This is a genomic window from Glutamicibacter sp. 0426, from assembly GCF_001906485.1.
Taxonomy (GTDB): Bacteria; Actinomycetota; Actinomycetes; order Actinomycetales; family Micrococcaceae; genus Glutamicibacter; species Glutamicibacter nicotianae.
In genome coordinates, this window is record NZ_MPBI01000002.1 from 114288 (window position 1) to 344973 (window position 230686).

The 230686-nt window shown below is 62.4% G+C and carries 196 protein-coding genes, 2 tRNA genes, 5 pseudogenes and 1 riboswitch (1 of these 204 running past the window's edge); of the genes and pseudogenes, 122 read left to right on the forward strand and 81 right to left on the reverse strand.

The window, feature by feature from the left end:
• Positions 1 to 176 precede the first annotated feature (176 nt).
• From BKX98_RS16985 to BKX98_RS06065, 3 genes are all read left to right on the forward strand, one after another.
• Positions 177 to 914 carry a hypothetical protein gene (locus BKX98_RS16985; RefSeq protein WP_158024665.1) on the forward strand — a complete coding sequence of 246 codons (738 nt, stop codon included), beginning with the start codon at positions 177 to 179 and terminating at the stop codon, positions 912 to 914.
• A gap of 97 nt (positions 915 to 1011) precedes the next feature.
• A complete protein-coding gene (gene purH / locus BKX98_RS06060) occupies positions 1012 to 2679 on the forward strand; it encodes a bifunctional phosphoribosylaminoimidazolecarboxamide formyltransferase/IMP cyclohydrolase (RefSeq protein ID WP_073706539.1) in 1668 nt (555 codons plus the stop codon).
• A 458-nt stretch (positions 2680 to 3137) separates the two neighbouring features.
• Positions 3138 to 3425: an antitoxin VbhA family protein gene (locus tag BKX98_RS06065; RefSeq protein WP_073706540.1), complete on the forward strand. Its 288-nt coding sequence runs from the start codon at positions 3138 to 3140 to the stop codon at positions 3423 to 3425.
• 266 nt (positions 3426 to 3691) lie between these two features.
• On the opposite strand, the gene BKX98_RS06070 is transcribed toward BKX98_RS06065, so the two are convergent.
• The gene (locus BKX98_RS06070) at positions 3692 to 3898 is read right to left on the reverse strand and encodes a hypothetical protein (RefSeq protein ID WP_073706541.1); all 207 of its coding nucleotides are present in this window, start codon (positions 3896 to 3898) and stop codon (positions 3692 to 3694) included.
• Here BKX98_RS06070 and BKX98_RS06075 point away from each other — a divergent pair.
• Both BKX98_RS06075 and BKX98_RS06080 read left to right on the forward strand, forming a co-directional pair.
• Entirely contained in the window at positions 3897 to 5114 is a 1218-nt protein-coding gene (locus BKX98_RS06075) for an NRAMP family divalent metal transporter (protein ID WP_073706542.1), read from the forward strand. The genes BKX98_RS06070 and BKX98_RS06075 overlap by 2 nt on opposite strands.
• Before the next feature lie 13 nt (positions 5115 to 5127).
• The gene (locus BKX98_RS06080) at positions 5128 to 5937 is read left to right on the forward strand and encodes a putative hydro-lyase (protein ID WP_073706543.1); all 810 of its coding nucleotides are present in this window, start codon (positions 5128 to 5130) and stop codon (positions 5935 to 5937) included.
• Positions 5938 to 5990: 53 nt separating this feature from the next.
• On the opposite strand, the gene BKX98_RS06085 is transcribed toward BKX98_RS06080, so the two are convergent.
• From BKX98_RS06085 to BKX98_RS16990, 8 genes are all read right to left on the reverse strand, one after another.
• A complete protein-coding gene (locus BKX98_RS06085; RefSeq protein WP_073706544.1) occupies positions 5991 to 6986 on the reverse strand; it encodes an adenosine deaminase in 996 nt (331 codons plus the stop codon).
• A gap of 395 nt (positions 6987 to 7381) precedes the next feature.
• The gene (locus BKX98_RS06095; RefSeq protein ID WP_073706546.1) at positions 7382 to 8056 is read right to left on the reverse strand and encodes a GntR family transcriptional regulator; all 675 of its coding nucleotides are present in this window, start codon (positions 8054 to 8056) and stop codon (positions 7382 to 7384) included.
• Positions 8057 to 8108: 52 nt separating this feature from the next.
• Entirely contained in the window at positions 8109 to 9848 is a 1740-nt protein-coding gene (locus BKX98_RS06100; protein ID WP_073706547.1) for a biotin carboxylase N-terminal domain-containing protein, read from the reverse strand.
• A gap of 9 nt (positions 9849 to 9857) precedes the next feature.
• Positions 9858 to 11459, reverse strand: coding sequence for a carboxyltransferase domain-containing protein (locus BKX98_RS06105; RefSeq protein ID WP_073706548.1), 1602 nt, complete (start codon positions 11457 to 11459; stop codon positions 9858 to 9860).
• Positions 11456 to 12214: a LamB/YcsF family protein gene (locus BKX98_RS06110; RefSeq protein ID WP_073706549.1), complete on the reverse strand. Its 759-nt coding sequence runs from the start codon at positions 12212 to 12214 to the stop codon at positions 11456 to 11458. The genes BKX98_RS06105 and BKX98_RS06110 overlap by 4 nt, the downstream gene beginning before the upstream one ends.
• 235 nt (positions 12215 to 12449) lie before the next feature.
• A complete protein-coding gene (locus tag BKX98_RS06115) occupies positions 12450 to 12686 on the reverse strand; it encodes a hypothetical protein (RefSeq protein WP_073706550.1) in 237 nt (78 codons plus the stop codon).
• A gap of 165 nt (positions 12687 to 12851) precedes the next feature.
• The gene (locus BKX98_RS06120) at positions 12852 to 14534 is read right to left on the reverse strand and encodes a formate--tetrahydrofolate ligase (protein ID WP_073706551.1); all 1683 of its coding nucleotides are present in this window, start codon (positions 14532 to 14534) and stop codon (positions 12852 to 12854) included.
• Between the two features lie 399 nt (positions 14535 to 14933).
• Entirely contained in the window at positions 14934 to 15371 is a 438-nt protein-coding gene (locus BKX98_RS16990; RefSeq protein WP_158024666.1) for a hypothetical protein, read from the reverse strand.
• 165 nt (positions 15372 to 15536) lie between these two features.
• Here BKX98_RS16990 and BKX98_RS16995 point away from each other — a divergent pair, with 165 nt between their 5' ends.
• From BKX98_RS16995 to BKX98_RS17205, 3 genes and pseudogenes are all read left to right on the forward strand, one after another.
• A complete protein-coding gene (locus tag BKX98_RS16995) occupies positions 15537 to 15698 on the forward strand; it encodes a hypothetical protein (protein ID WP_158024667.1) in 162 nt (53 codons plus the stop codon).
• Between the two features lie 212 nt (positions 15699 to 15910).
• Complete coding sequence (locus BKX98_RS06130) at positions 15911 to 18133, forward strand: NADP-dependent isocitrate dehydrogenase (protein WP_073706553.1); 2223 nt, start codon at positions 15911 to 15913, stop codon at positions 18131 to 18133.
• A gap of 217 nt (positions 18134 to 18350) precedes the next feature.
• Positions 18351 to 18708, forward strand: a pseudogene (locus BKX98_RS17205) (hypothetical protein); the annotation flags it as partial.
• Between the two features lie 209 nt (positions 18709 to 18917).
• On the opposite strand, the gene BKX98_RS06135 reads toward BKX98_RS17205, so the two are convergent.
• From BKX98_RS06135 to BKX98_RS06145, 3 genes are all read right to left on the reverse strand, one after another.
• Complete coding sequence (locus tag BKX98_RS06135; protein ID WP_073706554.1) at positions 18918 to 19586, reverse strand: hypothetical protein; 669 nt, start codon at positions 19584 to 19586, stop codon at positions 18918 to 18920.
• A gap of 437 nt (positions 19587 to 20023) precedes the next feature.
• On the reverse strand, positions 20024 to 21556 hold the full coding sequence (locus BKX98_RS06140) for a deoxyguanosinetriphosphate triphosphohydrolase family protein (RefSeq protein ID WP_073706555.1): 1533 nt from the start codon (positions 21554 to 21556) through the stop codon (positions 20024 to 20026).
• Between the two features lie 40 nt (positions 21557 to 21596).
• On the reverse strand, positions 21597 to 22517 hold the full coding sequence (locus tag BKX98_RS06145; protein WP_158024668.1) for a 2-hydroxyacid dehydrogenase: 921 nt from the start codon (positions 22515 to 22517) through the stop codon (positions 21597 to 21599).
• A 145-nt stretch (positions 22518 to 22662) separates the two neighbouring features.
• On the opposite strand from BKX98_RS06145, the gene BKX98_RS16785 reads away from it, so the two are divergent.
• Positions 22663 to 22857 carry a hypothetical protein gene (locus BKX98_RS16785; protein WP_143181040.1) on the forward strand — a complete coding sequence of 65 codons (195 nt, stop codon included), beginning with the start codon at positions 22663 to 22665 and terminating at the stop codon, positions 22855 to 22857.
• An 82-nt stretch (positions 22858 to 22939) separates the two neighbouring features.
• On the opposite strand, the pseudogene BKX98_RS06150 reads toward BKX98_RS16785, so the two are convergent.
• Both BKX98_RS06150 and BKX98_RS06155 read right to left on the reverse strand, forming a co-directional pair.
• Positions 22940 to 23803, reverse strand: a pseudogene (locus BKX98_RS06150) (SDR family NAD(P)-dependent oxidoreductase).
• 26 nt (positions 23804 to 23829) lie between these two features.
• Positions 23830 to 24411: a YdeI family protein gene (locus BKX98_RS06155; protein ID WP_073706557.1), complete on the reverse strand. Its 582-nt coding sequence runs from the start codon at positions 24409 to 24411 to the stop codon at positions 23830 to 23832.
• A 302-nt stretch (positions 24412 to 24713) separates the two neighbouring features.
• Between BKX98_RS06155 and BKX98_RS06160 the strand changes: the two genes are divergently transcribed.
• From BKX98_RS06160 to BKX98_RS06175, 4 genes are read left to right on the forward strand one after another with little or no spacing between them, the layout of a single operon-like run.
• A complete protein-coding gene (locus BKX98_RS06160) occupies positions 24714 to 26270 on the forward strand; it encodes a type I restriction-modification system subunit M (protein ID WP_369826765.1) in 1557 nt (518 codons plus the stop codon).
• On the forward strand, positions 26267 to 27469 hold the full coding sequence (locus BKX98_RS06165; RefSeq protein WP_073706559.1) for a restriction endonuclease subunit S: 1203 nt from the start codon (positions 26267 to 26269) through the stop codon (positions 27467 to 27469). Before BKX98_RS06160 ends, BKX98_RS06165 begins: the two co-directional genes overlap by 4 nt.
• On the forward strand, positions 27466 to 28308 hold the full coding sequence (locus BKX98_RS06170; RefSeq protein WP_073706560.1) for a GIY-YIG nuclease family protein: 843 nt from the start codon (positions 27466 to 27468) through the stop codon (positions 28306 to 28308). The genes BKX98_RS06165 and BKX98_RS06170 overlap by 4 nt, the downstream gene beginning before the upstream one ends.
• Positions 28305 to 31346: a type I restriction endonuclease subunit R gene (locus BKX98_RS06175; RefSeq protein WP_073706561.1), complete on the forward strand. Its 3042-nt coding sequence runs from the start codon at positions 28305 to 28307 to the stop codon at positions 31344 to 31346. Before BKX98_RS06170 ends, BKX98_RS06175 begins: the two co-directional genes overlap by 4 nt.
• Before the next feature lie 1302 nt (positions 31347 to 32648).
• On the opposite strand, the gene BKX98_RS06185 is transcribed toward BKX98_RS06175, so the two are convergent.
• The 3 genes from BKX98_RS06185 to BKX98_RS06195 all read right to left on the reverse strand — a co-directional run bounded on the left by BKX98_RS06185 (position 32649) and on the right by BKX98_RS06195 (position 35439).
• Positions 32649 to 33251 (reverse strand): hypothetical protein, encoded by a 603-nt coding sequence (locus tag BKX98_RS06185; RefSeq protein WP_143181041.1) that lies wholly within the window; start codon positions 33249 to 33251, stop codon positions 32649 to 32651.
• Between the two features lie 123 nt (positions 33252 to 33374).
• Positions 33375 to 34415, reverse strand: coding sequence for a methionine synthase (locus BKX98_RS06190; RefSeq protein WP_073706564.1), 1041 nt, complete (start codon positions 34413 to 34415; stop codon positions 33375 to 33377).
• Between the two features lie 31 nt (positions 34416 to 34446).
• Entirely contained in the window at positions 34447 to 35439 is a 993-nt protein-coding gene (locus BKX98_RS06195) for a putative oxygenase MesX (RefSeq protein ID WP_073706827.1), read from the reverse strand.
• Positions 35440 to 35560: 121 nt separating this feature from the next.
• Between BKX98_RS06195 and BKX98_RS06200 the strand changes: the two genes are divergently transcribed.
• The 10 genes and pseudogenes from BKX98_RS06200 to BKX98_RS06245 all read left to right on the forward strand — a co-directional run bounded on the left by BKX98_RS06200 (position 35561) and on the right by BKX98_RS06245 (position 45505).
• Positions 35561 to 36502 carry a LysR family transcriptional regulator gene (locus BKX98_RS06200; RefSeq protein WP_073706565.1) on the forward strand — a complete coding sequence of 314 codons (942 nt, stop codon included), beginning with the start codon at positions 35561 to 35563 and terminating at the stop codon, positions 36500 to 36502.
• 219 nt (positions 36503 to 36721) lie between these two features.
• Positions 36722 to 36812: riboswitch (SAM riboswitch) on the forward strand.
• 60 nt (positions 36813 to 36872) lie between these two features.
• Positions 36873 to 38180: an O-acetylhomoserine aminocarboxypropyltransferase/cysteine synthase family protein gene (locus BKX98_RS06205; RefSeq protein WP_073706566.1), complete on the forward strand. Its 1308-nt coding sequence runs from the start codon at positions 36873 to 36875 to the stop codon at positions 38178 to 38180.
• Complete coding sequence (locus tag BKX98_RS06210) at positions 38177 to 39382, forward strand: cystathionine gamma-synthase (protein ID WP_073706567.1); 1206 nt, start codon at positions 38177 to 38179, stop codon at positions 39380 to 39382. Before BKX98_RS06205 ends, BKX98_RS06210 begins: the two co-directional genes overlap by 4 nt.
• A gap of 193 nt (positions 39383 to 39575) precedes the next feature.
• Positions 39576 to 39899, forward strand: a complete 324-nt coding sequence (locus tag BKX98_RS06215) for a hypothetical protein (RefSeq protein WP_143181042.1) — start codon at positions 39576 to 39578, stop codon at positions 39897 to 39899.
• Between the two features lie 340 nt (positions 39900 to 40239).
• The gene (locus BKX98_RS06220) at positions 40240 to 41466 is read left to right on the forward strand and encodes a DUF262 domain-containing protein (RefSeq protein ID WP_083586660.1); all 1227 of its coding nucleotides are present in this window, start codon (positions 40240 to 40242) and stop codon (positions 41464 to 41466) included.
• Positions 41459 to 42085 carry a HEPN domain-containing protein gene (locus BKX98_RS06225; RefSeq protein WP_143181043.1) on the forward strand — a complete coding sequence of 209 codons (627 nt, stop codon included), beginning with the start codon at positions 41459 to 41461 and terminating at the stop codon, positions 42083 to 42085. The genes BKX98_RS06220 and BKX98_RS06225 overlap by 8 nt, the downstream gene beginning before the upstream one ends.
• Positions 42086 to 42417: 332 nt before the next feature.
• Positions 42418 to 43020: a toll/interleukin-1 receptor domain-containing protein gene (locus BKX98_RS06230; RefSeq protein ID WP_073706570.1), complete on the forward strand. Its 603-nt coding sequence runs from the start codon at positions 42418 to 42420 to the stop codon at positions 43018 to 43020.
• A gap of 288 nt (positions 43021 to 43308) precedes the next feature.
• Positions 43309 to 44179 (forward strand): annotated as a pseudogene (locus BKX98_RS06235) (GyrI-like domain-containing protein).
• Between the two features lie 163 nt (positions 44180 to 44342).
• Complete coding sequence (locus tag BKX98_RS06240) at positions 44343 to 45008, forward strand: hypothetical protein (protein ID WP_073706571.1); 666 nt, start codon at positions 44343 to 44345, stop codon at positions 45006 to 45008.
• Between the two features lie 5 nt (positions 45009 to 45013).
• Positions 45014 to 45505 carry a hypothetical protein gene (locus BKX98_RS06245; protein ID WP_143181044.1) on the forward strand — a complete coding sequence of 164 codons (492 nt, stop codon included), beginning with the start codon at positions 45014 to 45016 and terminating at the stop codon, positions 45503 to 45505.
• A 464-nt stretch (positions 45506 to 45969) separates the two neighbouring features.
• Here BKX98_RS06245 and BKX98_RS06250 read toward each other — a convergent pair whose 3' ends face one another.
• Complete coding sequence (locus tag BKX98_RS06250) at positions 45970 to 46209, reverse strand: hypothetical protein (RefSeq protein WP_022874873.1); 240 nt, start codon at positions 46207 to 46209, stop codon at positions 45970 to 45972.
• A gap of 391 nt (positions 46210 to 46600) precedes the next feature.
• Positions 46601 to 47035 (reverse strand): Hsp20/alpha crystallin family protein, encoded by a 435-nt coding sequence (locus tag BKX98_RS06255; RefSeq protein ID WP_073706573.1) that lies wholly within the window; start codon positions 47033 to 47035, stop codon positions 46601 to 46603.
• A gap of 128 nt (positions 47036 to 47163) precedes the next feature.
• Here BKX98_RS06255 and BKX98_RS06260 point away from each other — a divergent pair, with 128 nt between their 5' ends.
• Together BKX98_RS06260 and BKX98_RS06265 are read left to right on the forward strand one after the other, a co-directional pair.
• Positions 47164 to 47475 carry a MerR family transcriptional regulator gene (locus BKX98_RS06260; protein WP_052253536.1) on the forward strand — a complete coding sequence of 104 codons (312 nt, stop codon included), beginning with the start codon at positions 47164 to 47166 and terminating at the stop codon, positions 47473 to 47475.
• Between the two features lie 112 nt (positions 47476 to 47587).
• Positions 47588 to 48325 (forward strand): annotated as a pseudogene (locus BKX98_RS06265) (IS256 family transposase); the annotation flags it as partial.
• Positions 48326 to 48397: 72 nt separating this feature from the next.
• On the opposite strand, the gene BKX98_RS06270 reads toward BKX98_RS06265, so the two are convergent.
• Both BKX98_RS06270 and BKX98_RS06275 read right to left on the reverse strand, forming a co-directional pair.
• Entirely contained in the window at positions 48398 to 48916 is a 519-nt protein-coding gene (locus tag BKX98_RS06270) for a gamma carbonic anhydrase family protein (protein ID WP_073706575.1), read from the reverse strand.
• Positions 48917 to 48969: 53 nt separating this feature from the next.
• Complete coding sequence (locus BKX98_RS06275) at positions 48970 to 49560, reverse strand: DUF1266 domain-containing protein (RefSeq protein ID WP_233125298.1); 591 nt, start codon at positions 49558 to 49560, stop codon at positions 48970 to 48972.
• Between BKX98_RS06275 and BKX98_RS17210 the strand changes: the two genes are divergently transcribed.
• Entirely contained in the window at positions 49549 to 49716 is a 168-nt protein-coding gene (locus tag BKX98_RS17210) for a hypothetical protein (RefSeq protein WP_233125299.1), read from the forward strand. The two genes, BKX98_RS06275 and BKX98_RS17210, sit on opposite strands and share 12 nt — an antisense overlap.
• 18 nt (positions 49717 to 49734) lie before the next feature.
• On the opposite strand, the gene BKX98_RS17000 is transcribed toward BKX98_RS17210, so the two are convergent.
• Together BKX98_RS17000 and purU are read right to left on the reverse strand one after the other, a co-directional pair.
• Positions 49735 to 49881, reverse strand: coding sequence for a hypothetical protein (locus tag BKX98_RS17000; RefSeq protein WP_158024669.1), 147 nt, complete (start codon positions 49879 to 49881; stop codon positions 49735 to 49737).
• Between the two features lie 2 nt (positions 49882 to 49883).
• Positions 49884 to 50726, reverse strand: coding sequence for a formyltetrahydrofolate deformylase (gene purU / locus BKX98_RS06280; protein ID WP_073706577.1), 843 nt, complete (start codon positions 50724 to 50726; stop codon positions 49884 to 49886).
• Between the two features lie 107 nt (positions 50727 to 50833).
• Between purU and BKX98_RS06285 the strand changes: the two genes are divergently transcribed.
• Positions 50834 to 52795, forward strand: a complete 1962-nt coding sequence (locus tag BKX98_RS06285) for a hypothetical protein (protein WP_143181045.1) — start codon at positions 50834 to 50836, stop codon at positions 52793 to 52795.
• Between the two features lie 9 nt (positions 52796 to 52804).
• Here BKX98_RS06285 and BKX98_RS06290 read toward each other — a convergent pair whose 3' ends face one another.
• Positions 52805 to 53839 (reverse strand): NAD(P)/FAD-dependent oxidoreductase, encoded by a 1035-nt coding sequence (locus tag BKX98_RS06290; RefSeq protein ID WP_073706829.1) that lies wholly within the window; start codon positions 53837 to 53839, stop codon positions 52805 to 52807.
• A 167-nt stretch (positions 53840 to 54006) separates the two neighbouring features.
• On the opposite strand from BKX98_RS06290, the gene BKX98_RS06295 reads away from it, so the two are divergent.
• Entirely contained in the window at positions 54007 to 54867 is an 861-nt protein-coding gene (locus tag BKX98_RS06295; protein ID WP_073706579.1) for a bifunctional methylenetetrahydrofolate dehydrogenase/methenyltetrahydrofolate cyclohydrolase, read from the forward strand.
• A gap of 55 nt (positions 54868 to 54922) precedes the next feature.
• On the opposite strand, the gene BKX98_RS06300 is transcribed toward BKX98_RS06295, so the two are convergent.
• The 4 genes from BKX98_RS06300 to BKX98_RS06315 are packed head-to-tail and all read right to left on the reverse strand — an operon-like array spanning position 54923 to position 59191.
• Positions 54923 to 56311 carry an MFS transporter gene (locus BKX98_RS06300; protein ID WP_073706580.1) on the reverse strand — a complete coding sequence of 463 codons (1389 nt, stop codon included), beginning with the start codon at positions 56309 to 56311 and terminating at the stop codon, positions 54923 to 54925.
• A gap of 46 nt (positions 56312 to 56357) precedes the next feature.
• The gene (locus tag BKX98_RS06305; protein ID WP_073706581.1) at positions 56358 to 57575 is read right to left on the reverse strand and encodes an NAD(P)/FAD-dependent oxidoreductase; all 1218 of its coding nucleotides are present in this window, start codon (positions 57573 to 57575) and stop codon (positions 56358 to 56360) included.
• A 1-nt stretch (position 57576) separates the two neighbouring features.
• Positions 57577 to 57900 (reverse strand): 2Fe-2S iron-sulfur cluster-binding protein, encoded by a 324-nt coding sequence (locus BKX98_RS06310; RefSeq protein ID WP_073706582.1) that lies wholly within the window; start codon positions 57898 to 57900, stop codon positions 57577 to 57579.
• A gap of 28 nt (positions 57901 to 57928) precedes the next feature.
• Complete coding sequence (locus BKX98_RS06315; protein WP_083586662.1) at positions 57929 to 59191, reverse strand: cytochrome P450; 1263 nt, start codon at positions 59189 to 59191, stop codon at positions 57929 to 57931.
• 105 nt (positions 59192 to 59296) lie between these two features.
• Between BKX98_RS06315 and BKX98_RS06320 the strand changes: the two genes are divergently transcribed.
• The 4 genes from BKX98_RS06320 (at position 59297) to BKX98_RS06335 (ending at position 62482) form a co-directional block, all read left to right on the forward strand.
• On the forward strand, positions 59297 to 60208 hold the full coding sequence (locus BKX98_RS06320) for a LysR substrate-binding domain-containing protein (protein WP_158024670.1): 912 nt from the start codon (positions 59297 to 59299) through the stop codon (positions 60206 to 60208).
• An 80-nt stretch (positions 60209 to 60288) separates the two neighbouring features.
• A complete protein-coding gene (locus tag BKX98_RS06325; protein WP_073706583.1) occupies positions 60289 to 61407 on the forward strand; it encodes a sensor histidine kinase in 1119 nt (372 codons plus the stop codon).
• Positions 61404 to 62111, forward strand: a complete 708-nt coding sequence (locus BKX98_RS06330; RefSeq protein WP_073706584.1) for a response regulator transcription factor — start codon at positions 61404 to 61406, stop codon at positions 62109 to 62111. The genes BKX98_RS06325 and BKX98_RS06330 overlap by 4 nt, the downstream gene beginning before the upstream one ends.
• 128 nt (positions 62112 to 62239) lie before the next feature.
• Complete coding sequence (locus BKX98_RS06335; protein WP_143181046.1) at positions 62240 to 62482, forward strand: SHOCT domain-containing protein; 243 nt, start codon at positions 62240 to 62242, stop codon at positions 62480 to 62482.
• Positions 62483 to 62572: 90 nt separating this feature from the next.
• On the opposite strand, the gene BKX98_RS06340 is transcribed toward BKX98_RS06335, so the two are convergent.
• Positions 62573 to 63961 (reverse strand): MFS transporter, encoded by a 1389-nt coding sequence (locus BKX98_RS06340; RefSeq protein WP_073706585.1) that lies wholly within the window; start codon positions 63959 to 63961, stop codon positions 62573 to 62575.
• A gap of 129 nt (positions 63962 to 64090) precedes the next feature.
• On the opposite strand from BKX98_RS06340, the gene BKX98_RS06345 reads away from it, so the two are divergent.
• The gene (locus BKX98_RS06345; protein WP_073706586.1) at positions 64091 to 64990 is read left to right on the forward strand and encodes a LysR family transcriptional regulator; all 900 of its coding nucleotides are present in this window, start codon (positions 64091 to 64093) and stop codon (positions 64988 to 64990) included.
• Positions 64991 to 65022: 32 nt separating this feature from the next.
• Positions 65023 to 65379 carry a VOC family protein gene (locus tag BKX98_RS06350; protein WP_022874880.1) on the forward strand — a complete coding sequence of 119 codons (357 nt, stop codon included), beginning with the start codon at positions 65023 to 65025 and terminating at the stop codon, positions 65377 to 65379.
• Here the strand turns inward: BKX98_RS06350 and BKX98_RS06355 are convergent.
• Entirely contained in the window at positions 65327 to 65983 is a 657-nt protein-coding gene (locus BKX98_RS06355; protein ID WP_073706587.1) for a response regulator transcription factor, read from the reverse strand. The genes BKX98_RS06350 and BKX98_RS06355 overlap by 53 nt on opposite strands.
• Positions 65980 to 67134, reverse strand: coding sequence for a sensor histidine kinase (locus BKX98_RS06360; protein ID WP_073706588.1), 1155 nt, complete (start codon positions 67132 to 67134; stop codon positions 65980 to 65982). Before BKX98_RS06360 ends, BKX98_RS06355 begins: the two co-directional genes overlap by 4 nt.
• A 109-nt stretch (positions 67135 to 67243) precedes the next feature.
• Between BKX98_RS06360 and BKX98_RS06365 the strand changes: the two genes are divergently transcribed.
• From BKX98_RS06365 to BKX98_RS06385, 5 genes are all read left to right on the forward strand, one after another.
• On the forward strand, positions 67244 to 68041 hold the full coding sequence (locus BKX98_RS06365) for a GAP family protein (protein ID WP_158024671.1): 798 nt from the start codon (positions 67244 to 67246) through the stop codon (positions 68039 to 68041).
• Positions 68042 to 68110: 69 nt separating this feature from the next.
• On the forward strand, positions 68111 to 68608 hold the full coding sequence (locus BKX98_RS06370) for a hypothetical protein (protein WP_038989932.1): 498 nt from the start codon (positions 68111 to 68113) through the stop codon (positions 68606 to 68608).
• 99 nt (positions 68609 to 68707) lie between these two features.
• Positions 68708 to 69550, forward strand: coding sequence for an exodeoxyribonuclease III (locus BKX98_RS06375; protein ID WP_073706590.1), 843 nt, complete (start codon positions 68708 to 68710; stop codon positions 69548 to 69550).
• A gap of 9 nt (positions 69551 to 69559) precedes the next feature.
• Positions 69560 to 70570, forward strand: coding sequence for a tryptophan--tRNA ligase (gene trpS / locus BKX98_RS06380; protein WP_073706591.1), 1011 nt, complete (start codon positions 69560 to 69562; stop codon positions 70568 to 70570).
• Positions 70571 to 70578: 8 nt separating this feature from the next.
• Positions 70579 to 71091 carry a 2'-5' RNA ligase family protein gene (locus BKX98_RS06385; protein ID WP_073706592.1) on the forward strand — a complete coding sequence of 171 codons (513 nt, stop codon included), beginning with the start codon at positions 70579 to 70581 and terminating at the stop codon, positions 71089 to 71091.
• A gap of 55 nt (positions 71092 to 71146) precedes the next feature.
• On the opposite strand, the gene BKX98_RS06390 is transcribed toward BKX98_RS06385, so the two are convergent.
• From BKX98_RS06390 to sdhC, 5 genes are all read right to left on the reverse strand, one after another.
• Positions 71147 to 72598, reverse strand: coding sequence for a catalase (locus BKX98_RS06390; RefSeq protein WP_073706833.1), 1452 nt, complete (start codon positions 72596 to 72598; stop codon positions 71147 to 71149).
• Positions 72599 to 72727: 129 nt separating this feature from the next.
• The gene (locus BKX98_RS06395; protein ID WP_038989929.1) at positions 72728 to 73510 is read right to left on the reverse strand and encodes a succinate dehydrogenase iron-sulfur subunit; all 783 of its coding nucleotides are present in this window, start codon (positions 73508 to 73510) and stop codon (positions 72728 to 72730) included.
• Entirely contained in the window at positions 73510 to 75297 is a 1788-nt protein-coding gene (gene sdhA / locus BKX98_RS06400; protein ID WP_066139884.1) for a succinate dehydrogenase flavoprotein subunit, read from the reverse strand. Before sdhA ends, BKX98_RS06395 begins: the two co-directional genes overlap by 1 nt.
• Positions 75298 to 75358: 61 nt before the next feature.
• Positions 75359 to 75802 carry a succinate dehydrogenase hydrophobic membrane anchor subunit gene (locus BKX98_RS06405; protein ID WP_038989927.1) on the reverse strand — a complete coding sequence of 148 codons (444 nt, stop codon included), beginning with the start codon at positions 75800 to 75802 and terminating at the stop codon, positions 75359 to 75361.
• Between the two features lie 3 nt (positions 75803 to 75805).
• Complete coding sequence (gene sdhC / locus BKX98_RS06410; protein ID WP_369826774.1) at positions 75806 to 76219, reverse strand: succinate dehydrogenase, cytochrome b556 subunit; 414 nt, start codon at positions 76217 to 76219, stop codon at positions 75806 to 75808.
• A 246-nt stretch (positions 76220 to 76465) separates the two neighbouring features.
• Here sdhC and BKX98_RS06415 point away from each other — a divergent pair, with 246 nt between their 5' ends.
• The 13 genes from BKX98_RS06415 to BKX98_RS06475 all read left to right on the forward strand — a co-directional run bounded on the left by BKX98_RS06415 (position 76466) and on the right by BKX98_RS06475 (position 93934).
• Positions 76466 to 77581, forward strand: a complete 1116-nt coding sequence (locus tag BKX98_RS06415) for a mannose-1-phosphate guanylyltransferase (RefSeq protein WP_073706594.1) — start codon at positions 76466 to 76468, stop codon at positions 77579 to 77581.
• Between the two features lie 149 nt (positions 77582 to 77730).
• The gene (gene betT, locus BKX98_RS06420) at positions 77731 to 79875 is read left to right on the forward strand and encodes a choline BCCT transporter BetT (protein WP_073706595.1); all 2145 of its coding nucleotides are present in this window, start codon (positions 77731 to 77733) and stop codon (positions 79873 to 79875) included.
• Positions 79872 to 81398 carry an aldehyde dehydrogenase family protein gene (locus tag BKX98_RS06425; RefSeq protein WP_052253533.1) on the forward strand — a complete coding sequence of 509 codons (1527 nt, stop codon included), beginning with the start codon at positions 79872 to 79874 and terminating at the stop codon, positions 81396 to 81398. The genes betT and BKX98_RS06425 overlap by 4 nt, the downstream gene beginning before the upstream one ends.
• A gap of 23 nt (positions 81399 to 81421) precedes the next feature.
• Positions 81422 to 82987: a GMC family oxidoreductase gene (locus BKX98_RS06430; RefSeq protein ID WP_073706596.1), complete on the forward strand. Its 1566-nt coding sequence runs from the start codon at positions 81422 to 81424 to the stop codon at positions 82985 to 82987.
• Between the two features lie 145 nt (positions 82988 to 83132).
• Complete coding sequence (locus BKX98_RS06435; RefSeq protein ID WP_073706597.1) at positions 83133 to 84329, forward strand: amidohydrolase; 1197 nt, start codon at positions 83133 to 83135, stop codon at positions 84327 to 84329.
• A 287-nt stretch (positions 84330 to 84616) separates the two neighbouring features.
• Complete coding sequence (locus BKX98_RS06440; RefSeq protein ID WP_066139875.1) at positions 84617 to 85705, forward strand: BMP family protein; 1089 nt, start codon at positions 84617 to 84619, stop codon at positions 85703 to 85705.
• A gap of 141 nt (positions 85706 to 85846) precedes the next feature.
• Positions 85847 to 87445 (forward strand): ABC transporter ATP-binding protein, encoded by a 1599-nt coding sequence (locus tag BKX98_RS06445; protein ID WP_073706598.1) that lies wholly within the window; start codon positions 85847 to 85849, stop codon positions 87443 to 87445.
• On the forward strand, positions 87442 to 88647 hold the full coding sequence (locus tag BKX98_RS06450; RefSeq protein WP_073706599.1) for an ABC transporter permease: 1206 nt from the start codon (positions 87442 to 87444) through the stop codon (positions 88645 to 88647). The genes BKX98_RS06445 and BKX98_RS06450 overlap by 4 nt, the downstream gene beginning before the upstream one ends.
• Complete coding sequence (locus BKX98_RS06455; protein ID WP_073706600.1) at positions 88644 to 89915, forward strand: ABC transporter permease; 1272 nt, start codon at positions 88644 to 88646, stop codon at positions 89913 to 89915. The genes BKX98_RS06450 and BKX98_RS06455 overlap by 4 nt, the downstream gene beginning before the upstream one ends.
• 9 nt (positions 89916 to 89924) lie before the next feature.
• Positions 89925 to 90335, forward strand: a complete 411-nt coding sequence (locus BKX98_RS06460; protein ID WP_038989917.1) for a cytidine deaminase — start codon at positions 89925 to 89927, stop codon at positions 90333 to 90335.
• A gap of 43 nt (positions 90336 to 90378) precedes the next feature.
• Positions 90379 to 91692, forward strand: a complete 1314-nt coding sequence (locus BKX98_RS06465) for a thymidine phosphorylase (protein WP_073706601.1) — start codon at positions 90379 to 90381, stop codon at positions 91690 to 91692.
• Positions 91693 to 91971: 279 nt separating this feature from the next.
• Positions 91972 to 92646, forward strand: a complete 675-nt coding sequence (locus BKX98_RS06470) for a DedA family protein (RefSeq protein WP_038989915.1) — start codon at positions 91972 to 91974, stop codon at positions 92644 to 92646.
• A gap of 103 nt (positions 92647 to 92749) precedes the next feature.
• On the forward strand, positions 92750 to 93934 hold the full coding sequence (locus BKX98_RS06475; protein WP_121866309.1) for an adenosine deaminase: 1185 nt from the start codon (positions 92750 to 92752) through the stop codon (positions 93932 to 93934).
• A gap of 76 nt (positions 93935 to 94010) precedes the next feature.
• Here BKX98_RS06475 and BKX98_RS06480 read toward each other — a convergent pair whose 3' ends face one another.
• The gene (locus BKX98_RS06480) at positions 94011 to 95501 is read right to left on the reverse strand and encodes an aldehyde dehydrogenase family protein (RefSeq protein WP_073706603.1); all 1491 of its coding nucleotides are present in this window, start codon (positions 95499 to 95501) and stop codon (positions 94011 to 94013) included.
• Positions 95502 to 95611: 110 nt separating this feature from the next.
• Here BKX98_RS06480 and BKX98_RS06485 point away from each other — a divergent pair, with 110 nt between their 5' ends.
• The 12 genes from BKX98_RS06485 to ilvA all read left to right on the forward strand — a co-directional run bounded on the left by BKX98_RS06485 (position 95612) and on the right by ilvA (position 109172).
• Positions 95612 to 96310, forward strand: a complete 699-nt coding sequence (locus BKX98_RS06485; protein WP_038989911.1) for a MazG nucleotide pyrophosphohydrolase domain-containing protein — start codon at positions 95612 to 95614, stop codon at positions 96308 to 96310.
• Positions 96311 to 96401: 91 nt separating this feature from the next.
• Positions 96402 to 97682: a phosphopyruvate hydratase gene (gene eno, locus BKX98_RS06490; RefSeq protein ID WP_073706604.1), complete on the forward strand. Its 1281-nt coding sequence runs from the start codon at positions 96402 to 96404 to the stop codon at positions 97680 to 97682.
• Positions 97683 to 97827: 145 nt separating this feature from the next.
• Positions 97828 to 98646: a septum formation initiator family protein gene (locus BKX98_RS16630; RefSeq protein WP_083586665.1), complete on the forward strand. Its 819-nt coding sequence runs from the start codon at positions 97828 to 97830 to the stop codon at positions 98644 to 98646.
• A 29-nt stretch (positions 98647 to 98675) separates the two neighbouring features.
• Positions 98676 to 99386, forward strand: coding sequence for a DUF501 domain-containing protein (locus BKX98_RS06500; protein ID WP_073706605.1), 711 nt, complete (start codon positions 98676 to 98678; stop codon positions 99384 to 99386).
• Positions 99386 to 100312 (forward strand): Ppx/GppA phosphatase family protein, encoded by a 927-nt coding sequence (locus BKX98_RS06505; protein ID WP_198934349.1) that lies wholly within the window; start codon positions 99386 to 99388, stop codon positions 100310 to 100312. The genes BKX98_RS06500 and BKX98_RS06505 overlap by 1 nt, the downstream gene beginning before the upstream one ends.
• Before the next feature lie 34 nt (positions 100313 to 100346).
• Positions 100347 to 101852, forward strand: a complete 1506-nt coding sequence (locus BKX98_RS06510) for a S8 family serine peptidase (protein WP_073706607.1) — start codon at positions 100347 to 100349, stop codon at positions 101850 to 101852.
• A 190-nt stretch (positions 101853 to 102042) separates the two neighbouring features.
• Positions 102043 to 103410, forward strand: a complete 1368-nt coding sequence (locus BKX98_RS06515; protein WP_038989906.1) for an NAD(P)/FAD-dependent oxidoreductase — start codon at positions 102043 to 102045, stop codon at positions 103408 to 103410.
• Between the two features lie 117 nt (positions 103411 to 103527).
• A tRNA-Leu gene (locus tag BKX98_RS06520) sits at positions 103528 to 103609 on the forward strand.
• Positions 103610 to 103996: 387 nt separating this feature from the next.
• Positions 103997 to 104713: a Bax inhibitor-1/YccA family protein gene (locus tag BKX98_RS06525; protein ID WP_233125300.1), complete on the forward strand. Its 717-nt coding sequence runs from the start codon at positions 103997 to 103999 to the stop codon at positions 104711 to 104713.
• Between the two features lie 214 nt (positions 104714 to 104927).
• The gene (locus tag BKX98_RS06530; protein WP_073706608.1) at positions 104928 to 106385 is read left to right on the forward strand and encodes an APC family permease; all 1458 of its coding nucleotides are present in this window, start codon (positions 104928 to 104930) and stop codon (positions 106383 to 106385) included.
• Positions 106386 to 106577: 192 nt separating this feature from the next.
• Positions 106578 to 107897: an AI-2E family transporter gene (locus BKX98_RS06535; RefSeq protein ID WP_073706609.1), complete on the forward strand. Its 1320-nt coding sequence runs from the start codon at positions 106578 to 106580 to the stop codon at positions 107895 to 107897.
• A gap of 3 nt (positions 107898 to 107900) precedes the next feature.
• Positions 107901 to 109172 (forward strand): threonine ammonia-lyase, encoded by a 1272-nt coding sequence (gene ilvA / locus BKX98_RS06540; RefSeq protein WP_073706610.1) that lies wholly within the window; start codon positions 107901 to 107903, stop codon positions 109170 to 109172.
• Positions 109173 to 109244: 72 nt separating this feature from the next.
• On the opposite strand, the gene greA is transcribed toward ilvA, so the two are convergent.
• Both greA and BKX98_RS06550 read right to left on the reverse strand, forming a co-directional pair.
• Complete coding sequence (gene greA / locus BKX98_RS06545) at positions 109245 to 109742, reverse strand: transcription elongation factor GreA (protein ID WP_038989900.1); 498 nt, start codon at positions 109740 to 109742, stop codon at positions 109245 to 109247.
• A gap of 290 nt (positions 109743 to 110032) precedes the next feature.
• Positions 110033 to 110452 (reverse strand): DUF4307 domain-containing protein, encoded by a 420-nt coding sequence (locus BKX98_RS06550; protein ID WP_052253530.1) that lies wholly within the window; start codon positions 110450 to 110452, stop codon positions 110033 to 110035.
• Positions 110453 to 110691: 239 nt separating this feature from the next.
• On the opposite strand from BKX98_RS06550, the gene mca reads away from it, so the two are divergent.
• The 5 genes from mca to BKX98_RS06575 all read left to right on the forward strand — a co-directional run bounded on the left by mca (position 110692) and on the right by BKX98_RS06575 (position 116495).
• A complete protein-coding gene (gene mca, locus BKX98_RS06555; protein ID WP_052253578.1) occupies positions 110692 to 111558 on the forward strand; it encodes a mycothiol conjugate amidase Mca in 867 nt (288 codons plus the stop codon).
• A 44-nt stretch (positions 111559 to 111602) separates the two neighbouring features.
• Entirely contained in the window at positions 111603 to 111884 is a 282-nt protein-coding gene (locus BKX98_RS06560; protein WP_038989899.1) for a hypothetical protein, read from the forward strand.
• Between the two features lie 32 nt (positions 111885 to 111916).
• On the forward strand, positions 111917 to 114031 hold the full coding sequence (locus BKX98_RS06565) for a thioredoxin domain-containing protein (protein ID WP_073706611.1): 2115 nt from the start codon (positions 111917 to 111919) through the stop codon (positions 114029 to 114031).
• A gap of 118 nt (positions 114032 to 114149) precedes the next feature.
• The gene (locus BKX98_RS06570; RefSeq protein WP_073706612.1) at positions 114150 to 114911 is read left to right on the forward strand and encodes an isoprenyl transferase; all 762 of its coding nucleotides are present in this window, start codon (positions 114150 to 114152) and stop codon (positions 114909 to 114911) included.
• Positions 114912 to 115178: 267 nt separating this feature from the next.
• Entirely contained in the window at positions 115179 to 116495 is a 1317-nt protein-coding gene (locus tag BKX98_RS06575; protein ID WP_073706613.1) for a PhoH family protein, read from the forward strand.
• Here the strand turns inward: BKX98_RS06575 and BKX98_RS06580 are convergent.
• Entirely contained in the window at positions 116492 to 117310 is an 819-nt protein-coding gene (locus BKX98_RS06580; RefSeq protein ID WP_073706614.1) for a hypothetical protein, read from the reverse strand. The genes BKX98_RS06575 and BKX98_RS06580 overlap by 4 nt on opposite strands.
• Before the next feature lie 83 nt (positions 117311 to 117393).
• On the opposite strand from BKX98_RS06580, the gene BKX98_RS06585 reads away from it, so the two are divergent.
• The 3 genes from BKX98_RS06585 to BKX98_RS06595 are packed head-to-tail and all read left to right on the forward strand — an operon-like array spanning position 117394 to position 118985.
• Positions 117394 to 117897 carry an A24 family peptidase gene (locus BKX98_RS06585; RefSeq protein ID WP_073706615.1) on the forward strand — a complete coding sequence of 168 codons (504 nt, stop codon included), beginning with the start codon at positions 117394 to 117396 and terminating at the stop codon, positions 117895 to 117897.
• A 4-nt stretch (positions 117898 to 117901) separates the two neighbouring features.
• Positions 117902 to 118369 carry an NUDIX domain-containing protein gene (locus BKX98_RS06590; RefSeq protein ID WP_038989895.1) on the forward strand — a complete coding sequence of 156 codons (468 nt, stop codon included), beginning with the start codon at positions 117902 to 117904 and terminating at the stop codon, positions 118367 to 118369.
• Between the two features lie 46 nt (positions 118370 to 118415).
• The gene (locus BKX98_RS06595; RefSeq protein ID WP_073706616.1) at positions 118416 to 118985 is read left to right on the forward strand and encodes a GNAT family N-acetyltransferase; all 570 of its coding nucleotides are present in this window, start codon (positions 118416 to 118418) and stop codon (positions 118983 to 118985) included.
• Between the two features lie 115 nt (positions 118986 to 119100).
• Here BKX98_RS06595 and BKX98_RS06600 read toward each other — a convergent pair whose 3' ends face one another.
• The 3 genes from BKX98_RS06600 to BKX98_RS06610 form a co-directional block, all read right to left on the reverse strand.
• A complete protein-coding gene (locus tag BKX98_RS06600) occupies positions 119101 to 120513 on the reverse strand; it encodes a class II fumarate hydratase (protein ID WP_073706617.1) in 1413 nt (470 codons plus the stop codon).
• 130 nt (positions 120514 to 120643) lie between these two features.
• Positions 120644 to 121246 carry a carbonic anhydrase gene (locus BKX98_RS06605; protein WP_038989892.1) on the reverse strand — a complete coding sequence of 201 codons (603 nt, stop codon included), beginning with the start codon at positions 121244 to 121246 and terminating at the stop codon, positions 120644 to 120646.
• Between the two features lie 93 nt (positions 121247 to 121339).
• Positions 121340 to 122014, reverse strand: a complete 675-nt coding sequence (locus BKX98_RS06610) for a DUF4245 domain-containing protein (protein WP_073706619.1) — start codon at positions 122012 to 122014, stop codon at positions 121340 to 121342.
• 156 nt (positions 122015 to 122170) lie between these two features.
• Between BKX98_RS06610 and glpX the strand changes: the two genes are divergently transcribed.
• The gene (gene glpX / locus BKX98_RS06615) at positions 122171 to 123205 is read left to right on the forward strand and encodes a class II fructose-bisphosphatase (protein ID WP_066139805.1); all 1035 of its coding nucleotides are present in this window, start codon (positions 122171 to 122173) and stop codon (positions 123203 to 123205) included.
• A gap of 89 nt (positions 123206 to 123294) precedes the next feature.
• On the opposite strand, the gene manA is transcribed toward glpX, so the two are convergent.
• The 4 genes from manA to BKX98_RS06635 form a co-directional block, all read right to left on the reverse strand.
• The gene (gene manA / locus BKX98_RS06620; RefSeq protein WP_073706620.1) at positions 123295 to 124503 is read right to left on the reverse strand and encodes a mannose-6-phosphate isomerase, class I; all 1209 of its coding nucleotides are present in this window, start codon (positions 124501 to 124503) and stop codon (positions 123295 to 123297) included.
• A 66-nt stretch (positions 124504 to 124569) separates the two neighbouring features.
• The gene (locus BKX98_RS06625; protein ID WP_073706621.1) at positions 124570 to 126189 is read right to left on the reverse strand and encodes an LCP family protein; all 1620 of its coding nucleotides are present in this window, start codon (positions 126187 to 126189) and stop codon (positions 124570 to 124572) included.
• 17 nt (positions 126190 to 126206) lie between these two features.
• Positions 126207 to 126737 (reverse strand): 5-(carboxyamino)imidazole ribonucleotide mutase, encoded by a 531-nt coding sequence (gene purE / locus BKX98_RS06630; protein ID WP_073706622.1) that lies wholly within the window; start codon positions 126735 to 126737, stop codon positions 126207 to 126209.
• A 71-nt stretch (positions 126738 to 126808) separates the two neighbouring features.
• Positions 126809 to 127969, reverse strand: coding sequence for a 5-(carboxyamino)imidazole ribonucleotide synthase (locus BKX98_RS06635; RefSeq protein ID WP_073706623.1), 1161 nt, complete (start codon positions 127967 to 127969; stop codon positions 126809 to 126811).
• A gap of 176 nt (positions 127970 to 128145) precedes the next feature.
• Between BKX98_RS06635 and BKX98_RS06640 the strand changes: the two genes are divergently transcribed.
• Positions 128146 to 128715 carry a GtrA family protein gene (locus tag BKX98_RS06640; protein WP_038989884.1) on the forward strand — a complete coding sequence of 190 codons (570 nt, stop codon included), beginning with the start codon at positions 128146 to 128148 and terminating at the stop codon, positions 128713 to 128715.
• Here the strand turns inward: BKX98_RS06640 and BKX98_RS06645 are convergent.
• Entirely contained in the window at positions 128712 to 129440 is a 729-nt protein-coding gene (locus BKX98_RS06645) for a TIGR03089 family protein (protein ID WP_052253527.1), read from the reverse strand. The genes BKX98_RS06640 and BKX98_RS06645 overlap by 4 nt on opposite strands.
• A 288-nt stretch (positions 129441 to 129728) precedes the next feature.
• Here BKX98_RS06645 and BKX98_RS17355 point away from each other — a divergent pair, with 288 nt between their 5' ends.
• The 4 genes from BKX98_RS17355 to BKX98_RS06665 are packed head-to-tail and all read left to right on the forward strand — an operon-like array spanning position 129729 to position 137228.
• Positions 129729 to 130253: a WhiB family transcriptional regulator gene (locus tag BKX98_RS17355; protein WP_073706835.1), complete on the forward strand. Its 525-nt coding sequence runs from the start codon at positions 129729 to 129731 to the stop codon at positions 130251 to 130253.
• An 11-nt stretch (positions 130254 to 130264) separates the two neighbouring features.
• Positions 130265 to 133729 (forward strand): glycosyltransferase family 2 protein, encoded by a 3465-nt coding sequence (locus BKX98_RS17110; protein ID WP_255372325.1) that lies wholly within the window; start codon positions 130265 to 130267, stop codon positions 133727 to 133729.
• Complete coding sequence (locus BKX98_RS17010) at positions 133729 to 136272, forward strand: DUF5719 family protein (protein WP_073706625.1); 2544 nt, start codon at positions 133729 to 133731, stop codon at positions 136270 to 136272. The genes BKX98_RS17110 and BKX98_RS17010 overlap by 1 nt, the downstream gene beginning before the upstream one ends.
• A gap of 26 nt (positions 136273 to 136298) precedes the next feature.
• On the forward strand, positions 136299 to 137228 hold the full coding sequence (locus BKX98_RS06665) for a heme A synthase (protein ID WP_073706626.1): 930 nt from the start codon (positions 136299 to 136301) through the stop codon (positions 137226 to 137228).
• Between the two features lie 12 nt (positions 137229 to 137240).
• On the opposite strand, the gene BKX98_RS06670 is transcribed toward BKX98_RS06665, so the two are convergent.
• On the reverse strand, positions 137241 to 137699 hold the full coding sequence (locus tag BKX98_RS06670) for a metallopeptidase family protein (protein WP_038989879.1): 459 nt from the start codon (positions 137697 to 137699) through the stop codon (positions 137241 to 137243).
• Between the two features lie 91 nt (positions 137700 to 137790).
• On the opposite strand from BKX98_RS06670, the gene BKX98_RS06675 reads away from it, so the two are divergent.
• Both BKX98_RS06675 and BKX98_RS06680 read left to right on the forward strand, forming a co-directional pair.
• Positions 137791 to 138192, forward strand: a complete 402-nt coding sequence (locus BKX98_RS06675; RefSeq protein WP_073706627.1) for a DUF3499 domain-containing protein — start codon at positions 137791 to 137793, stop codon at positions 138190 to 138192.
• A 208-nt stretch (positions 138193 to 138400) separates the two neighbouring features.
• Positions 138401 to 139879 carry a TIGR01906 family membrane protein gene (locus BKX98_RS06680; RefSeq protein ID WP_083586669.1) on the forward strand — a complete coding sequence of 493 codons (1479 nt, stop codon included), beginning with the start codon at positions 138401 to 138403 and terminating at the stop codon, positions 139877 to 139879.
• Between the two features lie 71 nt (positions 139880 to 139950).
• On the opposite strand, the gene BKX98_RS06685 is transcribed toward BKX98_RS06680, so the two are convergent.
• Positions 139951 to 141792, reverse strand: coding sequence for a long-chain fatty acid--CoA ligase (locus BKX98_RS06685; RefSeq protein ID WP_073706628.1), 1842 nt, complete (start codon positions 141790 to 141792; stop codon positions 139951 to 139953).
• A gap of 78 nt (positions 141793 to 141870) precedes the next feature.
• Positions 141871 to 143481, reverse strand: coding sequence for a dolichyl-phosphate-mannose--protein mannosyltransferase (locus BKX98_RS06690; protein WP_073706629.1), 1611 nt, complete (start codon positions 143479 to 143481; stop codon positions 141871 to 141873).
• A 68-nt stretch (positions 143482 to 143549) separates the two neighbouring features.
• Between BKX98_RS06690 and rsmI the strand changes: the two genes are divergently transcribed.
• On the forward strand, positions 143550 to 144410 hold the full coding sequence (gene rsmI, locus BKX98_RS06695; RefSeq protein ID WP_073706630.1) for a 16S rRNA (cytidine(1402)-2'-O)-methyltransferase: 861 nt from the start codon (positions 143550 to 143552) through the stop codon (positions 144408 to 144410).
• Positions 144411 to 144548: 138 nt separating this feature from the next.
• A complete protein-coding gene (locus BKX98_RS06700; protein WP_073706631.1) occupies positions 144549 to 146036 on the forward strand; it encodes an NAD-dependent succinate-semialdehyde dehydrogenase in 1488 nt (495 codons plus the stop codon).
• 68 nt (positions 146037 to 146104) lie between these two features.
• On the opposite strand, the gene BKX98_RS06705 is transcribed toward BKX98_RS06700, so the two are convergent.
• Genes BKX98_RS06705 through BKX98_RS06715 form a run of 3 tightly spaced genes read right to left on the reverse strand, consistent with a single transcriptional unit; the run spans position 146105 to position 150820 of the window.
• On the reverse strand, positions 146105 to 148531 hold the full coding sequence (locus BKX98_RS06705; protein WP_073706632.1) for a transglutaminase domain-containing protein: 2427 nt from the start codon (positions 148529 to 148531) through the stop codon (positions 146105 to 146107).
• The gene (locus BKX98_RS06710; protein WP_073706633.1) at positions 148531 to 149847 is read right to left on the reverse strand and encodes a DUF58 domain-containing protein; all 1317 of its coding nucleotides are present in this window, start codon (positions 149845 to 149847) and stop codon (positions 148531 to 148533) included. Before BKX98_RS06710 ends, BKX98_RS06705 begins: the two co-directional genes overlap by 1 nt.
• Positions 149848 to 149857: 10 nt before the next feature.
• A complete protein-coding gene (locus tag BKX98_RS06715) occupies positions 149858 to 150820 on the reverse strand; it encodes a MoxR family ATPase (RefSeq protein WP_073706634.1) in 963 nt (320 codons plus the stop codon).
• A 209-nt stretch (positions 150821 to 151029) separates the two neighbouring features.
• On the opposite strand from BKX98_RS06715, the gene BKX98_RS06720 reads away from it, so the two are divergent.
• The 6 genes from BKX98_RS06720 (at position 151030) to BKX98_RS06745 (ending at position 157399) form a co-directional block, all read left to right on the forward strand.
• Positions 151030 to 151986: a TatD family hydrolase gene (locus BKX98_RS06720; RefSeq protein WP_073706635.1), complete on the forward strand. Its 957-nt coding sequence runs from the start codon at positions 151030 to 151032 to the stop codon at positions 151984 to 151986.
• Positions 151987 to 152245: 259 nt separating this feature from the next.
• Entirely contained in the window at positions 152246 to 153412 is a 1167-nt protein-coding gene (locus BKX98_RS17360; protein ID WP_038990154.1) for a resuscitation-promoting factor, read from the forward strand.
• A 100-nt stretch (positions 153413 to 153512) separates the two neighbouring features.
• Entirely contained in the window at positions 153513 to 154397 is an 885-nt protein-coding gene (gene rsmA / locus BKX98_RS06730; protein WP_038989867.1) for a 16S rRNA (adenine(1518)-N(6)/adenine(1519)-N(6))-dimethyltransferase RsmA, read from the forward strand.
• 2 nt (positions 154398 to 154399) lie between these two features.
• Positions 154400 to 155332: a 4-(cytidine 5'-diphospho)-2-C-methyl-D-erythritol kinase gene (locus BKX98_RS06735; RefSeq protein ID WP_038989866.1), complete on the forward strand. Its 933-nt coding sequence runs from the start codon at positions 154400 to 154402 to the stop codon at positions 155330 to 155332.
• Between the two features lie 154 nt (positions 155333 to 155486).
• Positions 155487 to 156857, forward strand: coding sequence for an FAD-binding oxidoreductase (locus BKX98_RS06740; protein ID WP_073706636.1), 1371 nt, complete (start codon positions 155487 to 155489; stop codon positions 156855 to 156857).
• Between the two features lie 32 nt (positions 156858 to 156889).
• Entirely contained in the window at positions 156890 to 157399 is a 510-nt protein-coding gene (locus tag BKX98_RS06745; protein ID WP_073706637.1) for a GNAT family N-acetyltransferase, read from the forward strand.
• Here the strand turns inward: BKX98_RS06745 and BKX98_RS06750 are convergent.
• Complete coding sequence (locus tag BKX98_RS06750) at positions 157386 to 157664, reverse strand: putative quinol monooxygenase (RefSeq protein WP_073706638.1); 279 nt, start codon at positions 157662 to 157664, stop codon at positions 157386 to 157388. The genes BKX98_RS06745 and BKX98_RS06750 overlap by 14 nt on opposite strands.
• Positions 157665 to 157775: 111 nt before the next feature.
• Here BKX98_RS06750 and BKX98_RS17015 point away from each other — a divergent pair, with 111 nt between their 5' ends.
• Positions 157776 to 158075, forward strand: a complete 300-nt coding sequence (locus tag BKX98_RS17015; RefSeq protein ID WP_158024672.1) for an NUDIX domain-containing protein — start codon at positions 157776 to 157778, stop codon at positions 158073 to 158075.
• 316 nt (positions 158076 to 158391) lie between these two features.
• Here BKX98_RS17015 and BKX98_RS06760 read toward each other — a convergent pair whose 3' ends face one another.
• From BKX98_RS06760 to BKX98_RS06775, 4 genes are all read right to left on the reverse strand, one after another.
• On the reverse strand, positions 158392 to 159144 hold the full coding sequence (locus BKX98_RS06760) for a phosphotransferase (RefSeq protein WP_073706639.1): 753 nt from the start codon (positions 159142 to 159144) through the stop codon (positions 158392 to 158394).
• Positions 159145 to 159465: 321 nt separating this feature from the next.
• Positions 159466 to 160425: a hypothetical protein gene (locus BKX98_RS06765; RefSeq protein WP_073706836.1), complete on the reverse strand. Its 960-nt coding sequence runs from the start codon at positions 160423 to 160425 to the stop codon at positions 159466 to 159468.
• 273 nt (positions 160426 to 160698) lie between these two features.
• Positions 160699 to 161616: a Shedu anti-phage system protein SduA domain-containing protein gene (locus BKX98_RS06770; protein ID WP_083586672.1), complete on the reverse strand. Its 918-nt coding sequence runs from the start codon at positions 161614 to 161616 to the stop codon at positions 160699 to 160701.
• Positions 161617 to 161895: 279 nt separating this feature from the next.
• Positions 161896 to 163686 carry an ABC-F family ATP-binding cassette domain-containing protein gene (locus BKX98_RS06775; protein WP_073706837.1) on the reverse strand — a complete coding sequence of 597 codons (1791 nt, stop codon included), beginning with the start codon at positions 163684 to 163686 and terminating at the stop codon, positions 161896 to 161898.
• Between the two features lie 172 nt (positions 163687 to 163858).
• Here BKX98_RS06775 and BKX98_RS06780 point away from each other — a divergent pair.
• The 3 genes from BKX98_RS06780 to BKX98_RS06790 all read left to right on the forward strand — a co-directional run bounded on the left by BKX98_RS06780 (position 163859) and on the right by BKX98_RS06790 (position 166570).
• Positions 163859 to 163933: transfer RNA gene (locus BKX98_RS06780), tRNA-Gln, on the forward strand.
• Between the two features lie 132 nt (positions 163934 to 164065).
• A complete protein-coding gene (glmU, locus tag BKX98_RS06785; RefSeq protein ID WP_369826769.1) occupies positions 164066 to 165517 on the forward strand; it encodes a bifunctional UDP-N-acetylglucosamine diphosphorylase/glucosamine-1-phosphate N-acetyltransferase GlmU in 1452 nt (483 codons plus the stop codon).
• 72 nt (positions 165518 to 165589) lie between these two features.
• Positions 165590 to 166570, forward strand: coding sequence for a ribose-phosphate diphosphokinase (locus BKX98_RS06790; RefSeq protein ID WP_038989861.1), 981 nt, complete (start codon positions 165590 to 165592; stop codon positions 166568 to 166570).
• A gap of 62 nt (positions 166571 to 166632) precedes the next feature.
• Here BKX98_RS06790 and BKX98_RS06795 read toward each other — a convergent pair whose 3' ends face one another.
• Positions 166633 to 167067: a DUF1801 domain-containing protein gene (locus BKX98_RS06795; protein WP_073706641.1), complete on the reverse strand. Its 435-nt coding sequence runs from the start codon at positions 167065 to 167067 to the stop codon at positions 166633 to 166635.
• Between the two features lie 280 nt (positions 167068 to 167347).
• Between BKX98_RS06795 and BKX98_RS06800 the strand changes: the two are divergent.
• The 4 genes and pseudogenes from BKX98_RS06800 to sufU all read left to right on the forward strand — a co-directional run.
• Positions 167348 to 167620, forward strand: a pseudogene (locus BKX98_RS06800) (50S ribosomal protein L25); the annotation flags it as partial.
• A gap of 42 nt (positions 167621 to 167662) precedes the next feature.
• Complete coding sequence (gene pth, locus BKX98_RS06805; protein ID WP_073706642.1) at positions 167663 to 168244, forward strand: aminoacyl-tRNA hydrolase; 582 nt, start codon at positions 167663 to 167665, stop codon at positions 168242 to 168244.
• A 254-nt stretch (positions 168245 to 168498) separates the two neighbouring features.
• On the forward strand, positions 168499 to 169791 hold the full coding sequence (locus tag BKX98_RS06810) for a SufS family cysteine desulfurase (RefSeq protein ID WP_073706643.1): 1293 nt from the start codon (positions 168499 to 168501) through the stop codon (positions 169789 to 169791).
• Positions 169792 to 170244, forward strand: a complete 453-nt coding sequence (gene sufU, locus BKX98_RS06815) for a Fe-S cluster assembly sulfur transfer protein SufU (RefSeq protein WP_073706644.1) — start codon at positions 169792 to 169794, stop codon at positions 170242 to 170244.
• A gap of 80 nt (positions 170245 to 170324) precedes the next feature.
• Here the strand turns inward: sufU and nhaA are convergent, their stop codons facing one another.
• Together nhaA and BKX98_RS06825 are read right to left on the reverse strand one after the other, a co-directional pair.
• Positions 170325 to 171674 (reverse strand): Na+/H+ antiporter NhaA, encoded by a 1350-nt coding sequence (gene nhaA, locus BKX98_RS06820; RefSeq protein ID WP_073706645.1) that lies wholly within the window; start codon positions 171672 to 171674, stop codon positions 170325 to 170327.
• A 162-nt stretch (positions 171675 to 171836) separates the two neighbouring features.
• The gene (locus BKX98_RS06825; protein ID WP_073706646.1) at positions 171837 to 172337 is read right to left on the reverse strand and encodes a DUF2505 domain-containing protein; all 501 of its coding nucleotides are present in this window, start codon (positions 172335 to 172337) and stop codon (positions 171837 to 171839) included.
• A 239-nt stretch (positions 172338 to 172576) separates the two neighbouring features.
• Between BKX98_RS06825 and mfd the strand changes: the two genes are divergently transcribed.
• The gene (gene mfd / locus BKX98_RS06830) at positions 172577 to 176185 is read left to right on the forward strand and encodes a transcription-repair coupling factor (RefSeq protein ID WP_073706647.1); all 3609 of its coding nucleotides are present in this window, start codon (positions 172577 to 172579) and stop codon (positions 176183 to 176185) included.
• A 66-nt stretch (positions 176186 to 176251) separates the two neighbouring features.
• On the opposite strand, the gene BKX98_RS06835 is transcribed toward mfd, so the two are convergent.
• From BKX98_RS06835 to BKX98_RS06855, 5 genes are all read right to left on the reverse strand, one after another.
• Positions 176252 to 176746, reverse strand: coding sequence for a tetratricopeptide repeat protein (locus BKX98_RS06835; RefSeq protein ID WP_073706648.1), 495 nt, complete (start codon positions 176744 to 176746; stop codon positions 176252 to 176254).
• Between the two features lie 85 nt (positions 176747 to 176831).
• Complete coding sequence (locus tag BKX98_RS06840) at positions 176832 to 177089, reverse strand: hypothetical protein (protein ID WP_038989847.1); 258 nt, start codon at positions 177087 to 177089, stop codon at positions 176832 to 176834.
• Between the two features lie 33 nt (positions 177090 to 177122).
• The gene (deoC, locus tag BKX98_RS06845) at positions 177123 to 177809 is read right to left on the reverse strand and encodes a deoxyribose-phosphate aldolase (RefSeq protein ID WP_073706649.1); all 687 of its coding nucleotides are present in this window, start codon (positions 177807 to 177809) and stop codon (positions 177123 to 177125) included.
• Positions 177810 to 177868: 59 nt separating this feature from the next.
• Complete coding sequence (locus BKX98_RS06850) at positions 177869 to 179599, reverse strand: phospho-sugar mutase (protein ID WP_073706650.1); 1731 nt, start codon at positions 179597 to 179599, stop codon at positions 177869 to 177871.
• Between the two features lie 53 nt (positions 179600 to 179652).
• Complete coding sequence (locus tag BKX98_RS06855) at positions 179653 to 180453, reverse strand: purine-nucleoside phosphorylase (protein ID WP_038989844.1); 801 nt, start codon at positions 180451 to 180453, stop codon at positions 179653 to 179655.
• 123 nt (positions 180454 to 180576) lie between these two features.
• Between BKX98_RS06855 and BKX98_RS06860 the strand changes: the two genes are divergently transcribed.
• From BKX98_RS06860 to BKX98_RS06875, 4 genes are all read left to right on the forward strand, one after another.
• A complete protein-coding gene (locus BKX98_RS06860) occupies positions 180577 to 181989 on the forward strand; it encodes an NAD(P)H-quinone dehydrogenase (RefSeq protein WP_073706651.1) in 1413 nt (470 codons plus the stop codon).
• 395 nt (positions 181990 to 182384) lie between these two features.
• On the forward strand, positions 182385 to 183773 hold the full coding sequence (locus BKX98_RS06865) for an MFS transporter (RefSeq protein ID WP_038989839.1): 1389 nt from the start codon (positions 182385 to 182387) through the stop codon (positions 183771 to 183773).
• Positions 183774 to 183954: 181 nt separating this feature from the next.
• On the forward strand, positions 183955 to 184695 hold the full coding sequence (locus tag BKX98_RS06870; protein ID WP_066139670.1) for an SDR family oxidoreductase: 741 nt from the start codon (positions 183955 to 183957) through the stop codon (positions 184693 to 184695).
• Between the two features lie 70 nt (positions 184696 to 184765).
• Positions 184766 to 185221, forward strand: coding sequence for a DUF6176 family protein (locus tag BKX98_RS06875; protein WP_233125301.1), 456 nt, complete (start codon positions 184766 to 184768; stop codon positions 185219 to 185221).
• Between the two features lie 75 nt (positions 185222 to 185296).
• On the opposite strand, the gene BKX98_RS06880 is transcribed toward BKX98_RS06875, so the two are convergent.
• Entirely contained in the window at positions 185297 to 187081 is a 1785-nt protein-coding gene (locus tag BKX98_RS06880; protein WP_073706652.1) for a biotin carboxylase N-terminal domain-containing protein, read from the reverse strand.
• Between the two features lie 300 nt (positions 187082 to 187381).
• Here BKX98_RS06880 and BKX98_RS06885 point away from each other — a divergent pair, with 300 nt between their 5' ends.
• Positions 187382 to 187804 (forward strand): hypothetical protein, encoded by a 423-nt coding sequence (locus BKX98_RS06885; protein ID WP_073706653.1) that lies wholly within the window; start codon positions 187382 to 187384, stop codon positions 187802 to 187804.
• 188 nt (positions 187805 to 187992) lie between these two features.
• On the opposite strand, the gene BKX98_RS06890 is transcribed toward BKX98_RS06885, so the two are convergent.
• The gene (locus BKX98_RS06890) at positions 187993 to 188511 is read right to left on the reverse strand and encodes a CGNR zinc finger domain-containing protein (RefSeq protein WP_073706654.1); all 519 of its coding nucleotides are present in this window, start codon (positions 188509 to 188511) and stop codon (positions 187993 to 187995) included.
• Positions 188512 to 188536: 25 nt separating this feature from the next.
• On the opposite strand from BKX98_RS06890, the gene BKX98_RS06895 reads away from it, so the two are divergent.
• Positions 188537 to 188740 carry a hypothetical protein gene (locus BKX98_RS06895; RefSeq protein WP_073706655.1) on the forward strand — a complete coding sequence of 68 codons (204 nt, stop codon included), beginning with the start codon at positions 188537 to 188539 and terminating at the stop codon, positions 188738 to 188740.
• 54 nt (positions 188741 to 188794) lie between these two features.
• Here BKX98_RS06895 and BKX98_RS06900 read toward each other — a convergent pair whose 3' ends face one another.
• The 5 genes from BKX98_RS06900 to BKX98_RS06920 all read right to left on the reverse strand — a co-directional run bounded on the left by BKX98_RS06900 (position 188795) and on the right by BKX98_RS06920 (position 195817).
• Positions 188795 to 189436: a nucleoside triphosphate pyrophosphatase gene (locus tag BKX98_RS06900; RefSeq protein WP_038989833.1), complete on the reverse strand. Its 642-nt coding sequence runs from the start codon at positions 189434 to 189436 to the stop codon at positions 188795 to 188797.
• Positions 189433 to 192936 (reverse strand): MMPL family transporter, encoded by a 3504-nt coding sequence (locus tag BKX98_RS06905; protein WP_073706656.1) that lies wholly within the window; start codon positions 192934 to 192936, stop codon positions 189433 to 189435. Before BKX98_RS06905 ends, BKX98_RS06900 begins: the two co-directional genes overlap by 4 nt.
• Before the next feature lie 4 nt (positions 192937 to 192940).
• Positions 192941 to 193612, reverse strand: a complete 672-nt coding sequence (locus BKX98_RS06910) for a TetR family transcriptional regulator (protein ID WP_038989831.1) — start codon at positions 193610 to 193612, stop codon at positions 192941 to 192943.
• Positions 193613 to 193725: 113 nt separating this feature from the next.
• Positions 193726 to 195102, reverse strand: coding sequence for a dicarboxylate/amino acid:cation symporter (locus tag BKX98_RS06915; protein ID WP_073706657.1), 1377 nt, complete (start codon positions 195100 to 195102; stop codon positions 193726 to 193728).
• Positions 195103 to 195337: 235 nt separating this feature from the next.
• Positions 195338 to 195817, reverse strand: a complete 480-nt coding sequence (locus BKX98_RS06920; RefSeq protein WP_073706658.1) for a DUF2975 domain-containing protein — start codon at positions 195815 to 195817, stop codon at positions 195338 to 195340.
• A gap of 213 nt (positions 195818 to 196030) precedes the next feature.
• On the opposite strand from BKX98_RS06920, the gene BKX98_RS06925 reads away from it, so the two are divergent.
• Complete coding sequence (locus BKX98_RS06925; RefSeq protein ID WP_073706659.1) at positions 196031 to 196420, forward strand: VOC family protein; 390 nt, start codon at positions 196031 to 196033, stop codon at positions 196418 to 196420.
• A gap of 54 nt (positions 196421 to 196474) precedes the next feature.
• Here the strand turns inward: BKX98_RS06925 and BKX98_RS06930 are convergent, their stop codons facing one another.
• Complete coding sequence (locus BKX98_RS06930) at positions 196475 to 198142, reverse strand: DUF885 domain-containing protein (protein ID WP_073706660.1); 1668 nt, start codon at positions 198140 to 198142, stop codon at positions 196475 to 196477.
• Positions 198143 to 198495: 353 nt separating this feature from the next.
• Here BKX98_RS06930 and BKX98_RS06935 point away from each other — a divergent pair, with 353 nt between their 5' ends.
• Genes BKX98_RS06935 through BKX98_RS06975 form a run of 9 tightly spaced genes read left to right on the forward strand, consistent with a single transcriptional unit; the run spans position 198496 to position 215581 of the window.
• Positions 198496 to 204696, forward strand: a complete 6201-nt coding sequence (locus BKX98_RS06935) for an Ig-like domain-containing protein (RefSeq protein WP_073706661.1) — start codon at positions 198496 to 198498, stop codon at positions 204694 to 204696.
• A 49-nt stretch (positions 204697 to 204745) separates the two neighbouring features.
• Positions 204746 to 205756: a MoxR family ATPase gene (locus tag BKX98_RS06940; protein WP_038989825.1), complete on the forward strand. Its 1011-nt coding sequence runs from the start codon at positions 204746 to 204748 to the stop codon at positions 205754 to 205756.
• Entirely contained in the window at positions 205756 to 207075 is a 1320-nt protein-coding gene (locus tag BKX98_RS06945; RefSeq protein WP_038989824.1) for a DUF58 domain-containing protein, read from the forward strand. The genes BKX98_RS06940 and BKX98_RS06945 overlap by 1 nt, the downstream gene beginning before the upstream one ends.
• Positions 207072 to 209426, forward strand: a complete 2355-nt coding sequence (locus BKX98_RS06950; RefSeq protein WP_083586673.1) for a transglutaminase domain-containing protein — start codon at positions 207072 to 207074, stop codon at positions 209424 to 209426. Before BKX98_RS06945 ends, BKX98_RS06950 begins: the two co-directional genes overlap by 4 nt.
• Positions 209417 to 210514, forward strand: a complete 1098-nt coding sequence (locus tag BKX98_RS06955; protein WP_083586674.1) for an RDD family protein — start codon at positions 209417 to 209419, stop codon at positions 210512 to 210514. Before BKX98_RS06950 ends, BKX98_RS06955 begins: the two co-directional genes overlap by 10 nt.
• A complete protein-coding gene (locus tag BKX98_RS06960; RefSeq protein WP_073706662.1) occupies positions 210511 to 211335 on the forward strand; it encodes a PP2C family serine/threonine-protein phosphatase in 825 nt (274 codons plus the stop codon). Before BKX98_RS06955 ends, BKX98_RS06960 begins: the two co-directional genes overlap by 4 nt.
• The gene (locus tag BKX98_RS06965; RefSeq protein WP_073706663.1) at positions 211332 to 213314 is read left to right on the forward strand and encodes an FHA domain-containing protein; all 1983 of its coding nucleotides are present in this window, start codon (positions 211332 to 211334) and stop codon (positions 213312 to 213314) included. The genes BKX98_RS06960 and BKX98_RS06965 overlap by 4 nt, the downstream gene beginning before the upstream one ends.
• Positions 213311 to 214861 (forward strand): serine/threonine-protein kinase, encoded by a 1551-nt coding sequence (locus BKX98_RS06970; protein ID WP_073706664.1) that lies wholly within the window; start codon positions 213311 to 213313, stop codon positions 214859 to 214861. The genes BKX98_RS06965 and BKX98_RS06970 overlap by 4 nt, the downstream gene beginning before the upstream one ends.
• A gap of 18 nt (positions 214862 to 214879) precedes the next feature.
• Positions 214880 to 215581, forward strand: a complete 702-nt coding sequence (locus BKX98_RS06975; protein ID WP_073706665.1) for a hypothetical protein — start codon at positions 214880 to 214882, stop codon at positions 215579 to 215581.
• A 79-nt stretch (positions 215582 to 215660) separates the two neighbouring features.
• On the opposite strand, the gene BKX98_RS17020 is transcribed toward BKX98_RS06975, so the two are convergent.
• Entirely contained in the window at positions 215661 to 215879 is a 219-nt protein-coding gene (locus BKX98_RS17020) for an acyl-CoA carboxylase subunit epsilon (protein ID WP_073706666.1), read from the reverse strand.
• Positions 215880 to 215931: 52 nt separating this feature from the next.
• Positions 215932 to 217542 (reverse strand): acyl-CoA carboxylase subunit beta, encoded by a 1611-nt coding sequence (locus BKX98_RS06985; RefSeq protein ID WP_038989817.1) that lies wholly within the window; start codon positions 217540 to 217542, stop codon positions 215932 to 215934.
• Between the two features lie 195 nt (positions 217543 to 217737).
• On the opposite strand from BKX98_RS06985, the gene BKX98_RS06990 reads away from it, so the two are divergent.
• The 7 genes from BKX98_RS06990 (at position 217738) to BKX98_RS07020 (ending at position 225446) form a co-directional block, all read left to right on the forward strand.
• On the forward strand, positions 217738 to 218595 hold the full coding sequence (locus BKX98_RS06990) for an NAD(P)-dependent oxidoreductase (protein WP_073706667.1): 858 nt from the start codon (positions 217738 to 217740) through the stop codon (positions 218593 to 218595).
• 58 nt (positions 218596 to 218653) lie between these two features.
• Positions 218654 to 219520, forward strand: coding sequence for a biotin--[acetyl-CoA-carboxylase] ligase (locus tag BKX98_RS06995; RefSeq protein ID WP_052253521.1), 867 nt, complete (start codon positions 218654 to 218656; stop codon positions 219518 to 219520).
• 86 nt (positions 219521 to 219606) lie between these two features.
• Positions 219607 to 220155 carry a hypothetical protein gene (locus BKX98_RS07000; RefSeq protein ID WP_073706668.1) on the forward strand — a complete coding sequence of 183 codons (549 nt, stop codon included), beginning with the start codon at positions 219607 to 219609 and terminating at the stop codon, positions 220153 to 220155.
• Complete coding sequence (locus BKX98_RS07005; RefSeq protein WP_073706669.1) at positions 220152 to 221363, forward strand: adenylate/guanylate cyclase domain-containing protein; 1212 nt, start codon at positions 220152 to 220154, stop codon at positions 221361 to 221363. Before BKX98_RS07000 ends, BKX98_RS07005 begins: the two co-directional genes overlap by 4 nt.
• The gene (locus BKX98_RS07010) at positions 221363 to 222319 is read left to right on the forward strand and encodes a PP2C family serine/threonine-protein phosphatase (RefSeq protein ID WP_052253520.1); all 957 of its coding nucleotides are present in this window, start codon (positions 221363 to 221365) and stop codon (positions 222317 to 222319) included. Before BKX98_RS07005 ends, BKX98_RS07010 begins: the two co-directional genes overlap by 1 nt.
• Positions 222320 to 222366: 47 nt before the next feature.
• Positions 222367 to 224643 carry an NAD-dependent DNA ligase LigA gene (gene ligA / locus BKX98_RS07015; protein ID WP_233125302.1) on the forward strand — a complete coding sequence of 759 codons (2277 nt, stop codon included), beginning with the start codon at positions 222367 to 222369 and terminating at the stop codon, positions 224641 to 224643.
• A gap of 2 nt (positions 224644 to 224645) precedes the next feature.
• Complete coding sequence (locus BKX98_RS07020) at positions 224646 to 225446, forward strand: inositol monophosphatase family protein (protein WP_073706671.1); 801 nt, start codon at positions 224646 to 224648, stop codon at positions 225444 to 225446.
• Here BKX98_RS07020 and BKX98_RS07025 read toward each other — a convergent pair.
• The 4 genes from BKX98_RS07025 to BKX98_RS07040 all read right to left on the reverse strand — a co-directional run bounded on the left by BKX98_RS07025 (position 225443) and on the right by BKX98_RS07040 (position 228607).
• Complete coding sequence (locus BKX98_RS07025; protein WP_143181049.1) at positions 225443 to 226054, reverse strand: hypothetical protein; 612 nt, start codon at positions 226052 to 226054, stop codon at positions 225443 to 225445. The two genes, BKX98_RS07020 and BKX98_RS07025, sit on opposite strands and share 4 nt — an antisense overlap.
• 93 nt (positions 226055 to 226147) lie before the next feature.
• The gene (locus tag BKX98_RS07030; protein WP_073706673.1) at positions 226148 to 226597 is read right to left on the reverse strand and encodes an SRPBCC family protein; all 450 of its coding nucleotides are present in this window, start codon (positions 226595 to 226597) and stop codon (positions 226148 to 226150) included.
• 29 nt (positions 226598 to 226626) lie between these two features.
• Positions 226627 to 227433 carry a glucosamine-6-phosphate deaminase gene (nagB, locus tag BKX98_RS07035; protein WP_073706674.1) on the reverse strand — a complete coding sequence of 269 codons (807 nt, stop codon included), beginning with the start codon at positions 227431 to 227433 and terminating at the stop codon, positions 226627 to 226629.
• Between the two features lie 70 nt (positions 227434 to 227503).
• Positions 227504 to 228607, reverse strand: coding sequence for an ROK family transcriptional regulator (locus BKX98_RS07040; RefSeq protein WP_073706675.1), 1104 nt, complete (start codon positions 228605 to 228607; stop codon positions 227504 to 227506).
• 217 nt (positions 228608 to 228824) lie between these two features.
• Between BKX98_RS07040 and BKX98_RS07045 the strand changes: the two genes are divergently transcribed.
• Positions 228825 to 229355, forward strand: coding sequence for a GNAT family N-acetyltransferase (locus BKX98_RS07045; RefSeq protein ID WP_073706676.1), 531 nt, complete (start codon positions 228825 to 228827; stop codon positions 229353 to 229355).
• 93 nt (positions 229356 to 229448) lie between these two features.
• Positions 229449 to 230686 carry the 5' portion of a penicillin-binding transpeptidase domain-containing protein gene (locus tag BKX98_RS07050; RefSeq protein ID WP_073706677.1) on the forward strand. Its footprint extends 676 nt past the window's final position, so the window shows 1238 of its 1914 coding nt (coding positions 1–1238); the start codon lies at positions 229449 to 229451; the stop codon falls past the right edge of the window.

The window sequence follows — 230686 nt, forward strand, 5'->3', positions numbered from 1 at the left end:
TTTCGGTGTGCGAGCGGAATTGGTGTGTACCGCGTGAAGCATAGCCGAAAACCGGGGTGCAGGTGTAGCTCTCTACGCTTCTTATCGCACCGCGTCAAGGCCTGTTGCAAGCGACGGCAAGGGAGTAATCTTCGGACATGGGAGTAGATTGGACCGCTCTCGAAGAGGCTATCCGGGTGACTGCCCTTCGACACGCAGCGGAAGTGATAGCTGGACACCCGGACCAAGACTTCTATGCCATTGCCCTGCATGGCGTCAGCACCGAGGAAAGCGAAACCATCGCCATGCCGTTGCTGGCCCTGAACTCGGTGCAGGCCCTGGAACGCGACCGCCTCACTGAGTCCCGCGAGCAACTGGTGGAACGCGGCGAGGACACCGATGAGCCTGCCGACTACGAAGACCGTCCCGATGCCGAAGGCGATGGAAGCCTTGGACCCGAAACCGTCACATTGGAAGAAGATTCGCTGCTGATCTCGGATTCCGAGGACGAGGACGACGAGCCGGAAGATGGCGAGGACTCCGACGGGGAAGACCTCGATGACGTCTTGGCCTCCCTGGAAGCGGACTTGGAAGAAGACGACGCGGAGAGCTTCTACTCGGATAAGTGGGAGCCCAGCGATTGGCACTGGTCATCCATTGATTTATGCGAAGACCCGGCGGCTACCCTGTGGTCTGATGCGATGACCGGGCTGGCCGCACGCGAAGGCTGGGAACCGACCATCAAGCGCTACTACCACACGCTGGTTGCGGTGGCCCGTTCCTTGCGCGAGGAGTTGAATGAGCGGACCAAGGTTGATCTGGTGGCCTATGTCGCGGATGAGGAGCATGCTGAGAAGCTCCTGCAGCTTTGCCTGACTGACAAGCAGCTTTCCACGTATTTCCCGCAGCTTTCCGCACTATCCGAAGGGGCTTGACACGAACTGAAATTTCGGTGCCTTCGTTGGTTAGAATGTTGGCGGTGGCCTCTGCGCTGCCCGCCCCATTCATTCTCACCGCCGGGAGAAAAATTTCGTGAGTAAGACCGTGCTGGACAAAGTCGCTATCCGTCGCGCGCTGATTTCCGTCTACGACAAGACCGGCTTGGAGGAGCTGGCCGCTGGTTTGCATGCAGCAGGCGTGCAACTGGTATCCACCGGTTCCACGGCCAAGAAGATCGCCGCCGCTGGAATTCCCGTGACCGAGGTCGAGCAGGTGACCGGTTCCCCTGAAATGCTCGACGGACGCGTCAAGACCTTGCACCCGCGCATCCACGGCGGCATCCTCGCCGACCGCCGCGTCGCCGAGCATATGGACACCCTTTCCTCGATGGACATCGAGCAGATCGACCTGGTCGTGGTGAATCTGTACCCGTTCGTGCAGACCGTTGCCTCCGGCGCCTCCCAGGACGAAGTGGTCGAGCAGATCGACATCGGCGGCCCGGCCATGGTCCGCTCGGCAGCGAAGAACCACGCCGCCGTCTCCATCGTGGTTGACCCGGCGTTCTACCCGCAGGTCATCTCCGCCGCCTCCGAGGGCGGCTTCGATCTGAAGACCCGCCAGCGTCTGGCCGCCAAGGCCTACGCGCACACCGCAGCCTACGACACCGCGGTCGCTTCGTGGACCGCCAGCCAGTTCCTCGATGAGGACGGCGACGGCGTCATCGATTGGCCAGCCTATGCAGGCGTGGCCCTGCAGCGCGCCGAGGTGCTGCGCTACGGCGAGAACCCGCACCAGCAGGCAGCGCTCTACGTGGATGAGGCCGCCCCGGCCGGCATCGCCCAGGCCGACCAGCTGCACGGCAAGCCAATGAGCTACAACAACTACGTGGACGCGGATGCCGCACTGCGCGCCGCCTACGACTTCGAGAAGCCTGCTGTTGCGGTCATCAAGCACGCCAACCCTTGCGGTGTGGCAGTGGCTTCGGATGGTGCTGCAGACCCGATTGCCGACGCGCACCGCAAGGCGCACGCCACCGACCCGGTGTCGGCCTTCGGCGGCGTGATTGCCGCTAACCGCACGGTCACCAAGGAAATGGCTGAAACCGTCAAGGGCATCTTCACCGAGGTTGTCATTGCCCCGGATTTCGAAGAGGAAGCAGTGCAGATCCTCTCGGCCAAGAAGAACATCCGCCTGCTGGCCCTGCCAGATGGCTATGGCCGCAACAAGAACGAATTCCGCCAGGTCTCCGGCGGCATGCTGGTCCAGGCCGGCGACAAGATCGACGCCGAGGGCGACAACCCGGCGAACTGGACCCTGGCTGCCGGCGAGGCGGCTGACGCCGCGACCTTGGCAGATCTGGAATTCGCCTGGAGCGCCGTGCGCGCCGCGAAGTCCAATGCGATCCTGCTGGCCAAGGACGGTGCCGCCGTGGGCATCGGCATGGGCCAGGTCAACCGCATCGACTCCTGCAAGCTGGCAGTGGAGCGCGCCAACACCTTGGGCGTGCAGGTCGAGTCCGGCGCAGATGCCGCCGGCGGTGCCGAAAACGCCACCGGTGCTTCCGAGCAGCGCGCGCAGGGCGCAGTGGCCGCTTCGGATGCATTCTTCCCGTTCGCCGATGGACTGCAGATCCTGATCGACGCCGGCGTCAAGGCTGTCGTGCAGCCAGGCGGCTCGGTGCGCGATGAGGAAGTCATCGCGGCCGCGAATGAAGCTGGCATCACCATGTACTTCACCGGTGCACGCCACTTCTTCCACTAGGAACTAGCCACGCCGTTTCGGGCCGTGCAGCCAGCGCTTGCCGCGCTGGCTGCACGGCCCGCGGCGCTTAATGGATATCTGCACGGCTGAGGCACGGACCACCACCGCATCGGGAGCAGCCGGAATCGGTCTGCCTTCGCCTATTCCCAGCACCAGGCTTTGCTGCGGTTCTCTGTCGTTTAGAACAACAGAGCTCCCGTCGTTACGTTTCAGTCTGCAAGGAATCTTGCTTATACAGCTATTTTGACTACTTGTCTAACAACTCTTGTCCCGCATTATGGGACAACAGTTGTATCGAACCGGCTCTCCTTGGTGATGGCATGGAATGCAGGTGGCGCGCCAGGGCGAGACTGCCTGAACCTTATCCCCGATACCGAAACCAACGGTGACTATCGATGGATCGTTCTCGGGCGACTCGGTAAAATTGAGTAGGGCAACTTTCATGGAAGGAGCCGACCTTGGCCGAGAAGTTTGATATCGAGGAACGCTGGCCGGAACTGTTTACGCAGCTCGACGCCAACCAGCGTAATGCCATTCGTCAGGCGCTAGCCTCAGCTTGGCACGAGGGATGGGTTCCCAACCGCGAGGGCGTAGAGAACCTGACCGACGTTGCCCGCGGCGCGATCGACAATGCTGAGTATTTGCGTCGTGTGCGTGAGGCTGCTCACCGATGCCTCATCGGAGTCCACTGCGGGCAAGGGCTAAATAATAGAGTTGGGTTCCGGGGAGTTGGCCTAAGCGAATAGCTGCGGGGGACATTCTTCAGTTGATCGAGATCCGGCTCGGCCGCCATCCTCGCCAAAATATTTTCCCAATCTGCCGATAAAAGTTCGACTTCAGAGAACCAAACGCGTCCTAACGCGGAAGCAACGTCAGTGCCTGAAGTCATGACCTAAAGAGCCCCGCCCTAGGTGGACGATGCCTAATATTCCAAGCGGAAGCACTGCGAAATAAAAAAATTTGTCGTTGGCGTCTAACCGCGGCAAGCTCGGGACGGCTACGAGCTATTGCGCTATTTTGTGCTGGTGAAGCGGGATTTTTCTTCAGACGCCAACCGTTGGTGCTGAATCACTAATCGCCGCAGCTGCTCTGCGTGTTGTGTCCGGCAGGTAAATTGTTCAACAACCTGTTGCCAAAGTTGTTCAACAACCTGTAAAGTCGTCTCCATCATATTGACCTTGTGACGGTTGTCACCACTATCGCATTGGAACGTCAGCATGGCACTTCCTGAGTCAACATCTCAAACCAGCAAGGCACGGCGCACAGCGCTGCTCGGTGCCATGTTCCTGATGGCCACCAGCGCCATCGGCCCGGGCTTCATCACCCAAACCACAGAGTTCACGGTACGAATTGGCGCGGCCTTCGCCTTCGCCATTGTCGTCTCCATCCTCGTGGACATCGCCGTCCAGCTGAATGTTTGGCGCGTCATCGGCGTTTCCGGCATGCGTGCCCAGGAACTGGGCAACAAGGTCCTGCCGGGCATCGGCTGGTTTCTGGCCGTGCTGGTCTTCATTGGCGGCATGGTCTTCAACATCGGCAACATCGCCGGTACCGGCCTGGGCCTGAATGCCATGCTTGGCGTTGACGCAAAGATCGGTGGCGCGATCTCCGCGGTCGTTGCCATCTTGATCTTCCTGTCCAAGAAGGCAGGCATGGCCCTGGACCGCATCGTGGTGATGCTCGGCGCCGTGATGATCCTGCTGATGCTATACGTGGCAATTGTGGCAGCCCCTCCGGTGGGCGATGCGATCCGCAACGTGGTGCTCCCCGAGAAGATCGACTTCCTGATCATCACCACCCTGATCGGCGGCACCGTCGGCGGCTACATCACCTACGCCGGCGCCCACCGCATGATCGATTCGGGCACCTCGGGCGTGGAACACGTCAAGGAGATCTCCAATACCTCCACCCTGGCGATTATCGTCACCGGCGTCATGCGCGTGCTGCTCTTCCTCGCGATCTTGGGCGTTGTGGCCGGTGGCGTCGCATTGACCAGTGACAACAAGGCGGCTGAGGCCTTCGGCCACGCGGCTGGCCCGATCGGCATCCGTGCCTTCGGCGTCATCCTCTGGGCTGCCGCACTGACCAGCGTGATCGGTGCCGCCTACACCTCGGTTTCCTTCATCACAAAGCGCACCACCCCGGAGCGCACCCGCAACCTGATCACCGTGGCCTTCATCGTGGTCTGCGGCATCATCTACATGTTCCTGGGCCAGGCGCCAGCAACCCTGCTGATCTTCGCCGGCGCATTCAACGGCCTGATCCTTCCCGTGGGCTTCGCGGTACTGCTCTGGGTGGCATGGCGCCGCCGCGACCTGCTCCACGGATATAACTACCCCAAGGCCCTGCTGGCAGTCGGTGCCTTGACCTGGCTGCTCAGCGTCTACCTCGGCTGGAACTCGATTTCGGGTCTGGCAGCACTCTGGAACGGCTAGGAGAAGGACAATCATGAAGGACTTATCGAGCCTCGGGCAGACGGAACGTGCGGCCATGGCCCCGAGCGAGGCCCGCGAGCTGTTCCGTGCCGGACAGGTGCTCCCGACCGCGGGAATCAGTGCCGGATACGCGCAGGCAAACCTGATTATCGTTCCCCAGGAGCTGGCTTTCGATGTGCTGCTCTTTGCCCAGCGCAACCCCAAGTCCTGCCCGATCCTCGGTGTCCTGGAAGCCGGGCAGACCAGCAACGAGTTGCTGGAAGGCGGAGATATCCGCACCGACGTGCCGAAGTACATGGTTTACGAAAACGGGGTCAAGGTGGCTGAACCCACCGACCTGTCAGAGTACTGGCGTGATGATCTGGTGACCTTCATTGTCGGCTGCTCGTTCACCTTCGAGAGCGCACTGATGGAAAGCGGCATTTCCATCGCGCATATCGACCAGGGCGTGAACGTGCCAATGTACAAGACCAATATCCGCTCGCAGTCGGCCGGAGCGATGTCAGGTCCGATGGTGGTCTCCATGCGCCCGATTCCCGCCTCGCAGGTGGCCGACGCGGTGCGGATTACCTCCCGCTATCCGGCCGTTCACGGGGCGCCGGTGCATATCGGGAACCCGGAAGAACTGGGCATCAAGGATTTGGGCGCACCGGACTTCGGCGATGCAGTGCAGATCCCGGAAGGGACGATTCCGGTGTTCTGGGCCTGCGGCGTCACGCCGCAGGCGGCAGTGATGGAGTCCCGCCCGGCATTGGCCATCGGCCATGCGCCAGGGCACATGCTCATCACCGATATCAGGGATTCCCAGTACCAGGTTCCCTAGCCCCCATAGACTGGACGCGGCGGCCTTCCCCCAGAGGCCGCCGCGTTCATTTTTTAAGTGGTCTGCTGCTGTACCCAGGTCTGGACTTCAGCAAGCAGCTCCTGCTTGGATGCTTCATCCAGGAAGGTGGATTCAAAGGAATTGCTCGCCAGCGTGGCCAGCTGCTCGGTGCTGAAGTTGAAGCTTTCCATGAGCGAGGCGAAGTTGGCATCCATGTATCCGCCGAAGTAAGCAGGGTCATCGGAATGCACCGAAACCTTCAGGCCTTTTTCGAGCATCTGCGGCAGCGGATGGTCTGCCATGGTGTCCACTGCCCGCAATCGGATGTTGGACAGCGGGCAGACGGTCAACGGCATCTGCTTCTCGACCAGGCGCTGGACCAGCGCCGGGTCATCCAGGCAGCGGATGCCGTGGTCCACGCGCTCAACCTTCAGCAGGTCCAGCGCTTGCCAGATGTAGTCTGCCGGTCCTTCCTCGCCCGCGTGGGCTACGACGTGCAGACCGTGGGCGCGGGCGTAGTCGAAGACTTCCTGGAACAGTTCGGGCGGGAATCCCAGCTCCGAGGAATCCAGGCCGATGCCATCGATGTCGTGATTCTCGGCGACCAGCAGCTTCATCAAGTCCATTGCTTCGGCCGCCGGGGCATGGCGCCAGAAGCAGGCGATGAGCTTGTGGGAGATTCCCCAGCGCTCCAGCCCCACATTCAGGCCGGCACGGATGCCGGCAATGACATCGCCCAGGCCCAGGCCGCGCTGGATGTGGGCCTGCGGGTCGAAGAACAGTTCCACATGGCGCACGCCCGAGTCATGGGCGCGCTGCAGGTAGGCCAGGGTAATTTCACGGAAGTCCTCAGCCGTGCGCAGCACCACCATGTTCTCGTAGAACAGGTCGAGGAATGACTGCAGATTGCTGAATTCGTATTTTGCGCGCAGCTGGTCAACGGAGGCGTACGGCAACTCGACACCGTTCTTTGCCGCCAGCTCCATGATCATCTCTGGCTCCAGCGTTCCTTCAAGATGGATATGCAATTCGGCTACGGGCAATTTCACGGACTCAGCGACCTTCCAAGCTGGGGAGAACGTCCGAGGCCGTAATGAAACGGCGACGGCACGCAATGGTTTCGTTAAACCATACGTCGGCTATCTATGTGCTTGCTTGGGTTGTGGTTGGCTCAGCGGCAGCAGCTGGAGGGCATCCAGCTGCTGCTCGCATAGGGAGGCAAGGACACCGAAAATACACCGTGGAACCGCATGGAACGGTGGCTGCAGTGGAGAATACCCGGGAAGATCCCGGAATTCGCGTCTAGGGCCACAGCGGAAGATGCGCGCTGCAGCGTCGACGGATTGAATTCTGGAAACACGGATCCACCCGCAGGCCAGTGGGAAAATCCAAAGGCGAATGAGAGGGAAATCGCAGGCAGGAAAGGCAATGACCAGCTGGAAAGCTAGTTGGAGCGATCCTCGATGTGCCTGAGCAATTCGGCTTCAGCGGTGTCGAGATAGTCGCGCAAGGTCTGTGCAGCTTCCATGCGTTTTCCAGCGCGCAGCAAGTCCAGCAGCTGCGCATTGCGCTCTACGTAGTGCGAATGGAAATCCGGGGCATCGCTCATGGCATGGAAGACCAGGCGCATGCGGGCCAGCACACGGCCCATCAGCTCCTGGAGCAGATCGCTATCCGAGGAGGCCACCAGCTGTTCGTGGAATGCCTGGTTGGCGCTGGCCATCCGCGGCACATCGCCAGCAGCCAGTCCGGCTCGCGCCTCGGCGATGATCTCTTCCAGCCGGTCCAGATCCAGGCCCTCGCCCCAGGCCAGGCAAGCCGGTTCGACGGTGCGGCGAACCGCATAGATTTCCCGTACGTCATCAGCATCCGGCGAGGCCACGAAAACACCGCGGTTGGGGATGCGGGTGATGATCAGCTCGCTATTGAGCAAGGTGAAGCTTTCGCGCAAGGTATTGCGCGAAAGCCCCAGCGATTCGGCCAAGGCCTGCTCGGAAAGCTTGTCCCCGGGCAGCAGCTCGCCTTCGGCGATGCGGCGGCGCAACACGCTTGCCGCCCAAGGTCCACTGTGCGCGTGGGGAGCCTTGGATTGCTGCGAGATGCTGTTGGTGGCGTTCATGCTTCCAATTTATCCCAACTGGCCTGTGCCGTTGGACGGCGTGGCCACGACGCTAGCCGATGGTGCCCAGGGTGTCGCCGCGGCGCAGAGCCGCCCCGGCGCCCAGATCCGCGGCCTGGAAGGTGCCACCGCGGTGCGCGGTGATGGTGGATTCCATCTTCATCGCCTCGACAATGGCTACGCTCTGCCCTTCGGTGACCTCGCTGCCATCTTCCACGGCGAAGCGGACCAGGTTCCCGTCCATGGTGCTGCGCACCGCGGCGGCATCCACTGCTCCGCCATCCTCATCCTGCGGGGCGGCGGTGCTGCCGCCCCCCGAGGTATTGCGCAGCGCATTGGTCAGCGCCGCGGGAAGACCCAGCTGGACTGCCTTGCCATCGAGCTCAATGGTGATGGTCTCGCGGCTGGTGTCGCGCTGGTCCAGATCCATTTCGTCACTAGCTTCGACTTCGTTGAGGAACTCGTCCTCGATCCATGTGGTGTAGACACCCAGCGAATCGCCGTTGAACGCCTCATGCTCGATCACTGCACGGTGGAAGGGCAAGACCGTGGGGAGCCCGGCAATGCTGATTTCCTCCAGGGCCAGGCGGGCCCGGCGGATGGCCTGGTCGCGGTCGGCACCGCGCACGATCAGCTTGGCGATCATCGAGTCGTAGTACGGGGGAATGACCGAGCCGCTGCGCACGCCCGAGTCCACGCGCACGCCGGCCCCGGTTGGCGCTTCGAAGCGCTCAACGGTGCCAGGGGCGGGAAGGAAGCCGCGGGCCGGGTCCTCGGCATTGATGCGGAATTCGATGGCATGGCCGGTTGGCTGCGGGTCCTCGGTAATGGACAGCGGCAGGCCGTCGGCGATGCGGAACTGCTCGGCCACCAGGTCCACCCCTGAGGTCTCCTCGGTGATCGGGTGCTCCACCTGCAAACGGGTGTTGACCTCCAGGAAGGAAATCAGCCCGTCCTGGGCCACCAGGTATTCCACGGTGCCGGCCCCGACGTAGCCGGCTTCCTTGCAGATCGCCTTGGCGGATTCGTGGATCCGGGCGCGCTGCTCATCGGTCAAGAACGGTGCCGGGGCCTCTTCCACCAGTTTCTGGTGGCGGCGCTGCAGCGAGCAGTCGCGCGTGCCGACCACCACCACGTTGCCGTGGGTATCGGCCAGCACCTGCGCCTCGACGTGGCGCGGCTTGGACAGGAAGCGTTCCACGAAGCACTCGCCGCGGCCGAAGGCCACGGTGGCCTCGCGGGTGGCGGATTCGAAGGCATCGGAGATCTCCTCCAGGGCGTGGACAATCTTGATGCCGCGGCCGCCGCCGCCGAATGCGGCCTTGATGGCCACCGGAACGCCGTGCTCTTCGGCGAAGGCGCGTACCTCGCTGGCATCAGCCACCGGTCCGTCGGTGCCGGGGGCCAGCGGGGCGCCGGCGCGGACCGCGATCTGCCGGGCGGTGACCTTGTTGCCCAGGGCCTCGATGGCTTGCGGCGACGGGCCGATCCAGCTCAACCCTGCATCGATGACTGCCTTGGCGAAGTCCGCGTTCTCCGAGAGGAAACCGTAGCCGGGGTGCACGGCGTCGGCTCCACTGCGCTTCGCGATGCCGATGATCTTCTCGATATCCAGGTAGGTCTCCGCCCCGGTGGAACCGTGCAGCGGGTACGCCTCGTCGGCGCGGCGCACATGCAGCGCGTCGGCATCCGGATCAGAATAGATGGCTACCGAAGCAATGTTCGCGTCGGTGGCGGCCCGGGCAATGCGGACAGCGATTTCGCCTCGGTTGGCGATGAGTACTTTCTTCATGGCAATTCCTTAGGCGTCAGATGCCGCGTGTCCGGCAGCGGGTTGGAGGATGAATTGGATTTTGCTTCCGGGAGGAAGCTGCGCGGCTGCGCTCAGGTCTTCGGCAATGACAGTGGCGATCACCGGGTAGCCGCCGGTCACCGGGTGGTCTGCGAGAAACAGCACCGGCAGGCCGGAGGGCGGCACCTGCAGGGATCCGCGGGCCACGCCTTCGCTGGCCAGCTCGCCTTCGCGCACGCGCTGCAGCGGCTGCTGCCCGGTAGCCAGGCGGACGCCCACGCGGTTGGATTCGCTAGTGACGTCCCAGACCTGCGCGGTGAGCTGCTCAAGGCCTGCCGGGCCGAACCAGTCGGCGCGCGGACCGGGGATGACGCGCAGCGTGTACACGCCGCTAGCGTCCGGTACCGGCAGGGTGCTCGGTTCGCTGTTGCCGACAATGTGGCCGATGCGCGGGCGCTGCACCTCAAGCATGCTCCCGGCCTGCAACGGCTCGGGGCCCAGCCCGGAGAGGGTATCGGTGGACAGCGAGCCGAGGACCGGCTCCTGCGCGATGCGCCCGCGCACCGCGAGGTAGCTGCGCAGCCCGCGCCCAGCGGGTTCAACATCCAGGCGCTCGCCGTGCAGCAGGGCGAATGGCGCGTTCATCGCCACCTGGCGCGGGGTGCGCAGCTCATCGTCCTCGGCCGGGGTGATCAGCAGTTCGGCTTCGGCTCCGGCCAGCGCCAGCACCTGGTCCTGCTCGGCTTCGACGCTCAGGCGGCTGCCGAGGTTCTCGATCACTGCCTGGCCCGGCTGGTTTCCGACCAGGCGGTTGGCCTGATGGAAGGCGGCCGGGTCGGCTGCGCCGGCGGCGCCGACGCCCAGGTTGCCGTAGCCGATGCGCCCGGCATCCTGCAGCAGCGATTGCAGTCCGGGATCAAGGATCCGCAGGCCTCCGACGCCGGGATCCTGCACGGTGGCGGGCTGGGCGGCCGGTGCCTGGAGGGAAATCCTTTCGGTGGCAGGAATGAACTTCACGGTGTCCTGCGGGCGGATCAGCGCAGGATTCTCGCGGTCCAAGTCCCACATCTGCAGATCGGTATGGCCGATCAGCTGCCATCCGCCGGGGGACTGGCGCGGGTAGACGGCCGAGTAGTCCCCAGCCAGTGCGACGGCACCAGCAGGCACCTTGGTGCGCGGGGTATCGCGGCGCGGGACATTCAGCAGCTGATTCTCGCCGAGCAGGTAGGCGAAGCCCGGGGCGAACCCGCCGAACACCGCACGCCAGGACTGGCTGGAATGGGCCTTGATGACCCCGTCGATGCCCAGGCCGGTCAGTTCGGCCACGGCGGCCAGATCCTCGCCGTCATAGTGCACCGGAACCTCGACGATCTTGCCAGCTGCGTGCGCAACGCTGCCGATGTCCAGTCCGGGCAGCTGCTGGCTGGCCTGGGCGGCTTCTTCGGAGGTCCCGAATTTCAGGAACAGGGTTTGGGCTGCAGAAAGCAGGTCGCGCTGCCCGGGCAGCGGGTCAGCTTCCAGCGCGGCAGTGAGCGCCAGCACCGAGTCGAGCGAATCGAGGTCGACCAGCAGGTCGTGCGATCCTGCCCGGTGGATGGCGCGGATGCTCACGCGAAGCTCCGGATCTGCACTCCGGCGTGTTCCAGGCCGGCGCGCACGGCGCTGGCCATGGCCACGGCGCCGGCGGTGTCGCCGTGCAGGCAGATGCTTTCGGCAGGCATCTTGATGGTGCTGCCGTCCACGGCGACAATGGTGCCTTCGGTGGCCAGGCGGACCATGTTCTCGGTGACTACAGCCGGGTCGTGGAGTACGGCGTTGGCTTCGCGGCGGGAGACCAGGGTGCCTTCCGGGGTGTAGTTGCGGTCGGCGAAAGCTTCGGCGACGCCGCGCAGGCCGGCGGCTTCGGCCTTCTGCAGGGCAACGGAGCCGGGAAGCAGCAGCACCGGCAGGTCGGTGCCGAAGGCCTTGATGGCATCGGTGACCGCTTGGGCGTGCACCTCGTGGTGCACGATGGTGTTGTACAGGGCGCCGTGCGGCTTGACGTACTTGATTTCGCTGCCGGCGCTGCGGGCCAGCGCCTGCAGGGCCCCGAGCTGGTAGAGCACGTCATCGGCCAGTTCGGTGGCGGAGCAATCCAGGAAGCGGCGGCCGAAGCCTGCCAGGTCGCGGTAGCCCACGTGGGCGCCGATGGTGACCTGGGCTGCCACGGCATCGCGGCAGGTCTGGGCGATGGTGCTCGGATCTCCGGCGTGGAAGCCGCAGGCGACGTTGGCGGAGGAAACGGAGGTGAAGATGGCGGCATCGTCGCCCATCTTCCAGTTGCCGAAGGACTCTCCGACGTCCGAATTCAAGTCTATATATGGCATTGTGATCCCCGTCTCGTGAAAACCTGTTGGTAAAAGAATGCCTCAATTTCCGTAATTGTTCAACAATCTTGACGTCGAGTTTGGAGGACAGCTCTGCGAAGGACCGGAGGAATTGCCCCGAATTGCGTGCTGAACAGGAGAATTGCGCCAAGAAAGGGAAAACCCGGGGCCGGGGATTCCGTATGGAATCCCCGGCCCCGAGCCGGTCTCGTGCTGGACTGTGCGCCGCTTAGCTTTAGTCCTCTTCTTCGCCGTCGGCACCTTCATGGCCGAACGGGATGGGCGCGCTCTGCGCGTCGTCCGGATCAGGGACAGCAGTATTCTCGCCCTCTTCTTCGCCGTCGGCACCTTCATGGCCGAACGGGATGGGCGCGCTCTGTGCGTCGTCCGGATCAGGGACAGCAGTATTCTCGCCCTCTGGATCCGGGGTCTGGCGTGGTCCTGTGGTTTCGTCGTGGTTTGCGGTTCCCATGGTTGCTTCCCTTCTTCCGTGCCTTGTCTTGATGCCAGCTGGAGGGTGCTGGTTCCACACAGCCTAGCCGGGGTAGCTGCGTGGAGTCTGGCGCGCTCAGCGAACTACCATGTTCGCCCGCAGTGGAACGGTGCCCGCGGGCAGCATCCGCGGCGAGTCGGCCAGCTACGACAATCCGATGGCGTTGCCCTGCTCGTCGACATCCATGTGCACGGCAGCCGGAACCTTCGGCAGGCCCGGCATCGTGGTCAGCGCCCCGGTAATTGCCACGATGAATCCGGCACCGGTCTTGGGAATCAGCTCGCGGACCTGCACGGTGAAGCCGCTGGCGGCGCCGAGCAGCTGCGGGTCATCGGAGAAGGAATATTGCGTCTTGGCGATGCAGACCGGCAGGTGGGACCACCCATTGTCATTGATCTGCTGGAGCATCCGCCGGGCCTTGGGGGAGTACTCGACGCCTTCGCCCCCGTAGATTTCGCGCACCAGGGCCAGGATCTTGTCCTCGACCGGTTGCTCCAGCTCGTACAGCGGGGAGAAGTTGCCCGGTTCCTCGATGGCGCGCAGCACCGTGGCGGCCAGCTCGGTGGCCCCGGCCCCGCCGTGGCCCCAGACATCGGCTACGGCGCAGGCGATGCCCTGCTGCGCTGCCCAGCTGGTGACCGCTTCCAGCTCGGCATCGGTATCCGTGGTGAAGCGGTTGATGCCGATCACCGGCTTGATGCCGAACTTGGCGATGATCGACGCGTGGCGTTCAAGGTTCGGTAGCCCGGCCCGTACGGCCTCGACGTTTTCGGTCCTTAGCTCTTCCTTGGGTACCGAACCATGCATCTTCAGCGCGCGGACGGTGGCGACAATGACCACCGTGTCCGGCGGGCACCCGGCGTAGCGGGCCTTGATGTCCATGAATTTCTCGGCGCCCAGGTCGGTGCCAAAGCCTGCCTCGGTCACCACCACATCGGCCAGTGCGCGGGCGGTGTTGGTGGCGATGGCCGAGTTGCAGCCGTGGGCGATGTTGGCAAAGGGCCCGCCGTGGATCAGCGCAGGAGTGCCGCCGATGCTCTGCACGAGGTTGGGCTTGATGGCTTCCTTGAGCAGCAGCGCCATGGCACCTGCCGCCCCCAGGTCATCGGCGGTGACCGGAGCCTTGGAGTAGGTGTATCCGACGGTGATCCTGCCCAGCCTGGCACGCAGGTCCGCAAGCCCGGTGGCCAGGCAGAACACCGCCATGACTTCGGAAGCGGCGGTAATTTCAAAGCCTGTTTCACGGGGAACCCCGTTGGCGGTACCGCCCAGGCCGATCACCACGTGGCGCAGTGCCCGGTCGTTCATGTCCAGCACCCGCTTGAAGGTGATGGACCGCGGGTCGATGCCCAGCGCGTTGCCTTGCTGCAGGTGGTTGTCGAGCATTGCCATGAGCAGGTTGTTCGCGCTGGTGATGGCGTGGAAATCCCCGGTGAAATGCAGGTTGATCTCGTCCATGGGCAGCACCTGGGACTGTCCGCCGCCAGTGGCTCCGCCCTTCATGCCGAAGCTCGGGCCGACCGAGGGTTCGCGCAGCGCGATCATGGTCTTGGTCCCGGTGGCCGCCAGCGCATCGGCCAAGCCCACCACCATGGTGGACTTGCCTTCCCCTGCCGGTGTCGGGGACATGCCGCTGACCAGGACCACTTTTCCGCGCCGGGTACCGGTGGGCAACAGCGCCGGATCGATCTTGGCTTTGTACTTGCCATAGGGCTCCAGTGCGGCGTCCGGGATTCCGGCGGTCTCGGCGATCCGGGAGATCGGTGCGAGCACTGCCCGCGAGGCAATCGCGAGATCGCTCATGTCGGTGTCCTGCACTGCTGCCATGCTGCGTCCCCTATCTGGCGGCCCGGTGATCCGGGGATGAGGAAAACCAAGGCTTTTGGTATTCCCTGATTGGCCTTCAAGCTATCACCTTGCAGGCGAGGGGAGAACATGGAACGGAGCTTTTCCGGGAATTGGCAAAGACGTCAGCATTGCGCCCCTGAAGACAGCATCTGAGCAGTCACCTATTTCTGACCCCGGTTTCAAGAACCGGCGTGCGAACCTTTCGCCTTTAGATGCGTCTGGAAGACACCGCGTTGCCGTCGAGAGTGTAATAGAACCGCATTGTGCTATTTTCATTAGCACAAGTCAGGCCTTCGAGCTGTGGAGTTATATACGAGCCCAAATTTGGAAGAACCGCAATCGCAAACGGCCCCATCAGTGCCCGTATCGAGGCCAGAATCAGAGCGCTGCCCCGTTGATAAAAGATCGCTGATCTGCTGGCGACATGTCAATGTAGAAGGCAGTCGAGTGTTGCCCTGCACTGAGGGCAGGGTTGGCAACGTCAATAGCTGCCTTGGCATCTCGAACGATGGTTAGGGTCGACCCTTCCGAAAACTCGTAGTCCTTCTCAATCGTGGACGAAGTCTCGCTGACCATGGGAGGTTTTTTCGTCTGCAATACATAGTCCAAGCCTGCTTTAATTTCTTCGCTCCGTTTCCCTGAAACGAAGGACGAGGACTCATCTGACGTCTCGCGTGCAGTCGGGTTGGCAAAAGCCGTTCCTGCAGAGCTGGCCGCCAAGGCCGTCGTGACAAGTAAGGCAGTAGCCGCTTCAGCTAAACGATTCATGGTGCCACCTTCAACAGATTGAATGTTTCTTCTTGCGTCGCCGATCAAGCAATAAGCCGCCTCCGCAGAGCATCAGGAAAGCGACTGCGGTTGTGAGAGCAGCGAGGAGAGCGGGATTCTCTGAAGAAGCTGCTGCTGGCCATTACCCGGCAGGAGGAGGCCTTCTCGGCGGCCACTGCGCAGGAGCTGCAGCGCCGCGGGCTGCTGCCGGCCATGCCCGCCTTGATCATCGGCGAAACCCTGGCTGCGCTGTGGCGGGTGGCCTGGCAGTGCTTCGGCCGAGCGGAGCGGGCCGGGGAGCCTGCGGATCCGGTTGAGCTCTTCGATGCGGCTCTGGCGAATCTGGCAGCCCTGGCCGGGGCCGTGTCCGAATAGCGAAGGCCAATCTTGAGTTATCGCCGATTAACTTAAATGTGACGAACTGCTTGCGGGCAGTCCAGCCCGGGATTTCGGCGAATATCGGGGATTGCCGCGCGCATTTCTGCTGGCCTGAAAGTGTGGTGCTGGGCAAAATCAGGTAGATTTGGAACGTTGAGTTCAGGGCGGTAACACCGCTTCCGCACGACGTTCAGGGAGACGCCACACCTATGGCAAAGATTATTTACACCCACACCGACGAAGCGCCAATGCTGGCGACCCACTCGTTCCTGCCAATCGTGGAGGCCTTCGCGTCGACCGCCGGGGTGGAACTTGAGACCCGCGACATCTCGCTGGCCGGTCGCATCATCGCTACCTTCCCGGACTATGTCACCGAGGAACAGCGCATCGGTGACGCGCTGGCGGAACTTGGCGACCTGGCCAAGACCCCGGAAGCGAACATCATCAAGCTGCCGAACATCTCGGCTTCGATCCCGCAGCTGAAGGCCGCCATCGCCGAGCTGCAGGCTGCCGGCTACGCACTGCCTGACTACCCGGACAACCCATCCTCGGATGAGGAAACCGACATCCGCGCACGCTACGACAAGATCAAGGGTTCGGCAGTGAACCCGGTACTGCGCGAAGGCAACTCGGACCGCCGCGCACCGCTGAGCGTGAAGAACTACGCCCGCAAGTACCCGCACTCCATGGGCGAGTGGGCAGCAGACTCGAAGACCAACGTGGCCACCATGGGTGCCGACGACTTCGCTTCCAACGAGAAGTCCGTGGTCATCGACGCGGACAAGAAGATCTCGATCCGCTTCGTCGGCGAAGACGGCGAAGTCAAGGTCCTGAAGAAGCCATTCGACGTGCTCAAGGACGAAGTCATCGACGGCACCGTCATGCACGCCGCAGCCCTGTCCGAGTTCCTGAAGAACTCCGTGGCCCGCGCCAAGGAAGAGGGCATCCTCTTCTCGGCGCACCTGAAGGCCACCATGATGAAGGTTTCCGACCCGATCATCTTCGGCCACGTGGTCAAGGCCTACTTCTCCGAGCTGTTCGAGACCTACGGCAAAGAACTGGCAGCGGCCGGCCTGAACCCGAACAACGGCCTGGCAGCTATCCTGAACGGCCTGGACGAGCTGTCCGACGAGGTCCGCGCCGGCGTCGAGAAGCTGATCGCCAAGGGCCTGGAAGAAGGCCCGGCAGTTGCCATGGTCGATTCCGACAAGGGCATCACCAACCTGCACGTCCCATCGGATGTCATCGTTGACGCGTCCATGCCAGCCATGATCCGCCTGGGCGGCAAGATGTGGGATGCCAAGGGCAACACCGCAGACACCCTGGCCGTGCTGCCGGATTCCTCCTACGCAGGCATCTACCAGGTGGTCATCGAGGACTGCCGCGCCAACGGCGCCTACGACCCGACCACCATGGGCACCGTGCCGAACGTCGGCCTGATGGCGCAGAAGGCCGAGGAATACGGCTCGCACGACAAGACCTTCGAAATCGCTGGCAACGGCCACGTGCAGATCGTCGACGAGAACGACACCGTGCTCATCGAGCACCAGGTCTTCGCCGGCGACATCTGGCGCGCCTGCCAGACCAAGGACGTTGCCATCCGCGACTGGGTGAAGCTGGCAGTGAACCGCGCCCGCGCCTCCCAGACCCCGGCAGTGTTCTGGCTGGACGAGAACCGCGCCCACGACGCAGTGCTGATCGGCAAGGTCAACGAGTACCTCAAGGAACATGACACCGAGGGCCTGATCATCGAGATCCTGTCCCCGGTCGAGGCCACCAAGTACTCGATCGAGCGCATCCGCAAGGGCGAGGACACCATCTCGGTCACCGGCAACGTGCTGCGCGACTACCTGACCGACCTGTTCCCAATCCTGGAACTGGGCACCAGCGCCAAGATGCTGTCCATCGTTCCGCTGCTGGCTGGCGGCGGCCTGTTCGAGACCGGTGCCGGCGGCTCCGCTCCGAAGCACGTGCAGCAGCTGGTGAACGAGAACCACCTGCGCTGGGATTCGCTGGGCGAGTTCATGGCACTGGGCGCTTCCTTCGAGCACCTGGCAGTGACCACCAACAACGCCCGCGCCCAGGTGCTGGCAGACACCCTGGATGCAGCTACCGGCACCTTCCTGCTGGAAGACAAGTCGCCAAAGCGCAAGGTGGGCGAGCTGGATAACCGCGGCAGCCACTTCTACCTGGCCAAGTTCTGGGCAGAAGAGCTGGCCAAGCAGGAGAAGGATGCGCAGCTGGCTTCCGCGTTCGCCGAGGTTGCCAAGGTGCTGGACGAGAACGAGCAGACCATCGTGACCGAGCTCGCCGAGGTCCAGGGCAAGGCCGTGGACATCGCCGGCTACTACCGTCCGGACGAGGCCAAGACCTCCGCTGTGATGCGCCCAAGCGCAACGCTGAACAAGGCGCTGGAACTGCTGACCAAGTAGTCCCTGGAGCTAAGCAGCTGGCTCCAATCCTCATTGAGGATCGGAGCCAGCGGCCTTAAAGTGCGATTAAGCCGTGGATGTCAAAGATCCAGCTGCCCAGTGTGTGGCAATGCCCCTCGGCCGTGCGCTGCTGGCTGCTTGTTCCAATAGCGTGGCAGTAGTGAGAAGATCATTCTCTGTATTGCATGCGGCTTTCCCGATGATTCCCAAAATCCCGAATCGTGTCACGGCGTTCTTGACCAACAGCCCGCGGTTCAAGTTGGCGTTCCTCGATGCCTGACACCGGGCGCGGGGCTGGTGCGAAATGCGGAACAGAACACTTAAGACTGCGGGTTGGGCAAGCAGCTGTATTGGACTATTGCGCGAACTAGACGTGGGCGAATCTAGCAATGCCCGCATTAAATCTGGTCTCATAACTGCAACTGGCTGCATTGTCTGGTTGCCATGAAGAAGTTTACTGGGATCTGAAGCGGTGGAGATACCTGTTATTTCTATGGTCGGAAAATCGTCTCTTGCGGCACTGCGAGTTGGCTGCCTCAACTGGTAGTTTTCCTGGTGTTTCTTCAGTTGCGTAAGGTCATCCCGGTCGAGTTGACTGGAGTCTCGAAGTGCCCTTCGGTGGTTCAAACGCTTTTTTGGCCTGAGCAGAACCGACGACGCGGCCACCAGGAATCACTTGGGGTGGATTCCGGTAGCCGTCGGAGCCCAGACGAAAAATTCTAGGCTAGCCAATACCAACAATTCGAGTTGGTCAAAACCACTGCAATGTCAATAAAGTCTTGAGCTATGATTTACGCTGAGCTAACCAACTCGTCGCTTGGTCTTTGAATGGCTGGAGGCGCAGGTAGGCGTCGCGAGCGAATGAAATCTGCCATTCCAAATCCGGTTGGCTGAGCTCTGCGTGGATATGGATGTAATTTCGTGCAGTATAGAAGCTTGTTATCTCGTCGCCGAGATCCATCGCAATAATTCCCAGGGCGACAGCTGCCGTCACTTTCTTATCGAATCTGATTTTCGTCACCTGCGTGCGTTTCGTGGTTTTAACTGCGCCCACGATGTCGTCGCTATCGTCTGTCTTCATGTCACGAATTCGATTCATGATATGGACAGGCAAATCGCGCTGGACTAAAGCTTGGTACTCGAAGAGCTGCTGGACTTGAGGCGTCTCTGCTGCCTCGACAAACAGAAGATGATGAATGGATGCTTCGTAGATCGAAGCATACTGCTGAACTTGCAATTGGATTTGAGCTTGTTTCGCCCAATCCTCGTCAATTCTTAGCCCTTCCCAGAATTTGTAGAGGTTTCTGGCTGCGTAGAATTCTTGCCCGATCCGTTCGCGTAACTTTATATCACTAATAAAATCGAAATAGTCGACGTGCCAAGTTACGTCGCCCGGTAGATCCTTGCGCGCATACTCTACAGCCTGAGAACGTGTCGGTTCTGGAAGAGCCATCTATAACCTTTCGCCCGAAATTTGCTAGTCAGGTACATCCTAGCTTCCTAATAAAATTTGGGTCAGCGGGACACTTTATAGCCATTTCAATGGAACGTGGCTGCACGTCCAGGTGATAGGCCGTATTTGAATTCTTTTGCCTGGGAGTTTCACAGAAATACTGTCGGTCGGTGACTTGCTCCTCCTTAGAGACACTGGGTTGAATTACGACCGTAATGTCGACAACTTCCGCTAGGCTAAGTGGATGTTCTGCTGCCTTAGATCATCGCATTCCCGTTCGCGATACGAAGCCATTATGTACGGATCACGGTCCCAATTTTTACAAGTTAGGCGGTCTGGCTTCTGTCCATTGTTCTACGTTGATGGCCTAGCAAATCGAACAGGGGACTTAGGAATCCTTTCCGGAGTGCAGTTCTAAACCTGAAAAATGATAAACTTTACAGCCCGCGCCCTGCCTCCCACAGGTTATCCGCGGTGCCGGTCAGCAAGGCATTGAGCGAGACAGCCTGCGCATCGGTGAACGAGGCAATGTAGTCCACGATGGCCCGGGACTGGCCCAGGCGCTGTACCTCGTCCGGCCCAGCCTGGCGGAAGAGCTCAGGGGAGAGTTCGCGCAGGTGACGATACTCCTCGGTGGCCGCTTCCACCGAATCAAGCAGCCGGCGCGGGGCGCGTCCGGCATCATCCGGATCATTGAGCCAGGTGTGGAACCCTTCGGCCAGCGAGCGGATGATCCTGGTCTGCCCGCGCTGGTACACGGCCAAGTCCGGGCGTTCGAGCACGAAGCGAGCGTGGACGAATTTCAGCACAATCACGTCATGCCAGGCCTCATCGCCCAGCCGGACGTGGCCGCTGCGCACGGTGGGAGTCTGCTCGACGGTTACCGAGGTCTGGAGCCGCTCGATCCACCGTCGGGTGAACGCGGTGACCGCGCGATCTGCTTCCAGTCCGCCGTCATATGGCACAGCCAGCAGCCCGTCGACCAAGTCATGGCCTACCCGTTCTACGGATTCGCGGAACGCCTGCGCATCGGCGATCCATGGATCCTTGGCCAGTGCCCTGCGCCAAGTCTCCTCCAAGGCGTGGCCCGGCCGGCGGGCATCGAGTTCGGCTTGCTTCAGCTGTCCAAGTTCCCGGGACTGCTCCAGCCAGGCGCGCAATTCCGCCGAAACGCTGGTGTACTGCAGCACCCCGGCACGGTAGAAGTCATCGAGATCATGCACGGCATAGGCAATGTCATCGGCAATATCCATCACCGAGCTCTCCAGGGTCTGCTGGTGTCGGCCGATATTGGGGAACACCGAGAGCACATCGGCCATCTCGTGGGCATCGACATCATAGGCCGAATACTTCAACGCGCCGGCCGCCGGGTCGGTCCCCACGCCGCGCGGCAGCATCTCGGGAGCCAGCGGGGCCAGGGCACGCCATTCGTTGCGGGTCCACGGGTACTTCAGCACGGCGGCGCGCACCGCGCGGGTCAGGTTCATGCCGCGGGCGGTGGCATCGCAGCTGTCCAGCGCGGTGAGGATGCGGAAGGTCTGGGCGTTGCCCTCGAAGCCGTCAGGCAGGTTCAGCAATCCCCGGGCGACACGGTCCAGCTCCAGCTCGCCGAGGTGCCCGAAGGGCGGGTGCCCCAGGTCGTGGGCCGCCGCGGCGGCCTGCACGACCACAGGATCGCAACCACCCAAATGGTCGACGAGTCGTCTAGTTGATTCATCGGCGTTGCGCAGCCGGATGGCAATGGAGCGGGCCACCGCGGAGACCTTCAGCGAATGGGTCAACCGGTTGTGCACCAGGGTGCCGGAGCCTGCCTGCGGGATCACCTGGGTGACCGAGGACAGCCGGGAGAAATAGGGGGAGAAGCGGATGCGTTCGATATCGATGCGGAACTCGTCCTCGCCGTTCTGGCTCGGCTCGGCAATGGCGCGCTCCCGCCCGCCGCTTAGGTGTGTCTTGGCCCTGTATTCCATGGTAGAAACCAGCCTAGGCGATCAATGGCTCAACACCTCGTCAATTGATAACCCGGTTGGCGAGTTCTTCACCGCGTACAAAGTCGATGACCTGGTTTACTGCCAGTTCGGAGACCAGCGAGATGAACTGTCCCGTGTCGCCGGCCATGTGCGGGGTGATGATGCAGTTCGGGGCACTCCACAGCGGATGGTCTGCCGGCAACGGCTCGGGATCGGTGACATCCAAGGCGGCATGCAACCTGCCGGATTGCAGCTCCAGGAACATGGCTCCGGTGTCGACGATGGGCCCGCGTCCCACATTGACCAGCAGCGAGCCGTTCTTCATGGCAGAGAGGAACTGGGCGTCAATGAGCTGCTCGGTTTCCTGAGTGTGGGGCAGGGCAATAATCACCACATCAGCAAGGGGCAGAAAAGCCCAGAGCCGGTCGAGAGAATGAATTCTGAAACCCTGCTCATGTACTCGTTCGGTGCGGGCAAAGACAGTGAGTTCGGCAGGCTTGAAGGGCAGCAGCCGCGAGCGGATTTCACTGCCGACTCCGCCAGCTCCAAGAAGCACCACCTTTGAGCCGTGCAGCGAGCTGCTCCACGTTCGGGTCCACTGGCGCTCGCGCTGCTGCTGTCCGACCTGCGGCAGCTGGCGCAGGGATGCCAGAATCAGGGCGAGGCAGTGTTCGGCGGTGGCAACTTCCACGGCGCCCTTGGAATTCGTTAGTGTCACTTCTTCAGGCAGGTGCTCCAGCACCCACTCGTAACCGAGGGACAGCAGGTGGACATGCTTCAGTCCCTTGATGCGGGCGACTCGTGAACGCAGCTGCGGATTGCTCGGACGTTCGGTGACAAGCACGTCGGCTGGCGGGGCGTCCTCGGGGTCATCGTTGATATGCCAGAGGATCGGTTTGATGCCGGGAATCGTCAGCTCGTCGACGAGTCGTTGCCAGGGGACGAGAACGCGCAGGGTCACGGAATTTCCAATCATCGGTGGGTACGTGGCTATTGTGTCTGCTGTGGCCGCAACGAGACAAGCTTGAATGTCAACGTTGAACTAATTTGTCATATTTCCAGCTCATTGGTCTCTGTAGAAATGATCCAGCGGATAGAATCCGCGCATGACTCAAACTTCAAAGCGCACTAGCCATAAGGTATCCGCGGGTTCCACCGCAACAATGGTGATTGGTTGGACGCTGGCAGCAATCGGCCTAATCGTTTTCGTGCTCGGAGAACCAGTTGGCGGTGGGTTGCTGGTGCTGTCAGGAGCAGTGCTCCACGCCGGCGCGATGGTTGCCGAGTATAACCGACGGTAGGCCGTGAACCGATAACCGTTAAAGCAGTTCAGTCCTCGGGGCAATATCCCGGAGCCTTGAGTGCAGGAAAGAGGTCTAGAGGTTAATAGAGCTTATTCGCACCTCCATCTGCCATGAGGGTCTGGCCGGTGACGTACTTGGCGTCATCCGAAAGCAGGAAAGCGACAATGGGTGCGACATCGGATTCCGGATCGCCGAAGCGGCCCAGCGGAACCTTGGTCAGTGACTGCTCGTATAGTTCTGGGAAGGCTTGGCTCCAGGCCTTGACGCCGTCGGTCAGCGCCATAGGGGAGACCACGTTGACGCGGATGTTGTTGGCCGCCCATTCGTTGGCGGTCACGCGGGATAGGCCGCGGATGGCTTCCTTGGCCGAAGCATAGGCGGCCTGGGTCGGCTGGCCGACCATGGCCGAGCCGGAACCGAAGTTAACAATCGAGCCGCCGTTGTCCTTCAGGTGCGGGAAAGCAGCGAGCATGAACTGGCGGGTGGCCAGGAAGCCGGTATTGAACGAGAGATCTCAGGCAGCCTGGTCCAGCTCGGTGAACGGCGCCTGGCGGGTAGCATGGGCGTTGTTGACCAAGCCGTTCAGTCCGCCGAAGTTCTCCACGGCTGCGGCAACTGCCGCATCTGCGGTTTCTTGCTTGCTGACATCGCCTTCGATGAAGATCACCGAGTCGCCGAGTTCTTCCGCCAGCGCGGCCCCAGCCTCGGTATTCAAATCCACTGCCAAGACCTTGGCACCGCGGCGAGCCAGGACTCGCGAGATCGCTCCGCCAATGCCGGATGCGCCACCGGTGACAATGACAACCTTATTCTCAAGGTGCATTACTTTCTCCCTTCGGCGGTACCGGAACCGCCACTCTTCCAGGCGCCGATTTTCCGATGTCATTCCGGAGTCTACCCGAGCGAGAATTGATTGGGAGGCGCAGTCCCGGTGGATGATCATCCGTTATTGACTAGCGGAAACGGTACTCACCTGCTACCGGTTTGTCCAGCTTCCTCGTTCAGCTGGGTGATGAAACGGGCAATGCGGGCAGCTCTGGTTTTCTCTGTCTTGGCGATCATCAGCTGGTGCAGGATGTGATAACGCGGCTGGGACTTCAGTGCCTCAAAAGCCGCCTTGGCTGCCGGCTGAGCATCTAGTGCGCGCTGCAGATCCTCGGGGACCTGGGCGGTGGCTTGCCCCTGGTAGGCGCGGTCCCACCGGCCATCGGCTTTGGCCTTGTCGATCTCAGCCTGTCCGCGCGGGCGCATCCTGCCCTGAGCGATCAGTTCCTGGACGAACTGAGTATTCTTCTCGGACCAAACCGAGGCTTTGCGCCGGGGAGTGTAGCGCTGCAAGAACGTCTTCTCGTCCTTGCTGCGCCGCTGGCCATCGATCCAGCCGCTGCACAATGCTTCCGGCAGTGCGTCGGCAACCATCAGTGAGGTGGGCTCTGTGGTGCCTTTCTTGGCTACGAGCAGCCACACCCCGTCGCTGGTTTCTTCGTTTTCATCCAGCCAGGCGCGCCATGCGTCGACGTCCTTGAGGATCAGCGGATTGTCATAGCCCATGGTAACTATTGTGCCGCGTGGCGATTGAGTTGGAAAATAAGCGGGGAGGGAAGAGAACAGATCGCTAGCGAGGAAACGTAGTTATGAATAATACTGAATCCAAAAATACAAGGCAGGTCACAATTACTACCAGTTTTTGACGTTTCAGTAATCGGCCTTGGGCCTATTGCCCTAGGTGAACGCTGCAAACAGTTGAAGGACAACCCCCGCCCTATTCTGAAGGTTTGCTGGGGTAATGTTGCAAGTAAACAGATGCTAATTGGTGCCTTGGATGGCGCGGGAGAAAGTTGATGGCAAATAGAATGAAGGAACAGCAGCGAGCGGAACTGCACAAAACAATCTGGCAGGTAGCCAATGATCTTCGCGGTTCGGTGGACGGCTGGGACTTCAAGTCCTATGTGCTCGGCATGCTGTTCTATCGTTTCATTTCCGAAAACCTGACGGCTTACATCAACGACGGCGAACGAGACGCCGGGTCGGCTGACTTCGATTTTGCCAAGATGAGCGACGAAGAAGCCGAGTTCGCTCGTGAGGAAATTGTCAACGAAAAGGGTTTCTTCATCCGCCCTTCGGAGCTGTTCGAGAATGTTCGCAAGCGCGCACCGCAGGACGAGAACCTCAATGAAACACTCGAAAGCATCTTCCGCGACATCGAAGGCTCCGCCACCGGCACCGATAGCGAAGACGATCTCAAAGGCCTGTTCGACGATCTGAACGTCAACAGCACCAAGCTCGGTAACACCGTGGCCAAGCGCAACGCCAAAATGGTCAAGCTGCTGGACGCGATCGGCGACCTCCCGCTGGGTGGCAAGTTTTCGGATAATTCCATTGACCTGTTCGGCGACGCATACGAGTACCTGATGCAGATGTACGCCTCCAGCGCCGGTAAATCTGGCGGCGAGTACTACACGCCACAGGAGGTTTCTGAGCTTCTCGCGAAGATCGCGACTGTTGGCAAGACACGCGTGAATAAGGTCTATGACCCGGCCGCTGGCTCGGGCTCCCTGCTGCTCAAGTTTGCGAAGGTGCTTGGCAAGGAGAACGTCGGTGGGTTCTATGGGCAGGAAATCAACCTCACCACCTACAACCTCGCTCGCATCAACATGTTCCTGCACGACATCAATTACGAGAACTTCGACCTCGCGCTCGGTGACACATTGTTGGATCCGCACCACTGGGATGATGAGCCATTTGAAGCGATCGTCTCTAACCCACCCTATTCGATCAAGTGGGAGGGCGACGCCAATCCGATTCTGATTAACGATCCACGCTATGCGCCGGCTGGCGTGCTGGCGCCTAAGTCGAAGGCAGACCTGGCGTTCACGATGCATATGCTGCATTGGTTGGCGACCAACGGTACGGCAGCTATTGTTGAGTTCCCTGGTGTGCTGTATCGCGGTGGTGCCGAACGCAAGATTCGCAAGTACCTGATCGACAATAACTATGTCGATGCGGTGGTTCAGCTGCCTGCCGATTTGTTCTTTGGTACCACGATTGCGACCTGCATCATCGTGCTGAAGAAGTCGAAGAAGAGCAACGACGTGCTGTTCATTGATGGTTCGGCTGAGTTCGTGCGTGGGGGCAACAAGAACAAGCTGAGCGAAGCCAACCAGCAGACATTACTTAATGCGTTTACGAACCGTGAATCATCGGACCACTTCGCAACCCTGGTTGAGAACAGTGATATCGCTGCGAATGACTACAACCTCGCCGTGTCATCGTACGTCGAAGCTGAAGACACCCGCGAAATCATCGACATTACCGAACTGAATGCGCGGATCGAGCAGATCGTTGCCCGCCAGGCCGAACTGCGCACCTCGATTGACGCGATTGTGGCTGATCTGGAGGGCATGAAGTGAGCCAGATTGATGAATTGATAGCAAAGCATTGCCCGAACGGCATACGTCATGTCGATCTTTCTGAAGTTGCCGACTATTCGCGTACTAGGGTCGACGCTGTTGACTTGGACGAGACGAACTTCGTCGGCGTAGATAACCTCGTCGCTGATAAGGGCGGCCGCGTCGATGCTACCTATCTACCAAACACGGCCCGGCTGACCGGGTATGAGCCGGGAGATATTCTTTTGGGGAATATACGGCCATACCTTAAGAAGGTGTGGCTTGCGACCAACTCAGGTGGATGCAGTGGTGATGTGCTCGCCCTCCGGATCAATCCGAAGTATCAACAGACACTTGGTTCAGAGTTTCTTTATTACATTCTGTCCTCTGAGGGATTTTTCGCCTACAACATGCAGAACGCAAAGGGCGCGAAGATGCCACGCGGAAATAAGGATGCGATTTTGAGGTATCGTATTCCTGTTCCTCCGTTGGAAATTCAGCGTGAAATTGTTCGTATTCTTGATACTTTTAGTAAAATGGAAGCGGAGCTGGAAGCGGAGCTGGAAGCTCGGAAGCAGCAGTATGAGCATTACCGAAAAGAGTTGATGACCTCTGCAGCTTCTGCAGGATGGAGTACGCTTGGGGCGATCAGCACCAAAGTTTCTTCTGGCGGAACTCCTTCGTCAGGAACGGCAGCATATTATGGCGGCGATATTCCTTGGCTGCGCACTCAGGAAGTTGATTTTGACGTAATTACACAGACGGGCGTATCGATCACCGAAGAAGGTTTGAACAACTCTTCGGCGAAGTGGGTGCCTGAAAATTGCGTCATTGTTGCAATGTACGGTGCAACTGCTGCGAAAGTTGCGATAAATGCAATTCCTCTGACGACCAACCAGGCATGTTGCAACCTTCAGATCAACGAGAATATCGCAGAATACCGATATGTATTTCACTGGATTTCAAATCAGTACGAGAAGCTCAAATCATTAGGTGAAGGTTCGCAATTTAACCTGAACGCAAAGAAGGTCAAAGATTTTCCGATTCCGGTTCCACCTCTCGATGAGCAGCGGCGAATCGTCGATATCCTTGATAAGTTCGATGATTTGGTGAATGACCTGTCTGCTGGATTACCCGCTGAGTTGGCTGCGCGTCGTCAGCAGTACGAGTACTACCGCGACAAACTCCTTTCCTTCAAGGAGCTGGAGCCTGCATCATGAGCACGACTCCGGTGAATGTGCAGATTCCTTCGGATACTGAAGCGCCGATCATTGCTGACTTCGTTGAGCACGCTCTGCGTGTGGCGTATTTTGATCGCCAGCACTGGGCCTCCCTGCCGTCGAGCGACTGGGATCAGCCTGGCGTCTACGTTCTAATGACAAACGACGGCTCCAATCGCGTATACGTGGGCCAAGCACGCAAGCTACGCGGCCGACTGCAACAGCACAACAACAAGGAAAAACTTCCCTGGCGTCGGGCTCTTGCGGTAAAGCGTGACACCACGGCCGGGTTCAACACGGCCGAAATTGGGTACCTGGAAGGCCGCATCGCTGCCGAGCTGAATGCCCTGCACCAGATCACCGTGGTTGAAGGTCAGACCAGCGGCGATGAAACGCTACCCAAACATATGATGATTTCTCTGGATGCGTTCGTGAAAAGCATCCTGGGCGCGCTGCGCTTGGCTGGCCTGGATATCAGCCGGAGTAACCCGCAAACGCTGCTCGAAGACGAAGAGCCGGCATCGACCTCGAAACCATCTACCAAACCGAGCAAGACTGTCACTGTTGCGGATCTGGTGTCCAGTGGCCTGCTTCAGGCTGGACACGCACTATTCCTGAGCCAGGCAGGCAAGGAAGCCGAAGGTAGTGTCACGGCAGACGGTGAAATCATAGTGCGTGGTGTGTCCTATAAATCTCCAAGCCGAGCAGCCAAAACCGTACTTGAAGGCCAAGCCTCCAACGGTTGGATGACGTGGAAGGTCGGCAGCCACGCTGGCCCGCCACTCGATACGTTGCGACAACAATGGCTGGAACAACAAGCGGAGGAGGCAGACAAATGATCGAAGCACAGGCACGCAAATACGACACCATAGCGGTTAGTAACGAGAGCACCGTCGTAGCTGAGTTTGTTCCGGATTCTGCCAAGGAGTCCTCGTATCAGTCAGAAGCACAGCTGGAACGAGAGTTCATTCGCCTACTCGAAGGCCAAGCCTACGAGTATGTGCAGCTAACGAGCGAGGAGCACCTCGTCGCTAATCTTCGCGCCCAACTCGAAACCCTGAACCGTTTCACCTTCTCGGATGAAGAATGGCAACGCTTCTTCAAAGAACGGATCGCCAGCACCGGTGACGGCATCGTCGAAAAGACGGTACGAATCCAAGAAGACCACGTCCAGCTGTTAACTCGTGACGATGGCACGACGAAGAACATCACCTTGCTGGACAAGCAGAATATCCACAACAACCGTTTGCAGGTGATCAACCAGTATGCGGTGGACCGTGGCGAAGGCGGCGCAAACTTCTCGAACCGGTACGACGTGACGATACTAGTCAATGGTTTGCCGATGGTGCATATCGAGTTGAAGCGCCGTGGCGTGCCGATCCGCGAGGCGTTCAACCAGATCGATCGGTACCAGCGCGATAGTTTCTGGGCTGGCTCCGGCCTGTTCGAATATGTGCAGCTGTTCGTGATCAGCAACGGTACGCAAACGAAGTATTATTCGAACACCACACGCCGCCAGCACGTTGCCGATGCAACGGGTGCCAAGAAGAAGTCGAAGACGTCCAATAGTTTCGAGTTCACGTCGTGGTGGGCTGATGCGCAGAACAAGCCGATTCTAGATCTGACAGCCTTCGGCAAGACATTCTTCGCCAAGCACACGCTACTAAACATCCTAACCCGCTACTGCGTCCTGACCAGTGACCGCCTGCTGTTGGTGATGCGTCCGTATCAGATTGTGGCGACCGAGAAGATCTTGCAGAAGATCGATATCTCGACAAACTATAAGAAGCTGGGCACCGTCGATGCGGGCGGTTATGTCTGGCATACCACCGGCTCCGGTAAAACGCTGACCAGTTTCAAGACGGCACAGCTCGCTTCACGCCTGGAGAGCGTGGACAAGGTACTGTTCGTCGTTGACCGCAAGGACCTGGACTACCAGACGATGAAAGAGTACGACCGGTTCGAAAAGGGCTCGGCGAACTCCAACACGTCAACCGCGGTACTGAAGCGGCAGCTGGAAGATCCGTCGAAGAAAATCATCATCACGACGATTCAAAAACTCTCAACCTTCATCGCGAAGAACAAGGGCCATGAGATCTACTCAGGCCATATCGTGCTGATCTTTGATGAGTGCCACCGCTCCCAGTTCGGTGACATGCACACGGCCATCACGAAGGCGTTCAAGCGCTATAACTTGTTCGGGTTTACTGGCACCCCGATTTTCGCTGAGAACTCCGGCAGCGGCGGCAACCCACAGTTGAAGACCACCGCGCAGGCGTTCGGTGAGAAGCTGCACACCTATACGATCAAGGACGCGATCACAGATCAGAACGTTCTTCCCTTCCGTATCGATTATGTGAATACGATGAAGGTCGGTTCGGTCATCGACAAGCAGGTGTCGGCTATCGACACCGAGAACGCCCTGCTGTCACCTGTGCGCGTGTCTCAAGTGGTTTCGTATATCTTGGAGCACTTCGACCAGAAGACGAAGCGTGCCGTGGGCTACGCGCTCGGTGAGAAGCGTGTGCGTGGGTTCAACTCCCTGTTTGCCACTGCATCTATTACTGCAGCTAGGACGTATTACAACGAGTTCAAACGCCAGCAAGCTGAGCTCACACCGGATCGCCGGCTGAAGATCGCGACGATCTTCTCCTACGCTCCGAACCCGGACTCTGAGGATGGTGTGCTGGAAGAAGAAGGTTTTGAAACCGAGAATCTTTCGGGGGATGCTCGATCATTTCTGGAAGCAGCGATTGCTGACTATAACCAGATGTTCGGCACTAGCTACGACACGAGTTCGGACAGCTTCCAGAACTACTACAAGGATTTGTCGCTGCGGCTGAAGAACCGTGACCTGGACATGGCCATTGTGGTGAACATGTTCCTCACTGGTTTTGACGCGACCACGATGAATACGTTGTGGGTGGATAAGAATCTGCGCTCCCACGGGCTAATTCAGGCGTATTCGCGAACGAACCGTATCTTGAACTCGGTGAAGACTTACGGGAACATCGTGAACTTCCGTGATCTGGAAGAAGCGACGAATGATGCGATTGCCCTGTTCGGCAACAAGGACGCTGCCGGGATTGTGCTGCTCAAACCGTACCGCGAGTACTACGGCGAGTATGCACAGAAAGTCTCTGACCTGTTGGAGAAATTTGTTCCCGGTCAGGTGATCGAGAGTGAATCCGGGCAGAATGAGTTCATCAAACTCTATGGCGAGATCCTTCGACTGAAGAACATCTTAACCTCGTTCGATGAGTTTGCCGGAAACGAGGTGCTCACGGAGCGCCAATCCCAGGATTACCAGTCGGTGTACCTGGATCTGTGGAATGACCGGAAGAAGCACGACGCTGGCGAGAAAGAACAGATCACCGCCGATTTGGTGTTCGAAATTGAGCTGATCAAACAGGTCGAGATCAACGTTGATTACATCCTGCTGCTCGTGCAGAAGTACCGCGAGGAACGCGGCGACGGCGACGACAAGGAGCTGCGTGCTGGGATTTCGCGCGCGATTGACTCGAGCCCTTCCCTTCGCAACAAGAAGGATCTAATCGAGAATTTCGTGGACTCTGTGTCTGTGGATGGCTCAGTCCAGGACGAGTGGCAGGCATATGTGCAGGAACAGCGCGAGAGCGAGCTTGAGGAGATCATCGCTTCAGAGAACTTGAAGCGTGAGCAAACTTTAGGATTCGTTGATTTGGCGTTCACTGACGGAGTGCTGCGCACCACGGGCACAGAGGTAACGAAGATCCTACCGCCGGTGTCTCGATTCTCGAAAGAAAAGAATCATGGCGAGAAGAAGCGACGCGTAATTAATAGGCTGGTCGATTTCTTCGACCGCTTCATCGGACTAGGTCGCCGCGAGCAGGCATAAGAGCCAACATACTTCCAATTTCCTCACACCATTGCACTTTGGCAGCAAAGTTACTGTATTGAAGAGAAGCAAATATTGATAAACAACTTTTCTAGTTTCGGTGCCCTAGATTGGATCGACTTCGTTGTATCTGTCGTGACTGGTGTGGGTGTTTTACTTATTTTCCTGCAGATTATCGGTGAAAGGAGCTCGCGACACCGAGAATTTGAGAATATGTATGTTCAGCGATATTGGGCCATTACTGAACGTTTACCTTCCGATTTTGTAATTGGGAGGACGGAATACGAGCTGAACGAAACCCAAATCCTTGCGATGCGTGATTACGTTTCCCTCTGCGAAGACGAACTGGACTTGCGAAAAAGGGGCTTCATTACAGACCGAACGTGGTCCGTATGGAAAACCGGAATTTGGGCAGCGATTCAGGACCCGAGAATTCTAGAGGTGGTGGCGACGTTTGGAGATAACAGACTCGATCTATTGCGCTCCATGATCGACCGCGATCAATCGAGTTTTGACCCAATCGCGATGTCGCGAATGTCGCGATGGTGGAAAGGACTACGGGGCTAAAAGCTGTTTCTTGTAGTTCCGTATGAATCCACGAGCCTTGCGTCGAATAAATGCAATTCTTCACGCCGTTGGCCAGAAAGAATCTGGCTTTCTACATCGTCTCGCCATTTGGTTTGCTTGTCTGCAACTTTGATGCGATAAATTGCAAGGTAAATAATCTACTTCTAACAAAAATGTTATTTATTGAGGTGGGGAGTTCTTGATTCTGCTTATGCGTCTAGCTGGCCTTCAAGTGTGTTTCGGCATTTGGAAGTAGGCCATTAAAGCGCCTCGCCGGTAGGCCATTTCGGCACGAAAACAGGCCACTTCAGCACTACATCACAAATTCGTTTGACTAGGCATTTCCTGGAATCGTGGGCTCGCCTGGCAACTCACTCAGTCCGGTGCCGGATGGCCAAGAATCGGGCACCGAACCCCGGTGCATGTTCCCGCAGATGAACCTGGCATGGCAAGGTCAATCCGGTTCCCAAGGTGCTTGGTTTACATGACTAGCCTTGTCAGGTTCATGGCCACGTAACGTTGTGGAGGCCGACGCGCAACGTTTATCCAACGATGAGCTTCTGGGATTGGTGGTCCCATCATGGTGCTGAGTCCACGCACCGGGTTGCCGGGCAGCGCGTGATAAATGCGGCTGGCACACGTGCGCTGAAATGGCCTACATTAGGCCACTGAAATGGACCAGACTGACCGCTTTAATGGCCTAACCGAAGTTGCCGAAACACACCTTCAAGTGATTTAGGAGCTCCTATCATAGAACGAAGGACCATCCACACATCCTTCGATGCCGGCTTTGCGCATTCGGCGTAGCTCTCTATTTCTCTCAAAGTTATCTAGAAAAGCTGCCTTTCGTTTAGCAAACCATGTGTAATTGACGGCACCGGCGACCACCCTCTGTTTTATCTCGGAGTGTTGACTTATGCGGCATACGAGACTGTTTGGATCCGAGTAGTCATTGGCGTCTGGCCACTTTTTGGTAAGCCATAGTTCGATCTGTTGCAAGTTTCCCTCTAACGCTACGGCTTCCTGATATATGCGATCCGGTGCAGTGAGGCGAACTATGTTCGCAGCAGCTTCCATTTCCCCATATGAGGTCTTCCAACTATCTGGATTTACCTGGCCGCTATCGTAGGCAAGGGTCATTTGCTCGAAAGTTCGATCTGCAGCTGTGAGAAAGTTGGCGACGCCTTGTCGTGCACGTTGAAGTACTTGCGCCCTATGTTGGTTTGATCCCACAAAGATGGCAACGATAGCCGCAACCAAAACGCCTAGACCTGTCATAATCACTTGCGGCCAATCAGTCCCTTGGTCGACAACGTGAGTACAAATCAACAGGTCCATGTCAGATAGGTTATTTACTTCGCATCTCGTCATATAACGATTCATACCATGTTGTATTGCTCCACGAACTGAATCGCACCGGTACTTGCCTATTTCTTGTTAGAGAAAAAGGGTTGCAGCGCCTTAGACGCGAACGCCGGAAAGCTCCTCACGCAGCACTGCAGCCCCAGCGCTCAGTGCGCTGAGCTTGGCAAGTGCCACATCTCGGGGGAACGGTGCCATGCCGCAGTTGGTGCTTGGGATCAGTTTGTCCGCATCCACGTATTCCAGCGCCTTGCGCAGGGTTTCTGCCACTTCGTCCGCGGTTTCGATCTGCTGGTTGGCCACGTCGATCGCGCCGAGCATGACCCGCTTGCCACGCACCAGTTCCACGACCTCCAGGGGGACATTCGAGCGGTGGGATTCCAGGGAAATGGTGTCAATGGATGAGCGCTGCAGCAACGGGAACGACTTCTCATAGTGACGCCACTGGGTGCCCAGCGTCGCCTTCCAGTCATTGTTCGCCTTGATGCCGTAGCCGAAGCAAATATGCGCCACAGTTTCCGCTTTCAGTCCCTCGCAGGCGCGCTCCAGAGCGGCTACGCCCCATTCAGCTACCTCGTCGAAGAACACGTTGAACGCCGGCTCGTCGAATTGGATGACATCCACTCCGGCGGCTTCCAGTTCTTTGGCTTCCTGGTTCAGGATGGCAGCGAACTCCCAGGCTAGCTTCTCCCGGCTGCCGTAGTAGCTGTCATGCAGGGTATCCACCATGGTCATCGGGCCAGGCAGGGTCCACTTGATCTGCCGGTCAGTCAGTGTGCGCAGGAACTTCGCATCCTCTACGAATACCGGGGCCTTACGCTCTACCGCGCCGACAACGCTGGGCACGCTGGCCTCATAGCGATCGCGGATCAACACAGTCTGTTTATTCTCGAAATCAACGCCTGACAGGTGCTCGATGAAGGTGGTCACGAAGTGCTGCCGGGTCTGCTCTCCATCGGAAATGATGTCGATGCCGCGACGGGTCTGCTCCAGCACCGCGGCCCGCATCGCGTCCTGCTTGCCCTCGGCCAGCGCTGCTCCTTCCAGCTTCCATGGAGACCACAGGGTCTCGGTCTCGGAAAGCCATGAAGGTTTAGGCAGGGAGCCGACGATAGAGGTGGGAAGCAGGGAATTGGTCATAACTGGTCCTTTGGATTCTGAAGGTAGGTGATTAGGCGGCAGGGACTGCACAGTTGGCGGCCCAGGAGTCGAGCAGTTCGCGGTGCGGAGCGATGAAGTGCTCCTTGGTGAACTTGCCCTGGATCTTGCCCAACTGGGTGCGTTCCTCGCGGTCATAATAGATACGCGTTGGCGAGAAGTCCTGCGCGCCGAGGCTTGGCCGGTAGATCGCAGGTGCCGCCGAATTCGCGTTGTAGATCTCCGGACGGTAGATCTTCTGGAAGGTTTCCATGGTGCTGATCAGGCTGATCAGCTGCAGATCGGTGTAGTCGGCCAGCAGATCGCCGCGGAAGTAGAAGGCCAGTGGTGCGACGGACCCCTCGGGCATGAAGTAGCGCACTCGCAGCCCCATCTTCGCGAAGTAGGTGTCGGTCAGCGAGTCCTCGTCCTGGCGGTACTCCCAGCCCAGCACCGGGTGGCGGTTGCCGTTGCGGCGGTAGATCTTGGAAGTGGAGACGCTGATGCAGATGACCGGCAGCTGCTCAAAGCACTCGCGGTAGGCCGCGGAATTCAGGAAATGCTCGAAAAGCCTACCGTGCAGGTCGCCGAAATCCGCTGGAGGCACCGGCTTGCCGTCGGCGTCGATGGATTCGGGCAGCACGACGCTGAAGTCGTAGTCACGCACATAAGAAGAAAAATTATTGCCGATGATGCCGGGGCTGCGCACACCGGTTTTGCGGTCCAGGATGCTGGTGTCCAGCATCTCCAGCAGTGGGAAGTCCTGCGCGCCCTGCTCCGAGTCGAAGTGCACATTGGCGGAGATGATTTCCAGCTCCACCGAGTAGCGCTCGCCGTCGGGATTGTCCCAGTGGGCCAGCGAATTGAAGCGCCGGTTGATCATCGTCAGAGCGTTGCGCAAATTCTGCTGGCAGTGCTCACCGCGGGCCAGATTGGCGAAGTTCGTGGTGAGTCGCGAGTCCGGCGAAGGAGTGTAGTTTTCGTTGAATTCTGTGCTTGAAATGCTGAAGGTCAATGCGTCTGGCATGGCGGCCAATCTGTTGGTCAGCGGCCGGAAGCGGCCGGAAGAACGTCGATGCGTCAATCATGCATGGCATTTTTGATATCAGGTAACTCTGTCTAACTATGGATTCCTATAGACTCAAACTATGGTTCAGGGAACGAGCGGTCTGACACTGCAGCAATTGCGCTACTTCACCACGGTCGCGGCCGAGGGATCCATCTCGGCTGCCGCCGACCTTTTGTACGTCGCCCAGCCGAGCATGTCCGCGGCGATGAAGGAGCTCGAAGCGCGGGTGGGGCGCACGCTGCTCATCCGCTCCGCCCGGGGCATCACGCTCACCAGCGACGGCGCCGAATTCCTCGGCTACGCCCGGCAGGTCCTTGAGCAGGTCGAGCTGCTAGAGCACCGCTATCTCGGCCGTCCCTCGGCTCGCCGGCTGCTGGGTGTCTCCACCCAGCACTACTCCTTCGCGGTGGATGCCTTCGTGCGGATGGTCCAGGCCAGCGGCGCCGACGAGTACGAGTTCTCGCTGCGCGAGACCCGCACCGAGCAGATCATCGAGGATGTGCGCACGCTGCGCAGCGAGATCGGGATCCTCTACCTCAACGACTTCAACCGCAAGGTCATCGAGAAGCTGCTGCGCGAATCCCGGCTGGTATTCCACCCGCTCTTCCGCTCCCAGCCGCACATCTTCGTTGCCCGCAGCAACCCGCTGGCCTCCCGAACCCTGGTGTCTCTCGAAGATCTCGAAGATTTGCCGCGGCTGACCTTCGACCAGGGCGCGAACAACTCCTTCTACTTCGCCGAGGAGATCCTCTCCACCCGCTCCAGCCAGCGTGAAATCCAGGTCTCGGACCGCGCCACGATCTTCAACCTGATGATCGGTCTGGGCGGGTACACCATCTCCACCGGCATCATCAGCGACGAGCTGGATCCCTCCATTGTCTCCATCCCGCTGGCTGTCGAGGAGCGCATCGATGTCGGCTGGATTGACCACGCCGCCATCCCGCTCACCGAGCAGGCCCGGCGCTACCTGGACGAGGTGCGCGCGGTGGTGGCCGGATTCGGAGTCGAAGTCCTGGGCTGAGCGTCATCTCCGGTCATTGAAATTTGGTGCTCTGTCATGCGTGCGGGTGAAAACCCTGGGATTTCAAGGATTCTTGCTTCCTTGGTGCGTCACATAAGGGTTTGCGCCCTTACGTCATCATGACAATTCGGCGACATATGAAGCGCGGCGGCGTTCTGTGAAGCTCAGCGATTCGGGCCGCTTGCCCGGTTCGCGGCCGATGCCCAACCATGGAAGAACAACCCATCAAGAGCGGCCGAGAGATCTGGCTCGACGACGCCGCAGCAACCATCGGGAAACCGAAAGGTGCTACCGCCAGAACCGATGGAGCAGTTCCGGACCCGTGGCTTCGGTGTCCGGTGCACTCCCTCGCAGACAACGAGGAGGAGCAATGAGCCAGGAAACCGACGCGGTGCACGCAGGGTACCGCCCGAGCGGAGAGTTCCGCCCGATGCTGCCGCCGCTGCACAATTCCGCGGCCTACCAATTCGCATCGCACGCCGAAGCGGTGGAGAAGTTCGCGCTGCGACAGGCAGGCTTCACCTACTCGCGCACCGGCAACCCCACCGTGTCCATCCTCGAGCAGCGCGTGGCCGCGCTGGAAGGCGGGGCCCAGGCGGTAGCCACCGCCACCGGCCAGTCCGCGGTGGCGTTGTCCTTGCTGGCGCTGACCCAGGGACCCAGGCACATTGTGGCTTCCTCCTCGCTGTACGGCGGCACCGTGGACCTGTTCACCGACACCTTCGCCGACTTCGGGATCCGCGTCAGCTTTGTCGACCAGGCCGATCCGGCCGCCTGGGCCGCGGCCATCGAGGAGGACACCCGGGCGTTCTTCTTCGAGTCCGTGTCCAACCCGCTGTGCACCGTGGCCGATATCCCGGCCATTGCGGCGATCGCGCACGAGCGCAACATCCCGGTGGTGGTGGACAACACCCTGGCCACCCCGCTGAATGTGCGCCCGCTGGAACTCGGCGCGGACATCGTGGTGCACTCGGCCACCAAGGGGCTGGCCGGGCACGGCTCGGTGCTTGGCGGGGTAGTGGTGGATTCGGGAACCTTCGACTTCTCCGATTCCTCCCGCTGGCCGCAGATCGCCGCGCCGCGGGTGCGGCTGAATGGCACGTCGCTGCTCGAGCGCCACGGGCCGGCGGCCTACGCGATGCTGGTGCGCTCCAAGTTCCTGCACGACCTGGGCCCGGCCCTCGCCCCGGCCAGCGCCCAGGGCATCCTCGCAGGCATCGAGACCCTGCCGGTGCGCGCGGCCCACGTGCAGCGCAGCGTCACCAGGCTGATCGACGCGCTTGCCGAGTATCCGGGCATTGCCGCCATCCACCACCCCGCGCTGCCCGAGCACCCCAGCCACGAGCTGGCCCGGACGCTAGCGCCGAAGGGCACCGGCTGCGTGCTGGCCATCGAGCTGGCCCACCCATCCCTGGTTTCCCCGGTGATCGACGGGCTCAAGCTGATCAGCCTGGCCGCGAATGTGGGCGATACCCGCACCATGGTCGCCCACCCGGCCACCATGACGCACTGCCGGCTCTCCGAAGCGCAGCTGGCAGCCGCCGGGCTGAACACCTCCACCCTGCGCCTGTCGGTGGGCCTGGAAGACCCGGCCGACCTGCTCGCAGATATCACCCAGTCGCTGGATCTCGCGCTGGCCGCGACCACCGCCGACACCAAGGAAGTGAGCTTCGCATGAGCGGCTTCAACACCCAGGCCGTGCACGCCGGCCAGCACAAGGACCCGCACACCGGTGCGGTGATCCCGCCGATCTACCAGACCAGCACCTTCATCCAGGACGGCATCAACGTGCTGCGCGCCGGGCACGAGTACTCGCGCGGCTCCAACCCGACCCGCAACGGCTTCGAATCCCAGCTCGCCGCGCTGGAAGGCGGCGCCGCCGGCTTCTCCTTCGCCTCGGGCATCGCCGCCGAAGATGCGCTATTGCGCGCAGTGCTTGAGCCGGGCGACCACATCGTGCTGGGCGCCGACGGCTACGGCGGCACCAACCGGCTGATCTCGAAGCTGCACGGCAAATGGGGGATCAGCTCCTCGGCGGTGGACATCACCAACCTGGAGGCGGTGCGCGCCGCGCTGCGCCCGAACACCGCGCTGCTTTGGGTGGAAACCCCGTCCAACCCGTTGCTGGGCATCGCCGATCTGGCCGGCTGGGCCGCAATCGCCGCCGAGCACGGCGCCCTGCTGGTGGTGGACAACACTTTCGCCACCCCGTACCTGCAGCGGCCACTGGACTTCGGAGCGCACGCGGTGGTGCACTCGACCACCAAGTACATTGGGGGGCACTCCGACGTCCTCGGCGGCGCGGTCATCGTGGCCGACCACCTGCACCGCGGCCAATCGCTGGCCGAAGCCGTCGGCTACCAGCAGTTCGCCGGGGGAGCGGTCTCCGGTCCGCAGGATTCCTACCTGGCCGCCCGCGGGCTGAAGACCCTGGGCCTGCGCATGGAACGCCACTGCGCCACCGCAACCACCCTGGCCCGCTGGCTCGATGACCGTCCCGAGGTGACCCGCGTCTACTATCCCGGGCTGGAAAGCCATCCGGGCCACGAGCTCGCCAAGCGCCAGCAGCGCGGTTTCGGCGGGATCCTCTCACTGCAGCTCTCCGATGAAGCGGCAGCCCGCGCCTTCGCCGAGTCCATGGAATACTTCCAGCTTTCGGTGTCCCTGGGTGGGGTTGAATCCCTGGTCTGCTATCCGCGCGAAATGACCCACGCTTCGCTGATCGGCACACCGCTGGAGATTCCAGCGAACTTGGTCCGCCTCTCGGTGGGCATCGAGGAGCCCGAGGACCTGATTGCCGATCTGGAACGCGGGCTGGCCGCGGCCGCGAAGGCTTCCGAGGCCGACAGCACCCAGCACCGCAGCCTGGCTACCGCCTGACCTGTCGTTGCTGCACGCGGGCCTTCTGAATGGGAAGGCCCACGTGCACAATTCGACGGCAAACCGTTTGCACATTTCAGGCGATTCGCGCCTGTGGCACACGTCAGGCAAGGAACACTGGGTTCCAAAAGTGATGGTCTCCGGTCACCGTGAACGGGGAACCAGAATGCCAACTGCCTCCCGGGAGCCGAACATGTCGCAAAATCCAATGAAAACACTTAGTATCGCGGGTGCGGTAGCCATGGTCGGTTTGAACGTCACCGTGGTGGCCTTCTTTGTCCTTTGGCTGATTGCCGACGGTGTCGCCATTAGCCGTATGGAATCGGAGTCCAGCATGGATCCAAGCCAGATGCTTCCGAATTCCGAATTGATGTGGTTGGCAGCGCACGGTTCCTTGCTGATGGTCATCGTTCTCGATGTGCTGGCGGTTGCATTGCGGGTCAAGATGACCGGTGTTCCGCAGCGTGCCGCAGCTAAAGTACGGAACCTCTATGAGGCAAGGGATTTCCAGATTTAGCAAAGCGATTGGTTTGACCCGGCAATTGAATCGGCTATAGTCAGACCGGCTGGTGGAAATTCATCGTCTTGAACAAGGCATGGCACGGCTATCTCTGCACAGGCCAAGCCGCGGGCCCCGCTGAACGCGCTGGAAAGTTTGGTGTATTCGATGACGGCGGACCCGTCGACATGTGGGACTGCACAATGGAGAACCTTGCTACGGCGTTCAACTGAGTTCCCTTGTTAATCCAAATCTGGAATCTGAAGGACCCGAATTTTCGCTCTCCGGGCGATATCGCTTGGGCAACAATGCGTTCACACGAAGTGCAAAGAGGCTGTATTCCTGTCATGATTGCGGAGTGACTATCGATCCAGTTCAGCAGGGCATAGAAGAACAACTAATCGGACTCATCCCAAATCAAGGTGAATCTGAAGATGACGCGCTCCCACCGTCCAACGGTTTCTCAGCCTCTGTGAGTGGTGCTGACTGGACCGTAGACACGCTCGTTAACCAGATGCGTAAAGGACGAATTGATTTAGACCCAACCTTTCAGCGTCGTAACGCCTGGCTTGCTAATCGTAAGAGCAAACTAATCGAATCGATAGTCCTAGGTTTCCCAATCCCTCAGATCGTACTCGCTGAGAAACCCGGTCAACGTGGTCAGTACTTTGTTCTCGACGGCAAACAGCGTTTGCTAGCTCTCCGACAGTATTTCGCGGATCCAAATGAAGAGCGGGACTCGAACTTTGATCCTCTCACTTTGACGGGTCTGGAAGTGCTGACAGAACTGAACCGGAAAACTGTCAAAGATCTAGAAATTAGCCGGCCTGATTCTTTCAGCGCACTCGAGAACGCTACTATTCGCACCGTCGTGCTGAGCAATTGGAATTCAGAATCGCTGTTACTGTCACTGTTCTTAAGGCTCAACACCGGTAGCGTCGCTCTGTCGCCGCAAGAATTGCGACAGGCGCTCATTCCCGGCCCCTTTATGCAATGGATTGATGCAACTTCTGGAAACTCTAAGGAATTACAGAACCTTCTCGGGATTGAGCATCCGGATCGCCGCATGATTGATGCAGAGCTACTACTGCGACACATCGCATTTAGTACATCGCCACTGCCATACCGCGGTAACCTGAAAACCTTTCTCGATGACACATCGCGCCATTTGAGCGAGAAATGGACCACAGTAGAAGAAAGTCTGAGCGCGGCGAACAGTAACTTCAACGCGGCGTTACAACTCGGGCAAGAACTATTCGATAAGCATTTCTGCCGTAAATGGAGCGGAACAGGCACCACCACAGGGACTGGACACTGGGAGCGAGCTCTCAATCGTGCTCTATTTGACGTACAGGTCTATTCTCTGAGTTTTCCCCACGTACGCAAGGCAATAGCCACGCGACCAGACCAGGTTATTAGCGCGTTCAAACAACTTTGTGTTACAGACGAGACATTCGTTAGATCTGTCAGCACAACGACCAAAACTGCTAGCGCTTTCATTACCCGCCACCGAGCTTGGCATTCCATTGTGCAGGAATCGACGGGTGTTTCCTATGAGCTTCCAGGTGCACTCCAGCGTGACTAATCATCCGTTGCTGGCTGAAATCGCCGAAATCGATAACACCCTATTGAGCACGGTTACAACGGCACCGCCGGATCCGCTCAGCGCGGACGAGCGAACACGGACTCGGGCTTATCTCCTCCTGTGTCATGCAGTGCTAGAGGAACGAATTGAGAACATTTTCATAGAGCACTTCAATAGAGCTCTGGAATTGATCTCAAGCGACAAGCCCATTCCACGGGAGATCCTCCCTTTCTACGCTGCATCGATGGAGTGGGGAGTCAATTTTCTTCCAACGTACAGTAAGCGAAATTGGCTAGGCTTTATGTCAAATCCTCAGGCGCTTGAGCACGTCACGAGCGTGATCAAAAAGAATCATGGATTAAAAATGGAAAACGTCCGGGATCTTGCCAAGCTAGTCGGGATTGAGTGGGGCGTTATAGATGATGCAGCGGGAGTTGAGATGTCCGCACTAACAACTCTAGGGGTGAAACGCGGTGCAGCTGGGCATACCTCACTATTTAGTGGGAATGACAACTCCCTCTCAGGTGAAGAATATCCGGCCAATGTCCGAGAATGGGTGAACCAGGCGGCGAACACCGTCATCCGGATCGAAGCAGTGGTCGCTGAAATTTCTGCTTAGGGTGCAGTAACGCGTCAGTTGTACATCGTTCGAGATCCCTTCAGATTCGCACTCTGCCGAGAAAACAAACTTTGGTGAACGAGAAGCGGTCGTTTTGAAACTACCGGGGAGCTCTGGGGAGGCACGCGGGGATTAGTTTCAGAATCCCCGTCCAAGCCAGAATTGACCGTATAGTTGCCCCGCATGAGACGGTGACGGGGTTGACGTAGTCGCAGTTGACCAACCGTCGGCCTATCAATGTCCCCCGGCTTCGAAGTCCACGTAGGGGTGTGTTCATCAGGCGATCACCGAATTAGGGCAGGGCCGGACTCAGAGTAGGTAATGTAAGTGGCATGACAAAGGTCTTTCTCTCTCACTCCTCCATTGATAAGCCAATTGTCCGTCAGGTTATGGCTGAACTCCTGATGATGGGTGCTGACCCTTTTTACGACGAAGTAAGCATCACGAATGGAGCAGTCATCCCACACGATATAGACATGGCGTTGGGAATTACAGATACTTTCGTGTTGTTCTGGTCTAAAGACGCTGCGGTTGCGGACTGGGTTACGTCCGAAAGAGTTACTGCTTGGGGGATGTTCCACAACCAGCCTTCTCGTTTTGTTGTCGTCATTCTTGACGATACTGATTTGCCTCCCACGCTGAAGTTCAAGAAGTGGATCGATGCGCGGAATGATCACTCGCACATAGCCTCCGAGATCCTTGGGCTGAACAACGATACTAAACTGATCATGGCAGTACAAAAGACTTTTGAATCCTGGGGGATCGAAGTAGCTTATGTCCCAGGTTACGGTGCATATGTCGGGTGTCCTGACTGTGGAGCGGTCATAAGCGATGTGGAGCAATGGAGCCAGGTGGATCACAACAGGGAGGAACTGTATGTGGGCGTCCGGTGTAACAAGTGCAAGTGGGAAGACGGCGGGGGGGTTCCGTTCTAAACCGCCTTGTCCAAGCCTTCGTTGATAAAATTGAGGCCGATTCATTTGACATCAAATTTTGTCCCGACAGAGCTCGTTGGGCCTCGGCTACCGTATGATGACGGACCGCATATTAACAACCAAGGGTAAATGCTTTGCCTATGTTGTTCCGCTATTCCCGCTTGATTTTGATGTGGCCGAAGCTGATGCTCAAGATTAGAGTCTTCGACCCAGCTGATCGGAAAGAACTGCAAAAGTCGGGCGCGACTATGCTTCCCCTCGGGATAGTGGATGGTGAAGGGTGGACACATGATCGGAATTCTGAATCGGCTCATCGAGCACATCGAGGCGCACCTGCGCGACGAGATCGACCTCGCGGCACTGGTGCGCACCGACGGCACCACCGAATACCACATCCGGCGGATGTTCTCCTCACTGGCAGGCATGCCTATCTCCGAGTACATCCGCAGACGCCGGATGAGCATGGCAGCAGCCGATCTGCTAGCCGGCGACAACCTGCTAAACATAGCAACGCGCTACGGATACGGATCGGCCGAAGCCTTCGGGCGGGCCTTCCGTTCCGTGCACGGCACCAGCACCGCTGATGCCCGGACATCAGGTGGCCCCCTTCGAAGCCAGCCAGTCCTCAGGTTCAGCCTGACAGTCGAAGGGAATCGCCCCATGGATGCACGAATAGTAGATCGAGAAGAATTCCAACTCATCGGATAGGCCGCAAAGGTACCGCTGATCCACAACGGTCCCAACCCGCATAATGTAGGCCCACATTGCCTCCATCCCGGTGGCCGAGCACGCCCGGCTCAAGGAGCTGTCGTCCGCAGAACCTGCCGGCTTGCTGCAGATCAGCGCACAGGTGGACCCCGATTACCGTGAGGGCAGCGAGCTGACCTACCTGCACGGCGTGGCAGTATCCGGTGGCAGTGACGTGCCCCAGGATCTGGACACGATCCAGGTTCCTGCCGGCCAATGGGCGGTCTTCAGCGCTTCGGGACCCTATCCGTCAGCGTTGCAGGAACTCTATGCCTCCACTGCCACCGCGTGGTTCCCGTCCAATCCGTGGCGCTTGCGCGAAGGACCGTCCATTGTCGCCGTGCTGGATCGCGCTGAGGACTATAGTACCGCCACCTGCGAGCTGTGGCTGCCGGTGGAAACCGATAACTAAGTCTGTCCACAGCTCGCACGCGCTTGCCCCGCAGTTCCGATGCTGCGGGGCATCCTGGTTCCCATGAGCACAGACATCGCGCAAGCACTGAAGGACCTGGCCGACGCCAAAGCGTTGGCCGCTTCAGCGACCCGGCGCCTATCTCGCGCTGCTCACCGAAGACATGACCCAAGAACTCACCCGCACCCAGGTCCACGCTGCCGCCGCACTGCGCACTACCGGTGCCCACAAGCTGGACCAGGAATCCTTCCAGGCCATCACGGACCTCGGGCCCGACCCCACCATCGAGGAGATCGATGCGGCGAAGGGGCGTACCACCACGGGGCGCACGCATTTCAAGGATGCCAAAGGGTTGATGATCGGATGGCTGGATATCCCGCGCAGCACCGCGGACGCCCGGCTGGTGCAGGCCGACTGCCTGCTCGGCGGCGTGGACGAAGCAGGAGAACCAACTGCCCCGTGGTTGCCGGAGCTCGCCGCCCAGTTCGAGGACCCGGACATCGATCCGCGGCTGGTCGCCTCGGCGGCGATGAAGCTGCATTCGGTGCGCAAGGACCTGGGTGAAGGGAAAGCGGCCGAAGCGAAGAAGCGGCAGCTGCAGGCCGAGTCCGCGGCGTTCCTGTGGTCGGAGCCGAAATCGGCGCGCAAGCACATCAACGACCTGGTCGCGCAGGTCAAGGCCGGCAAGCGCCCGCTGAAGGCCCTGCTGGACGGGATCGGGATCTTCAAGCGCGGGATGCGCAAGGGGCTGGTTGAGTATCTCGTTCGTGTTCTTCCTCCGCGAATCTGGATAATCCTTCCACCGTTGCCGGTAATCGGCAGGGGTTGAAGGACGTGGATGCCCAGTTCGCCGGTGAGGAAACCAGTGGCTGGGATGATGAGGACAGCAAGTCGGATTGGGCGAAAGACAGACCCGGTGACGAGGACATCGAGGATGACCCGCCGGACGAAGATGATCACCACTCCGAAGAAGAGGACAGCCACCCGGAAAACGAGGATCTCCATTCCGAAGAAGATGGACTACCGACGGAAGATGCTTCAACAGAAGCGGAGCCGGTAAGCGGTGAATGGGAAGATCTGAAACCCGAGCGGCGGCGGCTTGTTGGTTTCATGGCTTTGCTGATGAGCGAACGGAAACCGAACGGTAGCCCGCCGGAACAGCAGGCCGGGCTTACCGGCTCGCAGGTGAGCATCATTCTTGATTGGGAGAAGATTAGGTCGAAGGGCTCAAAGTCCCGTTGTTGCTATGGCAATTATCGGATACGCGCGAGTAAGCCGGCACCAGGGGACCCCAACGCCGCAGGAAGCCAAGATGCGTGCCGCTGACGCGGAAAAGGTGCTTACCGGGCGCGGGGAATCGAGCCACATCGCCAGCCGGTCGCGATGGGAAGCATGACTGAGATACATGAGGGCCGATAGCAGGCTCGTGATCTGGGCACATCGGATAGCCGGCACCGAACGTACCCTTGAAACGCTCCGCGAGCTGGGAAACGCGGATTAATCCACTCAGTCTCGCCCAACCGCTCCCCGACATCGCGGCGCACACGCCTTTGGGCGATGCCGCAGCAGGGGCACTGACCATGCTGATTCATTTGCGCGTGCTCCACGGTCCGCGAGATCATTCGCAGGATCGCGGAGCACGCGCTGCAGCAGGCCGCCGGCTCGATGACCTATATTCGATCAGTCTCCTAAACACGGTACCTAGCCTCGAAACGCCTATTCCAACACTCGAAGGTCGACGATCAACAGGCAGATAGGTGAATAGTGTGCGGTGGCGGAATGTCTGGGTGTTATTGAGGCCCTTCCCGGGGTTGGGAACCATACAGTGAGTCGTTGACTTGATCGATCATTTCTTGAATCGCGTGGACTTTGCTCTGCCAGTACTTGTTGTTCTCGCGAGCTTGCGGTCCTTCTGCTTCTTCGTTCAACTCAAGAAGCTCGCTGAAATGGTCTCGGTAGGCGCACAGCGCAGCATTGAGAACTTCGATTTGCTCGTCATTGAGGTGGACGTTGAGCAATGATTCACGCATGGTGCTGATCCTTTCGTTGCCAGGGTGCGTCCGGTGCGTTCCGGACGCACCCCCGAATCAACCACTCCTTAGAAGTTTCCCCGGGAGTCCTCTCTTGTTCGGTGGCGAGCGTGAATACACCCGGACGGGACCCGCCCGACGCACCGAACGTTGAATTGTTCGTACTTCGTTGGTTCCTTCCGGGCACCGCTGACTGGGCCGCGGAACATCCTCGATCGAGGTGCAAAGGTGCGATCGAGGCGGCTGATGCTGACGGGAAGCTGTGGATAGCTCGAGCTCGTATATGGCCAGAAGCAACTCGTCATCAGCGACCAGCGGATCAAGTTCCGAATCAATGTGGGCAGACATGACACATCATCTCCGCACAGGCCTCCAAGGGGCCTTTCTTGGGTTAACTGGTGATTTCCTTGGGGTTCTTCTTGCCTTGGCCGACCGCGACCTGAATCCGGCGAGGTTTGGCACTCTCGGCGACAGCGATGTCGACACGTAGCACGCCATCCACGTAGGTGGCCTGGATACTTTCAGTGTCCAAATGATCCCCAAGGATAAGTTCCCGGGTGAAATGGCCCCAGAGTCGTTCCGAGCCGGCGATGTGCTGGCGGTCTCCTGGTTTGGCGCGTTCAGCGCGGATGGTCAGGATGTTCTTTTCCACTGCCATGTCGATCTGCTCGGCGTCGACCCCTGGCAGGTCGAACTCAGCGTGAAATCCGGTGTCGTCCTTCCAAGCCTCCATTGGCATTGGGTGGACAGGTTCGGAGCTGAGCTGGGTGTTGAAAGCTCGCTGTACCAAGCGGTCGAAATCGCGAAGTACCTCGGTCTGCATCATCTGAACTCATTCCTTTCTGGTGTGACTCTCTACGATGCTGCAATTCACTTTCCGTTAGATCTATGTCTAACGATGTAGATTTTATAGCATGGGATTCTGAGTTCATGCAAGCCTATTGAAAGTAAAAAATGACAAAAAATTCGCCTCGCTCCGTTCCTGTTGCTGGATCGCATTCGATTGCTACCGCTGCCCAGAGTGTGGGAGTGAGTGTGCAAACAGTGCGGTTGTATGAGTTGCGTGGTTTGATCACCCCGTCACGTACCAGCGGTGGCACGCGCAGGTATCAAGCCAAGGATTTAGCTCGGTTGCAGCAAATCTCAGAGTTGATTGATCGAGGCGTGAATTTGGCGGGCATTGGCATCATCTTGGAGCTGGAATCTGAAAATGAGGCGTTGCGTAAGGCACTTGCAAAGCAGTCTCATCGGCAAGGCGCGGATTGAATCATCAAGACCGTTGAGGGTCTATGCTTCTCGGCAGGGTGCCGACGAATTCTTGCCTAGGCGCCGCGGAGCCTGAAGGTGCACGTTCTGCTCGAGCACTTGGCAGTGGTCCTTGCTGATCGGCGTCACCGTGGAAGGCATCAAGCACGTGCTGGGCATCTGGGTCACCGAGAACGAGGGCGCGAAGTTCTGGGCGCAAGTCTGCGCGCAATTGGCCAACCGCGGGGTCAATGACGTGCTGATTGCCTGCTGCGACGGACTGACCGGGTTCCCCGAGGCGATCGAGGCGACCTGGGCGCGGGCAACCGTGCAGACCTGCGTGGTGCACCTGATCCGGGCGGCGAACCGGTTTGTCTCCTACGGTGACCACAAGGCGGTCAGCAAGCAGTTTAAGACGATTTACACCGCTCCGAGCATCGAATCCGCGGGCAAGGCGTTGGATGATTTCGAGGCATCCGAGCTGGGCAGGAAGTTTCCATCGGCGGTGGCCACCTGGCGCAACGCGTGGGAGCGGTTCACCCCGTTTTTGGAGTTCCCGCCCGAGTTGCGGAAGGTCATTTACACGACGAATGCGATTGAGTCGATGAACTATCAGCTGCGCAAGGTCACCAAGTCCCGAGGCGATTTCCTTATCGATGCGGCGGCGGTGAAGATGCTGTGGATGGCGATCTGCAATATCGAGGACAAGCGGGCAAGAGAGCGGTTCAAGGATGCGAAGAAGAAGGGTCGGACCCCGCGGGCCGGTGCTGGAGCGCATCTGGTGGAAGGGGCTGGGACGAGCGGCTGGAAGCAGGCCTTGCAGCAGTTGGCGATGGCTTACCCGGAGCGGATTGAGCCGTATTTGAATTGATTGTTACGAAGCCCTGAATAACGGATGTGACTAGGGGCTTACACAAACAAACTGACAAGCTCCTTGAAAACTCTAGGCGTTGGCTTCCAGATGCTTGGCAGCCAGAACGAGGTAGTGATCGGCGTTGGTCTTCAAGCCGGCGACTTCCTCTTCGCTCAGCTCGCGGCGGACCTTGGCAGGGACACCGGCAACCAGCGAACGCGGAGGAACCTGCGTGCCTTCCAGCACCAGCGCACCGGCGGCAACCAGCGACTGCTCACCGATTACGGCACCGTTCATGACGGTGGCGCTCATGCCGATCAGGCAGCCATCGCCCACGCTGGCGCCGTGCACCACTGCCGAGTGGCCCACCGAGATGCCCGCGCCCAGGGTGCAAGGAAAACCTTCATCGGCGTGCAGCACGACGTTGTCCTGCAAGTTGGTGCCTTCGCCTACACGAATCGGCGCCGAATCGCCGCGCACGGAAACACCGTAGAAGGCGCTGGCACGGTCAGCCAGCTCGACATCGCCGCTCAAGGTGGCGGTAGGGGCTACGAAAACGTCCTGGCCGACCTTCGGGGTCGCGCCGTCAATGGTAATAATGTGCGTCATTTCACCTACTGTAATGGCCAAGCATTGCTACAGCGAGTTCACTACCGAAGATCTCAAGTCCGCGAGCGGGCCGCGACCACCAGTGCACGCTGCCAGTCCCGATCCTCCTCGTCGGCGCGCAACGACAGTCCCAATTCCCGCGCGGCCTCGAGGAGCAGCAGCTGGCTGGTCGGTACCGGTGCGTTGAAATCCACCTGTGCGAAAGGGCCCTCAAGGCTGGTGAGAACCTGCGTCCGATGCACGTCGTGAGCATCATCCAGCGCGCTATCCTGCTGCGCGCGCCAGAACCAGCGCGCGGTATCAAATGCCTTCGCGAATTCATCCCACGAACCATAGTTTTGCTGCGCATACGACGCTGCCTGCAAGGCGACGTCCTGGGCTACGCGTTGATCCAAGAAGCCGCAGGTGGCCGCGGAGCGGGCGACCATGACGGCGCGTGAAAGATCCCAGACTAGGAAATCAAGTTCCTGCACGCCGCGCTCATTGCGCTGCAACCGGCGCAACGACAGCAATTCTTCGCGTGCTTCCTCGGATGTCCGCGCCCGGCTGACAAGTACCTTGCGCTGCTGGGCCAAGGCGGCTCCGCCGGCGTTGACCAGCTCCCGGGAGCGCTGCCAGTCGGAGCGGTGCCCGTGGGACAGCAAGGACCAGAGCACCTGGACGGCATCTCCGTCATTGAAGATGCCCCACGATTCGGCCAGGATAATTCGTTCTTCTTCCGCATCAGGGAAGAGGAACTCATCGAGGTCCGCACCTCGGCACAGCGCATAACCGCTGCTTATGGCCAGCGGAAAAGATAGCGGATCCCAGGCCAGCGCTTATTGGTAGCGCGGCCGATGGTGCTCTGGCAGCTGCAGAGCCTGTGCCCTCAATGCCTTGCGGTGCTTGCCCAAAGCCTTGAGCAATGGCCAGCACGCCGAGGCTGCAACCAGCAAGGCGATGACTGCCAGCGCTGCATAATCCATGCTCAGGAGAAGACGATGGTGCGCTGGCCGTCAAGCATTACCCGGTGCTCGGCATGCCACTGCACGGCGCGGGTCAGCGTCCGGCCTTCCACGCTGCGCCCCAGCTCAACAAGCTGCTCGGCCGTGCGGGTATGCGAGACGTGGGTGACTTCCTGGTCGATGATCGGGCCCTCGTCCAAGTCAGCGGTGACGTAGTGCGCGGTGGCGCCGATCAGCTTCACACCGCGGGCGTAAGCCTGGTGGTAGGGCTTGGCACCCTTGAAAGACGGCAGGAAGGAGTGGTGAATATTGATGACTCGGCCTTCCATGCGCTCGCACAGCGAATCCGAGAGGATCTGCATGTAGCGGGCGAGCACCACCAGCTCGATGTCGTATTTATCCGCGATGGACAGCAGCTCGGCCTCGGCCTGCGACTTGTTCTCCTTGGTCACCGGCAAGTGCACGAACTCCACACCGTAGAAGTCGGCCATCGGTTTCAGATCCAGGTGGTTGGAAACGATCACCGGCACATCGATGGGCAAGGTGCCGGCACGCTGGGCGAACAGCAGATCGTTGAGCGCATGCCCGGCCTTAGAGCACATGAGCATGGTGCGGGTGCGCTTGGTGCCGTCATCCACGCGCAGCGCCATGTGGAAGTCGTCGCGGATCGGTGCGAGCCCCGCGCGGATCTGCGCCAGCGACTGCTCGGTGGCGACCTCGATGCGCATGAAGAAGGTGCCGGTCTCCGGCGAGAGGAACTGCTGGGACTCGGTGATATTGCAACCGGCACCCAGCAGACCTCCGGAAATGGCGTGGACGATGCCAGGGCGGTCGATGCAAGATAGGGTGACGATGAAATTGTTCATGCATTGAGATTAACCGGCTGACGCGCTGTACGCACATTCGTCACGGTGGAGTTACATAGTCATGCATCGAGAAAACACAATCACCAGCAGCAATCGCACCCAGAGGCATGCTTGATGCGCCGTCAATGGCATCTTACGAACCGATGATAGGTGCTTGGCAAAGCTATGGCATGATGTCTATAAATTTGGCATATTCACGCTTGGGGAAACACATGGGGTTGTTGCATCGTTTTGCTTCGGTAGTGGGGGCAACAGCCTTGGTTTTCGCCGGGCTCGTGCCTCCGGCGCAGGGTCTTATCAGTCCTGCAGACTGCTTTGAACACACGGATGAGACCGCCAGTGTCGTCGTGGGATTATCCTGCAAGAATGTGACGTCGTTGCAGGAACTGCCGATGACGGGCGATATTCAGTGGATCGGCATCGACACCCAGAAGGATCAAGTGCTCGGTGGTCTGGAAGTCCTGGCGGCTAACCCCCAGTTGAAATCGGTTCGGATCAGCAAAGCTCCACAGGAAATCATCCCGGAATTGGCACAGCTGCCAGTGCTGGAATCCCTGTCTCTGACATTCCCCAAGGGGCAGCAGGTGCAACTGGCGGGGCTAGGCCAGCTTTCGGGACTGAAGGAGCTTGAAGTGCTGGCCACGAGTTCAACGGATTACCGGTGGGCCAAGGACCTGTCCAATCTGGAAAAATTGGATCTCGCCAGCTACACCAAGCCGCTCATCGAACTGAAGATCGGTGCCAGTGCGGAAATTGAACCGGTGATAACGGTGGATGGCCGTGTGCTCAGGCCGTGGGAATATACCGGCGAACGAATCCTGGGTCAGATCAGCCCCACCGGATTCACCGCGAATAAAGCCGGATTCGCGGGATTGAGGACAGAACTCACCGACTTTGAGGCGGTGATCCCCGGACAGGACAACCTGAAGTCTGTCAGCTACGCAGCCAGCTGGCACATTGGCGTGCGCGATACCGTCCAGCTTGGCAGGATCTCACTGAATAGGAACCCGTCGCTGGCGGGCCATGATGCGGCGGTAGTCGGCGATTCCTTGCTGGCACCCACGACCAACTACCCATACACTGCCCTGCAGTGGACCCGCAACGGGGAACCAATTCCAGATGCGGTGGGGGAGAGCTACCAGCTGGTGCGCGAGGACACTAATAAAGTCATCGCGCTGAGCTACGAGACGAAAGCGGTTCGTCAAAACGGCGAAGTATGGGTCCCCTCGGCACAAGGGACAATGAAGTACGGCGCACCGATCGCCGCCACGGTGGCCTCGATTGCCAAACCAACGATCAGCGGCAGCAAAATCGTGGGATACAAGCTCACCGCTTCCCTCGATTCCGCATACTTCCCGGACTTTGAACGCCGTTATCAGTGGCTAGTCGACGGTTTCGAGATTCCGCGGGCTACCGCGAAAACCTATACCCCGCCTCAGTCCTACGCCAATCGCAAGATCTCTGTACGGGTTACAATGCATGCTGCGGATGGAGAATCGGTCTGGCTGCCGACCAGCAGCGCGGTGAAAGTCGCCAAGGGAACCATCACGGTTGTCAAGCCAAAGGTCTCCGGAACGGCAAAAGTCGGTTCGAAACTCACCGCCAACGCCGCTATGCCGGCTCCAGCCGCCCAGTCCACGAAGTACCAGTGGCTGCGCGGCGGCAAGAAGATCAAGGGTGCCACGGCAAAAACATATACGCTCAAACCCGCAGATCTGAACCAACGGATCTCAGTCTCGGTGGCCTATGCCAAGACCAACTACACCACCAAGACCGTGACCAGCACTGCGACAGGGAAGATCGCACCAGCCAAGCTCAAGGTGATGAAGAAGCCGGTGATCAACGGCAAGAAATCCACCGGCAAGACTTTGAAAGCCACGGCAGGCAGCTACAACACTAAAAACGTGAAGATCTCCTACCAATGGACGCGCTCCGGAAAGATCATCCCCAAGGCCACCAAGCCGAACTACAAGGTCGTCAAAGCCGATGCCCGGAAGACCTTAGGCGTGTGGGTGACGGCTTCGAAACCCGGCTACACCACCGTGGTCACCAAGGTCAGCAAGAAGTAACTCTGCAGGCTATACCGCAACCGCGGACAGGAATTTGCTGGCCGCCAGCGCCGCCTTCCTCCCAGCCCGGGTAGCGCCCAGCGTCGAGGCCGATGCGCCATAGCCGACGAAGAACAACCCCGGCACCTCTACCGCCGCGACCCCGTCCTCCAGCAGGATGCCGCCGGCCGCGGTGTGCAGCTTCAGCTCGCGCAAATGCCGGTGGGCATGGCGGAAACCGGTGGCCCACAGGATCGCATCGATCTTCTCGCGTGACCCGTCGGTGAAGACCACCGCATCGGATTCCAGATGGTCGATCTTCCCGCGCGAGACCAGTGCACCGGAGGCGATTCCTGCACGCATCGCCGGCGTGAGCAGCAGCCCGGTGGTGCCCACCACCGACTTCGGCGGCAGTCCCGCGCTGGTGCGCTCGTTGACCTGGCGCTCCACTTCCAGTCCCCACTCCGCGCCGGTGGGCTCTTCGCGCCAGTCCGGGGCGCTGCGCGTGGACCACAGGGTGTCCACCCCGGCCGCGCGAAGCTGCACGATGAACTGGGTGGCGCTGGCCCCGGCCCCGACCACCAGCACCCGCTGCCCGGCGAACTGCTGCGGGGAACGGAAGCCGTTGGTGTGCACCTGCGGGCCGTCGAACTGCCCGGGGTAGACCGGCCAGAACGGGTTGGTCCAGGTGCCGGTGGCGTTGATAATTGTCCGGGCCCGGTACTCGGCATCGGCGTGCACCACGAAGTTCTCGCCGTCCCGCGTCACCGAGGTCACCGGTGCGCCATGGCGTACCGGCAACGAGAAACGCCTCTCGTATTCCGCATAGTATTCGGAGACCACTTGGGAGGCCGGCCGCGTGGAATCCTGCACCTCAAGCGGGAAATCCGGCAAGGGGTGGATATGGTGCGCGGTGCCCAGGGTCAGGGCATCCCAGCGATGCTGCCACGCCCCGCCGGGCCCCGGGTTCGCATCGAGCACCAGGAAGTCGATGCCGCGCTTGGCCAGATGGTAGGCGGCGGCAAGCCCGGCTTGCCCTGCGCCGATCACGATTGTCGAGTACACAATCAAGGTAACCCTGCACACTTCAAAGTCATTCCCGAGGCCATTTTCGCTACACTGGAGGGCGTGACTGGCGTTAGGTGGGTAACCACCAGGGAGCTAATCGTGCGAGCCGCGCGCCTGGGTTTGCATGCCATCCGCCTGAACAGGGCACCTACGGAAGGATACGCGTGAGCGCACGCATTCTCGACGGCAAGGCCACCGCGGCCGCTATCAAGCAGGAACTGGCCGAACGCGTTGCCGCGCTCAAGGCTGCCGGGCACACCACCGGACTGGGCACCATCCTGGTCGGCAATGACCCTGGCTCGGCCTGGTACGTCGGCGGCAAGCACAAGGACTGCGCCGAGGTGGGCATCGAATCCATCCGCGTGGACCTGCCCGAGGAAACCACCCAGGACGAGCTGCTGGCCAAGGTCAAGGAGCTGAACGAGAACCCGGCTTGCACCGGCTACATTGTCCAGCTGCCGCTGCCCAAGCACATCGACCAGGACGTCATCCTCGAAGCCATGGACCCGGCCAAGGACGCCGACGGCCTGCACCCGATGAACCTCGGCCGCCTGGTTGCCAACGTCAACCGCCCGATGACCTCCCCGCTGCCGTGCACCCCGCTGGGCTGCGTGGACCTGCTGGCCCGCCACGACATCGACCTGAACGGCAAGCATGTGCTGGTGGTCGGCCGTGGCGTGACCATTGGCCGCCCGGTCGGCTTGCTGCTGACCCGCCGCAGCATCAATGCCACCGTGACCCTGGCGCACACCGGCACCACCAACCTGGACGAGCTGCTGGCGCAGGCCGATGTGGTCATCGCCGCCGCCGGTTCGGCCCACATGATCAAGACCGCCAAGCCCGGAGCGATCCTGCTGGACGTGGGCGTCTCCCGCGTGGACGGCAAGGTCACCGGAGATATCGATCCAGCGCTGTACGAGACCGCCAGCTGGGTTTCGCCCAACCCGGGCGGCGTGGGCCCGATGACCCGCGCAATGCTGCTGAACAACGTGGTCGAAGCCGCCGAGCGCAACGCCGCGAAGTAGACGCAAGAAAACCGGCAGCCCAAGCGGGCTGCCGGTTTTTTGATCCCTACAGGCCTTACAGCGCGTCCTGGGCCACGGGCTGCGCAACTTTGCGCTTGTCGAAGACCAGGGCTCCGACTTCCTGCTCGGCCTGGTTGCCGATGCCGAGGTCGATGCCGCTGCGATCACGCACCAGACTGACCGCCGCCAGCGACACCGCGGTGAGCGCGAACAGGTACCAGCCGACCGCCGTGGTCCCGCCGGTAGCCTGCACCAGCGCGGTGGCGATCATCGGGGCGAACGCGCCGCCAAGGATCGCGCCGAAGGCGTAGGAGATGGAAACCCCGGAGAAGCGCACCGAGGCCGGGAACAGCTCGGAGTACAGTGCCGCCTGCGGTCCGTAGGAGAAGCCCAGCCCAATGGCGAATAGCGCGAACGCCACGTAGAGCAGCGGCAGGCTGGCGGTGCTGACCAGCCAGAACAGCGGGAAGATGCACAGCAGCTGGCTGATGAAGCCGATCTGGTAGGTGCGCTTGCGCCCGATCCTGTCTGCCACGACCCCGGAGAGCAGGGTGAAGGCGAACCACATGACCGCGCCGAAGGAGACCGCCAGCAGCACTTCGGTGCGGGTGAAGCCCACCGGCCCCGCAGGATCGGTCATGTAGGCCTGCAGGAATCCTCCGGTGGTCATGTAGCCGGCGGCATTGTTGCCGGCGAAGATCAGCGCGGCAATCAGCACCAGCAGCCAGTGCTTCTTGAACAGCACCACGATGGGCACGCGGGTCTGCGCCTTCTTCTGCGCGATCTCCTCGAAGACCGGGGATTCATCCACCGAGCGGCGGATGAAGTAGCCCACCACGATCAGCACGAAGCTGAGCAGGAACGGCACGCGCCAGCCCCACGCCACGAACTGCTCGCCGGGCGAGATCACGCCGGTCATCAGCGCCATCATTCCCGAGGCCAGCAGCATGCCCAGCGGAACGCCGAGCTGCGGGTAGGCGCCGGCCCGCGCCCGGCGGCCCTTCGGGGCATGCTCCACGGCCATCAGCACCGCGCCGCCCCATTCGCCGCCGGCGGAGATGCCCTGGATGATGCGCAAGAGCAGCAGCAGGATCGGGGCCAGCACGCCCGCGGTCTCATAGGTGGGCAGCACGCCGATCAGCGTGGTGGAGGCACCCATCAGCGCCAGGGTGAGCACCAGCATGGCACGCCGGCCGATCTTGTCCCCGTAGTGCCCGGCCAGGAACGCTCCCAGCGGGCGGAAGAGGAAGGAAATGCCGACGCTGGCAAAGGAAAGCAGCAGGCCGATCTGCGAGCCAGCCGGCTCGAAGAACAGCTGGGCGAAGATCAGCCCCGCCGCGGTGGCGTAGATGAAGAAGTCGTACCACTCGATGGTGGTGCCGATGACGGTGGCGAAGGCGACGCGCCGCTGGCTGGTGCCGGGGCGTGCTGTGGGTGTGTTCATGAGCTGACCTCATTGGGATGGGAGTAATTAGGTAGGAGTGCGCGTTCTAGGCCGCGACCGGTGTGGCGTTGGCCAGTTCCTTCAGGGATGCTCCGGCGAGCATGGCTTCGGTGATGCGCTCGCCGCGGGCCAGCAGCTTGCGCGCGGCCGCGTGGTCGGCGGGCCGGTTGAGGGATTCCACCGCTACCAGCTGGCCGTCGCGCAGCTGGGCGATGGAGAATTTTCCGCTGCCCGGGTCGCCCAGCAGCATGCTGCTGCCGGTGGGCTGGGCCAGCCCGGCGATCTGCAGCCGGTGGCGGCCCTGGATGCTCCAGAACCAGGGGACTTCCGAGTACAGCGTGGGCTCGCCGCACAGCGTGCGGGCCAGGCTGCGCGCCTGGTCCGCGGCATTCTGCACCGATTCCAGCCGCACCCGCGTGCCGTCGCGCTCGGCATTGGCGCAGTCGCCGAGCGCGTAGACGCGCTCATCGCTGGTGCGCAGCGCGGCATCCACCAGGATGCCGTTCTCGCAGGCCAAACCCGATGCTTCGGCCAGCTCCACGTTGGGCAGCACGCCGATGCCGTAGACCACCAGGTCCGCACGGTAGATTTCCCCGGCGGTGGACTGCACCAGCAAATCCTCGTGCGCGTCGATGGACTGCACGCCTTCGCCCAAGCGCAGGTCGATGCCGTCTGCGCGATGCGCCTGGGTGAACCAGTCCGAGAGCTGGCGGGAGACCGAGCGGTTCAGCACCCGGGGAGCAGAGTGCAGCACCGTGGCATCGATGCCGCGGGTCCGGGCCGCCGCCGCGAACTCCAGGCCGATGAAGCCGGCGCCGGCCACGACGACCCGCTGGGCGCCGGTAAGTTGCCGGCGCAGGTTTTCCGCATCCTGCAGCGTGCGAAGCCCGATGACCCGCGAGTCCTCGGCACCGGGGCAGGACAGCACCCGGTTGCGTGCGCCGGTGGCGAAGACGAGCCGGTCATAGCCGCGTTGCTGCCCGTCGGACAGGGTCACGATGCGTGCGGCGCGGTCAACCGCTGTGGCGCGCACACCGGTCAGCAGTTCGATGCGCTGCTGGGCGTAGAAGTCCTCCGAGCGCAGCGGCAGCGCTTCGGGCTCCTGGGCCGACACGAAGTCCTTGGACAGCGGAGGGCGCTGGTAGGGCTGCTGCCCGCCCTGGTCGACCAGGGTGATGGTCCCGGCATGGCCGTGCTCGCGCAGCGATTCGGCCAGCTGCACGCCGGCGTGGCCGGCGCCGATGATCAGGATGCTCTCGTTCATCTCACACCTGTTCGGAAGGCACGGCCACGCGGATGGACTGCAGCGTGCCGCCCAGGGACACCTGGCAGCCCAGTCGGCTGTTCTCGGTACGCTCTGCGGTGGTGCAGTCGAGCATTTCGTCCTCGTCTTCCGAGAGTTCCGGAAGGCTAGCTGCATCCTCGGGGTTCACATAGACGTGGCAGGTGGCGCACATGGCCTGGCCGCCGCATTCGCCGACGATTCCGGCGATGTTATTGGCGACGGCGGCGCGCATGATGTTGCCGCCCTCGGCGACCTCGACGTCGGTGGCGGTGCCGTTGGGCTGTTCAAAGGTGATGGTAGGCATGGAAGGCTCCTTAGAAGTTGAGTGATGCTTAGTCCCAGAGGACCGGCATTTTGGTCATGCCGCGGAAGACCCAGCCGGCATCGATGCTGGCGGTGGCCGGATCCAGTCGCAGGTTGGGCAGCTTCTCGAAGATCGCCGGCAGGGCCACTTGGGCCACCTGGGCGCGGGCGATCCAGGTGCCGGCGCAGAAGTGCACGCCGCCGCCGAAGGCCAGGTGCGGCTTCTTCTCGCGGAAGATGTTGAACGTTTCGGGGTCCTCGAAGACCAACGGGTCGCGGTTGGCGGCTCCGAGCACCACGCCGAGGCGTGCACCGGCCGGCAGGCTGATGCCTTCAAGCACCAGTTCCTGGGTGGTTTCCCGCGGGTACATGCCGATCGGAGCGACCCAGCGCACCGATTCCTCGAAGGCCTTGGGGAACAGCGCAGGGTCCTGGCGTACCGCTTGCAATTGTTCGGGGTTCTGCAGCAGCGCCCAGACGGTGGTGGCCAGCACGTCGCGCGGCTCGTTCAGCCCGCCGCCGATGGTCATCTTCAGGTTGGCGCGGATGCCTTCCAGCGGGATCGGCATGGAGGCCAGGTTGGAAAGCAGCGAGTGGTCCGGGTTCTTCGCTAGATACGGGAGCATCTCGTCGATGGCGGCGTCGACCTCCGCCGAGGAGGCCTCGGCCTTGGCCCAGACCTCGGGGTCATCGGCGTAGTTGCCGGTGCCGTCGATCATGGTCTGGCTCCAGCGCTGCATGTCCTGCTGGGTGGCGTTGTGGAAGCCGCAGATCAGCCGCAGGTTCTCCGCGGTGTAGGGGGCTGCGTAGTCCCAGACGAAGTCCGCGCCCGGGCCCTTGGCGAGCAGCTCGCCCAGGTACTTCTCGTTGTTCTGCGCGAAGATCCCGTTCCAGTGCTTCTTGATGGTGCCCGGGCGCAGCGTCGCGCCGTAGGAGTCGCGGTCCACCTGGTGCTCCGGGTTGTCCTTGCGCAGCATCGAGTGGCCCATGGACCGCTTCATCAGCGAGTTGCGCTCGTTGGCGGAGAAGCGGGCTTCGTCCTGCTCGATCTCGTGGCAGGCGGCGTAGGAGGTCACCATGTAGCGGTTCACTGCCGGGACCCAGTGCACCGGGGCTTCGGCGCGCATTCGCTGGTAGATCGGGAATGGATCGCGGTACAGGTCATCGATTTTCACCCAGTCGGCCACCGGGGCCTCGCGGACTGCGGACTCGGTGCTGGCGTGCGGCACTGGCGCGGTGCCGGGGGTGGCCTGTGCGCCGGTAAAGGGGCAGGTCGCTGGGGCGGTGCTCATGCTGTCTCCTTAGTGGTTCCTTGTTCATTTCCCAGTGTGAGGCAGGCCATAACCACGGGTAAAATGGTTATATTCGAGGAATATCCACTGAGTAAGCGAGGAATAGTGCCGAAATTTACGCTGCGCCAGCTCGAATGCCTGGCCGCCGTGGGCCAGCTGGGCTCGATCACCGCCGCCGCGCAGTCGCTGAATCTGTCAGCCTCCGCGGTGACCGGCGGACTCAATGAGCTTGAACGGGTGCTGAATACGCAGCTGACCATCCGGCGCAAGGCCCACGGCGTGAGCCTGACCCCCGCCGGGCGCTACGTGCTGGACGAGGCGCAGGGAATCCTGCAGGCCTCCGGGGACCTGGAGCAGATGGCCAGCGGTGCTGGCGAGGTGCTGGCCGGGAAGGTGCGCGTGGGCTGCTACTCCTCGCTGGCGCCAACGGTGCTTCCCGAGCTGCTGGCCGAATACGGGCAGCGCTACGCGCAGGTGGAGGTCGACTTCTTCGCCGGCACGCAGCAGGAGATCTTCCAGATGCTGACTGCCGGGACACTGGATCTCGCCTTCGTCTACGACTTCGGCCTGCCCGAGGGCATCGAGCGCACCGAACTGTTCCGCACCGAACCCTACGTGCTGCTGCCCGCGGGCCATCCGCTGGCCGAGGAGCCGAAGGTGCCGCTGGTGAGGCTGGCCGGCGAGCCGATGATCCTGCTGGATGTCCCGCCGAGCCGCGAGCACACGCAGAACCTGTTCGAATCAGCCGGGGTCGATCCGTGGATCCTCTACCGCACCGCCGACTTCGAGGTCACCCGCTCCATGGTGGCCCGCGGGCTCGGCTACGCGGTGCTGGTCCAGCGCCCGGCCGCCGACGTCTCATACGAGGGCCTGGATCTGGTGGTGCGCCCGATCCACCCGGTGGCTCGCACGGTACGCGTTGCGCTGGCCCGCCCGCGTGCGGTCGCCCCGTCCAAGGCGGCCACCGCCATGCATGAGCTGGCGCTGGAACTGCAGCCGACGGCATCCGATCGCTGATCCGACTACTCCCGGGGGAGCAGACGGCTACTCCCGCCGGCCGATGCCCCAAGGCCAGCGCCCGGAGTAAGCTCGAGCGCATGAGCACCCGTCGACGCCCGCCGCTGGCCATCCTGCCCGTCGCGGTGGCGGTGATCCAGCTCGCCGGCACGCACTTTGCCTCCATGCACCAGGGCCGGACCCTGCCGCTGGCGGCGATCCTGCTGCTGCTGGCCGGCCCGGCCTTGCTGCTGCTGCGCCGCCGGGCTCCGGGCCCCATGGCCGCCGGCGCCGCGGCCATCGCGCTGGCCTACCTGGCCGCAGGGTTCCCGTTCGGGCCCTTCCTGGCCAGCCTGCTGGTGGCCCTGGTCATTGCCGTGGTAACCGGTGCCCGCTGGTGGGCGTGGGGCGCTGCCATTGTCTTCGGTGCCGGAGCCTGGCTGCTGGCAGCACAGCTGGCAGAGCAGCGGATCTACCTGCTGCTGGCCTGGCTGGTGGTGCTGCTGCTCATCGGCGAGCTCGCCAAGGCCGGGCGCAACCGCCGCGAAGACCGGCGCAAGGCCGAAGCCGAACGCCGGCGGCACGAACGCGACGAGGAACGGCTGGTGCTGGCCCGCGACATCCACGACGTGGTGGCCCACTCGCTGTCCATGATCAACGTGCAGGCCTCGGTGGCTTTGCATCTGGCGCAGAAGGACCCCGACCCGGATCAGCTCATCGAGGCTTTGGGCAACATCAAGTCCGGTTCCTCCCATGCGCTCGCCGAGGTGCGCGAGGTGCTCTCGGTGCTGCGCCACGATGCGCCGCGGATCCCCAGCCAGCGCATCGCGCAGCTGCCTGAACTGGTGTCCCGCGTATCCTCCGGCGAGCTGTCGGTGAAATACGAAGCGCCGGATTTGCTGCCGGTCTGGCTGGATGAGCGCGCGGAGAACACCATCTACCGGGCGGTGCAGGAATCGCTGACCAATATCGTCCGCCACGCGCACGCCACCCGGGCAGCCATCACCTTCGCCGCGGACGATACGCAAGCAGAAGTCACCATTGCCGACGACGGCATCGGCATGGCCGCCGCCGAAGAAGGCAACGGCCTGCGCGGACTGCGTGAACGCGTGCAGCAGCTCGGCGGAACAGTGTCCCTCGGCCCGGCGAACCTGGCCGGCGCTGCCCATCCCGGAACCGCAATCACCGTGCGCATCCCCTCACCCCAGGAGGCCTCATGAGCCAGCCGCCACCGACGTCCGAGCCTCAGCAGATCGGCGTGATCATTGTCGATGACCAGTCGCTGATCCGCGCCGGATTCAGCGCCTTGCTGGCCGCCGAAGAGGACATGGCGGTGCTCGGCACCGCCGGCAGCGGCACCGAAGCGGTGCAGCTTGCCCGCGAGTCAAAACCGGACATCGTGCTGATGGATATCCGCATGCCCCACGGGGACGGGATTGCCGCGGCCGCCGCCATCACCGCAGATCCTGCGCTGCAGGACACCCGGGTGATCATGCTGACCACCTTCGAACTCGATGACTACATCATCGATTCGATCCGGGCCGGCGCCAGCGGGTTCCTGGTCAAGGACACCGAACCGGCGCAGCTGATCGAGGCGGTGCGCGTGGTGGCCGGCGGGGATTCGCTGCTTTCGCCCTCGGTGACCCGCAAGCTGCTGGCCCAGGTCGCCTCCGGCACCCCGCAGGCCACGCTGCCCCAAGCCCACCGGCTGCAGGAGCTGACCGCGCGCGAACGTGAGGTGCTGATGCACATCGGACTGGGCAAGACCAACGCGGAAATCGCCGCGGCGCTGTTCATCACCCCGCTCACCGCCAAGACCCACGTCTCGCGGATCATCGGCAAGCTCGCTGTGCGCGACCGCACCTCGCTGGTGGTCCTCGCCTACGAATCCGGGCTGCTCACCCCGGGGGCCCCGAGGGAGTAGGACGGTATGCCGCAGGGCCTGCGCAGGGAGTACGGCAAGTGGCTTCCGCAGGCCGACGCGCGAACCCACGCTGGGCGGGAGAGTGGAGTCATGGGGCAGCAAGGCCCCGAACGACGCAAGGAGCAATCATGACTACCGCACTGATCCTCTCGGCCATGCCAGCGCATTACGGGCACGGCCCGGGCTGGTTCATCCTGATCCCGATCTTCTGGATCCTGCTCATCGGCCTGATCATCTTCACTGCCCGCCGTCGGCATTTGACGCCAGCGGCCGGCGCCGAATCGGTGCTGCGCGAACGCTACGCCCGCGGCGAGATCGACGAAACCGAGTACCGCCAGCGCTTGGAGGTGCTGCGCACCAAGCTGAAATAGGCGCGCTGAAAAAAGCCGGAGCAGAAAAGCCCGGTGGCCCGTTCGAAAACGGGCCACCGGGCTTTGTCGAGGACTAGTCCTCAGTAGTGCTTAGGCGTCCTGGGTCGCCTTCACCGCATCGGCACGGCGCTTGTCGAAGACCAGCGCGCCGACTTCCTGCTCCGCCTGGTTGCGGAAGGACAGATCGATGCCCGAGCGGTCGCGGATCATGCTCACCGCGGTGAAGGAAATCGCGACGACGACCAGCAGGTAGACAGCCACCGCGGTGGTGCCGCCGGTGGCCTGCACCAGCGCCTGGGCGATGGTCGGAGCGAACGCGCCGCCGACGATCGCGCCGATCGCGTAGGAGATCGAGACACCGGAGAAGCGGACCGACGCCGGGAACAGCTCCGAGTACAGCGCCGCCTGCGGGCCGTAGGTCAGGCCCAGGCCGATGGAGAACAGCCCGAAGGCCACGTACAGCAGGGCCAGCGAGCCGGAGTTCACCAGTGCGAAGACCGGGAACAGGGAAGCGGCGAGGATGATGAAGCCCAGCTGGTAGGTGCGCTTGCGCCCGATCTTGTCGGCCAGGAAGCCGGCGACCAGGGTCATGACCAGCCAGACTGCGGCGCCGAAGGCCACGGCGATCAGCACATCGGTGCGCTCCAGGCCCACCGGGCCCTCGGGATCGGTGGTGTAGGCCTGGAAGAAGCCGCCGGTGGTCATGTAGCCGGCGGCGTTGTTGCCGGCGAAGACCAGGGCCGCGATGATGACCAGTGGCCAGTGCTTCTTGAACAGCACCAGGATCGGCACAGCGGTCTGCGCCTTCTGCTCGTTGATCTCCTCGAAGACCGGGGACTCGTCCACCGAGCGGCGCACGAAGTAGCCCACGGCGATCAGCACGATCGAGACCAGGAACGGAATGCGCCAGCCCCATTCGAGGAACTGCTCGCCGGGGGAGATCACGCCGGTCATCAGCGCCATGGTGCCCGAGGCCAGCAGCATGCCCAGCGGCACGCCGACCTGCGGGTAGGAACCGGCACGGCCGCGGCCGTCGACCGGAGCGTGCTCCACTGCCATCAGCACCGCGCCGCCCCATTCGCCGCCGGCGGAGATGCCCTGCAGGATGCGCAGCAGCAACAGCAGCACCGGTGCCCACAGGCCAGCGGTCTCGAAGGTCGGGAGCACGCCGATCAGCGTGGTGGAGGCACCCATCAGGGCCAGGGTGAGCACCAGCATGGCGCGGCGGCCGATCTTGTCGCCGAAGTGCCCGGCCAAAAACGCGCCCAGCGGACGGAAGAGGAAGGACAGGCCCACCGAGGCGAAAGAGATCAGCAGTGCGATGTCCTGGCCTGCCGGTTCGAAGAACAGCTGGCTGAAGACCAGGCCAGCCGCCGTGGCGTAGATGAAGAAGTCGTACCACTCAACGGTGGTTCCGATGACCGTCGCGAAGGCTACGCGGCGCTGCGTGGCCTTTCCGGCGTGTGCTGATGAAGTCATGTGTGCTTCCCTTGCGAGCCGCGATCGAGGCACCGATCACTGGCTGTTGAGTTTTGGGTCACTCCAGTGTGGCACCCCTCATAGGTAAGGTAAACTTCAAATATCTGCAAAACTTTTGAAGGCTGGCTTATGTATTCGATGCGGCATCTGGAAATCATGGCCGAACTGCCCATCCACGACACCCTGGGTTCGGCGGCCAGCGAATTGAAGATTTCGGAATCCGCCTTGTCGCAGGCCATCACCGCGATCGAAAGGCTCGCCGGGGAGACCCTGTGCCTGCGCCGCAAGGCCCACGGCATCCGGCTCACCGCCTCCGGCCAGCACTTCGCCGCGATGGCCCGCAAGATCCTCGCCGAGGTCGGCGAGCTGCGCGCAACATTTCCGCAAACCGAGGGCGCGCTGCGCGGGCCGGTGCGCTTCGGCTGCTTCGCCTCGCTCTCCCCGCACCTGATCCCCGCCACGCTCCAGGGCTTCGACCATCCCGAGGTGCAGCTCGATGTGCGCGTGGGCACCCACGACGAGCTGCTGCCGGCGCTGCGCGAGGGCGAGATCGACGTCGCCTTCGTCTACGACCTGCAGCTGCCCGCCGACATGGACAAGCAGCCGATCTACCAGACGGAGATGCAGGTGGTGCTGCACCCCGAGCATCCGCTGGCCAAGCTCGACCGCCCGCTGGAACTGGCGGACCTGGTTGACGAATCGCTGATCGTCTACGAGTCCGACCCGAGCACCCAGCACCAGATGCAGCTCTTCGCCTCCCAGGGCCTGGTCCCGAAGATCACCGCCTCGGTCCCGCAGATGATCCTGGTGGCCGCGATGGTGGGCCGCGGCCTGGGCTACGGGCTGCTCATGCGCCGCCCGAACAACGCCGAGGTCTCCATCGAGGGCCGCCCGCTGGCCTTCCGCGAGCTGAAGGCGCCCAACTACCCGAATGCGGTCGTGGCGATCACGCCCAAGGGGGTGCAGATCCCGGCCCGCGTGCAGGCGCTGATCGACCACTGCACCTGCGCAATGGCTGAGTCCTGGTAGACGCGGAGCAAAGCTGCGCGGATAATGGCCACATGATTGGCACATGGCAGGCCATGGTCATCGACTGCGAGGACCCCGATGCACTGGCCGGATTCTATGAACAGCTCCTCGGAATGGTGCGCATCGACAACGAGCCCGACTGGGTCTCCATTGGCGATGCCCCGGATCATCCTGCGCTCGCCTTCCAGGCGGTCAGCCCCTATGTGGCGCCGCAATGGCCGGGGCATGTGCACCCGCAGCAGGCGCATATCGACGTGAAGGTCGCCGACCTGGACCTGGCCGAAGAGCAGGTGCTGCACCTGGGCGCCCGCGCCACCGGCGAAGGCACCAAGACCTTCAGGGTGTACCTGGATCCGCAGGACCACCCGTTCTGCCTGGTGAGCTGGTAGCCCCGTAGGCGATCCTCGCCGCCTGCAGCCTGGTTGACACCCCGAGCTTGGCCAGCACCTGGGAGACGTGCGTCTTCACGGTGCTCTGCCCGATGCCCAGGCGCTGCGCCAGCTGCGGGTTGCTCAGCCCCTCGCCGATGCCTTGCAGCACCTCGCGCTCCCGGCCGGTCAGCTCCGGCAACGCCGCGGCCTCGGGAACGGCCAGCGCCCGGGCCAGGATCCGGGCGGTCACCTGCGGATCCAGCACCGATTCGCCGCGGGCGGCGGCCCGCACGCCCAGGATGATCGCCTGCGGCTGCGCGCTCTTTAGCAAGAACCCGTGCGCGCCGGCCTGCAGCGCGCCGAACAGGTATTCGTCATCATCGAAGGTCGTGAGCACCACGACCCGGTACTTCTCGTGCAGCGCCTTCGTGGCCTCGATGCCATCGAGCACCGGCATGCGCAGATCCATCAGGATCACGTCGGGGGACAGGGCCCGGGCCATGGAAATGGCCGAGCGCCCGTCCGCCGCCTCGCCGACGACCTCCAGGTCATCGGCCGCCTGCAGCACCAGCCGGATGCCCATGCGGACGGTGGCATGGTCATCGACGATCAGCACTTTCATTCTTCCTCCGTTGTTTCAGGGAATTCGACGTGCACCGCGAAATCCGCGTCGTTGCGCACCTCGACGTGCCCGCCCAGCGCGGCGACGCGGGTCTTGATGTTCTCCAGCCCGGTTCCGGCGCCCGGGGACGATCCGGCATCATGCCCCATGGCGTTGCGCGCGGTGATGGACAGATTCCGCTCCTGGATGACGCTCAGCTCCAGGTCGGTGCCCGGGGCATGCTTGGCATGGTTGACCAGCAGCTCGGCGACCGTGCGGTGCGCAGCGGTGTGCACCGCCGGCGAGAAGCGCTGCGGCCGTGCCACCCGGTACTCCCAGCGCACCGGGCTGCCGAACCCTGCGACCAGCTCGGGCAGGTCCTCGATCCGCGCCTGCAGCGCCGGCCCGCCAGAATGCAGCATCCGCACCATGCCGGCCATGTCCTCCAGCCCGGACACTGATTCGTCGCGGATGCTCTGCAGCGGGGCGCGCACCGCATCGGGTGCCGAGGGCAGCAGCGCGCCGGACAGCAGGGCGATCGAGGAGAACCTCGCCGACAGCACGTCATGCATCTCCCTGGCCAAGGCGGTGCGCTCCTCGACCCGCGAGAATTCGTGCTCCGCGACCAGCTGGTCCTCGCGGGCCGCCGCCGCGGACTGCACCGCCTGCACCCGCTGGGCCTCCGCGGTGGCCAGGTCCTTGGCGGTGCGCACATTCTGCGCCCAGAGCATCGGGGTGAACAGGATGAAGCCGGCCATGAACAGGCTCAGCACCACCTGTTGCGGATCACCGCTGCCCAGCCAGGCGGCGATGCCCAGCACGATGGCGGCCAGGCACAGCAGCGCGAAGGCCGCCGTCCGGAGCCTCGATGAGCCGAGCAGGAACAGGCCGAAGACGCACTCGAAGAGCAGGAAATACCCGCCGATGCTGCCCACCGCCAGCAGGCCAGCGCCGCACAGCAGCACGATCAGCGTGCTGGCGAGCAGGAACCGGCGGCGCACCAGCACGGCGGCCAGGCCGATCAGCAGCAGCACAATCCACTCGTAGCCGCCGATCGCGACCCACGGCGGGTTGGTCAGCCCGGACAGGTGCAGGATCACGGTCAGCACCAGATAGGTGCCGACGACCTCGGGCTCCTTGTCGCCGCAGCCCATCCGCCGAATGAAGTTCATGCTTCCAGCATCCCCGACGCCCTGCCCGCCGGGTATCCCCCTTAAGGAGGAGAAAGCGCAGACCACTGGCCGATACCGCATTGCGGCAAGGCACGGAAGAGTGGAAAGCATGGACATCATCACGAGCAATCCCGAACTTTCCCTGGTCATCCTGGCGCTGATCGACTCGACCAGCATCGGCACCCTGGTCATCCCGCTGTGGCTGCTGCTGCGCGGGCGCCGCGAGGCCATCGCCAAAGTGCTGGCCTACCTCATGGTCATCGCCGGGTTCTACTGGGTCATCGGGGTGCTGCTGCGCAGCGGGCTGCTGCTCATCGACCCCAGCATCTTCGAGCACCGGTTCTTCCGGCTGGCGGGCATGGCGGTTGGCGCGCTGATGATCGTCTGGGCGCTGTCCTACCGCACCGACGCGCAGAAGGCTGCCAGTGCGCGGAAGAAAGCCGCCGCGCATAGCGGCGGGGTGCATAGCGGCGGGGGATCCGCAGCCCACGCCCCAGAAGCAACGGAGGCCACCGATCAGGTGCCGAAGCGGCTGCGCGGACGCCTGGGCACCGCTCTGGATACGCGCACCGGGCTGGTGGCACTGGCGCTGGTCGCCGGCCTGCTGGAACTGCCCACCATGCTTCCCTACCTGGCGGCCGTCGGGGTGATGCAGGGCGCCGGCTGGGGCACCAGCGTGCAGCTGCTCGCGCTAATCGGCTACTGCCTGGTGATGATCGTGCCCGCCCTGGCGCTGGTGGGCGCGCGTGCGCTGGCCGGGCCGCGCATCGAAGCCTGGATGCAGAAGCTGGGGGCCAAGGCCGCGGTCTACGCCCAGGAAACCCTCGGCTGGGTGGTGGGCATCGCCGGCTACCTGCTGATTCGCGCGAGCCTGTCCGGGCAGGACCTGCACAGCCTGTTCGGCTAGCCACGCTGTGGGCGAAAGGGCAGGGTTGAAATTGGCTAGAAGCGGGGTGATGGTGCGAGAATTGGAGGCATGGAACCTCTAGGCAGCAGCGCGAAGCAGGGCAAGAAAGTCACCCTGAACGCATCAACTCTGGCAATGGCCGTCATGGTCATCGTCCTTCTGGTGGCAGTGGTCTTCGCCGCCAACTCCAATGAGATCGTCGGCTGGTTTGTCGTGGTCATCTCCGCCGGTTGGCTGCTGCTGGCCGCATTCATGATGTTCGGCCTCAAGCGCGGCGCGGATAAGCTTAACAGCTCGCTGCGTGAAGCGACCGCGGCGGCCACCCCGCGCGCCCAGTCAGGCTCGGTGATCGTCGACGAATCCACCAGCCAGCGCGACATGAAGCTGGACCACTCCTTCAAGATCGTCCAGGTCCAAGCCCGGGTGATCGCCGAGCAGCGCGAGGCGAAGGGCGAGGACTACGAGGGCATGATCGACCGGGCGCTGGAGACGATCCAGATGACCGCGGCGAATGCGCGGGACATGATCAAGCCGGCCAAGCCGATGGACGGCGAAATCATCGACTAACCGATCCGGGCAACGCGAAAGCGTTGCCCTTTTTCGTTGCGCGGATTCCGGCGCAGGCCAGATCAGCGCGTAATAGGGCACATAGTTTTGTAAGGTGGAATGGTGATACCTACCAGTGTGGAAATTCTCAACAAGAACGCCGGCGCGCTGCGCGTCGCGTCGGTCAACGTCAACGGCATCCGCGCCGCCTACAAGCGCAATATGGCCGACTGGATTGCCGCCCGCGACGTGGACATCCTGTGCCTGCAGGAAGTGCGCGCACCGGATAAGATCCTGCGCGAGCTGATCGGCGAGGGTTGGCATATTCTGCACGCCGAAGCCAAGGACAAGGGCCGCGCCGGGGTCGCAGTGCTCTCGCGCACCGAGCCGGTCGCCGTGCGCGAGCACATCGGCGAGGACTACTTCGCCGAATCCGGCCGCTGGGTGGAGGCCGACTTCGACGTCAACGGCGAGATCTTCACCGTGGTCTCCGCCTACGTCCACTCCGGCGAGCTGGGCACCCAGAAGCAGGAGGACAAGTACCGCTTCCTGCAGCGCATGAACGTGCGCCTGGTGGAGCTGAAGAACGAGAAGGACCACGTTTTGGTGGTGGGCGATCTGAACGTCGTGCACACGCAGAAGGACATCAAGAACTGGAAGCCGAACCACAACAAGCGCGCCGGCGTGATGGACGAGGAAATCGCCTACTTCGATGGCTTCTTCGGCCCGGAAATCGGCTACAAGGATGTGGCGCGCGAACTGGCCGGCGATGTGCAGGGACCGTACACCTGGTGGTCCTTCCGCGGGCAGGCCTTCGACAACGACGCCGGTTGGCGCATCGACTACCACATGGCCACCCCGGCGCTGGCCGGCAAGGCCATCAAGTCCCACGTGGACCGCGCCTCGGCCTACGATTTGCGCTTCTCCGACCACGCACCGCTGGTCGTCGACTACCAGTTCTAAGGAATTTTCATGACTAAGCCCCGCGTTCTCTCGGGCATGCAGCCTTCGGGCGACTCCCTGCATCTGGGCAACTACCTGGGCGCCCTGGTCAACTGGGTCAAGACCCAGGACGACCACGACGCCTTCTTCTTCATCCCGGACATGCACGCGATCACCGTGACCCAGGATCCGGCGGACCTGCGCGCCCGCACCCGCAAGACCGCTGCCCAGTTCATCGCCGGCGGCATCGACCTGGACAAATCCACCCTGTTCGTCCAGTCGCAGGTGCCCGAGCACGCGCAGCTGGCCTGGGTGCTGAACTGCATCACCGGCTTCGGCGAAGCCAGCCGCATGACCCAGTTCAAGGACAAGTCCGCCAAGGGCGGCGCGGACGCCGCCAGCGTCGGGCTGTTCACCTACCCGATCCTGATGGCTGCGGACATCCTGCTCTACCAGCCGCAGGGCGTTCCGGTGGGCGATGACCAGCGCCAGCATGTGGAGCTGGCCCGCGATCTGGCCAAGCGCTTCAACCACCGTTTCGGCGAGACCTTCACCGTGCCCGAGGCGTTCATCCCGAAGGAGGGCGCACGCATCTACGACCTGCAGAACCCGACCTCGAAGATGTCCAAGTCCGCCGAGTCACCGGCCGGCCTGATCAACGTGCTCGACGAGCCGAAGCTGATCGCCAAGCGCATCAAGTCCGCGGTGACCGATGCCGGCTCCGTGGTGGCCTACGACAAGGCCGAGAAGCCAGGGGTCTCGAACCTGCTGGACATCCTGGCCGCGGTCACCGGCAAGCATGTGCCCCAGCTGGTCGAAGAGTTCGAGGGCAAGATGTACGGCCACCTGAAGGTGGCCGTCGCCGACGCCGTCGTGGAGCGCCTGGCCCCGATCCGCACCCGCACCCTGGAGCTGCTGGATGACCCGGCGGAGCTGGACCGGCTGCTGCTGGCCGGTGCCGCCAAGGCCCGCGAAGTCGCTTCCAAGACCGTCTCCGATGTCTACCAGAAGGTCGGCTTCCTGCCGCCGCTGGGAATTTAGCTGAGCCAATGGTCTTCGAGTACACCCTGGGCGTAGTGATCCCGGTGCCGCAGCCGCACCGGGAGACGCTGCGCGCGTGGCGCCAGGAATACGGGGGAGAGGCCACCGCGCCGATCGCCCCGCATATCACCCTGGTATCCGGGTCCTACCTGAATTCCTGGGAGAAGGCGGCCGCGCAGGTGCGCCGGGTGGCCGCCGCGGTGCAGCCCTTCGGCATCGAACTCGGTGCTGCGCAGACCTTCCGGCCGGCCAGCGACGTCGTGTTCCTGCCGCTGGATACCGGCGCGGACGAGTGCTGGGCGCTGCACCGGGCGCTGCTGGGCGACGCGCTGAGGCACGAATCGGCCTTCGCCTACCATCCGCACCTGACCATCGCGCAGAACGTGCCGGCGGAGCAATTGGACGCCGCGCAGGCAGCGCTGGCCGGGACGCGGCTGTCCTTCACCGCCGATCGCATCCAGCTGTTCGATACCCGTGGCGGGGAGTGGAACTTCAGCGAGGACATCGCGCTCGGGTCCTAGCGCATCCCGTGCATGAAAAAACGCCAGCCATGCGGCTGGCGTTTTTTCATGCGCGCTATTTGGCGCGCACGTTCGCTTCGATCCTCGCTCCGGTGTCCGCATCGATGTTCTTCCAGTACTGGATCGCGTTGGACAGCACCGGTTCGATGACCCCGTCCAGCGCCCCGGTGACGGTTTCGACCAGCTCTGCGCGCTGGGCATCGTCCATCACTTCTCGGACCAGGATGCCGGGCTGGACGAAGTCCCCGTCGTCCTTGCGCAGCGTGTAGGCCTCGCGGACCAGCTCGCCGTCGGATTCGAAGGAGTTCTCCGCCGGCCCGGTTTCATCGCTCCACGAGTCACCGAAGGAGTTCGGCGCGTAGACGCTGCGATCGCCGGTGTGCTCGTAGGTCATATTCCCTTCGAAGTTGTACGAGTGCACCGGGCACTTGGGCTTGTTCACCGGCAGCTGCTGGAAGTTGGTGCCGATGCGGTAGCGCTGGGCGTCCGCGTAGGCGAAGTTGCGGCCCAGCAGCATCTTGTCCGGGCTCATCCCCATGCCCGGGACCATGTTCCCCGGCGAGAAGGCCGCCTGCTCGATCTGCGCGAAGAAGTTCTCCGGGTTCCTATTCAGCGTCAGGGTGCCGACCTTGATGCGCGGATAGTCCTTCTTGGACCAGACCTTGGTCAGGTCGAAGGGGTTGAAGCGGTAGGTCTTCGCCTCCTCGTATGGCATGACCTGCACGTACAGGTCCCATTGCGGGAAGTTGCCGGCCTTGATCGCCTCGAACAAATCACGGCGGTGGAAGTCGGCGTCGGCCCCGGCCAGCTCCTCGGCCTGCGCACCGCGCATGGTCTCGAACTTCTCGGACTGCTTGTTCAGGAAGTGGTACTTGACCCAGAATTTCTCGCCGGCCGCGTTGACCCACATGTAGGTGTGCGAGCCGTAGCCGTTCATCTCCCGCCAGGTCTTGGGCAGGCCGCGCTGGCCCATGATGTAGGTGACCTGGTGGGCGGATTCGGGGTTCTGTGTCCAGAAGTCCCACTGCATGGTGCCGTCGCGCAGCCCGGAATCGGGCAGCCGCTTCTGCGAGCGGATGAAGTGCGGGAACTTCATCGGGTCGCGCACGAAGAACACCGGGGTGTTGTTGCCGACCAGGTCGAAATTGCCTTCGGTGGTGTAGAACTTCAGCGCGAAGCCGCGCACATCGCGCCAGGTGTCGGGGGAGCCGAGCTCGCCGGCGACGGTGGAGAAGCGCAGCAGCGTTTCGGTTTTCACCCCGGGCTGGAACAGGGCGGCCTTGGTGTATGCCGAGACGTCCTCGGTGGTTTCGAATTCGCCGAAGGCACCGGCCCCCTTGGCGTGCGGGCGGCGTTCGGGCACGTTCATCCGGTTGAAATGCTGCAGGGTCTCGATCAGGTGGTGGTCGTGCAGCACGATCGGCCCGTTGGGGCCCACGGTCAGCGAGTTGCGGTCGCTGGCTGCCGGGATGCCTGCCTGGGTTGTCGATGTTGGTTCACTGGCCATGTTTTGCTCCTGCGCGTTGTGGTGCATTGGGAAAAGGGCGAGTACTGCCCATCATGCCACGACTCGCGCAGGAGTTGAAGGGGTGCAAAAAGGCCCGAACCGCTGGGCGGTTCGGGCCTATTCCGGCACTTAGACGGTGCGTGCCAGGATTGCCTGCTTGACCTCGGCGATGGCCTTGGTCACCTGGATGCCGCGTGGGCATGCTTCGGAGCAGTTGAAGGTGGTGCGGCAGCGCCACACGCCTTCCTTGTCGTTCAGGATCTCCAGGCGCATGTCGCCGGCATCATCGCGCGAGTCGAAGATGAAGCGGTGCGCGTTGACGATCGCTGCCGGGCCGAAGTACTGGCCATCGGTCCAGAAGACCGGGCACGAGCTGGTGCACGCAGCGCACAGGATGCACTTGGTGGTGTCGTCGAAGCGCTCGCGGTCCTCGGCGGACTGGTAGCGTTCCTTGGTTGGCTCGTGGCCCTTGGAGATCAGGAATGGCATGATCTCGCGGTAGGACTGGAAGAACGGTTCCATGTCGACGATGAGGTCCTTTTCAAGGGGCAGGCCCTTGATGGCTTCAACGGTGATCGGCTTGGAGGTGTCCAGGTCCTTGAGCAGGGTCTTGCAGGCCAGGCGGTTGCGGCCGTTGATGCGCATGGCATCGGAACCGCACACGCCGTGGGCGCAGGAACGGCGGAAGGACAGGGTGCCGTCGTGGTCCCACTTGACCTTGTGCAGGGCGTCCAGCACGCGGTCGGTGCCGTACATGGTCAGCTTGAAATCTTCCCAGTATGCGTCTGCGGTAGCCTCTGGCAGGTAGCGGCGAACGCGCAGGGTGATGTCGAAGCTTGGAACTTCTCCGCCGCCGCCGACGCCTGGCTTCAGCTCGATCTTTGACGGTGGTTCTGGCAGTTCGGTGCTCATTAGTACTTACGCTCCATTGGCTGGTAACGGGTAAAGACCACTGGCTTGGTCTCCATGCGGATGCCCTTGATGTCCTCGGTGACGGCTTCTGCGTCGCGGTAGGACATCGAGTGCTTCATGAAGTTCTCATCGTCGCGGTCTGGGTAGTCCTCGCGGTAGTGGCCGCCGCGGGATTCCTTGCGGTGCAATGCGGCAACGGTGATGACCTCGGCCAAGTCGAGCAGGAAGCCCAGCTCGACGGCTTCGAGCAGATCCAGGTTGAAGCGCTTGCCCTTGTCCTGGATGCTGATGTTCTTGTAGCGGCGGCGCAGATCCTCGATCACGTCGCGCGCTTCCTTCAGCGAACGCTCGTCGCGGAACACCTGGACGTTGGCGTCCATGGTCTCCTGCAGGATCGAGCGCAGCTCGGCGACACGCTCGGTGCCGGTGCCGTTCAGCACGCCTTCAAGCTGTGCGGACACGAAGGCTTCCGGGTTCTGAGGCAGCTCGACGAAGTCGGCGGTCTTGGAGTACTCGGCAGCTGCCACGCCAGCGCGCTTGCCGAACACGTTGATGTCCAGCAGCGAGTTGGTGCCCAGGCGGTTGGAGCCGTGCACCGAAACGCAGGCGACCTCGCCGGCAGCGTACAGGCCAGGAATGACGGTGTCATTGTCCTGCAGCACTTCGGTGTTGATGTTGGTTGGCACGCCGCCCATGGCGTAGTGCGCGGTCGGGTAGACCGGAACCGGATCGGTGAATGGCTCCACACCCAGGTAGGTGCGGGCGAATTCGGTGATGTCCGGCAGCTTGGATTCGATGTGCTCTGGTTCCAGGTGGGTCAAATCCAGCAGCACGTAGTCCTTGTTCGGACCGCAGCCGCGGCCTTCGCGCACTTCGTTGGCCATGGCGCGGGCGACGATGTCGCGTGGGGCCAAGTCCTTGATGGTCGGTGCGTAGCGCTCCATGAAGCGTTCGCCATCCGAGTTGCGCAGGATCGCGCCTTCGCCGCGGGCGCCCTCGGTGAGCAGGATGCCCAGGCCGGCCAGGCCCGTTGGGTGGAACTGGAAGAACTCCATATCCTCCAGCGGCAGGCCTGCGCGGAAGGCGATGCCCATGCCGTCACCGGTCAGGGTGTGCGCGTTCGAGGTGGTCTTGAAGACCTTGCCGGCGCCGCCCGAGGCGAAGATGACCGACTTGGCCTGGAAGACGTGCAGTTCGCCGGTAGCCAGGTCGTAGGACACGACGCCGGCAACGCGCTTCTGCTTGTAGGCGGTGCCGTCCTCGCGGTAGGCATCCTCCTCGACAAGCAGCAGGTCCAGCACGTAGTACTCGTTGTAGAACTCGACGTTGTGCTTGACGCAGTTTTGGTACAGGGTCTGCAGGATCATGTGGCCGGTGCGGTCAGCTGCGTAGCAAGCGCGGCGCACGGCGGCCTTGCCATGATCGCGGGTGTGTCCGCCGAAGCGGCGCTGGTCGATCTTGCCCTCTGGGGTGCGGTTGAACGGCAGGCCCATCTTCTCCAGGTCCAGCACGGCGTCGATGGCTTCCTTCGCCATGACCTCGGCTGCGTCCTGGTCAACCAGGTAGTCGCCACCCTTGATGGTGTCGAAGGTGTGCCACTCCCAGTTGTCTTCCTCGACGTTGGCAAGTGCTGCGCACATGCCTCCCTGGGCCGCACCGGTGTGCGAGCGGGTTGGGTAAAGCTTGGTTAGCACTGCGGTGCGTGCGCGCTGACCGGATTCGATCGCTGCACGCATTCCTGCACCACCGGCACCGACGATGACTACGTCGTACTTATGTACCTGCATTCTTGATGCTCTCTTTTCTAAAAATCTTTGTGGCTATTGGTTGGAACTAGGGGAGTTCCACTTAGCACTGCGGCAGGGTGCTGCCGGTGACGCATGGATCGAAGGTGAAGATCACCAGGGAGCCAAGCACGATGATGAAGATCGTTGCGACGTAGAGGATGCCCTTGAGCCATGCACGGGTTGCGTGCTTCTCCGCGTAGTCGTTGATGATGGTGCGCACGCCGTTGGTGCCGTGCAGCATGGCCAGCCAGAGCATGGCCAGGTCCCAGAACTGCCACAGCGGCGAGGCCCACTTGCCGGCGACGAAGCCGAAGCCGATGCCGGAGATGCCTTCGCCGACCATCAGGTTGGAGAACAGGTGGCCGAAGATCAGGATGACCAGCACGACGCCGGACAGGCGCATGAACAGCCATGCCAGCATCTCGAAGCTGCCGCGGGACTTCGGTCCGCGCTTGTACTTTGGATCAATGCGCTGGCTGCGCGGAGCAGGAATAGAAACGCTCATGGCTTAGTGGCTCCCAAATGCGATCGACAGGTGACGGATAGCGAAGCCTGCGAAGACGATGACCCAGAGGATCAGAACGCCCCAGAGCATCTGGCGCTGGTACTTGGTGCCCTGCTTCCAGAAGTCGACCAGGATCAAGCGCAGGCCGTTGAATGCGTGGAAGAGGATTGCTGCAACCAGACCGGTTTCACCAAGTGCCATCCACGGAGTCTGGTAGGTGCTAATGATTGCGTCGTATGCGCCGGCATCGACACGGACCATTGCCGTATCGAGCACGTGCACCAGCAGATAGAGAAAAATAACGACACCGGTGACTCGGTGTCCCACCCAGGACCACATGCCTTCATGGCCGCGGTATAGGGTGCCTGACGAAGTCTTCGACACTGAACTAAACCTCCAAGGCTCGCAACGGCGCATGTGTATATTGCACACAATGAGATTTGACGCACTTGTGCGAGCGTTCCTTGTGCGAGTCTAAACCACTTAGCCAGCTCCGATCTATTTCGTGTCTTGTTCCTGTGAGCATGTTCACCGAAAAGGGGTAATTATGCGCTAAAAGGCCGATATTCCGCCCGTAATACCTCATGGGAGGGTTTCGTATTTAATTTGTTGCACAGGTTTCAATGGACGGGATTATCCACCGAATGAATTAGTCTGGAATGCGTGAATGCAGACCTATTAGCCCGATTCCACGGCGTGATCCCCGCCGGCGGCGTCGGCACCCGATTGTGGCCGCTGTCCAGGGCCTCCGCTCCGAAGTTTTTGCACGATCTGACCGGCTCCGGTTCCACGCTGATCCGCGCCACCTATGACCGCCTGGTCCCGCTGGCCGGCGAACGCATCATGGTGGTCACCGGGCGTGCGCACCGCGGAGCTGTCGTCTCCCAGCTGCCCGAGCTCTGCGACGAGGACCTGGTCCTCGAGCCGGAGCCGCGCGACTCGGCCGCCGCCATCGGCCTGGCCGCCGCCATCCTGTACCGCCGCGACCCGAGCATCATCATGGGCTCCTTCGCCGCGGACCAGGTCATCGAGCCGGTCGAGGTGTTCCAAGCAGCGCTGAGCGAAGCGATCCACACCGCCGCCACCGGCAAGATCGTGACCATCGGCATCCACCCGACGCACCCGTCCACCGGCTTCGGCTACATACAGACCGGCGAGCCGCTGCAGGTGCCCAACGCGCCCTCGGCGCGCGGGGTGGTGCAGTTCGTGGAGAAGCCCGATGAGGACACCGCCCGCAAGTACCTGGCCTCCGGCGGGTTCCTGTGGAATGCCGGGATGTTCGTCGCACCGGTGAGCCTGATGCTCGAGCACCTGGAAGCCAACGAGCCGGCGCTGCATGCCGGGCTGATGAAGATCGCCGATGCGTGGGAGACCGGGCAGCGCGAAGAAGTGATGCGCGAGGTCTGGGCCGATCTGCCCAAGACCGCCATCGACTATGCGGTGGCCGAGCCGGCTGCTGAAGCTGGAGATGTCGCGGTGATTCCAGGGGTGTTCAACTGGGATGACGTGGGCGATTTCGCCGCGATCGGCCGGCTGAACAAGGCCAGTGCCGATCAGGGCATCATCAACCTGGGTGGCGAATCGGTGCGCGTGTACGCGGACAGCGCGACCGGCGTCGTCTATTCGGACCGCCCGCGCGTGGTGGCGCTGGTGGGCATCGAGGACGTAGTCGTGGTGGATACCGCCGATGCGTTGCTGGTGACCACCAAGGAGCATGCGCAGAAGGTCAAGCAGACCGTGGAGCAGCTCAAGGCCGACGGCGCCACCGAGGTGCTCTAGCACAGCTTCGCCCCTGCTGGGGGAGCACGGGATGTTACTGCCGGGTATTTGCTGGGACTTCCTTTGACCTGCGCAGATATGGCATTCTAGGTGGGGTTTTGCCCTGCGGTGCTTTGGCGCCCTTGCCGGGCATTGATAGGTTGGTAGCCATGACTACGGCCAAGATCAGTTCCGAACCGTCCGAATCCGCAAAGCCCGCGCCGCCGGGCTCGCTGCCGCCGCCGGGCAAGACCCGGATCAACAAGGCAGTCTTCTACGGCTCTGCGCTGCTGGTGCTGGCCATCGCCCTGTGGGCCATTATCGACCGCGATTCCGCTAACCTGGCCATCAGCGCCGCCGTAACCTGGATTGGCCGGAACTTCGGCTGGTACTACACCCTGGTGGTCGTCGCGGTGCTCGTCTTCGTGATCGGCGTCGCGATCTCGAAGGTGGGCAAAACCCGGCTGGGCCCGGATCATTCGCGCCCGTCCTTCAACATCTTCACCTGGGCGGCAATGCTCTTCGCCGCCGGCATCGGCATTGACCTGATGTTCTTCTCGGTGGCCGAGCCGGTCACCCAATACCTGGCTCCGCCGGCCATGGAGGGATCCACCGTCGAGGCGGCCCGCCAGGCGCTGGTCTGGACGCTGTTCCACTACGGCCTGCTCGGCTGGGGCCTGTATGCGCTGGTGGGACTGGCCCTGGGCTACTTCGCCTACCGCCACAACCTGCCGCTGTCCATCCGCTCGGCGCTCTACCCGATCCTGGGCAAGCGCACCGAAGGCTGGGTGGGGCACAGCGTGGACATCGCCGCGATGCTCGGCACGATCTTCGGCATCGCCACCTCGCTGGGCATCGGCGTCGCGCAACTGAACTACGGGCTGAACTATATGTTCGGCATTCCCGAAAACCGCTCCTGGCAGATCATCCTGATCGTCGCCGCCGTGGTGATGGCGACCATCTCGGTGCTCACCGGTGTGGAAAAGGGCATCCGCCGGCTCTCCGAGCTCAACGTGCTGCTGTGCGTTGCGCTGATGCTCTTCGTGCTGATTGCCGGCTCCACCGCCTACCTGTTCGACGGCATTGTGAACAACATCGGCGACAGCCTGTCGATGTTCCCTTCGATGGCGCTGGACACCTTCGCCTACGACCGCCCCGATGAGTGGCTCAACGGCTGGACACTGTTCTTCTGGGCCTGGTGGATCGCCTGGGCGCCGTTTGTCGGCTTGTTCCTGGCCCGCATTTCCCGTGGTCGCACCATCCGCCAGTTTGTCACCGGCGTGCTGGTGGTGCCTTTCGCTTTCATCCTGCTGTGGATCTCGATCTTCGGCAACAGCGCGTTGGCGATCGTCCGCTCGGGCAATCAAGCCTTTGGCGAGGTCGCGATGAACACCCCGGAACGGGCCTTCTACTCGCTGCTGGACCAGATGCCCGGCGCACCGATCACCGCGGCGATCGCCACTTTCACCGGATTGCTGTTCTACGTGACCAGCGCCGACTCCGGTGCCCTGGTGATGGCCAACTTCACCTCGCACCTGAAGGATCCGCAGTCCGACGGCTCCAAGCCGGTGCGATTGTTCTGGTCGCTGGCCACCGGCTTGCTGACCTTGGGCATGCTCTTCGTCGATGGGATCTCCACCCTGCAGGGCGCCACGGTCGTCATGGGTCTGCCCTTCTCCTTCGTGCTGCTGCTGATCATGCTGGGGCTGTTCAAATCCCTGCGCATGGAATCGGCGCTGGCCGATCGCTACCGCAACAACATGCACAAGGTGCTCACCAGCCGGATGGGATCGGGTGCCGAGAAGCGCAATTGGAAGCAGCGGCTGTCCCGGGCCATGTCCTATCCGGGGCACCGCTCGGCCAAGCGCTACCTGGGGCAGGTCGCATTGCCGGCCCTGCAGGAAGTCAGCGAGGAATTCACCGCCCGCGGCGCCACGGTGGCGCTGGATATCGAGCAAGTGGCCAACCTAGAGCTGAACTCGCTGGACCTGGTGGTGGAAAACGGCGCCGAACGGCCCTTCAAGTACCAGATCTATCCGGTGCAGCTGCCGGTGCCCACCTACGCCCGCGTCTCGGCCGGCACCGATGTGTACTACCGCCTGGAGGTCTTCTCCCAGGAAGGCAGCCACGGCTACGACCTGATGGGGCTCACCAAGGAACAGCTGATCTGCGATGTGCTGGACCAGTATGAAGCCCACCTTGAATTCCTGGAAGCGCAAACCGAATCGGCGGCTCCCAGCCAGATCAATTCCGACGGCGCGTCCAAAACCGACTGGGAATCAGATTTCGAAACAACCCTGAAAGAGGAAGCATGAGTTCTCCGAGCAACCAGAATCCGCTCCTGCACCATGGCGCGACGCTGTTCATCGACGGCGCTTTCACGCCCGCGGCCAGCGGCGAAACCCGCACCATCAACTGCCCGGCCAATGGGGAAGCGGTGGCCACCGTTTCCGAGGCAGGGGAAGCCGATTCGATCAAGGCCATCGAAGCTGCCCGCCGCTCGTTCGATTCGGGCATCTGGTCCAGCGTGCCGGCCGCGCAGCGCGGGGACTTCCTGCTGAAAGCCGCCGAGCAGCTGGTGGCGCGCAAGGCCGAATTCGCGCTGGCCGAAACCCTGGACACCGGCAAACGCCTGGTCGAATCCGAGCTGGACATGGACGACATCATCGCCTGCTTCCGCTACTTCGGAAAGCTGGCTGGACAGGAAGCCGGCCGCGTAGTCGATGCCAACGACCCGAATGTCATCTCGCGGATCGACTACGAGCCGGTGGGCGTGGCCGCCATGATCACCCCGTGGAACTACCCATTGCTGCAGGCGGCATGGAAGATCGCTCCGGCTTTGGCCGCGGGCTGCTCCTTCGTGCTCAAGCCGGCCGAATTGACCCCGTCCACCGCGATCTTGATGATGGAGGTCCTCAAGGACCTTGGGCTGCCAGCTGGCGTGGCCAACCTGGTCACCGGCGCCGGCGCGCAGGCCGGCGCGGTGCTCTCGGAGCACAAGGACGTGGATCTAGTCTCCTTTACCGGTGGCCTGGTCACCGGGCGCAAGGTCGCCGCCGCTGCCGCTGGCACGGTGAAGAAGGTGGCCTTGGAGCTGGGCGGCAAGAACCCGAATGTGGTCTTCGCCGATGCGGACTTCGACGCTGCGCTGGATAATGCCCTCAATGGGGCGTTCGTGCACTCCGGGCAGGTCTGCTCCGCCGGCGCGCGCCTGGTCATCCACGAATCGATCGCGGAGAAGTTCGTCGACGAGCTGGTGCGCCGCGCGCAGCAGATTACCCTGGGCGGGCCTTTCGACCAGAAGGCGGAGACCGGCGCGCTGATCTCGGCAGCCCATCTGGAAAAGGTGGACGCCTATGTGCAGGCCGGCATCGCCGAGGGCGCGCGGGTGCGCTGCGGCGGACGCCGGGCCACCGAACAGGACGGCGCCGGCCTGGGCTCCGGCCATTTCTACCTGCCAACGGTCATCGACCAGGTCACCGGTTCGATGTCGGTGGCCCAGGACGAGGCCTTTGGCCCGACCATCACCGTGGAGACCTTCTCAACCGAGGATCAGGCGGTGGCCATCGCCAATGACACCATCTACGGCCTGGCTGGGGCTGTCTGGTCGCAGGATGCTGGAAAGGCCGCGCGCGTGGCCAAGCGTCTGCGCCACGGCACCATCTGGATCAACGACTACCACCCCTACCTGCCGCAGGCTGAATGGGGCGGCTTCGGCCAGTCCGGGGTGGGCCGCGAACTGGGCCCGACCGGCCTGGGCGAATACCAGGAAGCCAAGCACGTCTACCAGAATCTGAACCCGCAGGTTACCGGTTGGTTCGCACAGAAGCAAAGCTGAACGAGAAAGGGCATAGCGTGAGCATGCATAAGAAGGATTTCGACTACATCGTTATCGGCGGCGGCTCCGCCGGCGCGGCGGTAGCCTCCCGGCTGAGCGAAGACCCCTCGGTGACGGTAGCGCTGGTGGAAGCCGGTCCCGATGACCGCGGCTATGATGAGGTCCTGCAGCTTGACCGCTGGATGGAACTGCTCGAATCCGGCCTTGACTGGGACTACCCGATCGAGGAGCAGGAGAACGGCAACTCGTTCATGCGCCATGCGCGGGCCAAGGTGATGGGCGGGTGCTCCAGCCACAACTCCTGCATCGCTTTCTGGGCGCCGCGCGAGGACATCGACGAATGGGAGTCCAAGTTCGGTGCCACCGGCTGGAACTCGCAGATGGCTTACCGCCTGTACAAGAAGCTGGAAACCAATGAGGATGCCGGCCCGCAGGCGCCGCACCATGGCGATTCGGGTCCGGTGAAGCTGATGAATGTGCCGGCCAATGACCCTTGCGGCGTGGCGATCCTGGATGCCGCCGAACAAGCTGGCATCCCGCGCGCGAAGTTCAACAATGACCAGACCGTGGTCAACGGTGCGAACTTCTTCCAGATCAACCGCCTGCCAGATGGCACACGCTCCTCCTCCTCGGTGTCTTACATCCACCCGATTACCGGCCGGGAGAACTTCTTCCTGCTCACCGGGCTGCAGGCGCGCAAGCTGAATTTCGACGCGTCCAAGCGCTGCACTGGCGTCGACGTGGTGGACGGAGCCTTCGGGCGCACCTCGACCCTGAACGCGGCCCGCGAGGTCGTGGTCTCGGCCGGCGCCATCGATTCGCCCAAGCTGCTGATGCTTTCGGGTATCGGCCCGGCCGAGCACCTGGAGGAGGTCGGCGTTCAGGTGCTGGTCGACTCCCCGGGCGTGGGCGAGCACCTGCAGGACCACCCGGAGGGCGTGATCCAGTGGGAAGCGAAGAAGCCCATGGTCGAATCCTCCACCCAGTGGTGGGAGATCGGCATCTTTACCCCGACCCGCGAAGGCTTGGACCGCCCGGATCTGATGATGCACTACGGGCAGGTGCCTTTCGACATGCACACCCTGCGCCAGGGCTACCCCACCGGGGAGAATACCTTCTGCCTGACCCCGAATGTCACCCATGCGAAGTCGCGCGGCACCGTGCGCTTGCGCAGCTGCGACTTCCGGGACAAGCCGAAGGTCGATCCGCGCTACTTCACCGACCCTGAAGGCCATGACGCGAGGGTGATGACTTTCGGCATCCGCAAGGCACGCGAGATCGTCGCCCAGTCCCCAATGGCTGATTGGGCCGGCGAGGAGCAGTTCCCGGGCAAGGATGTGCAAACCGATGACCAGATCTTCGACTACCTGCGCCGCACCCACAACACCGTCTACCATCCAGCCGGTTCGGTGCGCATGGGCGCCGAAGATGATGCGATGAGTCCGCTGGATCCGCAGCTGCGGGTCAAGGGCGTGAGCGGCCTGCGGGTGGCTGATGCGTCGGTGATGCCGGAGCTGGTGACGGTTAATCCGAACATCACGGTGATGATGATCGGCGAGCGTTGCGCCGAGCTGATCCAGCAGGACTAGAGCCCTGTCGCAGGGCGGCGGCGGGCACCGGAGAGCCGGGGCCCGCCGCCGTTCTGCTTCATGCGACTGTTGCGCGGTGCGCGTGAACATTACGCAAAACTGTCATTTCCGCCGCCGTGCCGAGTATCGTCAAAAGGTGTCCACCGTGAATGAAAATGGCAATTTGGCTTCCGTCAGCGGCTTCACCGAGCCGCTCATCGACCAGCTGATCGGCTTCCGCCGCGAGCTGCATCGCAACCCGGAGCTGTCTTTTGCGGAGCACCAGACTACCGAGCGGATCCTTGAGGCATTGCGCGCCGCCGGCCTGTCGCCGCAGAAGATGGCCGACACCGGCGCCTTCGTGGACATCGGCGAAGGCCCCATCCGCATTGCGTTCCGCGCTGATATCGACGCGCTGCCGGTGGTGGAGGAAACCGGCCTGGAGTACGCCTCGATGACCGAGGGCGTGGCGCACGCCTGCGGCCACGACATCCACACCACCGTGATGCTCGGCGTGGCGCTGGCGCTGGGCAGGATTCATGCCGCCGGCCAGCTCGACGGACGCGTGCGGGTGATCTTCCAGCCTGCCGAGGAGAAGCTTCCAGGCGGGGCGCTGTCGGTGATCGGGCAGGGCCTGCTCGACGGCGTGCCTCGGATCCTCGCGCTGCACTGCGACCCGCGGATCGACGCGGGGCATATCGGCACCCGCATCGGCGCGATCACCTCGGCCAGCGACACCATCCGCATCGAGGTCAATGGCCGCGGCGGGCACACCTCGCGACCGCACCTGACCGAGGACATCGTCTTCGCCATGAGCCAGATCGCCACCCAGGTGCCAGCCGTGCTCGGCCGGAAGGTCGACGTGCGCTCGGCGGTTTCGGTGGTCTGGGGGCAGATCCATGCAGGCAGCGTGCCCAACGCGATTCCCGCCACCGGCTACCTGGCCGGCACCATGCGCTGCCTGGATGGGGATGTCTGGTACGAGGCCGGCGAGCTGCTGGATGCGGCGGTGCGCCAGATCGCCGCACCCTACGGAGTGGAGATCAAGCTGCAGCACACCCGCGGGGTGCCGCCGGTGGTCAACGCCCCGGCTCAGACCGCGCTGATCGAGGATGCCGCGCGCCGCGAGTTCGGCGCCGACGCGATCGAGCTGACCCCGCAATCCATGGGCGGGGAGGACTTCGCCTGGATGACGCAGAAGGTTTCCGGCGCGATGCTGCGGCTGGGAACCCGCACCCCGGGCGGCAAGACCTACGACCTGCACCGCGGGGACTACATCCCGGACGAATCGTGCATCGGCGTCGGAGTGCGCATCATGGTGGCTGCCGCCCTGCAGGCCGTGCATGAGGCGAACGCCAAATAGGGCGTTGGCCACAGTAAACCCAAAAATTTTTAACAATTCTTTGACACTTTAACAATTCGGTCAGTGACTTGGGCATTGACGTTAAGCGCTTGCCGTTTTGCGGCCTGCAAGTTATCTGTTTGTAATCTTTCTCGTCTTTACCTGTGACGTATCTCCGATAGGCTATGGAAACGATGGGAACGCTAGGACTTTTGGTGTGCTCGCGTAAGGCCTAGGCAATGGAGCCTTGCACGAGGGTCAGGTGTCTTGCCTCCCGCATTATCTCGCAAGATTCTTTGGAGGAACAGATGCGCTTCGTATCGCGCAAGACCGGTGTGGCGGCAGCCATGCTCGGCATCTCGGCATTAGCTTTGAGCGCCTGCGGCGCTGCACCGGAAGAGAGCAGCTCGGCTGGCCAGTACCCGGACTACGTCGGCTGCATTGTGTCCGACTCCGGCGGATTCGACGACCAGTCCTTCAACGAATCTTCCTTCCGCGGCCTGAAGAACGCCGAGAAGGACCTGGGTATCCAGACCAAGGACGCGGAATCCAAGTCCAACGCGGACTTCGCGACCAACCTCAACGGCATGGTCAACGCAGGCTGCGACTTGACCGTCACCATCGGCTTCCTGCTGGGCGATGCCACCGCCGAGGCCGCCGCTGCCAACCCGGACAAGCACTTCGCGATCGTCGACTTCCAGTACGACAAGCCGATCGAGAACGTCAAGCCGATCATCTACGACACGGCCCAGGCTGCCTACCTGGCAGGCTACGCCGCAGCTGCCGCCTCGAAGACCGGCACCGTTGCCACCTTCGGCGGCATCAAGATCCCTACCGTGACCATCTTCATGGACGGCTTCGCCGACGGCGTTGACAAGTACAACGAGGACAAGGGCAAGGACGTCAAGCTGCTGGGCTGGAACAAGGACAAGCAGGACGGCACCTTCTCCGGCGACTTCGAGAAGCAGGACAAGGGCAAGCAGATCACCAAGAACTTCATCGCTTCCGGCGCTGACGTGATCATGCCTGTTGCCGGCCCAGTGGGCAAGGGCGCTGGCGCTGCCGTGGTCGAGGCCAACAACAGCGGCAAGGACGCCAAGCTCGTCTGGGTCGACTCCGACGGCTTCCTGACCGCTCCCGACTACAAGGACGTCATGCTGACCTCGGTGGTCAAGACCATGGACACCGCAGTCGAGGATGTCATCCGCACCGACGCCGAGGGCAACTTTGACTCGACCCCGTACGTCGGCACCCTGGAGAACGAGGGCGTTGCACTGGCACCGTTCCACAACTTCGACGAGGAGATCGGCGAGGACACCAAGAAGGAGATCGAGGCGCTGAAGCAGCAGATCATCTCCGGTGAGCTGAAGATCGAATCGGCCTCCAGCCCCAAGTAGGACTAGGCTAATCAGCCATGGAGCGCGTCACCGCTCGCCGCAGCACAGCGGTGGGCAGGTGACGCGCTTTATGCCTGCCTAAGGGGCAAAACAACTTGCAAGCAAGAACTTCGCCAAACGAACAATGAAGATGGTGGAATCGTGAAACTCGAACTACGAGGAATCTCGAAAGCCTTCGGTTCTTTCTACGCCAACAAAGATATCGACCTGACGGTCGACGACGCCCAGATTCACTGTCTGCTTGGCGAAAACGGTGCTGGAAAGTCCACGCTTATGAACGTGCTCTACGGCCTGTACCAGCCGACCGAGGGCCAAATTTTGCTGGACGGGAAGCCCGTCGAGTTCTCCGGACCGGGCGACGCCATGGCCGCCGGCATCGGCATGGTGCACCAGCACTTCATGCTGGTCCCGGTCTTCACCGTGGCCGAGAACATTGCGCTGGGCGCCGAGACCACCAAGGCTGGCGGCATGCTGGACCTTCAGGTCACCCGCAAGAAGATCCGCGAAATCTCGGACCGCTACGGCTTCGACGTGGATCCCGACGCGATCGTCGAAGACCTGCCGGTGGGCGTGCAGCAGCGCGTGGAAATCATCAAGGCGCTGGTGCGCGATGCGCGCATCCTGATCCTCGATGAGCCGACCGCCGTGCTGACCCCGCAGGAAACCGACGAGCTGCTGGACATCATGCGCCAGCTCAAGGCCAACGGCACCTCCATCGTCTTCATCTCGCACAAGCTGCGCGAAGTGCGTGCCGTCTCCGATGTCATCACCGTGATCCGCCGCGGCCGGGTCATCGATTCGGTCTCCCCGGAATCCTCCACCACCGAGCTGGCCAACCTGATGGTGGGCCGCGCGGTGGAACTGAACCTGAACAAGGCGGCCGCCACCCCTGGCGCCGCCGCCCTGGAAGTGCGCGACCTGAGCGTCGTCGACCCGGCAGGCACCACCACCTTGGACTCGGTGTCCTTCACCATCCACGAGGGCGAAATCCTTGCAGTGGCCGGCGTGCAGGGCAACGGCCAGACCGAGTTGACCGAAGCGATCCTGGGCACCCAGCCGGTGACCGGCGGCTCGGTCAAGCTGGCCGGCCAAGAGCTGGTGGGCAAGTCGGTGAAGTCGATCCTGCGTTCGGGCCTGGGCTTCGTTCCCGAGGACCGTTCGGTGCACGGGCTGGTCACCCAGTTCTCCATCGAGGAGAACCTGGTGCTGGACCTCTACGACCGTCCGCCGTTCGGCAAGGGCATCTCGATGAACCTCGAGGCGATCAAGAAGAACGCCAAGGAGCAGATCGAGGGCTTCGACGTGCGCACCGACAACCCGCTGAACCCGGCCTCCAGCCTCTCCGGCGGCAACCAGCAGAAGGTCGTCATGGCCCGCGAGCTGAGCCGCGATCTGAAACTGTTCATCGCCTCGCAGCCGACCCGCGGCGTGGATGTGGGATCCATCGAGTTCCTGCACCGGCGGATCGTGGCCGAACGCGACAAGGGCACCCCGGTGATGATCGTGTCCACCGAGCTGGACGAGGTCATGGAACTGGCCGACCGCATCGCCGTGCTCTACAAGGGCCGGATCAACGGCATCGTGCCGGGGGACACCTCCCGCGAGGTGCTCGGCCTGATGATGGCCGGCGTATCGCAGGAAGAGGCCTTCGCCCAGGCCGAATACGCCAAGGCGGACAAGGAGCCGGTTGAAGCGCAGCCGGCCAGCGAGCACGACAACCAGGAAGGAGAAGCGCAGTGAGCGAGAAAGCACCTGTGGTTCCCGACTCCGGCAAGCCGGGCAACGACCTGCTGCGCCAGATCACCCAGGGACCGGGCCTGGTCTCGGTCCTCGGCGTCATCGTCGCGCTGGTCATCGGCGGCCTGCTGATCGCGGTCACCGACGAGAAGGTCGGCGAAACCGCCGGCTACCTGCTGGCCAAGCCCTCGGCGTTCTTCAGCGAATTCTGGCGTGCCGCCACCGAAAGCTATGTGGCGCTGTTCAACGGCTCGATCTACAACTCCACGCAGGGCTTCAAGCCGTTCCTCGAGACGCTGACCGTGTCCACCCCGCTGATCTGCGCCGGTTTGGGCGTGGCGGTGGCTTTCCGCGCCGGCCTGTTCAACATCGGCGCGCAGGGCCAGATCATCATCGGTTCGGTGCTGGCCGCCTACATCGGTTTCGCCTGGCACCTGCCGATCGGCCTGCACCTGCTGCTGGTCATCGTCTTCGGCCTGCTCGGCGGCGCGATCTGGGGCGGACTGGTGGGCCTGCTCAAGGCCAAGACCGGCGCCCACGAAGTGATCCTCACGATCATGTTCAACTACGTGGCCGTATACCTGATCGACTTCCTGATGAACACCCAGGCCTTCCGCCGCCCCGGCGAGACGAACCCAATCTCGCCGATCCTCGACAGCTCGGCCATCTTCCCGGCGATTCCCGGCTCGCGCCTGCACCTGGGCTTCGTGATGGCGGTGCTGCTGGTGCTGGCAGTGGCCTGGATGTTCAAGCGCTCCACCGTGGGCTTCGAATTCCGTGCCGTGGGGCATAACCCCGAGGCCGCGCAGACCGCCGGCATCAACGTCGCGCGCACCACCATCATCGCGATGGCGCTGGCCGGCGCCCTGGCCGGCGCCGCCGGCGTGGCCCAGGTGGCGGGCACCGAAAAGGTGCTCACCGGCGGCATTGCCGGCTCGCTGGGCTTCGACGCGATCACCGTGGCCCTGCTGGGCCGCTCCACCCCATGGGGCACCTTCTTCGCCGGCCTGCTCTTCGGCGCATTCCAGGCCGGTGCGGTGAACATGCAGATCACCACCGGCACCCCGATCGACATCGTGTCGGTGGTGCAGTCGCTGATCGTGCTGTTCATCGCCGCACCTCCGCTGGTGAAGGCCATCTTCGGAATGAACCGCAAGAAGAAGCGCAGCTCCAAGCTCGAACCTACTAAGGCAGGTGCCAAGTGACCGCAACCACCTTGCAACCAGCAATCAACGTCTTGCCGAGCAAGAAGACCCCGATCATCCTGACGGTGATCGCCGTGATCACCTTCTTCAGCTTCGGCCTGCTGGGCAACGACCAGGCAGCGCACTTCACGCTGAACAGCGCCGGCGACGCCTTCGAGCTGCCGGAACTGGTCTTCCCGGGCCGGATCACCAACATCGTGTTCGGCGTGCTGCTGCTGGCCATCGCCGCCTACTCGTGGATGCAGCGCAAGCAGGGCAAGGCGCTGGCCACCTGGATGATCGCCGTCGCGGCCATCCTCTTCGTGCTCGGCTTCCTGGTCTGGGTGGTCTCCGGCGCCAACATCAACAGCATCTCGCTGGCCAGCCTGCTGGCCGGCGGCGTGGTGCTGGCCGTGCCGCTGGTCTTCGGCTCCCTGTCCGGCGTGCTCTCCGAACGCGCCGGCGTGGTCAACATCGCCATCGAGGGCCAGCTGCTGGGCGGCGCATTCACCGCGGCCATCGTCGCCTCGGTGACGCAGAACGCCTTCGCGGGCCTGATCGCCGCCGGCCTGGCCGGCGCCGTGGTGTCCCTGGTGCTGGCACTGTTCTCCATCAAGTACGTGGTCAACCAGATCATCGTCGGCGTGGTGCTCAACGTGCTGGTCTCCGGCATCACCGGCTTCCTGTTCACCACCGTGATGCAGGAAGACCCGGAGCTGTTCAACTCGCCGGTGCACCTGCCGGTCATCGAGATCCCGCTGCTTTCGGCCATCCCGGTCATCGGACCGATCCTGTTCAAGCAGTCGGTCATCGGCTACCTGATGTACCTGGCAGTGTTCCTGGTCTGGTTCGGCCTGTTCAAGACCAAGTGGGGCCTGCGCGTGCGCGCCGTAGGCGAGCACCCGAAGGCCGCCGACACCCTGGGCATCAAGGTCAACTCGATCCGCTTCTGGAACGTCACCCTCGGCGGCATCGTGGCGGGCATCGGCGGTTCCTTCTTCACCCTGGTGGCGATCGACTCCTTCACGAAGGAAATCTCCGGCGGACGCGGCTTCATCGCCCTGGCCGCAGTGATCTTCGGCCGGTGGAACCCGATCGGCGCCTTCCTGGCCGCCCTGCTCTTCGGCTTCGCCGACAACCTGCAGGTCATCCTGACCATCATCGGCACCCCGGTACCGAGCCAGTTCATGGCCATGCTGCCGTACCTGGTTACCATCTTCGCGGTGGCCGGCCTGGTGGGCCGCTCCCGCGGACCTGCCGCCGCCGGCGAACCGTATGTGAAGGAATAGCGATTACCCATGGATAGCAACAACGCGCCGTGGCCGCAGCTCGAAGCAGCGGCCGCGGCCGCGCTGTCCCAGGCCTACGCGCCCTACTCGGAATTCCGGGTGGGCGCCGCGGCCCTGGCCAGCGACGGCCGCCTGGTTTCCGGATGCAATATCGAGAATGCCGCCTACGGGGTCACCCTGTGTGCCGAATGCGCCATGGTGGGCCAGCTCTTCGCCACCGGCGGGGGCACCCTTGAATACTTCCTGTGCTTCGGCCAGCTGCGCGACGGCGAGCTGGAGCTGATCACCCCGTGCGGCCGCTGCCGCCAGCTGCTCTTCGAGCACCGCGGGGCGGATATGAAGATCAAGACCGCCCGCGGAATTCTCGGCATCGACGACCTCTTGCCTGACGCGTTCGGGCCGAACAACCTCAACGCCTAGCGCCGGAGCACACCGGCCAACAGCAGAACGGAAGGTGCCTTACATGGCTGCCGAGCAATTCAGTGCCGTCGAAGTCATCCGCGCAAAGCGCGATGGCGGCGAACTGAGCAACGAGATGATCGACTGGACCATCGATGCCTACACCCTCGGGGTCATCGCCGAAGAGCAGATGTCCGCGCTGAACATGGCCATCTACTTCCAGGGCATGAACCGCAACGAGATCTCACGCTGGACCGCCGCGATGATCAATTCCGGCGAACGCATGGACTTCTCCGCCCTCACCGACCCGTCGGGCAAGAAGCTGGCCACCACCGACAAGCACTCCACCGGCGGGGTGGGGGACAAGATCACCTTGCCGCTGGCTCCGCTGGTCGCCAGCTTCGGCGTGGCCGTCCCGCAGCTTTCCGGACGCGGGCTGGGCCACACCGGCGGCACGCTGGACAAGCTCGAAGCCATCCCCGGCTGGAAGGCGGATCTGTCCAACGACGAGCTGTTCTCCCAGCTGTCCAACGTCGGCGCGGTCATCTGCGCCGCCGGCACCGGGCTGGCTCCGGCGGACAAGAAGCTCTACGCCCTGCGCGACGTCACCGCCACCGTGGAAGCCATCCCGCTGATCGCCTCCTCGATCATGAGCAAGAAGATCGCCGAAGGCACCGGCACCCTGGTGCTGGATGTGAAGGTCGGTTCCGGCGCGTTCATGAAGGACGAGGTCATGGCCCGCGAGTTGGCAGAAACCATGGTGAACCTTGGCACCGATGCGTCGGTGAACACCGTGGCCCTGCTGACCAACATGGAAACCCCGCTGGGCCTGACCGCAGGCAACGCCATCGAGGTGGAGGAATCCGTCGAGGTCCTGGCCGGCGGCGGACCCAGCGATGTCGTGGAGCTGACCGTGGCCCTGGCCACCGAGATGCTGGCCGGTGTCGGCATCAAGGACGTGGATGTCGCCGGCGCGCTGCAAAATGGCAAGGCCATGGATGTGTGGCGCAGGATGATCGCCGCTCAGGGAGGCGACCCGGATGCCAAGCTGCCGGTAGCCAAGGAGTCGCACACCGTGGTGGCTGAGGCCGAGGGCGTGCTGCTCAAGCTCGATGCGATGGACATCGGCTTGGCCGCATGGACCCTCGGTGCGGGACGTGCCCGCAAGGAAGACAGCGTCCAGGCCGGCGCAGGCGTGCGCATGCACGTGAAGCCGGGTGCCCTGGTCCGCCGCGGCGAGCCGATTGCCACTTTGCTGACCGACACCCCGGAAAAAATGGAGCGTGCCATCGAGCTGGTCCAGCGGGCCATCATGATCGGTTCGGCCGATGACCGTCCGGACACTCGTCTGATCCTGGATCGCATCGCGGCCAAGTAGGCGGACAAGAATCCATGGCAAGGAGCCGGGAAACACTGTGCAGTGTTTCCCGGCTCTTTCGTTGCTTGCGCAGCGGGAGATGCCCCATGGAAGTTCCCAGAGATTTCCCGGGAACCAAAACGGAGTAGTCAAACGTTGGACAAGTTATCTCCTACCTAGGTAGCGGGTGGGAATTGTCCACAACGCCACTTAAGCAGGATGCGGACGGGTGAGTTCTCGAGCGAAAATGGATAGAAATTCAGCGCATTGAGCGCATTGGGAAAGTAGATGTAAGCACGCATGGAATTAGTCAATGAAGCAATTGCGCAGGCAGCCAGCGCATGGTGGATCCTGCCGTTATTGTTTCTGTTCTGCATGATCGATGCGATTTTCCCAATCGTGCCGAGCGAATCATTTTTGGTTTCATTGGCCGCGGTCGGCGTCCACACCGGCGTTCCCAACCTCGTGCTGATCGGCCTGCTGGGTGCCGGCGGTGCCTTGATCGGCGACCAGATCACCTACGCCATCGGGCGGAAAATCGGATCCCGGGGGTTCAAATGGATGCGCGGGCAACGCGCGCAGCGGGTGCTGGCCTATGCCGAGAAAAAACTTGAAACCTCCGGAGCACTGCTGATTTTCACCGCCCGGTACATCCCCATTGGCCGTGTGGCCGTCAACCTGACCGCCGGCGCCACCGGGTTCAGCCACAAGCGCTTCACCCTCTTCGACACCATCGGTGTGCTGACCTGGGCCACCTATTCCATCAGCATCGGCGCACTGGCCGGCAACTGGATGCACGACAACAAGCTGCTGGGAATCATCGTCTCGATTGTCATTGCCGTGGTGCTCGGCTTCGTCATCGACCGGATCGTCAGCTGGGTGCTGGGGCGCCTGCATCGCCGTGCCGAGAAGCGCGAAGAACACGCGGAAGAACGGGTCCGCGAGACCGTGCCGCCAACCGGTGACGAGGGTTAACCTGCAGTATTGACCAGGGTCACATTGCGGCTTGCAGATCTTTACCCGCAGGAGCTGTCAGTTCAGCGAAAATGCGACTAGGCTCAGTGGTGTGACTGAAGAAATGATTCATACTGACTACGATCCCGAGTTCGACTTCCGGGATCTGCCTAAAGTTTCGCTCCACGACCACCTCGACGGTGGCCTGCGCCCTCAGACGATCATCGAGCTGGCCGCCGAGATTGGACACGAGCTGCCAGAGACCGAAGCCGAAGCATTGGGCGAATGGTTCCGTGAATCAGCCGATTCCGGCTCGTTGCCACGCTACCTGGAAACCTTCGAGCACACCGTCGCGGTCATGCAGACCCGCGATGCGCTGATCCGCGTAGCCCGTGAATTCGTCGAGGACCTCGCCGAGGACGGCGTCATCTACGGCGAAGTCCGCTACGCCCCGGAACAGCACCGCCGCGAGGGCCTGAGCCTGGACGACGTCGTCGACGCGATCCAGGAAGGCCTGGACCAGGCCTGCGAGCAGCTCAACGCCGAAGGCCACCCAATGCAGATCGGCCAGATCCTGGTCGCCATGCGCCATGGCGACCAGGGCGTGGAAATCGCCAAGCTGGCCCTGCGCCACCGTGGCCGCGGCGTGGTCGGTTTCGATATCGCCGGCGCCGAAGACGGGTTCCCGCCATCGGCAATGAAGGAAGCCTTCGACCTGCTGGCCGAGAACCTCTTCCCGACCACCGTGCACGCCGGCGAAGCAGCCGGGCTGGACTCCATCAAGGAAGCCATCCTGGTGGGCCGCGCCCAGCGCCTGGGCCACGGCGTCCGCGTTGCCGAGGACATTGAGATCGAGTTCGGCGCGATCGACGAGAACGGCGAAGAACTCAGCGACGATACCGGCCTGGTCTCCCTGGGCCCGGTCGCGAACTGGGTTCGCGAACGCGGCATCCCGCTGGAAGTCTGCCCGTCTTCGAACCTGCAGACCGGCGCCACCGCCAAGTTCGGCGAAGGCATCGAGAACCACCCAATCGACCTGCTGGTCCAGACCGGCTTCAATGTCACCATCTCGCCGGATAACCGCCTGATGTCCGGCACCAGCTTGTCCGACGAGTTCGAGTTGCTGGTCGAAGCCTTCGACTACGACCTGGAAGACCTGCTGGATTTGACGCTGAATGCAGCTGAGGCCGCCTTCGTTCCGCTGGAAATGCGCGAGCTGCTGGTCGAGTACATCAACGACTACTACGACAACCTGCTGGATGACGAGGAAGACTACGACGAAGACGAATACGAGAACGTCGCCGACTAGTTCCCGGGATTCAATTCCCAAACAGCGAAGCCGCCCGTGCAGTGCACGGGCGGCTTCGCTGCATCCGGGAGGATGCCTAGAACGGGTACTGCTTCTTGGTGGACTGCACCCCGACCCAGTGGTCGGTGGTGAACTCCTCGATGGCCCATTCGCCGTTGAAGCGGCCCAGCCCCGAATTCTTCTCGCCGCCGAACATCACATGCGGCTCGTCGTTGACCGTGATGTCATTGACGTGGGTCATTCCGGCCTTGATGCCGCGGGCGAAGGCGACGCCCTTCTCCAGGTTCTGCGTGAAGACTGCCGAGGACAAGCCGAATTCGGTGTCATTGGCCAGTTGAAGCGCATGCTCTTCGGAGTCGGCCTTGGCGATGCCCACGACCGGACCGAAAATCTCCTCGCGGAACAGTTCCATGCCGCTGGTGACATCGGCGAAGACGTGGGGAGAGACCACCCGGCCAGTAATCGAGCCGGCGAGGACTTCGCGCGCACCCTGCTCGCGGGCGGTGGCGATCTTGCCGCTGACCGACTCAAGCTGCGCATCGTTGATGATCGGTCCCACGAGGTTGGCCGGATCCGCGGCATCGCCATAGCCGAGCTTGTTGACCTGCTCGATGAATTTCTCGATGAACGCCTCGTAGACCGGGGCCTGGACGATGATGCGGTTGATTGCCATGCAGATCTGCCCCTGGTGCAGGAACTTGCCCAGGGTCGCGGCCTTGGCCGCTTCATCGAGGTCGGCATCTTCCAGCACCACGAAGGGCGCGTTGCCGCCAAGTTCCAGCGCCACGCGCTTCATGTGCTCGCCGCTGACCGCGATCTTGCCGACGTTTTTGCCTACCGGGGTCGATCCGGTGAAGGACACCAGCGACGGGGTCTTGTGCGCCACGAAGTAGTCGCCGATTTCCGAACCGGAACCGACCACCGCGTTCAGTACGCCCTCGGGCAGGCCTGCCTCGGAGAACGCTTTGGCCAGGACCAGGGCGCCAACCAATGGGGTGTCCGAGGCGGGCTTGAGCACTACCGCGTTGCCCAGTGCCAGGGCGGGAGCCACGGATCGGGCGGAGAGCAGCATCGGGAAGTTCCACGGGCTGATGATGCCCACCACGCCGACCGGTTCGCGGTAGACCCGGTTCTCCTTGCCTTCGGCATTGGAGGGAAGGATCTTGCCGTGCACCCGGGTGGGGAAGGTGGCGGCTTCGCGGATGGCGGCGATGGTGCCGCCCAATTCGATGTTCGCCTTCAGATGGGTGGAACCGGATTCGGCGATCAGCAGCGCCAGGATGTCCTTGAAGTTCGCTTGCAGGTAGTCTGCGGCCTGGCCCATGATCTTGGAACGCTTGCCGGGGGAGAGCGCCGCCCAGCCGGCCTGGGCCTGCTCGGCGGCCTGGTAGGCGGCGTCGACGTCGTCGGTCGAGGCCTGGCGGATCTCGGCCAGCAGCGAGTCATCGAACGGGTTGGCCGTGCGCAACACGTGTTCGGAGCGCCCTTCAACCCACCGGCCGCCGATGAAGAGCTTGGCTGGAACCTGCTCCAGGAATTCGAGCCGGGCGGTATCTTGGATGGTCATTGGCAATCCTTCGCGTCGTCGGGATGAACTACGGCCATGCTAGCCCGAATAGGCAGTGAATGGGACCGAATCGGCCGCCAGCTGAACACCCGCTTCGATAGCATGGCCATATGCCGGAGAACAGAACGCAACTCGAACAGCTCGCCGCCACCGTCCGGACCCTGCGCAGCAGATGCGCGTGGACCAAGGCGCTGACCCACGAGTCCCTGCGCACCTACCTGATCGAGGAAAGCTATGAGGTTCTCGATGCCATCGCGGAGCAGAACCCGGCCTTGCTCAAGGAGGAGCTGGGGGACTTGTACTTCCAGATCCTGCTGCACTCGCTGATCGCCGAGGAGCACGGGCACTTCGGCCTGGAGGACGTTGCCGAAACCCTGAACGCGAAGCTGCTGCGCCGCAACCGGCATATCTTCGACGAGCAGGGGCAGGTCCGCGAAGACATCATCACTGACATCGATGAAATCATCCGGGTTTGGGATGCGGCGAAGCAGGCCGAGCGCGCCGGGCAGCCGAAGAAGCGGAAGAACGCGGGACTGCCCGCCGGGCTGCCTTCCCTGGCGCTCGCGCAGAAATTGCTTGATCGCCATGCCAGGGCCGGGTCGGCGCAGCCTGCTGGCGGGCTTGCCACCGAGCAGGTTCGCCAGCGGATCACCGATGAGCAGTCCTTGGCCAATGAACTGATGGCCCTGTCAGCGCGGGCCGAGGAGCTGGGCCTGGACGCAGAGTCGGTGCTGCGCTCGGCCCTGAACCAGCAATACGGCGCGGAACTGGATGACATAACATCGCGTAAATCACCATCGAAGCGCTAGGCTAGAGACAGGCAATGGCGCCGACGGTCTAATCAGCGACCGCTGGTTGGCCTGCCCCAAGACCACCCCTTTCTACAAGGAGTCCATACTCATGGCATTGATTGACGCCATTCACGCGCGCGAAATCCTCGATTCCCGCGGCAATCCGACCGTTGAGGTCGAGGTCCTGCTTTCCGACGGCTCGCACGGCCGTGCCGCTGTTCCTTCCGGTGCATCCACCGGCGCCTTCGAAGCGGCAGAGCGCCGCGACGGCGACAAGGACCGCTACCTCGGCAAGGGCGTACTGGGCGCTGTAGAGTCCGTCATCGACGAGATCGCCGACGAGCTGGAGGGCCTGGACGCCACCGACCAGCGCTCCATCGACGCCGCCATGATCGAGCTGGACGGCACCGCGAACAAGTCCAAGCTCGGCGCCAACGCCATCCTCGGCGTCTCCCTGGCCGTCGCCAACGCCGCGGCAACCAGCTCCAACCTGCCGCTGTTCAAGTACCTGGGCGGCCCCAACGCGCACGTGCTGCCAGTGCCGCTGATGAACATCCTCAACGGCGGCTCCCACGCCGACTCCGACGTGGACATCCAGGAATTCATGATCGCCCCGATCGGCGCACCGACCTTCTCCGAGGGCCTGCGCTGGGGCGTCGAGGTCTACCACAGCCTCAAGTCAGTGCTGAAGGAAAAGAACCTGTCCACCGGCCTGGGCGACGAGGGCGGCTTCGCCCCGAACCTGCCAAGCAACCGCGCGGCACTGGAACTGATCACCGAAGCGATCAAGCGCGCCGGCTACACCCCGGGCCAGGATATCGCCCTGGCGCTGGACGTCGCCTCCTCCGAGTTCTACGAGAACGGCACCTACCAGTTCGAAGGCAAGGCGCTGTCCGCCAAGGACATGAGCGACTACTACGCCGGCCTGGTGGCCGACTTCCCGCTGGTGTCCATCGAGGATCCGCTGGACGAGGACGACTGGGATGGCTGGAAGACCCTGACCGACGCCATCGGCGACAAGGTGCAGCTGGTGGGCGACGACCTGTTCGTCACCAACCCGCAGCGCCTGGCCGACGGCATCGCCAAGGGCACCGCCAACTCGCTGCTGGTGAAGGTCAACCAGATCGGCACCCTGACCGAGACCATCGATGCGGTGACCATGGCGCAGCGTGCCGGCTACACCACCATCACCTCGCACCGTTCGGGCGAGACCGAGGATGTCACCATCGCTGACATCTGCGTGGCAACCAACGCCGGGCAGATCAAGACCGGTGCACCGGCCCGCTCCGAGCGCGTAGCCAAGTACAACCAGCTGCTGCGCATCGAAGAGGACCTGGGCGCCTCGGCGGTCTACGCTGGCCGCAGCGCGTTCCCGCGTTTCAACAGCTAATATTCAGCAATAGCGAATAAGCTCGTCGGTAGTGGATACCGGCGGGCTTTTCGTTATTTAATAGAATTATCTTGCCAAGTCCACGGCAAGACCGCACGACAAGCACCATGGGAATTGGGGGAGTATGGCTCAGCGACCACCGCGAATGCCTCGCCGTAATACTCCGGATCCGGCTAAAGACGCCACAGCAACCCCGGTTGACCAGACAAAACACGCCGGCGCGGATTTCCAGGCTGAACCGCCAACCGACGCCTTGCGCATTGTCGAGCCGCAGCCGGCGGCCAAGCAGGCTCCCGCGAAACCCCGCCGGGTGAAGGACGCCTCCTCCGCGCCGAAGCCGAAGAGCGCTGCCGCCAAGCCGAAACAGGGTGCCTCCCCAGCGTCAGATGCGTCACGTGCGCCGAAAAAATTTGCCGGCAACTACGCGCAGAAGCCCAAGGTGCCGCTGCGTGAACGCGCCAAGGAAAAGCAGAGCGAACGCCGCCGCGATGACCGGCTGAAGTTCTCCGCCGCGGTCCGCCGCAAGCCGGGAGAAAAGCCGGTGGACCAGAACCAGGTCCCCGAGGGCGAACCCGTTGCGGCGCACCGTTTTTCCGGCCGCATCGCCGCGCTGATCGTGGTCCTGGCCTTCTTCGCAGTGATGCTGGTGCCGACGGTGAATTTCTACCGCACGCAGATGGCGGAACTGAACGAGCTGCATGCCTCGATCGAAGCGCTGGAGGCGCAGCGCGATGACCTCAAGGAGGAAATCGCGCGCTGGGATGACCCGCTGTACATCAAGCAGCAGGCACGCGAGCGGATAAACTTGGTCATGCCCGGCGAGAAGCTCTACATGGTGGTGGGCGAACGCCCCAAGGATGAAGAGACGCCCGCCGACGGCAATGGAAGCACCTTCGAGGTGCGCCAGGAACTTCCATGGGTTGATGCGCTGCTCGACTCTGTTCGACGTTCTGCCACCGACTAACCACTTTAAACGCGAAGAGACCTATAACCGTGACTGAACAGCCAATCCGCGAAGCACTTGACGCCGCCGGACGAGTACCGAGCGAAGCCGACCTGGACACCCTGTCCCGCCAGCTGAACCGCCCGGTGCGCGATGTGGTGGAGATTGGTGCGCGCTGCGTGTGCGGCAATCCGCTGGTGGCGACGACCGCCCCGCGGCTGTCCTCGGGCATCCCGTTCCCGACCACCTACTACCTGGCGCACCCGGTGATCACTTCGGCTGTTTCCCGCCTGGAGGCGGCCGGGCTGATGAACGAGATGAATGACCGCCTGGGCGAAGACGCGCAGCTGGCGCAGGCCTACGCCGCGGCCCACGAGTCGTACCTGGCCAACCGCGATGCCATCGGCCAGCGCTCGGGCACCGGTGCCGTTCCGGAAATCGCCGGCGTCTCCGCCGGCGGCATGCCGACCCGCGTCAAGTGCCTGCACGTGCTGGTAGGCCACTCGCTGGCAGCTGGCGAGGGCGTGAACCCGCTGGGCGACGAGGCGCTGGCCGCCATCGCCGAGTGGTGGACCAAGGACAAGTGCTACTGCGTTGGCGCGTGGGACACCGAATCCGAGGCGCCGAGCCGTGACCGCTCGCGCCACGTGAAGACCCAGGAACAGCAGGACCCGGAGGCCAAGCGTGCAGAGCGTGCCCGCAAGCGTGCCGAGCGCGAGGCGGCCCAGGCGGCCGAGTCCGCCGAGCAGGGTGATGCCTGATGCGCGTTGCCGGTATTGACTGCGGAACCAACTCCATCCGTTTGCTGATTGCCGACGTCGATGCCGATGGCCAGCTGGTCGATGTGCTGCGCACCATGCGCATCGTGCGCCTGGGCCAGGGCGTCGACGCGACCGGCGCCTTCGCCCCCGAAGCCCTGGAGCGCACCTTCGAAGCCGCCCGCGAGTATAAGAAGCTGTGCGATGAGCACGACGTGGAAGCGATCCGCTTCGCCGCGACCTCCGCAGCCCGCGATGCATCGAACCGCGAGGTCTTCTCCGAGCGGATCACCAAGATCCTGGGCGTGGCCCCTGAAGTGATCAGCGGCGAGGAGGAAGCCTCCCTGTCCTTTGCCGGGGCGGCATCGGTCCGGGCCGGGCAAAGCGGCAAGTCGCTGGTGATCGACTTGGGCGGCGGATCCACTGAATTCGTGCTCGGCGATGCCACCGGTCCGCTGGCGGCCAAGAGCCTGGACATGGGGTGCGTACGCGTCACCGAGCGCTTCCACCAGAGGGGACTGCGTTCGGATGAGGCGCTGGAATTCATGGACAGCACCTTGGAAACCCTGTCCGGAACCGTTGATGTGACGCAGGTGGATGCGGTGATCATGGTTGCCGGCACCTTCACCACGCTCACCGCCCAGGCCCTGGGTCTGAAGCAGTACGAGTCCGAGAAGATCCACGGGGCGCAGCTGAGTTTCGCCCAGATGCGCCAGGCGACCGCAAGCATGCTGTCCTACACCCGGGACGAGCGCGCCGCGCTGGGCTTCATGCATCCTGGCCGCGTCGACGTGATCCAGGCCGGTGCCGCAATTGTCCAACGCATCCTTCATTACCTCGAAAAGGCCAGCGGAAACCGCGAAATGGTCCTGATTGCCTCGGAACACGATATCCTCGACGGAATCGCGGCTTCAGCTGCCGTGGCCTGAACCTGTCATCCAGTCACCGACCCAAGGAGTTGTCTTGAGCTCAGCTTTGCGCGCCAGGAATAGAACGGGCTTGATCAAGCTCAGCTCTCTGCTCGTCGCAGCACTGCTGGCGGCCACCCTGCTCAGCGTGGGCGCTCCGGCCCGCGCCGACAACATGCGCGAGTCCGAGTACTGGCTCGATTCCCTGGGCGTGACCGAAGCGCACAAGACTACCAAGGGCGAAGGCGTCAAGGTCGCGGTCATCGACACCGGCATCGATACCACTCATCCGGATCTGAAGGGTGCTGTGGTCGGCGGTGCGGACATGTCCGGCTCGGGCGGCGAAAAAGGCAACAAGCCGATTGGCGTAATGAGCGAGCACGGCACCCTGGTGGCGACCCTGCTCGCAGGACGCGGGAACAACAAGGGCGAGATCAAGCGGATCAAATCCGAGAACGAGCGCTTGAAGGCCGCGTGGGAAAAGGCCAAGAAGCACGCCGAGGAAGAAGACGAGGACATTCCCGAGGAGCCTGAATACGAAAAGGTTCCCAAGCTGAAGAGCGGCAAGGACGGCGTGCTCGGCGTCGCCCCGGCAGCGGATCTGCTGTCAGTGTCGCTGTGGATGGGCGAGGGCAACCCGTCGAAGATTCCGGTGGAAACCCAGATTCCCCGCGCGGTGAAGTGGGCCGTGGATTCCGGAGCCAAGGTCATCAACATGTCCCTGGGCTCCACCAGCCCGGCGTGGCCGGAAAGCTGGGATGACGCCTTCAAGTATGCAGAAGACCATGACGTCGTCATTGTCGCAGCGGCGGGCAACCGTTCGGGCGGCATGAGCCAGGTGGGCGCCCCGGCGACCATTCCCGGGGTGCTGACCGTGGCCGGCGTCGATACCAGCGGCAAGGCGTCGCAGGATTCCTCGACCGAAGGCATCTCCATCGGCGTGGCGGCCCCTGCCGAGCAATTGGTCGGCGGCTTGCCGGATGACGGCTACGCACGCTGGTCGGGCACCTCCGGCGCGGCCCCGCTGGTGGCCGGCGTGGCAGCGCTGATCCGCTCGCAGTACCCGGAGATGAAGGCTCCCGAGGTCATCAACCGCATCCTGAAGACTGCCAAGGACACCGGCGCACCCGGCGTGGACAACCTCTACGGCTACGGAATCATCGATGCCCAGGCTGCGGTGACGGCGACCGTCCCTGCAGTTTCGGAAAACCCGCTGGGCACGATCAGCGAGTGGATCCGAGTGCATCGCCGCAACACCGAGAAGACCACCGATACCCCGGCTCCGGGTGTTTCGATGGAGAAATCGGACCTCAAGCAGGTCGCTGCGCCCAAGCCGATCCTTCCGGACGACTCGGCGCCGGCGCTGCAGCCGGTGCTCATCGTGGGCGGGGGAGTGCTCCTGCTGCTGGTGCTCATTGCCGGCTCCACCCAGACCCTGGTGCGCCGCCGACGCGAGAAGGCCGCGGCGCAGCTCGGTTCGGCGTCGTTGAGCTCGCTGCAAGTCCCGGACCAGTCAGATGGACGGGACCTGTTCGACGAGATTCCCGAAGAAGAGAAGTAAATAGCGTTTCCAGCGGGGTGGATCCTGAAGATCCACCCCGCTTTTGCGCGCTTGCCGGCAGTTAATTCGACCGCTGGATGCAGGCTGTGCCGGCAGGAAGCTCCGCAGCCTTGCGAAGACGTGACGCACCGAACGAAATTCGTTAGTGAATGTTTTCACTAACTCGGAAAATCCGCGTAGAATCAACAGTATGTCGATCATCGAAACCTCCCAGAAGCGTCCGCGCATCCTGATCGTCGGCGGTGGCTACGTTGGCCTGTACGTCGCGATGAAGTTGCAGAAGAAGGTCAAAGCACACGGCGGCATCGTCACCGTTGTCGACCCGAACCCCTACATGACTTACCAGCCTTTCCTGCCAGAAGTTGCAGGTGGCCAGATCGAGCCACGCCACGTTGTGGTCTCGCACCGCCAGCACTTGAAGCACTCCGAGCTGGTCAACGGCCGCGTGCTGAGCGTCGACCACGCCAACAAGAAGGCCGTGATTGCTCCGGTCAATGGCGAGCAGTTCGAGCTGGAGTACACCGACATCGTGATGTCCGCTGGTGCGGTTACCCGTACCTTCCCGATCTCCGGCCTGGCTGAAACCGGCATCGGCCTGAAGACCATCGAAGAGGCCGTCGCCCTGCGCAACAAGGTTGCCGAGCGCATCGAGTCCGCTTCGAACATGACTGATCCAGTGGCCCGCAAGCGCGCACTGACCTTCGTCGTTGTCGGTGGCGGCTTTGCCGGCATCGAAACCATCGCCGAGCTCGAAGACATGGCTCGCCACCTGATCAAGCTCAACGACCGCATTGACGAAAAGGAAGCACGCTTCGTTCTCGTCGAGGCCATGGGCCGCATCATGCCAGAGGTCACCGCCGAGCAGGCCGAGTGGGTTGTCGAGCACCTGCGCAGCCGCGGCATCGAGGTACTGCTGAACACTTCGCTGAACAACGCTGAAGAAGGCAACCTGGAACTGATTAACATGGCTGACAAGTCCCCAGCGGGCGAGTTCGGTGCAGACACCCTGATCTGGACCGCTGGCGTCATGGCCAACCCGATGGTCCGCTCCACCGATTTCCCGATCGAGCAGCGCGGCCGCATCGAGACCCGCACCGACCTGCGCATCAAGGACGCCAACGGCGAACCGCTGGAAGGCGCCTGGGCAGCCGGCGACATCTCGGCAGTCAAGGACGTCACCGGTGGCCTGCCAGACGGCACCTGTGTTCCGAACGCGCAGCACGCTGTGCGTCAGGCCAAGCTTTTGGCGAAGAACCTGTATGCTGCCCGCTACGGTGTCGGCACCATCAAGGAATACAAGCACAAGAACCTCGGCGCGGTCGCCGGCTTCGGCAAGAACAAGGGCGTTGCCAAGGTTGTCGGCATCAAGCTCAAGGGCTGGCCAGCATGGATGGCGCACCGTGGCTACCACGGCATGGCCATGCCAACCTTCGAACGCAAGTTCCGCGTTGTCGGCGACTGGCTGGTTGCGCTGTTCTTCAAGCGCGATGCGCTGCAGCTGAACAACCTCGAAGCGCCACGCACTGCTTTCGAGGAGTCGGCCAAGCCAAAGAAGTAGGCTTGGGACGCAGATGATCGACGATGATGCGAGGGGCCAAGCGATTGGCTCCTCGCATGCGTCAGCAAAGCTGAATTTTCTATTTGCTTTGCCGATCACGTAAAATTTGAGAGTCCTGCCCCTATGGTGGAATTGGCATACACGGCTGACTTAAAATCAGCTGCCGAAAGGCTTGTGGGTTCGAGTCCCACTGGGGGTACAGAGTAAGGCCGACGTGTTCCGGATTCTCCGGTCCGCATCGGTCTTTTCTCTTGCCGCCAGCAAGGGCACGTTCGCCGTCCACCCTCCGGCATCGTTCCTCGACCATATTTTCGTCTGACGCAACCATGATGCTGGAAGTTTCAAGAATATCGCTGAGAGAGTAGTTTTTCCTCGGGAAATTGCCCTATATCATCCTTCCGACTGAGTGATTTCACAGCAATCCTCAATAGGATTAAGCAAAAGATCTTCAGCTAGCCAAGCGGCTGGCGAATTCGCAATCTATAGGGGAATGACATTGGGCAATCCAATTTTTGGTTCTAGCAGCCGCTCCGATGCTTGGGGAACCAAGCCTGGAAGTCCTGTTGGATTCCGCGACACCGAAAACATGAGCGCAGACCAGCTGAATCAGATGTACCAGCAGCCTGCCGCAACCAGCGCCGACACAGGCCGCATGACCATCGGTGACACTATCAACAAGACCGTGTTCTGCCTGGCCTTGGTTGTCGTTGGCGCCGCGATTGGTTGGGTCATGCCGGCACTCATGCTGCCAGGCGCCCTGGTTGGTTTCGTCCTCGGCCTGGTTAACGCTTTCAAGAAGCGCCCATCTCCAGTGCTGATCCTCCTGTACTCTGCAGCCCAGGGCTTGTTCCTCGGCGGTCTGTCCGGTTTCCTCGAGAACATGCAAGGCATGCAGGGAATCGCCATCCAGGCGGTGCTTGCGACCCTGTGTGTTGCCGGCGTAACCCTGGCGCTGTACCGCTCGGGCAAGTACCGGATGACACCTAAGCTGAACAAGATGTTCATGATCGGCATGGTCGGCCTGATCGTCTTCTCGCTGCTCAACATGGTCCTGATGCTCACCGGCGTAATCGACGGCATGTTCGGCATGCGCGGTGGCGTGCTCGGCCTGGTTATCGGTGTCGTTGCCGTACTGCTGGCAACCTACGCACTGGTTGCCGACTTCACCATGATCGAGGAACTGTCCAACCAGGGCGCTCCGGCCATCATGGCTTGGCGCGGTGCCTTCGGCCTGACCATGACCCTGATCTGGCTGTACACCGAGATCCTACGCATCCTCGCGATCCTGCGCGGCGACGACTAGCCGCAGCAGCATAGCTTGCAAGGACCAGTGCCCAATTCGGGCACTGGTCTTTCTGTATTAAGCGGCTGTTCAAATATGAATCCAATATGTACTGCCGAAACCGCCAATGCGATGGAAAATGACAGCTGATTGGGCAGTTACGCGAATCCTTGGTTAGATTTCCCTGTAGCTATTCAGTTATCCAACTCACAGTTATTTTGACAGGAAGAGCGCAATGGCAGTCGAGCAAGCAGAAGGAAATTCGCCGGGTCTGGTGAAGTCCCTGGGCAACCTGGATGCCCTGGCCCTGGGGTTCGGAGCGATGATCGGCTTCGGCTGGGTGGTGCTCACCGGTGGATGGCTGGATAACGCTGGCACCATGGGCGCTGTGCTGGCCATGGTTGTTGGCGGTGGCATCATGGCTGTCGTCGGCTTGACCTATGCCGAACTGACCGCGGCCATGCCGAAAGCTGGCGGCGAGCACAACTTCATTCTGCGTGCGTTGGGAGCCCGGCCGTCATTTATCGGTTCCTGGGCGATCACCGGCGGCTACGTGACCATCGTGGCTTTCGAAGCGGTCGCCTTGCCGCGGACCGTGGAATACATCTTCCCCGGCATGAGCCAGATTCCCCTGTGGACCATTGCCGGTTTTGAAGTAAACCTGACCTGGGCATTGGTCGGCGTGCTGTCGGCAATCATCATCACCTGGATCAATATCCGCGGCGTGAAGCAAGCCGGGGTGCTGCAGACTTTCGTGGTGCTGTTCCTCGTGGCCATCGGCCTCTTGATGATAGCCGGGGCCTTTGCCGGTGGCGAAGCCAAGAACATGGAACCGTTCTTCACCCCGGGAACCAGCGGGTTCTTTGCCGTACTTGTGGCCGTGCCCTTCTTGTTCATCGGCTTCGACGTGATTCCGCAGTCTGCCGAGGAAGTGAAGATTCCGGCCAAGCAAATTGGCAAGCTCGTGGTCCTCTCCGTCATCCTGGCCACCGTCTGGTACGTGATGGTCGTCCTGACCACGTCCTCGGCGATGCCGGCAGCGCAACTGGCCGGAGCCGACATTGCAACGGCGGATGCGTTCGGAGCCTTGTTCGGTTCGGATCTGATGGCCAAGGTGCTGATCGCCGGCGGCATCGCCGGAATCCTGACCTCGTGGAACTCGCTGCTGCTCGGAGCCTCCCGGCTGGTCTACTCGCTGGCCCGCAGCGGCATGCTCCCATCCTGGTTCGGCAAACTGCATCCCAAGTACCGCACCCCGGCCAACGCACTGGTCTTCATCGGCGGAATCTCCATGCTGGCCCCATTCTTCGGTGCCGAAATGCTGGGATGGCTCGTTGATTCGGGAGCGCCAAGCATCATCGTTGCCTACTTCCTGGTCTCGGTCACCTTCCTGGTGCTGCGCAAGCGCGAACCGAAGATGGACCGGCCGTTGCGCGTCGGCGGCACCGGAAATGCTGGAGCGGTCATCGGCTGGATTTCGGTCCTGCTTACCGCTGCGCTCTTCAGCCTGTACATGCCGGGCATGCCTGCATCATTGAGCTGGGAACCATGGGCCATCTTCGCCATCTGGTGGGCCTTGGGCGCAATCTACTTCTTCAAGGTGCCAGCCGGTATCAAGCCCGGCGAAGACGCCGAGGAAAAGGTCCTTGAAGCTGTCATGCGCCGCCGGAGCAAGGGTGCGCGAAACGCCTGATGAACCGTGGCTTCCACGCCCCATGTCCAGGATTGGGCGGCCTGCGCAATCTGGTTACCTGCAGCGGAGTGAAATACACATATTGAATTAGATTTCTAGGACCAGTGCCCATATCGGGCACTGGTCTTTGGAATTTGTCACAATTGAGACATGGATCAAGACGCTGTCTGGCAAACGCGATAGCGTAGTTCCATGAAAAGCAGCCGGTTGGAACGTCTACGCCGTATTCGTGTCTCGCTTCCGAGCAAGCCGGCGGAAATCCCTGCCGCACCGAGCCCAGACCTGACGGATTTCAAAAGCGCCGAGGACATGCCCTACGCAGTGCGCATGGCAGCCGCGTGGGCCTGGCGTTTTTTGATCATCGTCGCGGCCGTGGGCGTACTGGTGTGGGCGCTGTCAAAAGTCTCCCTGCTTGTCATCCCGGTTCTCGTCGCGGCGCTGCTGGCCGGGCTGCTCTCACCGGTCGTGAACACGATGAACCGCAAGCTGGCGGTGCCCCGCGGGTTGGCCGTCGGCATTACGCTCATCGGGTTCCTGGCGCTAGTTACAGCTGGACTCTCGGTTGCAGGGCAAAAGCTCTCAGCCGGATTCACCGCCCTGTGGACCCAAGCCCTGTCGGGCATCGAGCAGGTCCAGGGTTGGCTGTTCAACGGCCCGCTCAAGCTGACCAATGACGACCTGCAAAACGTGCTGGACGACGCCCTGGTCCAGCTTCGCGGCAATGCCACCAACATCCTGAGCGAGGCCATCAGCTGGACTTCGGCGATCGGGCAGATCCTGACCGGCACTTTGCTGGCAGTCTTCGCGCTGATTTTCCTGCTGCTCGACGGACGCAAGATCGGCTTGTTCCTGGTGAACCTCTTGCCGCGCCGCGCCCGCCCGGCGATGGACGGGGCCCTGACCCGCGGCTGGGGCTCGCTGGTCCGCTACGTGCGCGTCCAGATGGTGGTGGCGCTGATCGACGCTATCGGCATCGGGTTCGGCGCCTTCTTCCTCGGCGTGCCGCTGGCGATGCCGCTGGGCGTGCTGGTCTTCGTCGGCTCCTTCATCCCGATCGTCGGTGCGCTGTTTACCGGCGCCCTGGCAGTTTTGCTTGCCCTGGTTGCCAATGGCTGGATCAACGCGCTGATCATGCTGGCCGTCGTGCTGCTGGTCCAGCAAGCCGAATCCAATATCCTGCAGCCGCTGATCATGGGCAAGGCAGTCAGCCTGCACCCGCTGGCAGTCGTCCTGGCCGTCGCCGGCGGCACGATGCTCGCAGGCATTCCCGGCGCGCTCTTCGCAGTTCCGCTGCTGGCAGTGATCAACGCGGTCGCGAAATACCTGTCGGGCAGAGCCTGGGAAACCGATGAATTCGTGATTGAGCTCTACGGTAGCCAGATCGCGGCGGACAGTCCCAAAACCAGTGACCCGGGGAAGGCAAGCCCAGCCGCAACGGCTGCAGGCGCCGCCCCCGCCCCACAAGCTTCGCCGGAGCCCCGGCACCCTGAGCCCACAGCAGATGAGGAATAAACCATGAGCACTGAAACTACGTTGCCCGTAACGCTGGCTGAGATCGAAGCCGCGGCCGAAGTACTCAAGCCGGTCATTGCCCGCACCCCGGTGGAGCACTCCCGCGTGCTCTCCCAGCACGTTGGCGCCGAAGTCTTCCTCAAATGCGAGAATATGCAGCGCGCCGGATCCTTCAAGGTCCGCGGCGCCTATGTGCGCATGTCCAAGCTCAGCGACGAGGAGAAGGCGCGCGGCGTCGTCGCCGCATCGGCAGGCAACCACGCGCAGGGCGTCGCCCAGGCCGCCAGCCACCTCGGCATCAAGGCGCGGATCTACATGCCGCTAGGCGTCGCGCTGCCGAAGCTGACCGCAACGCGTGACCATGGCGCGGAAGTCGTGCTGTTCGGCAACAATGTCGATGAAGCGCTGGCCGAGGCGCAGCGTTACGCCGACGAATCCGGCGCAGTCTTCGTGCATCCCTTCGACCACCCGGACATCATCGCTGGACAGGGCACCATCGGCCTGGAGCTGCTTGAGCAACTGCCTGAGGTCGACACCGTGCTGATGGGCGTGGGCGGCGGCGGGCTGCTGGCCGGCGTTGCCATCGCGCTGAAGGAGAAGGCCCGCGAACTGGGCCGCGAGATCAAGGTGGTGGGCGTCCAGGCGGAAAACGCCGCGGCCTACCCGCCATCACTGGCCGCTGACGCATTGGTCCCGCTGGATACCGTGCACACCATCGCCGATGGCATCGCCGTCGGCAAGCCGGGGCAGCTGCCGTTCACGATCATCAAGGAATTGGTCGACGACGTGGTGACGGTATCGGAAGATACGCTCGCGCGCGCTTTGGTGGTGCTCCTGGAACGCAACAAGCTCGTGGTGGAACCCGCAGGCGCGGTGGGCGTCGCGGCCCTGCTGGAGAACAAGCTGGAGGCGCACGGGATCAACCCGGCAACCACCGCTGTAATCCTTTCCGGAGGCAATATCGACCCGCTGCTGATGCTCAAGGTGATCCAGCGCGGCCTGTCTGCGGCCGGCCGCTTCCTGACCATCCGGATGATGCTTCCGGACCGTCCCGGTTCGCTGGCGCAGATCTCCAACATCATCGCCGAATCAGATGCCAACGTCACCCGCCTGGACCACACCCGCATCGGCGGTTCGCTGTCCATGGGCGATGTCGCGATCACCATCGATTTGGAGACCAAGGGCCATGAGCATTCCAAGACGGTGCTGAACAACCTGCGCGCCGAGGGCTTCGACCCGCAGATCACCAACACGGCAGGCGGTTCGGTCGCCTAGCCACGAGCAGCAAAGCGCGATGGCCGCCACCCCCTGCGGGGTGGCGGCCATCGCGCTTTGCTGAGGATCCTGTTACGAGGCCTGGTAAGGCTTCGCGGAGATGATCTCAACCTTGATGTCGCGGCCGTTTGGTGCCAGGTACGACAGCTTGTCGCCCACCTTGGCGCCGTGCACGGCAACGCCGATAGGGGACTGCTCGGAGTAGACCTCGAGGTCGGTGTCTCCGGCAACTTCGCGGGAACCGAACAGGAAGGTGGTTTCGTCGCCTGCGATATTGGCGACTACCAGCATGCCAGGCTCGACAACTCCGTCATCGGCAGGAGCTTCGCCTACGTCGGCGCGACGCAGCAGATCCTTCAGGTACAGGATGCGGGCTTCGGCCTTGCCCTGCTCTTCACGAGCGGCGTGGTAACCGCCGTTCTCCTTCAGGTCACCTTCCGAACGTGCCTGCTCGATACGGGCAACGATCTCGGCACGTCCCGGGCCTGAGAGGAAAGTCAGTTCGTCCTGGAGCCGATCGTAGGCTTCCTGAGTCAGCCAAACGACAGGTTCGTTGCTGTTGGTGCTCACGTTGTACTTCCTTTGGTCAGTAGGGACTTCGCTCTGCCTTGGGAACCTGCAACAGGTCCTAAAGCCGAACGCCACCGGAACGGTGGCGTCGACGAAGTCGGATTCGGTACGGATCTGCGGGCTCGCACGTTATTGGAGATGCAAGCAAAGACCCCGCTAGGCTCATGTCCTTTTGCTTTGCTAGAACCATGCGCCGATGCGGGGCGAAACGTATCTTTTCAACGATAGTAGTCGCCAAAACGCTTTAAGCCCAATAGATTCAGCTATTAGGGGATGAACAAGCTGAAATGTTAACCCTTGTATTCTTGCGGAACCTCGTAGCAGGACTCCACGCCTACCGTGGTCGCAAGGTTATCGGTGTGCAGGTCGACATCCAGGCGCTGGGTGATGTGCCCGGTAGCTTCTCCTGGATCAAGCAAGACGGTTTCGTAACCGACAATCGCCTTGGATTCATTCATCGCTCGAATGTCGCACTGCACGCGGTGCTTGGCGTTGTATTCAACCGCGACAATGGCCTTGGCCTGGGTTGCGGAAACGACCTCGAACTCGATGTCCTGCGCCTGGATGGCAGTGTAATTGCTGAAGCCGAAATAAGCGGCCCCGGCAACGCCGACGGAGAGCGCGGCAGCAATCAGCCAATTACGCGTTTTCTTAGGAAGACTGCGTTTCTTGGGGTTGTTGTAGCGAGCCGTTAAGCTTGGATCAGACATTACTTGCCTTGCACCACTCTCTTGCCTGGCGGAATTTGAATAGGGAATGCCGTATAGAGGTTCCCTGCTCAAGTTTACCGTCTTTCGGCATGGGGGAATAACCGGTGGTCGGCTATGAGTTGTTATGGATGACGGGCAGATTTGAGGCTTCGGGCTGTCCAAAAACGTGGCATAAGGAAAGAAGATAAGTGGAGATTCACGACGTGAAGAAAATTGCTCCTTCGCAGGGTCTGCGGCTCATGGCTATTCACGCGCACCCGGATGACGAATCTTCGAAGGGCGCCGCAACGATGGCCGCCTATGTCGATGCCGGCGCCGAGGTCATGGTCGTTTCCTGCACCGGCGGAGAGCGCGGAGATATCCTCAACGCCGCCGCTGGAGAACTCGCCCATGCGCACCGCGACCTCGCGGGCGTTCGTCGCACCGAAATGGCGGAGGCCGCTGCGGTCCTGGGCGTCAAGCACCGCTGGCTGGGCTACGTCGACTCCGGCCTGCCGGAAGGCGATCCGCTGCCCGAGCTGCCTTTTGGTGCCTTCGCCTTGCAGCCAGTTGAAATCGCCGCTGCCGGGATCATCAAGCTGATCCGGGAATTCCGTCCACATGTCATCACGACCTATGACGAAAATGGCGGCTACCCCCACCCGGACCATATCCACTGCCACAAGGTTTCCACCTTTGCCTTCGAGCATGCGGCCAATCCTGAAATGTACCCGGAGCTGGGCGCCCCGTGGTCGGTCAGCAAGCTGTACTACGACCGTGCCTTCGCCTCGGATCGCTTCCGCACCTTGCACTACGCGATGCTGGAAGCCGGGTACGAATCCCCGTACACCGAGCGAGTTGCGCAGTGGGAAGCAGACGAAGGCAACCAGATGTTCAAGTGGGTTTCCCCACACACCACGACCACCCAGATCCACTGCGCGGACTTCTTCTCGCAGCGCGACCAGGCGTTGCTGGCGCATAGAACCCAGATTGATCCGGAAGGTTTCTTCTTCGCCGTGCCGGAACACGTCTACGCGGAGCATTGGCCGTGGGAGGACTACACGCTGATCTCCTCCAAGGTAGCCACCGAGTTGCCCGAGACCGACCTGTTCGCCGGACTAAGATAGTACTAAGCGCTTTTCCAGTACTAGAAATGAGTTGTCTTTACATCGTGAATACGATCTTTGAATCCTTGGCTCTGACTTCCTCGACCTTGGGTTTCGGCACGGAGACCGCCAGCGATTACGGTCCAGGATTCCTCGGATTCATTTTCACCGCAGCCATGGTCGTTGCCGTGATCTTCCTGATCCGCGACATGATCCGCCGTGTCCGCCGCGTGCGCTACACCTCGGAAGCAGAGGCAAAGCAGCAGGAGATGGTGTCCAAGGGCGAAGAGCGCAAGCTCCAGGAACCCGATGAGCCGCACGACCCGAAGACCGACGAGCAGCAGTAGGAGCTTTGTGAGCTGCGCGATAGCATGATTGCGTGGCACAACGACTCGCTGGCTCATCCAGCCAATACCTCAGACAGCATTCGCATCAACTAGTCGACTGGTTCCCCTATGGGGACGAAGCCTTCGAACAGGCCCGGTTGCGCGACGTACCGGTGATGCTTTCCATCGGCTACGCGGCCTGCCACTGGTGCCACGTGATGAGCCACGAGTCCTTCGACGATCCCGAGATCGCGGCGCTGCTGAACGAGAACTTCGTCGCCATCAAGGTCGACCGCGAAGAGCATCCGCTCGTCGACGACACCTACATGCTGGCCACCCAGGCGCTCACCGGTGCCGGAGGCTGGCCGATGACCATTTTCGCGCTGCCCGACGGGAGAACCGTGCATGCCGGCACGTACTATCCGAAAGAGCCCCGCGGCAAGACCCCGAGCTTCCGCCAAGTGCTCGATGCGGTCCATGAAGCCTGGGAAACCAAGCGCGAATCGCTGGAAGATCAGGCCCAGATGCTCGCTGGGCATCTGGCCGAACTCGGGAGCCGCCAAAGCTCGCTGTTGTCCCTGCAATCCCAGGAACCAGCGGACAAGGCCTTCGGGGCAGCGCTGGACCGGTGGATTGCCGGCACCAAGCCGGAAGGCGGCTTCACCCCTGCACCTAAATTCCCTCCGACCTGGGCCCTGAAAACACTGTGGCGTGCAGTAATCACCACCCCTGATCGCGCCGAAGAGGCCTTCACCGCCGCGGCCACCCACCTCGAAGCGATGTTCCTCGGCGGCTTGCAGGATCACGTTGAGGGCGGTTTCGCCCGCTACTGCGTCGACGAGAACTGGTCGGTCCCGCATTTCGAGAAGATGCTCTACGACAATGCCGGGCTGCTGTCGCTGGCGGCACGCACCAGCGTGCTGGCCGCCGAATTCTCCCGCACCTCCGAAGGGGAAGTGGCCCAGCGCGCGCAGAAGCTTGCAGGACTGGCCCGGCGCAGCGCCGAAGGCATCATCGATTTCCTCAACGAGGAACTGCTCACCGCGTCGTCCGCCGCTCCGGCCTTCGCCGCGTCGCTGGATGCCGATTCATCCCGTGATGGCAAGCAGATCGAAGGCGCGTACTACACCTTCAACCGCGAGGAGATGGCGCTGGTCTCCGACCCGCTGATTCATCGCCTGCCCAAGGGGCTGCTGCGTTTCGCGCCGGTGGCCGAGGACCCGCAGAATTTCTGCTTCTCGCTGCTGCGGGTGCCCGAGCCGAGCGAACTGGGCGTCCTGCAGGAACTGCGCGAGGCAATGCGGGCGCTGCGCCGCTCGCGGATCATGCCGGTCCGCGACGAAAAGGTGATCGCCGGCTGGAATGGCCTGGCCATCGAAGCCCTGGCTGAAGCCGCGCTGCTGCTGGACCAGCCGAGGGCCCTGGAGCTCGCCGAGAAGGCGGCCAATTCTGTGTGGCAGATGCAGTGGGATGAGCGTGCCGGACGGCTGGCTCGGGTGAGCTTCTCCAACCGTGCCGAGCACGGCAACGAGGGCACCTTGCAGGACTACGCCGCCTTGGCCCTGGGCTTCTTGGCGTTGGGCCAGGCCAGCGGCCAGAAGCAGTGGGCAGCGAGGGCCAGCCAGTTGCTGGGACGTGCAGCCGACTTCGTGGATCCGGAAACCGGGGTGCCGCGCGACGCGGTGGGCGCCGATGCGCGGATCGCCGCCCAGCGCGGCAACATCGCTGCGGTCACGGTGCTTGATGACGCGCTGCCGGCTTCGGGGGCGCTCTACGCCAAGGCGTTGGCAATGCATGCGCTGCAGTCCATGGCTGTAGGGGAGTACAGCGAAGCTGATGCGGCGGCCTTGGACAGCGCCCGCGTGCTCTCGGCCCATGCGCTGGCGTTGGCCAGCGATGCGCCGACACAGGTGGCGACCGCCTTGGAAGTGCAATGCATCGTTTCCAGCCCCGTCCAGTATCTTGCGCTGTCGCAGTGGGATTCGGCAGAAGCCAAGCGCGTGCGTTCCGTGGCGTTGAGCCTGGGGATGATTGTGCGTCACGATCCGTCGCTGCCCGGCGCGGAGAACGGCCTGCAGATCCAGCCGTGCCGCGAGGAATTGTGCCAGATGCCAGTGGCCGGGATGGACGGATTCTTCTCGCTGTTCGCTTCGGGAAAGGACGCCTGAGTCCAGGGCGAAGCGTCCGCCGTGGACGCGGTGCGGCGGGCAGATGCCCGCGCTTGGTGATAAATAGCGGTAGATTTAGAACCTAGAGTTTTGGAATCTACCGAAAGGAAGGGACAAGGTGCAGCTACCGAACCTTGCGTACCGTTACTACGAACGGCGCTTGGCGAAGTCCCTTCCAGCCGACAAGCTTCCGCACCATATTGGCGTGATGGTCGACGGCAACCGCCGGTGGGCCAAGCTGGCCGGCACCCCGACCGTTGCGGGCCACCAGGCCGGTGCCGACAAGATCCTGGAATTCCTCGACTGGTGCGAGGACCTGGATATCAAGATGGTCACCTTGTACATGCTCTCCACCGACAACCTCAACCGGGAAGCCGGCGAGCTGCGCGACCTGCTGGAGGTCATCGGCTCGACCCTGGACCGGCTGGGCGAGACCAACCGGGTCAAGGTCCAGCAGGTGGGAGCGAAGGACCTGCTGCCCGAGGACTTGGCGCAGAAGCTCGCCGCCCTGGAAACCGTGACTGCCAACCGCACCGGCGTCCATGTGAACGTGGCCATCGGCTACGGCGGGCGCCGCGAGATCCTCGATGCGTTCAAGGCGTTGCTGTGCAAGGCCGCCGAGGATGGGCGCACGATCGAGGAGCTAGCCGAGGGCCTGTCTACCGAAGACATCGAATCGGCCCTCTACACCAAGGGCCAGCCGGATCCGGACTTGGTGATCCGCACCAGCGGCGAGCAGCGCCTGTCCGGCTTCCTGACCTGGCAAAGCGCCTACTCGGAGTTCTACTTCTGCGAGGCGCTGTGGCCGGATTTCCGCCGCGTTGACTTCCTGCGCGCCCTGCGCGACTTCGCTGACCGCCAGCGCCGCTTCGGAACCTGAGCCGAGCGCGTTGCGCCAGGCTCGGCTGTTCAACTAATCGTTACCTGAACGTAGTGTGTGCGTCGTCTCTTGGTGGCGTTTCGGGGTCTAAGGTGATCATAAGGCCGGGGCATCAAGTCCCAGCTGAGCGAAGGGTTCCACACTAGATGACCAAATGCAGCGCCAGCCGGATTGCTTTCCGGAATCGCCTTGGGCATCCGGTGCCGGGATTCCCCACTGACGCGTGGGGAGAGTCCCCACGCCGGATTCGAGAATGGGTGCGCTGCCATGACACGAACAGCTGAACAGGGTGTACGAACCTACGTCATTGATACGTCGGTCTTGCTTTCCGATCCGAAAGCCATGTTCCAATTCGATGAGCACCATGTCGTGATTCCGCTGACCGTAGTCACCGAGCTGGAAAACAAGCGCAAGGACCCGGATCTGGGTTTCTTCGCACGCCAGGCCTTGCGGCTGCTTGATGACTTGATCGCCAGCCATGGCGGGCTGGCCCAGGCGGTGCCAGTGTCCAAGACCGGTGGAACGCTGCGCATCGAATTGAATAATATTGCCCCCGAGGTCCTGCCGGTAGGCATGCGCTCAGGCGATAACGATTCACGCATCCTGGCTGTCGCCAAGCACCTGCTGAATGAAGGCCTCGACGTTGCCCTGGTGACCAAGGATCTGCCGATGCGCATCAAAGCCTCGGCTATGGGGATCCATGCCGAGGTGTACCGCAATGAGCTGATCGCCTCGACCGGGTGGACCGGCATCCAGCAGCTGGACCTGGATGAAGAGACCATGGCCAAGCTCTACGAGCATGAGCAGGTGCTGAACCACCCTGCGGCAGCCGATGAACCGATTAACACCGGCTTCGTGATCACCTCACCGCGCGGAAGCGCCCTGGGCCGCAAGGTGGATGCGAATACCGTGAAGCTGGTGCGCGGAGACCAGCAGGCCTTCGGACTGCACGGCCGCAGCGCGGAGCAGCGCATCGCCCTGGATCTGCTGATGGACCCTTCCGTGGGCATCGTGTCGCTGGGCGGCAACGCCGGCACCGGCAAGTCCGCGTTGGCGCTGTGCGCCGGCATGGAAGCGGTGCTTGAACGCAGGGAGCACCGGAAGATCACCGTGTTCCGTCCCCTGTACGCTGTCGGCGGCCAGGAATTGGGCTACCTGCCCGGATCCGAAGGGGAGAAAATGGGACCGTGGGCCCAGGCGGTCTTCGATACCCTCGGGTCGATCGTGTCGAAGAACGCCATCGATGAAGTGGTGGAACGCGGGATGCTGGAAGTGCTGCCGCTGACCCACATCCGCGGGCGTTCGCTGCATGATTCCTACGTCATCGTCGACGAAGCCCAGTCCCTGGAACGCAATGTGCTGCTCACGGTGCTCTCGCGCATCGGGCAGAATTCCAAGGTGGTGCTCACCCATGACGTGGCGCAGCGCGACAACCTGCATGTGGGCCGCTATGACGGCGTCGCCGCGGTGGTGGAACAGCTCAAGGGGCACGCGCTCTTCGGGCATGTGACCCTGACCCGATCCGAACGCTCTGCGATCGCCGCGCTGGTCACCAACCTGCTGGATACTCCGACGCTGGCCTAGGACCGGCGTTCGCTGCGCAGCTCCCACGGAATCGGTGCCCGGACATCGGTCAGCGTGGGAGCTGGGGCCGTGAACAGCGAATCGATGTAGTACTCGTTGTGCGCGAGAACCTGGAGCGAGAGTTCCGGGGCCGGCGGCATCCCGGAAGGGGCGGCCAGCACCCGGCGGTTCAGGCAGACGCCGGTTGCCAGATCCAGGACCAGGAGGGTCCGAGCGCCTTCGGGAACCAGGGGAGCGCTGGCCAGCGTGGGCTGGTAGGTATGCCCCGCGGTGAGGACGGCGGCCAGCGCTGGCCGGCCGTCGTGAGTGATCTCGGCCAGCTCGTGGATGTAGGTGGGGTGGTCGAATGCCAGATCATGCGAGGCGGGCTCGGTTCCGGCAAGCTCCACGGGATCGAGCATCGATTCCCAATGCTCCAGTGGAAGCAGCCCGTTGAAGCCGGAAATATCTGGACGGCGCAATATCAACTGGTCCGAGGTGTACACCGGGGAGGTCAGCGAGGCAGGCAGCTTCCAGGAGGAATTCGTGGCAGCGACATAGCCGCGGCTGCGGTCCGCGGTGAACTTCTCCTGCTGGTACACCAGCTGCCCATCTGCCGAACGCACGGCAATGGCTTCGCGCTGGCGGATGATGGCGGTCAGCGTTCCTTCCAAGCCATCTTCCGGCTTGGCGTATTCGTCCGGGACCTGGACCTGGAACTGCAGCGAGGTGCTCAGCCAAGGGGCTGAACGGGCCAGGGCGCGGAAACGGCGCCGGGCAGCGGATTCAGGGGCAGACTGCCCGGGGAAAAGAAGTGGAACTGCAGGAACGTCCATACCCTAATTGTAGAAGCGGCAGAATTATTCACAAGGGGAACACCCCTCTGCCGCACAGGCGTGGACATGCTTATGCTCTACACATGTCAGAAATTTGGAACGTGGCCCAGGAAGGCCCGGCGGTCGCGGCAGCAGTCGTTGTCCAGCTGGCCTGCTTTGCCGGCTTCGGGTTCCTCCTGGCCAGGCAAGACATCGCAACGCATCGCCTGCCCAATCGGGTTATCGCGTACTGGCTGGCGGCCAGCACCGTGGTGATCGTGTTGCTGGGCATCCTGCGTTCTGATGCTCACGGCGTGCTCATGGGCCTGCTGGGGTTGCTGCTGCTGGGCGGAGGATATCTGCTCATTACGCTGATCTCCGCCGGCGCCATGGGCATGGGAGATGTGAAGCTGGCCGGAGTGCTGGGACTGAACCTGGGCTACTATTCTGTGCCCGGCTTGTTCCTCGCAACCGTGCTCACCTTCGTGCTGGCGACCTGCTGGGTGATCGGGGGAATGGCAGTGCGGAAATTGACCCTGAAATCAGCTGTCCCTTTCGGTCCCTTCATGCTGGTTGGAGCATTGGCAGTACTGCTTATGGCACGATGAAATCATGGCAACTCCTGAATTCATCACCCATCTTCGGCAACGTATCGGACATGAACCGCTGTGGCTCTCCGGGGTGAAAGTTGTTGTCTTCCGGGACAGCCGAGTGCTGCTGGTGCGCCGTGCCGACAATGGGCAATGGACCCTGCCGGCGGGGATTATCGACCCTGGCGAAGAACCATCGCACACTGCGCATCGCGAAGTCCTGGAAGAGACCGGCGTTGAATGCGAGATCACGGACCTGTTGGGTGTCGGAGTGACCGCGCCAACGGTTTATCCCAATGGGGATCACGCCCAGTACCTCGATGTGGTTTTCAAAGCCCGCCACCTCTCCGGCGATGCGAGGGTCAACGATGACGAGAACCTGGAAGTGGGATATTTCGAGCTCGCTGAGCGGCCAGAGCTCCCGCCGCTGCATGAGCGGGCTGTGCAGTGGGCACTGGACCCGCGGCCCGGCGGATACTTCGCCAGCTGATGAGTCCGGCAATCACTTGCCGATGGCATGAGCATAGACTTGTTCCATGACTGGGATCGAACTGATTGAACCGACTGCCTCACTCCACGCTTCTTTCATACGGAGCACTGCTGAATGGGCGGGAACGGATCAAGACGGCGCCTCGGTCTTCTTCGCTGCCAAATACGGCTGGGATCTGCACAACGCGGACGACTTCGCTCAATGGGTCCAGCTGCTCAAGGATCTGGAAACGCCGGACTTCACGCCACCAGAAGGTTTCGTCGCGCAAAGCACACTGTGGCTAGTGCATGGCGATGAATACTTGGGTGCAGCCAGCTTGCGTCATGACCTGGGCAATGATTTCCTCCGTGAAGTTGGCGGGCACATCGGCTATGGAATACGCCCGAGCGCCCGCGGAAACCGCCTGGCCAGAATCGCGCTCGCCGGATCCTTGGAACAAGCGCGCAACCTGGGCCTGCCACGAGTCATGCTCACGTGCAACGACTCCAATATTGCTTCGGCGAGAACTATTGAAGCTTGCGGAGGAGTCCTCGAAAGCATCGCTCCGGTTTCCGAAATCGGTCCTCGCTTCGGCTCCCGGGAGGACCTGCGACGCTATTGGATTGAACTGGTCTAGTTCGCTGGAGGCTCCCCACGGCGCCTCATTTAGCTGCGCCCCAACTGATTAAGCAAGCTACCGCGGCCAGTTGCCGGCAACTGGCCGCGGTAGCTGAGGGTGCAATAGCCTGGAGCTAGTGCTTGCCCACCATGGTGGAAACATCCAGCAGCTCATCGAGCTGCTCCTCGGTGACTTCGCCGCGCTCGACGAAGCCCAGCGCGATGGTTGCCTCGCGGACGGTCAGACCCTCGGCCACAGCCTTCTTGGCGATCTTGGCGGCATTCTCGTAGCCGATGAGCTTGTTCAGCGGGGTGACAATCGATGGGGAAGCCTCGGCCAGGAAGCGCGCGCGTTCCACATTGGCCTTGATGCCGTCGATCATCTTCTCAGCCATCACCGTCGAAGTGTTGGAGAGCAGGCGAATGGATTCGAGCAGGTTCGAAGCCATGACCGGGATGCCCACGTTCAGCTCGAAGGCTCCGTTGGTCCCGGCCCAGGCGATGGCCGTGTCGTTGCCGATGACCTGGGCTGCCACCTGGATGGTTGCCTCCGAGATGACCGGGTTGACCTTGCCGGGCATGATGGAGGAACCGGGCTGCAGGTCTGGGATCGCGATTTCGCCCAATCCGGTATTCGGGCCGGAGCCCATCCAGCGCAGGTCGTTGGCGATCTTGATCAACGAGATCGCGATGGTGCGCAAAGCAGCCGATGCCTCGACCAGGCCATCGCGGTTGGCTTGGGCTTCGAAGTGGTTGCGCGCCTCGGTGATGGGCAGCCCGGTGTCTTCGCGGAGGAATTCGATGACCCGCTGGGGGAAGCCATCCGGGGTGTTGATACCGGTGCCTACTGCGGTGCCGCCCAAGGGAACTTCGGCAACTCGCGGCAGCGCGGCTTCGATGCGTTCAATGCCGTAGCGGACCTGTGCTGCATAGCCGCCGAATTCCTGGCCAAGGGTGACCGGGGTGGCATCCATCAGGTGGGTGCGGCCGGATTTGACTACATCCTTGAACTCGGCAGACTTCGCTTCCAGTGCGGAAGCCAGGGTGCCCAACGCCGGGACCAGGTCGTTGATCAGCGCTCCGGTGGCGGCAACGTGCACGGAGGTGGGGAAGACGTCGTTGGAGGACTGCGACGCGTTCACGTGGTCGTTCGGGTGGACCTCGGTGCCGCTGCCCTTGGATTCCAGGGCACGGGTTGCCAGTTCGGCGAGCACCTCATTGGTGTTCATGTTCGAGCTGGTTCCGGATCCGGTCTGGAACACGTCGATCGGGAAGTGCTCATCGTATTGGCCAGTAGCGACCTGATCGGCCGCGGCCACGATGGAGGCGGCGCGTTCTTCATCCAGCACCCCCAGCGCCAGATTGGCTTGGGCGGCGGCCTTCTTGACCTGGGCCAGGGCCTTGATATGCGAGGATTCCAGGGTCTTGCCCGAGATCGGGAAATTTTCGACGGCGCGCTGGGTTTGCGCGCGGTACAGGGCCTGAGCCGGAACCCGGACTTCGCCCATGGTGTCATGTTCGATGCGGAAATCGTCACTGTTAGTCATGAGCCCAGAGTACGCCCGAACCGCAATCAAAGGACAGGGCTCTGACGTAAACATCACAACCAACAGTGACGCTTCGCCGAAATGGGAATAAAAGCCGTTTTACAAGGCTTTTCCCGAGAACTTCGAGTTCTTAGTCGAGACCCAGGCTGGAGACCAGCTGGGCTCGGCCATCGTGCAGGTGGTAGGACACGCCCGCGACTGCGGTCCGGCCTTCTTCGATAGCCAGCGCAATGATGCTGGACAAATCGACGAGGCGGTCGGTGGTCTGCTTGACGTGCTCGACGACGGTGCCGTTCACGTCGGTGATGCCCTTGCGCTCGGCGGCCTGGACCGATGGGGTGATGTGCTCAACGAGGTCGCGCACGAAGCCCTTGGGCATGTTGCCCGATTCCTTGACCTTGATGGCGCTGGTGACCGCACCGCAGGAGTTGTGCCCGAGGATTACGATCAATGGGACGTTGAGGATGTCGACGGCGAATTCCAGCGAACCGAGGCTAGCCGGGTCCAGGACGTGGCCCGCGGTACGCACCACGAACATGTCACCCAATCCCACGTCGAAAATGATCTCAGCGGCAAGCCGGGAATCCGAGCAGCCGAAGATGACAGCGAAGGGTTCCTGGCCGGAAATCAGCTTCTCGCGTCGTGCACTGTCCTGGTTAGGGTGCTGGGTATCGTCATTGACGAAACGGAAATTTCCTGCGCTGAGCTTTTCCCACGCCTCTTGAGGAGTCATGGATGGTTTTTTTGATTCTGCGTGCATGACTCAGATTCTACGGGAATGTATTCGAATATCGAATATGTGACTGGCTATCCCCGTGAACGTGACTTAACCCAGTTCGCTGGCAACCTGTTCAGCAACAACGTTCAGCTGCTCGTCAGAGGTGTCGCTGGACAGCACCACGGTGGAGTCCTTGAACTCGGAGATCAGGTAGGTGCCCTGGTCCTTGGTGCGCACTTCCCACTGGGCTCCGCCGATGGTGCGGGTATCGGTTGGCACCGCCGCATCGGTGATCAGGGCAATCCAGGTCGGGTTGGCTTCAGCGGCTTGGCGAACCCACACGAAGTCCTTGTTCTCGAAGACCAGTCCGCATTCCCAATAGGGGACGCCCTGTGCGGTATTAGCCTGCCAGCGGGCGAAGTTCGCGTATTCCTTCTCGCCCAATTCCGGGGCGAAGATCTCAAAGCCTGAAATCTTCTCCGTCTGTTCTGCGGTGGCCTGCAGGTTGACGTCGCTTTCAAACGCGTCGTCCTTGGGTGCAGGGTTGAGCATGAGCACCGGAATGAGGATGGCAATAGTGAAACCGATGGACAGCACCATGCCCTTGAAGGTCTGGTTCGCGCGCTTGGCCTGCTTCTCGGTCAGCTGCGGCTTGAACGGCAGGTCCTCGAAGGTGGCGTTGGGATCGTCGAGGCTTCGACGAGCCGTGGCAGGCATCTGCGTACCGCTTGCCGCATTGGCGGCTGCCTGGGCGTTGTTCTCGGTGTTGTTCTCAGGTTCCACGCCTTCCATTCTCCCCGAAGATTCTGTGTAATTCGAACTGGAGTGCCCAATCGCACGTCCACCGATGATCAGGCGCGCCCGACACGAACTGTAAAGGGAAAACCCTAGGGGATAGAATGGCCTTGTTTGCATAGGCGCAATGACTACGACTCAGTGATGGGATCTTTCGTGACCGAAAAGAACAATTTTGCCCACCTTTCTCCGCGACTGTCGGTTTCCGACGCGGAGCCGGACCGCAACCTGGCACTGGAGCTGGTGCGCGCAACCGAAGCGGCAGCCATCGCTTCCTCGCCATGGGTTGGTTTCGGTGACAAGAACGCCGCAGACGGTGCCGCAGTCGACGCCATGCGCGGCCTGCTGTCCACCGTGAACTTCAATGGCGTTGTCGTGATTGGCGAAGGCGAAAAAGACGAAGCTCCGATGCTGTTCAACGGCGAGCAGGTTGGCAATGGAACCGGCGCCGAGTGCGACGTCGCAGTTGACCCGATTGACGGAACCCGGCTCACCGCCCTGGGCCTGAACAACGCCCTGTCCGTGCTGGCTGTTGCCGACCGCGGTTCGATGTTCGACCCTTCGGCAGTGTTCTACATGGAGAAGCTGGTCACCGGGCCAGAGGCAGCCGAGCTTGTCGACCTCCGCCTGCCGGTGAAGCAGAACCTGCACCTGATCGCCAAGGCCAAGGGCAAGAAGATCAGCCAAGTGACCGTGACCATCCTTGACCGCCCACGCCACGCCGGGTTGATCGAAGAGATCCGCGCGGCTGGTGCACGCACCAAGCTGATCATGGACGGCGACGTTGCCGGCGCCATTGCCGCAACCCGCGAAGGCACCGGCGTTGACGCGCTGATGGGTATCGGCGGCACCCCCGAGGGCATCGTGACCGCCTGCGCCATCAAGGCATTGGGCGGCGTGATCCAGGGCCGCCTGTGGCCAACCGACGACGACGAGAAGCAGAAGGCCATCGACGCAGGCCACGAGCTGGGCCGCGTGCTGACCACCAACGACCTGGTGACCTCGGACAACTGCTACTTCGCGGCGACCGGCATCACCGATGGCGATCTGCTGCGCGGGGTGCGCTACAAGAACAGCCGCATCCACACCCAGTCGATCGTGATGCGTGCCAAGTCCGGCACCATCCGCTTCGTCGACGGTGAGCACCACCAGGACAAGTGGGAAGCCTACACCCGCTAGCCGCTAGCTGCTTGCAAAACTGCGAGCCATGGACTTGAAACAAGTCCATGGCTCGCAGTTTTTCGTTTCGGGGCCTTGCGGCAGCGCGGCTAGTCGATCTGGGCGCTGGCGGCGAAGAGCTGGCCCGGCACGATGCCCTGCAGCGTGGCGGTGGCCGGAAGCTCGGCCGCGGTGACGAACAGCGATTGCCCGCGGCTGATGTGGTGCTCGCCTTCGCGGGTGGCCACCAGGAACTCGCCGGCAGTGCACAGCAGGACGGCGGCACCGTGCAACTGCAGGTCGGCGGCCAGGCCAGGTTCGGTGGGATCGAGAACCTGCAGCTGGAACTCTTCGAAGTCCGGCTTGTACAGCCGGTCGTGGGTATCCAGCGCCACCGGCTCCAGCAACGGGGCAGGGGAGGGCTGGGCGATGGTGACATCGAGCAGCTCGGGAACATCAATATGCTTGCTGGTCAGCCCGCCGCGCAGCACATTGTCCGAATTGGCCATGACCTCGATGCCCAAACCGCGCAGGTAGGCGTGGACGTTGCCCGCACCCAGGCTGATGGCCTGACCCGGTTCGAGGAAGATCAGGTTCAGCAGCAACGCCACCAGGACCCCTGGATCGCCCGGATAGATCTTGCTGATCGACACCAGTTCGGCGAAATGCACGTTGCGCTGCAGCTCGCCGCTGGCCGCCACTGCATCGCTGATCTGGCGTACCAGCTGGGAGATTTCGTCCCCGGCGGTCAGCACATGCTTGAAAATCGTAGCCAGCGGATCGGCGCCCTGCAGCAGGCCGATCAGCTGGCTGATCGTGGCCTGCGCTGAGTCCGGCAGGTGCGCTGCCAGCAGCTGCAGGTCCTCGGCAATCTGCGCTGGCTGGCGGAACCCGGAGAGCGCCACGAAGTCGGTCAAGGCGAACAGCATTTCCGGCTTGTGGTTGTCATCGCGGTAGTTGCGGTCGGCGGCATCCAACGGCTTGCCCTGGGCATTTTCCTGGGCGAAGCGTTCCTGCGCCTGCTGCAACGTCGGGTGCGTCTGGATCGACAGCGGCTGGGTCGCCGAGAGCACCTTGAACAAATAAGGCAGGCGTCCGAAGCGCTCGGCAACCGCCGAACCCAAAATGCGCTCCGGGTCCTGGGCGATGAAATCGTTGAGCGCGGTGCCGTCATCGGAGAGCCGGCTCGGGCACCCGGGGTGGGCGCCGATCCACATTTCGGCCTGCGGGGTGGTTTCCGCAGGCAGATCCAGCAGATCGGAAATCTGCGAAGCAGATCCCCAGTGGTAGTCCCTAATCGCGTTTTTCAACTCGAACACGTCTTTTGACCATAGCCTTTCAAGAGCGGTAAATGGGTCGCATGGCGGTCGGGGGGTCTTAACCGTTTATGGAACCGAGCATTCGTCGTTGTTTGCCGCGATCTCCGAGATCAACGTGCGGTAGCCAGCCATTTCCAGATTCACCAAGTATTCTTCGGTGATCGGGCTGCCATCGGGCTGGGTGAATTCCCGGTCCTCCTTGTTGGACAGCTTCGGAGCATTGTTCACGTCGGTGGTTTCCTCAGCCTCCTCGGAGGCCTCGGTGGTTTCTTCCGGAGCCGAGGACTTGGAGGAATCCTCGCTCTTCTCCGAATTGTCCTTTTTCTTGTCCTTCTTCGGCTCGTTCTGCTTCGCGATCAGCGACTGGATGCGCTCCTGCAGCTTGTCGAAGTCCGGGTAGGTGGAGAAGCTGCGTTCGAAGTCCGGGGCACCGAGGGTCAGCCGGGCCATTGGCTCCTTGGACACCTTTTCAGCCAGGGAGACGAAGGAACCGAGCTGGCCGGCAGGAATGTCTGTTTCCACCAGCTGTTCGCCAGCGGACATGATGGAGGTGAAATTGGTCAGGATCGTCTGCGGGGTGAACTGCTTGATGATTGCCTGCTGCAAGCACTGCTGGCGCTTGATGCGGTGGTAGTCATCGGTGAAGTCGCGCGAGCGGGCAAACCACAGGGCCTGCTTGCCGGTGAATTCATGGGTTCCCGGGGCGAACCAGTGGGTGCGCACGGTGCTGTTCTCGTAGTACTTGCCGTTGTACGGAACCCAGCCGCCGGAGTTGATGGTGACGCCGCCCAGGGCGTCGACGAACTGCTCGAAGCCGGCCATGTTGACCATGACGTAGCCCTGGACCGGAAGGCCGGTGGTGCCTTCCAGCGCGTCCATGGCCGCCTGCGCGCCGACGTTCTTCACCGAGTCGGGGAACGCATCGGCATGCTCCATTTCGGCGTTGCGGTAGATGGAATTGAAAATGCATTCATCACCGCAGTTGTAGCCGTTTGGCCAGATCTTCTCCATGGGGGAGCCAGGGGCGAAGCGTGCGCTCTGGAAGTTGCGCGGCACCGAGATCAGCAGGCTCTTGCCGGTCTTGGCATCCACGGACAGCAACGCCGCAACGTCGGTGCGCACACCGTCGCGGTTGGCACCGGAGTCGGCACCGAACACCGCGATGTTGTAGCGGCCGTCGATGGGATCGAAGGCCGGGCCCTCGTCGAAAACTGCCTGAATCGTTTCGCGTCCGGTGTTCAGCATCGAGGCGCCGTAGACGAACAGGCCGCTGGTGGCCACCACGGCTGCCAGGGTGAAGACGGTGACGATGGCACGCATGCCCGGGGCCAGCAGCTTGGGCCGGATGATCACCAGGGTGTTGATGAACATGATCAGCCAGCCCAGCGCCAGCGTGCCGAGCACGATGATCAGGAACAGCTGGAAGTTCGGGTGGGCCGCCCAGCCGAGCAGGATCGAGCGATCAATGAAGTACAGGGCAACCAGCGCCAGCACCGCCACCCAGCAGAGCATGGTGATGGACACCGCGATCCGTCCGAGCTTGCGATTTCCGGCAACCAGCTGGGCGCCGCCGGGGAAGAAGATGGTCAGCAGGACCAGGATCAGGGCACGCTTGCTGCGCTGCGGAGAGCTGATGGTCTCCGGCTGGCGCAACGGACTTGGTGCGCGGTGACTGGCAGAACCCATGTACTTTTGGACTTTCCCTAGGAGGCGAAATTCTCGTTGGCAACTTCATCGCGCAGAGCCGAGCCCTTGGCATGGGCCTGCTCGCGCAGTGAATCTGCAAACTGAAGCAACTTTACCTGTAACGACTCGGCTAGCTCATCGGTTCCCGCTGCGAGCATGCGCACGGCCAGCAGGCCGGCATTGCGTGCTCCGCCAATGGAAACAGTTGCTACGGGGACTCCTGCAGGCATCTGGACGATGGAGAGCAGGGAGTCCATTCCATCTAGTTTAGCCAGTGGAACTGGAACTCCGATCACTGGCAGCGGTGTAACAGCTGCAAGCATGCCGGGAAGATGCGCTGCGCCGCCTGCGCCGGCGATGATTGCGCGCAGCCCGCGTTCGTGGGCCTTCTTGCCGTAATCGATCATTTCCTCGGGCATGCGGTGCGCCGAAACGACATCCGCTTCAAAGGGGATGCCGAATTCGGCCAGCGCCTGCGCGGCCAGGCGCATCACCGGCCAATCGGAATCAGAACCCATTACGAGGCCGACGAGTGGTGCTTGAGTCATCAGATATGTCCTTGCAGTGCTTCAGTAAGAGCCGCTGCCCGGCAGGCAGCGGCTCTTGATTAATATAAATGCTAGTTGGCGGTGCCGGCGCCGTCGCGGATTAGCGCGGCCACCTTGTTCGCCTGCGAACGAAGTTCATCTACGCTTTGCCCTGCGTTTGCCACGACGTTGACGTGGCCGATCTTGCGGCCCGGTCGCACGGACTTGCCGTAGGCGTGCACCTTGACTTCCGGGCCGGCGGCCAGCGCGGCCTGGAACGCGGAGTAGAGGTCCTGGTTGGCGCCGCCGAGGTAGTTCTTCATGACGGTCACACCCAGCTCGCGGGTTTCCCCCAGCGGCAGATCCAGCACCGCACGCAGGTGCTGCTCGAACTGGCTGGTGACCGAGCCGTTCATGGTCCAGTGCCCGGTGTTGTGCGGGCGCATGGCCAATTCGTTGATCACGAAGCCGGCGCCGACGCCCGGGGTTTCGAAGAGCTCGGCGGCCATGACGCCGGTGACGCCGAATTCCTCGGCGATGCGCAGGGCGGCTTCGGCCGCGGTGGCAGCGGTAGCCTCGTCGATGTCCTGGGCGGGCGCGATCACTTCGTCGCAGACCCCATCGACCTGGATGGTGTGGACCACCGGCCACGCCTTGGCCTCGCCCGAAGGGGTGCGGGCCACCAATGCGGACAGCTCCCGGGAGAAGTCAACCTTGTCTTCGGCCAGCAGCGGGCCGTTGGCGAACCAGTCGGCGGAATCCTTGGCATCTTGGATGCCGTCGAGCATGCGCACGCCCTTGCCGTCGTAGCCGCCACGCGGGGTCTTGAGCACAATGGGCCAGCCGGTCTGCTCGCCGAAAGCGATCAGCGCCTCGACGTCGTCGACTTTGGCCCAGGCAGGGTTGGGCAGGCCGAGGCGCTCGATGGCCTCGCGCATGACCAGCTTGTCCTGGGCATGGATCAGCGCTGCCGGACGCGGCTGGATGTTCACGCCCTCATTGATCAGGGTGGTCAGGAATTCATTGGGAACGTGCTCGTGGTCGAAGGTGACGACGTCCTTGCCCTTGGCAAATTCGCGCAGGGTATCGAGGTCCTTGTAATCGCCTACCGGTGCGTCGGGAACGCAGCGCGCAGCCGAAACATCCGGACCTTCGGCGAGAACATGCAGTTCAAAACCTAGGTTCAAGGCCTCGGGGGCCATCATTCGGGCCAGCTGCCCGCCACCAATCACACCAATTTTTGGAAAGCTCACGATTACAAGGGTAACGAAAGCGGCGTGGAGAATCGCATGCGCGATGTCTGATTACTCTCAGAATTCGGCCAATTTCCAGAAAGTGCCGATAAAATGGCAAGATCGCGCGCTTTTCCCAGTGCTGAGCGCGCCTTGTTACTGCTAGCCAGACGGGAACTTCATTCCCTGGAGGACAATTGCTCGAGCGCATCAAACTCAAAATAGCCGGACTCATCTCGCTGCTGTGGCGTGAGGTGGCGAAGTTCGGCGTGGTCGGTGGCGTTGCGTTCGTCATCGACTCGGGGATCTACGTCTGGCTCCTGCATGGTCCCATGAGCGATTCGCAGGTCAAGGCAAAGATCGTCGCTGGTGTCGTCGCGACGATGTTCTCCTGGGTAGCCAACCGTTACTGGACCTTCCGCCACCGCCGCCAGGCCAATGTGCTGCGCGAACTGGTGATGTTCATCATCATGAATGCCATCGGCCTGGGCATTGCAGCGGCCTGCGTGTGGGTCACCAAATACTGGTTGGGCCTGACCGATCCGACCTCGGTGTTCATCGCAGGTTCGGTCGTCGGCCTGGTGCTCGGCACGATTTTCCGTTTCTTCGCCTACCGTTTCTGGGTCTTCGGCAAGGAGATGGACCAGGAAGAAGCCTTTGCCCATGACCACGAGGTTCTGGGCAAGCACAAGGCAGATACCGACACCGAACCAGCGGGTTCCGCTGGCCAGGGCGATACCGGCACCGTGCCGACGGTGGTTCGCTAGTCCTGAGGAGAATAGTCGACGCTGATGCGTTCGCCGTCGCGCAGGCGCGCGGTCACTTCCACTCCATCTTCAACTAGCACAATTCCATCTCCTGCCGCCCACTGGCCGATGGCATAAGGCAGCAAGTCGAGCACAGGCAGCTGGGCACGCACGAGAATGGTTCCTTGGCTCTTCGCCTCGGCACCGAAGAGCGTGGCAAGACTGATCGGGGCGCCGCCATTGGTTGCGATGGCTGTTGCATCACCAGCAACCGGCGAGGGATAGAACTGGTCCCCATAGGAACGCACGGAGGCATTGAAGTCTTCTGCGACCGGGCCGAGATCCGAGCCGAAGGACAGCGCGAGAGCTGCCGGGTTCACGGCGAGGATTTCACAGCTGCCGGGGATGCGCTCATCATTCGGCTGGGCGGTAACCCAAAGCGTTGCCTGCTGGGCATCATCATGCTCGGCATCAACCAGCGTGGCGCCATGATGCAGGGCGGCCAGGGCCACCACCAGCGACTTCCAATGCGCTGGCAGGTCAAGCACCACGAGCGAGTCTTCTTCGAGGTCGAAAACCTCGCCCAGGAGATTGGCGCTTTTCGCGACCCAATTGTCGAATACCCGTCCGGAGAGCTCGATGCGTTCCCCGCTGGCGGAGTACCAGGTAAGCCACGGCGAGGCCGAAGCGCGCCGCGGCGCGAGGAGATTCTCCACAAAGGTTCCTGATTGCAGGGTGTTGCTCATTGGGTGTCCTTAAATTTAATTACTGAGAATTCACCGAGAATTCAGCCAAGACGGGACATGCCCGTCTCATCTGCATCTTTTGACGGCGTGTTGTGCCGGGAGTTTCCTGAGAAGTCTTCTTAGAATGACCTCCCCACTTGACTCTAGCGGAGTTACACGGCTGTAATTAGATGGTGAGTCCCGGCAGGTTCATCACTTTTCGCTAGTTCGATGGAATAAATGCTGCCGGATGGATCGGGAGCAGTGATGGTCCGATCTTCTCAAACCAATCGAAAGGTCAACATCACCATGGCGAATCTGGAGCAGGGGTACTCCGAATTTTCGACCTCGGCTGTTGCGTCGGCTCAATACGGGCTGGAGGACGCACCATCCGACTGGTTTGTCGATCCTCAAGCCGGTGAGTCCGCACGAGTTGCAGTTGCAGCCGATCTGGAGACCGCGGCCGACAACTTCTTGAAAGAACACGACACGTTATCCGACACCGAAGAAATCTCCTCGGTTGGATCCTGGGCGCCGGAGCTCGATGAAGATGACGAAGTGCGCGAGACCATCAAGGCAGTATGGCTTGGTGTTGGCGGAGAAGTTGACGAGGGTGAGCTGGGCTGGCAGGCCCGTGCCCTGTGCGCACAGACCGACCCCGAGGCATTCTTCCCTGAAAAGGGCGGCTCGACCCGCGACGCGAAACGTGTCTGCGGCGCATGTGTTGTCCGTTCGGAATGTCTAGAATATGCCTTGAGCAATGATGAGCGCTTCGGAATCTGGGGAGGGCTCTCAGAGCGTGAACGTCGCCGTCTACGGAAACGAGCAATCTAATTCGTCCGCCAATTCACGTCACCGCCATCGTTGCTTCGCACGATGGCGCTGACTTTTTACCACGCACTTTGGCCGCGCTGCGCAACCAGTCGCGGCCTATCGAACGCTTTGTCGGTGTTGACGCATCGTCCTCCGACGCATCGCTAGAGGTCCTGCGGGCGAACTTGCCGTCGAACGCCGCCCTGCTGGTGGCCGATGAGGGGTCGTTGGGACTGTCGCTGGAAGTGGCGGTGTCGCAGCTGCCCGAAGCGCGTGCGGACCGCGACGAATGGCTGTGGATCATCCACGATGACTCCATGCCTGCTCCCGACGCGCTGGAACAGCTGACCCGCACCGTCGAGGCTTCCGAGTCCGTCTCCATTGCCGGATGCAAGCTGCTGGATATCGACAACCCCCGCCACCTGGTGGAGGTGGGCCTGAGCGTCGACCGCAAGGCCCAGCGCCTGACCATGATCGACATCGACGAAGTCGACCAGGGCCAATACGACGGACGCAGCGACTACTTCGCCGTGTCCTCCGCCGGCATGTTCATCCGCCGCGAGGTCTTCGAGCAGTTGGGCGGATTCGACCCGGCGATCCCGGGCCGCGGCGACGACGTGGACCTGTGCTGGCGCAACCGCCTGGCCGGGCACCGCGTGGTCGTGGTGCCCAGCGCCAAGATGTACCACCAGGTCGAAGTTGTCGACTCGCTGGCTGGTCCGCGCGAAGCCAAGCGCTCCGAGGTCTTCCAGCGCCTGAAGTTCGCTTCGCCAGCGGTGCTGCCCTTCTTGTGGATCGGGTTGCTGCTCGGCGGCATCGGCCACTTCCTCGTGGCCTTGCTGGCCAAGGATCCGGGCCACGGGTTCGGCCATTTGGGTTCGGTGCTGCGCGGGCTGTTCTCCCCGGGCAAGCTGGCGGCATCGCGCCGTAATGTCGCCCAGATCCGCGAGATCCCGCGCCGCCAGGTCCGCAAGCTGATGGTCTCCGGTGCCAAGGTGCGCGAATACCGCCGCAATGTGAATACGGGACGGACCGATGGCGAAGTCTATGGCGACGGCAGTGGTGCCGATTCCATGGTTGAACCCAGTGGCGACAACTTCTCCGACTTCGTGCGGATCGCCCGCCCGCCGCGCACCACCGCGGTGCTCTCGCTGATCCTGGTTCTGCTGCTCTCCGCGGCGGCTTCCCTGATCGCATGGCGCAGCCTGTTCGGCTCCACCGCCCTGTCCGGTGGCGCACTGCGCCCGCTGTCCAACAGCAGCCGGGAAATCGGCGCCAACGCGCTGTCCTGGTGGCAGAACATTACCACCGGCTTGAGCGCCCCGCCGGATAATTCCGACCTGCTGTTCTGGCTTTTCTCGCTGGTGACCTTCAACCATGCCAATGAAGCCTCCGTCTATCTCTTCTTCGCCGCGATGCCGCTGGCAGCACTCACCGCCTGGTGGGGGATTGGCTCGGTCAGCCGCTCCCGCGCGGTGCGGTTCCTTGCCGCGCTGATCTGGGCGCTGCTGCCGTCATTGATTTCTTCGCTGGCCTCCGGACGCATCGGCTCGGTGCTGATCCACATCTTGCTGCCGCTGTTCTTCCTGGCGATTATCCGCGCCATGAACGCCCATGTGGCGATCGAGGGCGCGAAGCCGAAGAACGCGAAGCAGCAGTCGGTTTCCGCGTGGACCGCCTCGGCCAGCGCCGCATTGCTGCTCTGGGTGATCTCCGCCGGCTCCGTCTCCTTCTTCCTGACCGCGAGCATCCTGGTCTACGTGCTGGCCTTCTTCTCGGTGCGCCGCGCCCGCAGCCTGTGGTGGATCCCGCTGCCTGCGATCGTGTGGAACCTTCCGCTGCTGTTCGCCGGCCTGGGCGATGCGCGGCTGCTGTTCACTGAGCCCGGCGCCGCGAATGCGTTCACGCCGGCTGCCCCGTGGCAGATGCTGCTGGGCTTCCCGGAAGCCTTCAACGCCAACGCCTCGCTGGTGGGCTGGGACTTCCTGCCTGCCGGACCGTGGGCCCTGGTCGCAGCCCTGCTGGTCGGTGCCCCGATCCTCGCGCTGGCGGTCTTCGGAACCTTGAGTTCTTCGTTCAGCCACAGCGCCAGCATGCGCCGCAACTCCCGCCGCCTGCTGTGGGGCGCGGTGCTGTCGCTGGCAGCGGGCTGGGCAGTCGGCTTTGTGCCCTTCACCCTGGACTCGCATACCGCGGTGAGCGCCTACACCGGCCCGTACGTTTCCTTCGCCATGTTCGCGCTGCTGGCAGCTGCCGCCAACGCGTTGGCCGCCCTGCGCCACGAGGACCAGCCGCGCTCGATGCGTGTGGCCGGTTCACGTCCGGCGATGAGCCTGATGGCCGCTTTCAGTGTGCTTGCCGTGCTGGCCTCGGGCTGCGTGCTGCTCGGCGCCCAGCTGAATCCGGCAGCCGAATCCGAAACGCTGACCGCGATGAACTCGGCCCAGCAGGTCCACGGCTCGCAGCCGCGCACCCTGCCGGCAACCGCAGCCGATGCAGGCCGCTCCGAGTTCCAGAAGCGCACCTTGGTGCTCAGCCCGCGGTCCTCCGGCGAGATAGACAGCCAGCTGGTGTCGGGTTCCGGCGAGACGCTGGACAGCATCAGCCGCTACTCGCAGGTCAAGCAGCTGGCCGGTCCGCTGCTGGAGCCTGAGCGCAATGAAGATTCCGCCACCGCAAAGGTCCAGAGCAATGCCGTAGCGATGCTGCTGTCCGAATCCGCGTTGGACTCGCGCGAGTCCTTGCGCGACTTGGGCGTGGGCTTCGTGGTGCTGAACGAAACCGGCGAATCCGTCCCGGCGACCGTACGCACCTTGGATGCGGCAACGGGGTTGGCGTCGGTTGGCCAGACCGACAGCGGCTGGCTGTGGCGCGTGGACTACGAAGCCGATGAAGAGCAGCAAAGCGCTGGCTTTGCCCGGATCGTCTCCGCCGATGGAGACGTGACGGTCTTGCCGACCCAGCGTGGCAAGATCACCAATCTGCAGATCCCGGCCGCGGATTCCGAGCGCACGCTGGTCCTGGCTACCGCGTCGGATCCGAAGCTGCGTGCCAGCGTCGATGGCGAATCCCTGCGTTCGGTGGCCTATCCCGAGGATTCGGAAACCCGTTGGGCCCAGGCCTACGAGCTTCCTGCCGAGGGCGGCAAGCTGACCTTGTCGCACAAGGACTCCATGGCCATTCCGGTGCTGCTGCTCAGTGCAGTAGTTCTGCTGATCACGGTGCTGCTGGCCATTCCAGTGCCAAGTTCGCGCCGATTGGCCAACTACCGGAACATCGAATACCGCTTCCGTGAACCACGCGGCGAGAACGAAGAACTTGCCGATGGTTCGGCAGTTCTGGCCGCGGCCGAAGTCCAGAGCCCGGCAACGGCCACCGGTACGATGCCGTTGAGCCGCCGTGAGGCACGCGAACGCGCCAGCGAGATTCGTGAGAACTTGACCCCGAAGCTCAGCGACCGGATTTCGGATGCTGATGCCGAGCAGGAGAAGAAGTAGTGAGCGACGAGAAGAACGTGGACTCAGCGGATTCTGCTGACCAGCCAACTGCACAGACCCCGGCCCCGAAGCCGGTCTCGGCCCAGCCGGAAGCCAAGGACGCCACCCCGGTGTCGGCGACGCTCTCGCGTGCCGAGGCCAAGGCCGCCAAGGCCAGGGCCAAGGTCGACGCCAAGCTGGAGAAGGCTCGCGCCAAGGAAGCCCAAGCCCGGGCCAAGACCGAGGCGAAGGAAGCGGCGAAGGCCGCGAAGGCTGAGCCCAAGGCCGCTAAGCAGGAAGATCCAAAGCCAGAACAGCTGCCCGAGGCGGACTCCGGCGCAAAGGACAGCAAGGTAACCTCGCCTGCTGCGGTTCCGGCCGACGAGCAGGCTGAAGGCAAGCGCGCAGCACAGGAACAGGCACCCAAGCCTGATTCCGTTCAGGACGGCTCAGCCAAGGACGACTCCGCCAAGACCAGCACGGTGGCCCCCGAAGCCGCGCCCGCCAAGCCGGCAACGGCTGGTGAGTCCGCTGCCGGCAAGACCGATGCAGCAGCCAACCCAGAACCGGTTGCCAAGCCGGATCACGTCGCCGAGGCGGAGCCTGCCAAGGAGGAGGACGCAACGGCAGTAGCCGGCAATGCCGATTCTGCACCTGCGCGCGAGGCTGAGCCGAAGACCTCCTCCGCCCAGGATTCAGAAGCTGGTGCCGCCGCGGCAGCCGTTGCTGCCGCAGGGAAGGCCAAAGCCGGCGATTCACAGTCCGGAGAAGAAGCCGCGACGGCACAAGCACCGGAAGATCCGAAAGCCGCCAAGCGCCGCCAGAAGCTGGAGAAGGTCCGCGCACGGAAAGCCGCTAAAGCTGCCCCTGCGGCTGCCAGCACAGCTGCTCATCCGGCAGCCGAGCCGGAGGCGGAGCCTGCAGACGGCAAGGTCGCCGAGCGCCGCCACAAGCTGGACAAGGCCCGAGCCGCGGCTTCCAAGGATGCGGTGTCCGCGCCGGTGCGGAAGAAAACTGGCGCGGTACTGCTCAGCCTGGCTGCGGTGGTGGCCGCCGGAGCTGTCGTAGGCGCCGGATCGATTTTTGCCCCGGCACCGGCCGAGAAGTCGTTGCCGGCTGCCGTGACGAACCTGCCCGCCGGCGACTCCAGCAGCGTCTGCCCGGGAACCCCGCAGCTGCTCAAGGGCGTGGAAGGCACCGACGCGCAGTTCGCCCCTGGCGCCAAGGACGTTTCCAGCAACCTGCGCAGCATTGCCGTATCGGATCTGGCCAAACGCATTCCCGGTTCATCCTTCACCAAGCTTGATGGCAGCGATGCGCGTCAGCTGACCGAGCGCATCGCCGAGGATGAAGCTGCCCAGGCCCGTGGCGCCGATGAGGAGGGGCTGACCGGGCGCGCCAGCAAGATTTCAACTGCCAACGATATCGATGACACCCAGGTCTACACGTTGCAGCCGCTGGGCCAACTCGCTTCGAAGGGCAGCGCCCTGCGCAGCTACCAGGCCAAGGACGGCGACCTCGCCGGGCTTGCCGCCGCAACTTGCCAGGCTCCGGCATCCAACTGGCGCTTCACCGGCCTGCAGACCAGCACCGGATCCACCAGCGTGATGCATTTGGCCAACCCAACGCACACCACGGCCCAGGTGTCCCTGCGTCTTCGGGGCCCGGACGGCCTGATCGACACCTCCACGCTGCAGAACATTGTCCTGGCAGCGGGGGAGAGCCGGGCGATCGTGCTCGGCGGCTATGCGCAGGATTTGAATTCCATTTCGGCTGAGGTCACCAGCATTGGCGGAAAGATCACCGCCTCGGTCCAGCAGGCCGCCTTGCGCGGCTTGACCCCATCGGGTGTTGAACTGGTCGGCGCGAACGCGACGGCTTCCAACAGCCAGGTGATTCCGGGCGTGTGGATCGAGAGCAAGGAAAATGTTTCCAAGCTGAGCAAGGACGACAAATCCCTGGTTCCGCAGCTGCATGTCTCGGCGACCGGCTCCTCGGGCGCCGGGTTCAAGGTGAAGGTCCTGGGGGCTGACGGTGAAGTTGCTGCCAGCTTCGACGAGAACCTTGCCGTTGATTCGGACGCCACGAAGGTCGTGAACCTGAACCAGTTGGCTGGCGGGTACTACACGGTGGTCGTCGAATCCGATGCCCCGGTCACCGCAGCGGTGAAGATGGTCCGCGGCGCTGATCCCAAGGAGTCCTCGGACACTGCGTGGGCGGCCAGCTCCAATGTGCTCGCCGGGACGCAAGCCATGCCGCTGTCGGCTAACGGCACCGGCAAATTCGCCATCGCCGCCGTCGCGGCGGACTCGGCGGTGGAAGCAGTGGTCGTCAATAAGGACGGCAAGCTGGAGGACCCAGAGAAACTGCAGATCAAGGCCGGCCAAAGCATTGTCTTTGATCCGAAGTCGGTCTCCGACGACGCCCAGGCAGTCATCTTCTCGACGGATGCCAACGCCTACCTGGCCCAGCTGGTGCTCGGCTCGGACCGTTCCATCGCCTGGGCTGCCATGCCGCAGGCGAATGCCGGACGCGACGGCATTGTGGTGAACATCGGCGGCTAGGAACGCGCCATTAAGGAACTGGAACTTTGACGACTCCCTTCGCGTGGCTGGCGCAGCGGATCAGGCTGGAGCGGCGCTCGCTCAAGGCGGCCTCGCTCTCGGCGATGATCGCGGCAATCCTGATTATCGTCGGCGGCGGTGTCGTGCGCGTCACCGGTTCCGGGCTGGGTTGCCCGGACTGGCCAACCTGCACCGGCGGTTCCATCGCCCCAACCGCTGAAATGGGAATTCACGCGACCATCGAGTTCGTGAATCGGCTGCTCACCTTTGTGCTGTGCGCGGCCGTCGGCTGGGTCATCATTGCCGCCCGCCTGCAACGCGAGCCGGTTCCGGGCATCACCCGATGGGCATGGTTCCAATTCTGGCTTGTCGTGCTCAATGCGGTCATCGGCGGAATCACCGTTTGGGTGAAACTGAACCCCTATGTCGTGGCCGCGCATTTCCTGGCCGCAACCTTGCTGCTCACCGCCGCGGCGGCAACTTGGGACAAGGTCCAGAATCTGGGCTTTGCCAGCGAGGCGGCCAGCACCGATTCGCTCAAGTCGATGGGAACCTGGCTCGTGGCGATCAGCGCACTGCTGGTCATCATCGGCACCGGGGTGACCGGATCAGGCCCGCATGCAGGGGACTCGGCCGAGGTCCCGCGGATGGGCTTCGACTGGCTGCAGATCACCATCGTGCATGCCGCCGCAGCTGTTGGCGCGCTGGTTGTTGCCCTGGTGCTGTGGCATCAGGCAAGACAGCAGCAAGTTCCGGTTGTGGCGCACAAGGCCAAGCTGTTCATCTGGGTATTGGCCGGGCAGGGGCTGATCGGGGTGGTCCAGGCCGTGACCAGCTTGCCAGAGCTGCTGGTGGTGGCCCACTTGGTAGGTTCTGCGCTGGTCTGGATCGGCGCCGTGCGCGTTGGCTTGGCCTCCCATGCAACGGCACGTGGCATCCAGCCCCAAAACAGCTAGGGAAATGTCCGCTTAGAAGTCAGGATCCTCAGGGAAATACATGGGATCGACTTCCGAGATCGGCTTCATCCAGAGCTGGGCGACCTCATGCACCACGCACTGGTGGACCAGATCCAGGAGTTCGCCGGCGTTCTCCGCAATCTGCTCGATGGGCAACCGGTAAATGACGATGCGCGCTGGCCGGCCGGGCGCAGCCGGCTTGGAGGATGCCAGCGGCACCCGCTCGCCCAGCGCGGCAGCCTGTTCCAGCAACTTTCCGCTGGGCACCGGATCGATCAGGAAATCTATCTTTTCGATTTCTCCGGGCCAGCGTTGCGACAGCCGTTGCGCGCTGGCCATCACCGCATCATCGAATCTTTCCGGGCGCGAACGGTAGGCGGGAAGATGCATGGGCATCAGCGGGCCACGCCGTCCGCGTCCGTGGCGGCCGCGCCGCGGACCGCTGGGACGATCAGGCAACTTGGAGCTCATTGATTCAGCCTAGCGCGTCGGGCGCTGTGCCGATGCCCATAAGCCCGCAATTGGGCGAAGATCCCAAAGATGTGCTGGCCGGCGAAGTAGAATGGGAAGCGTGGAAGGTCTTCGTCTTTGTTCTCGCCCTGCCTGCCGTGAAGCGGCCCGCGCTACTCTTACCTACGTATACGCAGATTCAACTGCTGTTCTTGGACCTTTGGCGACGTACCCCGAACCGCATTGCTATGACCTGTGTGCCCAGCATGCCAACCGCCTGACTGTTCCCAGCGGCTGGAACCTGATCCGTGGAGCCATCCCGGACGTGCTGGAACCGGAGGACGAACTGAACGCCTTGGTGAATGCCGTCCGTGATCGGGAACCGAAGGTTCGCCAACCACGCCACGCATCGAATTCGCCCATTGATTCGGTCCGTACCCGCGAAACCAGTGCCCAGCGCTTCGACTCCCGGGTCCGCTTGGCTGTTCTTCCGGCCGCCGACGAAGAATCCTAGACCTCTTTCCCACGAATTCTTGAAGCTGCCTCCGTTCGTTGGCGGCATTTGCCCCACCGCTTTGTGTCCTAGCTGAAACCCGTTTTTGGTGTGGTAATCCGCCGGATGGCTGGGCGTGCTGGATATGCTAAAGGCGCATGGGCCGTGTTCGGCCCATGATGCGACCCTAAAACAGCACACCATCGCGCGAATTGCAGGAGGACTCCTCATGGCTGAGGCGGCGAAGAACCCCACTGGAGGGCAAGGATCTACGGGCCAGCCGGCACCGGCTGCCACTGGCAACGTGCCAAGCCCACAGGCCAGCCTGAGCCAAAAAGCTGAAGAGCTCACTGCGCGCCTGGAACAGCACAAGAACCAGGCCCAAGCCGACGCCGTTGCCCAACAGGAAAAGGCTCGCAAGGAGGCTATCCGCCGCGCGATGTCAGGCAAGACCGAAGCCGATGCCAAGAACCCTGCTTCAGCACCAGCGGACAAGGCGCGGCCTGCCCAGGTAAAGCCAGCCGCAGCCAAGGCCCCGTCAGCCAAGCCAGCCGCAGCCAAGGCACCTGCAGCCAAGCCAGCCGTAGCCAAGCCAGCTGCGGCCAAGCCGGCCGCGGCGAAGCCAGCCGCCGCCAAGCCGGCCGCCGCCAAGCCGGCTGCGGCCAAGCCGACCGCCGCCAAGCCGGCAGCCAAAGAGCCGGTGGAAGATGTCATCCGCGCCATCAAGCTGCCGCACGAAATCGAAGCCGAGAAGCGTGCGCAGAGCGAAGCCAAGGCAACAGCCGGAAAGACCGCAGAGCCGCAAGCCGACGAGAAGAGCTCCACTGCGCAAAGCGTGCCGCCGGTGTCCGCCGCTCCGAAGACCGGATCCCTGCCGACAACCAAGGCAGCCGTCGCCCAAGCGCGCAATCGCGTCTTCGGCAGCTACGCCCCAGAGCCAGAACCCTCCGAAGCGGCGATGAAGCGCAGGGTTGCACGTGAACGGGCGCTGAACTCGAAGCCTGCCCTCGGGCGCACGGCGCAGGTGATTGTGGCGCTGGTCTTCCCGTTGCTGACCCTGATTGCCGCGATCCGCTTGGTCGCTACACCGGCGTTCCTTGCCCTGTCCTACGGCCGCCCTGGATTCCCTAGCGATTCCTTCGGCTTCACCGATGCCGAGCGCCTGACCTACGGCAGCTACGGGGTGGACTACCTGAACAACTTCGCCGGACCGGAATACCTGTCCGGGCTGAAGCTTTCCACCGGTTCAAGCATGTTCACCGAGGGGGAGGTCCAGCACATGGTGGACGTGAAGAACCTCATCGGGTTCGCCTACATCCTCGGAGCGGTGCTCGCGGTCATCTTGATTATCGGGATCTGGTACCTGGCCAAGCGCTATGCAGGCGGCGTACGCCGTGCGTTGTTCTCCGGAGCCATCTTGGCCTTGGTCGGCATTGCAGCCTTGGCAGTCTTTGCGATCATGGGATGGGATAACTTCTTCACCCAGTTCCACGCGTTGTTCTTCTCAGACGGCACCTGGACCTTCAACGTCAGCGATACGCTGATCCGCCTGTACCCGGAGCAGTTCTGGCTCGATAGCGCGATCGCCATTGCCGTGCTGGTGCTGGCCACCATCATCGCCGTGATCATCAGCTGCTGGCCTACCGGGCGCCGTCGCGAGGCAGCCCGGCTGCGCCAGGAGGCCCGCGCCTTCGGCATTGGCAACTAGCCGGCACAGGCCATAAACAGCAGGGGAGCAGTTCACCATGAACTGCTCCCCTTGGCTATTTCCAGCGCGAATTATTTGCGGTAGAGGGCTTCCACCCGATCTTCGAATTCCTCGAGAACGCTCTGGCGCTTGAGCTTCAGCGAGTTCGTCAGGTGCCCCGAAGCTTCGGTGAATTCCTCTTCCAGCACCACGAACTTGCGAATGGACTCGGCCTTGGAAACGGTCAAGTTGGCGGTATCCACGTAGCCTTGGACCTCGGCGATCACCGCAGGATCAACTGCCGCCTCAGCCAAGGTCATTGCCCCAAGGCCCTTGGCCTTGGCCCACACTGCCAACTCTTCGGGATCGAGCGTCATCATGGCCGTGATGAATGGGCGCTGTTCGCCGGCCAGCACGCACTGGGCCACGATGCGTCCGGCGCGGACCATCTCTTCCAGCGGGCCTGGCGAGACATTCTTGCCCCCGGCGGTGACGATCAGTTCCTTCTTGCGACCGGTCACCTGCAGGAATCCGCCATCATCCAGGACACCGGTATCGCCGGTCTTGAAATAGCCGTCTTCGTCGAAAACCTCGGCCGTGGCTACAGGGTTGTTGTGGTAGCTGGCGAAAACTCCGATCCCCTTGACCAGGATTTCACCGTCATCCGCGATCTTGATGGAGGTGCCGGGAATCGGACGGCCCACGGTGCCCACGCGGTTTCGCGATGCCTGATTCACCGTGGCCGGTGCGGTGGTTTCGGTCAGGCCGTAACCCTCCAGCAGCTGGATGCCGGCGCCGCGGAAGAAGTGCGCCAGATCCGGATTCAGCGCACTGGCTCCGGAGATCGCGTAACCGCACTGGCCGCCGAAAACTGCCTGCAGCTTCGGGTAGAGCACCTTGCTGAAGATGGCATGGCGGGCACGCAAGCCCAACGGCATGCGCGCCTTGAGGCCACGTGACCGCGCATCACGGATCTTGGAGACCTCGATGGCCGCCTGCTCGGCTTTGAGGAAGAGGTCAGCCTTGCCGCCGAGTTCAGCTGTGGCCAGGGCGCTGGTGCGGATCTTCTCGAAGACGCGCGGCACGGCCAGCAGGAAGCCGGGCTTGACCACGGACATGTCCTCGACCAGGTTGGCCATCGAGCTGGAGTGCGCAATCACCGATCCGCCGTGGATGCAGGTTTGCTGGACGGCACGAGCCAATACGTGGGCCAGCGGAAGGAACATCAGCGTCCGGCGTTCTTCACCGAGCACTTCGAGCATGTTTCCGGCCAGGTTGTGCGCCACCATGGCGAAGTTCGAATGGGTCATATTGCAACCCTTGGGGCGTCCGGTAGTGCCCGAGGTGTAGACCATCGTGGCCACATCCTTGAGGGCCATGGATGCGCGGCGTGACTCGATCAGCTGCTCGTCGATCTGATCGGCCGGAACCATCAGCTGGTGCAGACCGGCGGAGGGGATGAGCGTCGTATCGTCCGCGTCGGAGCCCTCGAAGATATGGGTGCGCACCGGTTCGCCGAGCTGAGCCGCCGCCTGGCGGACGGTAGCGCGCAGCTCATGGTTTTCGGCGAACACCACGCGCGCACCGGAGTCGCGCAGGATCCATTCGACCTGGAAAGCGCTGGAGGTTTCGTAGATTGGCACCGACACGCCGCCGGCGAACCACACGGCTTCCTCGGCCAAGGCCCACTCGTAGCGGGTGCGGGAAATAATGGCGACCTTGTCGCCGGGCTGCAATCCATCATTGATCAGCACCATTGCCAGGCGCTTGACATCGATGAGGAAATCACCGGCGCTGAGATCATGCCAGGTGCCGTCTCGCTGCACGCTGAACAGCGGGCGTTGTGCGCCGCGTGCTACGCGATCAAGGAGCAGGTTCGTCGTGTTGACCTCTGGTGCCAGATCAGTCAGCAGCTCGACGGTCACTTCTTGCATTGAGGAACTATCCTTTGGAAATCGATGGTCGTCTTAGTGGCCTATTTCATGGAAACAGGTGGCCAAGCCGCGGGCGGCCTAGCCCCAGCTGGGGAGCCACACGTGCAAGCGCCAGTAGTCATCCGCGATCATTTCCCCACTCCAGATCGGCCAGAAAAAGGCCGATGTGACTAGGAGCAGCGCCATGAATGCGGTGACCGCGATGACGCGTGACCGGTACACGGCACCGGAATTCGGATGGCGTGGAATGAACCTGCCAATCATATACGTCAATGCGAGCACCATGAACGGGACCAGCGGCAGGGTATAGAAGAAGAACATGGTGCGTTCCGGGTACATCAGCCACGGCAGGAACCCGGCCGCCACCGAGGAGAGGATCGCTCCGGCGCGCCAGTCCCGGGCGCCGATCCACCAGAGAATCAGCAGGAACATGCTGATGGTGCAGGCCCACCACATCAGCGGGTTGGGCAGGTCGGTGATGACCTCGGTGCAGCGGTCCAGCTCGCAGCCGTTGACGCCCTTGTCGTAGCCTTCGAAGTAGAACAGCACGGGACGTCCGGCGAACGGCCACGTCCACGGCGAGGACTGCCAGCCGTGCTCGGAATTCAGCCCGGTATGGAATTCGTAGCCGGCCTGGTGATAGTGCCACAAGGAACGCAGTGGAGCTGGCAGCCAGCTGATGCCTTCGCCGGGGTTCTCCTCGGCCCAATGGCGGTAGCGTCCGCCCTGGGTTACCAGCCATCCGGTCCAGGTGGACAAATAGGTCAGCAGCACCAGCGGCATCATGGTGAAGAAGGAATACACGCCGTCGCGGATGAATGCCGCCGATTGCCACTTGTGGATTCCTGCGGTGCGCCGCGCGCCGAAATCCCAGAGCACTGCCATCAGGCAGAAGACTGCCACGAAGGACAGCGCCGACCACTTGATGCCAACGGCACCGCCGAGCATGATTGCGGCGATCAGCCGCCAAGGACGCCACCAGAGCATGGGGCCATGCATGAGCAGGAAATCATCGGGGCGATTGCCCTCGGGCACCGAGAGCTTCCGTGCCAGCGCGGTTCTGCCATGGATCCGGTCCTTGAGCAAGGCATAGAACGCTGCAAGCACGAAGAACATCAAGAAGATGTCCAGCAATGCGGTGCGCGACATGACAATTGAATGCCCGTCGATGGCCATGAGCAACCCGGCGATGCCGGCCAGGAGGTGGGAACCGAAGAGCAGGCGGGCGCACAGGGTGACGAGCAGAACCGAAAGGGTGCCGATCAGGGCCGTGGAAAAACGCCAGCCGAAGCCGTTGAAGTCGCCGAACAGGAGCATTCCCACGCCGATCATCCACTTGCCCAGCGGCGGGTGGACGACGAAGGAAGATTCATTTTCCAATTGCGGATTGCCTGCGATGAACTGCTCGTCGCTGTCGTCGGCCCATTCGCGCTCATAGCCGCTTTGCAGCATCGCGAAAGCATCCTTGACGTAGTAGGTTTCGTCGAAGATCAGCAGGTGCGGGTGGGCGAGATTGACCATGCGCAGCAGGCCGGCAATGGCTGTTACGACGAGCGGAACGATCCACATCAGCGGGCCGCCAGGGGCCACCACAGGCAGGAGCCGCTGTTTCAGGCTCTCGAAGGTGAAGGCCTGTCGCGCCGAGCGTACGTGGCCGGTGTGCGGAGTGTCTAAAGCCGAGGTGCCCATCACCAGTTCATGCTACCGGTGGAAAGTCCAGAAAGTGGGCTTTTCCTGCGTCGCGTAGGGTTAAGAATGTGCAGAACTCAGATAATGAGGGCGTAATCGTCCTGGGTGCCACCCCGATTGGCAACTTGTCCGATGCTTCCCCGCGTCTGCGGGAGATCATGGCCAGCGCCGATATCATCGCCGCGGAGGACACCAGAAACTTCCATCACCTCGCCAATGCCTTGGGCATCAAGATCACCGCGAAGGTGATGAGCCTGCATGAGCACAACGAGGCGCACAAGCGCTCCGAGGTGATTGAACTGGCCGCCGAGGGCGCTACCGTGCTGGTGGTTTCCGACGCCGGCATGCCGGCGGTCTCGGACCCCGGGTACCCATTGGTGGCAGCCGCTATGAGCGCTGGCATCCGGGTCACCGCGGTACCTGGGCCTTCGGCGGTGCTCACCGCGCTGGCCCTGTCCGGATTGCCCACCGGCCGCTTCACCTTCGAAGGTTTCCTGCCGCGCAAGGCAGGCGAACGCCGCAAGCGCTTGGACTCGCTGCTTGCCGAGGACCGCACCATGGTGTTCTTCGAAGCTCCGCACCGGCTCAACGATTTCCTGGACGCTGCCATCGAAGCGTTCGGCCCGGATCGCCAGGCCGCCGTAGCCCGCGAGCTGACCAAGAAGTTCGAGGAAGTCCGCCGGGATTCGCTGGCGGGACTGCGCGCCTGGGCGGAAGATGGTGTGCGCGGGGAAATTGTCGTGGTCATCCACGGCGCCCCGGAAGCCGAGGCCGCCTCGATCGAGGACCTGCTGCCCAAGGTTGCAGCACTGGTTGACGAAGGCATGCGGATGAAGCAGGCCGTGGCCAAAGTGGCAGAAAAATCCGGCGTGAAGAAACGCGAGCTCTACGAGGCGGTCCTGGCAGCACGTCACGAAGCGGAAAAATAGCCGTGACCGCATAGGCTAAATGCACAATGAATGCTCGCTTCCATGGTGCAGACGGAGATTTACAGCTGCCATCTGCCGGGAATAGCGTAGACATCAAAGACGATCAGTTTTCATTATTTTCTATCAGGAGATGCTCGTATGTCGATTACTGCCCAGCGCGAAGCAGAGCTGCTCGCCAAGGTACCAACCGGCCTGTTGATCAATGGCGAATGGAGGGATGCCTCCGACGGCGGCACCTTCGACGTGCTTGACCCGGCTACCGGCGAGAAGCTGCTGACCCTGTCCAGCGCTACGAGCGAAGATGCCATGGCAGCCCTGGATGCGGCTGACGCTGTCCAGGCCGAATGGGCACTGACCGCACCACGCGAACGCGCAGAGATCCTGCGCCGCGCCTTCGACCTGGTCACCGAGCGCAAGGACGACTTCGCGCTGCTGATGAGCCTGGAAATGGGCAAGCCGCTGGCCGAGGCCTACGGCGAAGTGACCTACGGTGCCGAATTCCTGCGCTGGTTCTCCGAGGAAACCGTACGCCACTACGGCCGCTACATCACCACCCCGGAGGGCAAGAACAAGGTGCTGGTCCAGCACAAGCCGGTTGGCCCCTGCCTGCTGATCACCCCATGGAACTTCCCGCTGGCCATGGCTACCCGCAAGGTCGGACCGGCAGTAGCAGCAGGCTGCACCATGGTGCTCAAGCCAGCCAAGCTGACCCCGCTGACCTCCCAGCTGTTCGCTGCCACCATGATGGAAGCAGGACTTCCAGCAGGCGTGCTGAACGTGGTTTCCGGCGCTTCGGCCTCGAAGATCTCCGGCCCGCTGATGGCCGATGACCGCCTGCGCAAGGTATCCTTCACCGGCTCGACCCCAGTGGGCAAACAGCTGATGAAGGACGCGGCTGACAAGGTCCTGCGCACCTCGATGGAACTGGGCGGCAACGCTCCATTCATCGTCTTCGAAGATGCAGATTTGGACGCCGCTGTCGAGGGCGCCATGGCCGCCAAGATGCGCAACATGGGCGAAGCCTGCACCGCGGCCAACCGCTTCCTGGTTCACGAGGATGTTGCCGAGGAATTCACCGCCAAGTTCGCCGCGGCGATGAAGGCGCTGAAGCCAGGACGCGGCACCGAAGCCGACACCACCGTGGGCCCGCTGGTCGAGGAAAAGGCCCGCGACGAGGTCCACTCGCTGGTCGAGGCCGCCGTGGCCGCCGGCGCGACCGCCGTCACCGGCGGTGCCCCAGTTGAGGGTCCGGGCTACTTCTACCAGCCAACCGTGCTGGCCAATGTCGCTAACGACGCCAAGATCCTGTCCCAGGAAATCTTCGGCCCAGTGGCACCAGTGACCACCTTCAAGGACGAGGCCCAGGCAATCAAGCTGGCCAACTCCACCGAATACGGTCTGGCTTCCTACATCTACTCGCAGGACCTGAACCGCATGTTCCGCGTTTCCGAGCAGATCGAATTCGGCCTGGTTGGATTCAACGCTGGCGTGATCTCCAACGCCGCTGCTCCATTCGGAGGCGTTAAGCAGTCGGGTCTGGGCCGCGAAGGCGGCGCCGAAGGCCTGGAGGAATACACCACCGTGCAGTACATCGGCATTGCCGATCCATACGCGGCCAAGAAGTAGATTCTCCAGCTCCTGCCAACGCCCAACCGGAACGTTCCGGTTGGGCGTTGGCCGTTAAGACCCGGGTGCTACAGCTGGATTCGACGGGAGCTGCGCGTGCGGCCATGACGCGCGTGCACCGAAGCAGGGAACAAGAACGCCGAGATTCGCTGCAACACCGTCAGCTCGCCACGCAAATTGGCTTGGACCGCATGCAAGGTATCCAGCAACGTGGCGGCATCATCAGCGCCCAGATGCCGGTTGGCGTAGAAGCTTTCCTGGATGACAGTTTTCAAGGACTGCAGTTCCTTGGCGATCTGGGGGTGGTCTTCGCCCAGCCGGGTGGTGTAGTCGCCGGCTGACTCGTGGTTGCCGGCTGGTTCCCGGTAATCGGCCCCGATGGCCTGCAGCTCGGCCAGCAGCGCTGGCGCGGCGTCATCCCCGCCTTGGCGCACGCGTCCCAGCCGTTCTTCGCGGAGGCGATGGCGGCGCCACGGGGCGATCCCCAGCGCCACGGCGGCCAGCAGCACGATGGCCGGCACCAGCCACGCAGCCTGCGCGCCTTGTTCCACGGGCTCTGCGGGCTGCGCCTGGACGGAAGGGCTGCCACTGGCAGGCAGGCTAGGGTTGCTGCGCTCGGTGGGGACTTGAGGTGCTGTGCTTTCTTGCGGGGCAGTGGTGCGCGTTGGTTCCGGCGCGTAGCTCGGGGCATAGCCGCGCCCAGGTGTGGGTTCGAAGGGAATCCAGCCCAGCCCGTTCAGATACAGTTCTGGCCATGCGTGGGACTGCTTTCCGCTGACGGTGTAGCCGGTGAGCTCGGTACCTTCTGCCAGACGGCGTTCCGGCGTGCTCTGGGCTGTGTCCCCGGTGATTTCGAGGGTTTCCCCGTTGGCTTCGCCCGGTGCGTACCCCACGGCAATACGCGATGGGATGCCGGCTTCACGGGCCAGCAGGGCCATGGCCGAGGCGAAGTGCACGCAGTACCCCTGGCGCCGGGTCAGGAACGCTTCAACGACGCGGCGATTGGCCCCGTCGTAGCCTTCGCGCAGGGGAGTGCGTTCGGAATACACGAAATTCCCGGAACGGAAGAAATGCTGCAAGGCCACAGCGGCATCGATGTCATTGGCCGGCTTCCCCTCGTCGCCGAAGGCCTCGTCGAGGGTTTGCTGCAACAGCGGTTCCAGGGTGTTGTCCGGATCTTGCGGAAGACGCAGGTATTCACCGGCCAGCTGGTCCCCGGCATCAATTCCGAAATGCCCGATATTGCGGACCATTTGCGTGCTGATGTCCAGATCCGAGTAGGCCACTGAAATGTCGTTGGTGGCTGCCATGGCGTCGCCAGTGAGCCTGGCCACCGAAGTTTCGTGGGTCCAGTTCCAGTCTCCGACGATGCCCTGCACGAAATAGGACTGATTGGGCAGGGGAAGCACGGGGCTGCTGATGCCTTCGGGCCAACTCATGCGCAGTACTTCGCTGGTGCTGTTGAACGTGCTGAAATTCCGTGTCACCGCTGACGTGCCATCAAGGGTGTGCTGCATCAGGCCCTCAGTTGGTTCCCAGCGGTCCGTGGAAAGATCCTTGATCACTTGCGTGCGCAGGTAGGGTGCTTCCTCAGCGGTGGTGTAGTAGTCCAGGATGGGAGCTCCGCTGTTAGAGCGGAGGTCTCTTCCGAGGTTGATCAGCGGATCGACATTGCTGGCCAGCAGGTCGCCGGATGGCCGTTGCCCCTCGGGGAACATGCCGCTGCGGAAACCCGGCATCCAGAAGCTGGCTGCCAAGAGCACACCGACACAGGTCATCGCGCTGATGCCGAGAATGCCTAGCGACCTGGGCGTGGGAAGCTTCGGCTGAGAGTGCTTGGACGATGCAGGGACGAAAAGATAGGGAATCAGCGCTATGTAGCCGAGAACTCCCAGCACCAGCAGCGAGAGATAGCCGATTCCCGCACCTTCCTGCTTGAACAGCGAGGCAATGACAGGTGCCAGGGACAAGGGCATGATGATCAGCATGGCGGTGCGACGGAAGCTGGCCAGCAGCTCGACGAGCAGGCTGATAGCCAGGGTAAAGCACAAGATGCTGAACGCCACATAGCGGGAATTGGCTACCGGAGGAACCTGCGTAGCGAATTGCATGCCCGCTTCAGCCAGCGCAGACCAGACCCATTGGGCGAACGGCACCCCATAGATGTTGATTTCGCTGGCAGGGCTGAGCGCGATGGATGCCACGGCGATACCAGCGGCAGCCGGGAGGGCGGCCCAGCGCACGCCGCGGACTGCGCGCAGCAGCCCGGCGCACAGGTGCACGGCGAAGACCGGTACGACTAGGGCCGGGAACCAGCCGGAACCTTCGATGACCCCGGACAGCGAGGCGGTCCCGGCCAAGACTGCGACTGCAAGGCAGCAGGCAGCGGCCACCCGCAGCAGCAAGAGCCGCATCGCGGTCGCAGGACCGGGGCGCGGAACGTGATTTTCGGGCTCCAGGGATTGACCGGGAGCCACAGCAAGGCCAGCGCTCATCATCCCCACATCTCGTCTATTGCCATATTGCCGGGAAGGATATGCACCTTCCAGCTGGTGCGTGCCAGCTCATGCTGGATCGCCAGATAGCGTTCAGGGTGGCTGACCAGCAGGAAAATTTCAACATGGCGTACGGTGCGTGAGAGCGTCGCCAGCCAGGCTGCCTGCGGGGCATCGAGTTCTCCGAGGATCATGATGACCGGTTCTTCGCGGAATCCCAGCAGCTCCTTGTGCAGGGTGCTGCCCAGGATCTCGGGACCGTTGGCTTCAACGCTGCCGTTGTCCAAGGACAGCTCCGTGGTCGCGGCATGGAAATCCTCGAAACTGTTCAGTGCGCCAAGCTCGGAGATGCTATGCAGGTCCCGTTGGGCCAAGGAGGTCCCGGCGAGGTTGCGGAAGGCGAGCTGGTAGCCGCTGGTGGCGTATCTCAGGCCGATGCTGCTGGCCAAGGACAACGCGTTTTCAAAGCGGCGGCTGCTGGTCAGCGCTTCAGCGTGAGCCTGCGGCAGGGAGATCCGCAGATCCGATCCGCTGTGGTTCCAATGCTCGAAGGAGGTATCCAAGACCAGGAGTCCTTGGGCGGTTGCCACATGGTTCTCCTGGCGGACCATGAGCTTGGCGTGGCGGGCGCTGGCCTTCCAATGCACCTGGCGGATGGAGTCGCCCTGCTGGTAGTCGCGGGTCGCGACATCGTAGTAATCGGCGGTGGTGCTCCGGGAGAACTTCGCATCGCCGGTGAGCGTTCGCTCTCCGAGCGAGGCGAAACGATCCAGCTCATGCAATTGCGCGCGCACCGGAACCTGCAATGACTCACCGGTGCGCACCATGCCCTGGATCAGCCCCAGCGGGTCAACGACGATCTGCTGGGCTGGGCCCATGAGATGGATCCCGCGGGTGCGGAACACCAATTCGTACTCTATGGATCCCGGAGCTTGGAGCCGTGGGCCGGGACCGAAATCTTCGGGCAATCGCTCTTGGATGGTGGACCGCTCAGCACAGGACAAGCGGAACTTGCTGACCTCGCCGACTGTGGGAACCTCCGAGAGCAGCTCGCGGTGGATATTGGTGCGTCCGCGCAGGCGCATGGCCAAACCCCAGCTGGCCGAAGCCAAGGCCAGAAGGCCCAGGCCCAAGGCCATCATTTCGTGCCGGCCTAGCAGATAGGCCAGGAAGAGCAGAAGCCCGCCTGCCCCGGCGGTGCACCAGCCGCGCACCGTGAACAGGTCAAGGTGCCAGCGGCGCAATGCAGTATCCGCGCTTTCGGTGCGCGTCCAGGACAGCGCGTCGCGCGAATCATAGCGGGGGATCTTCTCCATGGTTGCGGCGCTAGTTCACCGGGGTGCTGGCAACCAGCTCCTGGATTACCGCACTGGCACCCAACCCGTCCGCCACCGCTCGCCGGGTCAGGATCAGCCGGTGGTTCAGCACCATCTCGGCGACGCTGCGGACGTCTTCCGGCAAGACATGGTCGCGCCCATGGATCGCTGCGTGGGCCTTGGCAGCGCGAACCCACTGGATCAGCGCGCGGGGCGAAGCGCCGAGCGCTATCTGCGGATGCTCGCGGGTGGCCCGGCCCAGGTCCACCACGTAGGCACCCAGCCGTTCGGTGACCGTTACCGCTTTCACCTGCTCGATCATGTGCCCCAGATCCTCCAGCTGCACCACTGCCTGCAGCGCTTCCAGGGGGTCGAATTCATGCCGGCCGGTCAGTATGGTGATTTCGGCGTCGCGTTGCGGGTAGCCCAGTGACAGCCGTGCCATGAATCGGTCGCGCTGCGCCTCGGGCAAAGCGAAAGTGCCTTCGGACTCCACCGGGTTCTGCGTGGCCACGACCATGAATGGCTGCTCCAGCCGATGGGTGATCGAATCGACGGTGACTTGCTGCTCTTCCATGCATTCGAGCAGTGCCGACTGGGTTTTGGCGTTCGCGCGGTTGATTTCATCGGCGATGACGATATTGGCGAAGACCGGCCCGGGATGGAAAGTGAATTCGTGGGTCTGCGGGGAGTACACCGAGACGCCGGTGACATCGCTGGGCAAGAGATCCGGGGTGAACTGGATGCGGTGCACCGAACCGTTGACACTGCGGGCCAATGACTTGGCCAGCATGGTTTTGCCGACACCGGGAACGTCTTCCAGCAACAGGTGGCCCTGTGCCAGCAGGACCGTCAACGCGCTGGTCACAGCCTCGGGCTTTCCGGTGATGACGCATTGGACAGCGTCGAAAATGCGCTGGCAATTGGACTGGAATGCCGAATCGAGCGACGGCACTGTTCGGTTAGCACTCATGCGCAGTTCCTCCTGGAGAATGAACCAGGGACAAGATCCACCGTCCCGGGATGCATTCAATTGGGTCTTGCATCACATCATATGGGGTTCTTTTATCCAGTAACAGAGCCTAACTGCAGCGGAATGAGCGCCTGATTGTTGCCAATGCGCCTAGTGGTGCCACAATTAACCACAGATTCCATCCCAGTACCCACGCGCAAAGGATTATCGTGTCCAAGAAGAAGCACACTGATCCCACCTTGGTTCCCGAGGCCTACCGCCCCGCGGAGCAAGCTACAGCAGCAGGCCAGGGGGAGCGGGCGCGCGCCACGGGCAACGAAAATGGCGGAAGCCAGCGCAACCTGCACTACCCGCCAGCGCCCGAGCCGCTGCCGGTGCCCGTGGTCGATAACCATACGCATCTGGATTTCCTGGATGGAACCGTGAAGGTCGAGGCTGCCGATGCGCTGGCCGCGGCGGCCTCCGTTGGTGTCAAGGGGCTGATCCAAGTCGGCTGCGACGTGGAATCATCCGAGTACGCGGTCGAGGTCGCCAACCAGTACCCGAATATCCTGGCCGCGGTGGCCATCCACCCCAACGATGCCGCGCGCCTGGCCGAGCGCGGAGAGCTGGAAGCGGCAATTGCCCGGATCGAGGAGCTCGCCGCGGATTCGCGGGTACGTGCCATTGGCGAAACCGGGTTGGACTACTTCCGCACCGGCGAAGACGGGCGGGGCGCCCAGGAGCATTCCTTCCGCGAGCACCTGCGCATTGCGGTGGAGCAGGGCAAGGCGCTGCAGATCCATGACCGTGATGCCCACGAGGATGTGGTGCGGGTGCTCAAGGATGCGCCATTGCCTGGGAAAGTGGTCTTCCATTGCTTCTCGGGTGATGCCCGGCTGGCCCGGGTCTGCAACGACAACGGCTGGTACATGTCGTTCTCCGGAACCGTGACGTTCAAGAATTCCCACGATCTCCGCGAAGCTTTGTCGCTGGCGGATCCGCAATTGCTGCTCGTGGAAACCGATGCGCCGTTCTTGACCCCGCACCCCTTCCGTGGCCGCCCGAACGCCAGTTACATGATTCCCTACACGACTAGGTTCTTGGCGGAAAACAAGGGAATCGAGCTGGCAGAATTCTGCACCCTGATCGAAGCGAATACCCGGGAAGTGTACGGAGAATTCTAGACCCGCCGGTTGTGTGTCTCGTTACAGGACACTTGCCACAAATATAACAATTCGGTTACGGTGGATGAGATGTCCGGTACCGCCTCTGCCTGTTTTTGGCAAGGCGTGTTCGGGACAGCCTGATCCTCAACGCTTTGCAGCAGGTGGAAACACGGCGCAATTTTGATTGAAGGACAGGCAGCGAACACTGCCGGGCCCACCGATGATTCTGGACGGAATCGGCGGAAGCGGGCCTACAAACGATGGGGATCTCATTACCGTGACTCACTTGCTCAAGAAGACCTGGGTGAAATACCTGGCGCAGGCGCTCGCCGTAGCCGTGGTTATCGCCGGCGCTGTTTTCTACATTTCCGGACAGAAGTCGGTTGTCATGTCGGTTGACGGACAGCGCCAGGAAATCACCACCCGTGCCGCCACCGTCGGCGCACTGCTGGAACAGCAGGATGTCACCTTGGCTGAGCGCGATGAGATCTCCGCAGCACTGGATTCCGAACTTGTCGACCAGCAGCTGGTTGACATCAAGCGCAACAAGTCGATTGAAGTCACCGTGGATGGCACCGAGCGTGTAGTGCACACCACCGGCATGACCGTTGCCGACGTTGTCGAGCAGCTCGACCTGGAAAAGGGTTCCGAGGTATCCCTGGACGAGGACATGCAGTTGGCCGCCTTGAGCGATGACCTGGAAGTCATCACGCCCAAGGAAATGACCCTGGTCGTCAAGGATAAGAAGAAGAAGGTCGCAACGACCGCTTCGACCGTCAAGGAACTGCTTGCCGAGGAAAAGATCGAGGTCGACGGCAACGACGAGATCAACGTCAAGATCAAGGACGAAACCGACAAGAACGTCAAGGACAGCGTCAAGCTGGAAGCCGGCATTACCGTCGAGGTCATCGACGTCACCGTGAAGACCTGGGACGAAACCCGCGACATCGACTTCGAGACCAAGAAGATCAAGGACAGCTCGCTGGACAAGGGCGACACCGAGGTCAAGACCGAAGGCAAGAAGGGCGAGCGCCAGCTGACCCTGCGCCAGGAAACCCGCAACGGCAAGAAGGGCGAGGAAGAAGTCCTCAAGTCCAAGGTCACCAAGAAGCCAGTGGCCGAGGAAATCCGCGTGGGCACCAAGGAAGAGAAGAAGGAATCCTCCTCCTCCAAGAACACGCCAACCCCGGGCGGCATCTCCGCAACCTGGGCAGCACTGGCCAAATGCGAATCTGGTGGCAACTGGTCGATCAACACCGGCAACGGCTACTACGGCGGCCTGCAGTTCTCCGCTTCCTCATGGCGTGCAGTCGGCGGCACCCAGTACGCACCGCTGCCGCACCAGGCAACCCCGCAGGAGCAGATCGCCGCGGCTGAGGTACTGCGTCGTTCCGGTGGCTGGGGCCACTGGCCAGCATGCTCGGCCAAGCTGGGCCTGCGCTAAAGACATAAGCCAAGCAGCAACGCGACGCGTCCACCATCACGGTGGACGCGTCGCGTTGTTATGTTTGGATGAATCTAGCTGAACTAGAATTGGATCTGTGATGTCTAAGGAATCTTTGCCGCTGCTTGGGGCCACCGAAATCCGTCGTCTGGCCGAAGAGCTGGGAATCCGCCCTACCAAGACGCTGGGGCAGAACTTTGTGATTGATGGGAACACCATCCGCCGCATCGTCGCCGCCGCCAAAGTCGACCCCTCGGAAACGGTGCTGGAAGTAGGCCCGGGCCTGGGCTCCCTGACCCTGGGCATCATGGACGCCGCCGCCAAGGTCGTGGCCGTGGAAATTGATCCGCCATTGGCCAAGCGCCTCCCGCAAACCATGGCCGAATTCCGCCCGGGCCGCGAAGACGACCTGACCGTGATCCTTTCCGACGCCATGAAGGTCACCGAACTTCCCGGCGAACCCACCTCGCTGGTCGCCAACCTGCCCTACAACGTCGCCGTCCCGGTGGTGCTGCACCTGCTGGAGCACTTCCCGTCCATCCGCAACGGCCTGGTCATGGTGCAAGACGAAGTGGCCGACCGGATGGCCGCCACCCCAGGCAGCAAGATCTACGGCGTACCTTCGGTGAAGGGCGCCTGGTACGGCACCATGCGCAAGGCCGGTGTGATCGGCATGAATGTTTTCTGGCCAGCTCCGAAGATCCATTCTGGCCTGGTGGGCTTCACCCGCGACAAGGACCGCAGCGATGCCCCGGACCGCGAAGAAGTCTTCGCCATCATCGATGCGGCTTTCGCCCAGCGCCGCAAGACCTTGCGTGCGGCCCTGTCAGGCTGGGCCGGATCCGGTGCGCGCGCAGAACAGATCCTGGTGGCCGCCGGCATCGATCCGAAGGAACGCGGCGAGAAACTGGACATCGAGCAATACATCGACATTGCCAGGGCCGCCCAGGATGTTCCGGCTGAAGCTCCGGCGAGCGAGGCCTAGGCATGTCCAAGCAGCGCGTCATTGCAACCGCACCGGGCAAGATCAACTGCTACTTCAAGGTCGGCCCTCCGCGCGAAGACGGCTACCACGAGGTGGCCAGCCTCTACGTCGCGGTGTCCTTGACCGAGCAGATCGAAGCGAGGCTGCGCACCGACGGTGAGCTGCAGCTGAGCCTGGAACCGAATTCCCCGGTAGTTTCCGAACCGGAGAATTTCCCATTGGGCGCCGGTAACCTGGTGCACCGGGCGGCCCAGCTGCTGCGCGAGCACACCGGTTGCAGCCTCGGCGCGGACCTGCACATCACCAAGCGCGTTCCCATCGCCGGCGGCATGGGCGGCGGCTCCGCCGACGCCGCGGCCACCTTGGTGGCCTGCAACGAATTGTGGGGCACCGGGCTGGACCGCGAGGAACTCGGCCGCCTGGGCGCACGGCTCGGTGCCGACGTGCCTTTCGCCTTGATGGGCGGGGCCGCCATTGGACTGGGCATCGGCGACAAGCTGGCCCCGTTGCTGACCCGCGCCAAGACCCACTGGGTGCTGATTCCGGCCAGCTATGGCCTGTCGACTCCGCGCGTCTATGGCATGCTCGATCGTTTGCGCGCGGGCATGGAAATCGAAGTTCCGCAGGAAATCGATCCTGCGGTGATCGAGGCGCTGATGGCCTCGGACGCGCCAGCCTTGGCCCGGGTGCTGGCCAATGACCTGACCCAGGCTTCCCTGGCTTTGGCCCCGGAGCTGGGCACCATGCGCGATATGGCAGAAGGAGCCGGCGCGCTGCGCGCCATGGTATCCGGCTCAGGCCCGACCTTGGCCCTGCTGGTCAAGGACGCCGAGCATGCCGAGGAGGTCATGGCCCAGCTGGGCGACGAGGTGGGTGTGGCTACCATCCCGGTGACAGCACCAGCACCCGGAGCGCACATCACCCTCGCAGAATAATCTTCCGATAGATCCCTGTCTGGCGTTGAGCCGGGCAGGGGTTTCTTTCATCATTTGCTCCCGTCCCCTTGTTGCCGCTTCGGCATGGCCCTAGGCTGAATCCCAAAGCAAATATTGAAGACTATTCATTTATGACTCTGGGACGGAACACAACATGCTCAACGGACGCGTCTCGCACTGGTGGGAAGAGATCGGACTGCCAGAGCCACGCCAGCAGCTGCGCGGCCATGGCAGCGCAGACATCGCCATCATAGGTGCCGGATTCACCGGCCTGTGGACCGCCTACTACCTGGCCAAGGCCAACCCGGAGCTGAGCATTGCGATCCTCGAAGCCCGGCACGTGGGTTATGGCGCCTCGGGACGCAACGGGGGATGGCTCACCAATACCATCACCGCCGGTCGCGAACGCTACCTGAAATCCCATGGAAGGCAGGCGGTCAACGACTTCCAGCTGGCAATGAACCGTACCGTTGCCGAGGTCATCGAGGTGTGTGCCGCCGAAGGGATTGACGCAGATATCCTGCAGGGTGGAGAACTCGAAGTTGCCTACACCCCGGCCCAGGAAAAACGGCTGCGTGCCGACGCGGCGGCCGCTGCGCAATGGCAGCACTCGGACACAGAGCTGCTGGAAGCCGACTCGGTGCGCCGCAAGGTCAACGTGGCCAACGCCCGGGCAGGGTTGTGGCATCCGCATGCCGCCAGGATCCACCCGGCCAAACTGGTCCGCGGGCTCGCTGACGCGGTGGAGCGGCTCGGCGTCAGGATCCATGAAAACACCCGAGTCACCGCGTTGCGCCCGCACCGCGTCGAATTCGACGGCGGCGCGCTGGACGCCGAATACATTGTCCGTGCTACCGAAGGGTTCACCGCCGGGCTGGCCGGGCACAAGCGATTGTGGCTGCCGATGAATTCTTCGCTGATCGCCACCGAACCGCTGGCGCAGTCCGTGTGGGATGAATTGGGATGGAATCACGGCGAGGTGCTGGGGGACTACGCCCACGTGTACATGTATGCCCAGCGAACCGCGGATGATCGCATCGCCATTGGCGGGCGGGGCGTGCCGTACAAGTACGGTTCGCGCACCGATACAGACGGCATGACGCCGCACAGCACCGTCCACGGATTGCAGGAAATCCTGCACCGCATGTTCCCGCAGACCCGTGGCGCAGGAATCGACCATGCATGGTCCGGGGTGCTTGGCGTGCCTCGCGACTGGGCGGCTACCGTGGGACTGGATCCGGCGACCGGCATTGGCTGGGCCGGCGGTTATGTCGGCACCGGGGTCAGCACGACGAATCTTGCCGGGCGCACCCTGCGCGACTTGATCCTCCGGGAAACCACCGAATTGACCAGCCTGCCGTGGGTCAACCACCAGGTGCGCAAATGGGAACCGGAACCGCTGCGCTGGCTGGCAACCAAGGGCCTGTATGCGGCCTATGGCGCGGCAGATAGAAGCGAGCTGAAGGGGCGGGCCAGCTCGTCTCCACTGGCAGTACTGGCCGACAAGATCACCGGGAAGCCTTGAGGGCTTGGCCTCGCGGGGCATAGGCTGTGGCCATGGAATTGGCAAAGCGCGGACGCTTGCTGGCCGGCGGCCAGAACTACCTCCTGCGCGAAGCGAAAGCAGTGGATCTCGGGCAGATCATTGACTTGATGGCAGACGATGACATTCGCCGAGCGGAGCATCAGGGTGCCGAGGAGGATACGGAACAGTATCTCCACGCGTTTAACCAAATTGATGCGGACCCGGCGCATTCGCTGATCGTGGTGGAGGCCCAGGACGGAACACTGGTCGGCACGATGCAGCTGACCATCTTGCCGGGACTTGCACGCAGAGGAGCGACGCGGATGCAGATCGAGGCAGTGCGCGTGACTTCTGCGTTGCGCGGCAGGGGACTGGGAACTGCAATGATCCGCTGGGCCATTTCCGAAGCAGGGAACAAAAAAGTCCAGCTGGTCCAATTGACCAGCGATGCGCAGCGCAACGACGCGCACCGATTCTACGAGGCGCTGGGCTTCACTGCGTCGCACGTGGGCTTCAAGATGCGGCTGCCTATAAACCCTTGATCTTGTAGATCCGCTGCAAGCCGGATGTGGATTGGCCCCACTTGCTAGCGGCGGCCCTTTGCTGATGGGCTTCAAAGGCGGCACTGTCTTCGAATTCCTCGTGGACCAGCCACACCCAGGGATCTTCGGTTGGCGTGACAGAGAACGAGATGCAGCCGGGCTCGGCCTTGGTCAGGCGGATATGCTTCGGCAGCAATTTCTTCACTACCTCAGCCTCAGCCGCGTCCTTGCACAGCAGGCGTCCCTCCAAGATCACGGTTCCCATACCAGCAAGTCTGCCACGATCGGTGGCAGACTGGGAGAAAAATTCCCTGAGAAGCTGGAGACCCGGATACCATCGCTAGTGAGTCCTTATGAGACGAAACGAAGGTCGAATATGGAGCGTCCGCAGAAAGTCATAGCGTACATCGTCAAGAATGACCGTGTTTTGGTGATTCGTCATGCTGACTTCCCGTTAGAGCAGACCGGTTTACAGGTTCCTGCGGGAACTACCAAGCCAGGGGAACTGCCTGAGCTAGCTGTCCTGCGGAAAGCTTACGAAGAAACAGGGCTTAAGAACCTTCGAATCGTGACCAATTTGGGAGCGGGTGAGTACAATATGCGCCCATACGCGGATGCATTTCATATGCGCCACTATTTCCACCTCACTGCCGACGATGGCAAAGTACCTGAATAGTGGGAATGGCAAGAGACCCACGACGATATTGGGACCCCAACACGGTTTGAGCTTTACTGGATCGGCCTCAATCAGTCTCACGTACTTGCTGGTGGGCAGGCGGCGTTCATTGGGCGTATCAACGGCCGAATCTGACAAATCAACGACGGTCGTTTCTGACGTCCGTATAGGGTACCTTGACCGGGCATTTTCGCGGGCGGGGTATACGGAACAACCCAAAGTATGTGCTTTCAAAGTCCTTTGTCAGTTTCCGAAGTCCTCAGGATTTCTTTCCATAGTCCCCAGCACTGCCCCGGTCCGTCTGTCAGAGGAAGGTCTATCGGACAGCCCGGATCGCTTCTTGCCAAAGAGACTCGTTGTTCCTGACGAACTGGGTCACCGTGTTCCAGTGGTCACCATGGCCAGTCGTGAACATTGTCCCCCACGGCTCGATTCCCCTGGCATGGGAATTTTTAAGCAGTTCGTACATAGCCATCGTCCGTTGCCACATCGTGGAGGGGAGCGCTGCCCGGAGCTCGTCATCGGCGCCATAGCCGTCAATGAAGACTGCCAGTGCTTGTGCGGCCATACGCGGGTCGGCCGATGCGTCGTTTAGTGTGAAGGACTGCGCCGCGTATGCAAGATCCCATAGGCGTGTACTTGGTGCGGCGGCGTCCCAGTCGATGAATACCCATCGATCACCGATGAGAAGGTTCCACGGGGCCAGATCGTTGTGGCAGATCAGGTCGGCGCCGGGTGCCGGAATGTGCGTGATCCAAGGTGAGCCGAAGTCCGGCTCATAGGCTGCGCTAGCGTCATGGATAGCGCGCACCAGACAACCTACCCGGGAAAGTTCTGAGAGCGACAACGGCCCAGAGCCCATGGCAAGGCAACCGGGGACAAACTCTGTCACTTGTCGCCCTTGCGGGTCTTGCCCATATACCGCAGGCACATCAACGCCCGCGTTGCGAACAGCCTGCATATATGCGAGCACACTCGGAGTGGCTGCCGTCCACGGTTTACGTACCGTCGAGCCGACGCGCACCACGCCATCCGTGGCGTTGCCTCCTGCCAGGTGAACCTCTTCCATCCCACAAGACTAGCGCTCACGCCCTCCGCAGGAGCGCTCCCAGGCAGGTTCCGTAAGCCGAACCCACTGCGGGACACGATTCAGCGCAACCCCGATGCTCGTGCGAGGGCCGGCCTGAAGGTTGAAGAAGCTGGTCGTCTTAACTGGTGCCAATCGAGGACTTGGGTGTTCCTTGGTGCAATTGTTTTCGGAGTCCGGTTGGAGCGTCGTCGTTATCACGCGCTCACAGAGGTCCTGAAAGTTGGCGCCGAATCTGCGGACGTCACAACGGTCCAGCATTCCCGGTCGGGGGTACTCGTCCACCGCGATTGCGAGACCTTGTCATTCGTCTTCAAGGGAGGCATTGAAGAAGTCTAGGATCACCGCTTCGATCTTGCTCTCAAGAGTCCTCAGTGCCGTCTCTGGCCAACCGTAGTAGCTAGTCACGTAGCTCATAGCGTTGTAGAAGGTCGCTAGAGCTGCACGAACGTCCTTCTCAACCGACTCGATAGTGACGCGAACGTTCGCGACATTGTGGCCTGTCTTCTTGTCCTTTGTCCAGACACGCATCTCTCTCACCGTGTAGAGGGTAGGGTGGGTGAGGTTCGAGAGCAACCCATACATGCCCGAGGCCACATTCGCATCAATACTCCCACCGAAGCTGGCAGTGAGGTCATACATCCACTTGACGGAGTCTTCAAGGCCGGGCAGCTTTTGACCGTGAAGCATGTTCTTGCCCAGGTCCTCTGGGGTAGAGCCGGGGAAACGGGTGGCAATGTCCGCTTTAACCTTCTTGTAGGCGTCCACCGTTCGCGTGTAAGTTGGGCCGTTCTTACCGTGAAGACGGCCAGCGTTCTTCTTGGCTTCTTCGGCGCTAATCAACTCCTCGAGATAGGCGCGAGCAAGACGGTTTTCCGGATTCTCCGTCGGGTCGTTGCCCGTCACCCACACAGCGTGTGCGCAATTCTCGATTACGGCGCGCAGAAGCAATGGCGGAGTGGCAACCACCTCTGTAGCTCTCAGTAGAGCAGCCCAACTACCCAAATGCGCCGCGGCGTTGAAGAGAAAAATCTGGATGGCCTCTGTGATGAGGCGGTGGCCGGTTTCGCCACTCGGCTTGTGGATTGCCGGATCCGGCGATGGCAGTTCCATCGCTGCTTGAGCCGCACCCGATCCTGCTGCCGGTTCCCAGTGAAACTCGCTGGCGGTTTTGTGGAAGGCCTCGCGGCAAGCCGATAACGTCTGCGCCAACTCCTCGAGGCGATCGCTGTACGTGGACGGCATGGTCTGCCAGTAGGTCATCGTTGAGTCTTTCGGGTGAATCGACATAGGTTCAAAGCTAGCAGCCTCGTTCGTGCCGCGTTGTAAATCAAGACGCGGTAGCTGTGGCAACGTAAAGACCGAGTGACAGTGACAGCAGCTTCGTTTCGGAAGAAGGCGAGATCAAGTCTTCGATGAAGATCGACGACGAAAGCTGATTGGAAAGGCTTCGGTCAGCTAGCGCCTATGCAGCTACTCAATCAGGGTGCCCGATCTCCCAGCGTCTTTGGCGACAGGACATTAGGGTAGCGACGTCTATTCTAGCCCGGACGAGCGAAGGTAAGTCTTATTGGGATCCTGCTGATCCTCCACCTGCTGCCAGTATTTCCAACGCGTAGACAAGTAGGCCTTGCGTTCGGGAGTCATCATGACTGATCGCTCCAGAGCGGCTGCTGGGTTTCCAAGTATTCTGGCGTCGATGCCTGTCATGGAGTTGGTCTGGTAAACGGGGGAAAACGCGAAAGGTACAGGCCCGTTGGCGGTCATGGAAACAGTAATGGAGTTCCGGTGATCATACCGGGGGATCACAGAGTCAAAGGACATGAACGTCTCGTCGGAATTGCGCTTTGACTCGCGTTTATGGCGCAGACCGTCTGGGTTTGAATGACCACCGGCCCAAGTGAACTCAACGTCTCGACCATAGATCAAAACGAACTGTGGTTTCAGGGGGCGATTCAGATGAAGATCCTCAAACATGTATTTCTGACGAAATATCGAAGGGTTCGAGTCTTGTGCGAACCAGGACCGCCATTCATCGAGCTGGTCCTTCGCCTGGGAGAACTTTGCGGTGGGGCTGCCATTCTTGTTGAACCACGGCTTAGAAGGTTTCTCGATCTCGATCAGGATCGGGGTGATTAGTCCTGAAGATTTCGTGACCCACATGAAGTCGGGAACGAATGTACTGCCGGCACCCGACAGCGTCGGCTGGCGGAAAACTGCAGACATTTGGGACCCGTGGTGTCCTCCCGGCCCGATGTCACCGCTACCGCCAGGAATCATCGCCGGATGGAGCTCCATGAACGCCTGGACTTCGTGTTCTTCAGGATTAGTACTCAGTAATTTGAACCACTCCGCCCTTATTTGGTCGGAATACTGTCCCCATTCCAAAGGCCGAGGCCGATTGGGGTCATTGTCAGGCTTAGGTGCCTCGGGGAAGGGGCTGGTGTGGGTCATGAACCGATTTTAGGTGATGGTGCAGCTTTCAGAAGTCGTCTGCACGGACGATTAACGTCAAATTCATTGGCGTCCATAGAGGGTTCGCAAAATGTCCCGTAAGACGGTCGTTCACCGGTTCAGGTGCAGAGGACTTTGGAAAATTTCGAAAACTGCTTGTATCCGCAAATGCTAGATTCCCGTATACACCGCCCGAGAAAATGCCCGGTGAAGGTGCCTTATACGGACGCCAAAAACGATCGTTTCCGGGCCCTCCAGTTCAGTCGCAGCGCGTAGGCGCTATCCGAGCAGCTCGGAGAGTTCCAGCCAGCGCTCTTCCAGCTCATCGATCTGCGACTGGTAGTCGTTGATCTCGGCAGTGAACTTGGCCAGGCCCTCGTAGTCGCTCTGGTCATGATCGGCCATCTTGGCGTGGACCTTGGCGATCTTTTCCTCCAGCTGGCCTACCTTGCGTTCATTGGCATTCAGTTCCTTCTGCGCGGCACGCAGCTCGGCCCCCGACGGGCCGGCAGGCTTCTCGCCAGCCTGGGCAGAAGCCTGGGTTGGATTCGATCCGCCGGTCGAACCCTGGGCGGCCCGCAGCTTGAGGTACTCGTCCACACCGCCAGGCACGTGGCGGAAGACGCCATTCAGGATGGCGTACTGCTGGTCGGTGACGCGTTCGAGCAGGTAGCGGTCGTGGGAGACCACGATCAGCGTGCCCGGCCAGGAGTCCAGCAGATCTTCCAGTGCGGCCAGCATGTCGGTATCGACGTCGTTCGTCGGCTCATCGAGGATCATCACGTTCGGTTCGCCCATGAGGATCATCAGCAGCTGCAGGCGGCGGCGCTGGCCGCCGGAGAGCTCGCGGACCTTGGTGGACAGGTGCGCGGAGGAGAAGCCCAGGCGCTCGAGCAGCTGTGCCGGGGTCAGGTCCTTGCCGTCCACATTGAAGGTGGTCTTGAAGCGGCCGAGCACCTCGCGGACCAGGTCCTCGCCGATCTGCTCCAGTTCGCGGAACTGCTGGTCAAGCACCGCCAGCTTGACCGTCTGGCCGCGCTTGATCTTGCCGCCGGTGGGCGCCACGGTGCCGGCGATCAGGCCCAGCAGGGTGGACTTGCCGGCGCCATTGGCCCCCAGCAGGCCGGTGCGCTCACCCGGCCCGATGCGCCAGGTGAAGGGCTTGAGAACCTGCTTGTCCCCGAAGGAGACCTCGGTGTCCAGCAGGTCGATGACGTCCTTGCCCAGCCGGCTGGTGGCCATCTGCTTGAGTTCCAGCGGGTTGCGAACCGGCGGAACGTCCGCGATCAGCTGGTTGGCCGCCTCGATGCGGAACTTCGGCTTGGAGGTGCGGGCCGGTGCGCCGCGGCGCAGCCAGGCCAGCTCCTTCTTCATCATGTTCTGCCGCTTGGATTCGGTGACCGCGGCGATGCGGTCGCGTTCCACACGCTGCAGCACGTAGGCGGCGTAGCCGCCCTCGAACGGCTCGACCAGGCGGTCGTGCACTTCCCAGGTGGTGGTGCAGACCGCGTCGAGGAACCAGCGGTCGTGGGTGACGACCATCAGGCCGCCGGAGTTCTTGGACCAGCGGTTGTTGATGTGCTCGGCGAGCCAGGAGATGCCCTCGACGTCCAAATGGTTGGTCGGCTCGTCCAGGATGACGACATCCCAGTCCTGCACCAGCAGCGCGGCCAGGGCCACGCGGCGGCGCTGGCCACCGGAAAGGGTGCCGACCTTTGCTTCCCAGTCCAGGTCTGCGACCAGCCCGGAGATGATGTCGCGGATCCGGGCTTGGCCGGCCCATTCGTGGTCGTCCATTTCGCCCACCACGCTGAAGTGCACGGTTGCTTCGGGATCCAGGGTGTCGGACTGGTCCAGCACGCCCACGCGCAGTCCGTTGCGCTTGGTCACCCGCCCGGAGTTGGGCTCGATCCTGTTGGAGAGCATGCCAAGCAGCGAGGACTTGCCTTCGCCGTTGCGACCCACCAAGCCGATGCGGTCGCCGTCGGAGATGCCGATGGTGACCGAGTCGAAAACGACATGGGTGGGATATTCCAGATGCAGGGCTTCGCCCCCGAGTAAATGAGCCACGATTCCCATTTTACGTTCCGAGGGCAAATCGAGGTCATTGCAGGCTGGCCCGGGCTGTTTAAAGCAGAGAACAAAAGTGAGTTTAGCTACGGTGTTTTGCGATTTCGCACAACGGGCCGATCATGGCAGAATAATTAGCGTGCTTGTCGGGCATGCCCTGCGCAAGCGATTTTCCGCCCTGGTGTAATGGCAACACGCCAGCCTTTGGAGCTGTGCATTCTAGGTTCGAATCCTAGGGGCGGAACCATTGATAAGGCGCCACGGATGTGGCGCCGTTATTTTTTAGTCAATTCAGCACATCCCGGCGCTCGCGATAGACTTGCTCTGAGGTTTTACTTCTCTGCCCAAAACCTTGAAACCAATTTGCAGGAGAATGCACTTGAGTGATCAGGTCAATGCACCAGTAGCTGTCATCGTCCTCGCCGCTGGCGCCGGTACCCGCATGAAATCGGCGAAGCCGAAGATCATGCATGAAATTGCAGGTCGGTCCATGATTGGCCACGCACTCCACGCGGCATCGGCATTGCAGCCGCAGAACTTGGTAGCAGTTGTCCGCCACCAGCGCGATCTGGTCGCAGAGCACATCCTGACGCAGTTCCCTTCCATCACCATTGCCGACCAGGATGAGATCCCGGGCACCGGCCGCGCCGTGCAGCAGGGTTTGGAAGTTGTCGACCCGTCGCTTGAGGGTACCGTTGTGGTGACCTACGGCGATGTGCCGTTGCTCACCAGCGAGGTGCTCCAGGAACTGGTGGCCACCCATGAGTCGAACGGCAACTCGGTGACCGTGCTGACCACCGAATTGGATGACCCTTCCGGCTACGGCCGCATCCTGCGCGACGCCAACGGGGACGTCTCCGGCATCCGCGAACAGAAGGACGCCTCGCCGGAGGAATTGGCAGTCAAGGAAATCAACTCCGGCATCTACGCATTCGATGCCCAGATGCTGCGTTCGGCACTGACCGAGGTCACCACCGACAACGCACAGGGCGAGATGTACCTGACCGACGTGCTCGCCATCGCCCGTGAACGCGGCGGCCGCGTCGCTTCCTCGCAGATCGCCGACCGCTGGCAGATCGAGGGCGCCAACGACCGCGTGCAGGTGTCCAACCTGGCCCGCATCTACAACCAGCGCAAGACCGAATTCTGGATGCGCCAGGGCGTGACCATCGTCGATCCTGCGACCACCTGGATCGACGCCGACGTCATGATCGGCCAGGACGCCACGATCAAGCCGGGAACCCAGCTGCACGGCGAGACCGTCATCGGCGCCAACGCCACCGTTGGCCCGGACACCACCTTGACCAACGTGGTGGTTGGCCAGCGCGCTACCGTCAAGCGCACTGACGCCACCGACTCGCGCATCGCTGACGGCGCTTCGGTTGGCCCGTTCGCCTACCTGCGCCCGGGCACCGACCTCGGTGCAGATGGCAAGATCGGCGCTTTCTACGAAACCAAGAATGTCACGATTGGCCGTGGCTCCAAGCTCTCGCACCTCGGCTACGCCGGAGATGCTGAAATCGGTGAATTCACCAACATCGGCTGCGGCAATATCACCGCAAACTACGATGGCGAGAAGAAGCACCGCACCAAGATCGGTTCGCATGTGCGCACCAGCTCCAACACCGTATTCGTCGCCCCGGTGGAAATCGGGGACGGCGCATACACCGGAGCCGGAGCCATCGTCCGCAAGAACGTCCCGGCCGGTGCCTTGGCACTGTCTGTGGCACCGCAGCGCAACTCCGAGGGATGGACGCTGGAAAAGCGCCCAGGCACCCCTTCGGCTGACGCAGCATTCAAGTCCTCGCTGAACTCCTCGGCTTCCGAGTAATCCAGCTACGGACTACATTTCCTCGACAACAACCTCATACGTGATAGCGAAGCGAGCGAGAAAGCAAACCCCATGAGTGAAATCCGCCATAACGTCGACAAAGAGCTGGTGCTGGCCACCGGTCGCGCGCACCCGGAACTTGCCGCAGAAGTAGCCAAGGAACTCGACACCGATCTGCTGCCTTTGAACGCCTACGACTTCGCCAACGGCGAGATCTACGTGCGTTCGGACGAGTCGGTGCGCGGCAAGGACGTGTTCCTGCTGCAGTCCTACCCAGCACCGTTGAACAACTGGCTGATGGAACAGCTGATCATGATCGACTCGATGAAGCGTGCTTCGGCTCGCCGCATCACCGTTGTGGCGCCGTTCTACCCGTACGCCCGCCAGGACAAGAAGGGCCGCGGCCGCGAGCCGATCTCGGCCCGCCTGGTTGCCGACCTGTTCAAGACCGCCGGCGCCGACCGCGTGATCTCCTGCGACCTGCACACCGCGCAGATCCAGGGCTTCTTCGACGGTCCGGTGGACCACCTGTTCGGCTTCCCGCTGCTGGCCGACTACATCAAGTCCAAGGTGGATGTCAGCGAAGTGACCGTGGTGTCCCCGGATACCGGACGCGTGCGCGTGGCCGAGCAGTGGGCTGACCGCCTGGGCGGCGCTCCGCTGGCCTTCGTGCACAAGTCCCGCGATCTGACCGTGCCGAACCAGGCCGAGTCCAAGACCGTGGTGGGCCAGGTCGAGGGCCGCACCGCGATCCTGATCGACGACATGATCGACACCGGTGGAACCATCGCCGGCGCCGTGCGCGTGCTGAAGGAAGCCGGTGCCAAGGATGTCATCATCGCCGCGACCCACGCCGTGTTCTCGGATCCGGCCGCGCAGCGCCTGGCCGAGTGCGGTGCCCGCGAGGTCGTGGTCACCAACACCCTGCCGATCCCTGAAGAGAAGCGCTTCGAGAACCTGACCGTGCTCTCGATCGCACCGACGATCGCCCGCGCGATCTCCGAGGTGTTCCACGACGGTTCGGTTACGAACCTGTTTGACGGCCGCGCCTAGCAGCCCTCGTTTCGCAAGCCTTCGGCCGGTACCCCTGCGGGTGCCGGCCGAAGGCCGTTAAATCAGCTGTTCATGGTCGTGTCGTCGGACAGCGTTGCCTGCAGCGACTTCTCGATCAGTTCGCGCAGGATTGCCTGGTCCACCGAGGCAAGCCGGGTCAGATACAGGCAGGCTTTGCTGCTCCGGTGCTTGCCGAGCTTCTCCAGCAGCTCCGGCCAGCGTTCGGCAAATCCGCTGGCCAGATAGATGGTGTGGTGGCTCGGGCCGGGAGCAAAGCCCAGCAGCGGCGCGATGCCGCCGTGCCCTGACTCGTAGCGGTACTCGTACTGGCCGAAGCCGAGGATACGCCCGGCCCAGACTACCGGTTCGTCACCGGAAATTTCCTTGAACAGCGCCAGCAGCTCATCGGCTTCGGCACGCCGGGGACCGGTGGCCCGGTCCAGTACCGGTGCAATCGGAAGATCGGAAGGGGACATTACTGGCTGCTTGCTGGCCATGGAATTCCTTCCTGCAGCGTTCGTCGGCTGCAGCGGCTTGCGGGACTTGCCTCAACGCTACCCGCCAGCGCAAGGGCCCGCTGTGTTCTGGGTGACAGATTTTCGTCCAGGGGCGTGGGACTGCTAGAATTATTGACTGTGCCCAGGCGAGGGAAACACCAGCGATGGTGGGACCGTTATCGACAAGGCCGGAAAAGCTCTTTCATCTCCTAGATGTTGGTTGCTTCCCGAGTCCACGCAAGGGCCTGAACGAAGCAACCATTTCCTAAGGAGAATTATCATGGCATCTGTCAACCTTGACGCCGTTGTACGCACCGATTTCGGCAAGGGCGCTGCCCGCCAGGCTCGCCGCGACGGCCAGATCCCAGCTGTAGTCTACGGCGCAGGCTCCGAGCCGCAGCACGTTCTGCTGCCAGGCCGCGAAACCACCCTGGCCGTTCGCGACCGCGGTGTTGAGCTGGTTCTGAACATCGAAGGCAAGACCGTCAAGACCACCATCAAGGACATCCAGATCCACGCGCTGAACCGCACCGTTGATCACCTGGACCTGATCATCGCTGCCTAATTCCAGCGACCTAGGTTTCAGCTGAGCATCATGAGTGATGGAACTTGGCTCGTAGCCGGACTCGGGAACCCCGGGTCCGGCTACGCTGGCAATAGACACAATATCGGGCAGATGGTGCTCGACGAGCTGGCCAATCGCGTCGGCTCGAAATTCAAGACCCACTCTTCGCGTTCCCAAGTGGTCGAGGGGCGCATGGGGGTTGGCGGTCCGCGCATCGTGCTGGCCAAGCCCATGGTGTACATGAATCTTTCGGGCGGGCCGGTAGCCAATGCAGCGAAGTTCTTCGGCATCGGAGTGGACCGCTTGATCGTCGTGCATGACGAGATCGATATTCCGTTCGACACCATCAAGCTCAAGCGCGGTGGCGGCGAAGGCGGGCATAACGGATTGCGCGATATCTCGAAGGCCATGGGCTCCAAGGATTATCTGCGCGTGCGCGCAGGCGTCGGACGTCCTCCGGGCCGCATGGATACCGCCAAATGGGTTTTGCAGGACTTCTCAAAGACCGAGAAAACGGATCTTCCGTTCCTGATCGACAATTGCGCTGACGCAGTGGAATTGCTGATGACCTCGGGACTGGAAGCCGCCCAGGCAAAATTCCATATCAGCTGATCGCTGCCCCTGGCGGGAGCGGTGAAGCGGGGGACCGCTGCGGACTGGACCAGTTCGCAGCGGTCCTCCTCTAGTTAAAAATTAGGAATGCCATGTAGCGAGGCGTTCCTTACTAAGGCCTGACTTAGATGTGCTTCGAGGTCCAGAGTGGAATAATTACCCAATGTACCCCTTGCCTAATAGGGCGCCGGCTGTTCTGATGCCGCGTTCTGCCAGGCATCCAAGACAATTATTCGGAGGACCACGTGCACACGATGACCGGTCAGCCAGAAGCACTTGAAGCGTTGACAGCTGGAGAAGTCGAGCGCATCAAGGCCGACTTTGAAATTCTGGAGCACCAAGTCAACGGCGTTGACGTGGTGTACCTGGACTCCGGCGCCACCAGCCAGAAGCCGCGCTGCGTCTACGAAGCCGAGCAGCACTACTACGAGAACGCCAATGCCGCGGTGCACCGCGGTGCGCATTCCCTGGCAGTTGAAGCGACCGAAATCTATGAGCAGGCACGCGAGACGGTGGCCAGGTTCATCGGTGCACGCACCAACGAACTGGTCTGGACCGCGAACGCCACCGAAGCGCTGAACCTGATCAGCTACTCGATGTCCAATGCCTCCCTGGGCCGCGGGGGAGAAGCTGCAGCCCGCTTCCGTCTGGGTCCGGGCGATGAAATCCTCACCACCGAACTGGAACACCACGCGAACCTGATCCCATGGCAGGAACTGGCCTTCCGAACCGGTGCCACCTTGCGCTACGTGCCCATCACCGAAGACGGAGAGCTGCGCTACGACCTGCTCGATGAACTGGTCACCGAACGCACCAAGCTGGTGGCCTTCACCCACGTGTCCAACGTGCTGGGAACCATCACCGATACCCAGAAATTCGTTGATGCCGCCCGCAAGGTCGGCGCCTTGACGGTGCTGGACGGATGCCAGTCCGTGCCCCATCTGCCGGTCGACGTGAAGGCCCTGGACGTGGACTTCATGGCCTTCTCAGGCCACAAGATGCTCGGCCCAACCGGCATTGGCGCACTCTACGGACGCGAAGAACTGCTCAACGCCATGCCGCCATTCCTGACCGGTGGATCCATGATCACCGTGGTGGACATGGAGCATGCGCAGTACATGCCATCGCCGCAGCGCTTTGAAGCCGGTACCCAGCGCATTGCCCAGACCCACGGTCTGGCCACCGCAGTTGCCTACCTGGACGAAATCGGCATGGGCCGGGTCGCCGCCTGGGAAGAGCACCTCGGAGCGATGCTCTACGAGGGCATCTCGAAGATCGACGGCGTGCGCGTCTTCGGCCCGGCCGACGCCCAGCGCATCGGCACTGTCCCGTTTGAAGTGATCGGCGTGCACCCGCACGATGTGGGCCAGTACCTGGATTCGCGCGGCATCGCGGTGCGCGTGGGCCACCACTGCGCGCAGCCGTTGCACCGCGCCCTGGGCGTGAATTCCACGACCCGCGCCAGCACCTACCTGTATAACACGGAGGCAGATATCAAGGCACTGCTTGAGGCCTTGGGCTCCGTGCGCGAATACTTTGGAGTCTAAATGAACGAATTGGATCAGCTCTACCAGCAGGTCATCCTGGACCACTCGAAACGCCGGATCGGTTCGCCGCTGGTAGAGCACACCGAAGGGCTGCTGCACGGCGAATCGCACCAGCACAACCCGATCTGCGGCGACCAGATCCGCGTCCGCGTCGAGCTCGATGACCAGGACCATTTCACCTCGATGAGCTGGGAAGGAGATGGCTGCTCCATCTCCATGGCCTCGGCCTCGGTGCTGGCCGAGATGCTGCCGGAACTGACCAAGGAAGAATTCCTTGGAAAGCGGGACTATTTCCGCGAGATGATGCGCTCCAAGGGCAACTTCGAACCGGATGAAGATGTGCTGGAAGACGCCGCCGCATTTGTCGGTGTCTCCAAATTCCCCGCACGCGTCAAGTGCGCCATGCTCGCCTGGGTGGCCGCTGAGGTCGCCATGCATGAAGCGCGCAAGTAGCAGCACAACCAAATAGCTCGGGCGCCGGCTTTCACATCTGAAAGCCGGCGCCCGAGCTGTATCCTCAGCAGTTCAAAAAACTAGTTCGCCCCGTCATCCTGCTGGTATACGTCGGGGATGCCATCCTTGTCGTCATCACGGGTCTCTTGCTCGTGCAGGACCTTGTAGCGGCGGTTGCGCGGAATCAGCCACAGGGCGCCGAGGATCGCGGCAAGGAACGATCCGGCGAGGATCGCTACCTTGGCGTGCTCGTAGTGCGCGGACTCCAGCCCGAAGGACAGTTCGGAAACCAGCAGGGAAACGGTGAAACCGATGCCTGCCAGTAACGTGACGCCCAAGAGATCGCCCCAGCGGGCATCCTTGTCCAGCGAGGCCTTGGTGAATTTGGTCACTACCCAGGTCGAGCCCATGATGCCAATCGGCTTGCCGAGCACCAGACCCAGCACGATGCCCCAGAACACCGGATCGGTGAGCAATCCGCCGCTGCCCTGCTCCGGGGAAATGACAGTCACGCCAGCGGCGAAGAAGGCGAAGATGGGGATGCAGAAGCCGGAGGACAGCGGCCGGAAACGGTGCTCGAATCGTTCGGCCAGGCCAATGCCTTCGCGGCCGTCGGTGCGCTTGACCGGGACGCAGAAGCCCAGGATCACACCGGCGATGGTGGCATGGATGCCAGAACCGAAGACGAAGATCCAGGTGATGATGCCCAAAGGCAGCAAGATGACCCACGCGGCCCACGCCCGCTTGGCGAAGAATTTGCCCAGGGAACGGGCAAGCACCGTGAACAAGATGATGGGGATCAGCGACAGGCCCAGGTAGGACAAGTTCAGATCGTCGGTGAACACGACGGCGATGATGACAATGGCGATCAGGTCATCGACGACAGCCAGGGTCAGCAGGAAGATGCGCAGCGCAGCAGGAAGCGCCGAGCCGATCACCGCGAGGACCGCCACGGCGAAGGCAATGTCGGTTGCTGTCGGGATGGCCCAGCCGCGCAGCAGCTCGCCGCCACCGGACATGGAAGCGATGGCGACAAAGATCAATGCTGGCACCAGCACGCCGCCGAAAGCGGCGGCGACCGGAACTGCCGCAGTCTTCACATTGCGCAGATCGCCAATGACGAATTCTTTCTTCAGCTCCAGGCCGGTCAGGAAGAAGAACACCGCCAGCAGCGCATCGGCGGCCCAGTGGCCGACGGACAGATTCAGGTCCACGCCGAACAGGGTCGGACCGAAGTGGAAATCACGCAGTGCGAAATAGGAATCGCGCAGCGGGGTGTTGGCCCAGACCAAGGCCAGCAGGGCGCCGGCGATGAGAACCATGCCGCCGACGGTTTCCTTGCGCAGGATGTCGCCGATACGGACCGATTCGTTATAGCTGGGGCGCGAAAACAGGTTCTTGCCGGAACCCGAAGACGGAGTTTGGCTCATGCGTTTAACTCGCTTACTTCGTTAAATGAATATTTCTCGCCGACCAGACTTCCCGGCACACCTGCCATCAACACTAGCGCGAACAGTGCTCCAGAGCACAAATCCCCGGACGTATTGCGAGATATCGCACGTCCGGGGACTGAGGTGTTGCGTAACTATTCGCTAGGCCCGCTTCGAGAGCCAAGCATCGACCTGGGCAGCCTGCAAATTCAGCGCCTTGCCCAGGTATGGCTCAGCGGCCGAAGCCAGCTTGCCGCCGATGAATGGAATCGAGGAAGAGACCTTGGCATCGATGGAGAATTCGGAGGTTTCGCCCTGTGCCGTCAGCTGCTCGGTGCCGCTGACGTTCACCGGAACGCCGGCAACAGAGATCTTCACGGTGGCCGAGCGGTTGCCGGCGGCATCAGGGGCGGTCCACTCATCGACCTGGGTGATCTCGATGGTTGCGCCAACGAACTTGCGGGCGATATCCGGAACGCGATCGGTGGGGACCGAACGAACGGTGGTCACGGTGAAGGCGCCGGCGGTGTCGCCGTTCACGGAGAAGTCGGTCAAGGAACCGTTGGCCACCTCGGTCAGGTGCTCGGCAAAGCCGCGATCGCTGAGCGTTGCGATGACCTGGTCTGCAGGGTGGGCGATCTGAGTGCTTGCGTTCAATGCCATGAAAGCTAATCCCAATCTGGAAATCTAGGTGGCCGGGCAGCAAAAGTGCAGGCCCGGCGACGGACAGTATTAACCCTATCTGCAAAGGCGCATTGGGTAGGCTAGGACTGCACCCAAAACAACATATTGACGTTTCGGCCGTGGAAGATCATCGACGGCCGGCATTCGTGGTGTCATTTCGGCGCACCGCCGCACGAAAGCACCGAGCCAAGCGTCTGCATGAGAGGACCCGAACCCCCATGAGCCTAAGCGGACTTCATGATTTCCTGCGCGAAGAACCTTCCTTCAGGCGCATTGGGCAAAGCGCCGCTCACGACTACCATGCACGCAGCGAAGAACTGGAAATCGCCGCCCCGCAGGGCATGCGCCCCATCCTCTCGGCGCACATCAGCCAGGCACTGAGCCGCAGCGAGCATCCGGGCGTGACGCTGATCGTCACCGCGACCGGCCGCGAGGCGGAAGAGGTCTCCAGCTCCCTGGGCGCCTTCCTCCCGGCAGGGCAAATCGCCGAATTCCCTTCGTGGGAAACCCTGCCCCATGAACGCCTTTCGCCACGCAGCGATACCGTGGGCCGCCGGCTGGAAGTGCTGCGCCGGCTGCACGACCGGGACGAGAGCCTGAATATCATCATCGCGCCAATCCGTGCTGTGCTGCAGCCCTTGGTCGCAGGCCTGGGCGAACTGCGCCCGGTGGTACTGGAACTGGACGCCGAGCCGGGATTCGACAACGTCATCAAGGACCTGGCGGCCGCCGCCTACGCCCGCGTGGACATGGTGACGCACCGCGGCGAGTTTGCTGTGCGCGGTGGCATCATTGACGTTTTCCCTCCGACGCTGGACCATCCGATACGCATCGACTTCTTCGGCGACCAGATCGACTCGATGCGCTACTTCGCCATCGCAGACCAGCGCTCCACCGATGACCCCGGGCCTACGCGGATCATCGCCACGCCCTGCCGCGAAATGCTCATCACCCCGCAGGTGATGAGCCGGGCCGCGAACCTCAAGAACCAGTTCCCGGCCGCCCAGGAAATGCTCACCAAGATTGCCGGCGGCATCGCCGTGGAAGGCATGGAATCCCTGGCTCCGCTGCTGGTGGACAAGATGGTGCCGCTGCTCTCGCTGCTGCCCGAATCCTCCATCGCGCTGGTCATGGAACCAGAGCGGGTGCGCGCCCGAGCCCAGGACCTGAATGCCACCAACGCCGAGTTCCTGGCAGCCGCGTGGGCCTCGGCCTCGGATGGGGCCAGCGCCCCGCTGGATCTGGCCACCGCCGGGTCTGAACGCAAGCTGGCCACCGGCGACTTCGCCTCGCTGGCCGAAACGGTGGAGCACGCACGCGCCGCCAAGGTCTCCTGGTGGGCGATCACCTCACTGGGCGCCGATGAAGAACTGGATCTGGGTGCCGCGACCATCCGCGTGCCGGCCCGCGAACCGCACGGCTACCAAGGCGACATCGAAGCGATGATGGAATTCATTGCCGGGCGGGTCAAGGACCAATGGCGCTTTGTCGTGGCGACCGAGGGACCGGGCCCGGCTGCCCGCCTCTCCGAGCTCTTTGCCGAATTCAAGATCCCGGCGCACCGGGTGGATGACCTGTCCGCCGAGCCAACCGCCGGTCTGATCGAGATCACCCAGGCCACCGCCGGCCGAGGGTTCGTCTTCGAGGAGCTCAAGCTGGGCCTGCTCACCGAAGCAGACCTGCTGGGCCGCTCCAGCGCCTACCCTAACCGCAAGGGCCGCAAGCTCACCGTCAAGCGCAAGCGCAATGCGGTTGACCCGCTGAGCCTGGAAGCGGGGGACTTCATCGTCCACGAGCAGCACGGCATCGGCAAGTTCGTTGAGCTCATGGCCCGCAAGGTCAACGGCTCGGGCAAGGACGCCAAGCGCGAATACCTCGTGGTGGAATACGCCTCCTCCAAGCGCGGCGCGCCGGGGGACCGGCTCTTCGTCCCGATGGACCAGCTGCATATGGTCACCCGGTATGTCGGCGGCGAAGCGCCGACCCTGTCCAAGATGGGCGGCTCGGACTGGGCCAGCACCAAATCCAAGGCGCGCAAGGCGGTCAAGGAGATCGCCGGCGACCTGATCAAGTTGTACTCGGCTCGCATGGCCAGCCGCGGCCACGCTTTCGCCCAGGACACCCCGTGGCAGAACGAGCTGGAGGAAGCCTTCGCCTTCATCGAGACTCCGGATCAGCTCACCGCCATCAACGAGGTGAAGTCGGATATGGAGAAGGAAATCCCGATGGACCGGCTGATCTCCGGCGACGTGGGCTTCGGCAAAACCGAGATTGCGGTGCGCGCCGCGTTCAAGGCGGTCCAGGACTCCAAGCAGGTGGCCGTGCTGGTGCCCACCACGCTGCTGGCCTCCCAGCACTACCAGACCTTCACCGAACGCTACTCCGGGTTCCCGGTGCGCGTGAAGACGCTCTCGCGCTTCCAGACTGCCAAGGAATCCAAGGAGATCCTGGCCGGGCTGAAGGACGGCAGTGTGGATATCGTCATCGGCACCCACCGCCTGCTGAGCAAGAACGTGGAATTCAAGAACCTGGGCCTGGTGATCATCGACGAGGAACAGCGCTTCGGCGTGGAGCACAAGGAAGAGCTCAAGAAGATGCGCACGAACGTGGACGTGCTGGCGATGAGCGCCACCCCGATCCCGCGCACCCTGGAGATGTCGCTGACCGGCATCCGCGAAACCTCCACCCTGGCCACCCCGCCAGAAGAGCGGCATCCGGTGCTGACCTACGTGGGTCCGCGCAGCGACAAGCAGATTTCCGCTGCCATCAAGCGCGAGCTGATGCGCGATGGCCAGGTGTTCTTCGTGCACAACCGGGTCAGCTCCATTGAACGTGTGGCGGCCGAACTGCGCGAACTGGCTCCTGAAGCCCGCGTGGAGGTGGCCCACGGCAAGATGAGCGAATCAAGGCTTGAACGGATCATCCAGGACTTCTGGGAAAAGAAATTCGATGTGCTGGTCTCCACCACCATTATCGAAACGGGCCTGGACATTTCCAACGCGAACACGCTGATCGTCGACCGGGCGAACAACTACGGCCTGTCCCAGCTGCACCAGCTGCGCGGCCGCGTGGGCCGCGGCCGCGAGCGCGCCTACGCCTACTTCCTATGGGATGCGGAGAAGCCGCTGGGCGAGATCGCCCTGGAGCGGCTGAAGGCCGTGGCCGCGCACAACGAGCTGGGTTCGGGCTACCAGCTGGCCATGAAGGACCTGGAACTGCGTGGAGCCGGCAACCTGCTCGGCGGCGAGCAGTCCGGGCACATCGCCGGGGTGGGCTTCGACTTGTACCTGCGCCTGGTCGGCGAGGCCGTGGCCGACTACAAGGGGGAAGGCGAGGAAGAAGCCACCGAAATGAAGATCGACCTGCCGGTCAATGCCCACCTGCCGCACGATTACGTGCCAGGCGAGCGGTTGCGCCTGGAAGCGTACCGCAACATTGCGCAGGCCGAGACCGACGAGGCGCTCGCCGAGGTCCGTGATGAGCTGGTGGACCGCTATGGCAAGCTGCCGGTTCCGGTGGAGAACCTGATGCGGGTGGCGGCCCTGCGCATCCGTGCGCGTGCCGTGGGACTGCATGATATCCAGCAGATCGGCAACCACATCAAGCTGGCCCCGGCAAAGATCGAGGACCTGCCTGCTTCGCGCCAGGTGCGCTTGGAACGCCTGTACCCGGGGGCTGCGAACAAGCCGGCGTTGAATTCGATCTTCATTCCGAAGCCGAAGACCTCGCCAATCGGCGGCAGGGATCTGGCCGACGGGGAGATCCTTGAATGGGCAGAGAAGCTGCTCTACGCGATCTTCGAGCCGACCCCGGCAGCGAAGGACTGAAGCGGCGGTCGCTGACCGCGTGGGCCAGAATCCTGCCGTTTCCGGCAGGCCCCTGGCCCACGCCTGCTAGCGTTGTTCTGCGCCAGCGGGCGCGCCCAGTTCGGCGGCGTAGCCGTTGATCGCCCGTGAGTAGAGCGAGGCATGGCGCGCTATGGCGCTGAGCGCCAGCTGCAGGGCTTCGGTGGGCTGGCCGGCATCGTGCAGCGCCAGCGCCAAGAAGGCCTGGGCATCGGTGAAGATCGGTGAGCCGGATGGGATCTGCCGCAACAGCTCAATGGATTGCGTGCACTGCCCGAGGTTGCGCAGCGTGCTGGCCAACTGGAGCAGCGCTTCATCATGCTGCGGCGCGTCCAGCCCGGCGTCCAGCGCTGCCCGGTAGGGGCCAACCGCCTGTTCTTCTTCGCCCAGATAGTCGTGCAGGGAAGCGATTTCGAAAAGCACCCGCGGATCCTGCTGATCCCTGTCCTGCACTAGGCCTGCCAGCTCGGTGCGCAGCTGTTCCGGGCGTTTTCCTCCGGCCGAGTTCCAGAACTCTTCAACGCGTTGGTCCCATGATTCCATCCGGCCAGTCTAGGCCAAGGAAATGCGATTAAACGCCAAGAGAGGGAAACCCGGAGTCGGGTTTCCCTCTCTTGGAAAGCTCTAGCTAGTTCTGGTGGGCGTTAGCCGCGGCAACCAGATCCTCAGCCTTCTCCGCACGACCCATCAGGTGCATCGGGATGGCGAAGGCCAAGAACATCAGAGCAAAGCTGACCAGGGTCGGCCACCAGGCAACCTCAAGGGTCCAGTAGCCCAAGGTGTAGACGCCAGCCGCGAACAATACGAAGAAGATCACGAAGTTGACGATATTGCCGACAAGGCGGCCTTCACCTGAATGGGCAGTGTTCTTGCCGTTCGAGTACACTTTTTCTCCTTGGGAAACAGATGGGGCGAATTCCTAGTAGCTGGAACCGCTTTGCTCTCCTTCTAGGATAGCAACTCCTGAGCTAGAACCTAGCCGGGTTGCGCCAGCTGCAATCATGGCCCGCGCGGTTTCGACGCTGCGCACGCCGCCCGAGGCCTTGACGCCCATCTCCGGGCCGACGGTCTTGCGCATCAGCGCCACATCTTCAACGGTTGCGCCACCGGTGGAGAAACCGGTGGATGTCTTGACGAAATCGGCGCCGGCGGCCTTGGCCGCCTCGCAGGCCAGGACCTTGGCTTCCTCGGTGAGCAGGCAGGTTTCGATGATGACCTTCAAGATGGCTCCGCCTTCATGCGCAGCCTGGGCAATGGCGAAGATCTCGTTCACCAGGGCGTCTCGGTCGCCACGCAGGGCGGCAGCGACGTCGATGACCATGTCGATTTCGTTGGCGCCGTCGGCAACAGCGTGCTTGGTTTCGAAGACCTTGGTGTCGGTGGCCGAAGCACCCAGCGGGAAGCCGATGACCGAGCAGGTCAGCACGTCCGAGCCTTCCAGCTCACGCGAAACGGTGGAAACCCACAAAGGGTTGACGCAAACCGACTTGAAGCCGTACTTCTTGGCCTCGTCGCAGATCTGCACCACCTGTTCACGGGAAGCATTCTGGGCCAACAGGGTGTGGTCGATGTAGCTGGCGATCTCGCGGGCGCTTAGTTCAGTCATCTTTTCCTCTAGCAATAAAGATTTCAATCATTTCAAATGAAGGTCTCGAAGGGGTAAGCCTAGTTGGCATTCAGGAAAGCTGCCAATTCTTCCTTGATGGCCAGGACCTTCGCGGTGGCGCGCTGGCGGGCCTCGTGGACCTCGGCCGGATCATCGACCGGTTCAATGGTTTCCAAGTAGCACTTGAGTTTCGGCTCCGTTCCCGAGGGGCGGACGATCACGCGGGAACCGCAGAACGTATGCAAAACCATGGCGTTGGTTGCCGGCAGCTTCTCGGTGCCCTGGGACAGGTCGGTGACCTCGGAAACCTCGGAGCCGCCCAGCGTTGCCGGAGCGTCATTGCGGATCTTGTCCATGAGCGCGGGGATCTGCTCCAGATCGGTGAAGCGCAGGGAGAGCTGGTCGGTGACGTGCACGCCGTGCTTGGCCGCCAGCTCATCGAGGCGGCCGGCAATGGTGCTTCCGGCTGCTTTCAATTGCGCTGCGAGATCAGCCAGGACGATGCCAGCTGAAATTCCGTCCTTGTCGCGCACCAGATCCGGGGCCACGCAGTAGCCCAGGGCTTCTTCGTAGCCGTAGCCGAGGTCCTCAACGCGGGAAATCCACTTGAAACCGGTCAAGGTTTCCTCGTGCTCGCGTCCGGCATCCTTGGCAATGGCTGCCAGCATGCGCGAGGACACGATGGAATTGGCCAGTTTCTTGCCCTCAGGCAAGGTCTTGGAAACCTGGTCTCCGAGCAACCAGCCGACCTCGTCGCCGCGCAGCATCCGCCAGCTGCCGTTATCTAGGATCGCCGCCGCGCAGCGGTCGGCATCCGGGTCATTGGCAATCACCAGATCTGCGCCCACCGTGCGGGCCAGCTCGAGCGACAGGTCGATGGCCCCGGGTTCTTCGGGGTTGGGGAACTTCACGGTAGGGAAGAGCGGATCCGGGTGCTCCTGCTCGGCAACCATGTGAACGTCGGTGAATCCGGCGTTCAGCAGGGCTTGGCGCATGGTGTGGCCGCCCACGCCATGCATGGCCGAAACCACGATCCGCAGGTTCTTGCGCGCTGGATCCTGCGGCTGGCCAGCGTCGATAATCGGGCGGATGGAAGCCAGGTAGGCTGCTTCGATGTCGCCTTCGGCGCCGGCTGCGGGGAGCACTTTCCAGCCGTTTTCGGCGCGCGGGATCTGGGCCACCGGCCGGCCGTAGTCGATCAGCGAAGCGATCTGCGCATCGATCGGGGAGACGATTTGGGCTCCGCGGCCCGACTCATCGGTGATCTTCCCGCCGACGTAGACCTTGTAGCCGTTGTCCCGCGGAGGGTTGTGGCTGGCCGTCACCATGACACCGGCTTCGGCACTGAATTCACGCACAGCCCAAGCCAGCACCGGGGTGGGCAGCGCCGAAGGCATCAGCAGCACCTCGAACCCGGCCGCGGCGAAGACGCCTGCCGAATCCTTGGCGAAGACATCCGAGTTGAACCGGGCATCGAATCCGATAACCACCTTGGGCGTGTACTGGCCATTGGCTTTCTCGGCCAGGAAGCGGGCGATGCCCGCCGCGGTGCGCATGACCACCACGCGGTTCATGCGCATCGGGCCGGCGCCCAATTCGGCGCGCAGTCCGGCTGTGCCGAATTCCAGCACGCCGCTGAAGCGGTCGGCAATGTCCTCGAAGGCCAGCGCGTCGCCGTCATTGACGCGCTGGATCAGCAGTTGCAGTTCTTCCTGCGTTTGCGGATCGGGATCCTGGGCCGCCCATTGGCCCGCCGCGTCAAGCAACTGGATTTTCTGCGTGTGGTTCACTGATTTCCCTTCAAAGGACACTGACTGCTTGCTGCGCGCTAAGTACGCGAGGCCTAGAGCTTCGCGATGATCTGCGCCAGCAACTTGGAGATGCGCGGACCGGCTGCCTGGCCGGCTTCGATGACTTCCTCGTGGCTCAGCGGAACCGGGCTGATGCCGGCGGCCAGGTTGGTCACCAGCGACATGCCGAAGATCTCCATGCCTGCGTGGCGGGCCGCGATGGCTTCCAACGCGGTGGACATGCCGACCAGATCCGCGCCGATGGTCTTGGCATACTGCACTTCGGCCGGGGTTTCGTAGTGCGGGCCGGTGAACTGCGCGTACACGCCCTGATCCAGTGTCGGATCAACGGAGAGCGCAATCTCGCGCAGGCGCGAGGAGTACAAGTCGGTCAGGTCGACGAAGGTCGCGCCCTCGAGTGGGGAGGTGGCCGTCAGGTTGATGTGATCCGAGATCATTACCGGGGTGCCCGGATTCCAGTCTGGATTCAGGCCGCCGCAGCCGTTGGTGAGCACCAGCTGCTCGCAGCCGGCAGCCGCCGCGGTGCGGATCGGGTGGACTACCGCGCGGACGCCGCGTCCCTCGTAGTAGTGGGTGCGGGCACCCAGGACCAGTACCCGTTTGCCGGTGGAGGTCAGGATCGAGGAGATGCTGCCCTTGTGGCCGGGTACGGCCGGGGCATGGAAGCCTGGAATTTCGGTGGCATCCAGGGTGTGGGTGGTTTCGCCGATGAGTTCGGCGGCCTGGCCCCAACCGGAGCCCAGGACCAGCGCGATGTCGTGTTTTGCGACGCCGGTCTGTTCGGCGATTGCCTGGGCAGCCTGCGCTGCCAGGACCTGTGGGTCATTTTGCATATCAGTCACGGGAAATACGCTACCGCTAGCGGGGCGCTTTGTCAGGTGAAACTAGTGCTTCAGAATCAAAATCACGTTCCGGGATTGTGCTTCGATGTGCGCAATTACCCGGCATGGTGAACAATGGTGATTGTGAGCGCAGATCGTAGGAATGAAGCAACCCGTTTAGTTATTCTCGGCGGAGGACCAGGCGGCTACGAAGCCGCCATGGGCGCAGCCCAGTTGGGTGCCAATGTCACCGTCGTGGAACGTGCAGGCATGGGCGGTTCGGCGGTGCTGACCGACGTCGTGCCTTCCAAGACCCTGATTGCCACGGCGGATGCGGTGCGCCGCGTGAAGCACGCGGAAACCTTTGGAGTTCACGTTGACGGACTCGACTCGGCCGTCACCGACTTCTCGGTGGTGAACCACCGACTGCTGGACCTTGCCAAGGAGCAGTCCTCGGATATCCGCACCACCCTTGAACGCGCCGGCGTGCGCATCGTGATCGGCGAAGGCCGCCTGCTCGACGACCACACGGTTGCGGTATCGCACCCAGATGGTTCCGAGCAGGAAATCGAAGCAGACGCCATGCTGATTGCCGTGGGTGCCCACCCGCGCGAACTGCCTACCGCCAAGCCCGATGGCGAGCGGATCTTCAACTGGACCCAGATCTACAACATGAACGAGGTGCCTGAGCACCTGATCGTTGTCGGTTCTGGCGTGACCGGTGCCGAGTTCGCTTCGGCCTACAACTTGCTCGGGGCCAAGGTCACGCTGGTTTCCTCGCGCGACCGCGTGCTGCCCGGCGAGGATGCGGACGCAGCGGGCGTGCTGGAAGACGCCTTCAAGGAAAACGGCGTGAATGTTGTTTCCCAGGCCCGCGCCGAAGGCGTGGAGCGCCAGGGAGACAAGGTGCTGGTTACCTTGGCTGACGGACGCGTGCTCGAAGGCAGCCACTGCCTGGTTGCCGTGGGCGGCATCCCTAATACCGCCAATCTGGGCCTGGAAGAAGCCGGCGTGCAGCTGACCGACTCGGGTCACATCAAGGTGGATGGCGTTTCGCGCACCACCGCAACCAACATCTACGCAACCGGCGACTGCACTGGCGTATTCGCCTTGGCTTCGGTGGCAGCCATGCAGGGCCGCATCGCCGTGGCGCACCTGCTTGGCGACTCGGTCAAGCCGTTGAATCTGGATCTCGTGGCGTCCAACGTCTTCACCTCCCCGGAAATCGCTACCGTGGGTGTTACCCAGCGTGCGGTGGCTGAGGGCAAGTACCAGGCCAACATCATCAAGGTTGACCTGAACACCAACGCCCGCGCCAAGATGATGAACGTGGACCAGGGCTTCGTGAAAATCGTTTCCCGCAAGGGCTCGGGCACCGTCATCGGCGGTGTCGTGGTTGCACCGCGCGCGAGCGAGCTGATCTACTCACTGGCTCTGGCGGTCCAGAACAGCCTGCACGTTGACGACGTGGCTGAAACTTTCACCGTGTACCCGTCGCTGTCGGGGTCGCTGGCTGAAGCGGCTCGCCGCCTGCACCGCCATCGGTAGGTCCTGAAGAGCTTTTCCAGGCGGCATCTGTCCTTTATTGGGGGCAGATGCCGCCTCTGGCATTTAACGATGCTGAACCTGTCGGAGAACGCCAGCGAAGTCCTGAAACGCGACATGTTTTCCCAACATCCGTAATACAAGATGTTGTGACTCCATTCACTTTGGCGAACGACTCTGATATAAGTGTAAAAACTGTTTTCTCAGGTCACGTCTCAATATGTGGAAGTGCATATTCGCGCTAGTAGGCCTGCGATTTGCCGATCGTGGTTCAGATTCCATTAAGCATGTGTCCAAATAATGGACATGAATATCCGAATACTGGTCACTGAGGTTTACGATTATGACAGCAAAATTGTATATCTCACTCGTACTTTCACTCTAAGGAGCAGCCTCACATGTCGCAGGCTAACCAAGCAGTGGCGCCGAAGGAAAACACCCGCGGTCGCGTGCTGTTCGCCAGCATGATTGGCACCACTGTCGAATTCTTCGACTTCTATGCCTACGCCACCGCGTCGGTTCTCGTTTTCCCAGCCCTGTTCTTCCCCAACGCTTCCACCATCAACGCGATCCTTTCCTCGTTTGCGATCTTCGGTGTGGCATTCGTGGCTCGTCCGCTGGGTTCGATCATCTTCGGCCACTACGGCGACAAGCTCGGCCGCAAGGGCACGCTGGTAGCCTCGCTGCTGCTGATGGGTATCGCTACCTTCCTGATCGGCTTCCTGCCGCCTGCTGCCGGACACTGGACCGTATTGGCTCCGACCGCACTGGTGCTGCTGCGCTTCGCCCAAGGCCTGGCGCTGGGCGGCGAATGGTCCGGTGCGGCGCTGCTGGCCACCGAGAATGCTCCGAAGAACAAGCGCGCCATCTACGGCACGTTCCCTCAGCTGGGCGCCCCAATCGGCTTCATCATTGCAAACCTGATGTTCGTGGCCCTGCAGACCTTCTGCACTGCAGAACAGTTCATGGCCTGGGGTTGGCGCGTTCCGTTCTACTTCTCGGCAGTTATGGTGATCATTGGCCTGTGGGTACGCCTGAAGCTGGTCGAATCCTCCTCCTTCCAGAAGGTTCTGGACCAGAAGAAGGTCGTAAAGTCGCCATTCGCGGTGACCATGAAGAAGCACTGGCGGCCAACCTTGGCAGGTACCTTCATCATGCTGGCAACCTACGTGCTGTTCTACCTGATGACCTCCTTCACCCTGACCTACGGCACCCAGCCAGCCAGCGTCGAGCAGGCGACGGCTGCCGCTGAAGCCAAGGGCAAGACCTTTGACGCAACCGGCTTCGTTCCAGGCCTGGGCATTGAACGCCCAACCTTCTTGACCATGCTGATCATCGGCGTTGTCTTCTTCGGCATCTTCACCGTGGTTTCGGGCCCGTTGGCTGAGAAGTTCGGCCGCCGCAAGTTCCTGATCTGGGTCACCTCGGGCATCCTGGTCTTCGGACTGGCATGGACCTTGTTCTTCGGACCAGGCCAGGGCGCTGCCATGGCCGGTCTGATCATCGGGTTCACCCTGATGGGCCTGACCTTCGGCCCGATGGCCGCCTACCTGCCAGAGCTGTTCCCTTCGAACGTTCGCTACACCGGCTCGGCCGTTGCCTACAACCTGTCCTCGGTGATCGGCGCGGCCCCTGCCTCCTTCGTGGCTGTGGCCCTGTGGAAGGCCGGTGCCGGCAACACCTTGGGTGTTGGCCTGTACCTGGCGCTTGGTGCGGTACTGACCCTGGTTGCGCTGTTCATGACTCGCGACACCTCGGACATGGACATGGAAGAATGGGTCGAGTAATTCGACAGCTTTGCTGAGTGAACGGCTCGGCGAATCATCTGGCAATGATGATTCGCCGGGCCGTTTCCCATTGCCGCCGAGCATGGGTGAAGGCGAGATGAATGAGTGCCCCGCCCTTACAACTTCATGCACGGCATGGAAGCATGGGACACGACATGTTCAATACCGAAGGGGAGCGCTCATGCGTATCGCAGTTGCGGGAGGCACCGGTGCCATCGGCACGCTGGTGGTGGAACAGCTCAAGAATGCAGGCCACGAACCAGTGGTGCTCGCACGGTCTGCGGGATGCGACCTGACGAACCGCAGCGCGGTCGAGCAGTGGCTGGTTGACTGCCAAACGGTCATCGATGTTTCCGGAGCCAGCACCGCGAGTGCGGCGGCCTCCATGCGTTATTTCACCCAATCGACGGCCAACCTCGTCAGCGTAGGACGTGAGTCTGGGGTGCAGAACCACGTGGCGCTTTCAATCATTGGCGCAGCCACGGTGGATTCTGGCTACTACGCCGGCAAAGCGGCGCAAGAGCGGATGCTGCAAATGCTTCCCGGCGGTTACACCCTGCTGCGCACTACACAGTTCCACGAATTCATTGGCCAGAATGTCGGCCGGCTGGGCGCGGGGCCGGTGCAGATGGCGCCGAAAATGCGGATGCAGCCCATCGCAGGCAGCGAGGTGGCCGCCGCGCTCGTTGCCCTTGCCGGGGGACCCGCACAGGGTGTGGTGCTAGACCTTGCGGGACCGCAAGAGGAATACGCTCCCGACTTGATTGCCAAGTACCTGAAATCCCGCGGCAAGTCGCCAAAGATTGTTGAAGTGCCTGTTCCCGGTCCCATGGGCAAGGCAATGCGCGATGGGCGACTGCTGCCCGGCAGTTCCGCCAGGCTAGGCCACGAAACATTCGAAGCCTGGCTCGCTCGGCAGTAGCCTGGGTCTGCCCGAATTCCCACCTCTGCTTGGCCGTGACAAAACTGGCGGATTCTGCAAGCATCACATCATGGACGACAAAGAGCCTTATGTTCCTTATAACCCCACGCCTCGGGACTTTCCCGGTTTTGCTATGCCGTCTTCGGTGCCGCAGGGCATGCGGCTGGAGCTGAGCCGTTCAAGGATCAAGGATGGGCAAGACGAGAACTTTGGTGCATGGATGGAAACGCTCAATAATCGCTACGACGAATGCGAAGCATCCTTATCCGCGCAGCGGGCCGCGCTGGAAGCAACCTTCAAGCATGTGGAAGCCGATGGTTCGGTGTGGATCTACCACCTGAGCTTGGTGGGCGAGAACGGAAGCGGGCTCGATACCGAACAAGATATCGATGCGACCCACGAAGCGGCTAGCCGCCAGGCGAAAATGCCAGGTTGGGAAGAACTTGAACCGAAGTTCCTGCTCATGCCCGATCATCTCAGGGCATCCATGGTGCACTGGGCAGAGCATGGGCAGGCGCCAGGATAGAAGCAGCGGGCTGAAAGAAGAACACCTGAGGGCCTGGACAATTCTGTCCAGGCCCTCAGGTGTTCATGGCGGGTTCTACTTGGCTTCGTCGATCGACGCGATGACGGCGCCCGATGACAGGGTCTCGCCCGGAGCGATGTCCAGGCCGCTGACCACGCCATCACGGTGGGCGGTAATCGGCTGCTCCATCTTCATCGCTTCCAGCACGACAATCAGATCACCCTGGGAAACGGTGTCGCCATTCTCGACGGCAACCTTCACGATGGTGCCCTGCATTGGCGAACGCAGCTCTGCGCTGTTCGCGCCAGCGGCGCCGGCTGCCTTGCGGCCCGGCTTGCGCTTCTTCTTGCCTGCGGCCTTCTCGGCACCGTTCGAGGATACGGAGCCCAGCGACGAGGGAAGGGTGACTTCCAAGCGCTTTCCGCCAACCTCGACGGTCACGCAGGTGCGCTCTTCCTCGGCTGCCTCCTCGCCGCCCATGGGCATAGGGTGAGGCTCGATGACGGTATCGAATTCGGTTTCGATCCAGCGGGTATGGACCTTGAAGGATCCCTCTTCCGGAACGAATGACGGATCGCTCATGACTGCGCGGTGGAATGGCAGCACGGTGGCCATGCCCTCGATCTGGAATTCCTCCAAGGCGCGGCGTGAACGGGCGGCGGCGATTGCACGGGTCGGGCCGGTCACGATCAGCTTGGCGATCATCGAGTCGAAGTTCCCCGAGACGGTCTCGCCCTGCTCGATGCCCGAATCCACACGGACGCCGGGGCCGGTGGGCAGGTTCATCTTGGTGATGGTGCCTGGGGTCGGCATGAAGTTGCGGCCGGCATCCTCGCCGTTGATGCGGAATTCGAAGGAGTGGCCGCGCAGTTCGGGGTCGCCGTAGCCCAGTTCCTCGCCGCGGGCGATGCGGAACTGCTCGTGCACCAGGTCCATGCCGGCGATCTCCTCAGAGACCGTGTGCTCGACCTGCAGGCGGGTGTTGACCTCGAGGAACGAGATCACGCCGTCCTGGCCGACGAGGAATTCGCAGGTGCCGGCGCCGGTGTAGTTTGCCTCGCGCAAGATGGCCTTGGACGCTTCGTACAACCGGGCGGTCTGCTCTTCGCTCAGGAACGGGGCCGGGGCTTCCTCTACCAGCTTCTGGTTTCGGCGCTGCAGCGAGCAGTCGCGGGTGGAAACGACAACCACATTGCCATGGGTATCGGCCAGGCACTGGGTCTCCACGTGGCGCGGTGCATCCAGGAAGCGTTCGATGAAGCATTCGCCGCGGCCGAAAGCCGCGACGGCTTCACGGACTGCCGAATCGTACATCTCGCCGATTTCTTCGCGGTTGCGGACAACCTTGATGCCGCGTCCGCCACCGCCGTAAGCGGCCTTGATCGCCAATGGAAGTCCGTGCTCGTCGGCGAAGGCATACACCTCGTCCGCCGAGGCCACCGGATCCTTGGTGCCGGGCACCAGCGGAGCGCCCACCTTTTCAGCGATGTGGCGGGCCTTGACCTTGTCGCCGAGCTTGTCGATGGATTCCGGCGAAGGACCGATCCAGGTCAAGCCTGCGTCGATCACGGCTTGGGCGAACTCCGCGTTCTCCGAGAGGAAGCCGTAGCCAGGGTGGATCGCGTCGGCGCCGGAGCGTTCGGCGGCGTCCAGGATCTTCTCAATGCGAAGGTACGATTCAGCGGCGGTGGTGCCGCCCAGTGCGTAGGCCTCATCAGCCAGGCGCACATGCATCGCATCGCGATCCGAGTCGGCATAGACCGCAACAGACTCGATTCCCTCGTCGCGGGCGGCACGGATAATACGCACTGCAATCTCGCCACGGTTGGCGATAAGCACCTTCGTCAATGGATTCATCATGAACCTTGTCTTTTAAAAATAGGGTTTCTCAGCTAAGAGCCTATCGTTTTTGTGGGAACTATATGTAGTTATCGCCTAAAACGAGGGTGTTAGGGTGAAATTTTTAGAGGAATCCTACAAAGCTGCCTCGCTCTATGGCTTCGTTGCACCCGCCCGATATGGCCTGCGGCCGCTACCACCCGCCGGGCCATGGAGGGAACGCCGCTTTCCGCTTGCATGTCGGAGGTGCTGGCATCTGCCCTATCCGTCCTGTGCCTGTCGAACTAGGCTGTCGATACTATGAAAAACAAGGAGGCCGCCGTGGGAAACCGGAGAAAGGCGCTGTGCGCGCTGCTCGCTGCTGGAACGCTGGCACTGGCAGCCTGTTCCAGCGGGACCGGAATTCCGGCGCTGGACCGTGAACCTGGCGAAGCTGACCAGTGGCCAGGCGATAAGAGCCAGCTGGCAAACCTTGACTCGCAGTCCGTGCGTTTCCTGGTGGCAAATGGCGGTGCTGACTACTTCGCCGTCGCTTCTGCCGATAAGCAGACTGCCTGCCTCTTCAAGTTCGTCGATGGAGAAGACTCCGCCGCTGGCGGATGCGGCGGAGCAGGGGGTGCGGATGCCATTGTTGAGGTGAATACTCCCGAAACAGCGATGATGCTGGTCCGGGCCGGAACTGACATCTCGCACTGGGAAGATGCGGGGTGGACCAGGATCCACGAGAACGTTCTCGTGTTCTAGCTGGGTGGCTGTCATGGAATTCCTGAAATGCTGATTAATCCAATCTACCTTGCGCTCCGAGGGGCCCGCCCATGCCGGTGCCGCGCCCGGGACAGGCAACTGTGGACGGGACTTCATGCCTTGGCAAACCCACGGGGCATCCAGCCAAGCCAATGCGCTTTGCATTCAGCGTGGAGCGGGCTCGGCAGCTACGCCTGCCGCTCACGGTGGCGCCTGACTGCCGCGCGATTGGCGCAGCGCACAGAGCAGTAGCGCTGGCGCCCGTTGCGCGTCACGTCCACAACCACGTTGGTGCACGGTTCCGCTTCGCAGCGCCGCAGCCGGTGCATGCCCCGGGTGGTCAGATGCAATGCCGTGCCAACGGAAAAAACGGAGCGCAGCACCTGGGGCATGCTCTGGCCGTCATCGCGATAGTGCAGGTGCCATCCCTCGTCATCATGGTCAACCAGGCGCGGATAGGCTGAAGCGCGAGCGGTCTGCGCATTGAGCAGCCGTGCCCGTTCGGCATCCGACGGTGCGTCAACGATGTGCAGCCAGTCATCCATCACTGCGCGCATTTGGACGTAGTCCGAGCCAAGTCGCGGAAAGGGCATGGTCATGCCGTGCTCGCGGGCGCGTTGCTCGATGCCATCGCGCTCCGAAGGCCAGTCGTTGGCCAGTGATGCGGCGAGCAGCACCGCATATTCTCCGTAAGGGTTGAGTTGCATAAGAGCATTACATCATGCTGGAGCCATGACTACTGCACAGCACAGCCACGCCGCTGGTTCCCGGAAAGAAGCTGATCTCCACGAGCACAGCTGGCAGATCGAATCTAGCCATCCGACGTCCACCGGGATTGTTGAATACCTCCAATGCCGCCGATGCCGGCGCCGCATCATGCGCCAGCGCGGCTTCGCCGAGGACCAGATGCTGCTGAGCAAGGAACTGCAGGCATGAAAAAGGTGCCTTCCGCCATGCAGCGGAAGGCACCACCATCCGGCAAGTGCCGGGCTATTTCCAGAGATCCACGAGGCTGATCCCGGCCTGCGCCAGCAGGCCGCGCAGCACGAAGACATCCAAACCGACAACGTTCTGGAAGTTGCCTTCGATGGACTCGATGAAGGCCGCGGCCAGTCCATCAATGGTGAAGGCTCCGGCACAGGGCAGTGGTTCCCCGCTGGCTACGTAGGCCTCGATCTCGGCATCGCTCACGGTGGAGAAATGCACCACGGTCGACGAGACCTGGCCGCGGGCCTGGGCTGGATCGGCGGTATCGATCAGCCAATGGCCCGAGTGCAGGATGCCGGTGGCACCGCTCAGCTGCTGCCACCGTTCGCGGGCCACCTGCGCGGTGTGCGGCTTTCCGTAGGCCACGCCATCAAGCTCGAAGACCGAATCGCAACCCAGCACCACGGTGCCATCCGGCTGCCCGGCCTGCGCCACATTCTCAGCCTTGGCACGGGCCAGCAGCAAGGCGGTCTGCGCTGGCGACTGATCGCCATCGCGGTCCACCGCGGCGGCAAGCACTGCGTCTTCATCCACCTCGGATACCTGGGTGGTGAACATGATGCCGGCATCGGACAGAACTTTCTTGCGCCCCCAGGAAGCCGAAGCCAAGAGCAGCCGGGGTTCGGGATTCAGTTGTTCGCTCATACTGCCGCGTTCTCCTTGGTCTGGTCCTGGCTGGAGCCGTCTTGGGAAGCGTTGTCCTCGGATTCCAGCATTTCGTTGAGCTTCGATCCTTCCACATCAACGTCGGGCAAGATCTTGTCCAGCCACTTGGGCAGGTACCAGGCCTTGTCGCCCAGCAGGTGCATGACTGCAGGAATCAGGGTCATGCGGATGATGAACGCATCGAAGAGCACACCGAAGGCCAGCGCGAAACCGAGCGGCCGGATCATTGCCAGGTGCGAGAACACGAAGCCGGCGAAGACCGAAATCATGATCAGCGCGGCCGCGGTGACCACCGGTGCTGCCATCGAGAAGCCGGAACGGACGGCTTCCTTGGCAGGCTCGCCGTGGGCGTAGCGTTCGCGCATCGCCGAGACCAGGAAGACCTGGTAGTCCATGGCCAGGCCGAACAGGATGCCGGTGAGCAGGATCGGCAGGAAGGACAGCAGCGGACCTGGAACATTGACATCGAACAGCGCGGAGAACCAGCCGAACTGGTACACCATGACGCTGGCGCCGAAGGCGGCCGCGAGCGAAAGCAGGAAGCCGCCGGTAGCCAGCAGTGGAACCACCACCGAGCGGAAGACCAGCAGCAGCAGGATCAGCGACAGGCCAACCACGATGCTCAGGTATGGGACCAGCGCGGAGGTGACCTTCTCGGAGACGTCAATCTGCGCGGCAACCTGGCCGGTCAATGCAATATCGGCGCCGGTGGCTTCGGAGAACTTCGAGTAGTCTGCGCGCAGCTCGTGCACCAGCGCCTCGGTGGCTTCCGAGGACGGGCCATCGGTAGGGATCACCTGGATGGCGGCCAAGCTGCGGTCGTCGGTCATGGTGACCGGGATTGCGGCCACGACACCGTCGTATTCGCGCAGCAGGTCAGCCACGTCGAGGCTCTTCTCCTCGGCTTCGTGCTCGCTCAGCCCGGCCGGCAGGTCAGCCAGGACCAGCAGCGGGCCGTTGTAGCCCGAGCCGAACTTGTCGCTGGTCTGCTCGTAGGCCTGGAAGGCCTGCGAATCAGCAGGTTCAGCACTGCCATCGGGCAATGCGGTACGCATCTGCGTGGCCGGCAGGGCGATGGCACCCAGAACGACGACCACCAGCAAGGCCACTGGGACTGCGATCTTCGTGACCATGCGCACCCAGCGGGTGGAGACCGATTCCTTGACCTTCGGATTCTCGGCATCGGCGGCGGCCTTCTTCCGGGCCCGCTTGGATACCAGCTTGTTGCCAGCCAAGGACAGCAGCGCCGGCAGCAGGGTGATGTTCAGCAGCACCGAGCACAATACGGTGAACGCGGCCGACAGGCCCAGGATGCTCAAGAACGGAAGTCCCGGGACAGCCAGTGCTGCCAGCGCAATGATCACGGTCAGGCCGGCGAAGACCACCGCGTTGCCGCTGGTTCCCACTGCGCGTGCAATCGATTCTCCGACCTCCATGCCGGACAGCAGCTGCGAGCGGTGGCGGTGGATGATGAACAGCGCGTAGTCGATGCCCACCGCCAGGCCCAGCATGAGCGCCAAGGCAGGGGTAATCGAGGCCATGTCGATCAGCGAGGAGAACGCCATGGTGGTGCCCACGCCGGCGCCCACGCCGAGGATCGCCAGCAGCAGCGGCAAGCCGGCGGCAACCAAGGTGCCGAGCATGGCCAGCAGGACGATGGCGGCGATCACCACGCCAACGATTTCCGAAGCGCCGAAGACCTGGGACATGTCCTGCATGATCTCCTTGGAGAACAGCACCTGAACCCCATTGGCCTGCGGCCCTGCAGCGATGGCCTTGATCTGCTCGCGGTCATCCGGAGTCAGGGCATCAGTCTGGACCTTGAAGCTTACCTGCGAAACTGCGGTGCTTCCGTCCTCGGAAACGAAACGCATGCCGGAGCTCGCGCCCACCTGTCGGGAAGCGAATTCCAGCTCAGCACGGCCGGACTCCAGGTCCTTCAGGCCCTGCTCGACATCCTTTTCGCCCTGCTCGAGCTCGGCGGTCTTTTCCTTTATGGTCTTTTCGCCGTCTTCAAGCTGCTTCTTGGCTGCTGCCAGTTCAGCCTTGCCTTCAAGGAACTGGGCCTTCTTGGCATCGAATTCACGCTGCCCGGCTTCCAGCTTGGCGCGGCCTTCATCGAGCTCGGCCTGGCCCTGGTTCAGCTTCGCCTTGTTGGTGGCGATTTCCTTCTTGGCTGCATCCAGCTGCGCTTTGGCTGCATCCAGCTGGGTTTTGGCGGCATCAAGCTGGCCGCGGTTGGCTTCCAGTTTCTTGTGGCCGGCCTTGGCCTGGGCCTGGCCGGCGTCGAGTTCCTTGCGCGCGGCATCAAGCTGCTTCAGGCCGGCTTCGGCGGTGGCGATCTGCTCCAGCGAGTCGGTAGCCTGCTGCTTGCCGTCGGTCGCTTCGTCGATTCCGGTTTCTGCTGCGGTTTTCGCGGCTTTCGCCTCAGCCAAGCTGCCTTCTTGCTTCGCTAGCTGCTCGGTGTATGTATCAATTTCTTCTTGGTTTCCAGCGGCCTCGGCTTCGGCCAAGAGCCGCTGGGTGTTCTCGATCTGGGCAGGCAGATTCTTGATCGCCGCTTCAGCTTCGGCCAGGCCTGCCTGTGCCTTGGCCAGTCCGTCCTCGGCAGCCTTCAGGCCCGCGGCGGCTTCCTTCTTGCCGTCGGACAGGTTTGCCTCGAATTGCTTGCGGGAGGAGTCTCCGAGCAGCTGGTCCATGCCAGCCTGGTATTCCTTTTCGCCCGCGGCGAGCTTGGCATCGGCGGCTTCGAGCTTCTTCTCGCCAGCCTCGAACTGTTCCCGGCCCGCGTCGTATTCGGCCTTGCCGTCCTTGTATTGGGCCAATCCGGCCTCGTACTTCGCTTCGCCAGCCTCCAGCTGCTCGCGGCCGGAGTTCAGCTCACGCTGCCCGGCATCCAGCTGTGCGCGGCTATCGGCCAGCTGCTTTTCGGCTGCGGCGATCTGCGGTTCAGCATCCTGGATTTCCTTCTGCCCGTCGAAGTACTGGGCCCAGCCTTCGGTGAGATCCTCACGGCCATCCTTGAGCTGCACCTTGCCATCGGCAATTTGCTCCTTGGCATCGTCCAGCTTTTTCTGGCCGTCAACCAGTTCCTGCTGCGCCTTGTCCAGCTCAGGCTGCGCCTTGTCGAGCTGTTCCTGCAATTCGAAGGGGCTCATGGCCTCGATGACCTGGGAATGCATGCCCAACTGGTCCAAGGACTCGGCGATGGCCTGCTTCTGGGTTTCATTCAGCGGCCGGTCCGAGCTTTCGCGGAACACGATGGAGCCGGAACCGCCGGCGAGATCCGGAAGTTCTTCCTTCATCCGGTCCAGGGTGCGCTGGGTTTCGGTTCCCGGAAGGGTAAAGGTATTGGACAGCTGGCCCATGAACAAGCTGGCGCACAGCCCAATGAAGATGAAGGCTGCCAGCCACATCGAAATGACGCGGTAGCGGTGCAGGTGTGCCCATCGCGCGAGGCGGTAGAGGAGGGAAGCCATGAGCTTAGATGTCCTTCATGGTGCTAGTGCTGGAAAGCGGCAAGGCCTTGAAACCCTCGTCAAGGGTTTCCATGGCCTGGGTAATCAAGGAATGGAAGACGGAAATGAGTTCGGGGGAGATGTCCATGCCGACAGTTTCGGTGGCGGGCAGACGTTCGATCCACTCGTCGAAGGCGGCTTGGCCTGCGCCGAGCAGCGCATGGGTGAAGACCCTGACGGTGAAGGTATTGGCGTGCGGATAGCGCCGGGCGACCTTCTCGATGACTTCAGTGGCGGCTGTCTGCCATTCGTTCATCATGGCGGGGAAGCCGCAGTTGGCACCTTCGGTCCGCAAGAACGCACCGAAGTGCGCCACCTGTCCGAGCAACCGCGCGACATCATCGGACTTGAGCGCTTCGATGATCGCTTCCACCAATGGCATGGAATCAGTCAGGTCGCTGATGGAATCCACCATGGTTCCCAGAACCTGATGCAGCGGATAGGAATAGACCGCATCCACCGAGGGGAAGTAGTTGAAGAGCGTTCGCCGGGAGATTCCTGCCGCCTCGGCGATCTGGGTCGCAGTGAGCGCGGTGCCAGAGCCGTGGCGGAGCAGATCCGCGACGGCTTCGACGATGGCTTGTTTCGTCGCCTGCTTGTTCAGTTCGCGGCGGGTGCCGGTACTTGGAGAAGTCACATGATTACACTACGTGCAAAGTTGCACTCTGTGCAAAAGGAGTGGGCGTGACCTTAAACAAGAAATCGGCGCACGGGCGAAAATGCCCGTGCGCCGATCATCACCAGCAATGCCTACTTGGCCGCGGCTGCCACAGCATCTGGAGCCGAGATGCTTTCGTCGGCAAAAGGATTGCCATTGCGTGGAGCGTTGTACATGTCGATGTCCAAGATGCCCTCGCGCTTGGCGACAATGGTTGGAACCAGTGCCTGTCCCGCGACGTTCACCGCGGTGCGGCCCATGTCGATAATCGGGTCAACGGCCATCAGCAAGCCGACGCCTGCCAGTGGAAGGCCCAGGGTGGACAGGGTCAGCGTCAGCATCACGATGGCGCCGGTGGTGCCTGCGGTTGCCGCCGAGCCCAGGACGGAGACCAGGGCAATCAGGAAGTAATCGGTGAGCGAGAGCTCGACGCCGAAGAACTGGGCAACGAAGATGGCGGCGATCGCAGGGTAGATGGCAGCGCAGCCGTCCATCTTGGTGGTGGCGCCCAACGGCACCGCGAAGGAAGCGTAGCCCGAAGGCACGCCGAGGTTGCGTTCGGTGACGCGCTGGGTCAATGGCAGCGTGCCAATCGACGAGCGCGAGACGAAGGCCAGCTGCACGGCTGGCCAAACGCCCGAGAAGTACTGCTTGATGGACAGGCCATGAGCACGGACCAGGACCGGGTACAGCGCGAACAGCACCAGTGCCAGGCCGACATAGATCGCTACGGTGAATTTGCCCAGCGCGCCGATGGTGTCCCAGCCGTAGGTGGCGACAGCGTTGCCGATCAGGCCAACCGTGCCGATCGGTGCAATGCGGATGATCCACCAGAGGACCTTCTGGATGATTGCCAAGATAGAAGTGGAGAACGCCAGGAAGGGTTCTGCTGCCTTTCCGACCTTGAGTGCGGCGATGCCCACAGCAATGGCAATCACCAGGATCTGCAGGACATTGAAGCTGATCGAGGTGGTGGCGGTGGTATCATCGGCAAGCTTGGTGCTGGCGCCCAGGCCCAGGAAGTTGGCTGGGACCAATCCGGTGAGGAAGCCTAGCCAGTCGCCGGTCTTGCCGGTGTAGTCATCCGGCATGTCCTGGCCGGTATTCGCTCCGGGGCGGAAAACGGTGCCGAGGACCATGCCGATGACGACGGAGACCAGAGCGGTGATGGCGAACCACAGCAGGGTCTGCCATGCGAGCCGTGCTGCATTGGTGACCTTGGCGAGGTTGGCAATCGAGGCGACAACTGCAAAGAAGATCAGCGGGATTACCGCGGTGCGCAGCAGGGCTACGTAGCTGGATCCAATGATCGACAGGGCTTCACCCAGGCCGTTGGGCTCTTCGGAGGTGCTGCCGGTGTACTTGGCCACGAGGCCCAAAAGGAGACCGACAATCAGTGCCGCAATGATCTGCGGTCCGAAACTGGTCATCCAGCGGGGAAGCTTAGATGCAGGTGCGTTAGTAGACATGCGTTCAAGATTAGGGTGCTCATCTGCTTGGGCAGCAGTCAATGTTACTGAACATGACGATATTTCGCTGTTTGTGCTTCATTGCACTCCAAAGCGGTGCCTAGGGTCACAAATCCAGCGAAATTACGCAAGAAATGAAGGGTTCCTTGGGCGCCGAAACAAAGTTCGCCATTTGGGAATTTCTGCGTGTCGTTCATTGTTTCTGGACTATTTGCCTTGACTGTGCACTGGAAAGTCAGATCACTGCACGCATCTCGGCTTCCAGTCCTATTGCCGACGCGAGCAGATTGCGCATCACAACCAGCAGCCAGGTGGCGGCGCTGCCGAACGCCACGGTGCCAGCGACCATCAAGAATACGCCGGGACCGCCGGCGCCGACGATCGCCAGCAAGTGAAATCCCAATCCCAGGACCAAGAAGGTGGCGATCGCGGATGCGCAGATGATGGTGGTGACCCAGCGCAATGAACTATTCTCGAAGATTCTCTGGCGTTGAACCTTTGACAGCAGTATCCAGATGCAGGCCAGGGCAACCTGCAGGCATATGATTCCCGCCGTCACCACCCATCGGTATGGGGTGGCCAGATAGGCAACTTCGGGATGGATGCTGACGGACTCTGCGACAAGCAGCGGCAAAATCAGCGTCTGGGCCAAGAGTGCGCCGAGGAAGATAGCGATCAGCGAAGCCCGAAGCAGAGCAATGGCAGAATTCGTCATACGATTGATTATCAATCATAATCTATCGATTATCAATAGGATCTGTCGAGTGTATCGCGATTTCACGCTACTGGACTCCGTGATTCGGGGCGGTGATCTCGCACGCAGGGCCTGCCAGCCTTGACCTGTCGGTGTCTTGTGGAAAGGTAGGAGCCAGCAAAGCGGTGCGAATTTATTGCCGTGGTCCATTCCGGAGCGGAAAGAAGGAAACTAATGCGCGTATACATTACGAGTGTCTTCGTCGATGACCAGGCGAAAGCCAAGGCGTTCTATACCGAGGTGCTGGGCTTCAAGGTGAAGCACGACATTCCCGTCGGCGAGTACAGCTGGCTGTCCCTCGTCGCTGCCGACCAGGAGGATGGTCCTGAAGTCCTCCTCGAGCCGGCGGCGCATCCAGCTGTCGGGCCATATCGCGCGGCACTGAAAGCCGATGGCATCCCCGCAACGTCTTTTGCCGTTGATGATGTCCAGGTGGAATTCGAGCGCTTGGGCTCATTGGGAGTGGAGTTCACCCAGGAGCCAATGGACGCAGGTCCCGTGATGGTGGCGACCTTTGATGACACCTGCGGCAATCTGATCCAGATTTCCAGCTACAAGGCGTAATGCAAATTGGCGGCCCTGCAGTATTGCAGGGCCGCCAATTCGCATTGCTGGAAGCTACTTGACCAGTGCGCGCTTCAGGGTATCCAGGCCCACTGAACCGAGCTGCAATGCCGCGGTGTGGAAATCCTTGAGCGAGAAGTTCTCGCCCTGGGCCGCTGCGAGATCATCGCGGATCTGCTCCCAGAGTCGCTGGCCGATCTTGTAGGACGGGGCTTGGCCCGGCCAACCGAGGTAGCGGTTGTACTCGAAGTCCAGCTGCCCCTTGGACATGTCCAGATTCTTCTGGAGGAACTCGTAGCCGTTTTCGGCATTCCAGGTGCCGGAGCCCCACTGCGCGGGGACTTCCAAGCCCAAATGGACACCGATGTCGAAGACCACACGAGCTGCACGCAGGCGCTGCGCGTCAAGCATGCCCATGTAGTCGCCTGGGTCGTCGAGGTAGCCCAGCTGGTGCATGAGACGCTCGGAATACAGTGCCCAGCCTTCGCCGTGGCCGGAAACCCAGCACATCAATCGGCGCCAGCTGTTCAGCGTAGCTGCCTGCATCTGCGCGGTGCCAATCTGCAGGTGATGGCCCGGCACGCCTTCGTGGTACACGGTGGTCAGTTCGGCCCACGTGGTGAATTCATCTTCTCCCGGCGGAACCGACCACCACATCCGGCCCGGACGGCTGAAGTCTTCCGACGGCCCGGTGTAGTACACGCCGCCATCCTGAGTGGGCGCAATCATGCACTCGATGCGGTCCATGGGTGCCGGGATCTCGAAATGCGTGCCCGACAAATCGGCCATGGCCTGATCCGCCTTGCCCTGCATCCATTCGCGCAAGGCATCGGTGCCTTTCAGCTTTCGTGCCGGATCCTCGTTGAGGATCCTCTTGGCTTCCTCAATCGTGGCGCCCGGCTTGATCTGCTCGGCGACGCGCTGCTGCTCGGCGATGATGGCATCGAGCTCGCCAACTCCCCAGGCATAGGTCTCTTCCAGGTCCACTGTTGCGCCCAGGAAGCGGCGGGACATCAGCGAATAGTACTCCCGGCCCACCGCGTCTTCGGCTGGTGCCTGCGGCAGGAGTTCATCTTGCAGGTAGGTGGTGAGCTTGCGGTAGGCCGTCTTTGCGGCGTCTGCACCGGCTTGAAGCTGTTCCTGCAATGCGGCATCCACCGTGGTGCCGGAGACGGCCAGCTGGTCGAAGAAGCCGCCGTCCTTGGCGTAGTCGGTGGTTTGCGTGATCACAATGGAGACCTGTCGCTGTGCGGCGACCAAGCCGTTCGAGGCGGAATCTCGCAGGGACGCAATGTAGCCGTCAATCGCGGCAGGGATGTTCGACATCCGCTGGGCGATGAAGGCATAATCCGCGGAGGTATCCTGCGGCATCAAATCGATGATCGAGCGGATTTCCTGGGCCGCGCTGGCAATATTGTTCAGTTCGGTGCGCCCGGTGAACAGGATTTCCAATTCCAGGCTCAACCGCTCGGTCATCGCATCGAGGGAGACCTCGTCAATGGCGTCGACCGGGGTGGCGTTGGCCAATGCGCCCAAGGTCTCGCGCAGCAAGCTGATCATCTGGGTCGTGCCGGCAGGGGAATAGTCGCCGTAGGCGGTTTCGTAACCCGGCATGCCAAGGGAAACTCCCCACTCCGGGGTCAGTTCAAGGGATTTGGCGAAGAAATCTTCGGCGATCTGGTCGATGGCCGAGGGATCGCGGTGCGGTGCGGGGGATGTCATGTAGCTAACAGTAGTTGATATGAAAGATTTGTTGAAGACTTTTCCGCGGGTTCATTCTCTATTACTTATCCCTCGCCCAAGCTGGCATTCAAAGGGTGAGGGCTGCATCGCTAGAGTTGCCAGCGATGGATGTGTGTGCAACACCTTGGAAAGCAGTGATCCGCGGTAAGCCATGAACGGCCTTCCGGATTGTGTTGCGTTGCCGAACCGCCTAGTCAGCATGCATGGGGAGAACTCTCCATGGCGATGGTTTTGTCAGTTCGTTAGAATTGGAGGGCGACGAATCTGATTTTGGGGAATAAGGCCGGATTCCAGCGCGCACTCGTACCAGCAAAACAAGGACTGACCTCTAGATGGCAAAAGCCGCTTCGACCGGATGGACCGGACTGCCCAAAAGCACCGGCTTCAAGGTGACTGCTATTCCAGTGGTGGCGGCGCTTGCCGTAACCGGTGCCATTATCTATCCGGGCTTCGAAACCGCTGACGTGGAACTGAACGACGGCGGCGTCTGGGTGGTGAATCAGTCCGAAGGCAAAATCGGGCATGTCAACTACCAGTCGCGCACCATTGACGGCGGCGTCGCCACCCCTCTGGCCAACTACGACCTGGTCCAGCATGAGGAAAGCGTGCTGGTGCGCAACATTGAGCAGGCATCATTGACCACCATCGACCCCGCGATGGTGCAATTCGCCGGCGACAACAACCTGCCTGCCAACTCGTCCTTCTCTTTCGGCGCCTCAGTTGTTGCAGTTACCGACGCAGAACACGGTACCGTCCATGCCAGCAATCTCGAGCAGATCGCGGAATTCAAAGGCGAAGGCGCCGAACCGCTGATCGAATCCAAGGGCGAAGTCGCCGCCGTGGTTGGCGCCGATGACACCATCTGGGCCGCAGACATTGGCGCCGGAACCCTGTCCAGCTTCACCCTGGACGACGAGGGAACAGCCGAGCTCGGCGAGGAAATCGAAATTCCCGAACTGGCCGAAATGAAGAAGCCGCAGCTCTCGGCCGTGGGCAAGGTCGGCGTGGTCTTCGACGATGCCAGCGGCCAGCTGGTCACCTCCGAAGGCGGCTCCGCGATCCTGGAGAACCCGGCCAACGCCAAAATCCAGTCCCCGGGTCCGGAAGCCGAGACCATTGCCGTCGCACTGGACCAGTCGCTGGCAACGGTGAGCTTGTCCGGCAAAGACACCAACTACGAGCAGCTGGAAACCGCCGGCACCCCGATCCAGCCGGTGCGCGTCGGATCCTGCACCTACGCGGCCTGGCAGACCAGCGGCGAGTACCTTCGCTTCTGCGACAACCCGGCCGATAACCAGAACACCAGAATCCCGGAAATGACCGAGGGCGCTGAACTGGCATTCCGCGTCAACCGCGACGTGGTCGTGTTGAACGATGTGCATTCGGGACAGGTCTGGCTGGCCAATGAAGGCATGGAAATCGTCAGCAACTGGAGCGATCTGGAACCGCCTGCCGGCGAGGGCGAGGCCAAGGAAGAAGAAACCAAGGAAATCACCGACGCCATCGAGCTGCCCAACCGCACCGAAGAAAACAAGAAGCCGATTGCCGAAGACGACACCTATTCGGTGCGCCCCGGCCGCACCACCTTGCTCCCGGTGCTCTATAACGACGTGGACCCGGACGGCGACTTGCTGACTGCCAACCTGGAGGGCGCTGCGCCTTCGATCGGAGCCGTGCAGCCGGTCCATGACGGCACCGGATTCCAGATTGTGGTTCCCGAGGACGCCAAGGGCGGGGCGAGCTTCGCCTACACCACCAAGGACGGCCGCGGGGGACAGGACACCGCTCGGGTCAAGCTGAACGTGGTGGATGAAGACACCAACAAGGCCCCGGAACAGCAGCGCACCACCGTGCTGCGCGTGCAGCAGGGCGAATCGGTCAGCCACAACGTGCTCACCGACTGGACCGACGCGGAAGGCGATGACCTGCGCCTGCTCGGCGGCACCTCCGAGGGCGATGACGTGATCCGGGTCCAGCCCGATGGCACCCTGACCTTCCAGGACGATGGAAAGAAGCTGGGCCAGAAGGAATTGGCCATCCAGGTCTCCGACGGCCAGGAAGGCACCAAGGGCCGGGTGCTGATCGAGGTCCTGGCCGACTCCGTGGTCAAGCCGGTGACCGCCACCGACCACGTGGTGGCCACCATCAATGAATCCGCCAGCTTCACCCCGCTGGAGAATGACACGGACCCCACCGGAGAAGGACTGCGCCTGGCCGGCGTGGACGATGTGCCCGGACTGGAACTGAAGACCAATGCGCAGACCGGAACCGTGACCGCCCGCGCCGAACGGGCCGGTACCTACTACGTCGAATACATGGCCACCAACGGCCCGGCCAGCGCCCCCGGCCTGGCCCGCATCGACATCAAGAAGCCGGAGGAAAAGGCCGAGGACCCGATCGCTGTCCGCGATGTAGCCCTGTTGCCTGCCGGCCAGGATGTGCTGGTCAACGTGCTGGGCAACGACACCGACCCGGCCGGCGGCGTGCTGGTGGTCACCGGCGTGCAGACCGCCAGCGACAAGCCATTCTCCACCTCGGTGCAACGCAATACGTTCGTGCGCATCACCGACGTGCGCGGCCTCACCGACCCCACCACCATCAGCTACACCGTCTCCAACGGCTCCCGCGAAGCGACCGGCTCCATCCGGGTGATCCCGATTCCGGCCCCGCCGCGCATGGATCCGCCGCAGGCCAACCCCGACACCGTCACCGTCCGCGAAAACGACGTGGCCACCGTCAAGGTCCTGGAAAACGACATCCACCCCAACGGCGGAGAGCTGATCCTGCGCCCGGACCTGGAAGAAGCCGATGACCTGGGCGAGGGATTCTTGATCTCGGTCGCCGATGAGACGATCCGCTTCCGTGCCGGCGACTTCGGCGGCAAGGCCAAGCAGGTGTCCGCGGTCTACACCGTGGCCGGACCCGACGGCCAGGAAACCAGCGCCAGCGTCACCTTCAACGTGCTGCCCGAAGCGGAAGCCAACGACCTGGAGAAGAACAGCCCGCCGAACCCTGAACCGGTCACCGGGCGCGTGTTCGCCGGATCCAGCACCAACGTGCTGGTCCCGATTGACGCCATCGACCCCGATGGCGACTCGGTGTCGCTCGTGCAATTCGGCGATTCGCCGCGCATGGGCACCGCGAAGATCCGCGGGGCCTCCATCGACTACACGGCTAATCCCGATGCCTCGGGCACCGACGAATTCAGCTACGTGGTGGAAGACCGCCTGGGTGCCCGCGCCACCGGCACGATCAAGATCGGCGTGGCGCCGCTGGCCGAATCCAATAATTCCCCGGTAGCGGTCAACGATTTCCTGACCGTGCGCCCTGACCGCCCGGTCGCCGTGGACGTGATGGACAACGACACCGACCCGGACGGCGACCCGATCGCCTTGATGAGCGAGGTCTCCACCGAATCCAGCACCGAAGTGGAAGTCGTTGACGGCCGCGTCACCCTCACCTCGCCTCCGGAAGACGGCAACGTGTCGATCCGCTACATGATTTCCGATGGCCGCGGCGGCACCGCGGCGGGCACGCTGAGCGTCAAGTCCGATCCCGAGGCGCAGCTGCTCGCCCCGATTGCCCGCGACGACCGTGTGTCGCTGGAAGAAGTCATTGCCGATGAGCAGGTGACCGTCGATATCCTGCGCAACGACGAGGACCCGGACGGCAGCTCCAGCGAACTGGAAATCAGCTTGCCGGACAACCCGTCCACCGCCCAGGTGACCGAGGACGGCCTGGTGGTCACCGCCACCGAAGAGGCGCAGATCATCGCCTACACCCTGACCGACCCGGACGAACTGACCTCAACTGCTTTCGTCCACGTGCCGGGCACCGCCGGCGCCCGTCCGATCCTGCGCAGCGGGCTGAACCTGCAGGTCCAGGCGGGAGAAGTCCTGCCGCTGAACTTGGAAGACCTGGTCCTCGTGCGCGATGGCCGCACCCCGCGCCTGACCACCGAGGAATCGGTGACCTCGATGCCGCAGAACGACGGCGAACTGGTCAAGTCCGCCACCGAGCTGTCCTTCCGCGCCCCGGTTGACTTCGACGGCTCGGCGACCGTCAGCTTCGAAGTCACCGACGGCACCGGCCCCGACGATGAAAAGGGGCTGAAGTCCAAGCTGACCCTGCCGATCAACGTCACCCCGGCGCCGCGCCAGAACGATTCCGAGGAACGCCAGAACCAGAACGAGGAAGGCCAGCCGGAAGAGGACGAGCCTGAGGAAGAGGAAGAAGAAGAGGAGCAGCCCGACGAGGAGAACTTCGCTCCGACCCTGCAGGCCAATTCCCTGGCCGTGGGCCAGGGCGAGGAGCCTGCCTTCCTGGACCTGCGCATGGCCGCCGGCGATGCCAATGAAGAGGACGTCCCGAACCTGAAGTTCGCCATTGCCTCGGTGGACATCCAGGGCGTGACGGCCGAACTGGTCGAGGGGCACAACCTGAAGGTCAGCGCCGAAGCATCGACCCCGAAGGGCACCACCGGCAGCGTGACCGTCACGGTCAGCGACGGCGTCAACCCGCCGGTCCCGGCCGCCATGGCCATTACCGTCACCGGCTCGGTGCGCGAGCTGCCGGTAGCCGTGGCCGACAACGTCCCCGATGCCGCCCAGGGCAAGACCGAAGTGGTTGATGTGCTGGCCAATGACCACAACCCGTACGCGGATGAAGGTCCGCTGCGCCTGATCAACGCCCGCGCCCTGGAAGACACCGGGACGGTGGAAACGCGCGGCGACCAGGTGGCAATTACCCCGAACGACGACTTCGTGGGCACCATGCGGGTGGAATACACCATTGGCGATGTCACCGAAGATGTGGCCCGCAACGTCATCGGCACCGTGACGCTGAACGTCAAGGGCGCCCCGGAAGCCCCGGGACTGCCGCGCGTCCAGTCCACCGGCGACCAGAAGGTCGTGCTGCAGTGGGACCCACCGGCAAATAACGGCTCGGACATCACCGGCTACACCGTGCGCGGCGGCGGGCACACCCAGAAGTGCGCCACCACCACCTGCACCATCACCCCGCTGGCCAACGACACCGTGTACAACTTCACCGTCACCGCCACCAACGAGATCGGCGAATCCCCGGCCTCGGCGCAATCTGCCGACGCCCGTCCGGACGTGGAACCCGAGCAGCCGGCCGCCCCCACCGGCACCGACGGCGACCAGCAGGCCGCCTTCAAGTGGACCGCCCCGGTCAGCCGCGGTTCGGCCATCCAGAGCTACACCCTGGAGATTTCCCCGGCACCGGCCAACGGCGTCACCCAGGTCACCGGCATCACCGGCACCTCCTACACCTGGAAGGGCCTGAAGAACGGCACCGACTACCAGGTGCGCGTGCGCGCGGTGAACAAGGCCTCCAAGCCATCGGCCTTCAGCGCCTACTCGGCAGCGGTCACCCCGGCAGGCAAGCCATTCAAGCCAGCGGCGCCTACCGCGGCCCGCAAGGACTCCGCGGTGGATGGCGGCGTGGTCAACGTGGCATGGAACGCCCCGGGCACCAACGGCGCGCCGATCACCGGCTACACCCTGCGCGTCTTCAAGTCCGGCACCCTGGAGAAGACCATCGGCTCGATTCCCGCCAACCAGACCAGCCAGTCGGTCACCGGCCTGAGCACCTCCGGTTCCTACACCTTCACCATTGCCGCCACCAACCGCAAGGGCAGCTCGGAACAGAGCTCCAAGTCGGTGGCGGTGACCCCGTACGGACGGCCCAAGGCAGTGTCCAGCGTGAGCGCCAAGGCCACCGGAGCCAACCGCAAGGTGCGGCTGGACTTCCAGGCCCCTGCCGCGAACGGATCGAAGATCACCGGCTACCAGTACTCCACCGACGGCGGAGGATGGAACTCCTTCGGCGGACCCGGCTCGGTGATCGACACCGGTTCCAACGGCACCGCGCACACCTGGCGCGTGCGCGCCTTGAACGCCGCCGGCGCAGGCACCGCCAGCCCGGCCAGCAACAAGACCAGCGCCTACGGTCCGCTGCGCGACAACGCGAAGATTTCCGCGTCGCACGGCAACGACTGGATCTCCTTCAGCTGGAATACCGCCGCCGGAGAATCCAACGGACGCAAGGTCACCCAGACAGTGAAGATCGGTGGCAACAGCACCAAGAACGACGGCTCGCAGAAGGTCACCGGCCTGGGCTACTCCACCAGCCGCACCATCAAGATCGTGGCAACGGATACCGAAGGCCAATCCAGGTCCTGGTCCAAGACGGAGAAGACCAACCCGAAGCCGGCCCGTTCGGTGAAGCTGACCGAGGGGCCGATGTACAACGGCTACTCGAACTCGACCTGCCCGCCGAACTGCTACAAGTACCACGTGGAACTCTACAACTTCGCCCCGGGAACCCACACCTACCTGGCCCAGTGCTACCACTCCGGGGGGATGTTCTCGGATAACTACGTGACCTTCAACGTCAACGGCAATGGCCGCGCCTCGAAGGACCTGCCATGCGTGATCGAGCCGGGATACTCCCAGCCGTACTTCGCACGCATCGACGGCACCGAATCCGACCACGTTAATTTCAGATAAGCGCGGCATCGACCGGGCATCAAGACGTACAGAAAGAACAAACACTGCCATGACCATGAGCACCGAGCAGGCCAACTGGTTCTGCGATACCTTCGCCAAATTGGTGTCCAACGTCGGCCAGTCCGTGCTGGGCAAGGAGCAGACCATCAAGCTGGTGCTCACCGCCATGCTCAGCGAAGGGCACGTGCTGCTCGAAGACGCACCGGGCACCGGCAAGACCATGCTGGCCCGTTCGCTGGCCGCCACCGTGCGCGGCAGCAACTCGCGCATCCAGTTCACCCCGGACCTGCTGCCCTCGGACGTCACCGGCATCACCATCTACGACCAGCGCAGCGGCCAATTCGACTTCCACCACGGGCCGATCTTCGCCAACCTCGTGCTGGCCGACGAGATCAACCGCGCCTCGCCCAAGACCCAGTCGGCGCTGCTGGAAGTCATGGAAGAAGGCCGGGTGACCGTCGATGGCACCACCTACCCGCAGGCCCGCCCGTTCATGGTCATCGCCACCCAGAACCCGATCGAGCAGGCAGGCACCTATCGGCTGCCCGAAGCGCAGCTGGACCGTTTCCTGATCAAGACCTCCATCGGCTACCCCGACCGCGAGGCCACCGTGGCGCTGCTCTCGGGCAGCACCCAGCGCGACCGCTCGGCCGCGCTGAACGCCATCATCACCACCGAAGCAGTGGTGGAAATGGCCGAGCTGGCCACCACCGTGCACGTGGATACCGCCGTGCTGGAATACGTCGCAGCCCTGTGCGAAGCGACCCGCGACTCCGCCGACACCCGTCTGGGCGTCTCTGTGCGCGGCGCCCTGGCGATGGTGCGCGCGGCCAAGGTCTGGGCCGCCAGCCAGGGCCGCAACTACGTGCTGCCCGATGACATCAAGGAATTGGCGCCGCATGTCTTCACCCACCGCCTGGTGCTTGACCCGGAAGCCGAGTTCACCGGCACCACCGCCGAGCAGGTCATCGCCTCGGTGCTGCGCAAGGTCCCGGCCCCGACCCGCCGCGGCGACGAGGACTCCGCCGAAGCCGAGAGCAAGGACCAGGACGAGCATTAATGAGCCGACGAGCTAAGCGTCCTGCACGGAACAGCAAGCTGAATCGCGGGGCCGAGAAGTCGCTGACCATGGCCAGCGAGGCCATGGCGGTGCTGCGCGACTACCTGGACCCTGCCACGGCACGGGCCAGGGAACTGTCCACCCGGTACCTCGCACCGATCGCCACGGTCATCTCCCCGCTGGGCTTCGTGCTGCTGGGCACCGCGGTGCTGCTGTGGATCCTGGGCGCCAGCTTCGGCTGGCAGGAAGCCCTGCTGGGTGCCTTCATGGCCACCGTGCTGCTGCTCGCCTCGGTGGGTTTCGTCCTGGGCCGCAACGACTTCAGCGTCGACCTGGATCTGCACCGCACCCGCGTGGCCGTGGGGGACCGCGCCGTGGGAGCCATGCAGGTAGCCAACAAGGCTTCGCGCAGCTCGGCACCGGTGATGATGGAACTTCCGGTGGGCCACGGCGCCGCCCAGTTCCGGATCCCGCGTCTGGAACCGCAGCAAACGCATGAGGACCTGTTCACCATCCCCACCCAGCGCCGCCAGGTGCTCGATGTGGGCCCGGTCCGCTCGGTCCGCCAGGACCCCTTTGCGATCCTGCGCCGGCAGGTGAAATGGACCGAAAGCTACGAGCTGTTCATCCATCCGCGCACCACCGCATTGGATGGCTCCTCGGCCGGGTTCATCCGTGATCTGGAAGGCATGCCCACCTCCGACCTCTCGAATTCCGACGTGTCCTTCCACGCACTGCGCGAATACCAGTCGGGAGATGACCGCCGGCACATCCACTGGAAATCCACGGCCCGCACCGGCGAGCTGATGGTCCGCCAGTTCGAAGAGACCCGGCGCTCGCACCTGGCCCTGTCGCTGAGCACCAACCTGGACGAGTACGCCGAGGCGCACGCCGAGGAGGATTTCGAATTGGCCATCTCGGTGGCGGCCTCCATCGGCCAGCAGGCCGTGGCCGAACAGCGCAAGCTGGCCATCCTGACCCAGCAGGGCCCGGTGCGCACCGGCAGCGGCCGGCAGATGATGGACGGGCTGACCCGCATCGAGGCGGCCACCGGCCAGCGCGAGAACCTGGTGGACGTGGTGCGCCACACCGCTGGCACGGTGCCCGGCGCCTCGGTGATTTTCTTCCTCACCGGCACCAGAACCAGCGCCAAATCGCTGCGCGAGGCATGGATGCACGTGCCGGCCGGCGTGCGCGCCATCGCCATCCGCTGCGAAACCGGGATTGAACCTTCGCGCTCGAATATTGGCGAGCTGACCGTATTGAGCCTCGGCAAGCTGGAAGAACTCGGCGTGATGCTGCGAAAGGCCGTGGCATGAAACAGACGATTCCCCTCTGGCGCTATGGCGTCGACGCGGCCTGCCTCGCCCTGGCCCTGGTGCTTGGCGCGCTGGGTCTGCTGGAAGCCTACGGCGCGAGCCTGAACTTCATCCTCGCTGCCGTTGGCGGACTGGTTGCCGGCCTTGCCTTGGCCTGGGCGAATGTGCATTTCAAGCTGGGCACCTGGCGGACCCTGGGCCTGTTCGCGCTGCTGTACCTCGTGCTTGGCACGCCGTTGGCGACCCCGCGAGAGGCAGCCTTTGGCCTCCTGCCCACCGGCCAATCCCTGCGCACCTTGCTGACCGGCCTGGTCTTCAGCTGGAAAGACATGCTCACCGTGGCGCCACCGGTAGGTTCCTACGGGGGCGTGCTGATTGTGGCCTTCCTGTCCGCGCTGCTCACCGCGCTGCTGGCCGGCTTGGCCGCCTGGCATTTGCGCTCGCCGTATTGGACGCTGCTGCCGCTATTGGCAATGTTCGTGCTCGGCATTGTCTTCGGCACCCGCGATGTGCCGATGCCCGTCGCCCGCGGCGTCGCCTTCATCGCGGTGCTGGTCGGCTGGCTTGCCTGGCGGCGCTTCATCGATACGCGTGTTTCCGGCGGATTCAGTTCGCTGAACCACGAGCAGCTTGACTCCCAGGGTTCCAAGCAGCTGCTGCTGCGCCGCGTGATTGCCGGAACCCTGGTGCTGGCCGGTGCCGGCGTCGCGACCGCGGCGGCCACGCCGCTGCTGGCCCCGGAAACCCCGCGCCAGGTGCTGCGCGATGCACTGGAACCGCCGGTGGATCTCTATGACTACCCAAGCCCCCTGACGCGTTTCCGCAAATATGTGAAAACGATGGCTGACGACACCCTGATGACCGTCAAGGGCCTGCCCAAGGACGAGCGCATCCGCCTGGCCGCCCTGGATTCCTACAACGGCATGGTCATCAACGTGGATCCGTCCGCGGGTGGCAGTTTCGCCCCGGTGGGCGATGCCAGCGATATCCGTTCGGCCGACACGGTGGAAGGCCGCGAAGCCGCCGAGCTTGAATTCTCGATCAAGGACTATCAAGGCGTGTGGGTTCCGTCCGGTGGCAAGCTGCTGGGCATGGAACTGACCGGAGGGCGTGAAGATGAACTGGCCCGTTCGCTGTTCTACAGCGATTCCTCCGAGAGCGCGCTGAGCTCCATCGGGCTGGCGGAGGGCGATGCCTACACGGCCAAGGTGCTGTTCCCGGCCAAGCCCAGCGATGAGCAGCTCAACGAACTGGACTTGGCGCAGTTCCGCATGCCTGAGCTGGCCAATGTTCCAGCCATAGCGGGAGCGAAAGCCGCTGAATTCATCGGATCGGGCCGCGGGGACCTGGAGCGTGTGCGGAGCATCGAAGCGATGCTCTCCGGAACCGGGTTCTTCTCCAACGGCACCGAGGGACAGGTGCCCTCGCTGTCCGGGCACGGCGCGGGACGCATCACCAGCCTGCTCGATGCCGAGCAGATGATTGGCGATGACGAGCAGTATGCTGTTGCGATGGCGCTGATGGCCCGCGAGCAGGGGATTCCTGCGCGCGTGGTCATGGGCTTCTATCCCGAGGAATACGCGCCTGAAAAGGCAGTCGAAATCAAGGGCTCCGATGTCCACGCATGGGTGGAGATCGCCTTTGAAGATGTAGGCTGGGTTGCTTTCAACCCGACGCCCAACGAGGATGAGCAGCCGACCCCTCCGGAACAGGAACCCAAGGCCGTGCCGCAGCCGCAGGTGCTGCAGCCTCCGCCGCCGGCGCAGGAAGAAGCCGACTTGCCGCCGCAAACTGCACCGGAGCCGCAGGAAGTGGAAGAGGAACCTGAAACCTTCTGGGAGCGCTGGGGGCAGGTCATCATCGTTGTCGGCATTTCGCTGGGGTCGCTGCTGCTCCTGCTTTCGCCGCTGCTGCTGATTGCCCTGCTGAAGCTGCGCCGCCGCGAGAAGCGGGCGAAGTCCGGCAGCACAGGGGACCGCATGAGCGGCGGCTGGCAGGAACTGCTCAGCCATGCCACGGATCACCGTATCGCTACGGCCAACGGCGCGACCCGGCGGGAAAGCGCGAGCGTGCTGGCCGCCGGCTTCCCGGCGCTGTCCGATCCGGTGCGCTCCCTGGCGCAGCGTGCGGACGCGGCGAACTTCTCCCATGAGCAGCCGACCGAGGAACAGGTGCGGAAGTATTGGGAAGATGTCATTGCGCATACCCGGAAGATGCAGGAACCGCTGGGATTCTTCGGCAGGATGCGCGTGAAGTACTCCCCACGATCCCTGATACATGATCTGGCTGCGAAGACAGCCAAGACGGCACGAATACTGCAACAGAAAAACCGGAGGAAGCCATGGCGGTAAAGATGGATCTGGTCGATGCCCGAACTACCCAGCGGCTGCTCGCATGGCTGATCGACTTCCTGCCGGTGCTGGTCCTGTCGGTGATTTTCCTGCCGATGATCGCCTCCAAGATGGTGGCCTCGCTGAGCGCTCCGCAGCTTGCGGGCGAAATCGCCGGAACATATATCCTGTACAGCGTCCTCGCACTGGCCTACACGGTGTTCTTGTGGTGGTGGGAAGCTACCTCGGGCAAGACCCTGGGCAATGTGCTCCTCGGGCTGCGCACCACCACGCTCAAGGGCGAGCGCCCGGGCTGGGGCAAAACCATCATCCGCCGCTTGCTGATCGCTGTGGCAGGCATCGTCCCGATTCTTGGATCGGTGCTGATGGTCATCTCCAATCACTTCGATGCGAACGGCAAGAAGCAGGGCTGGCATGACAAGGTGGCCGGGACGCTGGTGCTGGATATCAAGGCTGGACGTGACCCGCTGACCACCGGGGGCGCCGCAGGGCCGCAGTCCTTCGCGCCTCCGCAGCAGTATGCTCCGGGCCGCCGCTTTGTGGGGGAGCCGGACGATGCGCAGGGCACTTCTGGTGGAGTCATCGATTCGGTGCCAGGTGCTGTGCGCGCCGCTGCCCCCGAAGCGCAGGAATCGGTTCGTCCCCGTCCCTCCGCACGGCCCAAGCCGGAAGCGAAGATCGTTGAGGTTCCCTCCACCGAGGCCGCAGCTGATCCGGATGAAGACCTCGGTCATACGCAAATTCGTCCGCAATCCCCGGATGCCGTGCATCTGCTCTTCGACGATAGCCAGTGCCTCGACCTGGCCGGCAGCATCCTGATCGGGCGCAACCCCTCGTACTCGGATGGCGATGTGGGTGTCCACCTGGTTGCACTGGATGATCCGGACCGCACGGTCTCCAAAACGCATCTGCTGATCCAGCCAGGCGTTGGCAGCGTCTGGGTGACCGACCGGGATTCGGGCAACGGTTCGTGCATTGTCGACGAGGACGGGAACGTGCGCGAACTTGTTCCGGGCAAGCCGGAGCAGGCAATGATTGGCCATACCGTGTACTTTGGCGACCGCTATTTCCAGGTGGAACGTCCGTGACAGATCTCAACCCTGGGGCAAGCCTCAGATTCAGCCACGGCCAGGCAACTGACCGTGGACTGCGCCGCGCCCTGAACGAGGACAGCTTGCTGGCCTCTGAACGGCTGCTGGCCATTGCCGACGGCATGGGCGGGCATGAAGCAGGCGAAATAGCCAGCGCCCTGTGCCTCAAGATCCTTGGCGATGGATTCATAGATGCCGGCGCGCAGCTGGATCCGGAGACCTTGGATACCCTGCTGGTCGAAGCTGATCGCAGCATCGTGGAGGCGGGCTCGGGTCGAGCCGGCACCACCCTGGCCGGGGCCGTGCTGATTGATGCAGGCGCCGCCAGCGGGCGGGCGGAAGAACCCCAGCTGCTGGTGTTCAATGTCGGCGATTCGCGCACCTACTTGTGGACCCAGGGAGTGCTGCAACAGGTCAGCGTAGATCACTCCGAAGTGCAGGAATTGATGGATATCGGAGAGCTGGACGCCGAGCAGGCAGCCACCTATCCACGCCGGCATGTGATCACCCGCGCCCTGGGAATCAACGCCAACAGCCAACCGGACTACTGGCTGGTGCCGCTGGCAGGGCAGGAGCGCATCCTGGTCTGCTCAGACGGTCTGAGCAGCGAAGTCGGCGATGCCGCAATCCAGGAAATCCTTGCGCGGTTCCCGGATCCCCAGCAAGCTTCCGAAGAACTGGTCCAAGCGGCCCTGGATGCCGGGGGACGCGATAATATCAGCGTGATCGTTGCCGATGTGGAGCATGGGCACCCCGATGATGTTGGCATTACTATTCCGCGCATATCGACTACGAGCCACCAAGAGGAGAAATCATGAACAGCCTGCGTTACCTTCCCGGAGACTGGTACGCCCTAGTCAATGGCCAGCACATTGTCCTCCTTCCTTCCAGCGCGAGCGCAGAACAGGTCAATGGCCTGTGGGCCAAGCTCAATGGGAAGACCACGGTGGAAGCACTGCTCTCGGAGCTGTTGCCGATGTACCAGATGAACATTGCCGACCTGCCGAACTTCGCTCTGATCTCCCGTGACAGCGCACCGCATCTGATCCTGCGCGGTGCCCCGGAATTCATCGCCCGGACTGCCTCCGGCGAGGAGAAGGTGAGCGGCGCAGGCATCGCCACCTGGGCCGAACGCAAGCTGGGGGAGTCGAAGTCGTGGACGCTGAGCACCGGTTCGGCGAAAGCCGAAGCCACATTCGCGCTGCCAATTGGCGAAGGCATCGTACGCGTATCGCAGCTGGAATGGGCCGCAGGAGAGGACCCCACCGCTGCGGAAAAGACTCCAGCCGCGGCTAAAGCCCCGGCACCGACTGATGCCAAGCCTGCCGCTGATCCGGCGAAGGCTCCGGCTCCTGCTGCGGCTAAGCCCGCTGCAGCATCTGATGCTGCAAAACCTGCGGTAGCTCAGGCAAAAACTCCTGCGCTTTCCGAAGCTAAGTCTGCTCCTGCGACAGATGCTGCCAAGCCGGCTGTTGCCTCGTCAAAGACCCCTGCGCCTGCCGCAGCCAAGCCTGCTGCGGTCAAGACCCCTGCGCCTGCCACGGCTAAGCCGGCAGCGGAGCCGGCAAAGGATCCGGCACCGGCTGCGGCCAAGCCAGCTTCTGCTCCGGCTCAGGCTGCTTCTGCGTCTGATGCGGCCAAACCAGCTGAGGCGCCAGCAAAGGACCCGGCACCGGCTACGGCCAAGCCAGCTTCTGCTCCGGCTAAGGCTGCTTCCGCATCTGATGCGGCCAAACCAACTGAGGCGCCGGCAAAGAATCCTGCACCAGCGGCTGCCAAGTCGGATGCAACGCCAGCGAAGAATCCAGCACCGGCTACTGCCAAGTCAGCTGCGCCGCCAGCAAAGGACACGGCACCGGCGGCGGCCAAGCCTGCTGCTGCACCGAACGCTGCACCAGCCAAGGAAGCTGCAGATCCCAAGGGCCCAGCTGATGTGCTGGCACGGGCAGCCGACGCGGCCAAGGCGGCCGATGAGGCCACGCCAGTCAAGGCCTCGGCAAAGGATGCCGAGGACGACCGGACCTTTGACTCAGAAGCAACCCAGGATCCAGCGCAATACGAGCAGGAAGTTTTCTCGGAGGAACTCTCGCTTGCCGGGCAGCTGCTCGGAGCCAGAGGTGCGGCAGAGACCGTTTACGATACCGGCCAGGGCGATGACCAGGACACGATTATCAAGCCCCGTCCGGCAGGTCCTGCCATCGCTGCGCTTCCCGCCGAACCAGCTGACGACGAGCACACGATCATCCGCGGCTCCAGTGTTCCGAAATCCAGGCCTTCATCAGGGTTGGATGCCAAGGACGGTACAGAAAGTTCGGTGTCCCTGAATGAATTCATCCTGGCGCGCTCTTGCTCCAAGCGGCACCCCAATCCACCCACCGCGTCGACGTGCAGGCAATGCGGCGAGCGATTGACCGCCCAGACGCAGCAGGTTCGCAAGCCTGCCATGGGCCGCATGATTGTCAGCGACCACGGCGGTACCCGCGAATACGCCCACGAGCTGAACCGCTCGGTGGTCCTCGGACGCCAGCCAAGCGCAGGAGCCGTCAAATCCGACAGCGAACCCCGCCTGCTGAAGGTTGAAAGCCCCAGCGGCGACATCTCCCGTTCGCACCTGCACGTGCGTGTGGAGGGATGGCATGTGCAACTGGTGGACCTTGGTGCGACCAATGGCACCGTGCTGCTGCGCGAAGGGCAGCGGCCACGGCGCCTGTCCCGCCACCAGGAGATCATGCTGATCAACGGCGACGTCGCTGACTTGGGTGATGGCGTCAGCATCCGCTTCGAGGATCTGCCGTGAGCCCAAAGCGCGCGCCAGCTCCGGCACCGCAAATACCGGGATTCGCGTACGTCAAGCCACTGGGTACCGGCGGATTCTCCGATGTCTATCTTTACGAGCAGCACCGGCCCAACCGCAAGGTGGCGGTCAAGGTGCTGCTGGCTGATGTCAGTGATGAGGAAGCCCGCCAACGTTTCGAGGCCGAGGCCAATTTGATGGCCCAGCTGTCCACCCATCCTTATATCGTCACGATCTACCAAGCGGAGATCACCGATGACGGACGTTCCTATCTGGCCATGGAGTATTGCTCCCGGCCTTCCTTGGATGCCCGTTACCGCCGCGGTGTCTTGAGCATCGATGAAACGCTGACCTTGGTCATCCAATTGTGCTCAGCGGTCCATACCGCGCATCTAGCGGGCATCGTGCATCGAGACATCAAGCCGGGAAACGTGCTGACTACTGACTACAACCGGCCGGCCCTGACCGACTTCGGCATCTCGGGAACCATCGGATCGCACACCGCAGGGCTGTCGGTTCCATGGTCCGCCCCGGAAGCGTTCAGCGGCGACACGCCTCCGGGCGTGCGCATGGACGTATACTCGCTCGGTGCCACGATCTATACAGTTCTGGCAGGGCATTCGCCGTTCGTCCGGCCGGGACAGGATAATGCGCAGCCAGTGCTCATTGAGCGGATCTGCAATTCTCCATTGAAGCCGTTGGAGCGGCTTGACGTTCCCGAGTCGCTGAACCAGGCGTTGTCGGTAGCCATGGCGAAGAACCCGGCTTCGCGATTCGGCTCGGCCGCCGAATTCGCCCGCTCCCTGCAGCGAATCCAGATCGAGTTGGGCTTCTCGGTCACTCCTTTTGAGGTTATCGAAGAACCTGCCGAAGCGGCTGAGGAGGATGACGGTGAAAGCACGCGCGTCCGCAATGTCATTTCGATCAGCGACGTGCAGCGTCCGCTGCCTTCTGCACCGATGATTTCCTCCGTTCCCGGGCAACAGGCACGGCGGGTACGACCGTCAGCGCCGATACCGCGGCTGCACATGCCGAAGGAACCTGCGCCGGCTCCGAACCCAGAAGATAAAGCGCAAGACGAATCCGGAACGCCATCGGCCAAGCCGGCAGAGCCGAAGCAACGCCAGAGCCTGCCGAAGATATTCATCGCGGTGGGCATAGTGCTGTTCATCTTGGTTGGCGGCGCCTTCATTGCAAACATGTTCTTGCCGGAGCAGGAAGCCGCGCAGCGTACCGGCCCGCCCATTACCGCCACGGACGGTCCCAAGGACGCATTAGTTGGCGGCACCGTCCCCAAGGTGGATAATTTCGAGTACTCTACGGTGGGAGAAACGGTAACCTTCCGCTGGTCCAACCCGGAACCGAATAAGGATGACCATTACCGTTGGGCTCCCATTACCGCAACGGAAACGGGAGAGTTCAAGCAGACGAAGTCTCCCAGCGCGACTACCGACATCGGCGAAGGCGGGCAAACTTGTATCGAGGTCAAGCTCGTGCGCGATGATGGACGTATCTCGGATGGAGCACGGTTCTGCACCGGCGCAGGTTAAGCAAGGTAGGCATAAGCGATGAGTGAAGTAACTATCGAGTACTGCGGGCAGTACTATCCTGTCCAGGACGGCAAGCCCTTCACCATCGGACGTGAAGGCGACCTCGCAATCGACGACAATCCGTACTTGCACCGGCACTTCTTGACGATTAGCAAGCACAGCGGGCTGTGGTGGCTCAACAACGTGGGCAGCCGGCTGACCGCGACCATTGCGGATCGAACCGGCGGCCTGCAAGCCTGGCTGTCGCCGGAGTCGAGCCTGCCGCTGGTGCTCAACCGGGTGGGCGTGGTGTTCACTGCCGGTCCCACCACCTATGAGCTGTCTATTCATGTCGCGCAGCCGGCATTCCGCCAGGACTACCTGGAATACGATGCCTGCGGAGAAACCACCATTGGGCCGGTGCTGCTGACCAGTGCCCAGCGGGCGCTGGTAGTGGTCTTGGCTGAGCCGATGCTGCGCCGCGAAGGCACCGGGCTGAGCTCGATTCCCACCAGCGCGGCGGCTGCCGCACGGCTGGGGTGGGGAATTACGAAGTTCAATCGCAAACTCGATAACGTGTGCGACAAATTGGACAAGGCGGGCGTTGCCGGACTGCGCGGGGGACCCGGAAAACTGGCCACCAACCGTCGCGCCCGGCTGGTGGAGCACGCCGTGAGTTCGCATCTGGTCAACCGTGCCGATTTGGCCATCTTGGATTCCGAAGTACCCGACGAAGACTAGGTTCCCGGCTGGTACGCCAAAGGCCAATGGGCAGGACGATTCCCTGCGGAATTGTTCAGCACATTGGCCTTTGGAATGCTCAGCGGCGTCCGATGGTCCAGCCTAAACGCGGAACGAGTGCGCGGCGCCGGCGAATCCGATCTACGCGCTTCTTGGGCTCTGCGGCCTGCGGTGCAGGCGCGGGAGCGTTGCCCATGGCAGCGAGCAATGCGGTGACCACCGCCAATTCCTCGTCACTCGGGTTTCCCTTGGTGACGCGGATCTGCGGGGCAACAGGCAAGGCGCTGTTCTGGTCCATCGGCGTGCTCCTTTGTGGTTCTGGTGGGTACTGGTCGGGCAGGATCTGCCGCTTACAGCGGAATGTTGCCGTGCTTCTTCGGAGGCAGGGTCGCATGCTTCTCGCGCAGCGCGCGCAGACCGCGAACCAGCTGGAAGCGGGTCTCGCTCGGGGCGATGACCGCATCCACGTAGCCCAGCTCAGCGGCCTGGTAGGGGTTGAGCAGTTCGGCCTCGTAGTTGTCGATGATCTGCTTGCGGCGGGCCTCGACGTCTCCGCCTTCGGCTTCCACCGCGGCCAGATCGCGGCGGTAGAGGATGTTCACCGCGCCCTGGGCACCCATCACGCCGATCTGCGCGGTAGGCCAAGCCAGATTCAGGTCTGCGCCCAGCTTCTTCGAGCCCATCACGATGTACGCTCCGCCGTAGGCCTTGCGGGTGATCACGGTCAGCTTCGGCACGGTGGCCTCGGCGTAGGCGTAGAGCAGCTTTGCACCGCGGCGGATGATGCCCTGGAACTCCTGGTCCTTGCCCGGCAGGAAGCCCGGCACGTCCACGAAGGTGAGGATCGGGATGTTGAAGGCGTCGCAGTTGCGCACGAAGCGGGCGGCCTTTTCCGAGGCGGCAATGTCCAAGGTTCCGGCGAACTGCATTGGCTGGTTGGCGACAATGCCCACGGTGCGGCCTTCGATGCGGGCGTAGCCAATCATCACGTTGGGTGCGTAGAGCGACTGCATCTCGAAGAAGTGCTCATCATCGACAACCGACTCGATCACGGTGCGCATGTCATAAGGCTGGTTTGCCGAATCCGGGATGAGCGTATCGAGCTCCAGGTCCTCGGCGGTGATATCCAGTTCTTCATCGAATTCGGCAATCAGCGGATCCGAGAGGTTGGAGGACGGGAGGAAGTCCAGCAGTTCCTTGCAGAACTCCACAGCGTCTTCCTCATCGGAGGCAAGGTAGGTGGCGGTACCGGTATTGGCGTTGTGCTGGCGGGCGCCGCCCAGGGTTTCCATGTCGATTTCCTCGCCGGTCACCGTCTTGATGACGTCCGGGCCGGTGATGAACATGTGGCTGGTCTTGTCGACCATGATCACGTAGTCGGTCAGCGCGGGGGAGTAGGCGGCGCCGCCGGCCGATGGGCCCATGATCAGCGAGATCTGCGGGACAACGCCCGAGGCGTGGACATTGTTGCGGAAGATGTCAGCGAACATGGCCAGGGACGCGACGCCCTCCTGGATGCGGGCACCGCCGCCATCGAGGATGCCGACTACCGGGCAGCCGTTGCGTAGCGCGAATTCCTGGACCTTGACGATTTTCTCGCCGTTGACCTGGGACAGCGAGCCGCCGTAAACGGTGAAGTCCTGCGAGTAGACGGCCACCAGGCGGCCATCCACGGTGCCGTAGCCGGAGACCAGGCCATCACCCAATGGCTTCTTCTTCTCCATGCCGAAGGCGGTGGAGCGGTGGACTGCAAGTGCGTCGAACTCGACGAAGGAGTCTTCGTCCATGAGCATTTCAATGCGTTCGCGGGCAGTGTGCTTGCCGCGGGAGTGCTGCTTTTCGATCGCCGCTTCGCCGCTTGGCGCTTCAGCGAGCTTCTGGCGGCGGCGGAACTCAGCAAGCTTTCCGGCGGTGGTGGACAGGTCGATTGACTCGGCTGCCTCAGTTCTGCCCTGCGTCATGCCTTCGACTCCCTTGAGTTGTCTTCAATGTGTAGGAATGGCACAAGAAAAATGCCATCCAAGCCAGTCTAGCTGGGGAAACAGCTCTTTCGGTTGTAGGAATCTTACAAAATGGCCCGATATCTGGTGCGTGGCACGCCAGAATAAGTTACTGATCGGTAGCTTAGTGGCGGATCATCGCGTAATCTGTATCACATGACTACTGAATCGCGCACTCTTATCGCGCCCGTTCCCGGCAACCTGAAGAACCGTACCATCCTGATGAGCGGGGGCAGCCGCGGCATCGGCCTGGCCATCGCGTTGGCCGCAGCCCGGCAAGGGGCCAACGTGGTTCTGCTCTCCAAGACCGATACACCTCACCCGACGCTGGAAGGGACCATCCATACCGCCGTTGCGCAAATTGAGGAAGCCGGCGGCCAGGGCTTGGCCGTTGTCGGCGATGTCCGCGTGGACGCCGACGTGCAGCGCGCCGTGGAGGAAGCGGTGGCAAAATTCGGCGGCATCGACATCGTGGTCAACAACGCCTCGGCCATCAACCTGGCCAAGACCGACCAGGTCGATATGAAGCGCTACGACCTGATGCAGGACATCAACGTCCGAGGCACCTTCCTGCTGTCCAAGACAGCGCTCCCGTACCTGCACGCTTCCGAGCATGCCCATATCCTGACCCTCTCCCCGCCACTGAACCTGGACCCCAAGTGGGCAGGGCAGCACCTGGCCTACACCATGGCCAAGTACGGGATGTCGCTGACCACCCTTGGGCTCGCTGAGGAGCTGAAGGAAGACAGCATCGGGGTGAACTCGCTCTGGCCTGAAACCTTGATCGACACCGCAGCAATCCGCAACCTGCCGGGCGGGCAGAAAATGGTCCAGGGTGCACGCGACGCTTCGGTCGTGGCAGACGCGGCCATGGCAATTCTTGCCAGCCCGCCCGCGGGCGTCAGCGGCAATTTCTTCACCGACGGCCAGGTGCTGACCTTGGCCGGGGAGACGGATCTGGAGAAGTACACCCTGAACCCGCAGATCCCGCTGGTCCAGGACATCTTCCTGTAGGCAGTCAAGCGGGGTAAAACAGGGAATAATGGGCGGCCGGTGCCATAGGGTTGGAGATATGGAAAACCCGTATGGCACCGACCGCGCTGTTCTCGATTCCCGGATCTTCAATGAGCTCACCGCCCCGTTGGATTTGGGGCTGGTCAATCTCAAGCCAACCTCCGGTTCTACGAATACCGAGCTGGCGCAACTGGCCAGCACCGGCGAGGCCGGACATCTCAGCGTGTACTACACCGAGCACCAGCAGGCCGGCAAGGGGCGCTTGGGCCGTGAATGGGTGACCCCGGCAGGATCTTCCCTCACCGTCAGCGTCCTGGCCGTGCCCGGACCTGGCTTCCCTCCCGAATCCCTCTCCTGGTACACCATGCTGGCGGCGCTGGCCTGGAGCCGGGCGGCCGAGAATACCTGCGGCGTTCCACTGGGCATCAAATGGCCCAACGACCTCTTGGCTGGCGAGCAGAAAGTCTGCGGCATCCTGGCGCAAATGGTTCCTGCCGGCAACGGCTATGGAGTGGTGGTCGGGACCGGAATCAATGTGAACCAGAGCCGGGAGGAACTTCCGGTGGCTACCGCGACATCCCTGCGGTTGGCCGGTGCGAAGAACCTGAACCGCACCGAATTGCTGGCTGAGTACCTGAAGCAATTTGCGGTGTTGGACCGGGGATTCCGCCAAGTCGGCGGCATGGCGCAGATGCCGTTGCCGGCAAGCAACGGGAAATCCTTGCACCAGCTGGTCAGCGCCAAACTGGCCACGCTGGGACATGACGTGCGTGTGGAATTCCCTGACGGGTCCACGCTGGTGGGCACTGCCATAGAGCTGGGCACCGATGGCTCGCTGGTGCTGGAACACGGCACCGGGCAGCGTGAACATGTGCTGGCGGGCGACGTGCACCACGTGCGGCGCGCCGACGGAAAGTATGCCTAACCCGGCTTGGGTATTGGCCCGGGACTAGTATTGGAAGAGACGACCGAAGCACTCAGCCGGGAACAGGAGGGACGAGGAACAACACGATGAAGTTGCCGCTGCATGAAAGGGAACGAGTGATCATCAAAACTCGTGAGCATTCCCGAGTGCTGCGCCAGCCCATGGGAGCCTTCCTCGTCTTGACCGCACTATGCACGTTTTCGCTTGGCTATCTTTCCCGGGATGATCTCTCGGACTGGCTGGCTTCCAACGCGAATGTGTGGATGATCGTTGCGGTAGTCCTCTGGGCCGCGCTGGTGCTCATCTGGAGCGTGATTCCCTGGGCCCGGTGGCTGCGCAGCCGCATCGTGCTGACTACCGAGCGGATCATGTTCCGGCCGACGTATAACGACGGCAAGCTGCAATCTGTAGGATTATTTACAGTTCGCGACCTGGTCGCGCACAGCAAGGCGAAAAATGCCATGACGCGTGCGGGAACCTTGGATATCGTGCTGAACCAGGGATACGTGCGGCTCTCGCATGTGCCCTCGGTACAGTATTTCCGTTCCCTGGCAATGGAGGCGATGGCGAACCTGCGCAGCAGCCAGAGTATGGCGCACACCGAAACGACGAACAGTGAGGGCATGGGGGCATGAGCACCGAGCACACCAACACACCTCGGGCAGACTCTCCGCAGTCCGCCGCCGAGGCTGTCCGTGGCGCCCGCCAGCACGCTCCCGCGGCAGCCCCCGCCGAATCGGATCCAATTCTCGAACTTGCCGAGGCCATGGAAGGCCCGCTGCGCATTCCGGCCCACACCCCCGAGGCTGTCCGCGACACCGTCGCCTCGCTGGAAAAACGGCTCATCGGCGGCCAGCGCGAATTCCGCCGCCGCGAAGTCGCCTCCGAGGCAGGGGTCTCCCTGCACTCGGCACGCAAGCTGTGGCGCGCCATAGGCTTCCCGGAACTCAGCGATGACGAAGTGTTCTTCACCGAGGCCGACAAGAAAGCCCTGGGCACCATGGTGGGCATGGTCCGCGAAGGCACGCTGACCGAGGAAACCGCCATCTCGCTGATGCGTTCGGTCGGCCAGATGACCGACCGCATGGTGGTCTGGCAGATCGAGGCACTGGTCGAGGACATGATCGCCAACCAGAACCTGTCCGACCGCCAAGCCCGCCGCCAGCTGTTCAGCCTGCTGCCTGAAATCATCCCCGCCATCGAGGACCTGCTGCTCTACTCGTGGCGCCGCCAGCTGAACTCCGCCGTGCACCGCATGGCCTTGCGCGTGGAAACCGGCGTGGCCGCCTACAACCAGGACCGCGGCGAGGACGACGGCGGCACCCCGTTGCCGCTGGCCCGTGCGGTGGGCTTCGCCGACCTGGTCTCCTACACCTCGCTGTCGCGGCGCATGAACGAGCGCACGCTGGCCCAGCTGGTCCAGCGTTTCGAGGCCAAGTGCGCCGAAATCATTTCCGTGGGCGGCGGCCGCCTGGTCAAGACCATCGGCGATGAAGTGCTCTACGTGGCAGAAACCCCGCAGGCCGGCGCGCAGATCGCGCTGTCCCTCTCGCGCGAGCTGGCCAAGGACGAGCTCTTCCCGCAAACCCGCGGAGCGGTGGTCTGGGGCCGGCTGCTCTCGCGCCTGGGCGATATCTACGGACCGACGGTGAACATGGCGGCCCGGCTGACCTCGCTGGCCGAGCCCGGCACCGTGCTGACCGATGCGATTACCGCGAATACGCTGCGCAATGATGCACGCTTCGTGCTCACCGCCCAGGAAATTACCGCGGTGCGCGGCTTCGGGGATATCCAACCCTACGAACTCTCGGCAGGCGAGGGAGCAGGACTGGTGATTGACTGATGGCTAATGAACCAGCCCCGGTTCCCTTCATCCTCGCCGCGGCGGGCCTGACGGACGTGGGACGCAAGCGCTCGCAGAACCAGGACCGTATCCTGATGCACGACATCGTGTACGCGGTTGCCGACGGCATGGGCGGGCATGAAGCCGGCGAGGTGGCCAGCCAGCTTGCGGTGGAAACCATGGAAGAAATCTGCACCTTCGCCAATAAGACCTCGGTGCGGAAACTGCCCTCGGTGCCGGATGTCCAGCGGCAGGTGCAGCTGGCCGATGACCGCATCCGCGAAGCGCTTGAATCGCGCGGCGGCACGACCCTGTGCGCCCTGGTGCAGATCAAGACCCCCAGCAAGGGCCGGGACAGCGTGACCGCTCCGCTGGCCGCCGTTCCGCCGTGGACCTCCAGCTTCGCAATGACGCAGAATACCGACGTGATTTCCAAGATCACTCCGCAAATGCTGGAGAACCACCGCGCCAACCTGGCCCCGGCTACCGCGCCGCTGCCGGTGGCCACCGAGGAAGTCCCGAGCCTGCTGCTGGTCAACGTGGGAGACTCGCGCGGCTACCGGCTGCGCGACGGTGCGCTGCAGCAGCTGACCCGCGACCACTCGGCCGTGCAGGAAATGGTGGATGCCGGGCAGATCACCGAGCTGGAAGCGCGCAACCATCCGCACCGGAACCTGATTACCCGCGCCCTGGGCGCAGGCGCCGAAAGCCAGCCGGACGTCACCGTCCTGCAGCCACGCATCGGCGACCGCTACATGCTGTGCAGCGACGGGCTCTCCGGCGAATTGACCGAAGACATTTTGCAGACCCTGCTGGTGAACTACAAGGACCGCACCGAAGCGGCCCGGATACTCACTGCGGCTGCGCTGGAAGCCGGCGGCCGGGACAACATCGCAGTGATCGTGATTGACGTGCTGGCAGCCGAACCCGCACCAGCGGACGCACCTGGGAACTAGGGCTCCAAGCCAGCTAAACAGTCCGCCGGTGGGGCACAATTGAATACGTGAGTGAAAAAGACGCAGCACCAGTCGAGACCGCCAACGTACCGCCGGAAGCCGACAAGACCCGCTATGAACAGCTGGTCGAGCAGATCCGCGCCCACCGCGAGGCCTATTACCAAAATGATGCTCCGCTGGTCTCCGACGCGGAATACGACGCGTTATTCCAGGAGCTCCAGCTGCTCGAGGCGACCTATCCCATCCTTGCTGGACAGGATTCGCCCACCCAGGAAGTCGGCGGCGAAGCCTCCGCCGCCTTCGCATCGGTCACCCACGCCAGCCGGATGTACTCGCTGGAAGACGTCTTCTCGCTTGATGAACTCGACGCGTGGCTGGAACGAGCACAGGCCAACGCCGAACGCCTGCACCCGCAGACCCCGGTCAAATGGCTGTGCGAAGTCAAAATCGACGGCCTGGCACTGAACCTGACCTACCGCGAGGGCAAGCTGATTCGCGCGGCCACCCGCGGCGACGGCACCACCGGAGAAGACGTGACCCACAACGCGCTGACCATCAGCGATATCCCGCAACAGCTGTCCGGCTCCGGCTGGCCTGCGGAATTCGAAGTCCGCGGCGAAGTCTTCATCGCCACCGAGGACTTCAACAAGTTCAATGAGGCACTGATTGCCCAGGGCAAGGCGCCGCTGGCCAACCCGCGCAACGCGGCCGCCGGGTCCTTGCGCCAGAAGGATCCGGAGCAGACCGCCAAGCGTCCGCTGCGCATGTTCGTGCATGGCCTGGGCCGCAGCCGCGATTTCAACCTGACCGAGCAGTCCCAGGCCTATGAGCTGATGCGCGGCTGGGGCCTGCCGGTCTCTCCGTACGGCCGCGTGGTCGGCAGCCGCCAGGAAGCCAAGGACTACATCGCCGAGCACGGCGAGAAGCGCCATGATTTGATCCACGACATCGATGGCATTGTCATCAAGGTCGATGACCTGGCCACCCAGGAACAGCTGGGCTACACCTCGCGGGTTCCGCGCTGGGCCGTCGCCTACAAGTACCCGCCCGAAGAAGTGCACACCAAGCTGCTGGACATCCAGGTCCAGGTGGGCCGCACCGGCCGCGTGACCCCCTTCGGCGTGATGGAACCAGTCCTCGTCGCCGGCTCCACCGTCGCGCGCGCGACTTTGCACAACCAGGAAGTCGTCAAGGCGAAAAACGTCAAAATCGGCGACACCGTCATCTTGCGCAAGGCTGGAGACGTCATCCCGGAGATTGTCGGCCCGGTGCTTCCGCTGCGCGATGGCAACGTGGACCTGCGTGATTTCGTCATGCCCACCGAATGCCCTTCCTGCGGGCAGCCGCTGGCCCCGGCCAAGGAAGGCGACGTGGATATCCGTTGCCTCAACGCTGAATCCTGCCCGGCACAGCTCACCGAGCGCGTGGCCTATCTTGCCGGACGCAGTGCACTGGACATCGAAGCCCTCGGCTACGAAGCGGCAGCTGCCCTGACCAGCGGTCCGGGCGAGGACCCGGCCACCCAAGGCGGCGTCATCCTGCCCGCCGGACCCGGCCCGCTGAAGAACGAGGCTGACCTGTTCAACCTCAAGGACAAGCTCGACGAGCTTGGAGAAGTCAAGGTCTGGCGGGAAAAGCGCGCCAAGGGGGAGGGCACCGGCAAGTACGAGCTCGTCCCGTACTTCTATTCCAAGGCCACCGCCAAGAAGCCTTCGGTGCCGACCAAGAGCACCCTGAAGCTGCTTGATGAGCTGGAGAAGGCCAAGGGCAACCCGCTGTGGCGGGTGCTGGTGGCCCTCTCCATCCGCCACGTCGGTCCGAACGCTTCGCGGGCGATTGCCACCCGCTACGGCTCCATGGATGCGCTGCTTGAGGTCCTGGACTCGGGCAACGCGGTGGCGGAACTGGCCGAAATCGATTCGGTTGGCACCATCATCGCCGAAGCGCTGGTTGACTGGTTCGCGGTGGATTGGCACCGCGAGATCGTCTCCTCCTGGCAGGCCTCCGGCGTGCAGATGGAAGACGAGCAGGATGCGAACATCACCAAGAACCTCGAAGGCCTGGCCATCGTGGTGACCGGTACCCTGGAGAAGTATTCCCGGGATACCGCCAAGGAAGCGATCATTGTCCGTGGCGGCAAGGCCACCGGCAGCGTCTCGAAGAAGACCGACTTCCTGGTGGCCGGCGAATCCGCCGGGTCGAAGCTGGACAAAGCCCAGTCCCTGGGCGTTCCGGTACTGGACGAAGCCGGATTCGGCATCCTGCTGGAGCAAGGACCGGAAGCAGCACGCAAGGCAGCACTCGCCGCACCAACGGAAGGCTAGACATGGACCGCACAGTAACCCACGATCCGCTGGTGATGGTGGCCCGCCGGGCTGCCGCCGCCGGCGCTGAAGTACTTGGCCGCCGCGACGAATCGCAGTTCAACCTCACCGACAAGTCGGCGGCAGGGGACTGGGTCACCGACTTCGACCGGGCTGCCGAGGAAGCGATTCGCGATGCCATTGTGACCTCCCGGCCCAACGACGAGTTGACCGGCGAAGAATATCCCAGCGCCAAGCCGGCGCATCCCAGCGGTCTGCGCTGGAGCATTGATCCGCTGGATGGCACCACGAACTTCGTGCGCAACATTGCCTATTATTGCTCGTCGGTGGGCGTCTGCCAGCGCAACGATGATGGCAGCGAGACCTGGGTGGCCGCGGCCATCGTCGCCCCTGCCTTGCAGGTGGAGTACTTTGCCGGGAAGGGACTGGGCGCATGGAAACTCGACCTGCGTTCCGGAAAGCTCACCCAGCTCAGCGGCCCGGTTGAATCGGAAACCAGGATCCTGGCCACCGGCTTCGGCTATGATTCCGAGCGCCGGCAGTTCCAAGCCCAGGTGCTCGGGACGATGCTTGAGGACTATGTGAATGTGCGCCGGCTCGGCTCGGCTGCGCTGGATTTGTGCCTCGTGGCCGAGGGGTCTTTGGACGCCTACGCCGAATACGGCACCCAGGAGTATGACTGGGCCGCCGGCGCGCTGATTGCCGAGGAAGCAGGATGCCAGGTTGGCCGGCCCATCAGCAATCCGGGCTGGCAGTACGCCGGATTGGTGGACCCGGCTAAGCTCACGGAGCCTGGCGCTTAAAGCAGAACGGCTGCCATCCACTCATGCGCGTAGTGGATGGCAATGCCCACGGCGACACCGCCACACACTTGTGTGGCGGTGTGCTGGAAACTGCGGATGCGTGCCCAGGACAGCACCGCAATGAAGAACACCACCAGCGGCATCAGCTCGTTCAACTGCCCGGCCACCTGCAAGATCACGTAGGTGCCCACGGCCAGGTGCACCGAGACCTTCCACCACATATTGATCACAGCGACGACTGCCAATCCCAGCAGGATGCTGAGCACTTCGAGGTACATCCGCGTCCCGGCGTCCATGAGCCGCAGTACGAGCAGGCCGCAGAGGATCAATCCGGCGGTATAGGCGTAGATCCAATGCCGCTGATGCCTTACGGTCACGTGCATGTCGGTGACCTTGCCACGCAGTTTCGCGCCGGCCAGGATCAGCCACGGAATAATCGTGGTGAACAGGGCCGCGGTGACCGACTCGCTCCAGCGCACCGAAGCATCCCGCCATGGAGTGGCCAGCAGCAGCACGGTAGCCAAGATGATAGGGGAGAGCAGGTGGGAAACCACCAGAGCGAATTTCCGCACTGTGGTCGGGGCGTTGGCTTGCGAGGTCTGCTGCATTCGGGTCATTGGCCTTCATCTGGGTAGCGGGTTGCTGACGACTATGCGACTAGTCCACTGTACAAGCAGTTCCGGTGCTCCCATTCTGCAGAGTCAGCTTTGCTCCGCGACCAGGTAGTCATTGCGGATCCGGATGAGCTTGGGCAGGTACCAGCCGAGGACGAGCCGTTCGGCCAGCCACCCCAATGGACCAAGCGGAGCACTGAATTGGATCTTGTCGACCATCAACGTCCCGTGGTCCATTGCATGGAATTCATGGACGTGGTGGAAGGACTTGAACGGTCCGCGCAGCTGCTGGTCGGTGAAGCTGCGCGGGGCATCCACGGCGGAAATCGTGGAGGTCATCCGGATGGGAATGCCAAAATGCTTGGCCCGCCAGGTTACGTGCTGGCCCAGGCCAATGGTTCCGCTGGTCACCCCAGCCACTGCCTGCTCCTGCGAATCGGCCATCGAACCGGTATGCGCGTCGATGCTCAACGATTTCTCGAAGAGCTCAGCAGGGCTGAGGTTGGCTTGCGTAACGCATTCAAAGTAGACGGCCATGGCTAAAGTATGCCACTGGCAAGGGAGTTTTAGCGGACGGTGAGGTCCAGAACGGTCAGATCTTCAGCCGCGTCGTCGTAGTAGTCACGCAGCTTCAGGCCCTTGGCCGCTGCCTCGTCAACGACTACCACTGCGTCCTGGTGCAGCTGCAGGACAGATGCCGGGCAGGAAGCTGAGATCGGGCCTTCCACGGCAGCAGCAATTGCATCTGCCTTGCCGGAGCCCACGGCAACCAGGACCAGGCGGCCTGCGTCCAGGATCGTGCCGAGGCCCTGGGTGACGCAGTGGGTGGGAACATGCTCAATGCCGTCGAAGAAGCGCGCATTGTCTTCACGGGTATTCGCCGCCAAGCGCTTGATCCGGGTGCGGCTTCGCAGCGCGCTGCCCGGTTCGTTGAAGCCCAAGTGGCCGTTTGATCCGATGCCCAGGATTTGCACATCGATGCCTCCGGCCTGTGCGATGGACGCATCGTACGCGCGGGCCGCTGCCTCAATGGCTTCCACCGAGGCTGCCATGCCCTGCGGAACATGCAATGAGTCCGCAGACAAGCCGATGACGTCGCAGACTTCGTTGAGCAGGGTCTGTCGGTAGGACTGTTCATGGGTGTCGGGGATCCCGATGTATTCATCGAGGGCGAATCCCTGTGCACGGCTGAAATCGGCGCGACCTTCCTGAACTGCGCGGGACAATTCACGATACAGTCCTAGCGGGGAGGAGCCCGTGGCAAGCCCTAGAACCGGTTCAGCGCCAGCGCTGTGGTGAGCCAGGCCGGCCAACACGTTGTCGGACGCGATCTTTGCGACTTCTTCCGGGGATGAACCAATGAGTACTCGCATGGTGTGGACTCTCCGATCTTGGCATTGATGATTAGTGGAATAGCAGAAACAAGTGGGCGAAAAGGAGCCGCTAAGCGATCCCTAGTTCGTGGAACCGCACGTTCACGGCGCAACCCCGGAGCACCAGATGCTCTGGATCTTCGCTGAGTGAAAGTCTGAAGTTTTCGGAGCGAGCCGTATGCGAGCGCAGGGCCAGTGCTTCGCGCAACGCTTGTGCGAGAGGCTGATCTACGATGTCTGGGGTGCCGGTGAAAATGACGTTTCGAATGTCCAGAATTGAAAGAAGCGGAGCAACTGCGCCAGCAAGATAGGCCGCGACCCGCTGGTTCAATTGCCCTTTCTCTTCCCCTTCGGCCAAGGACTTCCAAATTGCAGGAACGGAAGCATAGGCTTCCAGGCAGCCGATTTCTCCGCAGCTGCATAAGGCCGTGTCCTCTGCACGCTGGCGGACATGGCCCAGCTCGCCGGCGGCAAAATCCGAGCCGCGCACCAAGGTGTTGTGGGTGATGACGCCGCAACCTACACCGCGCCCGAGGCGCAGCAAGACCATGTGGTCGCTGCCTTGGCCAAACGTGTGCTCGGAGAGAATGGCGCAGTCGGCGTCATTGAGGATATGGGTGTTGATGCCGGTAGCCTGTTCGACTGCGGCGCCCAAGTCGAAGCCGCGCCAAACGAACTTTTCGGCAGCAATGACAATTCCCTTATCGGTCACTACCCCGGGGGAACCGATGCCGATGCCAAGAATCGGTGCGTCGCAGTGCCGTATCGCAGTGTCGATCAGTTCCAGGAGCTGGGCTACCGCCGCTTGCCTTGTTGCATCGCGCTTCGGGGAAGAAAAGCTCTGGAGAATGGCACCATCCAGATCCATGATCGCTGCGCGGAACGGGACAACGCCGGATAAATCCACACCGATGATCCTGAGCCCGGGACGATTCAAATCGAGGAGGGTTGAGGGTTTTCCCGGGCGTTTGCCTTCTTGCTGTCCGGTCTCGATAACGTGGGAACGATTGATCAATTCGGCGACAAGTTCTGAGATGGTGACACGTGTCAGACCGGTCGCGCGTGCCAGATCGGCACGGCTCATTTCGCCTTGGTCTGAAAGTGTTTGCAGAATCAGCGAGAGGTTGTGTTCCCTTCCATGGGACGGCAAAATGGCGCTGCCGTGGGACAGCATATTCCAATCCTTGCGCGGGGAAGTCACAAGGTTAGTTAACTCTATTAACAAACTTTTGGGCAAGTCTTCTCCGGTACATTGCCTTGCAAGATCCATTACCGCCAATGGCTGCAGATCGGAGAATCGTCGGCGGCAACGGCTTGCAGCAATGCATTATTTCCGCAGCGGCCGCTGAACTGCGGCAGACCGCCAAAAGCCGTGGCACACTTGGAAGATCATGACTGACGAGCAAACTTTTTCATACTGCAGTGGCGATCTGTCGATTGAACTAGCCACGCCGGCCGATTACCAGCGGGTGGGGGAGCTGACCGCTGAGTCCTACTTTGCCGCTGGGCATTTCAGCAGCCCGCAGGACGAATACCTGAACTTTGTCCGCAAGGTTGCCGAGCGGGCAACGCAGACCGAAGTCTATGTGGTCCGCCGAGCCGGTGAAATTGTAGGTTCCATGACCTTGATCCGTGCGGGCAGCGACTATGCGGATCTCGCCCGAGCCGACGAGCTGGAAATCCGCATGCTCAGCGTTGATCCGGCCGCTCAGCGCGGCGGGATCGGGCGGGCCATGGTGCTGGCCGCCATTGATCGTGCCCGACTTATTCCGGGAATCAACGCCGTCTCCTTGACCACCGGCAGCACGTGGGCTTCCGCCCGGGGTTTGTATGAAACCCTCGGATTCGCCCACCATCCAGAACGCGATTGGGTGGTGCCGAACACCGATATCAAATTGGTGGTCTACGCCTACCGCCTCTAGCCACGGCGGATTCCTCCACACTCCAGCTGAACCGCCCATGACATAGGCAGACACGCATTGTGGTCTGCCAAAGCGCATGAATAGAATGGCGCCATGAGTGCTGTTCGCCGAAGTGTCACCGCCATGTCCGTCGCCGCTCTCGCCCTCGGGCCGCTGAGCGCCTGCAGCGCCGGCGCACCCGACCCGGCACCATCAGCCGATGCGCTGGTGGCCGCCATGAACAGCGGCGATTTCGCCGGCGTGCAATTTACCGGCACCAGCCCGCAGGACGCGGCGAAGGCCCAGGAAACAGCCTTTGGCACCATGGGCGAAATCAAGCACACGAGTACCGTCAGCTCGGTAGCAGAGGACGAAGAGGAACAAGACGGAGTCAAGACGGCCACCGCGAACATCACCACGGTGTGGGATGTCGACGCATCGGACAAGGACCTGAGCTATGACACCCGGGCCGTCTGGGAATACGACAAGGAAGCCGAGGCCTGGAAACTGCGCTTCGACCCGTCAATCCTCGCCCCGGGATTCGAAAGCGGCGACTACCTCAAGGCGGCATTCGAGCCGGCAGCACGCGGCAGCATCACCGATGCAGAAGGCCAGAACATTGTCGCTGACCGGCCGGTGATACGTGTCGGCATGGACAAGACCCATACCGGCAAGGAGAACTGGGAAAGCTCAGCGAAGAAGCTGGCCAAGCTGGTGGACATCGATGAGGACGCGTACGCGAAACGCTTGATGGCCGCAGGCGATAAGGCATGGGTGGAAGCCATCGTCTTGCGCGATGACGCAACCCGTGAGGTTACCGACGAAGAAATCAAGGCCATCCCGGGAGCCAACTTCCAGAATGACGAGCTGCCATTGGCACCCACCCGTTCCTTCGCCCGTCCGCTGCTGGGCAGCGTAGGAAAAGCCACTGCGGAAATCATCGAGAAGTCCGAGGGCAAGGTCAAGGCCGGCGACCAGGTAGGCAAATCGGGATTGCAGGCCGCCTACAATGACACCCTCTCGGGAACCGCCGGAGTCACGGTGTCGCAATACGATGCTGAGCATGAAGAGCTAGCGGAACTGTTCGCCAACGCCCCGGTGCCAGGCAAGGACCTGAAGACCACCCTTGATACCAGCCTGCAGCAAGCAGCGGATGAACTGCTGGAAAATGCCGAATCTAACTCGGCCATAGTGGTTATCCGGCCCTCGGACGGCAGCGTCCTGGCTGCGTCTTCCGGCCCGGTATCCTCCGGCTTGAACACCGCCCTTCAAGCGTCCTATGCGCCGGGCTCCTCCTTCAAGGTCATCAGCGCCTTGGCCATGCTGCGTGAAGGCGCCACCCCGGGCTCCGA

What these genes read in the sequence shown, in the direction of transcription:
- ilvA (WP_073706610.1), top strand. Translation starts at nt 107,901, where the DNA reads ATGAGCACTGAAACTACGTTGCCCGTAACGCTGGCTGAGATCGAAGCC.
- BKX98_RS06670 (WP_038989879.1), bottom strand. Translation starts at nt 137,699, where the DNA reads ATGAGCTCCAAGTTGCCTGATCGTCCCAGCGGTCCGCGGCGCGGCCGC.
- BKX98_RS06605 (WP_038989892.1), bottom strand. Translation starts at nt 121,246, where the DNA reads ATGACTCCTCAAGAGGCGTGGGAAAAGCTCAGCGCAGGAAATTTCCGT.
- BKX98_RS06965 (WP_073706663.1), top strand. Translation starts at nt 211,332, where the DNA reads ATGAACAGCCTGCGTTACCTTCCCGGAGACTGGTACGCCCTAGTCAAT.
- BKX98_RS17015 (WP_158024672.1), top strand. Translation starts at nt 157,776, where the DNA reads ATGGAGCGTCCGCAGAAAGTCATAGCGTACATCGTCAAGAATGACCGT.
- BKX98_RS06330 (WP_073706584.1), top strand. Translation starts at nt 61,404, where the DNA reads ATGAGCCAGCCGCCACCGACGTCCGAGCCTCAGCAGATCGGCGTGATC.
- BKX98_RS06890 (WP_073706654.1), bottom strand. Translation starts at nt 188,511, where the DNA reads ATGCAACTCAACCCTTACGGAGAATATGCGGTGCTGCTCGCCGCATCA.
- BKX98_RS06255 (WP_073706573.1), bottom strand. Translation starts at nt 47,035, where the DNA reads ATGATGCAGACCGAGGTACTTCGCGATTTCGACCGCTTGGTACAGCGA.
- BKX98_RS06550 (WP_052253530.1), bottom strand. Translation starts at nt 110,452, where the DNA reads ATGTCTGATCCAAGCTTAACGGCTCGCTACAACAACCCCAAGAAACGC.
- BKX98_RS06270 (WP_073706575.1), bottom strand. Translation starts at nt 48,916, where the DNA reads ATGACGCACATTATTACCATTGACGGCGCGACCCCGAAGGTCGGCCAG.
- BKX98_RS06875 (WP_233125301.1), top strand. Translation starts at nt 184,766, where the DNA reads ATGGACGACAAAGAGCCTTATGTTCCTTATAACCCCACGCCTCGGGAC.
- BKX98_RS06900 (WP_038989833.1), bottom strand. Translation starts at nt 189,436, where the DNA reads ATGAGCGAACAACTGAATCCCGAACCCCGGCTGCTCTTGGCTTCGGCT.
- BKX98_RS06685 (WP_073706628.1), bottom strand. Translation starts at nt 141,792, where the DNA reads ATGCAAGAAGTGACCGTCGAGCTGCTGACTGATCTGGCACCAGAGGTC.
- BKX98_RS06135 (WP_073706554.1), bottom strand. Translation starts at nt 19,586, where the DNA reads ATGGCTCTTCCAGAACCGACACGTTCTCAGGCTGTAGAGTATGCGCGC.
- BKX98_RS06195 (WP_073706827.1), bottom strand. Translation starts at nt 35,439, where the DNA reads ATGCCAGACGCATTGACCTTCAGCATTTCAAGCACAGAATTCAACGAA.
- BKX98_RS06825 (WP_073706646.1), bottom strand. Translation starts at nt 172,337, where the DNA reads ATGGCATTGAACGCAAGCACTCAGATCGCCCACCCTGCAGACCAGGTC.
- BKX98_RS06795 (WP_073706641.1), bottom strand. Translation starts at nt 167,067, where the DNA reads ATGGCCAGCAAGCAGCCAGTAATGTCCCCTTCCGATCTTCCGATTGCA.
- BKX98_RS06715 (WP_073706634.1), bottom strand. Translation starts at nt 150,820, where the DNA reads ATGAGTGCTAACCGAACAGTGCCGTCGCTCGATTCGGCATTCCAGTCC.
- mfd (WP_073706647.1), top strand. Translation starts at nt 172,577, where the DNA reads ATGAGCCTAAGCGGACTTCATGATTTCCTGCGCGAAGAACCTTCCTTC.
- mca (WP_052253578.1), top strand. Translation starts at nt 110,692, where the DNA reads ATGGCTATTCACGCGCACCCGGATGACGAATCTTCGAAGGGCGCCGCA.
- BKX98_RS06385 (WP_073706592.1), top strand. Translation starts at nt 70,579, where the DNA reads ATGGTCTTCGAGTACACCCTGGGCGTAGTGATCCCGGTGCCGCAGCCG.
- BKX98_RS06365 (WP_158024671.1), top strand. Translation starts at nt 67,244, where the DNA reads ATGGACATCATCACGAGCAATCCCGAACTTTCCCTGGTCATCCTGGCG.
- BKX98_RS06425 (WP_052253533.1), top strand. Translation starts at nt 79,872, where the DNA reads ATGAGTTCTCCGAGCAACCAGAATCCGCTCCTGCACCATGGCGCGACG.
- BKX98_RS06160 (WP_369826765.1), top strand. Translation starts at nt 24,714, where the DNA reads ATGAAGGAACAGCAGCGAGCGGAACTGCACAAAACAATCTGGCAGGTA.
- pth (WP_073706642.1), top strand. Translation starts at nt 167,663, where the DNA reads ATGAGTGATGGAACTTGGCTCGTAGCCGGACTCGGGAACCCCGGGTCC.
- BKX98_RS06305 (WP_073706581.1), bottom strand. Translation starts at nt 57,575, where the DNA reads ATGAACGAGAGCATCCTGATCATCGGCGCCGGCCACGCCGGCGTGCAG.
- BKX98_RS06585 (WP_073706615.1), top strand. Translation starts at nt 117,394, where the DNA reads ATGTCAGAAATTTGGAACGTGGCCCAGGAAGGCCCGGCGGTCGCGGCA.
- BKX98_RS06955 (WP_083586674.1), top strand. Translation starts at nt 209,417, where the DNA reads ATGGCGGTAAAGATGGATCTGGTCGATGCCCGAACTACCCAGCGGCTG.
- BKX98_RS06300 (WP_073706580.1), bottom strand. Translation starts at nt 56,311, where the DNA reads ATGAACACACCCACAGCACGCCCCGGCACCAGCCAGCGGCGCGTCGCC.
- purE (WP_073706622.1), bottom strand. Translation starts at nt 126,737, where the DNA reads ATGACTCAAGCACCACTCGTCGGCCTCGTAATGGGTTCTGATTCCGAT.
- BKX98_RS06790 (WP_038989861.1), top strand. Translation starts at nt 165,590, where the DNA reads ATGAGTGAAATCCGCCATAACGTCGACAAAGAGCTGGTGCTGGCCACC.
- BKX98_RS06345 (WP_073706586.1), top strand. Translation starts at nt 64,091, where the DNA reads ATGTATTCGATGCGGCATCTGGAAATCATGGCCGAACTGCCCATCCAC.
- BKX98_RS07005 (WP_073706669.1), top strand. Translation starts at nt 220,152, where the DNA reads ATGAGCACCGAGCACACCAACACACCTCGGGCAGACTCTCCGCAGTCC.
- BKX98_RS06405 (WP_038989927.1), bottom strand. Translation starts at nt 75,802, where the DNA reads ATGAGCGTTTCTATTCCTGCTCCGCGCAGCCAGCGCATTGATCCAAAG.
- BKX98_RS06860 (WP_073706651.1), top strand. Translation starts at nt 180,577, where the DNA reads ATGGTGATTGTGAGCGCAGATCGTAGGAATGAAGCAACCCGTTTAGTT.
- sdhA (WP_066139884.1), bottom strand. Translation starts at nt 75,297, where the DNA reads ATGCAGGTACATAAGTACGACGTAGTCATCGTCGGTGCCGGTGGTGCA.
- glpX (WP_066139805.1), top strand. Translation starts at nt 122,171, where the DNA reads ATGGGATCTTTCGTGACCGAAAAGAACAATTTTGCCCACCTTTCTCCG.
- BKX98_RS07030 (WP_073706673.1), bottom strand. Translation starts at nt 226,597, where the DNA reads ATGGCCGTCTACTTTGAATGCGTTACGCAAGCCAACCTCAGCCCTGCT.
- BKX98_RS06110 (WP_073706549.1), bottom strand. Translation starts at nt 12,214, where the DNA reads ATGCCATATATAGACTTGAATTCGGACGTCGGAGAGTCCTTCGGCAAC.
- BKX98_RS06920 (WP_073706658.1), bottom strand. Translation starts at nt 195,817, where the DNA reads ATGACGAATTCTGCCATTGCTCTGCTTCGGGCTTCGCTGATCGCTATC.
- BKX98_RS06100 (WP_073706547.1), bottom strand. Translation starts at nt 9,848, where the DNA reads ATGAAGAAAGTACTCATCGCCAACCGAGGCGAAATCGCTGTCCGCATT.
- trpS (WP_073706591.1), top strand. Translation starts at nt 69,560, where the DNA reads ATGACTAAGCCCCGCGTTCTCTCGGGCATGCAGCCTTCGGGCGACTCC.
- BKX98_RS06990 (WP_073706667.1), top strand. Translation starts at nt 217,738, where the DNA reads ATGACTACTGAATCGCGCACTCTTATCGCGCCCGTTCCCGGCAACCTG.
- BKX98_RS06075 (WP_073706542.1), top strand. Translation starts at nt 3,897, where the DNA reads ATGGCACTTCCTGAGTCAACATCTCAAACCAGCAAGGCACGGCGCACA.
- BKX98_RS06855 (WP_038989844.1), bottom strand. Translation starts at nt 180,453, where the DNA reads ATGCAAAATGACCCACAGGTCCTGGCAGCGCAGGCTGCCCAGGCAATC.
- BKX98_RS06945 (WP_038989824.1), top strand. Translation starts at nt 205,756, where the DNA reads ATGAGCCGACGAGCTAAGCGTCCTGCACGGAACAGCAAGCTGAATCGC.
- BKX98_RS16995 (WP_158024667.1), top strand. Translation starts at nt 15,537, where the DNA reads ATGCCCGCCTTGATCATCGGCGAAACCCTGGCTGCGCTGTGGCGGGTG.
- BKX98_RS06140 (WP_073706555.1), bottom strand. Translation starts at nt 21,556, where the DNA reads ATGGAATACAGGGCCAAGACACACCTAAGCGGCGGGCGGGAGCGCGCC.
- BKX98_RS06675 (WP_073706627.1), top strand. Translation starts at nt 137,791, where the DNA reads ATGGGAAGCGTGGAAGGTCTTCGTCTTTGTTCTCGCCCTGCCTGCCGT.
- BKX98_RS06525 (WP_233125300.1), top strand. Translation starts at nt 103,997, where the DNA reads ATGAGCGCAGACCAGCTGAATCAGATGTACCAGCAGCCTGCCGCAACC.
- BKX98_RS06930 (WP_073706660.1), bottom strand. Translation starts at nt 198,142, where the DNA reads ATGACATCCCCCGCACCGCACCGCGATCCCTCGGCCATCGACCAGATC.
- BKX98_RS06350 (WP_022874880.1), top strand. Translation starts at nt 65,023, where the DNA reads ATGATTGGCACATGGCAGGCCATGGTCATCGACTGCGAGGACCCCGAT.
- BKX98_RS06505 (WP_198934349.1), top strand. Translation starts at nt 99,386, where the DNA reads ATGCGCGTTGCCGGTATTGACTGCGGAACCAACTCCATCCGTTTGCTG.
- BKX98_RS06070 (WP_073706541.1), bottom strand. Translation starts at nt 3,898, where the DNA reads ATGCTGACGTTCCAATGCGATAGTGGTGACAACCGTCACAAGGTCAAT.
- deoC (WP_073706649.1), bottom strand. Translation starts at nt 177,809, where the DNA reads ATGACTGAACTAAGCGCCCGCGAGATCGCCAGCTACATCGACCACACC.
- BKX98_RS06310 (WP_073706582.1), bottom strand. Translation starts at nt 57,900, where the DNA reads ATGCCTACCATCACCTTTGAACAGCCCAACGGCACCGCCACCGACGTC.
- BKX98_RS06835 (WP_073706648.1), bottom strand. Translation starts at nt 176,746, where the DNA reads ATGGAATCATGGGACCAACGCGTTGAAGAGTTCTGGAACTCGGCCGGA.
- BKX98_RS07020 (WP_073706671.1), top strand. Translation starts at nt 224,646, where the DNA reads ATGGACCGCACAGTAACCCACGATCCGCTGGTGATGGTGGCCCGCCGG.
- BKX98_RS06470 (WP_038989915.1), top strand. Translation starts at nt 91,972, where the DNA reads ATGGAATTAGTCAATGAAGCAATTGCGCAGGCAGCCAGCGCATGGTGG.
- BKX98_RS16630 (WP_083586665.1), top strand. Translation starts at nt 97,828, where the DNA reads ATGCCTCGCCGTAATACTCCGGATCCGGCTAAAGACGCCACAGCAACC.
- BKX98_RS06480 (WP_073706603.1), bottom strand. Translation starts at nt 95,501, where the DNA reads ATGACCATCCAAGATACCGCCCGGCTCGAATTCCTGGAGCAGGTTCCA.
- BKX98_RS06935 (WP_073706661.1), top strand. Translation starts at nt 198,496, where the DNA reads ATGGCAAAAGCCGCTTCGACCGGATGGACCGGACTGCCCAAAAGCACC.
- BKX98_RS06765 (WP_073706836.1), bottom strand. Translation starts at nt 160,425, where the DNA reads ATGACCTACTGGCAGACCATGCCGTCCACGTACAGCGATCGCCTCGAG.
- BKX98_RS17000 (WP_158024669.1), bottom strand. Translation starts at nt 49,881, where the DNA reads ATGGATTATGCAGCGCTGGCAGTCATCGCCTTGCTGGTTGCAGCCTCG.
- rsmA (WP_038989867.1), top strand. Translation starts at nt 153,513, where the DNA reads ATGTCTAAGGAATCTTTGCCGCTGCTTGGGGCCACCGAAATCCGTCGT.
- BKX98_RS06710 (WP_073706633.1), bottom strand. Translation starts at nt 149,847, where the DNA reads ATGGAGAAGATCCCCCGCTATGATTCGCGCGACGCGCTGTCCTGGACG.
- BKX98_RS06810 (WP_073706643.1), top strand. Translation starts at nt 168,499, where the DNA reads ATGACCGGTCAGCCAGAAGCACTTGAAGCGTTGACAGCTGGAGAAGTC.
- BKX98_RS06690 (WP_073706629.1), bottom strand. Translation starts at nt 143,481, where the DNA reads ATGGGCACCTCGGCTTTAGACACTCCGCACACCGGCCACGTACGCTCG.
- BKX98_RS06460 (WP_038989917.1), top strand. Translation starts at nt 89,925, where the DNA reads ATGGATAGCAACAACGCGCCGTGGCCGCAGCTCGAAGCAGCGGCCGCG.
- BKX98_RS07010 (WP_052253520.1), top strand. Translation starts at nt 221,363, where the DNA reads ATGGCTAATGAACCAGCCCCGGTTCCCTTCATCCTCGCCGCGGCGGGC.
- BKX98_RS06340 (WP_073706585.1), bottom strand. Translation starts at nt 63,961, where the DNA reads ATGACTTCATCAGCACACGCCGGAAAGGCCACGCAGCGCCGCGTAGCC.
- BKX98_RS06515 (WP_038989906.1), top strand. Translation starts at nt 102,043, where the DNA reads ATGTCGATCATCGAAACCTCCCAGAAGCGTCCGCGCATCCTGATCGTC.
- BKX98_RS06680 (WP_083586669.1), top strand. Translation starts at nt 138,401, where the DNA reads ATGGCTGAGGCGGCGAAGAACCCCACTGGAGGGCAAGGATCTACGGGC.
- BKX98_RS06985 (WP_038989817.1), bottom strand. Translation starts at nt 217,542, where the DNA reads ATGACGCAGGGCAGAACTGAGGCAGCCGAGTCAATCGACCTGTCCACC.
- BKX98_RS07045 (WP_073706676.1), top strand. Translation starts at nt 228,825, where the DNA reads ATGACTGACGAGCAAACTTTTTCATACTGCAGTGGCGATCTGTCGATT.
- BKX98_RS06200 (WP_073706565.1), top strand. Translation starts at nt 35,561, where the DNA reads ATGGTTCAGGGAACGAGCGGTCTGACACTGCAGCAATTGCGCTACTTC.
- BKX98_RS07000 (WP_073706668.1), top strand. Translation starts at nt 219,607, where the DNA reads ATGAAGTTGCCGCTGCATGAAAGGGAACGAGTGATCATCAAAACTCGT.
- BKX98_RS06285 (WP_143181045.1), top strand. Translation starts at nt 50,834, where the DNA reads ATGCTTGATGCGCCGTCAATGGCATCTTACGAACCGATGATAGGTGCT.
- BKX98_RS06600 (WP_073706617.1), bottom strand. Translation starts at nt 120,513, where the DNA reads ATGACTAACAGTGACGATTTCCGCATCGAACATGACACCATGGGCGAA.
- nagB (WP_073706674.1), bottom strand. Translation starts at nt 227,433, where the DNA reads ATGCGAGTACTCATTGGTTCATCCCCGGAAGAAGTCGCAAAGATCGCG.
- BKX98_RS06095 (WP_073706546.1), bottom strand. Translation starts at nt 8,056, where the DNA reads ATGAACGCCACCAACAGCATCTCGCAGCAATCCAAGGCTCCCCACGCG.
- BKX98_RS06595 (WP_073706616.1), top strand. Translation starts at nt 118,416, where the DNA reads ATGACTGGGATCGAACTGATTGAACCGACTGCCTCACTCCACGCTTCT.
- BKX98_RS06325 (WP_073706583.1), top strand. Translation starts at nt 60,289, where the DNA reads ATGAGCACCCGTCGACGCCCGCCGCTGGCCATCCTGCCCGTCGCGGTG.
- BKX98_RS06895 (WP_073706655.1), top strand. Translation starts at nt 188,537, where the DNA reads ATGACTACTGCACAGCACAGCCACGCCGCTGGTTCCCGGAAAGAAGCT.
- BKX98_RS06440 (WP_066139875.1), top strand. Translation starts at nt 84,617, where the DNA reads ATGCGCTTCGTATCGCGCAAGACCGGTGTGGCGGCAGCCATGCTCGGC.
- BKX98_RS06745 (WP_073706637.1), top strand. Translation starts at nt 156,890, where the DNA reads ATGGAATTGGCAAAGCGCGGACGCTTGCTGGCCGGCGGCCAGAACTAC.
- BKX98_RS06250 (WP_022874873.1), bottom strand. Translation starts at nt 46,209, where the DNA reads ATGCGTGAATCATTGCTCAACGTCCACCTCAATGACGAGCAAATCGAA.
- BKX98_RS06130 (WP_073706553.1), top strand. Translation starts at nt 15,911, where the DNA reads ATGGCAAAGATTATTTACACCCACACCGACGAAGCGCCAATGCTGGCG.
- BKX98_RS06950 (WP_083586673.1), top strand. Translation starts at nt 207,072, where the DNA reads ATGAAACAGACGATTCCCCTCTGGCGCTATGGCGTCGACGCGGCCTGC.
- purU (WP_073706577.1), bottom strand. Translation starts at nt 50,726, where the DNA reads ATGAACAATTTCATCGTCACCCTATCTTGCATCGACCGCCCTGGCATC.
- BKX98_RS06905 (WP_073706656.1), bottom strand. Translation starts at nt 192,936, where the DNA reads ATGGCTTCCCTCCTCTACCGCCTCGCGCGATGGGCACACCTGCACCGC.
- BKX98_RS06335 (WP_143181046.1), top strand. Translation starts at nt 62,240, where the DNA reads ATGACTACCGCACTGATCCTCTCGGCCATGCCAGCGCATTACGGGCAC.
- BKX98_RS06370 (WP_038989932.1), top strand. Translation starts at nt 68,111, where the DNA reads ATGGAACCTCTAGGCAGCAGCGCGAAGCAGGGCAAGAAAGTCACCCTG.
- BKX98_RS17020 (WP_073706666.1), bottom strand. Translation starts at nt 215,879, where the DNA reads ATGGACCAGAACAGCGCCTTGCCTGTTGCCCCGCAGATCCGCGTCACC.
- BKX98_RS06915 (WP_073706657.1), bottom strand. Translation starts at nt 195,102, where the DNA reads ATGTCTACTAACGCACCTGCATCTAAGCTTCCCCGCTGGATGACCAGT.
- BKX98_RS06705 (WP_073706632.1), bottom strand. Translation starts at nt 148,531, where the DNA reads ATGAGCGCTGGCCTTGCTGTGGCTCCCGGTCAATCCCTGGAGCCCGAA.
- BKX98_RS06230 (WP_073706570.1), top strand. Translation starts at nt 42,418, where the DNA reads ATGACAAAGGTCTTTCTCTCTCACTCCTCCATTGATAAGCCAATTGTC.
- BKX98_RS16785 (WP_143181040.1), top strand. Translation starts at nt 22,663, where the DNA reads ATGACTCAAACTTCAAAGCGCACTAGCCATAAGGTATCCGCGGGTTCC.
- BKX98_RS06880 (WP_073706652.1), bottom strand. Translation starts at nt 187,081, where the DNA reads ATGATGAATCCATTGACGAAGGTGCTTATCGCCAACCGTGGCGAGATT.
- BKX98_RS06360 (WP_073706588.1), bottom strand. Translation starts at nt 67,134, where the DNA reads ATGAACTTCATTCGGCGGATGGGCTGCGGCGACAAGGAGCCCGAGGTC.
- BKX98_RS06870 (WP_066139670.1), top strand. Translation starts at nt 183,955, where the DNA reads ATGCGTATCGCAGTTGCGGGAGGCACCGGTGCCATCGGCACGCTGGTG.
- BKX98_RS06740 (WP_073706636.1), top strand. Translation starts at nt 155,487, where the DNA reads ATGCTCAACGGACGCGTCTCGCACTGGTGGGAAGAGATCGGACTGCCA.
- BKX98_RS06205 (WP_073706566.1), top strand. Translation starts at nt 36,873, where the DNA reads ATGAGCCAGGAAACCGACGCGGTGCACGCAGGGTACCGCCCGAGCGGA.
- BKX98_RS06700 (WP_073706631.1), top strand. Translation starts at nt 144,549, where the DNA reads ATGTCGATTACTGCCCAGCGCGAAGCAGAGCTGCTCGCCAAGGTACCA.
- BKX98_RS17355 (WP_073706835.1), top strand. Translation starts at nt 129,729, where the DNA reads ATGGCGAATCTGGAGCAGGGGTACTCCGAATTTTCGACCTCGGCTGTT.
- BKX98_RS06535 (WP_073706609.1), top strand. Translation starts at nt 106,578, where the DNA reads ATGAAAAGCAGCCGGTTGGAACGTCTACGCCGTATTCGTGTCTCGCTT.
- BKX98_RS06645 (WP_052253527.1), bottom strand. Translation starts at nt 129,440, where the DNA reads ATGAGCAACACCCTGCAATCAGGAACCTTTGTGGAGAATCTCCTCGCG.
- BKX98_RS07040 (WP_073706675.1), bottom strand. Translation starts at nt 228,607, where the DNA reads ATGCTGTCCCACGGCAGCGCCATTTTGCCGTCCCATGGAAGGGAACAC.
- sufU (WP_073706644.1), top strand. Translation starts at nt 169,792, where the DNA reads ATGAACGAATTGGATCAGCTCTACCAGCAGGTCATCCTGGACCACTCG.
- BKX98_RS06175 (WP_073706561.1), top strand. Translation starts at nt 28,305, where the DNA reads ATGATCGAAGCACAGGCACGCAAATACGACACCATAGCGGTTAGTAAC.
- BKX98_RS06315 (WP_083586662.1), bottom strand. Translation starts at nt 59,191, where the DNA reads ATGAGCACCGCCCCAGCGACCTGCCCCTTTACCGGCGCACAGGCCACC.
- BKX98_RS06210 (WP_073706567.1), top strand. Translation starts at nt 38,177, where the DNA reads ATGAGCGGCTTCAACACCCAGGCCGTGCACGCCGGCCAGCACAAGGAC.
- BKX98_RS06475 (WP_121866309.1), top strand. Translation starts at nt 92,750, where the DNA reads ATGATTCATACTGACTACGATCCCGAGTTCGACTTCCGGGATCTGCCT.
- BKX98_RS06575 (WP_073706613.1), top strand. Translation starts at nt 115,179, where the DNA reads ATGACACGAACAGCTGAACAGGGTGTACGAACCTACGTCATTGATACG.
- BKX98_RS06155 (WP_073706557.1), bottom strand. Translation starts at nt 24,411, where the DNA reads ATGGGCTATGACAATCCGCTGATCCTCAAGGACGTCGACGCATGGCGC.
- BKX98_RS06185 (WP_143181041.1), bottom strand. Translation starts at nt 33,251, where the DNA reads ATGGACCTGTTGATTTGTACTCACGTTGTCGACCAAGGGACTGATTGG.
- BKX98_RS06190 (WP_073706564.1), bottom strand. Translation starts at nt 34,415, where the DNA reads ATGACCAATTCCCTGCTTCCCACCTCTATCGTCGGCTCCCTGCCTAAA.
- BKX98_RS07025 (WP_143181049.1), bottom strand. Translation starts at nt 226,054, where the DNA reads ATGCAGCAGACCTCGCAAGCCAACGCCCCGACCACAGTGCGGAAATTC.
- BKX98_RS06375 (WP_073706590.1), top strand. Translation starts at nt 68,708, where the DNA reads ATGGTGATACCTACCAGTGTGGAAATTCTCAACAAGAACGCCGGCGCG.
- BKX98_RS06430 (WP_073706596.1), top strand. Translation starts at nt 81,422, where the DNA reads ATGCATAAGAAGGATTTCGACTACATCGTTATCGGCGGCGGCTCCGCC.
- BKX98_RS06120 (WP_073706551.1), bottom strand. Translation starts at nt 14,534, where the DNA reads ATGGCAGCAGTGCAGGACACCGACATGAGCGATCTCGCGATTGCCTCG.
- BKX98_RS06625 (WP_073706621.1), bottom strand. Translation starts at nt 126,189, where the DNA reads ATGGGTTCTGCCAGTCACCGCGCACCAAGTCCGTTGCGCCAGCCGGAG.
- BKX98_RS06735 (WP_038989866.1), top strand. Translation starts at nt 154,400, where the DNA reads ATGTCCAAGCAGCGCGTCATTGCAACCGCACCGGGCAAGATCAACTGC.
- BKX98_RS06760 (WP_073706639.1), bottom strand. Translation starts at nt 159,144, where the DNA reads ATGGAAGAGGTTCACCTGGCAGGAGGCAACGCCACGGATGGCGTGGTG.
- BKX98_RS06215 (WP_143181042.1), top strand. Translation starts at nt 39,576, where the DNA reads ATGTCGCAAAATCCAATGAAAACACTTAGTATCGCGGGTGCGGTAGCC.
- BKX98_RS06995 (WP_052253521.1), top strand. Translation starts at nt 218,654, where the DNA reads ATGGAAAACCCGTATGGCACCGACCGCGCTGTTCTCGATTCCCGGATC.
- betT (WP_073706595.1), top strand. Translation starts at nt 77,731, where the DNA reads ATGACTACGGCCAAGATCAGTTCCGAACCGTCCGAATCCGCAAAGCCC.
- BKX98_RS06940 (WP_038989825.1), top strand. Translation starts at nt 204,746, where the DNA reads ATGACCATGAGCACCGAGCAGGCCAACTGGTTCTGCGATACCTTCGCC.
- BKX98_RS06465 (WP_073706601.1), top strand. Translation starts at nt 90,379, where the DNA reads ATGGCTGCCGAGCAATTCAGTGCCGTCGAAGTCATCCGCGCAAAGCGC.
- BKX98_RS06750 (WP_073706638.1), bottom strand. Translation starts at nt 157,664, where the DNA reads ATGGGAACCGTGATCTTGGAGGGACGCCTGCTGTGCAAGGACGCGGCT.
- nhaA (WP_073706645.1), bottom strand. Translation starts at nt 171,674, where the DNA reads ATGAGCCAAACTCCGTCTTCGGGTTCCGGCAAGAACCTGTTTTCGCGC.
- BKX98_RS06395 (WP_038989929.1), bottom strand. Translation starts at nt 73,510, where the DNA reads ATGAGCACCGAACTGCCAGAACCACCGTCAAAGATCGAGCTGAAGCCA.
- BKX98_RS06770 (WP_083586672.1), bottom strand. Translation starts at nt 161,616, where the DNA reads ATGACCCACACCAGCCCCTTCCCCGAGGCACCTAAGCCTGACAATGAC.
- BKX98_RS06355 (WP_073706587.1), bottom strand. Translation starts at nt 65,983, where the DNA reads ATGAAAGTGCTGATCGTCGATGACCATGCCACCGTCCGCATGGGCATC.
- eno (WP_073706604.1), top strand. Translation starts at nt 96,402, where the DNA reads ATGGCATTGATTGACGCCATTCACGCGCGCGAAATCCTCGATTCCCGC.
- BKX98_RS06580 (WP_073706614.1), bottom strand. Translation starts at nt 117,310, where the DNA reads ATGGACGTTCCTGCAGTTCCACTTCTTTTCCCCGGGCAGTCTGCCCCT.
- BKX98_RS06260 (WP_052253536.1), top strand. Translation starts at nt 47,164, where the DNA reads ATGACAAAAAATTCGCCTCGCTCCGTTCCTGTTGCTGGATCGCATTCG.
- BKX98_RS06865 (WP_038989839.1), top strand. Translation starts at nt 182,385, where the DNA reads ATGTCGCAGGCTAACCAAGCAGTGGCGCCGAAGGAAAACACCCGCGGT.
- BKX98_RS06485 (WP_038989911.1), top strand. Translation starts at nt 95,612, where the DNA reads ATGCCGGAGAACAGAACGCAACTCGAACAGCTCGCCGCCACCGTCCGG.
- BKX98_RS06925 (WP_073706659.1), top strand. Translation starts at nt 196,031, where the DNA reads ATGCGCGTATACATTACGAGTGTCTTCGTCGATGACCAGGCGAAAGCC.
- BKX98_RS06170 (WP_073706560.1), top strand. Translation starts at nt 27,466, where the DNA reads ATGAGCACGACTCCGGTGAATGTGCAGATTCCTTCGGATACTGAAGCG.
- sdhC (WP_369826774.1), bottom strand. Translation starts at nt 76,219, where the DNA reads ATGCGCCGTTGCGAGCCTTGGAGGTTTAGTTCAGTGTCGAAGACTTCG.
- BKX98_RS06590 (WP_038989895.1), top strand. Translation starts at nt 117,902, where the DNA reads ATGGCAACTCCTGAATTCATCACCCATCTTCGGCAACGTATCGGACAT.
- BKX98_RS06240 (WP_073706571.1), top strand. Translation starts at nt 44,343, where the DNA reads ATGACCCAAGAACTCACCCGCACCCAGGTCCACGCTGCCGCCGCACTG.
- BKX98_RS06115 (WP_073706550.1), bottom strand. Translation starts at nt 12,686, where the DNA reads ATGGGAACCGCAAACCACGACGAAACCACAGGACCACGCCAGACCCCG.
- BKX98_RS06530 (WP_073706608.1), top strand. Translation starts at nt 104,928, where the DNA reads ATGGCAGTCGAGCAAGCAGAAGGAAATTCGCCGGGTCTGGTGAAGTCC.
- BKX98_RS06390 (WP_073706833.1), bottom strand. Translation starts at nt 72,598, where the DNA reads ATGGCCAGTGAACCAACATCGACAACCCAGGCAGGCATCCCGGCAGCC.
- BKX98_RS06975 (WP_073706665.1), top strand. Translation starts at nt 214,880, where the DNA reads ATGAGTGAAGTAACTATCGAGTACTGCGGGCAGTACTATCCTGTCCAG.
- BKX98_RS06080 (WP_073706543.1), top strand. Translation starts at nt 5,128, where the DNA reads ATGAAGGACTTATCGAGCCTCGGGCAGACGGAACGTGCGGCCATGGCC.